Here is a 225,708-nt window from a genome sequence, read left to right on the forward strand (position 1 = left end):
ACCTGGTCGGAACTTTCGACCAGGTACGCCCGAATCGACCAGGTGGGGGCCCCCCCCCCCCCCCCCCCCCCCCCCCCCCCCCCACCGCCGCCCCCCGCCCCCCCCCCCCCCCCCCCCCCCCCCCCGCGGGGCCCCCCCCCGGGGGGGGCCCCCCCCCGGCCCCGGGGTGGGGGCCCCGGGGGGGCCCCCCGGCGGGGGGGGGGCCCCCCCCCCCCGGGCCCCCCCCCCCCCCGGGGGGGGGGGCCCCCACGACAGCACCGGGGCGCGATCCGCCGGCACCCGGGACTCCGACGTCCGGTGGTCGAGCGTGACCCGGTCCGGGATCGAACAGAGCCCGGCGGCGCCCCCTGCGTCCACCAACCCGAGCGGCCGCGAGGCCCGCTCGGCGAGCGCCGCGAACAGCGGGACGACGGGACCGAGCCGCCGCGGGTCGTTGGCCTGCACCGTGGCGGAGGCGAGGGCCGTGACCAGGGCGGGGCGGGCCTCCCGACCGATCGCGCGCAGCGCACCGGGGTCCGACGGATCCGCGCCGAGCCGCCGCGCGACCGCGAAGAAGAGTTCCGGCTGCCGCTGCTGCTCGGCGACCTCGTCGAGGAGCGCGACCAGCGAGTGGTCCAGCGACCGCGCCCAGGCGGCGTAGGACGGCGACACGGCCTCGATGCGGTCGGCGTAGGCGGCGTACCGGCCGAGGGTGTCCATCAGCGCCCCGGGCGGTGCATGCCGACGTGCCGGATGCCGGCTTCGTCGTAGGGCGTCCCGAACCGGACGAAGCCGTGGCGTTCGTAGAGCGCAGCGACGTACTCCTGGGCGTGCAGGACGACGGGTTCGTGCCCGTGGGCCGCGAGCACGGCGGCGACGAGCCGGCCAGCGATGCCCTGCCCACGGTGGTCGGGGTGCGTCGCGACCCGGCCGATCACCCAGGACGGCGGCGGTGCGTCCGCCGGGTGTTCCTCGTCGGCAGCCGGTCGGATCAGGCGCAGGTACCCAACCGCTTCGGTGTCCGTACCGAACCACCAGTGCTCGGTCTCGGGCTCGCGGTCACGGCCGTCGAAGTCCTCGGCCGTCACCCGTTGTTCGAGTGCGAAGACGCGGTTCCGGAGCACCACGATGCCGTACAGTTCGTCCGTCGTCAGACGGGTCCAGCGGGCGTGGTGCACGGAATGCTCGGACATCGTCGCGAGTTTACTGAAGTGGTCGGGAGTGCCCGGAAGAACCCGACCGGAAGCAGGAGGAAACAATGGCATACAACGTCGACAAGTCCGACGCCCAGTGGCGCGAGGACCTCTCCCCGGACCAGTACGCCGTCCTGCGTCAGGCGGGGACCGAACGGCCGTGGACCGGTGAACTCCTCGACGAGGAGCGTGCCGGCGTCTACACCTGTGCGGCCTGCAACGCAGAGCTGTTCAAGAGCGGCACGAAGTTCGACTCCGGCTGCGGCTGGCCGTCGTTCTACGAGTCGGTGAACCCCGACGCCGTACAGCTGATCGACGACAAGTCGCTCGGCATGGTGCGCACCGAGGTCCGTTGCGCGAACTGCGGTTCGCACCTGGGCCACGTGTTCCCCGACGGCTTCGGCACGCCCACCGGCGACCGGTACTGCATGAACTCGATCTCGCTGAACTTCGCGGAGAAGCCGGCCGAGTGAGACCCCGACGCCCTCACCGGTAAGATGAGCGGCGTCAGCCGGCATGGCGCAATTGGTAGCGCACCGTACTTGTAATACGGGGGTTGCGGGTTCGAGTCCCGCTGCCGGCCCCATATACTGGATTCGCAGGCCGCGACCTCTTCGCCGCCCGCACCGCCTTCAGCCCCGCCGCGAGCGGGGCTGTCGTGCGTCCGGGGCTTCTCCCACTCCGCACTCGTCAGGGCCAGACCCCCGCGCTGTAGGCGCAGCTCTCGATGTCCGAGACGAGTGCGGAGAGGACCCGCGCCTGACGATGATCCCGTTCGTCGACGGTCTGGGACCGCACCCAGACGAACGCGACGAGATCAGCGACCTGCAGCATCCTCGAGTAGTGGCTCGGCGCGAAGTGCACCGTGTCGAGAAGCCGTTCAAGCCGGGTTTGCATGTACGTTCCCGGGGTCCCGTAGGCCTGGTACACCGCGAAGCGCTCACGATGACGGTCCCGATCCGACCGTTCGTCCGCGATGACCAGGGCGTGCATCTCCAGGTCGCCGGCCCTCCTGTCCACTCGATGCAGCAGGTGCTGGAACGCAACCTGCTCCGGAGTGTGCCGATCGCGGAACCCACGCGTGTCCTGGTAACGGCGGAGTTGCTCCGGTCGAGCGCCGCGGAGCAACACCGTCGCGCCGGAGGCAACCACGGCTTCGACGACGTCGAGGAACACCTTCACACGCACGCGCGGAGGCACCCCGCTCCATGCTCCCTTTCCGTGGAAGATCGGATGGGCGTGGAGCTCCGTCTGCGGCTCGACGCCGTACTCCTGGAGCGCGGCGACGATCTCGTGCATGCGTTGCGTGAGCCAACGGGTCTGCGAGGCATCCGCCATCACGGCGCCGAACCCGTAGAGGTCCGGTTTGAACGATTCGTCGACGAAACAGAGCAGCACGCTGGAATACTGCCGTACACGATGCGCGGCAGGGATCGCGACGCACTGCCGAGCACGAAGCGATGCCCCGGGTGATCACTCACCCGGGGCATCGGCGCGTGTGGAACACGGATCAGGGAGTGTTCCGGGCGCTGGACGCGGTAACCAGCCGGTCGTGCGAAGAGGATGACACCTCACCGAACCGTGCGTCCACACCCGGACCCCACATCAGCGCGAATCCGCACGAACGTGCACGGGTCTTCAGCGCCCGCCGGTGATCTTGCGCCCCCGCTGTGCGACGCCCGCGGTGCCGTACGGGTAGTCGTCGATGCGCGGCGCGCTGGCGTCGGTGAGCTGCGTGAGCTCCGCGTCGGTCAGCACGAGGTCGGCCGCACCGAGGTTGTCCTCGAGCTGGGACACGGTCCGGGCGCCGAGGATCACGCTCGTCACCGCCGGCCGGGCGAGCAGCCAGGCGAGGGCGACCTGCGACCGCGAGGCGCCGTGCGCGTCGGCGACGGCGGACACCGCGTCGAGGACGGCCCAGGTGCGCTCGTCACCGTTCCGCGCTTCCCAGGCCTCCATGCCGCGTGCCGGGTTCTCGCCGAGGCGGGTGGAGCCGGTGGGCGCTTCGTCGCGCTGGTACTTGCCGGACAGCCAGCCGCCGGCCAGGGGCGACCAGGGCAGCAGGCCGATCCCGGCGTCGAGGCTGGCGGGGACGATCTCGTGCTCGATGTCGCGGACGAGCAAGTTGTACTGCGGCTGCAGGGTGACCGGCGGGGCCCAACCGTGCGCCTTCGCCTCGTACACGGCCTTCGTGATCTGGTAGCCGAGGTAGTTCGAGAAGCCGTACGAGCCGATCTTGCCGGCGGAGACCGCGTCGTCGAGGAACCGGAGCGTCTCCTCGATCGGCGTCAGGGCGTCCCAGGCGTGCATCTGGTACAGGTCGATGTGGTCGACGCCGAGGCGCTCGAGCGAGGCGTCGAGCGCGACCCGGAGGTGCCGGCGCGACAGGCCGACGTCGTTCGGGCCGTCGCCCTGCGGGAAGCGGCCCTTGGTGGCGAGGACGACCTGCTGCGCCTCGGTGGGGTGTGCCGCGAGCCAGCGACCGATGATCCGCTCGGACTCGTTGCCCGAGTAGACGTCGGCCGTGTCGATCAGGGTGCCGCCGGCCGCGACGAACGTGTCGATGATGGTGTGGGAGGTGGGTTCGTCGGCTTCGCTGCCGAACGTCATGGTGCCGAGGGTCAGCGTCGACACCGATGTCCCGCTGTTGCCGAGGAGTCTGTAGTCCATGGCGGGGACGGTACGCGCGGTGTCCGGCGACAGCGAGGACCTACGAGTACCCCTCAGCGCGGGGCGGACAACGCGCCGCGGTCAGGAACGCAGGAACGCCAGCGCCGCCTCGCGGAACGCCCGTGACGTCGGTGCGTTGAAGTGGTTGCGCCCCGGGATCTCGAAGAACGACGCGTCCGGGGCCGCCTGCGCCAACCGCACGGCGCTGTCGCGGATGCCGTCCTCGCTGCCGGCCGCCATCAGGATCGGCTGCGCGGGAGCGTTGTCCGGCGTCGGCTCGATGCTGTTCCGCATCCCCTCGACCATCGCCACGAGCGCCGCGAGGTCGTTCCCCTCGACGTTCCCCGCCATGGTCAGGTAGCCGTTGGTCACGCGGTCCTCGATCGGGGTGCCGTCCGCCAGGTACGCCTTCGCCTGGTCGACCCGCACGCGGCGCATCGGGTCGGCGTCGGGGATCCCGCCGAACACCGCGCGGGTGATGCGGTCCGGCAGCCGTTCGGCGGTGTGCCAGCCGACGCGTGCGCCGAGCGAGTACCCGAGGAACGCCGCCTCGTCGAGCAGGTACGTGTCGATCACGGTGGTGACGTCCGCCACGAGCAGGTCCATCGAGTACGCACCGGGGTCGCGCGGCTTCGCGCTCGCTCCGTGCCCGCGCTGGTCGAACGCCAGCACGCGGTACCCGGCGCGGACGAGGTCACGGGTCCAACCGGAGGCGTGCCAGTTCAGCACCGCACCGGAGGCGAACCCGTGCACCGCGACGACCGCGGGGGCGTCGGGATCGCCGAAGTCGTAGGTCGCGAGCCGGAGGCCGTCGGGCGACATCACGATGCGGGGACGGGGCGCTTCGGGGACGAGTGACATGTCCCCTCCAGGGTACCGGGGCACTGTGGTCGCCATGGACGGCTACGGCGGTGACCAGATCCGGGCGGCAGAGCGGCCACACCTCGACGCGGGTGAGCCCCTCATGCAACGAGCGGCCGACGTGCTGGCCCGCATCGTCGGCGACCTGCTCGACGATCCGGCCGTCCGGCCGGGCGACGGACCGGGGTCCGTCCTACTGCTGGTGGGCAGCGGCGACAACGGTGGTGACGCCCTGTTCGCGGGTGCGCGGCTGGCGGCGGCCGGGAGGCACGTGGCAGTCTTGCGCGTCGGCTCACGCGTGCACGAGGCGGGCCTGGCAGCGGCGCTGGACGCCGGGGCGCGCCTCCTCGATGATCCTGCCGGACCGGAGGCTGCGGTGACGGACGCGGCACTCGACGCCGACCTGGTGCTCGACGCGATCCTCGGGATCGGGGTGCAGGGGCCTGCGGCCCTCCGCTCCCCCGCCCGCGAGGTCGTCGACGCCATCCGTGAACTCGCCCGCGACCAGCGCGCACCGTTCGTCGTCGCCGTCGACGTGCCGAGCGGCATCGACGTCGACACCGGCGGGATCGCGGACGACCACGTGCTGCACGCCGACGTCACGGTCACGTTCGGCGGGGTGAAGGCCGGGTTGCTGACGGGGCCGGCCGCCACCCTCGCGGGACGGATCGAGCTGGTGGACGTCGGGATCGGTGCGGACCTGGCGACGATGGAGCCGCTGGTCCGCACCTGACCCCGACCCGTCAGCGCAGCCGTCCCTCAGTGGTGCTGGTACAGGACCGGCTCCGGCAGTCCGTGCTCGGCGCGGATGCTCCGCGCGATGCCCTCGACGGCGATGAGCGCGTCCACCACGAGCTCCGGCGTGACCGGGAACGGCATGTTGTGGATGGTCTCGCCCTCGACGGTCGCGGCCTCGGCCACGGCGCGGAGCTCCGTCGTGTCGTCGACGGTCAGGCCGATCTCGGTCAGGGTGTTCGGCAGGCCGACCTTCGTGGTGAAGACGACGAAGTCCTCGATCTCCTCGGCCGGTGCACCCTCGAGCACGAGCTGCGCGATCGTGCCGATGTTGACCTTCTGCCCGTGCGCCAAGCCGTGCGCCTGCGGAGCGGCGGTCAGTCCGTTGTGGATCGCGTGCGCTGCCGCCAGTCCGCCGGACTCGAACCCCAGGCCCGACAGCAGGGTGTTCGCCTCGACGACCTTCTCGAGCGCGGGCGTGACGACCTTGGCCTTCACGGCCTCGATGGCCTGCAGGGCGTTCTCGTGCAGCAGCTTCCAGGACAGCTCGGCGAGCGCGACGCCGGTCTCGGTCTGCAGCCCGCCGGCCATGGTGTCGGCGTTCGCACGCTTGGCGGCACGGGCCTCGACCCAGGTGGCCAGGGCGTCGCCGATGCCCGCGACCAGGAACTGGACGGGAGCGTTCGCGACGAGCTTCGTGTCGATGAGGACGAGGTCGGGGTTGTGCGGGAAGAACCGGTACTCGATGAACTCCCCTTCCTCGGAGTAGATCACCGCGAGCGCCGAGGTCGGGGCGTCGGTACTCGCCGCCGTCGGGACACTCGCCCAGCGGATGCCGGCCAGGTGCCCGGAGGCCTTGGCCGCGTCGATCGCCGAACCGCCGCCGAGCCCGACGATGACGTCCGCGTCGGTCGACCGGATCTGCTCGACGAGGTCGTCGACCGCCTTCGGCGTCGCGAAGCGACCGAAGCCGACCCGCTCGACCCGCAGGTCGGCCGCCTGGAAGCTCGTCGTCACCGCGGCCTCGACGATGCCCCACACGACGTCGTCGGCGACGATCAGGGGGCGCTTGCCGATGGGAGCGACGAACTCGCCGACGCGGGTGATTGCGTCCTTGCCCTGCACGTAGCGGGCGGGGCTCATCACGGTGCTGATGGGAGTGGCCATGGTTGCGGTTCCTTCCGGTTGTACGACACGTGTCGGGGTCGCCGACGTCCCAGACGGTACGCGCGGGGCATGCGTGCGGCGTGCGAGTCCCGTGGGCCGTACATTCGGGGGCATGACGTTCAACGACGATTCGCAGCTCAAGGGCGGCAGGGTGAAGCGCCGGGGTCGGACGGCCGCGGTCGGCGGCGGCGCCGTCGGCGTCACGGCGATCGTCGTCTTCCTGATCGCGCAGTTCACGGGCTTCGACCTCAGCGGGTTCGTCGACGGCGGCAGCGGCACGACGCAGATCCAGCAGCAGGGCGAGACCGTGGACGCCGCGCCGGAGTGCCGCACCGGGCGAGACGCCAACCTCAAGGTCGAGTGCCGGATGGAGGGCGCAGCCGAGTCACTCGACGGCTACTGGACGGCCGAGGCCCGGAAGCTCGGGATCTCGTACACGGCGCCGGACTTCTTCCTGTTCGACGGCTCGACTGACACGTCGTGCGGTCAGGCGTCCGCTGCAACCGGGCCCTTCTACTGCCCGCCGGACCGCGCGATCTACCTCGACACCGCGTTCTACGACGACCTGCAGTCGAAGTACGGGTCGTCGGGCGGGCCGCTCGCGCAGATGTACGTCGTCGCGCACGAGTGGGGCCACCACATCCAGCAGCTGCAGGGTGCCTTCGCGAGCACGGACCGTTCGGGCACCGGGGCGTCGTCCGGCAGTGTCCGCGTCGAGCTGCAAGCCGACTGCTACGCCGGCGCCTGGGTCGGCGACGCGGCGAACACCGAGGACGCGAACGGCGAGACCTTCTTCGAGCCGATCAGCCGGTCCGAGATCGCCGATGCCCTGTCCGCCGCGAGCGCCGTGGGCGACGACAGCATCCAGGAGCGCTCGAGCGGCCGGGTCGACCCGGACTCCTTCACGCACGGCTCGAGTGAGCAGCGCCAGAAGTGGTTCGTCCGCGGCTACCAGCAGGGCGCGACGAGCTGCGACACGTTCAGCGTCCCTGGTTCGTCGCTGTAGCGATCAGCCCTTCGTCGGCGTGGGCGTCGGTGTCGCGCTCCGCGTGCGGGACGGCGTCGCGCTCGGCGTGGGGGTCGGGGTGGGCGTCGCCTCGGTGGCACCGGCCGCGGTGACCACGAAGGTGCGGAAGTCGTCGTTCGTGATCGGCGACGTGAGCTCGTACTGCTGCCCGTTGACGAGCACCAGCGGCGTGCCGGGGAAGTCGCTCAGGGTCGACCCGGGGATGTCGCCGCCGGACACCGCGGTCGTCTGCTCGTCGACCCACTTGCTGTAGTCCTGGTCGGCGATGCAGCTCGTGACGGCCCGGCGGTCCTGCAGGCCGGAGACCCCGGTGACGACCTTGGTGAGCTGCGCGTCGGTGAGCCCGGGTGTGCCTTCTTCCGGCTGCTCGGCGTAGAGCGCCTTGTTGACCGCGTAGAACTGGTCCGGCGAGTGCTCGGCGACGCAGGCCGCGGCGTTCGCGGCGCGCAGTGAGTACTTGGTGCCCTGCGACCGGTTCGACAGGACCGCGAGCGGGTGGATGTCGACGGTGGCGGCGCCGGAGTCGACGAGGCTCTCGATGTAGTCGCCGTTGGCCTGTTCGAACTCGCCGCAGGTCGGGCAGAGGTAGTCGACGTACAGCGTGATGCGCACCGTGCCCGCACCAGCGGTCGCCGAGGCGCTCGGCGACGCACTGCTCGACGCGGTCACGGGCTTGAGCCCCTCGCCGAGGGTGATGCCGCCCTGCGACATGGTCGAGGGCCCGGGGCCTGCTGGCTTCACGGAGTCGACCAGGACGAGCGTGACGACGGCGGCCGCTGCGAGCAGGACGACACCGAGTCCGATCTGGAGTCCGAGCCGGGTTCCGCGCTGGCGGCGCTTCTGCTGTGTCCTGTGGCGCTGCGCTCGCTGTCGGGCGGCTTCGCGGCGCTCGTTCCGCGCGGCGCGGGCGTCACCCTCGGGGCGGTTGGTCATCGGTGCGTCGTCCTCCTGATCGGCGTCCGCACGACCTACCCCCGCTCGGCGGACGGACCCGGCGATTGTAGTGGGCCGCTCTGGGAACCACCCAACCACGCTCTGGGAACCGACCGGCCAGGGGGAAAACACTGGCGCACCCGCGAGAACTCGTGTTGTATGAACCTCGATGGTCGACGACGACCATCCGGGGCCCTCGCGGGCTGACCGCTTCACTCGGATCGTCCGGCACGTACCTGCCGGTGAAGAAAGGACCGAACGCTCATGGCGTCCGTCACCTATGACAAGGCAACCCGTCTCTACCCCGGAGGCAACCGTCCCGCGGTCGACTCCCTCGACCTGGACGTCGCCGACGGCGAGTTCCTCGTCCTCGTCGGCCCCTCGGGTTGTGGCAAGTCCACCTCGCTCCGCATGCTGGCCGGCCTCGAAGAGGTCAACTCCGGTCAGATCCGCATCGGCGACCGCGACGTCACGGACGTCCCGCCGAAGGACCGCGACATCGCGATGGTGTTCCAGAACTACGCGCTGTACCCGCACATGACCGTCGCCGAGAACATGGGCTTCGCGCTCAAGATCGCCGGTGTCGGCAAGGACGAGCGCGCCACCCGCGTGCAGGAAGCCGCGAAGCTCCTCGACCTCGAGGACTACCTCGGCCGCAAGCCGAAGGCGCTCTCCGGTGGTCAGCGTCAGCGCGTCGCGATGGGCCGTGCGATCGTCCGTCAGCCGCAGGTGTTCCTCATGGACGAGCCGCTGTCGAACCTCGACGCCAAGCTCCGCGTCCAGACCCGTACGCAGATCGCGTCGCTCCAGCGCCGTCTCGGCGTCACCACGGTCTACGTCACGCACGACCAGACCGAGGCACTGACCATGGGTGACCGCATCGCGGTGCTCAAGGACGGCATCCTGCAGCAGGTCGGCACGCCGCGCGACCTGTACGAGAAGCCGAACAACGTCTTCGTCGCGGGCTTCATCGGCTCGCCGGCGATGAACCTGCTGCCGGCCGACGTCGTCGAGGGCGGCATCAAGTTCGGCACGCTCAACCACGCGATCGACCGCGACACGCTCTCCAACGCGCGTTCCGCCCAGATCACCGTGGGCATCCGCCCCGAGGACGTCGTCGTGGCGCAGTCGGGCGAAGGCCTGCCGGTCACGGTCGACGTGGTCGAGGAACTCGGCGCCGACGGCTACCTCTACGGTCACGCCGACGTCAAGGGCACGCGCGTCGACATCGTCGCCCGCGTGGACGGCCGTTCGCACCCGTCGATCGGTGACACCATCGTGGTGACGCCGAAGTCGGGCCACGTGCACGCCTTCGACACCGAGTCGGGCGAGCGCCTGGACGACAAGGCCGTCGTCAGCGCGTAACCGAAGCGCACTCCCCGAGAGCCCGCGCCGCCTCACAAGGGCGGGTCGCGGGCTCTCGGCTGTCCCCCACGACACCGAAGGATCCACCGTGCCCGACTCGATGTCCATCACCGCAGCCACCGTCGACCCCGGCCTGCTCGACCTGCCGTGGGACCTGCCGCTGGCGGACTGGCCGGACGAGACCATCGTGGCCCTGCCGAAGGGCATCTCACGGCACCTGGTGCGCTTCGTGCACCTGAGTGGGTACGTCGCCGCCGTGAAGGAGACGGGCGAGGAGATCGCGCGCTCCGAGTACGAGATGCTCCGCACGCTGCAGCGCATGGACGTGCCGTGCGTCGACCCCGTCGCCGTCATCACCGGTCGGGTCGACGCGGACGGCGAGCAGCTGCACCCCGTGCTCGTGACGCGGCACCTGCGCTTCTCGCTGCCGTACCGCGCGCTGTACTCGCAGACCCTGCGCCCGGAGACCGCGACCCGTCTCGTCGACGCCCTCGCGTTGCTGCTCGTCCGGCTGCACGTCATCGGCTTCTACTGGGGCGACGTGTCGCTCTCGAACACGCTGTTCCGTCGCGACGCGGGCTCGTTCGCCGCGTACCTGGTCGACGCCGAGACCGGCAAGCTCTACCCCGGCGGGCTGTCGAACGGGCAGCGCGAGAACGACCTCGAGGTCGCGCGCGTGAACATCGCCGGCGAGCTCCTCGACCTCGAGGCCGGCGGCCGTCTCGACGAGAACGCCGACCCCGTGGACGTCTCCAACCGGATCGTGGCGCAGTACCGGACGCTCTGGACCGAGCTCACGGGCACCGAGCAGTTCGACATCAAGGAACGCTGGCGCATCAACGACCGCGTCGAGCGGCTCAACGAGCTCGGCTTCGACATCGAGGAGCTCTCGATCCACACGACCGAGGGCGGTTCGCAGGTGCGGATCCAGCCGAAGGTCGTCGACGCCGGACACCACCAGCGACGCCTGCTGCGGCTGACCGGCCTGGACGCCGGCGAGAACCAGGCCCGACGCCTGCTCAACGACCTCGACTCGTACCGGGCACGCAACGGCCGCGACGAACTCGACGAGGAGATGGTGGCGCACGAGTGGGTCTCGCGGGTCTTCGAGCCCGTCGTCCGCTCGATCCCCCGTGACCTGCGCGGTCGCCTCGAACCCGCGGAGGTCTTCCACGAACTGCTCGAGCACCGCTGGTTCATGTCGCAGGAAGAGGAGCGGTCGGTCTCGCTGCCCGAGGCCACCACGGCGTACATCAACGACGTGCTGCGCCACCGCCGCGACGAGCGCCTGCTCATCAACCCGCCGACGTCGTCGATGACGCTGCCGATCCCCGTGGTCGACGACGCGGAACCCGCAGACGACGACGCCGACGTCCAGGACTGGCGCACCACCGTCTGACCCGGGTCGCCGGTCGGTCACGACACTCCGCCGGGTGGGTGCCGACTGGTCACAGACCGTCGCCGGCGGCGTCGCGCAGCGACGACTCGCGACCACCCGGAGGACACCGGCCGACATGTCGTGACCGTTCGGGGTCCGTGAACGCGACCGCCTGGAGGCCCGGCGTGCGTCCCGGAGACCGGCGCCGGCCCTCCAGACCGTCACGCCTGCACCGCCGGTGATGCCGTTGGACGTCGAGCGGTCGCCCGACACCCCGCCAGGTGCACGTCGGCCGGTCACGGACGGTCGCCTGCGGCGTCGCGCAGCGACGACTCGTGACCACACGGCGGGCATCATCCGACGTGTCCTGACCCGTCCGGCCTGACCCGGTCGGCACCGCACGCAGGAACGGCCGCCTCCCACGAGGGGAGGCGACCGTTCCTGCGGACGAAGCGTCGGGGCTTACTCGGCGCGACGGCGCCGGGCGACCTCCCACAGGGTGACGCTCGCGGCGATGCCGGCGTTGAGGGATTCGGTCGCACTCGAGATCGGGATCGACACGATCGCGTCGCAGGTCTCGGTGACCAGGCGCGACAGGCCCTTGCCCTCGGAACCGACGACGATCACGATCGGGCGGTCGGCGAGCGCGAGGCCGTCGAGCTCCACGTCGCCGTCGCCGTCCAGACCGAGGACGAACAGGCCCATCGACTTGAGGGACTTCAGCGTCTGGGTGAGGTTCGGGGCCATCGCGACGGGCGTGCGGGCCGCGGCACCGGCGGAGGTCTTCCACGCCGACGCGGTGACGCCGACCGAACGACGCTGCGGCACGATGACGCCGTGTCCGCCGAACGCGGCGGTCGAGCGGATGATCGCACCGAGGTTGCGGGGGTCGGTGATGCCGTCGAGCGCGACGAGCAGCGGGACCTGGTCGCGCGAGAAGGCCTGCTCGACGATGTCCTCGGACACGGCGTACTGGTACGCCGGCACCTTGAGCGCGACGCCCTGGTGCACGCTGTCGTGGCCGGTGATGCGGTCGAGCTCGGGGCGCATGAGCTCGATGATCGGCACGCTGCGGTGGTTCGCGAGCGTCAGGATCTCCTTGACGCGGTCGTCGACCTCGATGCGCGACGCGATGTAGAGCGTCGTCGACGGGGTCTTCGTGCGCAGCGCCTCGAGCACGGAGTTGCGGCCGGTCACGAGCTCGGAGTCATCGGTCTTCCGGGCCGGCGGACGACCGGTGCGGCCCTGCGGGGTGCTCGAGGAACCGTGACGGCCCTTGGCTGCCTCGAAGCGGTCCTTCGCCGCCTTGCGCTTGCCGGCGGGGTGGTACGGCCGGTCCTCGGCCTTCGGGGTCGGCTTGCGACCCTCGAGCGCCTGGGCACCCTGACCACCGGAACCGACCTGCTTGTTGCCCTTGCGACCGGTGCGGACGGCGCCGGGCCGACCCTTCTTGCTTCCCGAGACGTTCTTCATGCGTAGCTCCTGTTCGGCACTGCCGTGTTCAGGCGATGCTCCAGCGTGTTCCGGACGGCGTGTCCTCGATCGTGATGCCCGCGGCGGCGAGGTCGTCGCGCACGCGGTCGGCCGCAGCGAAGTCCCGTGCTGCCCTGGCGTCCGCGCGCTCCTGCACGAGGCGTTCGACGAGAGCGGCGAGCGGGCCTGCCGAGGTGTCCTGACCGCCCCCCGACCAGTGGGCGGCTCGCGGGTCGATGCCGAGGACCTCTACCATGGCGGCCACCTGATGGTACGCGACCCCGAGCGTTTCCGCATCGTCGGCGTCCAGGGCGGCATTGCCGGTGCGCACGGTCTCGTGCAGGACGGCCAGCGCCTGGGGCACTGCGAGGTCGTCGTCCATCGCGGCGGCGAAGGCGTCCGGCACGGCGGGGGCATCGGCGAGGTGCACGCCTTCGAGCCGCACCTCGGCCCGCTGCAGGAACCCGTCGATGCGGTCGTAGGCGGCCTCGGCCTCGGCCAACGAGCCGTCGTGGTGGTCGATCGAGGAGCGGTAGTGCGCGGCGCCCAGGAAGTACCGCACCACGGCCGGACGGGCAGCGGCGAGGAAGTCGGCGGCGAAGATCGAGTTGCCGAGCGACTTCGACATCTTCTGGCCCTCGACCGTGACGAGCCCGTTGTGCAACCAGTACGACGCGAAGGGGTCGCCCGCCGCGGTGGACTGCGCGAGCTCGTTCTCGTGGTGCGGGAACCGCAGGTCGAGCCCGCCGCCGTGGATGTCGAACGCCGGACCGAGGTACCGCCGCGACATGGCGGAGCACTCGATGTGCCAGCCCGGACGACCGGGGCCCCACGGGGAGTCCCACGACGCGGTCGACGGCTCGCCGGGCTTCGCACCCTTCCAGAGCGCGAAGTCGCGGGCGTCGCGCTTGCCGCGGGGGTCGGCGTCGGCGGCTTCGACCATGTCCTCGCGACGCTGCCGGGTGAGCGCCCCGTAGGACTCCCAGCTGCCGGTGTCGAAGTAGACGTCGCCCGAGTCGTCGGCGGCGACGTAGGCGTGACCGCGGTCGATGAGCTTCGTGATGATGTCGTGCATCTGCGGCACGCTCGCTGTTGCCCGCGGCTCGTAGGTCGGGGGCAGGATGCCGAGGGCGTTGTACGCGGCGGTGAACTCGAGCTCGACGCGGTAGGCGCGGGCGAACCACGCTTCGTCGGTGCCGGCGGCCAGGTCGAGCACCTTGTCGTCGATGTCGGTGACGTTCCGCACGAGGGTGACGCGCAGACCGCGGTACGTCAGCCAGCGGCGCCAGATGTCGTAGACCAGGGCCGAGCGCAGGTGCCCGATGTGCGGCGACGACTGCACCGTCGGACCACAGACGTAGACGCTGACCTGTCCGTCGACCAGGGGGACGAGGTCGACGACGGCTGCGGCGCGGGAGTCGTAGAGGCGAACGGTCACGATCCCAAGCCTAGGACGTCAGGCCGGTCGGGTGACGGCCGTGGCGATCGCGGCGAGCCCCTCGCCCCGGCCGGTGAACCCGAGGCCGTCGGTCGTCGTGCCGGACACCGCGACGGGGGCACCGACGACGGCGGACAGGGCGTCCTGCATCTCCGCACGACGGGTCCCGATGCGCGGCCGGTTCCCGATGACCTGCACCGTGACCGACACGGGGACGAGGCCGGCGTCGGCGAGCAGCCCGACGGCACCGCGGATGAAGACGTCCCCCGAGGCACCGGCATAGGCGGGGTCCGCGGTGCCGAACGTCCCGCCGATGTCACCGAGGCCACCCGCGGAGAGCAGGGCGTCGCACACCGCGTGCGCCACGGCGTCACCGTCGCTGTGCCCGGAGAGGCCGGGTTCGCCGGGGAAGTCGAGCAGGCCGACGCGGCACGGCGACTCGACGTCGAACGCGTGCACGTCGACGCCCAGCCCGAGCCGGACCGCCGAGGCACCGAAGTCATCCGGGGCCGTGGCGCGCGACCGGACGATCGACTCTGCTCGTCCGAGGTCCCACGGCGTCGTGATCTTGAAGGCATCGGCGTCGCCCGGCACGAAGCGCACCGTGCCACCGGCCGCCTGGAACACGCCGGCGTCGTCGGTCTCGGACTGCGTCGACACCGCGTACGCCCGTCGGAGTGCGTCGAGCGGGAACCCCTGCGGCGTCTGGACCCCGACGAGCGCGGACCGGTCGACGGTCTCGACGACCACGTCGCCGGACACCCGCTTGACCGTGTCGGTGACGGGGAGCGCGGGGACGACGCCGTCACCGGTGCCGGTCGCGACCGAACCCTCGACCGCGTCGAACACCCGGTCGAACTGCGCGGCCGGCGTGAGGCACCGCGCCGCATCGTGCACCAGCACCGCGGTGACGGAGTCCGGCAGCACGCCCAGGCCGGCCTGGACCGAGCCATGGCGATCCGTGCCTCCCGGAACCACCGCCGTGTACGCGACCGCAGCGCCCGCGACCGAGGCGACCACCTGACGGCAGTCCTCGAGCAACGCCGACGGCGCGACCACGACGACCAGCGTCGGAGCCGACAACGTGAACAGCGGCTCGAGCGCCCGCGCGAGCATGAGCTGCCCCACGACGGGCACGAACGCCTTCGCGGTGCCGATGCCGAGCCGGGTTCCGGACCCGGCTGCAACGACGACGACCGCCCGGTCCACCCCTTCGGGGAACCGTGCGGTCGTCGTGGTGTGCAGTGCGCTCAGGACGCGAGGACTTCGTCGAGGACGGTCGATGCCTTGTCCTCGTCGGTCTTCTCGGCCAGGGCCAACTCGGAGATCAGGATCTGCCGCGCCTTGGCCAGCATCCGCTTCTCGCCCGCGGACAGGCCGCGGTCCTGATCGCGTCGCCAGAGGTCGCGGACGACCTCGGAGACCTTGATGACGTCCCCGGAAGCGAGCTTCTCGAGGTTCGCCTTGTACCGGCGCGACCAGTTGGTGGGCTCTTCGGTGAACGGCGCCCGGAGGACCTCGAACACCTTGTCGAGCCCTTCCTTGCCGATCACGTCGCGGACTCCGACCAGGTCGACGTTGTCCGCCGGTACCTCGATCGTCAGGTCACCCTGCGTGACCCGCAGTTTCAGGTAGACCTTTTCCTCGCCCTTGATGACGCGCGTCTTGACTTCAGAGATGGTTGCCGCCCCGTGGTGGGGGTAGACGACGGTCTCGCCGACCTCGAATTGCATGTATCAGGCTCCGTTCCCAGACTTCCAGTTTACCACAAGGGGTGTTCGGGTAAGGGGACCCTCAGCACTGGGCCTTCCCGGTGATCGCTAAGATGGAGCGGGACCGTCTGGTCCTCATCGACTTACGGAGGAATCTCTTGCGAGCTCGGGTACTCGTGTCCGTCGCCGTTGCGGCAACCATCGCGCTGGGCGCCACCGGGTGCGAGTTCATGTCGCCTGCGCACACCGTCGACATCAAGCAGATCACCGACGGCGTCAACGTCTCGACCGGCAAGGTCGACGTGCGGAACGCCATCCTCATCTCGGACGACGGCGAGGGCGCGCGGTTCATCGGCACGCTGGTGAACAACTCCGACACCGACGGCATCACCGTGTCGGTCGAGATCGGTGGCGACACCGAGACCGTGCTGGTGCCGGCGAACTCGCACGTCGACCTGGCGAACGACTCGCAGCACGACACCCTCGACTTCGACAGCGCGGACGCGAAGCCCGGTTCGCTCGTCAAGGTGTACTTCTCGTACCCCGACGCCGAGGGCGTCTCGGCCAACGTGCCGGTGCTGACCACCTCGCAGGAGGAGTACGCCACCCTCGCGCCGACCTCGACCCCCGAGCCGTCCAGCCAGATCACGCTGCCGGTCGAGACCCCGTCGGCCACGCCGACGGACGGCGAGTAGCCGCACCGCGCAAGCGCCACCGCGTCAGACAGGAGGCCCGGTGCGAGTCCCAGGGACTCGCACCGGGCCTCCTGTCCGTCCGTCTCAGGCCTCGATGCGGTACCCGAGACCGCGGACCGTCACCAGGAGCTCCGGGGTGGACGGCACGCGCTCGATCTTCGAGCGGATGCGCTTGATGTGCACGTCGAGCGTCTTGGTGTCGCCGAAGTAGTCGGAGCCCCACACCCGGTCGATGAGCTGCCCACGGGTGAGCACCCGGCCGGCGTTCCGGAGCAGCAGCTCGAGCAGCTCGAACTCCTTGAGCGGCATCGCCGTCTCCGACCCGTCCACCGACACCGTGTGCCGCTCGACGTCCATCCGGATGCCCCCGACCTGCAGGATCCCGCTGTCCGCCGGGTCGTCCTCGGTGCGTCGGCGCAGGACCGCACGGATGCGGGCCAGCAGCTCGCGCGTCGAGTACGGCTTCGTCACGTAGTCGTCCGCGCCGAGCTCGAGCCCGACGACGATGTCGACCTCGGAGTCCTTCGCCGTCAGCATGATGATCGGCGCGTTCGACCGGGTCCGGATCTGGCGGCAGACCTCGGTGCCGGAGAGCCCCGGCAGCATGAGGTCGAGGAGCACCAGGTCCGGGTTCTCCGAGTCGAACTTCGACAGCGCGGTCACGCCGTCGGCCGCGACGGAGGTCTCGTACCCCTCACGCTGCAGCAGGAACTCCAGGGGCTCGCTCAGGGCCGGCTCGTCGTCGACGATGAGGATCTTGGTCACGATGGCTGCTCTTCCAGTTGCTCTTCGAGTGCGGTGGTCAGTTCGGTGTCCGCCTCGGGCAGGCGGATGGTGAAGGTCGAGCCCTTGCCTGGCTGCGACCAGACACGGACGTCGCCGCCGTGGTTGCCGACGACGTGCTTGACGATGGCGAGCCCCAGGCCGGTGCCGCCGGTGGCCCGTGACCGTGCCGGGTCGACACGGTAGAACCGCTCGAACACGCGGTCCAGGTCGGCCTCGGGGATGCCGACGCCCTGGTCGGTGATCGCGATCTCGACGAAGCCCTTCGCGGACCGGACGCCCACGCCGACGCGGGTGCCGTCGGGCGAGTACTTCACCGCGTTGGCGATGAGGTTCGAGACGGCGACCTGCAGCAGGCCCGGGTCGCCCATCACCCGGAGCTTCGACTTCTTCGCCCGGATGATCTCGATCGAGCGGGCGCGCGCGACGACCTCGTTCGCATCGATCGCTGCCTGCACGATCTTGTCGACACCGGTCTCCTCGCTGTTCTCCAACGCGTCGACCGACTGCAGCCGGGACAGCTCGATGATGTCCTTCGTCAGGGCGCCGAGCCGCTCGGACTCGGTGATGAGCTGCGCCGCGAACTTCTTGACGTGCTCCGGGTCGTCGGCCGCGATCACGAGGGTCTCGGACAGCAGGCCGATGGCGCCGATCGGGGTCTTCAGCTCGTGCGAGATGTTGGCGACGAAGTCACGGCGGACCTCGTCGATGCGCCGGCTCTCGGTCAGGTCGTCGGCCGTGATGAGCACGTACCGGTTGCCGAGCTGCGCGGCCCGGAAGCTGAGGTAGCCGATGAGCTCCCCGTGCCGTCCGCGCGGGAGCTCGAGGTCCTCCGCTCCCATCTCGCCGCTCTTGCGCACCCGGTCGACCAGGTCGAGGAGCTCCTGGTGCACGAGCCGGCGCCGCACGACGAGCCCGACGGTCAGTGCCTGGGGCGATGCGGCCACGACCGTGTTCGACGGGTCGATGACCACCGCCGGGTTGTGCATCGTCGCGATCACCGCTGCGACGCCGTCCGGCAGGGTGCGTTCCGCCACGTCTGCTGCACGAGCCGTGCGCTCGGCGGTGATGATCAGCACCACGACGCCCGCGCCGAAGACCCCGCCGAGGAGCATCGACAGTGGCACGAGCCACGCGTTGTCCATGCCGCCAGTGTAGGGATGGTCATGCGGGGTTCCGGTACCGTTCACCCGCCTCGGAAGGCCGGATCGCGAAGCGTTCAGCCCCACGTCACCGTTCGTTCACCTGGGCTGACGACACTCGTCCGGTACGCAGAGAGAGGTACTCCCCCATGCGCGAAGTCTTCCAGCAGGAACTCCAGGACGTCCAGGAGCGACTGACCGAGATCGCAGGACTCGTCGAGTCCGCCATCACCCGGGCCACCCAGGCCTTCAGCGACTCCGACGTCGCCCTCGCCGAGGAGGTGATCGCGGACGACCAGAAGATCGACGAGGCCGCCAACAGCCTCGACGAGATCGCCATCGACATCCTGGCCCGCCAGGCTCCGGTCGCCCGCGACCTGCGCGTCGTCGTCACCGCCCTGCGCGTGAGCTCCTCGCTCGAGCGCATGGGCGACATGGCCGAGCACATCGCGCAGCTCGCCCGCCAGCGCTTCCCCGAGAAGGTCGTGCCGAAGGGCCTCCGCGGCACCTTCAAGGAGATGGGCAAGCACGACGTCGCGATGTCGCAGAAGCTCACGCGGCTGCTCGCGACCGAGGACATCGCCCTGGCCGCGGAGATCCGCGACGAGGACGACGCCGTCGACGAACTGCACGCGAGCGTGTTCGACTTCGTGCTCGGCGAGGCGTGGAAGGGCGGGCCGATCGACACCGTCGACGCCACCCTGGCCTCCCGCTACCACGAGCGCTTCGCGGACCACGCGGTGTCGATCGCCAAGAAGGTCGAGTACCTGGCGACCGGCGACTGGACCGGCGCCTCGAGTTCGACCGCCGCGGTCTGAGCGCCGTGGTCTGACCGCGGTTGCGCGGTCTGCGAGGATCGAGGCATGGCTCAGGTCGCGATCATCGTCAACGGCATGCCCGGTTCCGGCAAGAGCACGATCGGCGCTGCGCTGGCCGAGGTGCTCGGCTGCCCGTTCCTGTCGAAGGACCGGATCAAGGAGCCCCTCGCCGACATCGTCGGGCCGATGATCGCGTCGCGTCCGCTCGGTGGCATCGCGATGGACACCGTGTGGGCGATGACGCGGGCCGTGGAGAACGGGGTCGTCCTCGACGCCGTCTGGCTCCCGTCACGCGATCGCGACCTCCTGGAGGCTGGGCTCGCGTCCGCCGGGTCGCCTCGCGCCGTCGAGGTGTGGTGCGACACGGACCGCGCCGCCGCCGAAGATCGGCTGCACGACCGGTACGACCCGGGCACCGTCCCGGTGCGGCACGAGGTGCACGGGGACCTGGCCGGCGTGCTGGCCTTCTGGGACGAGCACGGCGACGACGCGCAGCCGGTCGGGCTGCCGGGCGTCCCCGTCGTCCGCGTCGACACGACGAAGCCCTACGACGTCGGTGCCCTCGTGCAGGAGATCGCGTCGCACTTCGTCTGACCAGCCGAGGCTCGAGGAGCCGACCGCCCCGCCGAAGCGACACGTCGTCGGTGCGGTGATCCGTTCCTCCCGGCAGAGCGACAGGAGTCGGCGGAACGTTCGCGGCACACTGTCGCTTTCGCGGCCCCACCAGGCAGAACGACGAACGCCCCGCCCGGAGACCGGACGGGGCGTTCGTGCGTGCGGTGCTACTTCTTGGCGCCCTGGGCGGCCACGGCGGCAGCGCCGGCGGCAGCGGCCTCGGGGTCGAGGTAGTACGCCGGCTTCGTCGGACGGAAGTCGTCGTCGAGCTCGTACACCAGCGGGATGCCCGTCGGGATGTTCAGCCCGGCGATGTCGTCGTCGGAGATGTCGTCGAGGTGCTTGACGAGCGCGCGGAGCGAGTTGCCGTGCGCGGTGACCAGCACGGTCTTGCCCTCGCCCAGGTCCTTCGTGATGTCCGACTCCCAGTAGGGCAGCAGCCGGTCGATCACGAGCTTGAGCGACTCGGTGCGGGGCAGCTGGTCGCCGAGGTCGGCGTAGCGGCGGTCCCCGGCCTGCGACCACTCGGCGCCGTCGGCGATGGGGGGCGGCGGGACGTCGAACGACCGGCGCCACTCCATGAACTGCTGCTCGCCGTACTCGGCCAGCGTCTGGGCCTTGTCCTTGCCCTGCAGGTCGCCGTAGTGGCGTTCGTTGAGGCGCCAGTCGCGCTTGACCGGCAGCCAGGCGAGGTCGGCCTGGAGCAGCGCGATGTCGGCCGTCTGGATCGCGCGGGTGAGGAGCGAGGTGTACAGGACGTCGGGGACGATGCCCGATTCGGCGATGAGGTCGCCGGCGCGCTTCGCCTCCTTCTCGCCCAGCTCGCTGAGCCGGACGTCGACCCAACCGGTGAACAGGTTCTTCTGGTTCCAGTCACTGTTTCCGTGACGGAGCAGGACGAGCGTGGAGGTCATGCTCCCGAGTCTACCGAGCGTCGGCAGGCCCGTACCCTTGACGTCATGCCCATCGGGAACGTGACGCGCGGGACGACCGGGTACAACCGGCTCCGCCGTGTCGACCGGTGGATCGCGTCGCTGCCGGCGCTCCGCAAAGCCGACGATCCGCTGGTCGCCGACGTCGGGTACGGGGCCTCGCCGACGACGACGCTCGAGCTGCGCGACCGTCTGGCCCTGGTGCGTCCGGACGTCGAGGTCACCGGCATCGAGATCGAACCGGCACGCGTGGCGTTCGCGAACGCGGGCACCCGCGACGGCGTGACGTTCCGGCTCGGCGGCTTCGAGACGCCCACGCCCGGGCAGCGCCGACCGGCCGTGATCCGGGCGTTCAACGTGCTGCGGCAGTACGACGAGTCCGCCGTGGTGGGGTCGTGGCGGATCATGCAGGACCGGCTGCAGCCCGGCGGCGCGCTGGTCGAGGGGACGTGCAACGAGGTCGGGCGGGTGGCCTCGTGGGTGACGCTCGACGAGCACGCACCGGTGTCGTTCACGGTGTCGCTGCGGCTCGCCGGACTCGACGTGCCGTCGATCGTCGCCGAACGGCTGCCGAAGGCGCTCATCCACCGGAACGTGCCGGGTGAGCGGGTGCACGCGTTCCTGCGTGACCTCGACCTGTCGTGGGCGGTGGCGGCGCCACTCGGCACGTACGGGCCCCGGCAGCGGTGGATCGCCACCGTGCGGGGCATGCGCGACCGCGGGTGGCCGGTGCTGCACGGGCCGGCGCGGTGGCGGCTCGGCGAGCTCAGCGTGCCGTGGGCCGCGGTCGAGCCCGCCTGACGGGCGGCGGCGGCGCGGCGGCGGGACTGCGCCACGGCGGCGGCGGCGAATTGGCGACGATCCACGAGTCGATCACCGCGTGCACTGTCGGAAGATGCACACGCACACGATGCGTGCGCATCACCCGACGGAACACCAGTCGATCAACTCGTGGACTGTCGGAAACCTGCGCACACACCAGGCGACCGACGACCGGCGGCGAACGCTAGGAGCGCTTGACGGCTCCGAGCCGGGGCAGCCGCGGGACGTTCGCCGTGGCGCCGGCCTCCGGCGGGACGATGGTCTCCTGCGCCGCCGTCACCACGACGTCGTCGGCGATGAGCGTCAGCGTCGCGGTGGGGTCCAGCGAGCGCTTGACCACGGCCAGTCCGATCGGGCCGAGCTCGTGGTGGACCGCCGAGGCCGACAGTCGCCCGACTTCCTTGTCGCCGAGCATCACGGGAGTCCCCGGAGCCGGCAGCACGGCGTCGGAGCCGTCGAGGTGCAGCTGCACGACCCGACGCGGCGGGTGGCCCAGGTTGTGCACCTTCGCGACGGTCTCCTGCCCGCGGTAGCAGCCCTTCGTCAGGTGCACGGCGGAGCGGAGCCAGTCGAGCTCGTGCGGGATGGTGCGCTCGTCGGCATCGGACAGCGTCGGACGCCAGGCGGCGATCCGCAGTGCCTCGTATGCGAGCAGCCCCGCGACGGGTTCGTCCGACGCAGCGATCGCGGCCGAGGTGCCGGGCGTGACCACGGCGACGCGGAGGGTCCAGTCGGAGCCGGGGTGGGCCTCCTGGGCGGCGTAGCTCCACCCACCGGGCGTGACGGCTGCCCACGGGTCGACCCACTCGACGACGGGCGGGTCCGGCAGGACGGTCGACGCGAACGGGGCGGCTTCGCCGAACCAGCCGAGGGTCGCGAAGCCGGCCGAACGGTCGGCGACCTCGACCCGGAGCATGAAGCGCATCGAGTCGAGCCAGGCGGCGAGCGGTGCTGCGTCCTGCGACTCGGTGAGGAGCCACACGACCGCACCGTCGTCGACCACGCGGGCGGCGTGCTCGACCCGGCCGGACTGGTCGAGCACGAGGGTCTCGGTGCTGACGCCGGTCGGCAGGCCGGTCAGCTGCTGCGAGGTGATCGAGTTGAGCCACGACAGGCGGTCCGGGCCGGAGACGGTGACCACGCCGAGACCGAGCTCGACGACCGCGCGGCCACGGGCCAGCAGCCGTTGCTCGCCCAGGGGGTTGCCGAAGTGGGCTGCGGGCGCGCCGGGCGCATCAGATGTCGCGACGAAGCCGTCGCGCACCGCGAACGCCGACATCAGTCGACCTTCGCGAGCTGCCCCGAGGCGTGCGAGGTGAGTTCGCGACCGAGGGCGGCGATGTCCCACGCCCAGAACAACTTGCCCTCGACCAGGCCGTACAGGCGGGTCGCGGCGGAGTAGTCCTTCGCGTTCGGCGAGCGCATCACGGCGTCGGTGGCCAGGTCGATCCGCCCCTTGAGCACACGGCCGACGTAGAGCTCGTTGACGCCCGTCGGGTGCACGATCGCGGCCTCGACGTCGAAGCCGTCGGTGGTGTTGCGCAGCGCCTCGACGCTCTCGACGGTGGTGAACGGCGTCGGCCCCTCGCCCAGGAGCATCGCGGGGCCGCGGTCGCCGGGCTCGGTCGGACGGTCGATCCGCCAGTAGCCCATCTCGGCGGCGAGCGGGGTGTGGTCGTCGTCGAGCAACCACGTGGTGGACGAGTAGTTGAGGTACGGCAGGCCGTCGTGGCTGAAGCTCACGCGCTGGCCGAACTCGTAGGTGCGGGGTGCCTCTTCGTCACCGACGGGGTACTCCACGACGCCGGTGCCCTCCCAGACGCCGACGAGCCACGACAACGGGACCAGTTCGGGCGCCAGGCCCTCGGGGAGCTCGATCAACGCTGACCCTTGAACAGCTTCACGACGACGACGACCGAGATGAACGCGATCGCGAGCGACGCCAGACCGAGGAGGCCCACGTAGAACAGCTCGAGCGCAAGCAGCGAATCCATGCCCCGGAGTCTACGCGGCTCGGCTCAACGCGCCAGGAGCACCACCGCGGTGACGAGGACCACGACGAAGGCACCGGACGACGCGATGCTGATCCGTTCGACCAGCCCGTCCTTCGTCGCGGTGATGAGCTGGAGCACGAAGCTCACCATCACGCAGGCGACGAAGACGAGCAGCAGCCAGGCGAAGGCGTCGCGCTCGGCGAGCGTCAGGACGAGCACCGCCCCGACGACGGCCAGGATCCAGACCGGCAGGACGGACGTCAGCTTGAGGCGCCGCTGGTCGGTGGGCTGCACTGGCTGGGTCACGCGTTCCATCATGACAGGGGTCACGCCCGGCGCGCAGGCGCAGCGGCTCCGCGCCCGGCGCGCGCTTGCGGGTTGCCGCGCCCGGCGCGCGCTTGCGGGTTGCCGCGCAAACCGTCCGGCCGGATGAGGACTTCCCGAGCATCACTAGGATGTGTCCACGACGTCATCCACCTGCGGAGGTCCTGTGGCACAGCTCCTGGTACTCACCTCGACCGCGCCCGGCGACGTCCTGCCGAGCCTCGGTCTCCTGAGCCACAGGATCCGTCACGTGCCGGCCGAGGCCGCACAGCTGGTCAACGCGCCGCAGAGCGACCTGATGTTCGTGGACGCCCGCACCGACCTGGTCAGCGCGAAGGCCCTGTGCAAGATCCTCGCCTCGTCCGGCTCGACGACGCCCATCGTGCTCGTCGTGACCGAGGGTGGCCTGACCGCCGTCAACAGCGAGTGGAACGTCGACGACGTGGTGCTCGAGAGCGCCGGCCCGGCCGAGATCGACGCCCGCATCCGGCTGTCCGCGGGCCGTGCGGCCAAGGGGCAGTCCAGCTCGAAGATCCAGGCGTCGGGTGTCGTCATCGACGAGGCCAGCTACTCGGCGAAGGTCCGCGGCCGGCCGCTCGACCTGACGTTCAAGGAGTTCGAACTCCTGCGCTTCTTCGCCACGCACCCGTCCCGGGTCTTCACGCGCGAGCAGCTGCTCAGCGAGGTCTGGGGCTACGACTACTTCGGTGGCACCCGCACGGTCGACGTGCACGTCCGACGTCTCCGCGCCAAGCTCGGCGACCTCGAGTCGCTCATCGGCACCGTCCGTAACGTCGGGTACCGCTTCAACGTCTACGACGACGAGGCCGAGCGCCTGATGGGCCAGTAGTGCCGGACCTCGCACGGTTCGTCGTGCCCGGTGAAGCACCGCCGTTCTCGGACCAGACCCTGGTCGACGTCCGCGCTGGGCGCGCAACCGTCCTCGCCGTCGACGACGGGGTCGCCGTGGTCCGTGACGACGAGCTGGAACTCGTGGTCGACCGGGAGGCCCGTGGTCGCGGCACCGGCACCGCCCTCGTGACGCAGGCGCTCGCGCTGGGCGGCGGGGCCGCTCCCGTGCTCGCCTGGGCACACGGGGACCACCCCGCAGCTCGGGCCCTGGCCGATCGGTTCGGCTGGCGCGCGGTCCGCACCCTGCTGCAGCTCCGGGCGCCGATCGACGGAGCCGGGCCTCCTCCGGACGCGGCTTCTGCCGACGTGCCGGCCGGGTACAGCCTGTCCGCGTTCCGGCCCGGCACCGAGGACGAGGCCGACTGGCTCGCCCTCAACGCCGCGGCCTTCGCGCACCACCCCGAGCAGGGCCGCATGACGCTCGACGACCTGCACGCCCGCGAGTCGGACGCCTGGTTCTCCGGCGAGGACCTGCTGCTGCTCCGCGACGCCTCCGGGCAGCTGGCAGGCTCGTGCTGGCTCAAGGTCGAGGACGGCATCGGCGAGTTCTACGCCGTCGCCGTCCGACCCGACCTGCAGGGGCAACGGCTCGGCGGGGTGCTCATGCGTGCGGGCACCGCTCGGCTCAGCGGCCGTGGGCTGACCGCCGCCGCACTGTACGTCGAGGGCGACAACGAACCCGCGCTGGCGCTCTACCGGCGATCCGGATTCGAGCAGTATGCAATCGACGTGCAGTACGCCGCGCCGGAGCAGGCGGAGGCACCGACCGGCCGGTAACATTGCGTGGTCGGCGAGGGGTCGGCCAACGGGGGAATCGGGAAGTCGGGGACGCAGTGGCGCAGTACGGTCAGGGTGAGCCACTCGGTGCGTCGTACCGGTTGGTCGAGCTGCTCGGGACCGGTGCCACCGGCGAGGTCTGGCGCACCGAGCACACCGCGACCGGCGAGCACGTCGCCGCGAAGCTGCTCCGTGCCGAGCTCGCCGCCGACCCGCAGATCGTCGAACGCTTCGTCCGCGAGCGTTCGGTGCTCCTCGCGCTGCAGCACCCCTCGATCGTGCGGGTGCGGGACCTGGTCGTCGAGGGCGACCGGCTCGCGATCGTCATGGACCTGGTGCCCGGTGGGTCCGCCCGCGATCTGCTCGCATCGAACGGTCCACTGACCCCGCGGGACGCTCTGACGATCACCGCCGAGACCCTCGACGCCCTCGCCACGGCACACGAGCGCGACGTGACCCACCGCGACGTCAAGCCCGACAACGTGCTGCTCCAGGCCCCCTGGGCCGCCGGTGCGACGGGCGACGTCCGGGTCACCGACTTCGGCATCGCGTCGGTCGTCGCCGAGCGTGAGCGCACCACCACCGGGCTCCTCGGCACACCGCAGTACATGGCCCCCGAGTCGATCAGCCACGGCCGCGCCGGTCCGGCTGCGGACGTCTACGGCGCCGGGGTCATGCTCTACGAGCTGCTCTCCGGTCGCACGCCCTTCGCCGGACCGGGCACGGACTTCGCCGTGGCGTACCGGCACGTCACCTCGAACCCACCGCCGCTCGACGTGCCCGATGCGCTGTGGTCCGCGGTGTCCGCCCTGCTGACGAAGGACACGAACAGCCGTCCGGCAGCAGCGGACGCGGCGGCGACCCTGCGGCGGCTCGCCCGGTCCCTCGCCTCGGCCCCTGCGCTGGCCGCGACGAGCGACCCGGACGCGTTCGACGAGGTCGAGCGGCCCGCCACCGTGGTCCGCGGGGTCCGTCCCGAGCGCGATGCTGATCGGGATGACACCGGGGTACTAGAGGACGAAGCCCTGGCAGGGCCGGCTCCGGAACTGGGCCCGGCCGGATCGCAGACCGTCATCCGGCCGATGGCCCGACAGCCGCTGCCGGCCGCCCCCGCTGCCGAGCCCCCACCGGCGCGTCGGTTCGCCCGTCCCGAGTGGCTGACGAACCGTGCGCTCCTGTTCGGCGGCATCGGCGTCGTGCTCGTGGCCGCACTGGTCGTCGGTGGCGTCGTGTGGCTGCCCGGTGCGCTGCGGAAGACGCCGGGCGCCGGCACCGCGACCGCACAGGCGGCCAACGCCTACCAGCAGGACCGCCCATTGCCCACCGGCCTCGCGACCACCCGCCGCGCGACCATCGACCCCGCGAAGGGCACCGTGGACCTGCGCGTCACGTACGCGGCGCAGGCATCGGCCCTGACCGGTCCGTTCCTCGAAGTCGTCCCCGGAGCCCGCTCGGGTGCCGCATGCCCCGCCGTCACCTGGACCGGCGAGGGCATCGCCGCGAAGCGCAACCAGCCCTCGCTGACGGGTGTCGACACCGCGTGCGCCTGGAGCCTGTCCGGGGTCGAGGTCCCCTCCGGCGGGGACGTCACGGTCGAGGCCTCCGTGCCGCTCGCCTCCGTCACGGACGGCGCGGCGCTGCAGACGTGGCTCGACGGCGTCGGCGAGGCGACCACTGCTGCCGTGACCGACGACTCCGTGCGCGGGACCGCCTACCCGGTCCAGCGGCTGCAGGGCGTCGAGGTCCGCACGCCCGACCGCACGGTGAGCCAGACGGCCCTGCCGGTGACCCTGGTGCCGGTGTGGCCGAACGGTGCCGACGAGCTCAACCCGCTGTACCGCAGTCCCGCCACGGGGCGCCCGTCGCAGATGCTCGTCGACGTGGCCGGCGGGGAGTCCGGCGTGCGGTTCGCCGACGGCTGCTCGGGGGCTCTGGCCGTGTCCTCCGACGGGCTGGTCGTCACGGCTCTGTCGGTCGCGCCGTCGTGCACGGTGCGGGCCACGGTGGGGAACTTCACGAACCTCGAGAGCTCGCCCTTCGGGATCACGACGCGCGACTGAGCGCGCTCTGGTCGTGACCACGGGTCGACCCTCCCGTCCGTGGCGGACGCGGCCACGGGCCTCCCGGCCGACGGTCTCGGCGTCTCGGTCAGCTGCCAGCAGACGCGGTCTGCACGAGACGGACGGTCCCGCCTGAAGCGGCGTAGCCGCGGCCGACGGTCAACGCGACCGGTGCGCGACGCGGCAGCGTGACGCCGAGGAGCTCGCCATCGTAGTCGACGTCCGGCTGCAGCAGCACACCACACCGGGACTTCCGGACCGAACGGGTCCAGTGGCTGTACAGCGACCGGAGGTCCGCGGACCGGCCGGCCGCCACGACGCACAGTCCGGGGCGCTCGGTCGTGAGCAGCGTCGCGATGGCCTGGTCGCCGTCCTCGAACCGCTCCGCGTCGTCGATCAACAACAGCACCGGTCCACGCTCGAGCCGCAGCCCGGCCAACAGGGCCGGGACCTCGTCCGGGCCGACGGCGATGCTGTCGAACGAACCCGAGGCGAGCGGCGACCGGCGGTCGCAGATCGCCCACACCGCGGGACGGACACCCTCGGCGGCTCGCGCGAGCTCGGCGACGGCGAGGAGCACGCTCGACTTGCCGGACCGCGCCGGGCCGGCGACGAGCACGTGTTCGCCGTCGTAGACCTCGACGGACGCCGGCTGCAGGTCGTCCTCGGCGATGCCGATCGGGATCCGCCAGGGCTCACCCGCGAACACCGCTCCGGCACCGAGCTCGTCCACGAGCACAGCGTCGGGCAGCCGGCCGACCGCACTGGCCTTCTTCGTACCGTCCGACCGGATCTCCGCGATCCGTGCGACCGCCTGCGCGAGCGGGACGTCCGGCGTCGCGACGTGCGACTGTAGCCGCCTGGTCGAGTCGATGAAGCGGCCGGGCACCGGCGGCGGGACGTCCTTGGGGCGGACCCCGATGGACGCGTAGTCGTAGGGATCCGCGAGGCGGAACATCCACTTCTGCGTGGTGACCTCGTCCATCGCCGACGGCACCGCCTTCGCGCGCGTCGTGGAGACCGCGAACGAGATGCCGAGCGCCGGACCCTCGGCGTACACCCGGTAGAGCGCGTCGAGCAGCTGCTGCCCCTCGAAGTCCTGGTACTCGTCGCGCAGGGCGGCGAGGCCGTCGATGAGCACCACGGCACGGCGCCCACCGGGTGCCGCACGGCGACGCTCGAGCTCGACGCGGAGGTGCCGCAGGAACCGCGTCTGCAGCTCCCCCGCACCCGCACCGGAGCCGACGTAGGCCGTCGTGTGCGGTAGCTGTGCGAGCGGAGCGAGGTCCCCCGGACCCATGTCGAGCACGAGGAGGTCGAGCTCGTCGGGGCTCGACGCGGCGGCGAGCTGGAGCGCGATCGTGGCGAGGGCGGTGCTCGTCCCGCTGCCGGGGATGCCCATGAGCATGAGGTTGCCCTCGTCGAGGTCCCATCCGGTGGTGACCTGGCGCTGGTGGTCCGGGTCGTCGGCGAGGGCGACGGGCACCGTCGCGGGGCGCGGGTCGGTTCCCGGGCCTGGGGCGGTGAGGGCCGCCAGTTCGACGCGCTCGCCGAGCGCCTCGGGCCAGATCGGACGCGGCGGGGCGTACCCGGCTGCCTCGTTCGCCTGCCCGATCGCCTCGATGAGCTGGTCGAGGTCGGTGACGTCGGACGCCGTCGGAGCAGGGGTGGGCATCGGAGCAGGCACGCCGAAGACGTCGGTCGGTCGGACCGAGACAGGCTGCTCGGCACGCTCGTCACGGGCTCGGCCCGTGACCAGAGCGGTCTGCACCGGGGTGATGTCGTCCTGCCCGAGCTTCACGTAGGCGCGGCCGGTCTGCTGTCGACCGATCCCGGCTGCGGCGGGGACACCGATGACGTTCGTCGAGTCCTCGCGGCTCTGCACCCGCAGGGCGACCCGCATGTTCGTGTTCGCGAGGATGTCCTCGCTCACCACACCGGCCGGCCGCTGGGTGGCGAGGATCATGTGGACGCCGAGCGTTCGGCCGACGGCCGCGATGCTGACGAGCGACGTCAGGACGTCCGGGAAGTCCTTCGCGAGCATCGCGAACTCGTCGACGACCAGCAGCAGCCGCGGCATCGGCTCGACCGGCTTCGTCGCCAGGTAGGCATCGAGGTTGTCGATGTCGGCTCCGGCTGCCGCGAACACCCGCTGACGTCGTTCGAGTTCGGCTTCGAGTGCCCGGATCGCACGGTCGGCGAGCTGTTCGTCGAGGTTGCTGATCGTGCCGATGGTGTGCGGGAGGCGCTCACACGCCGCGAAGGCCGCACCACCCTTGAAGTCGACGAGCAGGAAGTTGAGTCGGGTGGGGTCGTTCCGGGCGGCGAGCCCGGCCACGAGGGACCGGAGGAACTCGCTCTTGCCGGAACCCGTCGTGCCGCCGACCAGGCCGTGCGGACCGTCGCGCACCAGGTCGATCTCGAGCACACCGCTCTCGGACGAGCCGATCGGGGTCGAGAAGCCCGTGCGGGCGTCCCACGCCGCGCGGATCCCCTCGCTCGACAACAGCTCGGGCAGGCGGACGAGCGAGGGCAAGGACGCCCCCGGCACCAGCAGTTCAGGATCGTCGAAGTGCGCCACGCTGCGCGCGCTGCGCTCAGCGGTCTCGACGCTGAGGCCGGCGAGCACGACGTCCTCGACACGGGTCCGGTCCTCTGGTCGGTAGACCGTGGCGGCGGCATCGGCACCGACCGTGATGATCGACGTGCAGGCGGCGGGGAGCTGCTGCTCGTTCGTCGCGATGACGATCCCGCTCACCCGGTGTGGTCGTTCCCCCGGGCGCAGGGATTGCCCGGGCACCGAGCGGCCCTGGCCGAGCAGGTTGCGGGCCGGGGCGTCCCGTCCCTCGGTGAGCACCTCGGAGTCGACCACGACGAGCAGGTTCGGCGTCGGCAGCTCGTCGAGCGACTCCCGCAGGCCACGGAGCATCGCCGCGCTCTGGTCGCGTTGTGCCGACATCCAGCGGGCGCCGGTGCTGCTCCCCGCCACACGCGCGTGCGGCAGCCAGGAGGCCCACCCCCAGTCCTCCGCGCGGCCCGCGTCGCAGAAGACGCCCACCGTCAGGTCCGCTGGACCGCAGTGCACGGTGGCCTGCGTGAGCAGGCTGCGCGCCAGGGCGAGGGCGCCCTGACGGTCGCCGACGATCCCGACGACGCCGGCGTCGGACAGGTCGGCAACCACCGGCGCGGCCGTCAGACGGCTGTCGGCGATGGCGGCCTTCGCCTCGTCCTCGAGCTTCGCGGACGCTGCACGCTGGTCGACCTCGGGCCGCCAAGGAGCGTCCCCGGTGCCGGCGTGCAGGCTCAGGAAGTCCTCGTCATCCGAGCGGCGCTGCCACAGCAGGGTGGTCGGCAGCTCGGCTCGCCGCACCACGGTCGCCGGATCGGGCACGAGCTCCTGGCGGCGGGCGGCCTCGACGGCCGCGGCTTCGGAGATCTCACCGCGGAAGGACTCCACGGCCTCGGCGAAGCGGGTGTCCTCCTCCTTCAGGTTCTTCGCGCGGCGGTGCTTCTGCTCGAACCACATGCCGATCGCGGTGACCGGGGAGAGCAGGGCGAAGAGCGCGAACCGTGCGTCGCCGAGCAGGAGCACCATCGCCCCGGCGAGCACCAGGGGCGCGGCGACGGTGATCCAGCTGAACTTCGACGCCGGTGGCACGTCCTTGCGTCCGGGCGGCACGACCGTCTCGGCGTCGGAGGTCCGTCCGGCGCGCGGTGGACGGTTGAACGGCGCCGTCGCCGCCGGGGTCAGGTTCGCCATCGAGCCGGCCGCCGGCACGGGCACCTCGTCGAGCGCCGGCCGGACGAGCAGCACGGCCCCGCCCACGATGACGCTCGTCGTCCCGCTGAGCAGGACGCCCTCGGCGTCGATGCGCTCCCCGGCGATGACGGTGCCGTTCGTCGATCCCGCATCACGCACCCGGACGCCGTCGTCCTCGCGCTCGACGGTGCAGTGCTCCCACGACGCGCTCTCGGTGGGGAGCACGACGTCGGCCTGCGGCGCCCGTCCGACCACGAGCTTCCGCCCGCGCGGGACCGGCACCACGAGCCCGGCTTCGAGCCCGCCGGCGAGCGTGACGGTCCAGCCGTCGGTGCCGAGCGGACGGTCCTCGGGGGTGCGGCCGATACGGGAGCCCTCGAGCAGCACGAGGTCACGGAGCGGGGTGTCGACGCTGGTGCGGTGCCCGTCGACCGCCAGCGTGGTGCCGGGTTCGAGTGTGAGGCCGACGGCCGCGGACACGAGTTCCCCGAGCGAGGATGCGCCGGACCACCCGTCGACCTCGACCGCTTCACGTCGGTCGTCGAGCTCGATCAACAGGCGCATGCTCGCGTTCCTCTTCCGGGTCGGTGCGTGGGTGGGTCAGTCCGTGCTGGAGTCGTCGAACCAGACGAGCGACGCGGTCCGGGCAGCGTCGGTTCCGCTCCCGGTGCCGTCGCCGGACGCGGTGCTGGCCGGACGGAGACCGAGCTGCTGTGCCGACGCCGCGAGCACCGTCGCCTGTGCGCCGAGTGCCTGCTGCCGCGTGAAGTCGAGCGCCGGACCGGCGATGCCCGCATCGGCGTCGAGGTCGAGCACGGCGAGGGCGTCGGTGACGTCCGTCGGCTCGACGCTCCGCGCCGTGCCGACGGCGCGGACCAGGGCGATGACGGCGTCGTGGCTACGCGAGTCCGCTGCGCCCGCTACCGCCGAGAACGGCTGGTCACCGGTCAGGTTCTCGGCGTCCTGGTCGCCGGCGAGCACCCGGACACCGCCGAGGAAGGCGGACATCGCGCGGCCCCCGGCGTCGGAGGCGAGCGCGCGGGCGTCGTCGGTGGCGACACCCACGGCCCGGAAGGAACCGCTCAGGCTGCCGCCGGCCTCGACGAGTGCGGCGCCGAACGCCGGGCTCGTCGCATCCGGCGTGAGGACGACCGGCACCGTGACGTTCTCGGCCTGGAGCGCGGCGACGAAGGCACCCTGGCGTTCTGCGGAGCCGCTGACGACGACGGCGTCGGAGTCCGGCGTCGGGGTCTTCGCGTCGGCATCGGCATCGGCATCTGCGTCCGCGTCTTGCTCGTTGCTCGTTGCGCCGGTGCGCTCGGCGACGGTCGTGGCGAGCGCTGCGGTGTCCGCGGTGTCGTCACCGTCCAGGACGTGCGCCACCCGCAGGCCCGCCGGAGCACCGCCGCCCAGGTCGACCAGCAGTGGAGCGTCGGCGTCACCGAGTGCCGTCGTCATCGCCTTGCTGATCGAGTCAGCGGCCGGCGCCGTCGACCAGGAGTCCTTCTCCGCCGGAGCGTAGGGCAGGACGACCGGGATGCCCTTCGCCGCAGCAGCAGTGAGGGCGCCGGACACGTGGCTGCCCGACGAGGCGACGACGATGCCCGCGACCCCGCTCTTCGCGAGGGCCTCGACCGCGGCCGTGCCCCCGGCAGCGGTCCCGCCGTCGTTCTTCGTGACGAGCGCGACGTCGGTGCCACCGAGTGCGAGCCGACGCTCCGCCACCAGCGCGCCCTGCGCCGCTTCGTTCCACTCGGACCCCTCGCCGTCTCCGAGCGTGACGATGATGCCGATCTTCGTCTTCGCCGGGACGTGTGCCACCTTGACCTTCACCGGCACGGTCGCCGACACCGCTTCGGCCGGGGTGCTGCTGCCGAACGCCCGGAACGTCAGGACGGCGGCGACGACCGCGGCCACGAGGAGCACCGCAATGCCGACGAAGAGCAGCGGACGGCGGCTGCTCGGACGCGTTCCGTCAGCGCCCTCGGTCGCAGTGGCTTCGGTCGTCTGGTCACTCATCGGTCGGCCCCGATCCGGAAGGTGTACAGCGTGGTCGACGTCGCGCTGGCGGGGACCTTCAGCTGGAACGCCGGCAGCGTCGTCGCCGCATCGAGCGATGCACGGAACTGCTCCTGCTGGAGCAGGATGCCGGCGACGTCCTCGGCCCGGACGTTCGCGTAGCCCGCTGCGTTCTGCGACGCCAGGGCGAGCTGGTAGTCGGCGGAGTCGGACTTCGCCGCGCTCGTGGCCATGGCGCCGAGGATGCCGGAGCCGTTCACCTTGCGGTCGCCGAGGTCGAGCATCACCCGGTTGAGGTCGCCGGTCAGGAGCGTCGAAGCACCCTGGACGTCACGCGTCGAGGCGCTCGTGCTGGCCGCGATGCGCTCGAGGCTGGACGCCGTCTGCCGGTCGACCGCGGAGGAGAGCTCCGAAGCCTCTTGCTCGAGCGTGCTCTTCTGCTCGTCGATCGTGCCCTTCGAGTCCTTCGTGACCTCGTCAGCGGTGGACCGCAGGCCCGAGATCGACTTGTCGAAGGCGTCGCGGACGGCCTGGTTGCTCTCGGACGCCGTGGTCGAGACCTTCCGGACCTGCGCGTCGATGGCCTTCTTGAAGGTCTCCGACGACTGGTCGGAAGCGTCCTTGAAGGTCTTCTCGACCTCGGCCGCGAGGTCGATCTGCGTCTGGCGGACCGTCCCGAGCTGCGTCGCGATGACCGCCTGCGAACGGTCGGCGTCCGCGACTGCTGCGCGAAGGCGTTCGATCGTGGAACCCACGTCGTCGCTCCCACCACGGACGGCGTCACGGACAGCGCGGATGCTGTCGTCGAGCGCGTCCAGATCGGTCCGCAGGCCGGCGATCGCGCTGCCGATGGTGCCCTCGGTCGTCGCGTCGGCGCTGGTCGAGTCGACGACGTCCTGCCAGCGCGCCGTCTGGTCGTCCAGTCGTTCGTCCATCGGGTCGGTGAACCCGAGACCGGGCTGGAGCACGGTCCCCTCAGGCGCACCGGCGCAGGGCTCGGCCGTCAGGTAGCCGCGGAGGCGATCAGCGTCGGCCTGGTCGAGCTGTCCGAGCGTCGCGAGGGTGCAGAGTTGGTCCGCGACCGCCGAGTTCTGACGCTGCATCGACAGCGGGAACCCTGCGCCGTCGACCAGGTCACGTGCCGCCTCGGCACGGTCGTGCGTTGTCTGCACGGCCGTCGCCAGTGCGTCGAGCCGCGTGCCGATCTGGTCCGCACTCGTCGACAGTGCGCGGAGGGCGTCCCCGGTGCCACCGTCCCCGCCGTTCTCGTATTCGTCGAGTGTGGTCGAGATGGTCGTGAGCTGCTCGTCCAGGTCGGCGGCGCTCGCGATGGCGTCGTCGACCGTCTCCGGCTGCAACCGCGCGGCGAGCGCCTGCCCGGTGCTCACCAGTCCGATCAGCGAACCGTTGATCGCGGTGGACGACTCGTAGAGCGTGCAGGTCAGTGAGTCTCGCGCGTCCGTCGCGGCGCAGGTCGTCGCGTCCGGGGCCTTCGGGCCGACGGCAGCGGACAGCTGCGCACTGACCTGCTGCTTGCACGCCTCGCTCGCGTCGGCGTAGCCCTTGAGCTGGGACGAGACGCGGAGCAGGTTGCCGTAGACGCTGCCGCCCGCGGTCGAGGTCTTCGGCGTCGCCGCGCACCCGTTGCCGTCGAGCACCGTGGCCGGTGCCGTCGCCGAGGTGTCGCCGAGCAGGCTGTCGAGACTCGTCGTGGTCTGCTGGAGCTGCTGCAGCACGGTGGACTGTGTCGCCTTCACGGTCGCGCCGAGGTCGCCGTTCAGGGAACCGAGCTCGCCGGACAGGGACCGCATGGTGCCCGCCAAGGACGAGCTGCTCTCCTTGAGCCGCTCGGCCGTGCTGACGCCGAGGGTCTTCGACGTGGTCTCGAGGTTGGACCGGACCTCGGTGATCGTGCCGCCCGCTCGTGCGAGCACCTCGTTCACCTGCGAGATGAGGTCGATGGTGCGGCGCTGGAGCGCGAGTTCGGAGTCGCTGTCGGACCCGAACGCCGCGTTCACCACGCCGGTCGAGGACAGGTCCGTGGACAGCCCGGGCTGCGCGGCGACGTCGAACGTCGGTGCCGTGAAGTCCTTGACGTCGGCGACGAGGTGCAGCGTGCTGCTCGCGCCGGATGTCGGCGGTGCCAGCAGGCGACCCCACTGGACGACCGCGTCCCCGTCCTCGTTCGTGCTGACGACGCCGTCCGTGGACGAACCGGAGTCAGCGGCATCGGTGACGATGCGGTCGGCCGCGGTGCCGGTGAGGACGGTCGAGGCCGCGACGCTGAACGGTGCACCCACGAGCGCCGGCGTCGAGCGTGAGGTGCCGGCGACGTCGTAGGTCAGGTTCTTCGACGTGACCGTGAGGTTCTCGATCGTCAGGTCGATCGCGATACGACCCGAGTACCCGTCGAGGTCGGCAAGGTCGGTACCGGTCTTCTTCGACGTCGAGTACTGCGTCGTGATGCGGAGCGGGAGGTCACCAGCCGCCTTCGCGGGGTCGTGGTCGGTCGTCGCTGACGAGGAGTCCTTGCCCGCGACGGAGATCGCGGTGTCGGAGATCGACGTGATCGAGCCGTCCGCGGCCAGACGCGTGTCGACCGTCTGCAAGATCCGTGACGGGTCAGCCACCGGCTTGTCGTCGGACGTGCACCCGGCGAGCACCAGAGCGGCGATGCCGGTGACGGCGACCGCCCCCACGAGCCGGCGAGTGGTGCTTCGTGCTCCGGTGTTCCCGGCACGCTGGTTGATCACGGTCTTCCCCCCAAGAGAATCGTCGAGCACATCGATGCTAGTTGCTCGATGGCGTCGGGTCCGCGTCGATCGGCCGCCCTGGCCGCCCCCGTTCGGGCCACACGCCCCGACTGGAATACAACGTATCGCATCCGGCGAGTTGCGCGTTCGCCTTCCACAACCGCGCTGATACTCTGCACGCATGATCCAGGGGGACCAGGGCTTCGGGCCCATCGAACGACGACGTCCGCACGCACGACCGGGGGCAGATCGGTGACACTCAACCTCTCGCCGGTCCTCATCGCGCTGCTCGCGATGATCGCGATCCCGGCCGCCGTCAGCGCGCTCGTCCGCCGCAGCGATCGCAAGCGACCACCGTCCACCGTCGTCGGCGACGAGGCCTACGGCGTGCTCTTCACCGTCCGCGCACGCCGGTGGAACTACCTGCTGCTCCGGATCATCGGGATTGTGTTCATCGTCGTGGGAGGGTTCTTCTTCCTCGCCACGCTTACGCTGCTCGACGACCCTGACGCGATCGGGATGCTCATCACTGCTGTCGCCATGGTGCTGTTCGGGATCCTGTTCGTCTACCTCGGCGTCGGGCAGAAGCGCCGTCGCGTCGAGGCGTACGACTCCCAGCTGGTGGTCACCCCGATGTTCCGCGCAGCACGGACCATCGACCCGACGGCGATCAAGCACATCCGTCCCACCACCAACCGATTCGGCGGCCTGGACATCAAGGTGAACGGGCAGCGCGGCGTCATCAGCGTCATCTCCATCGATGCGGCCTACCCGGAACTGTGCGCATGGCTCGAGCAGCGTGCGCCGGCGCAGTGGAACGATTTCGTCCGGGTCTTCGGGCACTGACGAGCGCCTCAGTCACCCTCAGGCCGGAACGAGCCTCGACCGACCGTGAACCGATGATCCTCCGGAGGTCACCCTGCAACAAGCCTGGCGATCGAAGCCGTCCACTCCGAGCTATTCACGAGCCACGTACGACTCCACGATCACAGGCGTCCGGAACGTGTGCAGCACTCCGCGCCACTTGAATGATGCCGCTCCGATGCGGAACTGGACACTGCCAGCGGCACCCAGTTCATCCGCGATGTCTTCCTTGTTCTGCTCGGTCACTCCTCGCCGCAGGACCAAAGGCCCGCAGTTCTTCGTGTCGACCTCGACCTGATCGAAAAGCGTGCCGATACCCCTCGAGGATGTCGAGCCACCGGATGAAGCCACAGCGGTCCGGACTTCGCAGGTCTCCTCGATCTGGTGGGATTTGTCGTACGCCCTGAAGGCCTGTCCGCCACCAACGATGCCGATCGTGACGAGGGCCGCGAGACCGAGAGCGGAGAAAACGAGAACATTTCCTCTTTTTCGCTTCCTCCGCGAAGCATCCGCGCTCCTCGCTTCGTGTTCCAACTTCTGCCCCTTCTCCGTCTACCCAGCCACACGTCTCGGTGTCGAGTACTTCGGGCCTTCCGCACCTGACAACAAGCCGTTGGTGAACCCTTGCACAGGCCCGTCTCCGCCAGGCCGCACCAATTCGTTCGCGCCGCCCTGCACGCCGCCCACGAAGCCATCAACGCCAGCCGTCACCACCCTGTTCACCAAGGTGACGTTGGGCGCCTCCGCGTGCTGCGGAGTCCACACGTGGCGTCCGTTGGGCTGCGGGAAGCGAGGCTCGATGTGGATGTTCGACAGCGCGAGGTTACTTGCCTTCGTCGACACCCAGCTTCCGCCGAGGCTGGTTCCGAAACCCGTGGCGGACGCCCTCGGCTCGGTCGAGCGCATGGTCGTCAATGGCAGATGCGAGGTCAAGCGGGTTCGAAGCTCTTCACGTAGACGGCTTGGCGGATTGCGTTCAGGAATCCCCGCATGTTGTAGGACCCCTCTCCCACGTCGAATCTGTAACGCCCGCCCTCGTCGACACCTCGGGCGATGTCCTCCTCGTTGTCGCGCGTGACACCCCACTGCAGCACGAGCGTTCCACAGTCAGACGTCTCGAACACGACTTGAGATGTCGACGACCCAACGCCCTTCAACGAACGAGAGGAATCGATGCTGCTGTGCGCCGAGCTGACTGTGCAGATCGGCTCGACCCGATGTCCGGCGTCGTACGCCTTCAAAGTTATCGGTCCGACGAAGAAGCCGAGCAGCGGAACCAAGACAACGAACGCCAGGACGATGGAAGCAAGAATCCGCCTCCTGCGCACGAGCCTTCTCTGCGCTGTGCGTTCGAGCGCCGATCTCGTCAACTGCAACTCCGATGTTCGTTGTTCCGCATCAGCGGCTGTGGAGACCAACCGTAGGCCCGCCGGCACCTGACACGGCGCCGTTGATAGCATCCTTCAAGTAGTCGCCCGGATCCTTCCCGGTGAGGACATCGTTCAAGACAGCGCCGCCCGCTCCGGCTGAGCGATCGATTGTCTCTGACGTGATCGTGTTCCACACCGCCGTCGATCCGCGAACCGCGTGCTCAGGAACGAAGACATGTCGGCCGCTGGGCTCGGGGAGCATCACATGCCGACCGCCCGTCGGGCTGAAGGAGTCCGCCACCCATCCCCCGAGCCGAGACGAGCCAACACTGACTGCCGCGCCGGTAGCGAATCCCGTGGCTCCCGTCTGGATGAACCCGCCGACAGTACGATCCTTGCCGTTGAACGCGTAATCCGTCATGTTGGACGCAGAGCCCGCGGCCCCGGCCGAGAGCGCAGACCGGCCCGTTGAACTCAGCAAGGTTCCGGCCAGGCGCTCCGCTCCTGGCACGGCTACTCGCGCAACGTTGGGCGCAAGGCGACCGAGTCCCAGCGCCGCGCCGCCGCCAGCTGCCCCGCCCACCGCTCCCACCACCGCGTCGACGCCGGCTGCTCGCCAATCCACTTCACCCTTCGTGGCTTTCTGTGTCGCCACAGAGATACCACCGGACATCAGGGCACCGGAAGCCGCCAAGAGTGCGACACCCGCCGGTCCACCCACTCCGGTGCACATGAGCGCGATGCCGCCAGCGATCGCAACCCCCGCGACCACGTACTCCCAGTTGTCGTCCCACCAGCTCCCGACAGCAGCGATCGCGCCCTGGTTCGCATCCCGGTACGCCTGCAGGTCCTTGTCCGTCGCCGGCCGCAGCCCGAGCGGGTCGACGGCCTGCAACGGGTCGTTGCCGGCGTACGAGTAGGGGTTCCCCGACCACGCCGCACCCAGGATCGGCGCGAGCGGATCGACCGACAGGAAGCCTCGCGCCGCAGGGTCGTACACACGTGCCCCGAGCCACTCCAACCCGGCGACGGACACCCCGCCCGAGCCGGTCAGTGCCACCCCCGCGGGCAGCCCGACGTCGGTGACGGCAGCGAGCGCCGCCCAAGGGTCCGCAGCGTCGGTGGCGCGCGCGCTGCGCCACGCGGGCTGCGTGACGACATCGCCGATCGCGGTGATACCCCCCGGCAGGTCGAGCAACGACGTGTCGGCAATGCTGATGAGCGACGGAACGACCGCGGCGGAGTCCCACCACGCCGCGACCCCGGCCACCTCGGCGAGTTCACCCAGGGCATCGACCCAGACGTCGAGCCGACCGGTCTCGGCGTACGAGGCGTCGCGGTCGACGACGGCAGCGAGGTACCCCAGGTCGGACCACGCGTACTCGGTGGTGGATCCGTCAGCGGCGGTCCGTCGGATGCGTCGACCGAGACCGTCGTGGACGTACTCGATCCGGCCGGCTTCGGTGATCGTCGCGACCAGCTGACCGGCTGCGTCGTACTCGTGGCGCGTCTCGACACCGCCGACGGTCTCGGCGACGAGTCGCCCACGGTCGTCGTAGGTCCACGTCGAGTCCCCGGCACGGACGAGCTGGCCGGCAGCGTCGTACTCGTACGACACCACTCCGGACGGTCCGTCGACCGCGGTGATCCGCGCGTCGGCATCGCGCTCGATCCGCGTGCTGGTGGCACCGTCGAGCGTGGTCGAAGTGTGTGCGACGAGGGCGCCACCCTCGTACGACCACGACTGCACCAGTTCGCCGGTGGCCGCCTGGACGATCCGACCCGAGGCGTCGTAGGAGAACGTCCCGGCAGGGGCGCCGTCACGGTCCACCCCGACGACGCGGCCGACGGCGTCGCGACGGTAGGTCGTTCGGGTCCCGTTCGGATCGACGCGAGCGATGCGGTTGCCGTCGGCGTCGTACTCCCACGCGACGGACCGGTCGCCTCGGGCACGGCGGACGAGCAGGCCACGGCGGTCGCGCTGGAGCTCGTGCTCGATCGTCCGACCGGCACCACGGGTGTGGTCCGACACGACGACCGTGCGGTGGACGGCGTCGCGGGAGATCTCCGACTGCACCGCACCGTCGACGAGCACGGCCCGCTGTCGGCCGGCCGCGTCGTACGTCCACTCGGTCGTTCGTCCCTCGGCATCCGTTTGCCGGACTTGACGGCCGGCGGCGTCGTAGGCCGCGGTGGTCGTCCGGCCGAGCGGGTCGGTGACCGCGACCACACGGTCGGCGGCGTCGTACTCGCGTCGAGTGGTCCCGCCGGCAGGGTCGGTGATCGTCACCAGGCGCCCGCGCTCGTCGTACTCGAACGAGGTGCCCCCGTCGAGACCGTTGACGACCTGGATCAGCTGGCCCGCGGGGTCGTAGCGGAACCGACGACGGCCGAAGCGTGCGTCGTGGCTGGAGACGAGCCTCCCGGCCTGGTCGTAGCGGAACCGCGCGGTGCCGGAACCCGGAGTCGTCTGCGTGACCACGCGCCCGACGGCGTCGTACGTGATCTCCTCTACCTCGCCGGTGGGCAGGGTCCGGGCCACGACACGGGAGTCCGCGTCGTAGCTAAGCGTCGTCCGCGCCCCCGCGGCGTCGGTGGCTGCGGCGGGACGCCCGCAGGCGTCGTACTCGTACGTGGAGCGCGCGCCCGAGGGAGCGACCAACGCCACGACACGGCCGGCGAGGTCGCGCTCGAGTCGGGTCAGGCCGCCTTCGCCGTCGACGAGTTCGACGGGTCGGCCGGCAGCGTCGTAGGTGACGAGTTCGGAACCGGTCTCGTCGGAGCTCGACTCGACCGGTCGGCCGTACTCGTCGAACCGGACGGTCGCCGAGTCGAAGGCGTCGCGCAGGGTCGCGACGCCGGTCGCGACGTCGTCCGAGAACTCCTGGCGGACGCCCGTCGGGTCGATGGTCGCCGTCAGCTCGCCGACGACGTCGTACTCACGACGCCAGGTCGCGCCGGCGGGGTCGGTGACGGCCTGGAGGCGCGACAAGGCGTCGTGCGCGAACGTCCAGACCGCGCCGCCCGGCAATGCGAGCTCCGCCAGGTTCCCCTGGTCGTCGAACGTCCGCGAGACACGCCGACCCAGCGGGTCGGTGGTCGTCGCGAGCTCGCCGTTCGGGGCGTAGTCGAACGTCGTGCGTGCTCCGAGCGGGTCCACGACCGCTGCGATGCGTGAGCCGGCACCGTACTCGAAGCGCCAGACGGCTCCGTCGGCGTCACGCCGTTCGACGAGGAGCCCCGCTGCGTCGTAGCGGTAATCGCTCCGTGCGCCGGAGGGGCTGACCGCGGCGACCGGGTGGCCGGCAGCGTCGCGCTCGATCCGAGCGGTGGCCCCGACGGCGTTCGTGGTCGCGACGAGCTCGCCGAACGTGTCGTGGTCGAAGGTCAGGACCACGCCGGTCGGGTCGACGACGTGGGTGAGCGCGCCGTCTCGCCAGCTCAGCTCAGTCCGTCCGCCGACCGGGTCGGTGATCACCGACGGGTCGCGGTCGTCGCCCACGTACTCGTAGGAGACGACGGCGCCGGCCTCGGTGACGACGGTCGTGACGCGGTCCTGCTCGTCGTACCCGTAGGTCAGGTCACCGCCGGACGGCGTGACGGTGCGGGTCTTCCGGCCGCGGTCGTCGTACGCGTGCACGGTGACGGACCCGTCGCGCTCGGTCGCCGACACGAGGTTGCCGTGCCGGTCGTAGCTCATCGACTGGCGGCGGTCATCGGAGTCGATGACCCCGACGAGACGCCCCTTGGCGTCGGCGATGTAGGAGTTCGACCGCGAGCCGTCGTGGTCGGACACCACCGTGACACGACCGGGCAGGTAGGCGAAGCGCACGGTGCGGCCGTGCGGGCTGACCTGCTCGACGACGCGGCGCTGGTCGTCGTAGGTGTTGTCGACCTCGACGACACCGGCCGCGCTGGTGACCGTCATGATCAGGTCGTCGTCGTTCCAGCCGTAGCGCCGGACGCCGACGGCATCGGTCACCGTGACGAGGCGGCCCCGGTCGTCGTACCCGTACTCGACCCGGCGGCCGTCGGATGCGCGGAGCACCGCGACCCGGCCGTCGACGTGGTCGACGTCGATCGAGCGGCCTCGCTCGTGCACCAGGCGGACGACGACGTCGTCGCTGTTCCGTTCGATGCGGACCGCTGTGCCGGCTCCGCCGCGCTGTCCGAGCCACTGCCCCGACGGCGAGAAGTCGATGCGCTCGCCCTGGTTGTCGCGGACGACGAGCCGGTCGCCATCGGCCGCGAGCCAGCGGTTCTCGCCGACGCCTCGGGCCCAGCCCTCACCGTCGCGCGGGAACCGGACCTGGCGGCCGTCGGCACCGACGAAGGATGCGCCCTCGTCGTCGATGAGCAACCGGGTCTCGAGGATCGACGCCCAGCCCGGACCGAAGAGCCCGACGTGCTGGTCGAGGGAGTTGTACATGCGGGTGACCTGCAGCGCTGCAGATGCACCGGTGAACCCGAGGTCGAGCTCCGGTTCGAGGAAGTTGCCCGTCGTGGTGTTGACCGGGTCCATCGAGTAGCCGGTCGTCGGCTGGGCCCCGTAGGCCGACGGCGGATCGAACTGCAGGTCGGTGCGGGACTGCGAGACCCCCGCGGCAGCCAGGGCTGCGGCGAGCGCGGCATCCGAGACCGTGGAGACGGCGCCTTCACCGCCGGCAGCAGCGAACGCGTCGGCGATGGTGTTCGCCCAGGTGACGTCCTGGCCGTTGGCGGTGATCCACTGTTCGAAGGCGTTCACCAGGCTCGTCGCGTCGATGTGCCCCCAGGAGCACTTCGACGCGAAGTCGGTGAGCTTGCCGCGCAGACCGGCCGGCTTGCCGTCGAGGGACTGGTTCAGCGTCGACGACCCGGTGGCGAACGAGCGGAGGTCGGCGGGCTTGGCGGACGACGTCCCACCGCCGCCCCCGCCACCGGAGCCGGGGTTCGGCGTCTGGCGCGGAGTGCTCGGTCCGGTCGCCTGGTCGAAGGTCGGTGCGTCCTCGTGGTGGACGGTGGGCGGCACGGGAGCCCCGGCGACCTTGTCGTGCACCCACTCGAAGAAGTTCCGGTCGCCGTACTCCGCTTCCCAGTCGCGGGCTTCCTTGCGACGAGCGTTCTCCCGCTCGGCAGCGGCCTTCATCTTGTCGACCCACCCCGCGACGGTGCGGAGGTTCGCGGCGATCGTCGAACCGTCGGACGCTGCTGTCGACGCGTTCTGCGCGAAGAGTTCGGAGAAGTGTCCCCGGAACTCCTGTGTCGCGGTGGTGACGTAGGACTGCCGTGAGCCGGCCTGCCCCTCGATCGACTCGGCCGCGCCGTTCAGCGCCGTGCTGAGTGCGTCGGCCGTGCCGTTGTCGAACTTGACCGGATCGTTGCCGTGCAGGTCAGCCATGGTTCATCCCCCGAAGTCGTACTGGTCGTGCTGGTCACGCGGCCCCACCGACCGCGAACGCCCGGACCGCCGCGAGCGCGACGGTCCGGGCGGAACGAGTGGCTGCTTACGCGCCGCCACCCGCGGTGAAGATGTCCTGCGAGATCTTGTCGAGCTGCGTGCGGAGCTGCTCGAGTTCGGTCTTCGCCTTGTCGAGGGCGGCCTTGGTCTCCGGCCAGGTCGACCCACGGAAGGTCGCCGCGAGCGGGCCGTCCCAGACGTTGGAGTCGGACAGGATCCGGCCCTGGGCGTCGAGCTGTGAGATCTGGTCGGTGAACCCACCGTTGATGATCGACTGGACCTGACGGATGGCGGTCTTGGCCTGCTCGGTCGAAAGGACACGCGACATGATGAACCTCTTTCATTCGTAGCTGCACCCCCGCGCAGTGGAATCCCCCCGGAGGCTCTGACGGGACCCACCATACCCACAATCCGGCGCAGATGTCACCGTTCGTATATCGTGATCGTTCCTCCACAAACAGTCCGTTCACCGCGGGTTTCCACAGCGTCCACCGGAGCCCCTCCGGCCGTGGTGCCCGGGTGGCAGGATGTTGACATGGACACCGAACCGCAGCTCGACGGCGAATCCGTCGCACCCGACCTCGACGACTTCGACGAGGTCGTCGAGATCGAGCACGAGTCGCTGCCGTCGGACCGCTACTTCGACCGCGAGCTGAGCTGGCTCCGCTTCAACCAGCGCGTGCTCGAGCTGGGCGAGGACCGCACGCAGCCCCTGCTCGAGCGGGCGAACTTCCTGGCGATCTTCGCGTCCAACCTCGACGAGTTCTTCATGGTCCGGGTCGCGGGCCTGAAGCGCCGCATCGACACCGGCATCGCCGTGCCGACGAACGTCGGCCGCGCCCCGAGCGACGTCCTGCGCGACATCGCGAAGAAGGCGCACGAGCTGCAGGACCGGCACGCCCAGGCGTTCATCGGGTCGCTCAAGCCCGACCTCGACGCCGCCGGCATCCACGTCGAGCACTGGTCCGACCTGGACGAGGCCGACCGGCTCCGGATGCGCGAGTACTTCAACGAGCAGATCTTCCCGGTGCTCATGCCCCTGGCGGTCGACCCGGCGCACCCGTTCCCCTACATCTCCGGGCTCTCGCTCAACCTGGCCGTCCGGGTCCGCAACCCGAAGTCGCAGCGCCAGGAGTTCGCGCGCCTCAAGGTGCCGCAGAACTTCTCCCGCTTCATCAAGCTGCCGGACGACAACTCCGGCCGGATGCGCTTCATCCCCCTCGAAGACCTCATCGCGAACCACCTCGACGACCTGTTCCCGGGGATGGAGGTGCTCGAGCACCACGTGTTCCGGGTCACCCGCAACGAGGACGTCGAGATCGAGGAGGACGAGGCCGAGAACCTCATCCAGGCCCTCGAGCGCGAGCTGCTGCGTCGCCGGTTCGGTCCGCCGATCCGTCTCGAGATCACCGAGGACATGGACCCGGTGACCCTCGACCTGCTCGTGCGCGAACTCGACATCACCGAGCAGGAGGTCTTCCGACTGCCGTCGCCGCTCGACCTCGGTGGCCTGTTCGAGCTCTCGAAGATCAACCGCCCGGACCTGCACTACCCGAAGCACGTGCCGACGACCCCGGTGCAGTTCCAGCCCGGTGAGCCGAACACGAAGCCCGACCTGTTCCGTGCGATCAAGGCGAACGACGTCCTCGTGCACCACCCGTACGAGTCCTTCGCGACGAGCGTGCAGGCGTTCCTCGAGCAGGCCGCGGCCGACCCGCACGTGCTCGCGATCAAGCAGACGCTGTACCGCACCTCGGGTGACAGCCCCATCGTCGAGGCCCTGATCGACGCGGCCGCCGCGGGCAAGCAGGTCCTGGCGCTCGTCGAGATCAAGGCGCGCTTCGACGAGCAGAACAACATCACGTGGGCCCGCAAGCTCGAGAAGGCCGGCGTGCACGTCGTCTACGGCCTGGTCGGGCTGAAGACGCACTCGAAGCTCGTGCTCGTCATCCGGCAAGAGGGCGGCACGCTCAAGCACTACAGCCACATCGGCACGGGCAACTACAACCCGAAGACCTCGCGCATCTACGAGGACATGGGCCTGTTCACCGCCGACGACACCGTGGGCAAGGACCTGACGCGCCTGTTCAACGAGCTGTCCGGCTACGCGATCGAGAAGAAGTTCAAGCGGCTGCTGGTCGCGCCGTTGCACCTGCGCAAGGGGCTGCTCAAGCGGATCCAGACCGAGTCCGACAACGCGCGTGCCGGCAAGCCGTCCGGCATCCGGATCAAGGTCAACTCGATGGTCGACGAGCAGATCATCGACGCCCTGTACCTGGCCAGCCAGGCCGGCGTGCCGGTGGACGTCTGGGTGCGCGGCATCTGCTCCCTCAAGCCGGGGATGGAGGGCGTGAGCGACACCATCCGGGTGCGGAGCATCGTCGGGCGGTACCTCGAGCACTCCCGTGCGTTCGCGTTCCACAACGACGGCGACCCGGCGGTGTTCATCGGCAGCGCCGACATGATGCACCGCAACCTCGACCGCCGCGTCGAGGCCCTCGTCCGGCTGACGGCTCCGGACCACATCGACGAGGTGCTCGCGATGTTCGACCTGGCGATGGCCGACACCGCGAGCTCGTGGCACCTCGAGTCCGACGGTGAGTGGACGCGGCACTCGACCGACGATGACGGTCGCCCGCTCGAAGACGTGCAGAATGTGACGATGCGGAAGATCTCGGCTCGGAAGCGCTCCACTCGGTGAGCGGCGGTCCCTCGGGCCCCGTCCTCGCCGCCGGCGCAGTCGTCTGGCGCGAACAGGACGGCACGCCCCTCGTGCTGCTCATCCACCGCGACCACCACAAGGACGTCTCCCTACCCAAGGGCAAGGTCGACCCGGGCGAGGCCGTCCCGACGACCGCCGTGCGCGAGATCGACGAGGAGACCGGGTACCGCGTGCACCTCGGCGCCCCGCTCGGCACTGCGGAGTACGTGCTGCCGAACGGCCGCGACAAGGTCGTGCACTACTGGGCCGCCCGCGTCTCGTCGAAGGAGTACGCCCGCGCGGGTGACTTCACCCCGAACCACGAGGTCGCCGCTCTCGAGTGGGTCACGATCGACGACGCCCGCAACCGTCTGACGTACGAGCGCGACGTGGCGATCCTCGACCGGTTCGCCGAGCGCGCCGCCGCGGGCCACCACCGCACGTTCGCCCTGATCGCGCTGCGACACGCGAAGACCGTGCCCGGCTCCGACTGGAACGGCCCGGACGCCACCCGTCCACTCCTGCCCGTCGGTCGTTCCCAGGCCAAGGCCGCCGCGTCGCCCGTCGCCGCGTTCGGCCCGAAGAAGATCGTGAGCAGCACGGCGGCCCGGTGCCTCGCCACCGTCGAACCGCTGTCCGCCACCACGAAGCTCGGCGTCTCGAGCACCCCCGACATCAGCCAGGACGCCCACGACCGCGGCGCCGCCGACGTCAAGGGCATCGTCCGCCGCCGGCTCGACAAGGGCAAGACCGCGGTGCTGTGCTCGCACGGGCCGGTGCTGCCGGACATCATCGCCCGGATCGCCACCGCGACCGCCGACGACTCCGGCCGGTTCGACCTCCGCCGCGCCGCGATGCTCTCGGTCGGCGACTTCTCGGTGATGCACATCGCCGGCGAGACCCTCGTCGCCGTCGAGACGCACCGCAACACGATCCCGGCGTAGCGACCGCACGCCCTGCACCCGGCCACGGACCGGGCGTCCGCCGCGCCCGGAACGCGATCCGCGCCTCCCGGTCGGCACAACCCCTCGTTCACCTTCCGTTTACCAACGCGCGTGATCCCCGTCACCTCGCGTCCCTACAGTCGCTCCCGGGTCGGCACCGGCCCAGGGACCGCAGTGGTCCCACTGCACCCCATCCCCGAAGGGACCCCTGTGAACATCAAGCGAATCGGTTCGATCGCAGCAATCGCGATCGCCGGCGCAGTCGTGCTCTCCTCGTGCGCGGCGAACGAGGACGCGGGCAGCACCGAGTCCTCCTCGAGCAACACCGGCTCCTCGAGCCTCACCGGCACCCTGACCGGCTCCGGCTCGTCCGCCCAGCAGACCGCGCAGGCCACCTGGGCCGCCGGTTTCCAGGACGTCGCCAAGGGCGTCACGGTGAACTACTCGCCCGACGGCTCGGGCGCCGGCCGCAAGAACTTCATCTCGGGCGCCGCGGACTTCGCCGGCTCCGACGCAGCACTGAACGACGAGGAGCTCTCGGGCTCCTTCGACCTGTGCAAGGCCGACACCAAGGCCATCGACATCCCGGTCTACATCTCCCCGATCGCGATCGCCTACAAGGTCGACGGCGTCAGCGACCTGACCCTCGACGCGAAGACCATCGCGGGCATCTTCTCGGGCAAGATCACCAAGTGGAACGACTCGCAGATCGCCGACCTGAACGACGGCGTCGACCTGCCGGACGCGAACATCACGGTCGTGCACCGCTCCGACGACTCGGGCACCACGCAGAACTTCTCGGAGTACGTCTCCGCGAACGCCGGCGACGTCTGGACCGAAGAGCCGAGCCAGACCTTCCCGTACTCGGTCGGTGACAGCGCGAAGGGCACCTCCGGTGTCGCCTCCGCCATGGGCAGCGCCTCCAACGCGATCACCTACATCGACGACTCCGGCGCGGGTGACCTCGACAAGGCGAAGCTGATGGTCGGCGACAAGGCCACCGAGATCTCGGCCGACGGCGCCGCGCAGGTCGTCGCCGACTCGAAGGTCGCCACCGGCCGCGAGGACAACGACCTCGCGATCGACATCGACCGCAAGGACACCGCTGACGGCGCCTGGCCGCTCGTCCTCGTCTCCTACGCCATCGCGTGCCAGGAGTACAAGGACTCGGACAAGGCCGACCTGGTCAAGGGCTTCCTGAACTACGTCGTCACCGGCGACGCCCAGGACGCCGCGGCGAAGGAGGCCAAGTCGGCCGCCCTGTCTTCCGACCTGGCCGAGAAGGCCGCTGCCGCGGTCGACTCGATCAAGTAAGACCCCCAAGCGCCCGGACGCCGGTCCCACCCACCTGACCGGCGTCCGGGCCCTTGCTCGTCGCGACGCGAGCAGCCCGGCTCCACCGCCAGCGCCCGTCCGACCAGCACCCCGTTCCACGCTCCACGCTCCACCACCCGAACCCGTCGCCTCCCCCGGCGTTCCTCCGACAGGAGTCCCATGACGACCGCACCGGCCCAGCCAGGGGCCACCGTCACCCCGACCAAGCCGAAGGCCGTCGTCCGCGTCGGTGACCGGGTGTTCTCCGCCGCTTCGGTGATCGCCGGCGGCCTCATCCTCTTCGTGCTCGTGCTCGTCGCGGCGTTCCTCGTCTGGCAGAGCATCCCGGCGTTCGCCGCCAAGGTCGGCGACCTGCCGAACAACGCCACGAACTTCTGGGACTACGTCGGTCCCCTGGTGTTCGGCACCGTCTGGTCCGCGCTCATCGCGCTCGTGATCTCGGTCCCGCTCGCCCTCGGGATCGCCCTGTTCATCTCGCACTACGCACCGCGACGCCTCGCGCCGGTGCTCGGCTACGTCATCGACCTGCTCGCCGCGGTCCCGTCGGTCGTCTACGGCCTCTGGGGCATCGTGGTGCTGGCGCCGTTCGTGAAGCCGTTCTACGGCTTCCTGAACGAGTACCTCGGCTGGTTCCCGCTCTTCTCCGGCCAGGTGTCCGGCACCGGCCGCACCATCCTGACCGCATCGATCGTCCTCGCCGTGATGGCGATCCCGATCATGACGGCCGTCATGCGCGAGATCTTCCTGCAGGCGCCCACGCTCAACGAGGAGGCCGCCCTGGCCCTCGGTGCGACGCGCTGGGAGATGATCCGCCTGTCCGTGCTGCCGTTCGCGAAGTCCGGCATCGTCTCCGCGATCATGCTCGGGCTCGGACGTGCCCTGGGCGAGACGATGGCGATCGCCCTGGTGCTGTCGGTCTCGACGAACGTCACCTTCCAGATGCTGACCTCGCAGAACCCCTCGACGATCGCCGCGAACATCGCGCTGCAGTTCGCCGAGGCATCGGGGACCGCCCTGAACGCCCTGATCGCGACGGGCCTGATCCTGTTCGTCATCACCCTGGTCATCAACATGCTCGCGCGGTACATCGTCCGCACGCGGGTCAGCTGAGAGGTCGCACCCGATGTCCCTCGCGCTCCGTCAGACCGGCACCGCCGGCAACGTCTACGCCAACGGCAAGCTGCACCGCTCGGTGCCGTGGCTGCTGCTGGTCGGCAGCTGGGTCGCCCTGGTGGCCGTGTTCGCCCTGCTCAACGCCGGCGGCTCGGTCAAGGACTTCAACGTCGTCGCCGCCCTGTTCCTCGGCACCGTCCTGTTCGACGTCCTGATCGTGGTCGTCTCGCGCATCGTCGAGGGCGGTCGTCAGGCCGTCAACCGACTGGTCACGTCGCTCGTCATCACCGCCTTCGTCATCGCGGTCCTGCCGCTGGTGTCGCTGCTCTGGACCGTGATCGCCGACGGCCTGGCCCGCTTCGACGCGAACTTCTTCTCGTACTCGATGCGCGGCGTGATCTCCGAGGGCGGCGGCGCGATCCACGCGTTCGTCGGCACGCTCGAGATCACCCTGTTCGCGGCGCTCATCTCGGTGCCGATCGGGCTGCTCACCTCGATCTACCTGGTCGAGTACGGCCGCGGCGCACTGGCGAAGGGCATCACGTTCTTCGTCGACGTCATGACGGGCATCCCCTCGATCGTCGCCGGGCTGTTCGCCTACTCGCTGTTCGCGCTGTTCCTCGGCCCTGGTGCCCGCTTCGGCCTGGTCGGCTCGGTCGCCCTGTCGGTGCTGATGATCCCGATCGTCGTGCGCTCCACCGAAGAGGTGCTGAAGATCGTGCCGATGGAGCTCCGCGAAGCGTCCTACGCCCTCGGGGTGCCGAAGTACCTCACGATCCTCAAGGTCGTCCTCCCCACGTCGCTCGCCGGCATCACCACCGGCGTCATGCTCTCCATCGCCCGCGTCATCGGCGAGACGGCTCCGCTGCTCGTCACCGCCGGGTTCACCGCGAGCATGAACTACGACCTGTTCAAGGACCCGATGATGACCCTGCCGGTGTACGCGTACACGCAGTACTCGCAGCAGGGCGCCAACCCGCAGCCGTTCGTCGACCGTGCCTGGACCGCCGCGCTGGTGCTCATCCTCATCGTGATGGCGCTCAACCTGCTCGCCCGGTTCGTCACCCGACTCTTCGCCCCCAAGCTCTCGCGCTAGCGAACCCACTTCCCCACCCACCAGAAGGATCAACGTGTCCAAGCGCATCGAGGTCGACGGCCTCAACGTCTACTACTCGAAGTTCAAGGCGGTCGAGGGTGTCGACATCACCATCGAGCCCCGCACCGTCACCGCCTTCATCGGCCCGTCCGGCTGCGGCAAGTCCACCTTCCTCCGCACCCTGAACCGCATGCACGAGGTCATCCCCGGCGCATGGGTCGAGGGCTCGGTCAAGATCGACGGCGACGACCTGTACGGCCCCGGGGTCGACCCGGTGCTCGTGCGTCGCCAGGTCGGCATGGTCTTCCAGCGTCCGAACCCGTTCCCGACGATGTCCATCAAGGACAACGTGCTCGCGGGCGTGAAGCTCAACAACAAGCGCGTCTCGAAGTCCGAGGCCGACGACATCGTCGAGCGCTCCCTGCAGGGTGCGAACCTGTGGAACGAGGTCAAGGACCGCCTCGACAAGCCCGGCATGGGCCTGTCCGGTGGGCAGCAGCAGCGTCTCTGCATCGCCCGCGCCATCGCGGTGCAGCCCGACGTGCTGCTGATGGACGAGCCCTGCTCGGCGCTCGACCCGATCTCCACCCTGGCCATCGAGGACCTGATCGGCGAGCTCAAGAAGGAGTTCACGATCGTCATCGTCACGCACAACATGCAGCAGGCGTCGCGCGTCAGCGACAAGACGGCGTTCTTCAACATCGCCGGCACCGGTGCGCCGGGCAAGCTCATCGAGTTCGACGACACCGCCACGATGTTCTCGAACCCGTCCGTCCAGGCCACCGAGGACTACGTCTCGGGTCGCTTCGGTTGATCGCCGTCCGTCCGTCGGCCTGACGGACGACCGTGGAGGCCCGATGCACGTCCGCCACGGACGCGCACCGGGCCTTCGTGGTTGCGCTGGGTGCGGGGGCCGTGCGGGGTGCGTGCGTGCGCATGTTCCGACGATCCACGCGTCGATCGTCTCGTGGTTCGTCGCTCGATGCGCACGCAGACGGTGCGTGCGCATATTCCGACGATGCACGCGTCGATCGCCTCGTGGAACGACGAAAGGTGCCCACGCATCGATCGCGTGAGCACCTTCCGGGGAGGGTCAGGCCGAGGTGGTCGGGACCGCCATGATCGGCGTCGTGGTCGGCTGCTCCGAACCACCGGCCGGCTCGACCGTCATGCCGATCGTCGCACCGTCGGACATCGAGCCCTTGAGCACGGCCGAGTGCACGCCGTCCGCGACACCGTCGACCAGGCCGGCCGACTTGATCGTGCCGCCCTCGTTCTGGGAGCCGATGTACCAGAGCTCGTACGTCTTGCCCTTCGGCGCCTGGGCGACACCGTCGAGGATCACCGCGGACTTGCCGAGGTCGCTCGACCACACGACCGTGGCCGTGCCGCCGCCCTCGACCTTGGTGGTGCTGCGCTGGAAGTCCGACGCGGCGTAGATGCGGTCGAGACCACTCGAGGCCTGCGTGGTGCCGGTCCCCGGTCCGGAGCCGTTCGGGTCGAAGACCGATCCGAACCCGAGTCCCCCGAAGAAGACCGCGGCGACGGCAGCGGCGGCCGTCAGCATCACTGCCGGACGCTGGAACCAGCGGCGGCGAGCCTCGGAGGTCGCCCGGCCACCGGTGGTGGAGCCGTCAGCGATCGAGGCGACGTGCCTGGCGGGCTCGGGACGGGCCTCCTGGACGGAGGTCGTGTCGACGGCAGGAGCCGTCTCGGTGAGTGGTGCAGCCTGCGGGGTCGTCGCGATCTGGGCCAGCAGCGACGCGCGGAGCGATGTCGGCGGCTCGATCGGGGCGGCGGCGAAGGCCAGCTGCAGCGCGGTCTCGCGCAGCGAGTCGGCCTCGGCCTGGAGTTCGGGCGACGTCGTGAGGACGTCCTCGAGGAGCATGCGCTCATCGTCGGACAGCGCGTCGAGTGCGTAGGAACCCGTCAGCAGGGCGGGGTCGTCGTGTCGTTCGGTCATGAGGTCACCCCCATCTCGTCTCGGAGTCGGATCATCCCGTCACGGAGACGGGTCTTGACGGTGCCGATGGGGACACCGAGTTGTTCGGCCATCTCGCTGTGCGAGAAGCCTCCGTAGTACGCGAGCTGCACGGCCTGCCGCTGGAACTCGGTCAGCTTGGCCAGGGCCCTGCCGACACGTTCGTGTTCGATGCGGATCTCGACCGACTCGGAGACCTGGTCGAACCCGGACTCGAGGTCGCGGATACCGATCTTCGTGTCCCGGTCGTGCGAGGCCTGCGACGCCCGGACCCGGTCCACCGCTCGGCGGTGCGCCATGGTCAGGACCCAGCTGGAGGCCGTCCCGCGCTTCCGGTCGAACCGGGTGGCCTGTTGCCAGACTTCGAGGAAGACCTCTTGCGTGACCTCTTCGGACTGGGCGCGGTCCCGGAGGAGCCGCGTCACGAGTCCGAGGACCCGGCCGGAGAGGGCGTCGTAGAGGTCCGCGAAGGCGGCTTGGTCACCGGAGGCAACCCGCGCCAAGAGGTCGTCCGGCGATGCCTGGGCTGGCTCTGACGAGCTCCAGCGTTCGGTGTCGCTATCCACGAGGGCAAGCATTGCAGGTTTCCCTCCTCTCGGGTGCTTCGGCGACCGGTTGTGGCCGTTCTGTCAGGGGTGCTGCGTGATGCGGTGGTGCTGGTGGTGCTGTGCTGCGGTGGTGCTGTGCTGCGGTCGCGCCCCGGGTAGGACGAAGCCGCCGCGTCGTGCGGTCGAGACGAGAGGCCAGCGTGACCCACAGGGAATTGACCGGCGGATACCGGTCCGGGTCACGCCGGGCCTCTCGCGTTCGTGACGGTCATCAAGTCCGTCACGCTGATGATTCGGCGCGGTGCCCGTGGTGGATTGGATCGGATGCCGAGAAGTTGTCGGGACGCCGCGTCCGGGCAGTCTGCCGGGCACGCCCGGGTCCGGATCTGTCCACCGAGAGTGAACAGGGCAGCGGACTCAGCCGACGCGTCGTAGAGTTGGTCTCGCCGGGCCGCAGCAAGCCCCGGGCTCCAAAATTCGCCGCTTCGAGCGGCCTCGCGCCGAGAGGCGCTTCTGCGGCCCGGTCTTTCTCTGCCCTGCGGCGTTCCGTCTCGTCTTGCTTCGTCCCGTCTCGCTTCGTGAGCAGAAATGGTCGCTTGCATCGATGCGACCCGACATCTTCTGCTCACCATGCGCAGCCAGCCGGGAGGCCCGGTGCGGGTCCGGCGCGTTCGCTCGCTAGTCCAGGCTCTCGCGACGCCAGAGCGCCGCCGCCTCGGTCAGGTCGGCCGCCAGCTCCGTGAGACGGAGCGCCCGCCGCGTCAGCTCGCTCGCGCGGCCGGTCGAGGTCAGGTCGGACTCGTCCGCCACCGCAGTCGCACCGGCCGCGGTCAGCCGGCAGAACGCCGCCCCACGGTCGAGCGCCACGGCGAAGTCGCCCGTGTACAGCCCGTGCAGGATGCGGTCCGCCAGGGTGAGGATCTCGGCAGGACCGGTCGGCTGCTCCGCCCCCGCGACGGCCTGGTCGATCGTGCCGATGCGCTCGGTGCCGCGCTGGAAGAAGTACGCGATCTCCTCCGGGTTCTGCCGGATCACCGTGCGGACGAGGTACACCCGCCACAGGGCACCCGGCAGGGTGTGCGCACCCACCCGCGCCCAGAGTTCGGCGATCGCGTCGATGCCGTGCACGTCGGTATAGGTCACGAGCCGCTCCACCACAGCGGGGTCCGGGTCCTGACGCACCCGGTGCAGCAGCGCGTTCGCGGTCTCGTGCGCGACACGGTTCACGACGGCGGGGTCCTCGCCGCCCTGGATCGCGGCGAACTCGGCATCGGTGAAGTGGACAGGACGGTGGTGATCGCGAGGCACCGCGTCAGTGTAGGCACGGCCGGTGACACGCCCGCCCTCCGTTCGCCCAGAACGCAACGGCAGCGCCGCGGGTACGGTGTCTCGTCGGGAGGCGCTCCTCCCGAACGTGAAGGAGAGGACTCCCCCATGAACCCGTTGCTCATCATCCTGGCCGTCATCGCGGTCATCCTGCTGTTCGTCGGTGGCTTCACCGCGAGCCTCAAGTTCCTGCTGTGGGTCGGCATCGTGCTGCTCATCGTGGCCGTCGTCCTGTGGCTGCTGCGGACGCTCACCGGGCGTCGCGGCTGACCATCGACACCAGGTTCTTCCCAGAGGCCCTCACCCGCTAGCCTTGCGGGTGAGGGCCTCTAGCTCAGTTGGTAGAGCACCGGACTTTTAATCCGAGGGTCGTGGGTTCGAGCCCCACGGGGCCCACACACCCCTCCCTTCGGCGGCCGTCCGGACTGCGTTGTCTAAGATGTGGCGGATGGCACGACGACTCCTCCCCGGCATCGCGCTCGGAGCTATGGCTCTCGGCGTGAGCGGGCTGCTCGTCATCCTCCCGACCGTGTCGAGTGCCTGCCAGCCCGTCACGACGTCGTCGAGCGTCTCGTCCGCCGAGGTCTCCGACGCGATCGCCCCCGGCTCGCACGTGTTGATCGTCGGCGACTCGTACACCTCCGGCCGCGGCTCGACCAGCGGCATCGACGGGTGGGCGCAGGACCTCGCGGCCGACCGGGACTGGAAGGCCACGATCGACGGCTACCCGGGGACGGGCTACGTCGACACCGGCCGCACCGGGTCCTCGCACTACACGTTCGGCCCCCGCCTCGAACGGCACGCCGCGACCGTCGATCCCGAACTCGTCATCGTGCAGGGCAGCCAGAACGACTGGCTCGTCGACGCGTCGGTCCTGCAGGCCCGCGTCGAGAAGACCCTCCGCGACGCCGAGCAGACCTGGCCGGACGCCGTCATCGTCGCGCTCGGACCGTCGGCGCCGCTGCCGTGGGCGAAGTCGACCGTCGGGGTCGCCGCCTCGGTCTCCGCGGGGGCGGCAGCAGCGGGCGTGCCGTACATCGACGCGCTCGCCGGGCAGTGGTTCACCGCGGCGAACAGCCCGGGCTACGCGGCGATCGACGGCGGACACCTCAACGACGCCGGCTACCAGTACCTGGCGGACCGGGTCTCGGACTCCCTCGACGCGCTCGCTGCCTCCGACGACGAACGCTGCGCCTGATCTCGGGTTCGGGTTCGGGTTCGGGGTACAAGTCGTCCCCAGCTGGCTCATGGCAGATCCCCTGCACACATCAGCCCGCGCACAGCCGAGTGTTGGGTTGCCGCCGATAGTGTCGTTCCCGGATCCGATCATCGGATCCTGCAGCACCGCACCACCACGAACGAACGGGGTACACCGTGATCGAGCCCATCGAAGCCACGCAGACCAGCAGCACCGGGGACGCGCGCCGCATCGTCGAGCTCGCCGCAGCGACCAACACGACGATGAGCAACGAGCTCCTGCTCGACACGCTCCGTCGCAACGCGCAGGTCACGACCCGGCACATCCGCAAGGACTTCATCGAGGTCGCGACGGCCACCGCGGTGCTCGGCTACGTGTGCCGACAGCGCAAGGACTTCATCGCCCTGCGCGGGGACGACCCGGCCTGGGCGCACGAGGTCGGGCGCTACGCCAGCGAATCACTCGCGGTCGAGGCACTCCGCATGCGCCGCGGCTGACCAGCAGCTCCCCGCGACGAACGCAGCAGGCCCCGCCGGACATCCGGCGGGGCCTTCTCAGTGCACGAAGGCGATCAGGACCAGACGCGGCGGATGCCCCAGGTGCCCGTCCAGGTCTCGTCGGGCTCGAGCCACCGCAGGCCCTCGCCGGAGTTCAGGGCGTTGGCCGGAGCGGTCATCGGCTCGACCGCCACGGCCAGACCCTTCCCGTCGCCGCGGGGGTACTCCCGAGAGGTGAACACCTGCACGTACGGGAACGACGCGTCCTGCCAGAGCTGCACGCCGTCGCCCTCGGGGCCGTGCAGCGTCGTGTGACGGACCCCGTCGGCATCCGGGGTGATGTCGGAGTACGCGGTGTCGAGATCCGCGTCACCGGCGCGCAGTCCCCGTCGCAGGTCGAACGAAGTGCCCTCCACCGACACGGACCCGTTCGGCACCTTCTGCTCGTCGACGGTGAAGGCGGTGGCGGCGTCGAGCGTGACGACGAGGTCGTCGGCCGGGGTGTCGCCGGCGCGCAGGTACGGGTGCGCCCCCACGGCGAAGGGTGCGCGGGCCCCGGAACGGTTCGTGATCTCGTGCGTCACCCGGATGCCGTCGTCGACGAGCTCGTGGTGCACGCGGGTCTCGAGGGTGAACGGCCAGCCGTGTTGCGGGTGGATCGTGGCTTCCTGCACGATGCCCGTCTCGGTCTGCGACACCACACGGTACGGCGCGAAGCGGAGCAGGCCGTGCGACGCGTTGCCGTACTTCGGCTCCGAGACGTCCAGCTGCTGCCGCTTGCCGTCGAGTTCCCAGACCCCGCCGGCGACGCGGTTCGGCCACGGTACGAGCACGATGCCGTTGGCGCCGGGCGGCTGCTCGGTGACGGGGAACGGCTCGGTCAGGTCGAAGCCGGCGACGCGGAGTTCTCGGATGCCGGCGGCGACCTCGGTCACGACGGCCTCGACGACGCCGTCCGGTCCGGCGTGGTGCAGGCGGTACTGGCCACCGGTGGGTGCTGCGGTCATGGGGTGTGGTTCCTTCCGGCTGTGTCCTCGCCGTCCGCGACGACGACCTCGACGCCGGCCGCCCGGATCGTGGCGACCGCGTCGGCTTCGGCCTCGGCGGTGACGACGACGTCGATGTCCTCGAGCGCGCGGACGACCCCGATGTGGGCCCGGCCGAACTTCGACCCGTCCGCGACGACGACGGTACGCCGAGCCGTGGCCGCGAGCACCCGCTTCGCCTCGGTCTCGGGCAGGTTGACGTTGGTCAGACCGTGCGCGACGTCGACACCGGTGCCACCGAGGAACACGACGTCAGCGGCGATCACCGGCAACAGGGTGTTGTTGAACGGTGCGACGAGCGAGTGTTGGAGCGGTCGGAGGGTGCCGCCCGTGACGATCACCGTGAACCGCGGCACGGCGCGCTCGAGGGCCAGCGCGGTCGTCAGCGAGTTCGTGACGACGGTGAGGTCGGACAGCTCCGTGCGGGCGACGAGCGCCTCGGCGACCGCTGCCGGGGTGGTGCCGACGTCGAGCACGACGCACTCGCCGGACCGCACGAGCGCTGCGGCCGCGCGGCCGATGGCGGCCTTGGCCACCTGGTGCTCGACGGCGGTCTCCTCGAAGGGGCGCTCGGTGGACCCGGCCCCGAGGCGGACCGCTCCGCCGTGCACCCGGCGGATCCGGGCCTCCTGGTCGAGGACCGCGAGGTCCTGCCGGACCGTCACCTCACTCGTGCCGAGCGACGCGGCCAGCGCGGCGGTCCGGACCATGCCGGGCGCGCCCTCGACGATGGAGACGATGCGGTCCTGCCGCAGCGGCGCGGGCAGCGATCCGGCCAGGAAGGAGAGGTCGTCGTCGGTCACGGCTCTAGTTTCGCTTGCTTCCGAAGTCTTTCGCAACGCTTCGGATCGGCGCTAGGCTGTTCCGGTGATCACCAAGCGCGTGACGAAGCTCGCGGACGGCCGCGACCTGTTCTACTTCGACGATGCGGACAGCACCCTGCCCGCTGAGCGTGCCATCGACGAGCGTGCGCTCGACCCTCGGCCCGAGACCGCGCGGATGCGCCAGGACGTCCTGACCGGCGAGTGGGTCTCCATCGCCGCGAGCCGGCAGAACCGTGCGTTCCTGCCGCCGGCCGACCAGGACCCGCTCGCGCCGCAGACACCGCAGAACCCGTCCGAGATCCCGAGCACCTACGACGTCGCCGTGTTCGAGAACCGGTCACCGTCGTTCGGTCCGCTGCTCGAGGCCGATGACGCTCCGTCCTCGCTCCAGTCCTTGTCCGACGTCGGCCTGAACCGGCAGCTCCGCAGCGTCGGCCGGTGCGAGGTCGTGTGCTTCTCGCCCGCGACCGAGGGGTCCTTCGCGTCGATCTCCGAGTCGCGTGCCCGCACCGTGGTCGAGGCCTGGGCGGACCGCACCGCCGCGCTCTCCGCCATGCCCGGCATCCAGCAGGTGTTCCCGTTCGAGAACCGCGGCGAAGCGATCGGCGTCACGCTGCACCACCCGCACGGGCAGATCTACTCGTACCCGTACGTCACGCCCCGCACGCAGCGTCTGCTCGACTCCATCGAGCGCTTCGGACCGGACCTGTTCGAACAGCACCTGGCGAACGAGCGGGCCTCGGACCGGGTCGTCCTGCAGGGCGAGCACTTCACGGCCTTCGTGCCGTTCGCCGCACGCTGGCCCATCGAGATCCACATGCTGCCGCACCGCCACGTCCCCGACTTCGCCGGCCTGACCGAGGCCGAGAAGGACGAACTGGCCCACATGCACCTGCGCTTGACGCGGGGTATCGACGAACTCTACGGCGACCCGACCCCGTACATCGCCGCGTGGCACCAGGCGCCGGTGCACGTCGGGCGGGACACCGTGCGGCTCATGCTGCAGATCACGTCGCCGCGTCGGGCGGCGGACAAGTTGAAGTTCCTGGCCGGCAGTGAAGCCGCCATGGGCGCCTGGATCGGGGACCTCGTGCCCGAGAAGGCAGCCGAGTTCATCCGACAGGGAATCGAGCGAGCATGACGTTCCAGCAGGTCTACGGGTACGAGCCGGCGGTGCGGTACTCCGCCCCCGGCCGGGTCAACCTGATCGGCGAGCACACCGACTACAACGACGGGTACGTCCTGCCGTTCGCGATCGACCGGCGCACCACCGCGTCGATCGCCCCGCGGCCGGACCGTCTGCTGCGCGTCTCGTCCGCGTTCGACGCCGGCACCGTGCTCGAGCTGTCGCTCGACGACCTCGACCCGTCGAACATGACCGGATGGTCGGCGTACGTCTTCGGCATCGCTTGGGCACTCCGCGAGCAGGCCGGCGCGGACCTGTCGGACAAGACCGGGTTCGACGTCTTCATCGAGTCCGACGTCCCCGTCGGGGCCGGCCTGTCGTCCAGCGCCGCGATCGAGTGCGGCGTCGCGCTCGCCTTCAACGACCTGTGGGAGCTCGGGCTCGACCGCAAGACCCTCGCCCGCGTGGGGCAGTACTCCGAGAACCACGCCGTCGGCGCACCGACGGGCATCATGGACCAGTCCGCGTCACTGCTCGGCGAGCAGGACGCCGTCGTGTTCCTGGACTGCCGCACGCTCGACACCGCCGTGGTCGACCTGGCGCTCGAGGCCAACGGGCTCGAGGTCCTGGTCATCGACACCCGGGTCGAGCACGCCCACGCCACCGGTGGGTACGCAGCTCGTCGGGCCTCGTGCGAGAAGGGTGCGCAGGTGCTCGGTGTCGAGGCCCTGCGTGACCTGAGCGTCGATGACCTGCCCCGTGCGCAGGAGCTGCTCGACGACGAGACCTTCCGCCGCGTGCGCCACGTCGTGACCGAGGACCAACGAGTCCTCGACACCGTCCGGACGCTGCGCGAACAGGGCCCGCGGGCGATCGGCTCGCTGCTCGTCGCGTCGCACGAGTCGATGCGCGACGACTTCGAGATCTCCGTGCCGGAGCTCGACCTGGCCGTCGCGACCGCCGTCGAGCACGGCGCCGTCGGTGCGCGGATGACCGGTGGTGGGTTCGGTGGTGCGGCGATCGCGCTGGTCGACCAGGAATCGCGTGGTGCGATCACCGAGGCCGTCACCGCCGCGTTCGCAGCCACCGGGTACCGCGAGCCGAACGTCTTCACGGTGCACGCCGCGCAGGGCGCCCGCCGCGACTGAACCTGACCGGCGGAGTTTCGCGCTCACCGACACGTCACGCGGCGCACGGCCCGTGAGGTGTCGCTGACCGCAAAACTTCGGCGCAATCCAGCGCGAGGCCGTGCGTCAGCGGGTCATGTGTCCCGTGGTGACGGTGACGCCGCCCCACGGGAACCCGTGCGGGTGCAGCACCTCGTGCTGGAGCTGGTCCATCACGACGTGGCCCTGCCACACCGTGTAGACCAGCACGCCGACGACGATGCACACCGGGACCGCCAGGTACGCCGAGTACCGCACGATGTCGCCGAGAGTGCGGTGCCCGTACCGTTCGAGCATCGGCGGCAGGACGATCCCGACGACGACCACGAGCAGCAGCAGTGCGAGTGCGGCCGGTGCGACGTGCGCTTCGACCTGCACCGTGATGGGCGCGGTCTCCAGGACCTTGCCGCCGTTGTCGATCCAGTTGTCGTCGGCGTCGACCCCGCCGTAGCCCGTCGACGTGCTCCAGAGCACCAGGTTCGGGGACAGCACCAGTGCGACGATCCCGACGAGTACGAGTCCCCACGCACGCGGACGCAGCTTCCTGCCGGTGGCCGCCATCACGGGCGCGGTCTGGACGTTCTCCCCCATGCGGCGACCGTAGCACTGGGGCCGGCTCCGCACCCGTCCCCCGAACGCGCGGGGCGGGGGCGAGCCGTGCCTCCTGGCCGCCCGTGGACACGACCATCCCGCCAGAGCGACAGATTCCCGCGAACTGTTCACGGGAATCTGTCGCTTTCGCGGCACGGACCGCGGCACGAACGGACGCGCGCCAGCGGCACCGAACGCCGCGCGCGCTACTTCAGGTGGCGCTCCGCAGCCTCGACCACGTTCTTCATGAGCATCGCGCGGGTCATCGGGCCGACGCCGCCGGGCACCGGCGACATGAACCCAGCGACGGACGCGACGGCGGGGTCGACGTCGCCGTGCAGCTTGGCCTTCCCGGTCTCGTCGTTCACCACGCGGGTGATGCCGACGTCGATCACGGCCGCGCCGGGCTGGATCCAGTCCGGCTTGACGAGCCCGGCGACCCCGGCCGCCGCGATGACGATGTCGGCGCGACGGCACTCCGCGGCGACGTCCGCCGTCAGGGAGTGGGTCAGGGTGGCGGTGGCCTCGAGGCGGGTGAGCAGCAGACCGAGCGGCCGGCCGACCGTCAGGCCCTGCCCGATGATCGTGACGTGCGCGCCCCGGATCGAGATGTCGTACGCCTCGAGCATCGCGACGATGCCCCGCGGGGTGCAGGGCAGGGGCGCGTCGATGGTGCCGGCACCACCGGGCAGGGCGAGCACGAGCTCACCGAGGTTCGTCGGGTGCAGGCCGTCGGCGTCCTTCGACGGGTCCATCAGCTCGAGCATCGGCGTCGGGTCGATGCCCTCCGGCAGCGGCAGCTGCACGATGAACGCAGTGACCCGGGGGTCGTCGTTCATCTGCAGGATCGCGGCTCGGATGTCTGCGGCGGATGCCGTCGCCGGCAGGTCGATGCGGTGCGAGTCGAGCCCGATCTGCGCCGAGTCGCGGTGCTTGCCCGCGACGTAGGACAGGGAACCCGGGTTCTCCCCGACCAGGATCGTGCCGAGCCCCGGACGGATGCCGTGCTCGTGCAACCGATCGATGCGGACCCGCAGTTCGTCGAGGGTCCGGGCAGCGAGGGCGGTGCCGTCGATGCGGACCGCCGAGCCCTCCCCCGCCCATCGCTCGACGGGCAGGGGGGTCAGGGCGTCGCTCACGCGTAGAGGGGGAACGCGTCGGTCAGGGTCTTCACCCGGGCCGAGAGCGCTGCGATGTCCGGGTTCGGCATGAGGGTCAGCGCGATGATGTCCGCGACCTCGGTGAACTCGGCGTCGCCGAAGCCACGCGTGGCGAGCGCCGACGTGCCGATGCGGACACCCGAGGTGACCATCGGCGGACGCGGGTCGAACGGCACGGAGTTGCGGTTCACGGTGATGCCGACCTCGTGCAGCAGGTCTTCGGCCTGCTTGCCGTCGACCTCGGAGGTGCGCAGGTCGACGAGCACCAGGTGGACGTCGGTGCCACCGGTGAGGACGTCGACGCCGGCCGCGCGGGCGTCCGGCTGCGTGAGCCGATCCGCGAGCAAGCGGGCACCGCGGATGGTGCGCTCCTGGCGGGCCTTGAACTCGGGGGTGCCGGCGAGCAGGAACGCGGTGGCCTTGGCGGCGATCACGTGCATGAGCGGGCCGCCCTGCTGGCCCGGGAAGACCGCGGAGTTCAGCTTCTTGAACAGGGTCTCGTCGTTGGACAGGATGATGCCCGAGCGGGGGCCGCCGAGGGTCTTGTGCACGGTCGACGAGACGACGTGGGCGTGCGGGACCGGGGACGGGTGCAGACCGGCGGCGACGAGGCCGGCGAAGTGCGCCATGTCGACCCAGAGCTTGGCGCCGACCTCGTCCGCGATCTCGCGGAACTTCGCGAAGTCGAGCTGGCGCGGGTAGGCGGACCAGCCGGCGATGAGGACCTTCGGCTGGTGCTCGATGGCCTTGGCGCGGATGTCGTCGTAGTCGACCTCGAACGTCTCGGGGTCGACGCCGTACGCGACGGCGTTGTAGATGCGGCCGGAGAAGTTGAGCTTCATGCCGTGGGTCAGGTGACCGCCGTGCGCGAGCTCGAGGCCGAGGATGGTGTCGCCGGCGCTGGCGATGGCGTGCAGGACCGCGGCGTTGGCCGTGGCGCCCGAGTGCGGCTGGACGTTCGCGTAGGCAGCACCGAAGAGCGCCTTGGCACGGTCGATGGCGAGCTGCTCGGCGACGTCGACGTACTCGCAGCCGCCGTAGTAGCGCTTGCCGGGGTAGCCCTCGGCGTACTTGTTGGTGAGGACGGAGCCCTGGGACTCGAGCACGGCGCGCGGCACGAAGTTCTCGGACGCGATCATCTCGAGGGTGTCGCGCTGACGGCCGAGCTCCTGCTGCAGGACGGCGGCGATCTCGGGGTCGACCTCGGTGAGCGGGGCGTTGAAGGCTGCGCGGTCGGTGTCGACGGAGCCGTCGACGGCGGGCAGATCGGTGATGGACACGGTTCTCCTACGTGGGTTGGCGACGACCGGTGGGTCGCGCACGGACGATCGGTCGGTGCAGCCCAGGCGTACGGCCGCGCACCGTGTCAGGTGTCGCTCCCCGATGGTGACCCATCCAACGCCAGTCGCGACGTGACGATCGTACCGAGCCGCCCGCCCTGTGTCACCCTGGATGCATGACGCTGACCTCGCCCGACGTGGACGAACGGACCACCCCGGACGAACGCACCAGTGCGCGCGCGGACACCCCGTGGGTCACCGTCGTGTGGGACGACCCGGTGAACCTGATGTCGTACGTCACGTACGTCTTCCAGCGGCACTTCGGCTTCGGTCGCGCGCAGGCGGAGCGGCTCATGCACCAGGTGGACACGGAGGGTCGGGCCATCGTGGCGACGGGTCCGCGCGAGGCGATGGAGGCCCACGTCCAGTCGATGCACGGCTACGGCCTGCAGGCGACCGTCGACAAGGCCCCCGAAGCGTGATCCCCTTCGTCCGCCGGGCCGACGGCGTCCACCTCGGCATGTCCTCCGGCGAGCGCGGGCTGCTGACGTCCCTGACCGAGCAGCTGCGCCAGGTGCTCGACGGCGACCTGACAGCGGACCCGGTGGCGACACGGATGTTCCCGGACGCCTACCCGGACGACGACGACGCCAGCGCGGAGTTCCGGAAGTACACGCAGTCCGACCTGCTGGCGCAGAAGACCTCGAACGCGACGACCGTGCACGACTGGCTGACGGGGACCCGCGACGGCGCCCTCGACCCGGAGGACGAGCAGGCCTGGCTCCGCACGCTGACCGACCTGCGGCTGACGATCGCCGACCGCCTCGGGATCGTCGACGCCGACGACGAGGAGCGTTCGGTCGAGGCCGACGCGGGCGTCGGCCTGCGCGACGTCTACGACTGGCTCGGCTACGTGCAGGAGCACCTGATCACGACGATGACCGACCCGCGGTGACGGTCACCTTCCGCGCGACCACCGAGGACGACCGGGAGGCCCTGCTCGCGTTCTCGACGTCGGAACCGGTCGCGTGGATCGGTCCGGACCGGTACCGCGCCGAGTCCGGCACGGACAACTACCGGCCGGGGTGGTCGTGGCTGGCCGAGCGCGACGGCCGTCCGGTGGCACGGGCGCTCTGGTGGGGTGGCGCGGACGCCGAGGTGCCGTCGACCCTCGACGACCTGCTGGTGGCTCCGGACGTGCCCGAGGACGAGCAGGTGGCGATCGCCGCCGGGTTGATCACGGCGGGGACCGCTGCGTTCGGGGCGCGACCGGAGTGGATCGTCGACGTCGCGGTGGACTGGCACGACGACCCCGAGGCCGTCGCCGCGGTGTCGTGGCGCACGGCGGCCGCCCGGTCGGCGGGGCTCGGACGTTCGACGGAGCGGGTGAGTGTGGCGTGGACGCCGGACCACGGAGTGCCGATGCCGTCCTCGCTGCGCTTCCGGTCGGGTGACGACGACGAGTTCGTGGACCTGTTCGCCCGCGTCGCGGTGGGGAGCCTCGACGCCCACACCGTGGCGTCGGTGGACGAACTCGGCCCGCGGGGCGCCGCCGCCGACGATCTCGAGTTCTACCGCTCGCTGCCGGGGTCGCGCGACGGCTGGCGGATCGCGCTCGACGCCGACGGCCTGGTGGTCGGGTTCGTCCTGGCGACGCGGACGGCGTACGACGCGGCGATCAGTTTCATCGGCGTGCTGCCGCAGCACCGTGGGCGCGGTGTGGTCGACGGCCTGCTCGCCGAGGGGCTGCGCGTGCACGCCGAGGCCGTGGAGCCGAAGGTGGTCGGCACGACGGACGCGGCGAACACCCCGATGCGCCGGGCGTTCGAACGGGCCGGCTTCGTGGTGACGAAGCGCCGCATCGTGTTCGAGCACTGAGCCGATCCGGAGCGGCGGACCCGGGACTCGCAAGGCCACCTTGCAAGTTGCACTGTCGAAGTAGTACCGTGCCGGTATGGAATCACCCGATCCGACCGCGCTCGCCGGCGACCTGCTGACGCTCTACGGTCGGATCCGTCGCACGCTGCTGACCGGCAAGGCCGACGAGGTCACGGCGTCCCAGACCGCCGCGCTCGGCCGCCTGCTGCGGTACGGCGAGAGCACGGTCGCCGAGCTCGCCCGCGCCGAGGGCGTCCGGCCGCAGTCGATGGGCGCGACCGTCCAGGCGCTCGAGGACCTCGGCCTCGTCGGACGACGTCCTGACCCCGCCGACGGCCGCCGTGCGCTCGTCCGCGCGACCGACCAGGGCGCCCGTGCCCGCGAGGACGCCTGGACCACCCGCACCCGCGTCCTGACCGACCGGCTCGCCGCGCTGCCCGACGCCGACCGCGACACCGTCGCCCGAGCGATCGCGATCCTCGCCCCGCTCACCGAACGCTGACCCCGGAAGAAGCACTCCCACGTCCACCTCGACCACTCCCACCCCCGTCGTCGCCCCGGGCAGCACCGGCAGTGGCTTCGGTCCGAAGCTCCTCATCCCGGTGCTCGTCGGGCCGCTGCTCAACCCGATCAACACCACGATGGTGTCCGTCGCGCTCACACCGATCTCCCGCGACCTGGGGATCGGTGCGGCGCAGGCGATCTGGCTCGTCGCCGCCTTGTACCTGGCGAGTGCGATCGCGCAGCCGACGATGGGGAAGCTCGCCGACCGCTTCGGCCCGAAGAAGGTGTTCCTGACGGGGCTCGTGATCGTCGGCGTCGCCGGGGTCGTGCCCGAGTTCCTGACCGGCTTCGGCGGCGCGGTTTTCGCCCGCGTGCTCATCGGCATCGGCACCTCGTCGGCGTACCCGGCGGCCCTCACCACCCTCCGACAGCACTCGGCGCGGATCGGGAAGCCGACCCCGCCGCTCGTGCTCGGAGCGCTGTCCATCACCTCGCTCGTGTCCGCGGCGGCCGGGCCTCCGCTCGGCGGCGCGCTGATCGCCGCGTTCGGCTGGCACGCGATCTTCCTGGTGAACGTGCCCCTGGCGGCGTTCGGCATCGTCGTGGCATCGATGTGGCTGCCGTCCGACCGGCTCCGTCCGCGTGACGACGAGGCCCTGCCCGTCCTGCAGGCGCTCGACCCGTTCGGCATGCTGCTCATGACGGGCACCGTCTCCGCGCTGCTCGTGTTCCTGCTCGACCTGTCCGCCGGCCTGTGGTGGCTGCTCGCGGTGGCGATCGTGCTGCTCGTCGCCCTGGTGTTGTGGGAGCTGCGCGCGGTCCGACCGTTCGTGGACGTCCGGATGCTCGCTCGGAACGGCGCGCTGTCCCGCACCTACGTGCGGCTGTTCCTGACGTACCTGCTCGCGTACACGATGACCTACGGGTTCTCGCAGTGGGTGCAGGACGTCGCCGGGTACTCGAGCGACGTCGCCGGGTACATCCAGCTGCCGGCCGCGATCGTGGCCGGGATCGCGTCGTTCGTCGTCGCCCGGAAGACCGCCGTCCGCGGGCCCCTGATCGTCGCGGCCGTCGTGCCGATCGTCGGCGGGGCGCTCCTGCTCTTCCTGCACACCGGGTCGCCGGTCGTGCTGCTCGCGCTGGCGCCGGCGCTGTTCGGCGTCCCGCAGGCCCTGGCGTCGGTGTCGAACCAGGCGGCGCTGTACCGGCTCGTGCCCGCGTCGTACATCGGCACCGCGGCCGGGCTGTCCCGGACGGCGGTGTACATCGGGGCGATCGGGGCCTCGTCGCTCATCGGTGGTGTGTTCGGCCAGGCCCCGACCACACCGGACCTGCACGTGCTGGCGTGGGTGATCCTCGGGGTCGCGGTGCTCCTGACGGTCCTGACCCTGGCCGACCGCCGCCTCCGCACGGCCGCCGCCGCCACGCCCGCTTCGTGAGCAGAAATGGTCGGGTCGCGTGACGGCACTCGACCATTTCTGCGCACGAAGCACCGCGCTCGCCGCGCCCGGTACCCTGATCCGGTGACCGACCCGACCCCCACGCACTGGACCCTGACGCTCGTCTGTGACGACCAGCCCGGGATCGTGCACGCCGTCTCCGGAGCGGTCGTCGCCGCCAACGGCAACATCACCGAGTCGCAGCAGTTCTCGAGCGTCGACACGAACACGTTCTTCATGCGCCTGCAGGTCATGGCTCCGGTGGACCGTGCGACCTTCGAGGCGGCCCTCGCCCCCGTCGCCGCCCGGTACGACGCCCGCGTCCAGCTCGACGTCGTCGGTCGCCCGCTGCGCAGCCTCGTCCTCGTGTCGAAGGCCGGGCACTGCCTCAACGACCTGCTCTACCGCCAGCGCGGTGGGCAGCTGCCGATCGAGGTCCCCCTCGTGCTGTCCAACCACCCGGACCTGTCCGAGCTCGCGTCGTTCTACTCCGTGCCGTTCGAGCACCGTCCGGTCACCGACGCGGACAGCAAGGCGGCCATGGAGCGCCGTGTGCTCGAAGCCGTCGAGGAGCACGACATCGAACTCGTCGTGCTCGCCCGCTACATGCAGATCCTGTCGCCGGAGCTCTGCGCGGCGCTCGAGGGCCGTGCGGTCAACATCCACCACTCGTTCTTGCCCGGCTTCAAGGGCGCGAACCCCTACCGCCAGGCGCACGCCCGCGGCGTGAAGCTCATCGGTGCGACGGCCCACTTCGTCACGAGCGACCTCGACGAGGGCCCGATCATCGAGCAGAACGTCGTGCGCGTGGACCACACGAAGGACCCCGCCGAGCTGGTCTCCATCGGCCAGGACGAAGAGTCCCGCACCCTCACCCAGGCAGTGCGCTGGATCGCCGAGGACCGCGTCCTGCTCGACGGCGCCCGCACCATCATCTTCAAGTAGGCAGCACCATGACGAACGCCCCGCAGTCCCCCGTCGACTGGGAAGCAGTCCCCGGCCCGGCACCCGCCGGCAAGCAGCGACGGCCGTTCGACGTCTGGCGGGTGCTCCGCGTCCTGGTCTGCACGTTCGGCCTGCTCTCCCTGGCGTTCTGGGGCTACTGGTCGTGGCAGCTCCCCCTGCCCGGCTACCTGTTCATGGTCGGCGCCCCGCTGTTCGCTGCCGTCGTCTGGTACTTCTTCCGCTCGCCGGCGTCGCCGATCGAGACCGACATCGTCGGCAAGACGATCGTCGAGGTCGCCCTGGTCATCGCCGCAGGCGCGACCTGGATCTCCATCGGCCACCCGGTCGTGGGCTTCGTCTTCATCGTGGTCGCCGCCCTGAGCGGCGTGATCGCGTTCCGCAGGGAGACCGCATGACCGTCACGGGCCTCCAGGCCGGCCGGGAGGCCCAGCGCACCCTGGTGCGCGCATCCCGCGTCGTCGACGCGGCCGGGTCCACGGCGGACGGCTGGGTCCTGCTCGCCGGTGACGTGGTGCACGCGGTCGGCTCCGGCCCCGAAGCCCCCGCGGCGGACCAGGTCGTCGACCTGGGCGACGCGGTCCTGACGCCCGGGTTCACCGACCTGCACGGGCACGGCGGTGCGACCGAGTCGTACGAGGACGACTCCTTCGCCGAGTCGCTGGCCGTCCACCGGGCGCACGGCACGACCCGGTCGGTCCTGTCCCTCGTCGCGAACCCGGTCCCCGCCCTCGCGGACTCGCTCGCGCGGATCCGTTCCGTGATGGCGACCGACCCACTCGTGCTCGGTGCGCACCTGGAGGGGCCGTTCCTGTCCCCGCACAACAAGGGCGCCCACAACGAGTCGTTCCTCATCGACCCGTCCCCCGCAGCGGTCGACGCACTGCTCGAGGCCGGCGAGGGCGTCATCCGCCAGGTCACCATCGCGCCGGAACTGCCGGGCGCGCTCGACGCCGTCCGCCGGTTCGTCGCCGCCGGGGTCACCGTCGCCGTCGGCCACACCGTCGGCACCTACGACCAGGCCCGTGCCGCGTTCGACGCCGGTGCGACGCTGCTGACCCACGCGTTCAACGCGATGCCGGGGCTGCACCACCGCGCGCCGGGGCCGATCGGTGCCGCGGTGGCCGACGACCGGGTGACGCTCGAGCTCATCCTCGACGCCGTGCACGTGCACCCGGTCGTCGCGGACACCCTGTTCCGCGCTGCTCCGGGCCGGGTGGCGCTCATCACCGACGCCATGGGTGCTGCGGGCGCTGCCGACGGCTCGTACCGGCTGGGATCGCTCGACGTCACCGTGACGGACGGCGTCGCGCACGTCGCCGGGACCGACACCATCGCGGGGTCGACGTTGACGCAGGACGTGGCGTTGCGGAACGCGGTCTCGCTCGCCGGACGGACGCTGCCCGAGGCCGTCGCGGCCCTGACGAGCGTGCCGGCCGCGGCGCTGGGGCTCGGCGACCGACTGGGACGGCTCGCGCCGGGGTACGCGGCCGACCTCGTGGCGCTGTCCCCGGCGCTCGAGGTGCAGCGGGTGTGGGGCGGCGGGCGCGAGCTGCGCTGACCCGGTCACCGCCGGGCGAGTGCTCCCGCGACGAGCCGGAGCAGCAGGGCGACCGCGCCGACCACGGCGACGGCGACCCCGATGACGACCACGATGACGAGCCGGGTGAGGAAGTGCACCTCGGACTCGTCCTCGCGCACGCCGAGGGACGACGCACCCACGAACACGAACACCGCCGCGATGAGCAGCAGCCCCCCGATCCAGGTCGTGGCGCGCAGGGCGGCCGGTGCTGGTACTCGATTGCGATCGTCCGGGGTCGTCGGTCGGGCCTTGGCGCCCTCGGTCTCCCAGTCGGCGAGTTCGGTCATGGTGGCCCCCCTCTGTCGGGTCGATCGTAGGGCCTGCCGGCCCGTCGGTCAGGGCAGGTCGGTGGGGCGTGGGTTCAGTGGTTCGCCGAACTTCGGTGCCCTCCCCGGCACGCAGTGCCCGTAGATGGACACGTCGGCGTGGGACTCGTACACCTGGAACATGACGGCGAACCCGTCGCTCGCAGTACCGCCGAGGTAGCCGTTCGGGTAGCCGATGACCGTCCGCTCCGGCGACAGTGTCGCGTCGCGCTGCACCCGTGCGCCGTCGTACCCGACAGCGGCGAGCGCCGTCACGACGCGCCGGGCGACCTGCTCGGGCGTACCGGGCAGCGGCAGCCGACGGGTTGCCGAGTACGAGTACTGAGCCGCTTCGTGGCTCCCTGTACCGCAGATGAACCATGCGGGATCGTCATCGCCCCAGCCGTCCTCGCCGACGACCGACCGGACGGCAGCGAAGACGTCCAGGACGTCCTGATGGGATTCTTCGACGTTCATCGACGTGTCCTTCTGCATCGGGGAGTACGGGGCGGCGTCGGCGCACCCGGCCAACAGCATCGTGACGGCGATCGATGCCACGACGGCTCCGCCCCATCGTTCAGAGCCTCGGGTCACCGGTGAGTCCTGTCTGCCAGCCGTACATGAGCCAATCGTCCTTCGTCTGCTGTCGCATGCGGTCGAAAGGCCCGCCCTGTTCAGGGATCGTGCTGCCGAGTCCCATCGCTGCCCGCGCGCTGTTGTGCTGGGCCGTGGTGCCGTCGTCGAAGTACGAGTACCGGCCGTCACCGTTCCCGCCGACGTAGGGGCCGTGCTGCGTGACCCCGTGCAGCGTGCCGTCGCTGCCCCGCTGGGTCTCCGAGCTGAACTCGTGTGCGTCCCACGAGGACTCGGTCGGATCCCGCCGACCCGACAGGTTCTGGCCGGTGACGGCCCAGCCGTCCTCAGCACCCTGGCTGGCGAAGACCTCGCCCAGCGGCACGTGCAGCGCCGAAGCCTTCGGTGCGACGTCCGTGACCCCGGCCGAGCCGAGCAGCACCACGTGGTCGGCGTGGGTCCTCGTCAACGCGATCGTCGCCACGTTCGTGCCGTAGGAGTGCCCCAGCACGGTCAGGTCGGCGTCGCGTCCGGCGGCGGCGCGTGCCGCATGGAACCCGTCGAGGTCGGCCACCAGTCGGTCGGCGCCCTCGTGCGCGCGGCCGTTCGCGACGACGGCCGCGAACGTCGGGTCGTCGGCCATCGGCGGGTGGTAGCCGAGCCAGGACACCACGGCGATGTCGCCGGCGCGGACGCCGGACACGCGGACCTGCTCAGCGCGCATCCCCATCGCGATCTTGCCGTAGTTCTGCACCGTGCCGTCTTGGTCCGTCGCGGTGTTCATGCCCGGCACGATGACGCTGACGTGCGCGGCGCGGTCGAGGTCACCGGCGACGATCTGCGCGAGTGGTGGACGGTCGTCGACGAGTGACGCGAGCGACACCGGGGTCGTGTCGAGGGTGTCCTGGATGTTCCGGTAGGCATCGCGCTGCCGCGACCACGTGGACAGCTCCGCTCGGGCGGCGGCAGCTCCGGCCGGGGTCTTCGCGGCGTCGAGCTGCTCCCGCCAGTGCGCGACCTGCCGTTCCGCGTGGGCGAGCCGGTCGACCAGGGCCGTCGTGTTCGCCCGGGCTCGTGCCCAGTACGCGACGCCGTTCAGGTTCCCGATCACCGTGGGCAACGCCACGACGAACGCCCGCTGGGCTGCCGACGGCGCTCCGTCCGGGCCGGACATCGCCCGCCACCAGCCGGCGACGTCGGTGGCGTCGAGCCCTGCGAGACGCCGGGCGATGCGCGGGTCGTCCCGCAGCGCCGCGATGCTCTCGTGGTCGAGGGTGCCGAGCCAGGTGGTGAACTGCCCGTCGCTCATCGCCCGGGCGGCCGCAGCCGAGACCAGGCCGCCGAGCACCGCTCGGTCGTCGAGCGCAGAAGCCGCCGCACGGTCCGCGGCAGCGCGTCGGGCGACGAGCTCGTCCCACTGCGCCGACAACCGCGCTTCGAGCCCCGCGAGCCAGACGCCGCTGTTCTGCACCTGCTGCAGGAGGACCTCGTCCGCCTCGACCGCGTCGGGTCCGGCCGCCGTCCGGGTCGCGGCGCGGACCGCCAGCTCGTTCACCGCGATGTCGTCGGCCGTGTTCCGGAGCGCCGTCTGCAGGCGAGCGGCTTCGTCCTGGATCTGCTGGACCTCGCGCGCGTAGTCGGCGAGCGCCGTCGCTGCGGCGTCCAACCGTGCGGCGACGCGGTGCGCACTCGCCGGCACCGTCGCTGCGACCGTGAGGAACTGCTGCTGTGCTGCGCCCTGCCACCCGGCCGCCGCGGACTCCGCCGCGACGAGCACGTGACGGGCTCCGTCGCGGACGGCATCCGCGTGCTCGTCGTGCAGGCGGGCGACGCGTTGGATGCCGTCCGGGTCTCCGGCGGTGGGGTCGGCGCTCACCGGACCCGCCGGGCGAGGTCGGCGTCGGCGCGCAGGACCGCTTCGGCAGCGGTGGTCACGTACCCGCCCAGGGTGTCCGCGTCGTCGCCGAGCGAACGGATCATCGCGTCGAGGGCGCTGGCCGACAGGACGAATGCCGACTCCACCGTCGCCGACCCGAACGTGCCGCTGTCGGCCCCGGACAGCGCATGCTCCGGCCGGAAGTCACCAGCCGCCTGCAGGACCCCTCGTGACACCGCCTGCATCGTCGACAGGTCGACCACCAGATCCCCCATGCTGCCCCTTCCGCCCTCCGGACGGGGTCAACATATCAGTACTGGAGTACGACGTGTCAAGCGCTGTTCACCGGTCGATCGGGCGCCCCCGAGCACCGCTCGCCCACGTCGTGTCCGCCGTGTCCCCGACCCGGAGCGACAGCGTGCCGCCGCGGGTGACGAAGGACGCCGGGACCCACGACTTCTCGAGGGTCCGCCCGTCCAACCGCGCACCGTGCACGTACGGCGCGGTGCCGGAGGACCGGACGATGATCCGCTCCCCGCTCGACCGCCGGATGTCGACCGTGCTGAACGTCGGGCTGCCGATGAGCATCTCCGCCCGCCCCGGCGTCTGCGGGAACAACCCGATCGACGCGAAGACGTACCAGGCGCTCATCGTGCCCAGGTCGTCGTTGCCCGGCAGCCCGCTCGGCCCGGTCGTGTAGGCGTCGTCGACGACCCGGCGCACGGTCTCCTGCGTCTTCCACGGCTTCCCGAGCGCGTTGTACATCCACGGCGTGTGGATGTCCGGCTCGTTGGTCGGGTCGAACTTCGTGGCGTCGCCGCCGGTCACCGCGAACGCACCAGTGCTGTCGTGGAAGAACGCGTCGAGTCGCGCGACCGCCGCGTCGTCGCCACCCAGGGCCGTCGACAGCCCCTGTACGTCCTGCGGCACGAGCCAGGTGTACTGCGCACTCGTCCCCTGCGCGAACCCGGTGCCGGTCGAGGGTGACCAGTCGGGCGTCCACGATCCGTCGGCCTGCCGCGCGGCCTGGTACCCGACGGCGGCGTTGAAGGTGTTCTTCCAGTACTCGCCACGAACGCTGAACATCCGGGCATCGGAGCGCAGCCCGAGGGAACCCGCCCAGTACCCGAGCGCACTGTCGGAGATCGAGTCCTCGAGCGTCTCGGCAGCGCCGCCCCAGCACGAGCAGTCGTCGTTCGCGGCGTACTGGCGCTGCAGGTACTCGTCGAGCGCCGGGCGTTGCGCCAGGCACTGGCCCGGGCACCCGATGTCACTCTCGGCGTCGGCGTTCTCGACGGTCGCCTGGTGCTTCAGCGAGGCGTAGGCGGCTCGCACGTCGAAGTTCCGGACCCCCATCGCGTACCAGGTGGCGAGGGTCGCGGCCGAGGGGTCACCCGTCATCACGTGCGTCGGCGCCCCGAGGTGGAGCCAGCGGTCCCACACCCCACCGTTCTGCTGGGCGAACCGCAGCATCGACTGCGCCATGTCCCCGGCGACGTCCGGCCGCAGCAGTGCGAGCAGTTGGATCTGCGCCCGGTACTGGTCCCACCCGGAGTACGTGCCGTAGACGGCGCGGTGCCCTCGGTCCATGCGGTGCACCCGCTGGTCCGGCCCCAGGTAGCGGCCGTCGCGGTCGTTCAGCGTGTTCGGCTGCATGAGCGCGTGGTACACGGACGTGTACAGCTGGGTTGTGCGGTCCGCGGTGCCGCCTCCGACGCGCAGACGCGACAGTTCGCGGTTCCAGGAGGCCCGTGTGCCGGCCGCCACACTCGCGACGGTCGAGCGCTGGGTCACCTCGCCGTCGCGGTTCGCGATCGCTCCTGCGGCGCTCACGTACGAGATGCCGATCTTCGCGTGCACCGTCGCACCGCGACGCGCGTCGAACCCGATCCACGCGCCCGAGCCGCGTCCGGCACGGTCGGCGCCGGTCAGGTAGCCCTCCCCACCGGAGGAGGACGTGCCTCCCGGTCGGACCGTGCCGTCCTGCCAGGTGCCGGTGCTCGTGAACGCCTTGTCGAAGGTGGCCGTGAAGAACAGCCGGTAGTAGCTGCGCCGGTCGGGGTTGGTGGCCCCGCCGCCGTTCGCCCGGCGGCTGCAGAAGCCGCCGGTGAGGACGCTGCCGCTCACAGTGCGGGTCCGGGCGTCGACGCGGGTGGTCGCGGCCTCGCTGCCGTTGATCGAGTTCGAGGTGCGGAAGAGCAGGTTCGCGGCCTTCCCGGCGGGGAACGCGAACTCGCCGATCCCGGCCCGGGTGGTGACGGCGAGGTCGGTGCGGACACCGTTGTCGAGCGCGACGCCGTAGCGCCCGGGGCTCGCGGACTCGTCGTCGTGCGAGTAGCCGGCGGCGTAGACCGCGTCGGTGCTGTCGGCCGACGGCGAGGTCGTGATCGGGGTCGTGACCGGCATGATCGGCACGTCACCGGCGGCTCCCGGTGCGCAGCCGGCGCCGTTGAGGTGCGTCAGGCTGAAGCCGCGCAGCCGGTTCACGTCGTACGAGTAGCCGTTCGCGACCGGGGTCGAGGTCTGGTCACCCGCGGTGCCGGTGGGGCTCCACTGGAGCATGCCGAACGGTGCGGTCGCGCCGGGCCAGGTGTTGCCGTCGCCGCTCGTGCCGATGAACGGGTCGACGTACCGGGCGGGATCGGAGACAGTCCGCCCCGTCTGCGCTGCCTGCCCTGACGGCGATGCGACGGCCGGCGCGGCGACGACCCCCGTCCCGAGCAGCGCGGCGATCGTGGCCACCGCGGCGAGCGGGAGCGGGCGGACGAGCGGGCGACGGTGCACGCGAGAACGGTTCACGTCGGCGACGCTAGCCCCCTCGGACGGGGGACGCGCGATCCGTCACCGAGCCCTCTCCTGCTGTTCACCACGGTCGGCGTGTTCGGGGCCCACAGGCGGGTTCACCGCCGCTGGTAGCGTCCGGGCATGGTGTCGACGACCGACGAACCGGCCCGAGGACGCGTCCGCGACCTGCTCGGGCTGCCGTCCCCTGACGAGCTCCGTCCGGTGGCGGTCCGCCTGGAGCCGCTCGGACGCGACGGGTCGGTGCGGTGGGCACGCGTCGAGCTGGACACGGCCGACGGCGACACCATCCCGTGCTTCCTCCTGACCCCGGACCACGGCACGGGAACGGACGTCATCGCCGTCCACCAGCACGCGGGCGACTTCACCTCCGGGAAGAGCGAGGCCGCCGGGCGGGCGGGGGATCCGACTCTCGCCTACGGCGTGGTGCTCGCTCGCAGTGGGGCCCGCGTGGTCATCCCCGATCTGATCGGTTTCGAGGAACGCCGACGCGACTGGACTGACGACCCGGCGGCCGACGAACGCCTCGACGCGCTCTTCCGTGTGGCGGACGGCAGCAGCCTGCAGGCGAAGCACTCGCGTGACATCGCCACGGTGACGTCCTGGATGATCGAGACGAGTACTGCCGACACCGAACTCGGCATCGTCGGACACTCCCTCGGCGGACAGGTGGCGCTGTTCGCACTCGCCGTGGACGCCCGACTCACGCGGGGCGTGGTCAGCTGCGGACTCGGTACGCTGGCCTCGTTCGAGGACGCTCGGATCCGCCACAACCCGGCCTGGTTCGTCCCGGGACTCACCGCCGCTGGCGACGTCCCCCTGGTCGCGTCGGCAGTTGATCAACCGGTCCTCGTCGCGGCGGGACGGGACGACGGACTGTTCCCCCTCGCCGGCGTCCGGCGCGTCCTCGACGCGTTCCCTCCGGGTGTCGCGACGACCGAGGTGTTCGACGGCGGCCACACGATGCCGGCGCGCATCACGGAAGCGGCACTCCGGCACCTGCTGCCCACGTGAACGGATGATCAGGACCCGTCGCGCACCGCGACCTGGTCCACGAACGCCCGGACGCGAGCGCGGAACGCCGGGTCCGCCGCCGGGCCCTTCACCGGCACGACGTGCAGCCGCCGGTCACCACGGCGGAGGGCAGGTCCGACGAACACCCCCTCGGTGACGTCCGCGGCGGTGGCTGCCCAGAGGGTCGAACGAGCGCCGTCCGCAGCGGTCCGGGCCAAGCTGCGTGCGACCATGCCGCCGAGGCGCTGCGTCAGGGTCTCCGCCTGGTCGTTCATCCCCGTCGCCGCGATGCCGGGGTGCGCGATCACCGACCGGATGTCCGAACCGGCAGCACGGAGTCGTTCACCGAGGTCGACGCTCAGCGCTGCGGCCGCGGTCTTGGAGTCGGTGTACACACCGAACTGCGAGTAGTCGTCCGGACCGTCGACCCCGCCCGGACCAGGCACGCGGCGGGTGCGCTGCGACAGGTTCGAGCCGACGAGCACGACGCGGGGCGACGGCCCGCCGAGCAGCGGGAGCATCGCCTCGGCGAGCACGGCCGGCCCGACGACGTTCGTCGCCCAGGTGCGCTCGATTCCTTCGTCGGTGCGCCCGAACGTGCCGATCGTCGCACCGGCGTTGTTGACGAGGGCGTCCACGACGATGCCGTCCTCGGCGAGCTGCCGGGCGAACGCCGTGACGGACGCGACGGACGCGGTGTCGACGAGCCGCGCCTCCAGGTCGAGTCCCACGGGGAGGACGCGAGCCGCCTTGTCGAGGTCGCGCACCCCGGCGACGACGCGGGCGCCGGCCGAGGCGAGGGTCGTGGCGACGACGAGGCCGAGCCCACCGGTCGCGCCGGTGACCACCACGGTCCTGCCGTGCTGGTCGGGCATCGCTGCCGGTTCCCACTCGAAGCTGTCCATCGTCGTCTCCTGCTCGTTCGGCGCACCCAATCGGATGATTCATCCGGAACGCTAGCACAACCGGATAGAGTGTCCACATGACGATCGCGATGGCCCGACCCGAGGCGCTGCGCTCCGATGCCCAGCGCAACCGGACGGCACTGCTCGACGTCGCCCGCACCTTCGTCGACCGGGGCGAACCGGCCCTGCTCAACGCCGTCGCGCACGAGGCCGGAGTGGGGGTCGGGACGGCCTACCGGCACTTCCCGAGCCAGCAGCACCTGCTCGAAGCGCTCGCGATCGACGCGCTCGAGGACATGCTCGACCAGGTCCGCGACGCCGTCGTGCTGCCGGACGCAGCCGATGCGCTCCGCGGGGTCGTCACGGCCGCGTTCCGGAGCATGGTGGACGACGCAGCCCTCGGTGACCTGCTGACCAACGGCGGGTTCTCCTGTGCGGACACCGCTGCCCTCGCCGGCGACCTGGTGGTGTCCGTCGACGCGCTGCTCGCGAGGGGACGCACCGAGGGGATCGTCCGGACCGACGTCGACGCCGACGACCTCCGCCGGCTGCTGTGCGGGCTGCGCGAAGCGGCCGTCGCCGGCGGCACCCGGGTCAGCGATCCGGAGCGCTACGTCGAGATCCTGCTCGCCGGGCTCCGTCCGACGAGCTGACCGACGCCCTGATCGCGGCGAGACCGACGAGCGCCCCGAACCCGCAGACGGCCACCGCCGCCACCGCGACCGCGATGTAGGCCGCTTCGGTCGAGGACCCCCGGTAGGGCATGTCGTCGAGCCATCCCAGTCCGGCGATCACGATCACCAGGCCGATCGCGACGCTGCCGGCCACCACCAGCACCGCATCACGGGCGGCCCGGAGCACGGTGCGCGAGCGGGGTTCCACGGGTTCATCCTGCCGGGCGGCGGCGGGCACTGTCAGGATGGGCGCATGAGCGTCATGGTCTCCGTGTTCGATGCGCACCGCAGCCGTACGAGCGAGAAGTACACCGCGTACCCGCCGGACGTCCTGCCGATGTTCGTCGCCGAGATGGACTCGATGCTCGCGGAGCCGGTGCGCGACGCCCTCGTCGCCGCGGTCACCAACGGTGACACCGGGTACGTCGGCCACGGTCGTGCGCTGCCCGAGGCGTTCGCGGACTTCGCCGAGAGCCGGTGGGCCTGGCGCGTCGACCCCGACCTCGTCCGCACCACCACCGACGTGTCGGTCGCTGCGGTGGAGATGCTCCGCCGGATCATCGAGCCGGGCGACCAGGTCGTCATCATGCCGCCCGTGTACCCGCCGTTCTGGGAGTACGTGTCCGAGACCGGCGGCACCGTGACCGAGGTCCCGTTGCTCGCACCCGACGGCCCCGCGGACCCGTTCGACACCACGGCCGGTTGGCGGATGGACCTGGACGGCCTCGCGCAGGCGTTCGCCGACGGCGCGCGCACCGTGCTGCTCTGCAACCCGCACAACCCCCTCGGCCTGGTGCACGACCGCTCGTCGCTCGTCGCACTCGCGAAGCTCGCCGCCGAGTGGGACGCCGTGGTCGTCTCGGACGAGATCCACGCGCCGCTCGTGCACGCCGACGCGGTCTTCACGCCGTTCCTGGAGTCCTGCCCCGAGGCCGCCGCGCTCGGGGTCTCGTTGACGAGCGCGAGCAAGGCCTGGAACCTCGCGGGCACGAAGTGCGCGTTGATCGTCGGCGCCTCGGAGCGGGCCCGTGCGTGGTTCGACGCCCTGCCGATCGAGGTCGTCGAGCGCACCGGGATCCTCGGGTACACCGCGAGCGTCGCCGCGTTCAGCGAAGGCGGACCGTGGCTCGCGTCCCTGCTCACCGAACTCGCCGCGAACCGCCGCACCCTGGCCGAGCGGATCGGTGACGTCCTGCCCGGGGCGGAGTACCGGCAGCCGCAGGCGTCCTACCTGGCGTGGCTGGACCTGCGCGCCCTGCCGTGGGGCGACGACCCCGCGGCGCTGCTGGTCGACGAGGCGAAGGTGGCGCTCGCCTCCGGCCCGGCGTTCGGACGCCAGGGTCAGGGCTTCGCGCGGCTGAACTTCGGGTGCTCGGCCGAGACCCTGGACGACGGCCTCAGCCGCCTGCACACCGCGTTCCGGCAGCGTGCAGACGGCTGATCGTCGGTCCTACTCGAACACCTGCCACGCCGGCTTGTTCGCGTACGTGTAGCGGTAGTAGTCGGCGAGCTGCAGGCCGGCCGCGGCTTCCTCGTCGACGACGACCGTCGCGTGCTCGTGCAGCTGCAGCGCAGAACCGGGGACGAACGAGCTGAGCGGTCCCTCGACCGCGGCTGCGACCGCGTCGGCCTTGGTGGAGCCCTGCGCGACCAGGACGAGCTGCTGGGCGTCGAGGATGGTGCCGAGCCCCTGCGTCATGCAGTGCGTCGGGACCTGCTCGGGCGAGTCGAAGAACCGCGCGTTGGCGTCACGGGTCGACGGCGCCAGGGTCTTGATCCGGGTGCGCGAGGCGAACGAGGACGTCGGCTCGTTGAACCCGATGTGCCCGTTCGCGCCGATCCCCAGGATCTGCACGTCGATCCCGCCGGCGGCACGGATCGCGGCGTCGTACTCCTTCGCCGCGAACTCGAGGTCGTCGGCACGACCGTCGGGCACCCGCACCCGCGAGGGGTCGAACCCGAGCGGCGCCACGACGTCGCGCGCGATGACGCTGGCGTACGACTCCGGGTGCTCGAGCGGGATGCCGACGTACTCGTCGAGGGCGAACCCGCGAGCCTCGGCGAACGAGATCTCGCCCGCACCGACCCGACGCTGCAGGTCGGTGTAGATGCCCTGCGGGCTGGATCCGGTGGCGAGACCGATGACGGCGGACGGCTTCTTGGCGACGACGGACGCGATCTTGGCCGCGGCGACGCGACCGACCTCAGCCGGCGTGGGCAGGATGATGATCTCCACATGCCCATGCTACTGGTCATGACCAGTCTCCGACAGGGCGGGATCGGTAGCGTGGGGACATGCCCACCCCCGACTTCGTCCTGTCCCTCCGCTCGAGGATCGGCACCGATCCGCTGTGGCTGACGGGCGTCACCGCCGTGGTCACGCGGGGTTCCGGTGCCGACCAGGAGCTCCTCGTGGTCCGTCGTGCGGACAACGGCGCCTTCACCCCGGTGACCGGCATCGTCGACCCGGGCGAGGAACCCGCCGTCGCCGCCGAGCGCGAGGTCCTGGAAGAGGCCGACGTCGTCGCCGTCGCCGAACGGCTGGCGTGGGTGCAGGTGCTGCCGGAGATGACGTACCCGAACGGCGACCGGGCGCAGTACCTCGACCTGGTGTTCGCCTGCCGGTACGTCTCGGGCACGCCGAACCCGGCGGACGGCGAGAACACCGAGGCGTTCTGGGCCCGGCTCGACGACCTGCCCGACATGCCCGCGAACATGCGTGCCCGCGTCGCGGCCGCCCTGTCCGACGAGCGCGAGGCGCGCTTCCAGCGCTGACCCCACCGGCCTGGAGGCGCGGGGCGGCCCCGCCACGCGCCTCCCGACCGCCCGCGGTCGCGCCCACCCCGCGAAAGCGACAGTGTGCCGCCGACGTTCCGCGGGAAACTGTCGCTTTCGCGGAGGGAACGGGCCCGGCCCGGCGAGGACTGTCGCTTTCGTCGAACGAGCAGTCGCGGTCAGGTGAGCGGGGCCACCGCCACGGGGGCGCCGAGCAGGCGGACGGCGACGGACTCGCCGGCGGCGCGACGGTCGCCGACCTCGTGCTGCACGATCACGACGGTGTCGTCGTCGAGCCGGACCGTGGTGCGGCGGATCGAGCCGAGGAAGCTCGACGACACGACGGTGCCGCTGATGCCCTCCGGGGCGAAGGCGACGTCCTCCGGTCGGACGTAGGCGAGCACCGGCCCGTCGGCGACCGAGGCGTCGAGCGCGGGCACGCGGAACCCGTACACGAACACGTCGCCGCCGCGCAGGTCGCCCTGCAGCCGGTTGGACTGCCCGACGAAGTCCGCCGTGAACGCCGACGACGGGGAGCGGTAGAGCTCCTCCGGCGTACCGATCTGCTCGATGTCGCCGGCGTTCATCACGGCGATGCGGTCGGAGACGGCGAGCGCCTCTTCCTGGTCGTGGGTGACGAACACCGTGGTGATGCCGAGGTCGCTCTGGATGCGGCGGATCTCCTCACGGAGCGAGACGCGCACCTTGGCGTCGAGGGCGGAGAGCGGCTCGTCGAGCAGGAGGACCCGGGGCCGCGTGACCAGGGCCCGGGCGAGGGCGACGCGCTGCTGCTGGCCACCCGACAGCTGGTGCGGGTAGCGCTCGGCGAACTCGCCCAGGTGCACCATGTCGAGTGCCTCGACCACGCGGCTCCTGCGCTCGACGGCGGGGACACGGCGCATCTCGAGGCCGAACGCGACGTTCTGCCGCACCGTCATGTGCGGGAACAACGAGTACTGCTGGAACACCATCCCGATGTCGCGCTTGTTCACCGGGGTGGCGGCGACGTCCTGGCCGTCGATGCGGATGGCGCCGGCGTCGATGGCCTCGAGGCCGGCGAGCGCCCGGAGCGCCGTCGTCTTGCCGCAGCCCGACGGGCCGAGCAGGGACACGAACTCGCCCGGTTCGACGCGGAGCGACAGTCCGGCCAGGGCCCGGTGCGTGCCGTAGTGCTTCTCGACGGCCTCGAGCTCGACGACGGCGCCGGTGGAGGCGAGGGACGCCGGGGCTGCCGGTGCGGTGACGGTCATGCGGACTCCTTGACGCGGGTGGTGCGGACGGTGCGGGTACGGCCGGCACGACGGCCCGTCCCGATGCGGCCGATGACGACGAGCAGCACGAAGCCGAACAGGAGGGCCGCGACCGAGAAGATCGCGGCGACGTACGGGTCGGTCTGCTGCACGAGCACGAGGGCGGTCTGGAAGGTGGTGCGGGACAGGAACGCGGCGAGCGTGTACTCGCCGAGGACCACCGTGATGGTGAGGAAGCACGCGGCGGTGATGCCCCGGCGCAGGTTCGGCAGGAGCACCCGCCAGGTGACCGTCCACCACGAGGCGCCGAGCGACCGGGCGGCCTCGGACAGCACCGTCATGTCCGTCGCGGTGATGGCGGCGGCGATCGGGCGGAACGCGAACGGCAGCGTGACGATGCCGATCGCGAAGGCCAGGGTCCAGGCACCGGACCCGAAGACCCGCGAGACCACCTGGTACACGGGGATGAAGCCGACGACGAGCACCACCACGGGGACCGTGATCGGGACGATGCAGACGAACTCGAGCACGCGGCGGAGCCTCGGGTAGCGCAGCGCCGTGATGATCTGGGCGGGCAGCAGGACGAACAGCACGATGCCGACGGTGATGACCGCGATGAGCAGCGATGCCCCGAGGCCGTCGAACACCGGCTGGTAGGTGAACGCGTTGGCCGGGTCGACGATGGCGGCCCAGTGCGCGAAGGTCAGACCGTCGTCGGTGCCCTCGCGGAAGGTGAACTGCACCAGCGCGGCCAGCGGGACGGCGAAGACGATCCCGACGACCGTGAGCACGGCCGTGGCGGTGCCCCGTGACGGGGCCGTGCCGAAGCGGCCGACGCGGGGCGAGCCTCCCGTCCGACCGGACGCGACCGACGTCGGACGCGACGGCCCCACCGGCGTTGCCGCGCTCATCGCTGCCACCTTGCGGCCCGGCGCTGCAGCAACGAGTACGCGCCCATCACGACCGCCATCACGACGACCATGCCGAAGGCGAGCACGCCGGCGACGTTCTGCAGATCGATGAGGGTCTCGCTGGTGAGCTGCGTGCGGATCGTGAGCGGCACGATGCCGCCCTGCGAGATGAGTGCCGCGGCGGTGGCGAACGACGAGAAGCCGTTCGCGAACAGCAGGAGCAACGAGCCCCAGAACGCCGGTGCGAGCACGGGCAGGGCGATCCGGCGCCAGTACGTGGCGCGGGAGGCGCCGAGGGTGGCGGCGGCCTCGCCCCACTGCGTCTTCACGCCCTCGAGTGCGGGCATGAACGTGAGGACCATCAGCGGCACCTGGAAGTAGACGTAGGGGATCACGAGGCCGGGCACCGTGTAGAGGAAGGCGCCCGTCGCGTTGCGGTCGACGCCGACGAGGGACACCAGCCACGTCGTGACGAGGCCCTGCACGCCGATCGTGGCGATGAACGCGAACGCGAGCATGACGCCGCCGAACTGGGCGAGGACGCTCGCGGCCGAGTCGATCATCGACCGGACGAGCCCGTCGGGCCGCAGTGCCGACAGCGCCCAGCAGACGAGCGCTCCGATGACGGCGCCGATCACGGCGGACACGGCGGACAGGCCGAACGAGCCGCCGAAGGCCCGCAGGACGGAGGGCTCGGCGAACGCTGCGAGGTTCGCGAGGGTGAACGCGCCGTCGTCGGTGAAGAACCCGCTGCCGACCGCGATCACCGCGGGGACGGCGAGGAAGAGCAGGACGTACGCGGCGAACGGGGTGAGGCCGAGCCAGGCCAGGCCGACACGGCGCCGGACACGGGGTCCGGCGCCGTGGGTGGCATCGACGGACGCTCGTGCGGACGGCGGGAGCACGGGGCTCGTCGCGCTCGTCGCCGGTGCGCTCGCCGCTGGCGCGGGCGCGCCCGCCGATGCGGTGGTCATGCTGGTCAGGACCCCATGGTCGAGGACCACTTGGCCGACAGCACCTTCGCGGCGTCTGCCACCTGTGCGTCGGTCAGCTCGACGTAGTCCTTCGGCGCACCGCCGGCGGCGTCGAGGGCGTCCTGGTCGACCTTGCCGGACTCCTCCAGGGCGGCGAGGGTCGACGGGAACGCACCGGCCTGCAGGTACAGGTTCTGCGCCTCGGGGCTGGCGATGTACTCCTGCCACAGGCGCGCTGCGGCGGGGTGCGGGGCGTCCTTGTTGATGGCCTGCGAGTAGTACGAGCCGAGCGCCTGGCCCTCAGGCACGACGGTCTTCCAGTCCTTGTTGCCACTCGCACCGGCGGCGGGGCCCCACGCGAGGTTGTTGTACGACCACTGGATGACCACGGGGGTCTCGCCCGAGGCGACCGTGGCCTGCGTGGGCAACACGTTTTGGAAGTTGCCGGCCTGCTTGAGCTTGCCGAAGTAGTCGACGCCCTTGGTGATGTCGTCGGCCGAGCCGCCGTTCTCGAGCGCGGCCAGGTAGACCGCGGACGCAGCCTGGTTCGCCTGCGTCGGGTCGCCCGCGATGGAGACCTTGCCCTTGTACTCGGAGCCGAGCAGGTCCGTCAGGTCCTTCGGGGCGTCCGTGATCTTCGACGAGTCGTAGCCGATCGACATCAGGCCCGTGTAGTCGCGGGTCCAGGCGCCGTCCTGCTCCTTGAGCGTGTCCGGGATGTCGCTCCAGTTCGCGACCTTGTAGTCCGTCAGCAGGTCGAGGTTCTCCTGCAGCACGGCGTTGCCGAGGTCGAGCACGTCGGGAGCGGTGGACTGCCCCTTCTGCGACTTCACCGCGGCGACCTCGTCGGCGCTGGAGCCGTTCGGGTTCGCGGAGTTGACCTTGATGTCGTACTTCTTCGTGAAGCCGTCGATGATCTTGCCGTAGTTGGCCCACGACGGCGGCAGCGCGATGACGTTGAGCTGTCCCTCGGCCTTCGCGGCCTTCACGAGGGCGTCCATGCCACCGGAGGCCTCGGCGCTCGTGGCGGTCTTCCAGTTCGTGTCGTCCTTCGTCGTGCTGGCCGAGCTCGTGGCCGAGCATCCGGCGAGGGTGACGATCGCTGCGGCGGCGAGGGCGATGCCGGCGATGGTGCGCTTGTGCTGCACGGGAGGTGCCTTTCGGGTGGGTGCTGCGGGTGCTTCAGGCGGGCCCGCGGTTCTCGGCCCGGGACGATCGTGGAGGCGGCCGGTTTCCGGCCCGTGCTGCGCCGGTGAACGGTGGCGGAACAGCGGGTACGCCTGTACCGTTCTGCTGGTTTCCCACCTCGGACGCACGGTCGCGTCCACATCGCACTGGAGGCACGGATGCAGTTCACGACGACGGTCCTGCTGGCGAGGAAGACGGCGACAGGGCTCCCGGTCCCGTCCGCCGTGATCGACGCGTTGGGTGCGGGGAAGCGCCCGCCGGTGGTGGTCACGATCAACGGCGGCTACACCTACCGGTCCACCGTCGGGGTCATGGACGAGCAGTTCCTGGCGCCGCTGTCCGCGTCGCACCGCGAGGCCGCGGGCATCGCTGCCGGGGACACCGTCGAGGTCACGCTCGTCGTCGACACGCAGCCCCGGGTCATCGACCTGCCCGACGACCTGGCGGCGGCACTGCAGGACGCTGGGGTGCGTGCAGCGTTCGACACCCTGTCGAACTCACGGCAGCGAGCGCTCGCCGACCCGGTGTCGCAGGCGAAGGCGCCGGAGACCCGAGCGCGGCGCATCGCGAAGGCCGTGGAGGCGCTGCAGGGCTGAGCGGCGCGGGGCGAGGCGGCGCGGCGCGGCGCGGCGCGGGCGGCGTACCTGGTCGATTCGGGCATACCTGGTCAGAAGTTCCTGGCAGGTATGCCCGAGAGCATGAGGTATCGCGCGCGCTCTGGGAAAGAACGGGCGAGCTCAGGCGCCGAGTTCGACGAGCACCCGCGGGATCTCGGTCACGAGTTCGCTCGCCAGGTACCCGAGGGGCCCGACCTGCACCGCGAGCCGATCACCGGCAGCCGCGTGCACGTAGGACGCCCACGCCACCGCCTGTGCCGGTTCCGCGCCACGAGCGAGCAGACCGGCGACCGCACCCGACAGGACGTCGCCACTGCCGCTGGTGCCGAGTCCTCCGGAGCCGGTGCCCTTGATCCAGCTCCGCCCCAGGGGAGTCGCGATGGCGTCCCCCAGGGCCACGACCGCACCGAACCGCTGCGCGATCGCCATCGCGTCGGCCACGTCGTCGCCGCTGCCCTCCCGACCGAGGAGCCGTTCGGCTTCGCCGGAGTTGGGCGTCATCACCAGCCGACCCCGGAGCGGTTCCAGGCGGTCCCGCACGTCGGCCGCCACCCCGAGGGCGAACGCATCGAGCACGACGGTGGTCTGCGGTCCGACGACGTCGGCGAGTCCGGCCACCAGGTCACGGGTGCCGTTCGGCTCGTCGAGTCCTGGGCCGACCAGCAGCGCGTCCGCGCTCGCAGCCGAGTCCGCGATCCCCTCGATCGCGCCCACGGCGACGTGACCGTCCGCGTCCTCGTCGAGCGGTTCGACGCCGGACTCGGGCACGGCGACCGCGACCTCGTTCGCAATGCTCCGCCCCACCGCGAGGGTGAGCCGCCCCGCTCCCACCCGGAGTGCAGCGAGCGCCGAGAGCATCGCGGCTCCGGGCGTCCGCGCTGCGCCGCCGACCACGAGCACCTGCCCGCGACCGTACTTGCCGGCGCCGGGCTCGGGGAGCGGCCAGTCCCGCAGGAAGTTCGGGGTGACGGTCTCAGAGGACATGCTCGTCGTCCTTCCGGCCGGTGTGTGCCGTGACCTCGTCGTCGTCGAGGTGCCCGACGGAGGAGAACTCCTCGAGCACCCACGGTGCGCCCGCACGCTCGCGGCGGAGTCGGGTGAGGGAGGCGTTCGCGACCGCGTGCGTCCGAGCGAACTCCAGGAGCGCCGGCTCGTCGAGGTCGAGGCACACCGCCACGACCAGCATCACGACGGCATCGTGCGCCGCGACGACGAGCCGCTCGGTGCTCTCGATCCGTTCGACGTCGACCAGTGCCGATCGGAGCCGGAGCATCACGTCGGCCCAGGACTCGCCGCCCGCTGGCCGGTGGTAGTACTTGCCGAGCCACTGCCGGCGACGTTCCTCGTCGGGGTACCGGTTCCGGACACCCCGCAGGGTGAGCAGGTCGAGCACACCGAGCTCGCGGTCGCGGAGCCGCTCGTCCACCCGCCTGTCGGGCTCGGCCAGCCCGCCGGCCCCGAGCGCGATCTCGATGGTCTGCTGTGCACGCAGGTACGGCGAGACCCACAGCGCCACGGGGACGTCGTCGATGCCACGATCGGCGAGTTCCTGTCCGAGCGACCGCGACTGCGACTCACCGAGCGGGCTCAGCGGGACGTCGGCGTCCCGGTACTCGACGTCGATGACGTCCTCGCCCGCGGCCTCTGCTCGGGCGGCGGCGACGTTCGCGAGCGATTCACCGTGGCGGACGAGCCAGATCTCCTGCACTGCCATGCCGCCACGCTAACCACGCCGCGCTGAGCCGGCTCACCGACGCCCACCGACTGCGGTGCGGCGGGCGCTCCGGACCGGGCGGATCGCACACGGCAACCCCGCGGCGCGGAACCGGAGCGCCAGCGCATCGAGGTCGAACAGGTCCCGCCACTCGAGCCGGATGATCGTCCGCACGCCCGGCACCGTGAGCAGCCTGGCGTGGCGACGTTTCTCGTCCAGGAACACCTCGGTCTGGCTGCGACCGCCGAGGTACCGGTCCTGCGTGTACTTCGCGCGTCCGTCGATCTCGACGACGACGCCTTCTGCGGGGAACCAGAAGTCGACGGCGGACCGGCGACCGTCGACGACGAACTCCTGCTGCAGCACGGGGGCGGGCAACCCGAGCTCGCGGAAGACCACGCGCGCGAGTGACTCCGCCGGCGAGCCCGAACGCCCGTCGGCCAGGTCGAGGACCTGTGCGGCCCGGGCCCGCCCGCGAGCACTCGGGTGCACCGCTCGCCACAGCTCGTCGCGCTCGGTCCCGTTGCGCAGTGCAGCGTCTGCCACGACGACCCCCGTGCGCAGGTCCCCGCTCATCGCGATGTCGATCACCGTCCGCGGGACCGCGGTCACGGCGAGGTCGCCGATCCGGACCCGTTCGGCGCCGGGCACCGGTCTCGTGTGCAGGACCAGCTCGGGGGTCCTGCCCCGGTACATCGACTCCGGCACGGTGGCGTGCACCGGGACGCTCCACCCGCCGAGCGCGGGCAGCCCGTGCACCGCGGCCGCTGAGTCGTGCGATGCCGTCGCTCGCGGGCCGAGCCGGCCGAGCCGCGCGTACACGCGGGTGACGTACCGCTGCCGTGGCCCGGCCGCGTCCCACGCTGCGCCGTCGACGAACGCGTTCGGCCCTGCCCGGACGAGTCGGCCCGGACCCTGGAGTCGGGTCCGGCGGCGCAGGGTGGTGGCGTCGAGTCCGGCCTCACGCGTGGCCGAGGCTCGGAGGATGGGCAGCGGTTCGTTCATGGAGGAGACGTTGCCCGACCCGCCATGCGCCCAGCGGGCTGACGTCGAGGTCTGTGGACGGGCCTCCAGGACTGCCCGCCTGTGGAGGGAGGACGTTCCTTCCCAGAACGGCCGCGATGCCAAGCGGAATCGGGCGTACCTGGTCGGAACTTTCGACCAGGTACGCCCGAATCGACCAGGTACCCACCCACCCCGCCCACGCACGCCCGCACACACGCAGAAGGCGGCGCCGGACGGAACGCACCCGTGTCCCGTCCGGCGCCGCGGTCTCTCCCCCGAGGGGGACCGGCCCCGCTGCCTCAGGCCCGGCGTACCCGCAGGGTCACGATCTCGAAGGGACGGAGCGTGAGCACGACCGGCTCCCCCGAGTCCCACGAGTCCCCCAGCGGGCGTTCCAGCAGGTCCACCGTCGCCACCGAAGCGACGTCGAACCCGAACGACACCCCGACGTCGGTCGCCCGACCGCCGGAGGCCTCGTACAGTCGCACGACCACGTCACCGGAGCGGTCCTCGGCGAGCTTCACGGCCTCGACGAGCACCTGCGGCGACGACACCGAGACCAGCGGCGAAACCCCGGTCGTCCCCGCGACCGAGCGCACCGGCAGGTTCAGCCGGTAGCCGGAGTCGGCGGCGTCGAGCACCGAGGCCCCCACCCGCAGCACCGTCCGGAACACGTGGTGCCCCTGGTCGGCGTTCGGGTCCGGGAACGTCGGCCCGCGCAGCAGCGATTCGCGCACGAGCGTCGTGGTCCCGCCGTCGGGCCGCGTGGAACGCGTGATGTCGTGCCCGTACGTGGAGTCGTTCGCCACCGCGACACCGAACCCGGGCTCCGCGACGTGCACCCAGCGGTGCGCCGAGGTCTCGAAGCGGGCGTGGTCCCACGAGGTGTTCTGGTGGGTCGGCCGGTCGATGTGCCCGAACTGGATCTCGCTCGAGGCGGACGACGCACGGACGTCCACCGGGAACGCGAGCTTCAGCAGCTTCTGGTGCTCGTGCCAGTCGACCTCGGTCTCGATCACCAGCTCGGCCTCGCCCTCGACGGCGGAGTACCGGGTCGTGAGCGTCGACGACCCGAAGGCCCGTTCCACCACGAGCGAGGAGCCGTCGATCGCGACCGACGACGCTGACAGGACGGTGCCGTTGCGCTGGTACGCGCGGTCGATGTCCCACGCCTCCCACTGGTTCGGGGTGTCGCGGAAGACGGTGTACTCGGCAGCGGCCGCACCCGGTGCGATCGCGTCGCGCCCGCTGGCGCGGTCGACGAGCGACACGACGTGGCCGGCTCCGTCGATGGTCGCCGTGACGACGCCGGTGTCGAACACGAAGTGGTCGCCGGAGCGGACGGGAGGCACGGGTCGCGGTTCCGAGCCGAGCGAACCACCCAGGGCGGCCGCGTCTCCCGCCGCGACCGGCGAGGCGTTGAAGCGCACGACGTTCCCGGACGAGCCGCTCCCGCCGACGGCGTCGGCGCCGGACGGCGCGTCGAGCAGCGCGCTGCTGCCGCCGGCGGCGGCCGACGACGAGGCCCCGACGCCGGCGAGCGCCGCAGCGCCCCCGTTCGCGAGCGCGGTCGTCGCGTTGCCGATCAGCCCCTCGAGCACCTGGGCGATCTGCGCGTAGTTCTCCTCGGCGTTCTCGTAGACCCAGGCGATCGAGGACCCCGGCAGGATGTCGTGGAACTGCTGCAGCAGGACGGTGTGCCAGGCGCGCTCGAGCTCTTCGTAGGGGTAGTCGAGCCCGAGGCGCACGGCCGCGGTCGACGCCCAGAGCTCGGCTTCGCGGAGCAGGTGCTCGGAGCGACGGTTGCCCTGCTTCGTGCGGATCTGCGACGTGTAGGTGCCACGGTGGAACTCGAGGTACATCTCGCCGGACCACACGCCGGGGGTCGGCAGCACCCGTTCGAGCTCCTCGAAGACCTGGGTGGGGGTGCCGAGCTGCACGCGCGGCGAGCCGTCCAGGTCGTGCTGGCGTCGGGCGGCCGCGACCATCTCGCGGGTGGGTCCGCCGCCGCCGTCGCCGAACCCGTAGAGCAGCATCGAGGTGTTCGCGACGCCGCGCTCCTTGTTGTTCCGTTCGCCGCGGTGCAGATCGGCGGCGGAGACGTCGGAGTTGTAGGTGTCGGCCGGCGGCAGGTGCGTCAGGACGCGCGAGCCGTCGATGCCCTCCCAGTGGAAGGAGGTGTGCGGGATGACGTTCGTCTCGTTCCACGACGGCTTCTGGGTGACGAACCACTTCGAGCCGGCGGCGCGGACGATCTGGGGCAGGGCGCCGGAGTAGCCGAACGAGTCGGGCAGCCAGGCCTCGGGGGTGTCGATGCCGAACTCCTCGAGGAAGAAGCGCTTGCCGGCGACGAACTGTCGGGCGAGCGCTTCACCACCGGGCAGGTTCGTGTCCGACTCGACCCACATGCCACCGACCGGGATCCACCGGCCCTCGGCGACGCGCTGCTTGATGCGGGCCCAGATCGACGGGTAGCCGTCGCGGATCCACGCGTACTGCTGCGCGGATGAGCAGGCGAAGGTGAAGTCCGGGTCGCGGTCCATCAGGTCGAGGACGTTCGAGAAGGTGCGGGCGCACTTGCGGATCGTCTCGCGCACCGGCCAGAGCCAGGCGGAGTCGATGTGGGCGTGGCCGACGGCGATCGCCCGGTGTGCCGCGGCACTGGCCGGGACGGCCAGCACGGGTGCGAGCACCTGACGAGCATCGGCTGCGGTGCCGGCGACGTCGTCGGGGTCGAGGGCGTCCGCTGCCAGCTCGAGCGCGTGCAGGATGTCGGCGCCGCGGGTGCCGTCCGTGGGGAGCTCCGCCATCAGGCCACGCAGGACCCAGAAGTCCTGCTGCAGCTCCCACACGGTGTCGTCGCGCTCGACGAGTTCGAGGGCGCGCACGCGGTAGATCGGCTTGTCACCCGCGGTGGAGCGCGACCCGAGGGGCGTCGCACCCTGGAACGAGTCGCCGCCGATGTCCGGGTTCGCGCCGGCCTCGACGTACAGCTCGAACGACTCCCCTGGACGGACCTCCACGGGCACGGTGTCGTTCCGTGGCTCGACGCCCTTGATCGTGGAGCCGTCGGGGCGGTACGCCAGTCCCTCGGCCTGGAACCCCGGGTGCCGCTTCGTGAACCCGAGGTCGACGAGCAGTTCCGCAGTGGTCCCCGGCGCCGTGCCGAAGTCGGCGGGGACGGTGCCGGTGATCCGGAACCAGGTGGTCCCCCACGGCCGGCCACCCCAGGCGCTGCCCACGGTGAACGGTGTGTACGCCTGCTGGACGGCGGAGTCGAACGGCACCGGCTCGTCCGGCACCTCCCACGCCTCGATCGTCACCGGCGCCGAGCGGCGGTGGACGGCGGGGTCGACACGGTCGCGGACGAGGCGAGCGATCCGGGCCTCGACGAGCGGTTCGTCCTGGTGCATGTGGTTCCTTTCGAGAGAGCCGGCCGGAGCCAGCAGATCAGCCCTTGATGCCGCCGGCGAGGGCGTTGCCGCCGCCGAGGCCTCGGGACACGATCACGTAGAGGGCGATGACGGGCACGGAGTAGACGATGGAGAACGCGGCGAGCTGTCCGTACGCGACCGCCCCGTTCTGCCCGAAGAAGTTGAAGATGCTCACCGCGGCGGGCACCTTGTCGGGCGAGAGCAGCAGGACGAACGGGACGAAGAAGTTCCCCCACGCCTGGATGAACACGAAGATGAACACGACGGCGATGCCCGGACGCATGAGCGGGACGACGATGCGCGTCAAGGTGGTCATCATCGACGCCCCGTCGGTCCACGCTGCTTCTTCGAGCGAGATCGGCACGGAGTCCATGAAGTTCTTCGCCATCCAGATCGCCATCGGCAGCGACGTGGCGGCGAGGAAGAAGATGCAGCCCCACACGTTGTCGATCAGGTTGAGCGACACGAACAGCGCGTAGACGGGCACCATCATGGCGGTGATCGGCAGGCCGGTCCCGAACAGGATGCTGTACAGGAACGGCTTGTTGACCCGCATCTTGTAGCGGGACAGCGGGTACGCGGCGAGCAGTGCGAAGACCACGGTGACGACCGCCGTGCCACCGGAGAGCAGCAGGCTGTTCGCGAGCGGGATGAACGACAGCTCGGGCGTGAGCACCTTCGTGAAGTTGTCGAGCGTGAACTGCGTCGGCAGCTTCACGGACAGCGACGCCTGGGTGTCGACCGAGGCGAGGACGAGCCAGAGCAGCGGGACCGCGAAGCACACCGCGATGACGAGCAGCACGGTGTTCGCCACCCACCGCATGGTGCGGCCGCGGGGCGACGTCATGTGCAGCGAACCGGGAGCGGTCACCGAGCGGGTGGTGGTCGGGTCGAGGGACGGGGCAGTGATGGCCATCAGTCCACCTCCGGCTTGAGGGCTCGGATGTAGATGATCGAGAAGACCGCCCCCACCACGAGCAGGATGGTCGCGATCGCGGTCCCGAAGCCGAGCTGCGAGAACTTGAACGCCTCTTGGTAGGCGAGGATCGGCAGGGTCGACGAGTTCGTGCCCGGCCCACCCCCGGTCATCACGAAGATGAGGGTGAAGACCGACAGCGTCTGCAGCGTCGTCAGCATCAGGTTGGTGGAGATGCTCCGTCGGATCACCGGCAGGGTGATGTAGACGAGGCGCTGCCACCCGGTGGCACCGTCGACCTCGGCGGACTCGGTGATCTCCTCGGGGACCTCCTGCACGGCGGCGGAGTAGACGAGCATCGAGAAGGCCGTACCGCGCCAGATGTTGGCCAGGATCACGGCGAACATCGGGAACGTGTAGAGCCAGTTCGGTCCGCTGATGCCGATGGACTTCAGGAACTCGTTGAGCGTGCCCTCGTCGTTGAAGAACGCGTACGCGGCGAACGAGGCGACGATCTCGGGCAGGACCCAGGCGGCGACGACGAAGGTGCCGACGATCGCGCGGACGGCCTTGTTGGCGGAGCGCATCAGGAGTGCGAGGCCGAGCCCCAGCACGTTCTGTCCCACGACCGCCGAGGCGAGCAGGAACACGACCGTCAGGATGACGGACTTCGGGAAGTCCGGGTCCTGGAACAGTTCGACGTAGTTCTGGAAGCCGACGAACTGCTGGTCGGCAGCGCCGGCGCCGGTGAGCGCGGAGTTCGTGAACGACCCGTAGAACGAGGAGATGACGGGGCCGAGCAGGAAGATGACGAGCAGGACGAGGGCGGGCAGGAGCGGGACCGCTCGGCCGACGTTCCGCAGCGGTCGCCGCTTGCGCGGCACGGGTGGATCGGTGCGCTTCGGCGCACCGGGCGCCGACAGCGTCGGCGCGAGGGGGGTGCTGGACACGATGGGTGCCTTCCGGGTGCGGAGGGGTTCCGAAGGTGGGGAAGGACGGACCGGGAGGCGCGGTGCGGGGCCGCCCCGCGCCTCCCGTCCGTCAGTGGGTGACGTCCGTCAACCAGCCGAGACGGTGTTCTCCTTGCCGACCACCTGCGTGACGGCCTTGTCGTACACGGCGGCCGCCTGCTTCGGTGTCTGCTGTCCGGTCATGACCGACTCCATCGCGACCTGGATCGCGTTGGACACCTGCGAGTAGTCACTCGTCGCCGGGCGGAAGTTCGTGTTCTCCACTAGTCCGGAGAAGAACTTGAACGTCGGGTTGGCGTCGGTGTAGGCGGTGTCGTCCGCGACGTCCTTGCGGACGGCGATCTGGCTGTTCTCGGTGTCGTACTTCAGCGAGCCGTCCTTGTCGAGGAAGCTCGTGATGAAGTCGAACGCCGCCTGCGGGTTCTTCGACTTCGCGCCGACCGCCAGGGTCCAGCCGCCGGACATCGAGTTGTAGCCCGGGTCCTGACCGTTCTGCGTCGGCATCGGCGCCTGACCCATCACGTCGTTCCACTCGGCCCACGGCGCGGTGCCGGACTTGAGCCACGTGCCGGACTGCCACGAACCGTCGAGGTCGATCGCGAGCTTGCCCTTCGGCAGCCACGTCTGCGCGATGGTCGTGCCGACGTTCGTGTCGAGCGCCTGCTGCGGTGTCGGGCCGAGGCCGCCCTGGTAGACGTCCTTCACGAACTGCAGCGAGTCCTCGAACTGCTTCGAGCCCGTGACCCACTTCTTGTCCTTGTAGAGCGTGTTGCCGGAGCCGTCCGCCCCGTACAGGAGCATCTCGAAGCCCTGCATGGTCGACGCCTCGCCCTGTGCCTTGCCCGAGTAGATGTTGAACGGGATGAGGTCGGGCTTCTTGTCCTTGATCGTCTTCGCTGCGGCGAGCACGTCGTCCCAGGTCTTCGGCTGCCACGGCACGGGCAGGCCGACGGACTTGAAGATGTCCTTGTTGTACCAAAGCGCGCGGGTGTCGGTGCCCATCGGGACGCCGTAGATCTTGCCGTCGTCACCCTGGCCGGCCTGCTTGGCGTTGTCGAAGAACTGGTCCCAGTCCTTCCACTTCGCCGTGTACTTGTCGAGCGGCAGGAGGTAGCCGGCCTCGGCGTCGGCCTTGACGAGGAACGTGTCCTCGTACATGACGTCGGGAGCCGTCGCGGGCGCCTTGTTCATGAGCGCGAGCTTCGTGTAGTAGTCGTTGCCCTGGGCCTGGATCGGGACGAGCGTGACCTTCTTGCCCGGGTTGTCCTTCTCGTACTCCTTCTTGACGACCTTCATCTGGGCGTCGAGCTGCTGGAAGGCTCCGAACTTCTGGTACGCGATCTTGATCGTGTCGCTCGAGGCGGACCCCGAGGCTGAGCAGCCTGCCAGGCCGACCGCGGCGACGGCCACGGCTGCGAGTCCGGCGATGATGCGGGTGCGTTTCATCGGTGCTCCTTTGCACGGGTGACATCCGCGGGCTCCATCGCCCGCGCGCAGGATTAGTCCAGCGTATGGACTTATCCGTGTCAAGGAGTTTTTCGCGCCGCGCGCGTCGGGGCGCTGCTGTTTGGGGAGTACCGTGCCGAATCGGGCGTACCTGGTCGGAACTTTCGACCAGGTACGCCCGATTCCGCTTCCCATCCCACGCGCTCTGGGAAGGAACGTCCGTCAGTCGATCGGGGTCGCGCTCCCCGTCACGGTGATCCCGCCGGACTCCGGCACGTCGACGAGCAGCAGGCTCGGACGACCGACGTGGCGCCCCTGCCGGATGACGACGCGGTCCCCCGGCTCGACGGCACCGACCTCGCGCAGGTACGCCCCGGTCGACGCTGCCGCCGAACCCGTCGCCGGGTCCTCGGTGATGCGGCCGGCGGGGAACAGGTTCCGCGCCTCGTACTCGCGCTCCCCGGTCCGGTGCAGCACCGTGACCGTCCCCTGCCAGCCGGCCTCGTGCTTGAGGTCGGCGAGCGGTCCGGGTGCGAACCGGAACTGGTGGAAGAGCTCGCGGTCGTGCAGCACGAGCACCGGGTGCCAGTTGCCGGCGAACGACTCGAGCACCGGGAAGCCCGGCGCGATGTCGTCGGCCGTGAGCCCGAGCAGGTCGAACAACCGCCCGAGGAGCGCCGAGTCGATGTCCCGCGTCGCCGGTTCGACACTCGTCATCGCGACCCGGACCACCCCGTCCGGACCGGTGGTGGCGTCGAGGGCGACCTCGCCGGCGGCCGTCGTGAACACTCGGCGGCCGAGCCCCTGCCGTTCGGCGAGCGCCACCGCGAGCGCGACCGTCGCGTGCCCGCAGAACGGCACCTCGGCGGCGGGCGAGAAGTAGCGGACGTGCGGGCCCGTCGCCGTGGCGCCGACGACGAACGCGGTCTCGGGGTAGCCGACCTCGCGGGCGACGGCGAGCATCTCGTCGTCGGAAAGCGCTGCTGCGTCGAGGACCAGGCCGGCGGGGTTGCCGCCCCCGGGCTCGGCGGCGAAGGCGGTGTACCGGAGGACGTCGATGCTCATGCTCCGACGCTACTGCGGGGGCGGCGAGGACTGCTGATCACGCATGGTGAGCAGGAATGGTCGGGTCCGCTGAGCGAACCCGACCATTCCTGCTCACGAAGTGCGCCCGTGGGGCGTGGGGGCTACTCCGCAGCCGCCGCCTTGCGACGGCGGACGATCAGCACCCCCGCGCCCGCGGCGAGCAGCAGGAACGCGATGAGTGCTCCGGCACCGAGGCCCTCGGAACCCGTGAACGCGAGCTGCCCGTCAGCGGTGATCGTGATCGGGGTCCAGCCCAGCACCGTGCCGTCCGCAGCGGTCACGACGATGCGGTGCTCGCCAGCCGGAGCATCGGCCGGGATCGTGACGCGCACCGTGCCGTCCTCAGCGACCGTCACGGTGCCGAGCAGCGTCGGCGTCGAGTACAGCCACACGTTCACCTGGTCGCCGGCGTACTGCGTGCCCACCGTGACCGTGATGGTCTCTCCCGCACGAGCGGACGACGGGGCCGAGACGCTCCCACGGTTCGTGTCCGTCAGGCCGGTCTCCGAGGGAGCCACCGGGGCGATCGGAGCGGCCGGAGCGGTCGGCGACGGGGTCGGCATCGGTCCACCGGTCCCGGGGGTCGGCGCAGGCGTCGATCCACCGTCACCCGGAGCAGGCGTGGGCGTCGGGTCGGTGCCCGGGTCCGTGCCCGGATCGGTGCCGCTGCCCTCGCACGGGTACGTCCCGGTGCGGAGCGAGAACCCGTCCGTGTCGTTGTCGTCGGCGTAGAAGGTCGCACGCTGCCCGTCGGTGCAGACGCCGGAGATCGCGAAGCCCTCGTTGGCGAGCGTCCGGTCCGCGTTCGACGGAGCCTCGAAGACCTTCGCGGCGGTGAAGGCACCGTCGGTCAGTTCGTACAGCGCGGTGCGTCCGGCACAGGCGTCGTCGCACACCACCCAGAGCGCGTCGAGGGTCGGGTCGAACTGCACGTCGGCCACGACCGCGAACGGCGATCCGATGGTGGCCACACGCTGGAACGAGCCGTCCGCCATCAGGGCGTAGGCGGAGACGCTCGCGGTGCCCTCGACCCCGACGAAGAAGAGCCCCTCGCCGTGTCCGGCGTACGTCGACGGTGCGTAGGCCGCGCCGGTGTGCTCGTCGGCGAAGCCCTGCTCGGTGAGCCACGAGTCCGGGATCCAGGTGACGCCCTCGAGGCCGGCGTTCGCACCGAGCCCCGGGAAGTCGGCTGCGAGGTCCCACTCGTCGGTGGCGCGCAGGGTCGACTCGGATCCGTCGGTGGTGGCGTACCGCAGGACCGACGGACGGCTGGTCTTCGACACGTCGTTGTCCCGCTCGGTCGACACGTACACGGCGCCCGGGTCGTCGCTCGTGACGGTGACGCCCTCGGCGTCCGGGGTGCCCGTGCCGTCGGCGTACCGCAGGTCCGTGCCCGCGGCGTTCGACGGTGCCCAGCCGCCCTGCCCGTCCGAGGTCAGGTGGTAGAGCAGGCCGTCGCCGTTCTGCACGGCCCACAGCTGGCCGTCCTCGGACGTGCTGGACGTGGTCCAGTCGATGCCGCTCAGGTCACCGGTGAAGGTGTCCTCGTCGTCGAGCACGGTCTCGTCCGGGCCGCCGGGCCACGGCTCGGCGGTGACGACTCCGGCGAACCGGTTCGCGGTGCCCTTCGTCGACTCGGCGGTCTCGGCGAAGTCGCCGGTGCCGTCCGGGTTGCGGCCGTACGTGGCGGCAGCGTGGGCCGTCCACGAGTACGAGTCGACCAGCGCACCCCGCGGATCGAAGACCCGGGCGGAGTCGGCCTTGCCGAGCCCGAAGCCGAAGTCCGCCTCGTCGAGGATTGTGAAGCCCCCGGCCGCGATCGTCGTGCCGGCAGGGATCGTGTACGCGTGGTCGTCCTCGCTGTCCTTGAGGACGTACCCGCCCAGGTCGACCGTGGTGCTGCCGACGTTGGTCAGCTCCACCCAGTCGCCAGGGGTGCCGTCCTGCGACTCGACCTCGTTGATGCGCACGGGCGAGGAGCAGTCGTTGGCGGCCCCCTTCGTCGACGCGGTGGTGTCGACCAGCGCACCGGTCCCGTCGGCGCACCGGCCGTACGTGACGACCGCGTGGCTCGTCCACGAGTACCGGAGCACCAGGTCGCCGGCGGGGTCGTACACCCGCGCGGTGTCGGCGCCGCCGAGTCCGAAGTCGAACCCGGGCGCGGTCGCCGAGAGCTGGTCGATGACGAAGTACCCGCCGGGGGCGATCGTCGAGCCGGCGGGCAGGACGTAGGCGTCGTGGGTGCTGTCGTCGTCGAGGAACGCGTACCCGGTCAGGTCGATCGACGCCGACGACGTGTTCGCGAGCTCGACCCAGTCGGTGTCGTCGCCGTTCGACTCGACCTCGTTGACGACGAGGCCGTTCGGGGCGGCGGCGCCGACGCTCGGGTCGTCGTCACCGACGGCGGCGAGTGCCGGGCTGGCCGTGACGACACCGGCGCCGAGGGCCAGCGCGGTGACGATGGCAGCACCGATCCGCACGGAGCGGGGGCGCAGGGCAGGAGTGCGCATGCAGGTCCTTCTCGGGAGGGGAGGGGAGACCTGCACGACTGTTCAGCACCCGGGCATCCGACCGGTGGCCGCCCGGTGAACGACAGGTGTCGCGCGGCGCCCGAGCGCCGCGATCCCTCAGCGACGTGACCCCGCAGTGCCCGGGATCCCTCAGCCCTGCGCGACCCCGGAGAAGTCGGGCGACCCGTCGGGCAGCGCCGGCAGTGGCGTGCCGTCGACGTACCGCGGCCACGCCAGGGCACGCGACGCCTCCGGGCGCGGCTCGTACCGGTACCGGTCCCCGCTGACCGGGCCGGCCGCCGTGGCGGCCGTGGCAGCCGTCGGGGCATCGGGCACCGGAGTGGCGGCCCACGTCGCGATCGGTGTCGCGGGCGCCGTCGGGGGTGCTGCCGGCGGCGCTTCCGGCGTCGGCAACGCTCCGACCGCCCCCGCCGGGACGGCGCCCCGCGGGCGGAAGAGCGCGTTGCTGAGCGGGACGACGACCGTTCCGAGCAGGTCGAGGATGACCACCACCCAGACGAGTCGCCAGTAGCCGCGGGCGTAGTCCACGTCGGGTGCGAGCAGCGGGATCGACAGCAGCAGTGCGAGCAGGGCGATGACCCCGACGGTGGCCTTCGCGACGACCTGGAGTGCCGGTGTCGGGTACCGGCGGTGGATGACGAGCAGTAGGTGCACGTGCAGGAGCGCCACGCGGGCGACGCCGACGAGCCAGATCCAGTGCCAGAACCGCTCGCCGACGAGCCAGAGGCCGTCCTCGCCGGAGGAGTCCGTCGGGGCGAGCCACACCTTGTACAGCCCCGCGACGAGCAGGTACATCGACGTGGCGATGCTGACGAACGCGAACGTGCCCGATCGGCGTGACGAGACGTCGGCGTCGTACCAGGACAACAGGGCGAAGACGACCACCACGACGATCGTCAGGAGCAGCTGCACCGCGACCCGTCCGAAGTCGCCGACCAACACCGCCACGATGCCGACGAGCCCGGCTGCGACGACCGCGCCGATGATCGTCCGGAACACGAGTGGCCGGACCTTCGCCCAGCGTCGGTCGATCGTGCCCGCGGCGCCGTTGTCCGTCATGTGTCCCCCGTCGTTCGCCGCCCACCTGGCGGATCCGTCGGTTCGCAGCGTAGCGGGCGGTGCGAGCCACCCCCGACCGCCGTCAGCGGCGGATGAGCAGCCCGCTCGCCCGCGGGGACAACGCGGCGTCGAGCACCAGGCACGCGGCCCCCACCGCGGCGACGTCGGCACCGCGGTCACTCTCGACCACGTCGACCGCGTGCTTCGGCACGAGCAACGGCGACCCGACGATCGCCGCGCGGGCGGCCGGCAGTGCGGCACTCGCGATGCGGGACCAGAACGGTCCGCCGAACACGACCCGGTCGATGTCGAGCAGGTTCACGATGACGACGGCGGCGTCGCCCATGACGGTGCCGGCCTCGGCGGCGAGCGTGGTCGCGGCCTCATCGCCGGCAGCGATGGCCTCGGCGAGTTCGTCCCAGGCACGGTTCACCGCGTCGACCGACCCGTCGGACGCGGCCGCACCACCGGACACGGCCGCACCACCGGACACGGCCGCACCACCGGGCGAGACCGCACCAGCAGCGTCACCGCTGCCGGACAACGCCACCCCCCGCTCCCGCGCGATCCGCACGAGCCGGTCCGGCGCCACGGCCGCACCCACCTCTCCCCGGGTGCCGGACCCGTCGGGGGTGCCGGCGAGCGATCGCTGGTCGACCATGATGTGCCCGGCGTCGCCGGCGTTCGACCCGACCCCGCGCACGGGTTCGTGGTCGACGACGAGCCCGACGCCGAACCCGGTGCCGAAGTACACGAACGCGAAGTTCCGCGCCGACGACTCCCCAGCCAGGAACATCTCGCCGACCGCGGCGGCCGTGACGTCCTTCTCGAGCAGGACGGGGTAGCCCGTGGCCTCGGCGAGCGCGTCGCGCAGGGGCACGTCGCGCCATCGTGGCAGGAACGGCGGGTCGACCACGATGCCGGCGTCGACGTCGATGGGGCCGGGGCTGGCGATCCCGACGCCGAGCACTCCGTCGACGTCTACGCCTGCGTCGGCGATCAGACCGTCGACGGCGGAGCCGATGGTGCGGACGACCTCGGACGGGTCGTCGGCGGTCGGCGTCGAGGTGGTGGACGAGGCGATGACGGTGCCGGCCAGGTCGAGCAGCACGTAGGTGACGACGGCCGGGTCGACGTGCACGCCGACGGCGTAGCGGCTGCCGGGTTCGAGCCGCAGGATGGTGCGCGGCTTGCCCCGACCGGCGACGACGGTGCCGGACTCGACGATCATGCCGGCCTCGATCAGGAACCGGGTGACGTTCGACACCGTCTGCGCGCTGAGGCCGGTCCGCGAGGCGAGTTCGACACGGCTCAGGCCGTCCGGCGAGCGTCGGACGGCATCGAGCACGACCGTGCGGTTGAACCCGCCGATCGACGGGAGGTTCGCTCCACGCCGATGTTCTGCCATTCCGCGACCATACCGCGGCAACGGTGCGGTCTCGGTCTGCCGTCCGCGCTGGCCCCCACACGGGTCGCACCGTTACCCTGGCCGCATGGCCGACCTGCGTCTCGAAGAACTCTCCGCGAAGACCGCTGCCGCGGCGAACTCCCTGACGCTCAAGCCGGGTCAGGAACAGTTCGTGCAGCCGACCACCTACGGGGTCGCCGAGTCCGACGTCAAGCCGAGCTCCGCGTGGACCCGTGTGGTCCTGGACGGCGACGAGGTCCTGGGCCTCATCATCGGTTCGTTCGACGCGGACAACGCGCAGGAAGAGCTGCGCAGCGCCATCTGGCGCGTCAACGTCGCCGGCACGGCGCAGGGTCGCGGCGTCGGCCGCTTCGCCGTGCACGGCCTGGCGGACGAGGCCCGCAGCCGTGGGCAGGAACGCCTGACGGTCGTGTACGAGCCCGGTGGCGACGACAGCCCCGAGGCGTTCTTCCGCGCCGTGGGCTTCGAGGTCGTCCGCGAGACCCAGTACGGCGACCACTTCGCGGTCCTGACGCTCTAGCACCGTCCGACGCCGTGCCCTCCGACGACGCTGCCGTCGACTTCGGCGCTGCCGTCGCCGAGGTGGTCCGGATGATCCCGCCGGGTCACGTCATGACGTACGGCGACGTTGCCGCGGCGCTCGGCTCACGCGCGTCGCGTGCGGTCGGCAAGGTGATGGCGCACGAGGGCGCCGACCTGCCCTGGTGGCGCGTGGTGCGCGCGGGTGGGCACCCGCCGCTGCACCACGAGGCCCGTGCGCTCCAGCACTACCGCGCGGAGGGCACGCCGCTCGTGCAGGGGACGGCGGCCTGGAGGCTCGACATGCGTCGTGCCCGCTGGTCGCCGTCCACGGATGCGGACGACCCGTTCTGACGTGCGGCCCGCGCACGTCGGCCGTCCGTCCGCCGGCGGTCAGCGGTCGAAGCGCTCGCCCTTCGGGCTCGTCGGGATCAGGCACAGCACGTACACGACGAGCGAGCCGATGCCGGGCACGACGTGCAGGAACTGCCAGAAGCCGGACAGGCCGGCGTCGTGCAGCCGTCGGGCGCCGAGGGCGAGCGACCCGATCAGGGTCGCGAGGCCCCAGAGGACGAACAGGTAGGACCCGACGGGGTTCTCGAACAGCGCGGTGTCCGGCGTGAACGCCTGCGGGACGAGCTGCAGGACGAGTCCGATCGCGAGCGACGTGATCCACCACCACCAGAACTCGGCACGCGAGGCCCGTCCGGTGAACACGGTGTACTTCCGCCAGAACCGCCGGACGGCCTCGGTGAAGGGTGCGCCGTAGAAGGGGTCGCGCAGGGCGACGCCGCCGGGCTGCACGCTGTCGTTGCTCATGGAGCAAGCCAACCACGTGGTGCAGCCCGGCTGCGTCCTACACGAGCGAGTCGCGCCAGGCCGCGTGCAGCTGGGCGAACCGCCCGGTACCCGAGATGAGGTCGGCGGGGGTGCCGTCCTCGACGATCTTCCCGTGTTCCATCACGAGCACGCGGTGGGCGATCGCGACCGTGGACAGACGGTGCGCGATGATCACCGCGGTGCGGTCGGCGAGCAGGGTCTCGAGCCCTTCCTGCACCAGCCGCTCCGAGGGGATGTCGAGCGACGCCGTGGCCTCGTCGAGGATGAGCACCTTCGGGTCCGCGATGAACGCCCGCGCGAACGAGAGCAGCTGCCGCTGTCCCGCCGAGACACGACCACCGCGCTTGTTCACGTCGGTGTCGTACCCGTCGGGGAGCGCCATGATGAACTCGTGCGCGCCGACCGCCTTGGCGGACGCCTCGATCTCGGCGCGGGAGGCCCCCGGCTTGCCGAGCGCGATGTTGTCCGCGACCGTGCCGGAGAACAGGTAGGCCTCTTGCGTGACCATGACGATCGCGCGGCGCATGTCCTTCGTGTCGAGGTCGCGCAGGTCCACGCCGTCGAGCCGCACGGAACCGTGCGACGGGTCGTAGAAGCGCGCCATGAGCTTGGCGAGCGTCGACTTGCCCGCGCCGGTGGACCCGACGAGCGCGATGGTCTGCCCGGACGGGATGTGCAGGTCGAACTCCGGCAGGACGACCTTGCCCGCGTTGTAGGCGAACACGACCTCGTCGAAGTCCATCTTGCCCGTGGCGTCGGCCAGCTTGGTCGGCTTCACGGGGTCCGGCACGCTCGGCCGTTCCTCGAGGACGCCGGAGATCTTCTCCATCGCCGCCGAGGCCGACTGGTACCCGTTGTAGAACATCGCGAGCTCCTGCGCCGGGTCGAAGAAGCGCTTGGCGTACAGCGCGACCGCGAGCAGCGCACCGACCTCGAGCGTCCCGCCGACGATCCGGAAGCCGCCGACGACGACGACCGCGGCGAGCGTGGCGTTGCCGATGAGCACGAGCACCGGGTCGAACGTCCCGAACAGGTTGAACACCTTCGTGTTCGCCAGCCGGTAGTCCTCGACGAAGCCGCCGTACTCGTCCTTGTTGCGCGACTCCTTGCGGAACGCCTGCACGGCACGGATGCCCGTCATCGTCTCGACGAAGTGCACGATCACGCGCGCCGAGGTGACGCGGGTGGCGCGGAACAGCGTCTGCGAGTTCTTCTGGAACCAGCGGATCAGGAACCAGAGCGGCACGAGCGACACCGCGAGCACGAGCCCGGACGTCGGGTCGAGCAGCACCAGGGCCACGGCGGTGAACACCATGTACAGCACGCCCTGGATGAGCTGGTTCAGGCCAGAGTCGAGCAGCTCGCGGATCGAGTCGAGGTCACTCGTCTGGCGGGAGATGATCCGGCCGGACGTGTAGGTCTCGTGGAACTCGAGCGACAGCCGCTGCGTGTGCAGGAACACCCGCTTGCGCAGGTCGAACAGGATCGCCTGGCTGATCCGTGCGGCGAGCACGGTGTACCAGGCGGTGAGCACCGCGCCGAGGACGGCCACGACGATGTAGGTCGCGACGACGCCGAACGCCGGCACCCAGTCGTTCTGGTCCATCACGGCGGGCAGGGCGTTGTCGATGCCCCACGCGATGAGCGCCGGGCCCGCGACGGTGCCCGCCGTGGAGACCACGACGACGATCCCGAGCAGCACCAGGCGGAGCTTCAGCGGGGCCGCGAGGGACCCGAGCAGGGCGAGGGAGCGACGCCGCAGGCGCTTGCTCTCCGCCTTGGTGAAGTCCTCACGCTCCTCGCCGCGCACGCCCAGGGTGGTGATCGAGGCGGTGACGGGCGCGGCAGACTGCGCGTCGGCGATGTCGTCGACGACGGGATCCGCGCCTCCCGGCCCGGCCGACGTGTCGAGCGGCAGGTTCTTCTCTTGCTGGCTCATGCCATCGCCTCCTGTCGTGCGGTCGCGTCGTCGTCGTCGAGCGACGAGATGACGTAGCGGTAGTGCTCGTTGGTGGCCATCAGGTCGTGGTGGGTCCCGACGGCGGTGACGACGCCGTTCTCCATCAGCGCGACCCGGTCGGCCAGCGTCACCGTCGACGGACGGTGCGCCACGATGAGCGACGTCGTGTCGGCGAGCACGCGCCGCAGGCCCGCCTCGACCCGCGCCTCGGTGTCGACGTCGAGCGCCGACAGTGGGTCGTCGAGGACCAGCACCGACGGCCGCGCGGCGATCGCGCGAGCGAGCGCCAGGCGCTGGCGTTGTCCACCGGACAGCGACAGCCCCTCTTCGCCCACCCGGGTGTCCACGCCGTCGGGCAGGTCGTCCACGAAAGACGCCTGCGCGATGTCGAGTGCCTCGCGCATGAGCGCCTCGGCCTCGGCACCCTGCACGTCCGGTCGACCGAGCAGCACGTTCTCACGCACGGTCGACGAGAACAGGGTGGCGTCCTCGAAGGCGACGCCGACGTGCCGGCGCAGTTCTTCGCGGGTGAGGTCGCGGATGTCGACCCCGTCGATCGTCACCGATCCGCCGGTCACGTCGTACAGGCGCGGCACCAGCGAGAGCAGCGTCGTCTTGCCGCAGCCCGTGAGCCCGACGAGCGCCATGGTCTCGCCCGGCTGCAGCTGCAGCTCGACGCCGTTGATCAGGTCCGGGTACTGCGGCGCGGAGTCCTGGTACCGGAAGTGCACGCCGTTGAACGACAGCGCACCGTGCGGCTCCGCGATCGTCTTCGGGTCCTTCGGGTCCGTGATGGTGTTCTCGGAGTCCATGACCTCGAAGAAGCGGTCGACCGCCGTGCGGGTGTCGAACGTCATCGAGAGCAGGAAGCCGATCGACTCGATCGGGAACCGCAGCACCGTCGCCGTCGCGAAGAACGCGAACAGCTGACCGACGGTCATCTCGCCCTGCGACGCCAGCCAGATGCCGGCGAGCAGGCACAGTGCGAACGCGACGTCCGGCACGAGCAGCAGCCACAGCCAGATGCTCGCGATGGCCTTCGCCTTCTTGATCTCCGTGCCACGCAGGGCTTCGGCCTGCTCGCTGAACTCCTCGAGCTTCGACCCGCCGCGGCCGAACGCCTTGAGCACGCGGATGCCGTGCACCGACTGCTCGACGCTCGTCGCGAGGTCACCGACCTGGTCCTGGCTGCGGCGCGCGACGACGGAGTACCGACGCTCGAACAGCAGCCCGTTGATCCACAGCGGGATCGACGCGATCAGGAAGATCAGCCCGAGCAGCCACCCGAAGGTGAACAGCACGACGAAGCCGACGACGATCGTCACGACGTTCACGACGAGCAGGACGACACCGAAGGCCAGCCAGCGGCGGATCAACGACAGGTCCGACACGGAACGGGACAGCAGCTGCCCCGACTCCCACCGGTCGTGGAACGCGACGGGCAGGTCCTGCAGCTTCGCGTACAGCGAGTTCCGCATGCTGGCCTCGATCCGCGTCGAGGGGCGCATCACCATCCGGCGGCGCGAGGCGATGAAGAACGCCTCGAGCACACCGAGGGCGAGCACGCCGAGGCCGGCGGGCCAGATCTGTGCGCCGTCCTTCGATGACAGCGGGCCGTCGACGAGCCACTGCAGGACGTAGGGGATTGCGAGCGCCACCAAGGAGGCTCCCATCGCTGCGGCCATGCCGCCGATGAGGCGCCCCTGGTAGGGCTTCACGTAGGGGTAGATCCGCGCGATCGCGCGGAAGGTGGACGGGCGCGCCGTGGTGGGCGACTTGGACATGCGTTGCGTCCTCATGCGTCTGCCGGGTCCCCGGGTCGCGCTGCGCCCTGGCCGCCTGCTGTTTGCTTGCTGCTGGCGTGCGGTGCGTGCGCGGCCTCGACCTGGAGGCTCGGTGTGGCGTTGCGTGGTGATCATCGGCCGGGCGCGTGGTCGCGCCTCCGCCGTCACTCGCGTGACGTCGGTCGGGCCGGAGGGCACCGGGAGACACTCGTCCCCCGGGTTCAGGCGGGTGGTTCGCGGACGCTGGTCGTGCGGCGCCGCGAGGCCGTGGGAACGGCCTGGCTAGACGGCGGCCGCGACGCGCGGTCGCGGTGCGATCAGGGATCGCCGTGCGGGAGTGGTCCCCACGACGGACACGAGACCTGCACGGGCGGCCGTCGCCACGGTTCCGGTCATGTTGTCCATCGTCACTCCAGTCGTCGTCTTCGTCACCGTTGTGTCCGCGGTGCCACCGGTCCCGAGGGACCGTCGGCTGCCTGTCGCGGAGCCTTACAGACTATTCACAGTGACTCTCAGCGCGCAATAGGGTGCCGCGATTTGTTCACTTCAGTGGACGAAGTGGTGCTCGCCTCAGTGCTCACCTCAGTGCTCACCTCAGTGGAAGAAGTGGCGCTCGCCCGTGAAGTACATCGTGACGCCCGCGGCCGCCGCCGCGGCGATGACCTCGTCGTCGCGGACGCTGCCACCGGGCTGGGCCACCGCGCGCACACCGGCGTCGAGCAGCACCTGCAGGCCGTCGGCGAACGGGAAGAACGCATCCGACGCCGCGACGCTGCCGGTCGCGCGGTCACCGGCACGGTTCACCGCGAGGTGGCACGAGTCCACCCGGTTGACCTGGCCCATGCCGACCCCGACGCTCGCGCCCTGGTTCGCCAGCAGGATGGCGTTCGACTTGACCGAACGGCTCGCCTTCCACGCAAAGGCCAGGTCGGCGAGGGTCTGGTCGTCGGCGGGCGCGCCGGCGACCAGGGTCCACGTGGACTGGTCGAACGCCGTGAAGCGGTCGGCGTCCTGCACCAGGAAGCCGCCGGAGATCTGCTTGACCTCACGCGGTGCCAGGGCGAAGTCGGCCGGCAGCGTGAGCAGGCGGATGTTCTTCTTGCGCGACAGGATCTCGAGCGCCTCGGGGTCGAAGCCCGGGGCGACGACGACCTCGGTGAAGATGTCCTTCACGGTCTCCGCCATCGCCACGGTGACCGGACGGTTCGCGGCGATGACCCCACCGAACGCCGACAGCGGGTCGCAGGCGTGCGCGGCGGCGTGGGCCGAGGCGATCGGGTCGGCGGCGTCCGTCGGGGCGATCGCGATGCCGCACGGGTTGGCGTGCTTGATGATCGCGACCGCGGGGGTGTCGAAGTCGAACGCCGCACGGACGGCCGCGTCGGCGTCGACGTAGTTGTTGTACGACATCTCCTTGCCGTGCAGCTGCGTCGCCTGCGCGATGCCGGCGCCGTCGGTGCTCGTGTACAGCGCGGCTGCCTGGTGCGCGTTCTCGCCGTAGCGGAGCGTGGCCGACAGGTCGGCGGTGAAGCCGAGGTGCTCGTCGAACGCGCCGGGCGTCTGGATGTCGCCGCTGGTCGTCGGCGCCGCAGCGGCCGCGACGACGTCGCTGGCGAAGTAGGACGCCACCGCGGTGTCGTACGCCGCGGTGTGCGCGAAGGCCTGGGCCGCCAGACGCTTGCGGAGCTCGAGCGAGGTGCCGCCGGCGCGGACGGCCTCGACGACCTCGGCGTAGGACGACGGCGAGACGACGATCGCGACGTTCGGGTGGTTCTTCGCCGACGCACGGACCATCGCGGGGCCGCCGATGTCGACGTTCTCGACCACGGTCGCGGTGTCGGCACCAGAGGCCACCGTCTCGACGAACGGGTACAGGTTCACGACGACGAGCTCGAACGCCGCGATCCCGAGGTCGGCGAGCTGCTGCTCGTGCGACTCGAGGCGCAGGTCGGCGAGCAGGCCCGCGTGCACCGAGGGGTGCAGCGTCTTGACCCGGCCGTCGAGCGACTCCGGGAACCCGGTGACGCTCGCGACGTCGGTGACGGCGTACCCGGCGTCACGGATGGTCTGGGCGGTGGACCCCGTCGACACGATCTCGACACCCGACTCGGCGAGGGCGCCGGCGAGCTCGAGCAGGCCGGACTTGTCGCTCACCGAGATGAGTGCACGGCGGACCGGCACCACGTCACGGTCGCGGTAGAGGCTGGGGTCGGCTGCGTGCACGCTCATGCGCTCGGGGTGCCCTTCAGGTCGGTGGTGCCGTTGGCGATGTCGAGGATGGTCTGGATGAGCAGGCGGCGCTCGACAGGCTTGATGCGGTCGTGCAGCGTCGACTCGGAGTCGCCCGGGAGCACGGGAACGCGCTCCTGGGCCAGGATCGGGCCGGTGTCAACGCCGTCGTCGACCGCGATGACGCTCGCGCCGGTCTCGGTGACGCCGGCGGCCAGGGCGTCCCGCACGCCGTGGGCGCCGGGGAACTCGGGCAGGTACGCCGGGTGGGTGTTGATGATGCCCGGGGCGAACTCGGACACCACGGCCGGGGGCAGCAGGCGCATCAGGCCGGAGAGCACCAGCAGGTCGGGCGACCACGGGCGGATCTGCTCGGCGAGCTCGTCGCCCCAGGCCGCGCGCGAGTCGAAGCGGGAGAACGGCACCGTGAAGGTGGGGATCGAGAACTCCTCGCCCAGACCGAGACCCTCGGCATCGCGGTCGGCACCGATGGCGACGACACGGGCGGGGTACTCGGCGTCGAAGGTCGCTTCGAGCAGGGCTCGGAGGTTCGACCCGGTACCGGAGATCAGGACGACCAGTTCGAGCACGGCACCAACCCTACCGGGACCCGCGCGTCGTGACGTCGGCGCTAACGATCGTCCTTCGGACGGCGCCACCAGGGCAGCTCCTCGTCGGGGATCTGGTCGGTGACGTCCCAGTTCGTCGGACGGGCCGCCTGGGTGGGAGCGGCTGCGGGGGCCTCGGGTGCGGCCGGTTCGTCGTCGACGTCGTCCCGTCCGGCGACGAACTCCTCGGTGCTCCACGGGAACGCCGGCTGCGCGTCGGTGTGGTCGGGTACGGGCGTCGACGTGGCGGGCCGTTCCGGAGCGGGCGCAGGGCGCTGCTGCTCCGCTACGGCGTCGGCACCGGTCACGCGGTCGCGGAGTCCACCGGCTCGCTCGCGGAGTCCACCGGCACGCTCCCGCACACCGTCGGCGGCACCGTGCAGTCGATCGCGCAGGGCACCCATCGCGGCACGTCCCGACGAGCGGGGCTCGGTCGGGCTCTCGTCCGCCAGGCGCTCCGAGGCGACGGCGTCGGTCTTCGCCCAGGCCGGCAGTTCCACGTCGTGGTCCGGGTCGCGCGGGGGCGTCCGAGGCGCTGCGATGAGCGCAGGCGCGACCGGTTCGTCGGCGATCGGTTCCGTCGGGCTGTCCACGGCGGTGCGGGGGCGGGCAGCGGTCGACCCGTCGTGCGTCTCCTCGACCACGAACCGGTGCACGTCGGTGGTCCGTCCCGCGCCGGCCTGGTCGAGCGCGGCGAGCAGCGATCCCGCCCCGGCCTCGGCTCCGGTCCGGTCTGCGTCGTCGTCGTCCGCCTCGGTCCAACGCTCCCGTGTCCAGCCCCGGTCCGGCAGGCGGACGAGGTCGCTGCCCGCGGCGAGGGCGATGACCGCCGGCAGGCCGATCTCGAGCGCGGCGAACCCACCCACCACCAGGGCGTGCGGGCCGACGTCGGCCAGTCGTCCGGGGCCGAACGATCCGGACGACACCCAGGCGATCAGCCCGGTCAGGACACCGGCGACGATGCCCGTCGCGACACCGGCGAGCGCCCGGTGGAGTGCGGAGTCGGCGTTCCCCAGCGCACGAACGAGTCGCGGGCGCATCGAGCCGCCGATCGCGAAGCCGGCGATCACCGGCACCAGGATCCAGACCAGGCCGAACGTGTGGCCCGAGGTCGGCAGTGCGCCGAACACCGGCAGTCCGGGGATCGGTCCGAGGGTCGTGGCGATCGGGGACACGCTCGAACCGGTGCCGATGGCGAACCCGGGGCCGATCAGCCACGACGTCGCCCACCCGACGAAGTCCGGCAGGAACGCGAGCTGCCCGACGGTGAGGGCGATGCCGCCGATCAAACCGGCGTGGGACTGCTCGTACAGGGTGATGACCTCGGCGAACGAGGTGAAGAGCAGGAACGCGACGACGACCCCGGCGAACGCGACGACGACTCCGGTGGCGGCGGTCCCGGCACGGAGACCGAACCCGGCGATCGCACGCCAGAGCACGGGCACGCGGTCGAGCAGGTCGATCACACGCTGGGTGGCGGGGTCCGCCGGAAGGTCCCGCCGTCGTCGGCAGACTTCGGAACTGACGAGCGCCGGGATCCCGAACCACAGCGCGGGCAGGACCACGGCCTGCCAGATCGTCGGCTGCGTGGCGGCGGAGGTCGACGACAGCGCGACGCCCAGGCCGAGCGCCGCGACGACCGCCGTCCCGACCAGCAGGCCGGTGGTCCGGTGCTCGGTCTCCGCGAAGCGTCGACCGGCGCGGGCGCCGAGCCAGGCGGTCACGACCGCGAAGCCGAGCGCCGCGAGCGTCACGTGGATGGGATCGGCGGCACCGCTGACCCCGGAGCTCTTCGCCAGTGCCGACCCGAGCAGGAACGAGACGTCGACGCCGTGGCCGACGAGCCAGACGCTGCCGGTGGCCTTCCAGAACACGTCCCAGTCGATCTGCAGGCCGTACTCGAAGCCCCACAGCAGGGTGAGCGGCACAAGTGCGATCCCGATGCCGACGCCGACCGTCACGACCGCCTCGATCGCGGCGAGCAGAGCGGTTCCCAGGCGGTTCATCGCAGTGAGGATACGTGGCAGTCCGGCTCTCGGCCGTGAGCCGCGCGGCTCCGCAGCAGACTCAGCGGGTGGTCCCGGACGGACTCAGTTCCGACGGCGCCCGCTGATCGTGATGATCTGCCACGCGACGACCGCGATGCCGATCGCGAATGGCCAGGCGATCCACCGATCGAGTCCGATGAGTCCGCCGACGAAGAGCGCGCACATCAGGGAAGCAACCGACACAGCGACCGCGATGGGCGTCTGGCCAGTGCGACCGTCGACCTCGGTCACGTAGCCCGGTCGCCGTTCGTAGTCGGCCGGGTCGTAGATCGCCGGGTCGTGCGGCATGTCGATGTCCTCGCGCCGCAGGCTCGGGTTCGTGCGAGAACGCGGCAGGAGGAATGCAGCCCACGTGAACCACGCACCGAATGCGATCAGAGCGATGGCGATGCTCCAGAGGTGCACGCCTCCCGGGGTGTCGACCGCACGGATCGGGGTGGCGAGGAAGCCGATGCCGACCAGTGCCGACACGAGCCCGACCACGATCCCCAAGCGTGCGGGTTCACCCCGCTGCCCGCTCCGCTCGACCACGCCGCGATGCTACCGGTGCCGCGGGGACCCCACGCAGAACACCGGTGCTCGTCGGACGAACACGCGCATGACGCGGTCCGACGAACGAACACCGGTGTTCAGCGGAACGGACGAACCGCTAGCGGGCGACGACCTCGCGCAGCAGCGCAGCGGTCTCGGACGGCGTCTTGCCGACCTTCACGCCGGCGGCCTCGAGCGCCTGCTTCTTCGCCTCGGCGGTGCCGGCGGAACCGGACACGATCGCTCCGGCGTGGCCCATCGTCTTGCCCTCGGGGGCAGTGAAGCCCGCGACGTACCCGACGACCGGCTTCGTGACGTGCGCCTTGATGAACTCGGCTGCGCGCTCCTCGGCGTCGCCACCGATCTCACCGATCATCACGATGGCCTCGGTCTCGGGGTCGGCCTCGAACGCGGCGAGCGCGTCGATGTGCGTCGTCCCGATGACCGGGTCGCCGCCGATGCCGATGGCGGTCGAGAAGCCCAGGTCCCGCAGCTCGTACATCATCTGGTAGGTCAGGGTGCCCGACTTCGAGACGAGGCCGATCGGGCCCTTGCCAGTGATCGTCGCCGGGGTGATGCCGACGAGCGACTCCCCCGGGGTGATGATGCCGGGGCAGTTCGGGCCGATGATGCGGGTCGTCCCGCCGAGCGCCTTGGCGTGTGCCCAGAACTCGGCGGCGTCCTGCACCGGGATGCCCTCGGTGATGACGACGACGAGCGGGATCGCGGCATCGATGGCCTCGAGCACGGCGTCCTTGGCGAAGGCCGGCGGCACGAAGACGATGGAGACGTCAGCACCGGTGGTGTCGATGGCCTCGCGCACGGTGCCGAAGACGGGCAGCGACACGTCCCCGTGGGTGACGGTGGTGCCGGCCTTGCGGGCGTTGACGCCACCGACGACCTGGGTGCCGGCCTTGAGCATGAGGGCGGTGTGCTTGGTGCCCTCGCCGCCGGTGATGCCCTGGACGATGACCTTGGAGTCCTTGTTGAGGAAGATCGACATGGTCAGTCCCTTCAGGCCGCGGCAGCGGCGAGTTCGGCGGCCTGCTCGGCCGCGTCGTCCATGGTCGCGGCGACGGTGACGAGCGGGTGCGCTGCCTCCGCCAGGATCCGACGACCCTCTTCCACGTTGTTGCCGTCCAGGCGCACGACGAGCGGCTTGGTGGCCGCGTCACCGAGGATCCCGAGGGCGGCGACGATGCCGTTCGCGACGGCGTCGCAGGCGGTGATGCCGCCGAAGACGTTCACGAAGACGCTCTTCACCTGCGGGTCGCCGAGGATGACGTCGAGGCCGTTGGCCATGACCTCGGCCGAGGCGCCGCCGCCGATGTCGAGGAAGTTCGCGGGCTTCACGCCGCCGTGGCGCTCACCGGCGTAGGCGACGACGTCGAGCGTCGACATGACGAGGCCCGCACCGTTGCCGATGACGCCGACCTGACCGTCGAGCTTGACGTAGTTCAGGCCGTGGGCCTTCGCCTTGGCCTCGAGCGGGTCCTCGCTGGCGGAGTCCTCGAGGTCCTTGTGCGCGGGGTGGCGGAAGTCGGCGTTCTCGTCGAGCGAGACCTTGCCGTCGAGCGCCAGGATCTGGCCGTCGCCGGTGCGGACGAGGGGGTTCACCTCGACGAGCGTGGCGTCCTCGCCCTTGTAGACGTCGTAGAGCTTCGAGAAGACGTCGGCCACCTGGTCGACGAGCTCCGCCGGGAAGCCGGCCTGCTCGGCGATCGCGCGACCGGCGGCCGCGTCGATCCCGGTGAGCGGGTCGACCTCGACGCGGGCGAGCGCCTCGGGCTTCTCGACTGCGAGCTGCTCGATCTCCATGCCGCCCTCGACGCTGGTGAGCGAGAGGTAGGAGCGGTTGGCCCGGTCGAGCAGCACGGAGAAGTAGAACTCCTCGGCGATGTCGGCGCCCTGGGCGATCATGACGCGCTGCACGGTGTGGCCCTTGATGTCGAGCCCGAGGATCGCCTGGGCGTGCTCGAACGCTTCGTCGGGGGTCTTCGCGACCTTGACGCCGCCGGCCTTGCCGCGCCCACCGACCTTCACCTGGGCCTTGACGACCACGACGCCACCGATCTTCTCGGCCGCCGCTCTCGCCTCTTCCGGGGTGTCGGCGATGATCCCCTGGAGGACGGGGACGCCGTAGGACTCGAAGAGGTCCCTGGCCTGATACTCGAAAAGATCCACGCTGTTCTTCTTCCCGCACGGTTCGTGCGATCGGCATCGGTTTCCCGGTCGCGCACTCCACATCGAGGGTCGCTCGATGTCGAGACAACGGCCGTCACGCAGCCTAGCGCGGCGACATGGACGTCGAGACAACGGGCGGCGCGGGACGCAGGGGAAGGCGCGGTCGCTCGACCACCCGTCGGCGACCGCGCTCCACTCCCCCGAGCACCGGCAGTGTGCACGGCCGTCGTGACGGGGAGGTGTCCCGCAGGTGAACTCGCGCACCCTGGACGCCGCTCTCACCGACCCGGCGTACACCGGAAGGCCCGAACCACCGGCAGGCCCGAACCACCGGATGGCCCGAACGAAGGAGCGCGCATGACCGCGGAACAGAACCAGCAGGCACAGGAACGACTCGGCGAGATCCTGGAGGCGCGGGCCTTCGACCGCTTCCCCGAGGTGTGGGCGGAGGACGTCGTGGACCACGACCCCGCGCCCGACCAGCAGCCCGGCCTCGCGGGGGTCGTCGACTTCTGGACCGAGTTCACCACCGCGTTCCCGGACCTCACGCTCGAGCCCGACCCGCTCGTCGTCACGGACGACTACATCACCGCGGTGTTCACGATCCGCGGGACCCACACCGGTCCGTTCCAGGGCCACGCGCCGACGGGTCGCGCCTTCGAGGTCCGCGGCATCCAGGTCTCGAAGTTCCGTGACGGCAAGATCGCCGAACGCTGGGGCTCAACCGACGAGAAGGGCCTGGCGGAGCAGCTCGCGCTCGGCTCCGGCGACGTCCACTTCGTCAGCGCCTGAACACCATCGGACACCCGGCACCACCCACACCCAGGAGGACACCATGAGCGATCCCGGCATCAGCCCCGTCGACGACTTCGAGGCCCAGCAGCGCCGCGACGACGACATCGACCGCGAGCACGTCGGCCCGTACGAGGTGGACGAGTCCGAGGAGTCCCTCGAGACCGTGACGAACGACGCCGTCGCCGGCGAGACCGTCGAGCCGCAGCGCGGTGACGGTACCGACGACGGCCCGACCGGCGGCTCCCCGCGCGAGGGGTCGCCCGACCTGTGGGAGCACGACGCCGACGAGGACCGGCCGGACCTGGGAGGCGACCTCGGCACCAAGCCGCTCTGAGCCACACCGCCTGATCAGCGCCTCCCCCAGGGATCCGCGGAACACGGCCCGTAACATCGGGCCGTGTTCCGTCGCGTCCGAGCCAGCGTCCGCAGCATGCCGTCGGCCGCCCGGCTGGTGGCGATCGCGGCGATGCTGCTCGTCGCGGCCTCCGCACACCTCGCCGCGCAGTCGGAGCCGGCAGGTCGATGGGTCCCGCTCCTCGCGGTCGCGGTGGTCGGAGCCGTCGTCACCGGAGCACCGAGCCGCCTCTGGCCGCTCCCCGCGATCTGGCTCGTCGCCACCCTGCTCGCCCTGACCGGCGACGTCCGGGTGGACGGCACGTACCTGGTGGCCGCCCTCGTGACCGGCGCGCTCGCGCTCGTCGCGGCGATCGCCGCTGATCTCGTCCCCGTCCTGCGGACGCGACGCCGACGGGGTGGACCGTGACCACCCCACGGCCTGGAGGCCCGGTGCCGGGCCCGCCACGTCCCTCCAGTCACGGCCGTCACCCCGCTGGCGCGGTGCGCCGGAACCGGCTGGTGGGGCCCACCTCCCGTCCGTCGTCCGGTCGCGTCCACGACCGCAACCTGCGTCGCTTCCTCGGTGACAGCACACCCGTGGCCGCGGGCGGCCGCGCCATCCTGCTGCAGATCGCCGACCCGGTCGTCGCGGCGGGGGTCCGCCGGCACTCGGACTTCGCCCGCCGACCGCAGCAGCGGCTGGCCCACACCCTGATGTTCGTGTACGCCGTCGTCTCCGGCACGGAGCAGGACGCCACGATCGCCGCGGGTTTCGTGAACCGGGCCCACGTGCCCGTGACCGGCGCGGACGACGTCGACCGGCAGCTGTGGGTGGCCGCGACCCTGTTCGACTCGGCTCGTCGGGCGCACGACCTGTTCGGCGCTCCCGTCACGGCGGAACGCGCCGAGGCCGTGCTCGCCGCGTACGCCCCGATCGCGACGACGCTGCGGGTGCCCGCCGAGCGCTGGCCGACCTCGGTGGCGGCCTTCGACGAGTACTGGGCCGACGCCCTCGACCGGCTCGAGGTCACCGACGACGCCCGCGGGGTGGTGCGGGACCTGCTCCACCCGCGGTTCGCGCCGCTCTGGGTACGTGCCGCGATGCCGCTCGTCCGGATCGTCACGGTCGGGATGCTGCCGGAGCGGCTGCGGACCGCGTACGGGTTCGCGTGGGGGCCGCGCGAGCACCGTCGGTTCCAGCGGACGGTCGCCGTGGTCAGCGGGGTGCGGTCGGTCCTGCCCGGGGCCCTGCTGCGGCTGCCGGGTCCGCTGCTGCTGCGGGCGATGCGCCGGACGGCCGGGCGACACGCCACGGTACGGTAGCGGGCATGTCGGTCGACCACTTCGCCATCACGGTCCCGCGCTCCTGGTTCGAGCTGCCCGTCGAGCCGGAGCGCCGCGACGACCGGATCAGCGCCCTCGTGCAGGAGCGCATCGAGGACCAGCGCGAGCTCTGGGACCACCGGACCGAGATCGTCCGGGCCCTCCGTCGGTTCGCGCGGTCGGCGTGGGACAGCGGTGCCCGGTACTGCGCGGCCTTCGCCGAGCCGAGCGAGGACGGCATCGTCTCCGGCGCCCTGACCGTCACGGTCCTGCCCGCTCCCGAGGCCGGCGGCGACCAGCTCGCCGCCCTGACCGACCACGTCGCCGCGCTCGGCGGTGACGACGACGGCATGCACGTCGACGTGCACGAGGTCCCCCGCGTCGGTCGGGTGCCGCGCGTCTGGGGCGTCTCGACCGTGCAGGCGCCGGACGGCCGCGGCTCGTTCGACGTCGTGCTGATGCAGACGTTCGTGCCGGCCGGTGACCAGGTCGCGCTGGTGAGCGTGTCCTCGCCCGCGACCGACCTGGCCGAGCCGCTGTACGAACTGTTCGAGACCGTGACCGACACCTTCGAGCTCATCGACTCGGCCACGGTCGGCGGCGGGGTCGACTGATGCGGATCTGGCCGTTCCGGAAGCGTCGGAAGCCCGTCGAGCCCGTCGTCGAGCGGGTCACCGTCGACGACCTCGCGCGGATGGCGCAGCGCGGCGAACTCGCCCGCGCGGTCGTCACGCCGCCGCCGGCTCCCCGCGCCAGCGCCGACCGGGTGCGGGCGACCGTCGCGCAGCTGCCCGGGCGTCCCCTGGGCTCCGCCGGTGGCACGGCCCGCCGCGACGCGGCTCCGGCCCGGCAGACCGCGGCGGCCGTCCTGGTGCTCGACGACCACCAGCGGGTGACCGTGTCCGGTGGCGGGCTGATCGGCCGTGACCCGGCGAGCGCCCACCCGGACGGCGGCTACGCGCACATGATCGCGCTCGAGGACCCGGACAAGCTGCTCAGCCGCACGCACCTGGAGTTCGGCTTCGGTGCCGAGGGGTCGCTCTGGGTGCTCGACACGGCGTCGGCGAACGGGGTCGAGCTGCAGCGGCCGGGGTTCCCGGCGACGATGGTGCCTCCGGCGCAGCGCACCGTGGTGCAGCCGGGCGACGTGGTCGTGTTCGGCGGCCACACGCTGCGCGCCGAGCCGCAGACGGCGCTGGTCGGCGAAGCCCCACTCGGCTGACGCCGAGCGGCGCGGCGGCGCGACGTCGCGCGACGTCGCGCGACGTCGGCGCGCGCCGCCGCCGCGCCGCCTCCGTCAGTCGGCGGGCACCTGCACGAGCCGCAGCGCCTGGTCGGCGTCGTTGAGCAGTGCCCGACCCGGCACCCGGTCCTGCGTCACCAGGCTCTTCGACAGCTTCGTGCCGATCAGGTCGCCGTCGACCGTGCTGAGCGGCGCGAGCAGCATTCCGCGACGGGCCTTCTTCGCGTCGACCTGCCAGCCACGGAACCCGCTCGCGACGCCCTCGACGTCGCCGGCGATGACGAGCCCGACCGAACGGCCCCGGTCGGAGTCCATGACCGCCCGGAACACCGGTTCGGCCGGGGTCTCCTTGAGCACCTCGGCGTCGTCGACGAGCACGAGCGTGAAACCGTCCGAGCCGGTGTCGATCGCGGCGGAGAGGCCCTCGGCCCCGATCCCGCCGTCGGTGACCACGGTCGCGCGCGGTGCACCCTCGAGTGCGCGGAGCGGGGAGTCCCGCGGCGTGACCGCGACGACCGACCCACCTGCGGACAGGACGTGCCGGGCCATCGCGACGAGCGCGGTGCTCTTGCCGGAGCGCGGGCTGCCGGCGACGATGAACACCGGGGTGTCCTGCACGAAGTCGTGGGTGAAGAGCCGGAGCTCGTCGCCGCCGACGCCGAGCGCGACCCGACCGACCGAGGCGTCCGCCGAGGGCAGGTACCGCACGGCCTCCTCGAACGTGATGGACCGCGGCAGGACGTCGATCCGGAAGGGCTTCGGCACGGTTGCTGGGACGTGGGCACGGACCTCGTCGCCGATGCCGCGGATCGCCGCCGCCTGGTCACGGCCACCGAGGCCACCGGGCAGCACGGCGACCTGGGTCTCCGTCGCGGTGGCGTTCCGGAAGCCGCGGCCGGGCGGGATCGACTCCGGCAGCTTCTTGCCGTTGATGCCCTCGTAGTTGTAGTCGCCGCGGTCGGCCAGGGCGAGCAGCAGCTTCCGCTCCACCTGGCTCGACATCCGGCCGGAGGTCAGCGTGCGGTCGCCGGAGACGATCAGGTGCACGCCGACGCCGACGCCCTCGCGCAGCAGCGTCTGGACGGCGTCGTGCAGCGCACCGTTCTCGGCGTCGGCCAGGGTCGCCATGAAGCTCTCCCACTGGTCCAGGAACACGACGACGTGCGGCAGCGGGGTGGTGTGCTCGTCGGACCGCTGCTCGGCGATGGACGAGTACCCGCCGCTCGCGAAGGCCGCCTGGCGCTCCTGCACGGTGCGGAGCAGGATGCCGAGCAGCCGCGAGACCCGGTCGGGCTCGTGCCGCTGCACCACGGCACCGCAGTGCGGCAGGGCCCCGAGCGCGAGCAGGGCGCCGTTGCCGCAGTCGATCCCGTACATGTGCACGTCACCGACGCCGAGGCGCAGGGCCATCGCACCGGCCAGGGTGCGGAGCGTCTGGCTGCGGCCGGAGCGCGGCGACCCGATGACGAACAGGTGGCCGTCGGCGTCGAGGTCGAACACGGCGGGGCGCTGCTGCTGGTCGGCGGGGTGGTCCTCGACGCCCCAGGCCACGGCGAGCGGCGGCAGCTCGGCGGCGCCCGCGGCACCGGCGGCTTCGACGTCGTCGAGTCCGACGACCGCACCGAGCGGCGGCAGCCACGGCTTCCGCTGCTCGGGGGTGCCGAGGGCGCGAGTGGCGTCACCGATCGACGCGACGAGGACGCTCAGGTCGGTGACCTCCACGTCGCTTGCGGCGGCCTCGACGGCTGCCGGGCGGGGGGCTGGTTCGCTGTACGAGGCGAAGGTGAGTTCGCGGACCAGGGCGGGCCGGGCCTCCTGGTCGTCCGTGCCGGGCCGACGCCCGCCCACCCGACCGGACTGGAAGGGCAGCAACGAGGCCGCGCCGAGCCGCACGTACGCTCGACCGGGCGTCGTCTTCGCGATCCGCGCGGCGTCGTTCGCGCCGATGACGTCCTGGCTCTCCGACTGGTCGGTGACGCGCAACGCGATCCGCAGGTTCGTGTTGGCGCGGATCTCGGGCGACACGACACCGCCGGGGCGCTGTGTGGCGAGCACGAGGTGGATGCCGAGCGAGCGCCCGCGCTGGGCGATGTTCACCAGGCCCTTGACGAAGTCCGGGAGCTCGCGGGCGAGCGAGGCGAACTCGTCGATGACGATGAGCAGCCGCGGCAGGCTCGGGATCGCGTCGCCCGACGCCGCGCGCTTCGCCTGCAGGTCCTGGTAGTCCTCCAGGTCCTTCGCGCCGACCTCCGCCAGGGCGTGCTCGCGGGTGCGCAGTTCTGCGCCGAGCGACTCGAGCGCCCGCTCCACCTGGTGGGTGTCGAGGTCGGTGACCATGCCGACCGTGTGCGGCAGGTCGACGCAGTCCTTGAACGCCGCACCGCCCTTGTAGTCGACGAGCACGAAGTTCATCTCGTCCGGCCGGTTCGCGACGGCGAGCGACGCGACGATCGTCTGCAGCAGCTCGGACTTGCCGGAACCGGTCGTGCCGGCGACGAGTCCGTGCGGACCGTCGTTCCGCAGGTCGATCGCGAACGGCCCGTCGATCGAGGCGCCGATGACGGCGGTCGTGCTGCGTCCGCCGAGCAGCCACCGGGCCTGCACGGCCTCGGACGTCGGCGGTTCGAGCTGGAGGACGTCGAGCAGCCGCGCCGACGACGGGATGGCGCCGTCCTGCACGTCCGGGCTGGCGTCGACGATCGGCGACAGCGACCGGGCGACCCACTCGAGCCAGTCCTGGTCGACCAGGTCGGGCCGGGCGTCGTCGATGCGCTCGCTGCGCTGCTGCGTGACCCGGATCCGGTCGTCGCGGACGACGACCACAGCGTCGCACTCCTCGGGCAGGAGCCGCTCGTCCAGGTCGAGGCAGATGCTGAACACCCCGACCGACGGCCCCTCCTTCAGCACCTGCACGAGCGACGGCATCGCACGCAGGCGCCTGGCGCCGTCCATCACGACGACGATCTCGTCGGCCGGCGGGGTCTTCTTGCCGATGCCGGCTTCCTTGCGGGCGTCGATGACCGCCGCGAGCTCGGCGATGGCCCGCGCGGTCGTCGCCGCGTTCGAGGCGATGCTCGTCATCGGCTGGTCAGCACCGTCACGGCGGACGTGCGGCAACCAGGACATCCACTCCCACAGCGCGGTCCGGGTGGTGTCGGTGAGCAGCGTGAAGGTGACGTCCTTCGGGCTCTGGAGCGTCGCGAGCTGCGCGACCACCCAGTTCGCCAGCCGTCGGGCGTCGTCGTCCGGACCGGCGATGCCGATCACGCCGCGCTCCGCCAGGCGGATGCGGACCGGCACGTCGGTCGCGTCCCACGCGACGGTCCGCTTGTGCGACAGCTGTTCCGGGTCCTCGATGGTCACCTCGGACCGCTGCGTCGCCGTGCCGACGCGGACGAGCAGATGGTCGGGGTCGGTCCGACGCCGCTCCCACAGGCGCGGCAGCGGCGTGACCGCCGTCTCGTAGACGGCAGCCGGATCAGGAGCGCTCGCGATCCAGCGCGCCCGCTCGGACTGGAGGCTCTCGGTCGCGTCCGCCTCGATGCGCGCCTTGGTGTCCTCGTACTCCACGATCCGCTGGCGGTACGTCTTCTTGCCCTGGCGGCGGCCCTGGAGGCCCGTGATGATCATCAGGATCGGCGACAGCAGGGCGATGAGCAGGTAGATCCAGCGACCGGTGGTCGACACGAACATCACGGCCATGCCCATCGGCGCCAGCGCCATCAGGATGGGCAGCGCCCGCGCCGGGGGTTCGGTCGGCGGGGCCGGCAGCTGGTAGCGGGTGTGCTCGTCGGGCGGCAGGATGCGCGGCGGGCGGTTGTACTCGAGCGACATGCCGTCGTCGGCCAGGGACAGGTGCGCCCCACGGTCCGGCGCCCGACCGAAGCCGAGCAGGACCCCGCCGATCGCCAGCTGCGCGGTCTCCGGCCAGTCGGTCTCCTCGGTGACGGCAGCACCGTCGAGCACCGCCCCGGCGAAGCCGTTCGCCGGACGGACCTTCGCGCCGTCGGCCGTGACCGACACGAGCAGGGCGACCTCCGGTACGGTCTCGGCCCCGGTGGCCTCGGCCTCGACCTCGGCGGTGGTGCTCACCGGGATGCGCACCGTGGCGTTCGTCGCCGTGCCGATCGTCACCGTGCCGGTGCCCACCCGCACGATGGTGCCGGCGTGCAGGCCCGAGACGATCCGGATCTCGGCGTCGGTCAGCGGACGGAGCGGCTGCGGCGGCACCTGCTCGAGGCTGCGGGCCACGACCACGCCCTCGCGCACACCGGACTCGGCGACCGTCGCCGTCAGGTCGAGCGGCTGCTCGCCGACGAAGTACGCCGGGGTCCGTCCGGAGGCCACGACGTCCGTCGCGATGAGGCGTTCGGCCTCGGCGACGAGCTCGCCGACCGCGCGGGTGTCGTCCCCGTCGACGTAGACGTTGGCGGTCTGACCACTCTCGCGGTCGACCATCGTGAACGTGAAGGTCATGGCATCCCCCGTAGCATTGACTACATGTCGCAGGACGATGGTAGTGTCCCCTGCGACACGCCCCGTTGGGGGGACATGACGAAACTCCGGGGAAAGGGAGTCACACCGTGGCGAACATCAACGTCTCGTACGCAGACCTCGAGGCAGCAGCCTCCGACCTCAAGGCGGGTCAGGCGGACATCGAAGACCGTCTCTCCGCCCTGCAGCGCAAGATCCAGCAGCTCATCTCCGACGGCTACGTCACCGACAAGTCGTCCGTCGCGTTCGGCGAGTCCTACGACGAGTTCAACCGTGGCGTGACCCAGACCGTCCAGGGGCTCGAGGGCCTCTCGACGTTCCTGTCGAAGGCGTCGCAGACCCTGTCCGAGACGGACGAGTCGCTCGCTTCCGGCCTCAAGGGCTGACACCGCTGACGACCCCGTGTCCCGCGATCGCGTGGGGCACGGGGTCGACGCGGTTCCGGTGGCGGTGGCTTCCGGTTCGTGATCGGGGAGGGATTGTTCCGTGGCTTCGAGACTGCTCGTTGACCTGATGGGGCTCGGGGAGCTCCAGACCGACCTGTCGACCGTGCACAGCACGCTCGAACAGGCGCACAAGCGCGTCGATGCGTCCGACGACGAGATCGGCTCGGGCACCGTGCAGGACGCCCTGCACGACTTCGACCACCGCTGGGGTGACAAGCGCGACAAGATCAGCGACTCGACGAAGGCGCTGGCGGACATGCTGAGCGCGTCCGTCGAGACCTACACCGAGACCGACGAGCAGCTCGCACAGGCACTGCAGGTCAACGACGAGAACGGCGGCGGCGGACCCGCTGCCTCGAGGGCGGAGTAGTCATGGGGCGGCCGTCGGGGTGGGATGTCGTCGATCAGGGTGATGATCCGGTCAAGGGTGATCCGTCGACGTTGCGGATGATGTCGCGGGAGTACCAGCGCATCTCCGACGCGGCCGATGACGCCTCGACCCGGCTGAAGTCGGTGAAGGGGTCCGGGTGGCTGACCGACTGGGAGGGTGAAGCCGCCGACGTGTTCGTCGACGCGATCGAGGACACCCCGTCAGACCTGACCAAGCTCGTCGACTCGTACGAACTCGCCGCAACGGCCCTGTCGGGGTGGGCGGACACGGTCGATGACACCCAGTACCGGGCTGATGGGGCGCTCGCGGACGCGAAGGACGCCTCCGGGGACCTCGCCGCGGCGCAGGACCGGCTCTCCGACGCGCAGTCGAACCTGTCGCACTACCAGTCGGCATCGTCCGACCTGTCGAAGGTCGCGGACAAGTACCCGGCCGGGTCCGAGGTGCCGGACGGGGTGGACGTGCCGTCGCCGGCGCAGTTGCGGGCGGCGTCCGACAACGCCTCCGTCGCGCAGGGGTCCGTGTCGTCCGCGCAGGGCGACATCAGCGCGGCGCAGTCCCGGATCGACGCAGCGAAGCGGCTCGTCGCCGATGCGAAGGGTGACTGGCAGGACGCGGAGCAGCGGACCGCGACGAAGATCGGTGAAGCCGCCGACGCGGGGCTGGGGAAGCAGTCCACGTGGGACAAGATCTTCGGGTCCGAGGCGTGGGAGACCATCGTCTCCATCGCGAAGGTCGTCGTCGCCGTGGGCGGCATCATCGTCATGATCATCGGCGGGCCACTCGCCTGGATCGTGCTCGGCGCCGCGTTGCTCGTCCTCGCCGACACCCTGTACAAGATGTCGAAGGGCACCGCCGACGGGTGGGATCTCGCCTTCGCGCTGCTCGACTGCATCCCGGGGATGAAGGGGATCACCACCGCGGCGAAGATCGGCGAGGAGTTCGCGAAGGGCGCCTCACTCGCTGCCAAGTTCAGCTCGGCCGGTCGACACGTCGCCTCGGAGAGCCGACAGCTGTTCGCGCCGGGTCTGCACCTGGTCAACAACCTTCGCCACGGTGCCGCACTGCGCTCGGTCGAGTCGCTCCGCGCCCTCGCCGTGCACGGCGGTTCCGCGGCGGTCGGTGCACTCCGACGTCCGGGCGACGGCTTCATCGCCTCGGTCCGGTCGATGCCGGAGATCGCGAACAAGGCCACGCAGGCGTACTGGGACAACGGCGGGTCCTCCCTCGCCGAGCTCGCGCGGCACTGGCAGGGTGGCAAGGGCGGCTTCCAGAGCGGCTACCTCGGTGTCGACCGCTGGGCGAACGGCGACGCCGACGCGCTCGTCGGGCAGACGCTCCAGATCAGCGGACCGGGGCACGGCAACTTCTACGTCCCCGACGGCACCATGCACGCCGGCGGCAGCGCCTCGAACTACAGCGAGTCCGTGCAGGTGGGCGTCCAGTCCCACGCCGGTCACGACGGCGTCCCGGCAGGAGCTTCGACGCACCCCGACTACCGCAACACCGGCGACAGCTACCTGGTGAACCAACCGCTGCCGCACGCCGAGGGCACCGCGCAGGCGAACACCCAGTTCGGCGGTGGCGGGCAGCACCAGCTCTTCACGGACAAGTCGACGAGCGACCTGGTGAACACCGGCGTGCTCAGCCCGGTCGACCAGGCGGGGAACGTCGTCCCCGACGGGATGAACCAGGTGCTGATGGACCCGGCCACGCGGAGTCCACAGCCGGGGGTCCTCACGACGAACCAGTACGCGAACGCGCTGCACGACCTCGGCTCGCGCGGGCCGGCCGTCGCGGCGGGCATCGTGACGGCGCCGTGGGACATCAGCGAGGCGACGCAGTCCGTCCAGGACCGACTGCGGTGACCCGTAGCGGCGTCACCCGGGCGGGTCACGAGCTCCTGGACCGTTCACCGTCCTGGAACGCCCTGCCCGAGCGCGCCGCGGACGGCCGGTGGACCATCACCGACACCGTCGACCCACTGTGGCCGGAGTACGGCGCGAGCCTGCGACTGCTCAACGCCCTGTCGGACGATGGCCACGAGGTCGAGGACCTCGACGGCACGCTGTTCGAACGCGGGCGACAGGTCGTCGTCCCGCGCGCGGCGCTCGTCCACACGACTTCCGCACCCGCGGTCCTCGAGTCGGTGGCCCTGCCGGACTCGTTCCACGTCGCATCGTTCGCCGTCGACGGCCGGACCGACGCGAACATCGAGGACGGCTGGCGGAACGAGTACGAACCGCGCCGCTTCCGCACGACGTTGAGCCCGGACCGAGCAGCGATCGACCGCCACGAACCCGGGGTGGTGCCGACGACGGTGTCCCGCATCGAGAAGACCGTGGAACCCCTGCCGGCCGATGCCCGCGGAACGTACACCGTGCCGTCGACCGGCCCGTACGAACAGGGTTGGGGCAGACTCGCTCCGATCGTCCGCACGATCGGCGATCTCGGGTACGACGTCCGTCCCGACCTCGGCGCGTACACGACGCTGTCCGGTGTCGTCCGCCCGACGTGGGGCACCGAGATCCGCGGAGCCGACGACTGGGCCGATCTGCTCGCCCGGTTCGTGTTCCCGCAGGGCGTCCAGTCAGAGGTACTCTCCGACGGGTACGCGATCATCCGCGACATCCCCCACCCCGGCGACCCGCTGCACCCGACGTTCGCGCTCGTGTTCACACCCCCGACGGCGGCACGACCGAGCCTGTTCGCGAGGATCTTCTCCTGATGAGCACCACCACGAACCTCACCTCCGCACAGCGACGCGCCCTGATGGTGCGCTCGCGGTTCGCGTTCGCAGCTGCCGAGGTCGTCGCGCTCCGACACGACGAGCAGGGAATCCCACTCGGCGTCGTCAGCCCCGAGGGCACCCCCCTCGCGCTGGCCTTCACCGATCCCGCAGCGGCCGTCGCGCGCATCCCGGCCGGGGTCGCCGCGACGCCGCTGTCACTGCCGATGTCACGTCTGGTCGCCGGCCTGCCCACTGACTGGGGTCTCGTGCTCGACATCGACCAGCCCTACCCGCAGGTCGTGCAGCCCGACGAGAAGCAGACGGTCATCGCCGCGGGTGGTCCGTTCCCCGACGGCGCCGAGGTCACGCTCCGCCCGGCACCGTCCGCGTCCCAGGGGTTCTCCGACGCGCTCGCCGAACGAGCCCCGCTCACGCCTGGCGTGGTCCGCGTGTGGCTGTTCCGCCACGGCGTCGACATCGTGCCCGAGGACCTCATGGTCGTGGTGGCGACGGCGGACCGTGACGCCGCGTTCGCCTTCTCCGAGATCGTGTTCGAGGTCGCACGCGCGCACGACGTGCCGGTGCCGGTCCTCACCGCCTGGATCGACGAGCTCCCCGTCGAGCACGCCACGTGGGTGCGTCAGCAGCAGCCGCTCGCGCACGTCGAACGGCACTGAGCCCGATGCACCGTGGACACCCGGCGGTCGTGGTCCAGCGGGTCGGCGTCCCGGTAGAACTGCACGTGGTCGTCGACTCGCGTGGCCGACCGGAACGGGAGCAGGCCGACCGCGGTGCCGCGGTGCAGTGGGCCTACAGCGATCCGACCGACCGTCCGACCGACTTCGGTGCTGGGACGCAGTGCATCTCCAGCGACACACTCCGCCAGCGCGAGGCCACGGGCTCGGTACAGTTCGTCATCGACCCGGCGGGCCCGTCCCGCGCCGGTACGGAGTTCCTCCCACCTCCTCGGCCGCCGGTGCTCGCCACGCTCCGGTCCGTGACGCCGACGCCGCTCGGGACGGCCGCCGGCCTCTGGGCCGCGATCACCGCCGACACCGTCTCGCCCGGGCGGTCGCTCATGCTCCGTTCGGGTCGGTGGTCGCTCCCCGTGGTGCTGGCCCGAGACCCCCGGGCGACGGCTGCGGCGATCAGACACGCCCTCGGCGACCGCCCGCACCCGGCGATCTTCGTGGTGGAACGTCCCTCAGGGCTGCCGCGGCCGTGGCGGGCTGGAGCGCAAGCAGCGATCGAGACTGCGTTCTTGTCCTCCTGACAAATACCGTGGTACGGTCGAGCCATGGCAGTCGAACTCAGCACCTGGGACGCCCAGGGCAACCAGACGACAGCGACGTTCTCCACCATGCGGTTCCCCGCCGGTGAAGCCCACGTCAAGGTCGCGAACGACACCGCCGAGCCGGGGAGACTCACCGAGATCGCGACCCTGCGCGGCACGAGCGGCGACGACCTGATCATGCTCGGCATGTGGGCGGACGCCGTGCGGCAGCGCGGATCGAGGTCCGTCGCGCTCGTCCCCTACCTGCCCGGAGCCCGGCAGGACCGCGGCTTGCCGTTCGGCGCGAAGGTCTACGCGGACGTCCTCAACGGCTTCCACCTCGACCAGGTCATCGCGTTCGACCCGCACTCGCCGGTCATCGTCGGCCTGGTCGACAACCTGACCGTCGTCACGAGCGAGCAGGTCGTCCGTGACGCCGTGGTCGGCGCACCCGAGCACGACAGCGGCGCCCCGTACACCGGCATCATCGCTCCGGACAAGGGCGCGGTCCCCCGTGCAACCGCGGTCGCCGAGGCGTGCGGGCTGCCGCTCTACCGGGCCGAGAAGCACCGCAACCCCGACACCGGCAAGCTCGACGGCTTCACCTGCGAACCCCTGCCCGACACCGGCCGGTTCCTGGTGGTCGACGACATCTGCGACGGCGGCGGCACGTTCATGGGGCTCGCGGGCTCGACGGGCCTGCCCAAGGAACGCCTCGGCCTCTGGGTCTCGCACGGCGTCTTCTCCGGCCGGGCAGCACAGCTCGCCGACCACTTCGGCGAGATCGTCACCACCGACTCGTACCCGGCGCAGAACGCCATCGACGGCCTGCGCACGATCGCACTCACCCCCTACCTGACGGAGCAGATCCGATGACGCAGACCACGAGCACCACGACCACCGCGAACGCCGGAACGACCACGGGGATCGAGCCGCGCATCACCACGGCGAGCCCGATCGCGCCGCTACTGGCCGTCGACGGTTACAAGCACTCGCACCGGCAGGTCTACCCGGCCGGCACCACCCGCATCCTGATCAACTGGACGAACCGGTCGAACGCGCACATGCCCGAGTCGACGCACGCCGTGGTCTTCGGGCTGCAGGCGTTCATCCAGCGCTCGCTCGTCGAGGCCTGGGCACCGTTCTTCGCGGCGGACGAAGACGAGGTCGTCCGGCTCTTCGACGAAGCGCTGCAGAGCTACTTCGGCCCGAACCACATCGGCACCGACCACGTCCGGGCCCTGCACCGCCTCGGCTCCCTGCCCCTCGAGATCCGTGCGCTGCCCGAGGGCACCCTCGCACCGATCGGCGTCGCGACCCTGACCGTCGAGAACACGATCGACGAGTTCTACTGGCTGCCCAACTACATCGAGACCGCCCTGTCGGCGTCGATCTGGCACCCGTCGACGGTCGCGACGAAGGCGCTCGAGTACCGCGACCTGATGGAGGACTGGGCCGCCCGCACCGGCGCGGTCCCGGCCGGCATCGACTTCGCCGCGCACGACTTCTCGTTCCGTGGGCAGTCGAGCATCGAGTCGGCCGCAGCGGGTGGCGCGGGCCACCTCCTGTCGTTCCTCGGCACCGACTCGATGCCGTCGCTCGACTTCATCGACCGCTACTACCCGGGCGACAACGGTTGGGTGGCCGCGAGCGTGCCCGCCACCGAGCACAGCGTGATGTGCGTCCGCGGCGCCGACGGCGAGCTGGCGACCTTCGAGCAGATCCTCGACGTGTACCCGACGGGCATCGTCTCGGCGGTCAGCGACGGCTTCGACCTGTTCAAGGTCATCACCGAGACCCTGCCGCAGCTCAAGGACCGCATCACCGGTCGTGACGGCAAGCTCGTCATCCGACCCGACTCGGGCGACCCGGTCGACATCGTCACCGGCACCGTGCACGGCGTCGACCAGGCCGAACTGTTCGCCGCCGACCGCAGCCACGAGCAGAAGGGCGTCGTCGAACTGCTCGACGAGATCTTCGGGCACACCGTGAACGAGCAGGGCTTCAAGGTCCTCGACCAGCACATCGGCGTCATCTACGGCGACAGCATCACGCTCGACCGCGCCCGTCGCATCTACGAGCGCCTGGCCGCCAAGGGGTACTCGAGCGACAACATCGTGCTCGGCATCGGGTCGTACACGTACCAGTACATGACCCGCGACAACCTCGGCAGCGCGGTCAAGGCCACATGGGCACTCGTCGACGGCGAGCCCGTCGACATCCAGAAGGACCCGAAGACCGGCAGCGGCAAGAAGAGCGCGAAGGGCCGCATCGCCCTGCACCGCGACGAGACCGGCGAGATCCGGCAGACCGACCAGGCCACGGCCGACGACGAGGCGACCAGCCTGCTCCAGCCGGTGTGGGTCGACGGCCGCTTCACGCGCCTCCAGTCCTTCGCCGACGTCCGCCAGACGCTCCGCGACGAGCGTTCGGCTCGTGCCACCCGCCGGGGGGCCACCGCGTGACCGATGCCGCAGCGGCGATCCGCGACCAACCGCTCATCGCGATCGACGTCGTCCCGGTGTCCTTCGTGACGACGGACGGTCTACGGGTCGCCACCGCGCGTCGGGCGTACGCACCGTACGCCGGACAGGAAGCGCTCCCCGGCGTGCTCCTCGACGGCACCGAGATCCTCGCCGACGGTGCGCGGCGCGCCCTGCGGACCAAGACCCGCGTCGGCCCGGCAGCGGTGCGCCACCTCGCGCAGGTCGGCGCGTTCGACGGACCCGACCGCGATCCACGGAGCTCCGCGATCAGCATCGCGTTCCTCGCGGTCATCGACCCAGCAGCACACGCCGACGCAACGTGGCACGACGTCGGCGCGCTGCCGCTCGGACTGCCGTTCGACCACGACCGGATCGTCGACTCGGCGCTCGAGCGTGCACGGGTCCTCCTCTGGTCAGACCTGCCGTTCACACGAGCGCTGCTCGGCGATCCGTTCACCACGGCGGACGCCGCTCGGCTGCGGATCGCCCTGACGGGGACCACACCGGACCCGGGCAACCTCAACCGGACGCTCCGCACGAACACCGCGCTTGCCCGGGTCGACCTCCCAGCGAGTGCGGGCCCCCGGGGCGGACGTCCCCCGGCAGCCTGGACGTGGCAGGACTGAGCACGGTTGGGTGGGCCCATGTCCTCTTCCCTGTCCGGTGACGACTCCCTGCACCTGCCCGAGTTCGACGCACCCCCGGCGTCGCCGCTCGACCTCGCGCAGCAGTGGCTGGATGCCGCGGACGAACGCGACGTCTCCGAGCCGAAGTCGATGACCCTCGCCACAGCCGGTGCGGACGGCCGGGTGTCCGCCCGCACGGTCGACGTGAAGCGGCTCGACGACCGCGGGCTCGTGTTCGGCACCTCGACGCTGAGCCCGAAGGGTCGTCAGCTCGCCGACAACCCGCACGCGGCACTCCAGGTCTACTGGCGCGAGACCATGCAGCAGCTCCGGTTCGAGGGCCGGGCCGTGCAGCTGTCCGACGACGAATCCGACGCGCTGTTCGCCGACCGGTCGCCGAAGTCCCGCGCCGCCACCGCCATCGCGGACCAGTCCGCCGTGCTCGAACCGCGGACGCTGCAGGACTTGATCGACGACGCCAACGTGCTGCTCGACGAGTCCGACGACGCCGTCCCACGGCCGGCCGGGTGGGTCGCGTGGCGGCTCGAGCCCGACGTGGTGGAGTTCTGGCACGGCAGCCGCGACCGGATGCACCGCCGCTTGCAGTACGTGCTCGCCGACGGCACCTGGTCGGCCACCCGCCTGCAGCCGTAGTCGAGTCCGCTCCCGGTCAGTCCCGCTGCCACCACGACGGCTTTGCGGACTCGACGGTGATCGTCAGCGACCGGGCGTCGTCGGACTTCCTGGCCACCACGAACACCGTCGCCGTGGGGTCGGTGGTCCGCACGCGCCACACCGGCCATGTGTGCGGACCGAGCTTCGGGTCGTACCAGGGCCCCGGTCCGTTGTCGGTCTCGACCAACACACGTCGAACGCTGGCAGGGTCGAGGTCGGGGACGCCAGCAGCCCGCGCCTGCGTGAGGACACGAGCGACACCGGCATCGACGGCCGTCGTCCGCGCAGCCCGGGCCAGCCGGAGCCGGCGTCGCGTGACCAGGTACCCGAGGGCGATGAGCCCCGCGGCAACCAGCACCGTGCCGACCAGGACCACTGCGGTACCGCGGTCTCTCGGCCGGTCCGCGACGACGACTCCCCCGACGAGGACCGCCCCGCCGAGCAACAGTCCGGCGCCTCGGATGCGCCTGACTGGTCGGAATGCACGGCGCCAGGTCTGATCCGCGTCGACGACGTCCCCGATGTCGACCGTGACCTCGTCCATCGCGCCGCCCCCGCCCGTCTGCACCAGGCCAGTCTCCCGCACCCCGCACCGGCGCCGCTCCGGCTGGTGCGAGGTTGACCACTCCGTGCGCGCTTCTTGCGCTGCACGGAGTGGTCAACCTCGCACCGAGTAGGTCCGCCGTCCGCCGCGCAGCCCCTACCGCCCGATCGGGTTACCCATCGCCCCCGCCCGGATGAGCGACGACGACTGGTCCGTCAGGTCGACCATCGACAGGGTGTTCCGCAGCTGCAGCCGGTTCAGGCAGGAGTGCTCGAACGTCGGCACCCGCAGGTCCAACGGACGGCGGCGGTCCGGGTGCGCGGCGGCGTGCGCGTCGATGCACTCCCCCACGACCTCCCAGAACCGGCCTTCCGGCAGCACCCCGTCGTCGTCGAGGATCGCCGCGACGAACCGCAGCACCCCGTCGAACACGTCGGTGAACACCGCGAGCGCGGCTTCGTCGTCGGACACCGGGTGCACGATTCGGTCGATGTCGGCGGGCACGGGGCGATCGTCGTGCCGCCCGAGCACCGCGGCTTCCTCCCCGATGTCCTTCATGACGGCACGGACAACGGCGCCGTCGCGGACGACGAGCACGAGGTTCTCGCCGTGCGGCATGAACACCAGGTCGTGCACGGTCAGGCAGTGCACGACGGGCAACAGGTAGGCGTCGAGCCAGCGCCGCACCCACTCATCGGCAGGCAGCCCCGATGCCTCGATCAGCGCCGACACGACGGCGTTCCCCGAGGCGTCCCGGTGCAGCAGCGCCGCCATCGTCAGCAGTCGCTCGCCGTCCGTCACCCGCGGCAGCGGGCTCTCCCGCCACAGGGCCGCGAGCATCTTGCGCTGCGGCGACGACACGTCGACCCGGTGGTACGCGTCGCCGGTGTAGCCGATGGCGGCGTGCTCACGGAGCACCGAGAACCCGACCGAGGCCAGCGTCGGGTCGGCGCTGACGATCGACTCGACCCAGTCGTTCACCGCCGGAGTGTTCCGCATGTACGCGGGCGACATCCCCCGCAGGAACCCCATGTTCTGCACGGCGAGCGCCGTCTTGACGTACGAGCGCGTCGGGTCCGAGTGGTCGAACGCGGTACGGATCGACTGCTGGGGCTGGTACTCGTCCGGCCCCTCGCCGAGGTCGACGAGGTCCTGCCGCCCCAGGTCGGGTGCGAACGTCACGGCGATCCGGTGCTGCCACTGCCAGGGGTGCACGGGGATCCACACGTAGTCGTCGGGGTCGAGGCCTCGACGTTCCAGCGTGGCGCGGAACCCGGCGATGGTCTGCGGGTCGAGCTCGGCCGCCCAGTGGTCGCGCTCGGTCCGGTCCGCGGCGAGCGCCAGGTGCGTGTGCTCCCGTCGGGCGGCGAGCCACCGGTACCGGAACCGACCGCCGACCTCCGGCGCGAAGGCCCGGTACTCATCGAGTCCGAACCCGATCCGCCCGTTCGCGGCGACGAACGCCGGGTGGCCCTCGGTCATCGCTGCCTCGACGTCCTGGAACGAGGCGACGGCAGCCTCGACGGAGTCGCCCGTCCGCCCACGCGCGAGCTGCGCGGCGGACGGCCCGCCCCGCCGGTGCTTCGCAGCAGCGCTCGCCAGGGTCGAGGCGATCTCCTCCAGGTACGTCCCGAGCAGCTCGTCGGGGATCCCGAGCACCTCGTGCAGTTCGAGCACGAAGTCCTGCGCACTGAGCGACGCCGGCGTCCCAGCGCGAGTGCGCGTCAGCGAGGCTTCGTCGATCGACCAGTGTTCGAGCACGTGCTGCCGTGCGTGGAACCGGTAGGTCGAGTCCCCCGCGTCGAGCCGCCACCCCTCCCCGTCCGGCACGGGTGCGATCAGCCGCTCGTGGGTGAACTCGGCGATGGCCTTCGCCACCAGGTGTCGTTCGGCGGGTTCCAGGTGCTCGGGTCGCAGGTGCGCGGCCGGACCGTCGTCGTCGGGCACGCCGATCCGGTCGGTGTCGAGCACGGACAACAGTGCCCGCTTGCCGTCGACGTCGACCTGGCGCAGTGCGCGGAAGCCCACCTCGGCGTTCTTCGCCTGCACCGCGGTGTTCCGCACGTCCGGCTCGACGACGACCCGCCGCGCGCCGAGGACGTCGCGGCAGTGCTCGACGACGGCGCGCATCACGGCGCTCGTCAGTCCGTGCACGCGGCCGCCGGCCGGCACCGGTGCGACGAGCAGGTGCATGCCGACGTCGCCGGGCTCCGCCGCCCACACGTCGGTGAGCAGGACGGCGGCGGGGTCGTAGGTCTCGACCAGGAAGCACGGCTCACCGTCGCGTCGGCCGAGCCACGCAGCCTGCGCCGGGTCCGCCTGCACGCCGGTCAGGTAGTCCCGGACGCCGTCCACGTCGAGGTCGCCCATCTCCCACCACGACGACGCCGGGTGGGCGAGCCACGACTGGACGACGGCGGCGTCGCGTTCCGGGTCCACGGGTTCGACGGCCAGGAGGCCCGGAGCGACTCCGGCAGACACCGTCGCCTCGGGCGCACCGGCCGGTGCACTGCTCGTCACGTGCGCGCTCATGCGGGCACCTCCGTGCGCTCGGTCGCCTGCCGGGCCGGCGCGCGGTGCGCACCGGCGGGAGCGGCGGTGGACTGGTCCGTGGCGGGCAGGCCGAACTCCTGGAAGGCGATCCGGGCCTCCAGGCCGTACACGGGGCGACCCGTGACGGACCGGATGATCGACGCGTTCCGCCACGCACCCATGCCGAGGTCGGGCGCGGTCAGGCCGTGCGTGTGCTCCTCGGCGTTCTGCACCCAGATGCGTCCGCCGAGCGTGTCGACGTGGTGATCGCGCGCGACGGCCAGGCGACCACGGGAGTCACGGGCGACGAGGTGCTCGACGGGGTCGAGGAACCGTGGCGTGCGCGGCGTGTAGCCGGTCGCCAGGACGAGCCGCTCGACCTCGTGCTCGTACGTCTCGCCGAGCTGCTCGTGGCGGAGCGTCAGCCGGTACGTCCCCCGGTCGGCGAGCCACTCGGCGTCGACGACACTCGTCTCGGTGCGCAGGGTCGTCGGGATCGGGCCTCGAGCGCTGATCCGGTACAGCTGGTCGTAGAGCTCGTCGACCAGGTCCGCACTGATGCCCTTGTACAGCCCGCGCTGCTCGCGCCCGAGACGGTCGCGAGCATCCTCGGGCAGGCCGTGGAAGTGGTCCGTGTACTCCGGACTCGTCATCTCGAGCGTGAGCTTCGTGTCCTCCATCGGGAAGAACCGCGGCGACCGGGTGATCCAGTCGAGTCGGTAGCCGTCTTGGCGCAGGTCCTCGAGCAGCTCGCGGTAGACCTCGGCAGCGGACTGCCCGCTGCCGACCACCGCGATCGAGGCGGCGCCGCGGAGCGCGTCGCGGTTCGGCAGGAACTCGGCGGAGTGGATCACCGGTCCGGCGATCCCACGCAGCGGGGCGGGGACCGACGGCTCCGTCCCGATGCCGACCACGACGTGGCGTGCGCGGTACGTCTCGGGACCCTGATCGGTCTCGGCGTGCACCGTGAACACGTCCGTCGCCGTGTCGTGCTCGACGGCCGTGACGGACCGGCCCCACCGGAGCGTGTCGAGCCGGTCGGCGGCCCACCGGCAGTAGGCGTCGTACTCGCTGCGCAGGGGGTGGAAGTCCTCGCGGATGTAGAACGGGTACAGGCGGCCGGTCTCCTTGAGCCACGCGAGGAACGAGAACGGCGAGGTCGGGTCGGCCATCGTCACCAGGTCCGCCATGAAGGGCACCTGGATCGTGGCGTCGTCGAGCATCATGCCGTGGTGCCAGGCGAAGCCGTCGGCGGCGTCGAGGAACACCGCGTCGAGGTCGTCGAGCGGGTCGGTGAGGCAGGCGAGGCCGAGGTTGAACGGGCCGATGCCGATGCCGATCAGGTCGTGGACGGGCTGCTCATCGTGGCTCATCGGATCGCTCCTTCCGTGGTGGTGGTGACGGCTCGGACGCGCGCGGCCGTCGCGGCGACGTGCTCCAGCGAGGCGCGCATCTGCGCCGGGGTGGTCTCGGGGTTGAGCAGCGTCAGCTTGTTGCAGGGTCGGCCGTCGATCACGGTCTTCGCGATGAGGACCCGGCCCTCGGCGAGCAGCGCAGCACGGATCGGTGCGACGAGCGCGTCGGCTTGCTCGTCGGTCACCCCGGCCGGCTGCCAGCGGAAGAGCACGGTGCTGAGCTGCGTCGGGGCGACGAGCACCAGGTCGGGGTGCTCCTCGACGATCCGGTGGGTGGCGGCGGCGAGGTCGATGACGGCGTCGAACGCGGTGCCGATCGCGTCGGCCCCGGTCGCGCGCAGCGTCGCCCAGAGCTTCAGGGCGTCGAAGCGGCGGGTGGTCTGCAGCGACTTGTCGACCTGGTTCGGCTCGGCGGCGTCCTCGGGGTTGAGGTAGTCGGCGTACCAGGCCGTCCGGCGCAGGTCGGCCGGGTCACGGACGAGCAGCGCACTCGAGGACACCGGCTGGAAGAACGACTTGTGCAGATCGGTCGTCACGCTGCGCGCCCGCTCGATGCCGGCGAGCAGGTGCCGACGCGTCGGGGAGACGAGCAGTCCGCAGCCGTACGCGGCGTCGACGTGCAGCCAGACGTCCTCCAGATCACACACGTCGGCGATCGGCTCGATCGGGTCGATGACCCCGCGGTCGGTGGTGCCGGCGGTCGCGACGACCGCGATCGGGGTACGGCCCGCTGCCCGGGTCGCGGCGATCGCCTCCGCGAGGGCTGCCGGTCGCATCCGACCGGCGTGGTCGGTGGCGACGTCGACCACGGCCTCGAGGCCGAGGAGGCGTGCCGACTTCGCGATGCTGAAGTGGGTCTCCGCCGTCGTGAACACGGTGCCGGCGACTCCGACGGCTTCGCGTGCCAGCAGCAGCGCCTGCAGGTTGGACTGCGAGCCACCGGAGGTGAACACCCCGTCGCCGGCAGCGAACCCGGCACGACGGGCCAGCCAGTCGACCACGTGGCGTTCGATGTCCGTGCCGATGCGGGACTGGTCCCAGGTGTCGACCGACGGGTTCACCGCGGCGAGGACGGACTCGGCGGCGACCGCGGGCAGTGCGACCGGGCAGTTCAGGTGCGCGAGGTAGCCGGGGTCGTGGAACCACACGGCCTCGCGGACGAACAGGTCGTCGAGTTCGGCGAGCGCCTGTGCCGTCCCGACGGGAGCGGCGTCCAGGTCGACCGCGCGCACGCGGTCGTGCAGCGCGTCCGGGGCGGTCGCGGTCGTCGGGCGGTCGACGGTGGCGAGTCGGTCGGCGAGCTGGTCCACCGTCGACCCGACGGTCGACCGGTAGCGCTCGGCGTTGGCAGTGGTCAGCAGTTCGATGGGTGTCACGTTAGGTAAGGCTAACCTCACCTGCTTTTCGGTGTCACCCGAACAGGGGTGGACTCCCAGGTCTCGGGCGTGGCGAGACGTCCTCGTGCCCGCGACGAACGCACCCCGCCGGGGAACCGGCGGGGTGTACGGACGTTCAGCCAGCTCTGGCTAGAGCTTCTCGATCGGCGCGATCTTGATGAGCAGCTTCTTGCGGCCCGCGGAGTCGAACGCGATCTCGGCGATGCGCTTCGCGCCCTGGCCGGTCACCGCCGACACGGTGCCCTCGCCGAAGTCGACGTGCTTGATCCGGTCGCCGGCGACGAGTTCCATGTCGCCGTTGTCGCGGACCTGGCCGGACACCCGGTTCGCCCACTCGGTCTTCGGGCGGGTCTTCGACGCAGCGGCCGCGCGGTCGTACGAGCCACCGCCCCAGCCGCCACCGCCGCGGTAACCACCGCCACCGCCGCCGCCGATGCCGCCCTCGCGCTTCGCGTTGAGCGCACGGGGCTGCGTGCCACCACGGCTGTTCGCCATGCCCGGCGACTGCTTCCACTCGATGAGCCCCTCGGGGATCTCCTGCAGGAAGCGCGACGGCATGGCGACGTTGACGTCACCGAACTGGGCGCGGGTCATCGCCAGTGACAGGAACAGGACCTTCTTCGCACGGGTGATGCCGACGTAGAACAACCGGCGTTCCTCCGACGGACCACCCGGTTCGTTCGCGGACATCCGGTGCGGCAGCAGGTCTTCCTCGACGCCGGTCAGGAACACAGCCTCGTACTCCAGCCCCTTGGCCGTGTGCAGCGTCATGAGCGACACGGTGCCGGACGAGTCGTCGAGCTCGTCCGCCGCTGCGACCAACGAGACCTCGGTCAGGAAGTCCGTCAGCGTGCCCTCGGGGTTGTTCTTCTGGAACTCGCGCGTCACCGCCACGAGCTCGTCGATGTTGTCGGCCCGGGCGGCGTCCTGCGCGTCGGGCGACTTCCGCAGGTTCTCGAGCAGGTGGGAGCCGTCGAGCAGCTGGGTCAGGGTGTCGACGACCGGCTGCGTCGGGGCCTTCTCGGACACGGAGTCCAGCAGCGCCGCGAACTCGGTGATGGCGTTCCGCACCTTCGGCCCGAAGCCGAGCTCACCCGCGTGCCGCAGGGCATCACGCATCGTGGTCTCGTGCTCGTCGGCGTAGCGCTGCAGGGTCGTCTCGGTGACGGAGCCGATGCCGCGCTTCGGCACGTTGAGCACACGACGGAGCGCCATCGGGTCGGCGGGGTTCGCCACGGTGATCAGGTACGCCATGGCGTCCTTGATCTCGGCGCGCTCGTAGAACTTCGTGCCGCCGAGCACCCGGTACGGGATCGCGGCACGGATGAAGATCTCCTCGAGCGCACGGGTCTGCGAGTTCGTCCGGTAGAACACCGCCATGTCGCGGTAGTCCATGCCGTCCTCGCGCAGGCGCTGGATCTCGTCGGCGACGAACTGGGCCTCGTCGTGGCCGGTGTACCCGGTGAAGCCGACGATCTTCTCGCCCGCGCCGACGTCGGTGAACAGGTTCTTCGCCTGACGGTCGAAGTTGTTCGCGATGACGGCGTTCGCGGCGTCGAGGATGGTCTGCGTCGAGCGGTAGTTCTGCTCGAGCAGGATCACCTTCGAGTTCGGGAAGTCGCGCTCGAACTCGACGATGTTGCGGATGTCGGCCCCGCGGAACGCGTAGATCGACTGGTCCGAGTCGCCCACGACGGTCAGGGACGCTCCGGCGATCGACCCGTCGCGCTCGCGCATGCGGGCGACGTGCTGGCCGGAGTCCTCGAGCTTGTCGACCTGCTCGACCGGCACCGGACGCGTGAGCTCGCGGATCAGGGAGTACTGCGCGTGGTTGGTGTCCTGGTACTCGTCGACGAGGATGAAGCGGAAGCGCCGCTGGTAGAGCGCAGCGACCTCGGGGAACGCGCGGAACAGGAAGACGGTCTGGCCGATGAGGTCGTCGAAGTCGAAGGCGTTCGCCCGGCGCAGGTCGTTCGTGTACCGACGGAAGACCTCGGTGAACATGACTTCCTGCGGGTCGTTCACGTTGATGTTGCGCGCGTACGAGTCGATGTCCTGCAGCTCGTTCTTGAGCTTCGAGATCTTCGACGCCGCGGCGCCCACCGTGAGCCCGAGCGTGTCCGCCTCGAGGTCCTTGATGATCCGCTTCAGCAGGGCCTTGGAGTCGGCGGAGTCGTAGATCGTGAACGACTGCGCGAACCCGAACCGCTCCGCCTCGCGCCGGAGGATGCGCACGCACGCCGAGTGGAACGTCGAGATCCACATGCCGTCGGACTCGCCACCCACCAGGGCCCGGACGCGCTCACGCATCTCGGCCGCGGCCTTGTTCGTGAAGGTGATCGCAAGGATCTGCGACGGCCAGGCTTCACGGTTGGCGAGCAGCAGCGCGATGCGGCGCGTGAGGACGCTCGTCTTGCCGGATCCGGCACCGGCCACGATCAGCAGGGACTCGCCGCGGTACTCGACGGCTTCCTTCTGCTGGGGGTTCAGACCCGCGGTGAACGGGTCTTCGTACGCACGGGCACCGGCGCCCGGCTCGGGCGTCGATTCGAAGGGGTCGAGCACGATCGTCATGTTCGGGACAGTCTAAGCGGGACCCCCGACAGCCGACCGGGCGAGGACCGCCAGGTCGGTGTGGTCCGCGAACACCCCGTCGAGGCCGGTCCGGATCACCGAGGTGTACCAGCGCTCCCAGTCGCCGAAGGCCGCGACGTCCCCACCGCGGCGCAGCGGCCCGGGCAGGAACCGGTTCTCCGGTCGGAGCGTCCACGTGTACACCGCGAGGCCCACGGCGTGCGCCCGGTCGACGATCGCGCTCCGGACCGGCGTCGGGTCCTCGAGCGCGACGCTGTCCACCCCGGCCATCAGCGTGCCGAGGTCGACGCTGATGCCGTGGAACTCGGTCGCGAACGACGCGAGCGCGTCCTCGGAACGCTCCGCGGCGTAGGTGGGGGCGAGCGATCCGTGGGACGCGACCTCGTCGGCGGCGCTGCCACGGGCCTCCTGGAGGTACACCAGCCGACCACCCGTGTGCCGCTCGCGCAGGTCGCGGAGCACGCCCTTCTCGAAGCTCTCGACCGTGAGCCGCTCGTCACGGCGCCACCCGGCGTCACCGAGCGCGCGGTCGACGAGTTCGCCCATCGGGAAGCCCGCGCGGTCGAAGAACGCCGCGTGCTTGACCTCGGCGACCAGCCCGACCGGACGAGGCGCGGCGTCGAGGATCGCGAGCAGGTCCTCGAGGCGCAGGACCGGCTCCTCGCCGTCGTGCTCGGCCGACCCGGGCCGCAGCGCGGGAAGACGTTCCCGGGTGCGGAGCGTCTGCAGCTCGGCCCAGGTGAAGTCCTCGGTGAACCAGCCGGTCAGGCTCCGGCCGTCGACGGTCTTCGTCGTGCGCAGGTGCCGGAACGCCGGGTGGTCCGCGACGTCGGTGGTGCCGGACACCTCGTTCTCGTGGCGGAGCACGAGCACGCCGTCCTTCGTGGGCACCAGGTCCGGCTCGATCGCGTCGGCACCGAGCTCGATGGCGAGTTCGTACGCGCTCCGCGAGTGCTCGGGGCGGTAGCCGGACGCACCGCGGTGGGCGATCACGAGGGTCATGGCGCGACCCTACTGGGCCAGGGTGACGGCGGACCGTCCTGTGTCGCGGGACACACGCGCCCGGCCGGAGCCCGTGCATCTCAGCATCGGCGCTGACCATCGCTGCATGACCGTCCGATCGCTCTCCACCGCCGTCGAGGCCCGGATCGACCGTGCCGCCCGCCGACTGCTCGACGCCGGGCACCAGCCGCACCGGCCCGTCCGGCTGTTCGTCACCGAGTTCCTGGTGTTCGGCGCGAAGCAGGCGTGGGCGTGCGCGTTCGGGGCGCTGCTGCTCGGTTCGATGGCCGTGGCCTCGCTGACCGTGCCGGCGGCGTTCCGGAACGACGCGCTGACCGTCGTGGCGGTGCTGCTGCAGCTCGGCATGCTCGTGTTCGGGCTCGAGACTGTGCGGGAACTCCGGGTCGTCCTGCTCTTCCACGTCGTCGGCACCGCCATGGAGGTCTTCAAGACGCACATGGGCTCGTGGTCGTACGAACCCGGCGGGCTGTTCGTGATCGCCGGGGTTCCGCTGTTCTCCGGGTTCATGTACGGCGCGGTCGGGTCGTACATGGTCCGCGTGTACCGCCTGTTCGACCTGCGGTTCGACCGGTACCCGCGGCAGTGGCTGCTCGCCGTCGTCGCTGCCGGCGTGTACCTGAACTTCTTCGGGCACCACTTCCTGCCCGACGCCCGCTGGGTCCTGCTCGCACTCGTCGTCCTGCTCTTCGCCCGCACGACCATGCACGTCCGGATCCACCGAGCGACGATGCGCATGCCGGTGCTCGTCGCCATGGGACTCGTCGCCGTGTTCATCTGGTTCGCCGAGAACGTCGCGACCTGGGCCGGAGCGTGGAGCTACCCCGCGCAGCTCGCCGTCTGGCACCCGGTGGCCCCGACGAAGATCGTCGCGTGGTTCCTGCTCATGACGATCTCGGTCGCGCTCGTCACCTGGCTCTACCCGGCGGTGCCGTCGGGCTCGGCGCTGCCGTCCGGCTCGGCGCGTTGGACGGCGGACTCTCGACGACTTCGAGGCGCGCGCGCAGCGGGTGCCCATAGGCTGCCGTCGTCAGGGCCTCCGGGCCCGCGTCCGCTCGCCGCGAATCCTCAGCCTTCCGCGACCGAGCGCACCTAGGCTGAGAGGACTCATATCTCCTAGGAAGAGGACACCATGGCCTTCAAGCCCGGTTTCGACCAGTCCCCCGCCTTCAACGCCCAGGGACCCAACACCTGGGGCGGGCGTGGCGCTGGTCAGCAGCAGGCCGGCTGGGGACAGACCCCGCAGCAGGCACAGGGCGGGATGACCCCCGAGCAGCTGCAGTACATGTACGACCGCCCGGCGGCATCGACGGTCGACACCGACCGCATGTCGTACGAGGACACCATCGTCAAGACGCTGCTCGCCTTCGGCGTGCTCGTCGTCGGTGCAGTGGCCGGTTGGAACCTGCCCCCGATCGTCTGGATCATCGGCGCCGTCGTCGGGTTCGTCCTGGCGCTCGTGAACATGTTCAAGAAGAAGCCCTCACCGGGCCTCGTCCTGGCGTACTCCTTCGCCCAGGGCCTGTTCGTGGGTGGCATCTCCGGCGCGTACAACTCGATGTGGGGCGGCATCGTCACCCAGGCGGTGTTCGGGACACTCGGTGTCTTCGCCGTCACGCTCGCGCTGTTCGCATCGGGCAAGGTCCGCGCCACACCGAAGGCCACGCGCTTCTTCCTCGTCGCCATGGTCGGGTACATGGCGTTCTCGCTCATCAACCTGGTCCTGATGTGGACCGGGGTGACGAACACCGCGTTCGGTGCCCTCGGGATCACCGTCTTCGGCATCCCGCTCGGCGTGATCATCGGCATCCTCGTCGTGGTCATGGCGGCGTACTCGCTGATCCTCGACTTCGACCAGATCCAGACCGGTGTCCGTCGTGGAGCTCCCCGCATCTACGCCTGGACCGCGGCGTTCGGCCTGATCATGACGATCGTCTGGCTGTACCTCGAGATCCTGCGCATCCTCGCCATCGTCGCGAGCAGCGCGCGCAACTAGTACCACCGCGTACACGAAGGGCCCCGGCGCTGCCGGGGCCCTTCGTCGTTCCCGGGGCGCTGTGGGCGGGAGCGGCGGCAGCGCCAGTGGTCGCAACACCCCGCCGGTCGCCCGGCGAGTGGTCACGAAGTGTCGCCCGGTTCGGGGCCAATCGACAGTTCGTGACCGCTCGGCACCGGGCCCGCGGGGTGTTGTCGCCACTCGACCACCCCCAGCAGCACCCATTCCCCCGGCAGCGCCGCCCCCGGACGCGCGGAGGCCCGGCACGCAGGGCGTGCCGGGCCTCCGGTCGTTCAGGGGAGCGTCACTCCCACTCGATCGTCCCCGGCGGCTTCGACGTGACGTCGAGCACGACCCGGTTGACGTCGGGCACCTCGTTCGTGATGCGGTTCGAGATCTTCGCGAGCACGTCGTACGGCAGGCGCGTCCAGTCCGCGGTCATGGCGTCCTCGGACGAGACCGGACGGAGCACGATCGGGTGCCCGTACGTGCGGCCGTCACCCTGGACACCCACGGAGCGGACGTCGGCGAGCAGGACGACCGGGCACTGCCAGATCTCCCCGTCGAGGCCCGCTGCGGAGAGTTCCTCGCGCGCGATCTTGTCGGCGGCACGGAGCAGCTCGAGTCGCTGCTTGTCGACCGAACCCACGATGCGGATGCCGAGCCCCGGTCCGGGGAACGGCTGGCGGCCGACGATGACCTCGGGCAGACCGAGCTCGCGACCGACGGCACGGACCTCGTCCTTGAAGAGCGCACGGAGCGGCTCGACGAGCTCGAAGGTCATGTCCTCGGGCAGGCCGCCCACGTTGTGGTGCGACTTGATGTTCGCGGTACCCGCTCCGCCGCCGGACTCGACGACGTCGGGGTAGAGGGTGCCCTGCACGAGGAACTTGACCTCGCCGTCGTCACCGTCCCCACGCGCCTCGAGCACGAGTGCCTCGGCCGCGGCCTCGAACGTGCGGATGAACTCGCGCCCGATGATCTTGCGCTTCTGCTCGGGGTCGCTCACACCGGCGAGGGCGTCGAGGAACTGCTGCTCGGCGTCGATCGTGATGAGCCGGACACCGGTGGAGGCGACGTAGTCCTCTTCCACCTGCTTGCGCTCGTCGGCACGGAGGAGCCCGTGGTCGACGAAGACGCAGGTGAGCTGGTCACCGACGGCCTTGTGCACGATGGCTGCGGCGACGGCGGAGTCGACACCGCCGGACAGCCCGGCGATCACGCGGTTCGACCCGACCTGGGCCTGGATCCGGGCGACCTGCTCGTCGATGACGTTGCTCGAGTTCCAGTCGCCGGGCAGACCGGCCGCGCGGTGCAGGAAGTTCTCGAGGACGGCCTGGCCGTGCTCGGAGTGCTTCACCTCGGGGTGCCACTGCACGCCGTAGAGCTTGCGCTCGTCGGACGCGAAGGCCGCGACGGGGGTCGACGCGCTCGACGCGAGGACCTCGAAGCCCTCGGGGGCCTTCGCCACGGAGTCGCCGTGCGACATCCACGTGACCTGGGACCCGGGCTGCCCGCCGAGCAGGACGCTGTCGGTGCCGCTGACGTCGACGGACGTCGCGCCGTACTCACGCAGGCCGGTGTTCGCGACCTCGCCACCGAGGGCGGTCGCCATGGCCTGGAAGCCGTAGCAGATGCCGAGCACGGGGACGCCGAGGTCGAGGATGTCGCCGTCGAGGGTCGGTGCACCTTCTTCGTACACGGACGACGGACCACCGGACAGCACGATGGCTGCGGGGTCCTTCGCGCGGATCTCCTCCGCCGTGATGGAGTGCGGGACGATCTCGCTGTAGACGTTCGCTTCACGGACCCGACGCGCGATGAGCTGCGCGTACTGGGCCCCGAAGTCGACGACGAGGACGGGACGCTGTTCGGTCTCGCTCACCGAGCGGCCTCCTTCTCACGCTGCTGGGCAGCGATCAGCTCGTGGTAGGTGTCCATGGCCTTCTGCTGCATGCGGTGTTCGACCACGAAGGACATGAACGGGATGATGCCACCGAGGGCGATGAGCAGGAAGCGGGAGGGCTTCCAGCGCATGATGCTCCACAGACGGAAGTCCGTGAAGAGGTAGAGGACGTACAGCCAGCCGTGCGCGATGAGGATCGCGATCGACAGGTTGAACGTGCCGGGTGCTTCGCCGGCCGTGCCGTTCGGCACGAAGAACGGGCCGTTGCCGAGCTGCATCTCGAGTTGGAGCGGCGTGTACTTGATGATGACCTCGATCACGAGGGCCAGCAGCAGCACACCGGTGATGTACGCGGAGACGCGGTACCACTTCACCGCACCCGGGATCTTCGGGATGTCGCGGGTTCGGACGGTCAAGGCCATGACGACCAGCCTACCGTCGGTCCGCGAGTGCCCCGTCGACGCTGAGGGCAGCCTCACGCCGCTCCTCTTCCTCGCGCTCCCAGGCGTCCTTCACGAACCGGTACCAGAGGAACACCGCGAAGCCGGCGAAGACGACCCACTCGATCGCGTAGAACAGGTTCAGCCAGTCGAACTGGACCTCGCGCGACGGCGCCCGGTCGGCGATGGTGCCGAGGTCGGCGGCCTGCGCGGTGGCACCGTCGGCGACGACGTACCCGAGGTACATCCGGTCGTCGAACGCCTTCCAGGTGTTCACGAAGCGCGCGGGTGCCACGGCGGAGTACTCCGCCTGCTTGTAGGTGTCCTGGTCGGGCGACTCGGCGGGGTAGTACCGGCCCTGCACCGTGAGCGTCTGCCCGTCCGTCAGGCGGTCACCACCGGCGACCGCAGCCGACCGTTGGTCGGACCACCCGATGACGACCGGGAGGCTCGCCCCACCATCCGAGTCCACCAAGTGCCCGACGGTCTGGTACGTCCCACCCCCGGTGCGGCCGGTCAGGATCGTGGTGTCGCCGGCGACGAACGTGCCGGTGACGGTGACCTTCTGGCCGGCGATGGTCTCGCTCGCGGGTTCTTCCGGGGCGGTGACCGCCTCGAGCGTCTTGCGGGTCTCGGTGGTCGCCGGCAGCGGCTTGCCGTTGGCGATGCTCCGCTCGAGCTGCCACTTGCCCAGCCCGGCGAACACCGCCGCGAGCACGAGCGCCAGCAACAGCAGCGCGATCCACCTCGGTCGTCGGGCAACGGCCCACATCTGTATCAGTACTCCGGATCGCGCTGTCGGACCGGACGCTCAGGGCGCTCGGTGGGGATCTCGACGGGCGACGTGACGGGTTCGTCGGTCGCCTCCGGTGACCCATTCTCCTGCTCGTCCCTGCCAGCGGCCTCCACGAGCGCGAACTCCTCCGCGAACTGGCGGTCCCGCTCGGCACGGCGGACCGCGGCGGCGGACGCTGCCTCGGCCTCCTCGGCCTCTGCTGCCTCGGCGGCGGCAGCCGCAGCGACCGCACGGCGACCACCGAGTCGTCCGCGCAGGCGGGCGAGGCGGGCGGGGCGCACCACGAGGCGGCCGATCCGCTCCGAGTTCACCGCGAGCAGCGGCCCGAGGATCGCCATGACGAGGACGTAGAGGCCCGCGAACGCGGTGATCCGGGCCTCCAGTCCGGCGGCAGCCGAGAGCGTCGCGAGGATCAGCGCGAACTCGCCACGGTTCACCAGGATGACGGCGGTGTTGATCCCCTGTTGGACGTTGAAGCCGTTCATGCGCGCGACGATCTGCCCGGCGACCGCGTTGAGCACGACCGTCATGCCGATCGCACCGAGGACCGGCCAGAGCACCTCGCCGAAGGTCGACAGGTCGAGGCCGAGGCCGAAGTTCACGAAGAAGAACGCGGCGAAGACGTCACGCATCGGCAGGGCGAGCTGTTCGATGCGGTCGCGGTACCGGGTGGCGCCGCAGAGCAGCCCGATGACGAACGCGCCGATGGCGTCGGTCACGCCGAGCAGGTCGCCGATGCCACCGAACATCACGGCGAGCCCGAAGAACAGCACCGTGAAGAGTTCGTCGTCACGCGTCGCGAAGATCTTCGACACCCACTTGCCGGCGAACCGGGCGAGCGTGAACATCACGATGAGGAAGCCGAACGCGAGCGCGAGCTTGCCGACGACGGCCCAGGCGTTGGTGTCGCCGGACAGCACGACGGAGACGATCGCCAGGTAGACGGCGATGAAGACGTCCTCGATGACCGTGACGCCCAGGATCATCGGGGTCTCGTCGTTCGCGAGTCGTCGCAGCTCGATGAGGAGCTTCGTCACGATCGCGCTCGACGAGGTGGCCGTCATGCCCGCGATGATCAGGGCTTCTCGGGTGCCCCAGCCGAGCGAGAAGCCGAAGGCGAACCCGACGCCCATGTTGATGACGACGTAGGTGCCGCCCGACACCAGGAGCTTGCCGGCGTTGCCGTAGAACTCCTCTTGGTCGAACTCCAACCCGAGGTTGAACAGCAGCAGGATGAGCCCGAACGTCGCGATGAGCTCGATCGTGTGCGACTCGACGTTCAGGCCGATCCACGGCGTGTGCGGGCTCGCGATGAGCCCGACGATCATGTAGATCGGGATCGCCGGCAGACCGATGGTCTTGCCGAGCCGCCCGAGCACGTAGGCGATGACGAACAGCACACCGATGGTGAGCAGTTCACCGCCCAGGTGCATGCGCTAGCTCTTCCGCGGGGCCTCGGCCGATGCGGCCGCAAGCTCTCCGCTGCGGTAGAAGGAGAAGGCCTTGGCGACCTTCTCGGGGGAACCGGCGACGACGATGGTGTCACCGGGGAAGACGACGAAGTCCGGCGAGGGTGCCGGGTTGGCGCTGTCGCCACGGACCACGGCCACGACGGTCAGGCCGATGAAGCCGGAGTCGTGCAGGTCGCCGAGCGGCTTGCCGGCGATCGCGTCGTCGTAGTCGACCGAGAACCAGTCGATGGACAGCCCGGGGATCTCGTCGAGCTTGTCGAGGCCCTCGGTGATCCGGGTGCCGCCCAGGAGTTCGGCGAGGGTGTGCGCCTCGTCCTCGCTGAGGCGCAGCGAGACCTTCTCGGACTTGTCCGCGCCGTCGGAGACGTCGGCGAACGAGATGAGGTCGGAGTGACCCGACCGGTGCGTGATGACACCGCACTTGCCACCGTCGTCGGTGTAGAAGCTGTGCAGCACGCCGACTCCGGGGAGTTTGACGCGATGGACGTCGACCATGATGGCTCCCTTTTCGAGTACGCCCATGCTAACCACCGCACGGCCCCGCGCATTCCGGTCGCTACTGTTCTGTGGATGGGGAGAACTCGGATCGTCGTCGGTGTCGTCGGGACGCTGGTCGTCACGCTGTACGCGGGGTTGCTGGCGCTCAACGCGCTCGTGCTCGATCCGCTCGGCGCGGTGCCGGGGCAGTCGCTCGGTGCGATCTACGGCCACCTCGACGCGCAGGGGTACCGGGTGCGGACCGACGTCGTGGCCGTGCTCGTGATCGCGGCGGTCGGCATCGCGTTGGCGGTCACGGTCCTGATCGTGACGCTGGTCCGGCGGACGATGGCGCACTTCGCTGCCGCCTGGCTGCTGGCGATCGTGGCCGCCGGCGCCGTCCAGGTGTTCGGTTCCGGTTTCCAGCTCGGGATGGACGTGGCCGACGGCTACGGCATCGGCGGCGAGGACCACACCATCTGGGCCGGTGTCCTCTACGTCACCAGCCTCATCGCGCTGCTCGCGATCCCGGTCGTGCTCGTGGTCGGCGAGCGACGCCGTGGCCGCGCCGTGTCGGGGACGCTGACCGCCTGACGGACACACCACGGGCCTCCCGTCCGGTGTTCCCGGTCGGGGCCCACGCCGCCGGTTCCGGGGCGACGCGCCAGCGGCGTCACGGCCGTGCCGGTGGGGAGAAGCCCGTGGCCGCGTCCGCAACGCGCGGTCGCTACTCCGGCTCGCTCGTCTTCTCCCCCACCCCCTGCTCGTCGGACGCCTTCGCGCCCTCGGCGCCGCTGCTGCGGCCGCCGCCCACGACGACGTCGTCCTCGTCGAAGCCGAACGCGATGTCCGGTGCCTCGAGCCGCACTCGGTCCGCGCTCTCGTCGTCGGGCTGCAGCTGCGACTCGCGTTCCGCGGCCACACGCTTCAGGTAGTTCGACACCTCGTGTTCGGAGGTCTCCTGGTCCCAGCCGAGCACGTCGGCCATGAGCTTCGCGGCGACCGGGGCCGCCGACTCACCACGGTCCCAGGCCTCGATCGAGATGCGGGTGCGGCGGGCGAGGACGTCCTCCAGGTGCAGGGCCCCCTCGTGCGAGGCGGCGTACACGACCTCGGCACCGATGTAGTCGTCGGCTCCCGGCAGCGGCTCGGCCAGGGTCGGGTCCTGCTCGACGAGCTGCAGCACCTCGGTGGCCAGGGTGCCGTAGCGGTTCAGCAGGTGCTCGATGCGGACCTTGTGCACGTTGAAGCTGCGGGCGGTCCGTGCGCGGCGGTTCCACGCGGCCGGGTAGCCCTCGGCGCCGAGCAGTGGGATGTCCTCGGTCGTCGACGCCGGGATCTTGCCGTCCATCGCGGCGACGGCCTCGTCGATGGCGTCCTTGCCCATCACCCGGTAGGTGGTCCACTTGCCGCCGGCGACCACCACGAGCCCGGGCACCGTGTGCGCCACCACGTGTTCGCGGCTGAGCTTCGAGGTCTGGTCGGACTCCCCCGCCAGCAGGGGACGGAGGCCGGCGTAGACGCCCTCGACGTCCTCACGGGTGAGCGGGACGCGGAGCACCTTGTTGACGTGCTCGAGGATGTAGTCGATGTCGGCCGCGGTCGCCGCCGGGTGCGCCTTGTCGAGGTACCAGTCGGTGTCGGTCGTGCCGACCAGCCAGTGCCGGCCCCACGGGATCACGAACAGCACGCTCTTCTCGGTGCGCAGGATCATGCCCATGTTCGACTGGAACCGGTCGCGCGGGATGACCAGGTGCACGCCCTTCGACGCCCGCACCTTGAACTGCCCGCGGGTGCCGATCATCGCCTGGGTGTCGTCCGTCCAGACGCCCGTGGCGTTCACGACCTGCTTCGCGCGGATCTCGAACCGCTCGCCGGTCTGGATGTCGTGGGCCTGGGCGCCGACCACGCGCTCCCCCACCTTGATGAAGCCCTCGATCCGGATCCGGCTCGCGGCGTGCGCACCGTAGGACGCCGCCGTGCGGACGAGCGAAGCGACGTAGCGGGCGTCGTCGACCTGGGCGTCGTAGTAGGTCATGCCGCCGACGAAGGCGTCCTTCTTGAGCGACGGCATGGAACGGAGCACCTGCGTGCGGCTGAGGTGCCGGTGGTGCGGGACCCCGGGCGGACGACCGCCGGACCAACTGAAGGCGTCGTACATCGCCATGCCGATGCCGATGTAGAACCGTTCCCACACGCGGTGGTTGAGCGGGTAGAGGAAGCGCACCGGCTTCACCAGGTGCGGGGCGATCCGCTGCAGCAGCAGGCCGCGTTCGATGAGGGCCTCGCGCACGAGCCCGAAGTTCAACTGCTCCAGGTAGCGGATGCCACCGTGCACGAGCTTCGACGAACGGCTCGACGTGCCGGAGCCCCAGTCACGGGCCTCGACGATGCCGACGGTCAGGCCACGGGTGACGGCGTCGAGCGCACTGCCCGCACCGACGATGCCGCCGCCCACGACCAGGACGTCGAGTTCCTTCGTCTTGAGGGTCTCGATCGCCGCCGCGCGTTCGTCGGGGCCGAGCTTGGCCGCGGGGTCGAACCCCGCCCCCGGCACGACGTCGCCAGGACGTCCGGCCGAACTGGTCTGCTTCGTGGTGCTGGACTTCGCCATCGTCGCCTCCGGGTCACGGTCGGCGCCGAAGCGTCACCCGCGTCGGTGCGCGGGTGCCACCAGGATCACTGGTGGTACGGCGCCACGACCACTTCTACTCGCTGGAACTCCTTGACGTCGGAGTATCCGGTCGTCGCCATCGAGCGGCGCAGCGCACCGACGAGGTTGGCGCGGCCGTCGAACGTCGGGGTCGGGCCGTTCAGCACGTTCTCGAGCGGGGCGATCGTGCCCACCTCGACCCGGCGGCCTCGGGGCAGCTCCGGGTGGTGCGCCTCGGCACCCCAGTGGAAGCCGCCGCCCGGTGCCTCGGTGGCACGGGCGAGCGCGGTGCCGAGCATGACGGCGTCTGCACCGACCGCGATCGCCTTGACGACGTCGCCGGCGGTGTCGAGACCGCCGTCGGCGATGACGTGCACGTAGCGGCCACCCGACTCGTCGAGGTAGTCACGACGCGCACCCGCGACGTCGGCGACCGCGGTGGCCATCGGCGCGTGGATGCCCAGCGCGGCCCGCGTGGTGGACGCAGCACCGCCGCCGAAGCCGACGAGGACGCCGGCAGCACCGGTGCGCATGAGGTGCAGCGCCGACGTGTACGTCGAGGCACCGCCCACGATCACGGGGACGTCGAGCTCGTAGATGAACTTCTTGAGGTTGAGGGGCTCTTCGTTCTGCGACACGTGCTCGGCCGAGACCGTCGTGCCGCGGATGACGAACAGGTCGACACCGGCGTCGACGACCGTCTTCGAGAACTCCTGCGTGCGCTGCGGGCTGAGCGAGCCGGCGACCGGCACCCCGGCGGCACGGATCTCGGCCAGGCGCGCGGTGATCAGCTCCGGCTTGATCGGCTCGGAGTAGATCTCCTGCATGCGCTTGGTGACGTTGCCGTCGGTGAGCGACTTGATCTCGTCGTAGTAGGGCGTCGGGTCCTCGTAGCGGGTCCACAGCCCCTCGAGGTCGAGGACGCCCAGGATGCCGAGCTTGCCCATCTGGATGACCGTGGCCGGCGAGGACACGGAGTCCATCGGCGCGGAGAGGATCGGCGACGCGAAGGTGAACGCGTCGATCGACCACTGCACGCTGACGTCGCGCGGGTCACGCGTGCGCCTGGAGGGGACCACCGCGATGTCGTCGAACGCGTACGCCCGACGTCCGCGCTTGCCTGCACCGATCTCGACTTCGCTCACCCGGCAAGCCTACCGGGCAGGTCCGGGGGCGTGCACGGACCGGACGGTGCGGTCAGCGGCTGGCGGCCTCGCACCGTGCGAGGGGCGCCGCGCGTGGTGCGAGGTCAGCGGGGGCGGCGCGGGGTCCGGCGTCGCTTGCGGAGCACCCGCAGCACGAAGCCGAGCAGGAGCGCGAGCACCACGAGCACAACCAGGAGCGCAGCCGCCACCTTCACGAGCAGCGCCGCACCGACGAACAGCGCGATGAAGACCACCCACACCAGGGCGTCCATCGCGCCCGCCGACAGTCTCTGCACCTGCGGAACGATACCGACCCGGCGGACGCGGGGCGGGCCTCCCGGCAGAACCGGAGCCGGCCACGCACCGGGGTGGGCCAACAGACAACCGCATGCAGGAGCGGGGCCGTGCGGCGCGAAGCGACCACGCACGGCCCCACCCGTCGCGGATACCACCCCCACAGCGGTACCCGCAGTCGACACAGCGCGCTAGCGCCCCGCGTCGACGTCCTTGGCGAGCGTCCCGAGGTACAGCTCGATGACCTTCGGGTCGTCCGCGAGTTCCTTCCCCGTGCCCGAGTACGCGTTCCTCCCCTGGTCGAGCACGTACCCACGATCGCAGATCTGCAGACAGCGTCGCGCGTTCTGCTCCACCATGACGATCGACACACCGGCCTTGTTGATCCGGCGGGTCCGCAGGAACGTCTCGTCCTGCCGCACCGGGGACAGTCCGGCACTCGGCTCGTCGAGCAGCAGCACCTTCGGGTCCATCATCAGCGCACGCGCCATGGCGACCGACTGCCGCTCGCCGCCGGACAGGGACCCCGCCCGCTGGCCGCGGCGCTGCGCGAGCACCGGGAACAGGTCGTAGATGACCTCGAGGCGCTCGGCGAACTTGCGGGGCCGCAGGTACAGCCCCATCTGCAGGTTCTCCTCGATGGACAGCGACGGGAACACGTTGTTCGTCTGCGGGACGAAGCCGACGCCGGCCTGCACGAGCTTGTTCGCCTTGAGGTTCGTGATGTCCTCACCCTGCAGCGTGACCGACCCCTCGCGGATCGACACGAGACCGAACAAGGCCTTGAGCAGCGTGGACTTGCCCGCACCGTTCGGCCCGATGATCCCGATGAGCTCACCGGGGTAGCAGTCCAGGTCGCAGCCGTTCAGGATGTTCACCCCCGGCAGGTAGCCGGCGACGAGGTTCTTCGCGCTCAGCACCGGCTCGCGTTCCAGCGTGGCGGTGCTCGCCTTCGGCGCTTCCGGACTGGAGGCGCTGCTCGCGTTCGTGGGGTCGACTGCGTCCGTCATCGGGTCTTCTCCTCTGCTGCTGCGTCCGCCGCGTCTTCTTCCGCGACTTCCTCCGCCAGTTCCTCGAAGGTCTCCTCGGTGAGGAGCGAGTCGTCACCCAGGTCGGTGTCGTGGTGCGCACCCAGGTACGCGTCGATGACCGCCTGGTCGTCCATCACGGTGTCCGCCGGCCCCTCGGCGACGACCTTGCCCTCGGCCATCACGACCACCCAGTCCGAGATGTGCCGGACCATGTGCATGTCGTGCTCGACGAACAGCACGGTCATTCCGTCGTCGCGCAGGGACTGGATGTGCCCGAGCAGCGACTGCGTCAGCGCGGGGTTCACGCCCGCCATCGGCTCGTCGAGCATGATCATCGTCGGGTCGGACATCAGTGCCCTGGCCATCTCGAGGAGCTTCCGCTGGCCGCCCGACAGCGACCCGGCGTAGTCGTCCGCCTTGTCGTCGAGCTTGAAGCGGGCGAGGAGGTCCTCGGCCTTCGCGGTGATCTCCCGCTCGCGCTTCGCCCACACCGGCTTGATCAGCGCGGCGAAGAAGTTCTCGCCGGGCTGGTCGCGGGCGCCGAGCAGCATGTTCTGCATCACGGTGAGCCGCGACAACGCCTTCGTCAGCTGGAAGGTGCGGACCATGCCGCGGTTGGCGATGTGGGTCGCGCTGGTCTTCTGCAGCGTGGCGCCGTTGAACTGCGTCCTGGCACCGGGGCTGGGCTTGTCGAAGCCGGTCAGCAGGTTGAAGAAGGTCGTCTTGCCGGCGCCGTTCGGGCCGATCAGGGCGGTGATGGAGCCGCGCTGGACCTCGAGGTGGTCGACGTCCACGGCGGTCATGCCGCCGAAGTGCCGGGTGACGCCGTCGACCGTGAGGATCGGGTCGGCCTTCGTGTAGCCGTAGGTCTCAGACACTGAACGTCAGCTCCTTCTTGTTGCCGAGCAGGCCCTGTGGTCGGAACACGATCAGGAGCATGAGCGCGACGCCGACGAGCACGTACGAGAACTGCTCGGCCTGCTGGGCGTTCATGATCGAGTCGGGGATGAAGTCGCCGGCCAGGGTGCGGATGAAGAGCCGGACGACGAAGAACAGCACTGCGCCGAGCACCGGACCGAACACCGTCGCGGCACCGCCGAGGATGAGCGCCGTCCAGATGAAGAACGTCATCGAGCGGCCCATGGCGTCCGGTTGCACCGAACTCGGCAGGACGTAGATGATCCCCGCCAGCGCTCCGAGCGCACCACCGAAGACGAGCGCCTGCATCTTGTACGAGTAGACGTTCTTGCCGAGGGAGCGGACGGCGTCCTCGTCCTCGCGGATCGCCTTCAGGACACGGCCCCAGGGGCTGCGCATGAGCAGGAAGAGCACGAAGGTGAACAGCGCGACGAGGGCCCAGGCGGCGATGCGGATCCACCAGCCGTTGACGCCGTTGTTCGCGTAGGTGAACCAGAGGATGGTCGTGGTGCCGTCCGGCAGCGGGCTCAGGGCGGTGAACGGGTCGCGATAGCTCGATCCGGTGATGCCGTTGGAGCCACCCGTCGTCGTGGTCAGCAGGCTGGAGCGGCCGACCATGCGGATGATCTCGGCGCCGGAGATCGTCACGATCGCCAGGTAGTCGCCGCGGAGCCGCAACGTGGGGACGCCGAGGATGATCGCGAACACGATGGCGACGAGCAGGGCGATGAGCACGGCCATCACGAACGGCAGCCCGTTCGTGATCGAGATCGCGAAGCCGTAGGCGCCGAGCAGCAGGAACGCCGCCTGCCCCATGTTCACGAGCCCGGTCAGGCCGAAGTGCACGTTCAGTCCGATGGCCGCCAGGGCGAACGCCGCCGTGGTCGGGGCGAGGGCCTCCTGGGTGAGCGAGGACAGCAGGTTGAGGATGTAGTCCATGCGCGTGCTCCCTTAGCCGACCCGCTCGGCGCGGCCGAAGATGCCCTGCGGCCGGAACAGCAGGATGAGGATGAGGATGACGAGGGCGGTGGCGTACTTGAAGTCACCGGGGAGCACGAGGTTCGTGAGCTCGACGACGACGCCGATGATCATCGACCCCACCAGCGCGCCGTAGGCCGTGCCGAGACCACCGAGGGTCACCGAGGCGAACATGAGCAGGAGCAGCTGCAGGCCGGTCTGCCAGTTCACGCCGTTCAGCACAAGGCCGAGCATCACGCCGGACAGGCCGGCGAGACCGGCGGCGAGGGTCCACACGAACCGGATGACCCGGTCGACGTCGATGCCGGACGCCGCGGCGAGCGCCGGGTTGTCCGACACTGCGCGGGTGGCCCGGCCGAAGCGCGTCTTCGCCAGGAACAGGCCGGTGGCGATCAGGACGACCAGCGCGATGCCCATCGCCACGTAGGACTGCACCGTGAGCGTGACCCCGGCGAACCGGACGGTCTCGGGGTTGCCCTGCTGGATCCGGACGGTCGCGGCGCCGAAGAAGTACTGGAACGCGTACTGGGCGGCGATCGACAGACCGATCGTCACGATCATGAGCTGCGTGAGGCTGATCCGCTTGCGCCGCAGTGGCCGCCAGATCCCGGCGTCCTGCAGGTACCCGGTCGCCGCGCACAGCAGCGTGACGACGATGCCGGTCACCCAGATGTTCCAGCCGAGCTGGTTCGCGAACACGTAGGCCAGCAGCCCCCCGAGGGTGACCTGCTCGCCGTGCGAGAAGCTCGACAGCCCCGTCGTGCCGTAGATGAGCGAGAGACCGATCGACGCCAGCGCGATGAGCAGGCCGAGGCGGATCCCCGAGGCGAACTGCTGCCAGGCCCGCTGCGGGCTGACGCTCGACGAGTCCGTCGTGGTGGTGGCGCCCTTCTGGTCGGACAGCTGGAAGATCTGCCCGACGTTGGCGTTCAGGGTCGCCTGGACCTTGCGTTCCGCGTCCGCCGCGTTCGTCAGGTACTGGCCCTTCGGCAGGGTGTCCTGGTCGACGCTCACGGTGTACTCACCGGCCTCGTCGACGCTGACCGACCAGCGGCCGTCGGCGTTCGTGGTGGCGGTCTCGGCGAAGCCGCCGGGCCCGGCGACGTCGACGTCGACGTCGTCGGCCGGTTCCCGCTCGGAGTCGGTGATCGTGCCCTGGATGCACCCGTTCGTCGGGCTGACGGTGCAGGCCTGGCTGGTCGCCGGTGCCGACGTGGCACTGAAGGCCGGCAGGGTGACCGCCCAGTCGATCAGGAAGGTCGCCAGGAACGCGGCGACGAGCACGGCCGCCAGGACCGGTCGTCGCCGGGCCTGGCGGAGGCGGAACAGGCGCGGCTGCGCCCGTCCCGGAGGAGTGATGGATCCCACGGAAGAGCCTCTCGTTCGGATGTCGAGTGACGCTATGGGGATTGTGTGACACCCGTGTTTCCAGCTCGTTCCCGCTGTGAGTCGTCGCGCAACCGTGACCTGTGTGGAGGAGAGCCGCGATCCGTTCTCCCAGGCGGAACGCGGAATAGCGGGACGGCCCACGCGCGTTACCATGTCCTATCCGGAACCCGCCGTTGCGTTCTCGGTGTCTCGACCACTTCACTCGCCCACGAAGGGGACCCATGGACCAGCCGGATCCGTTCGGATTCATCGGACTCACGTACGACGACGTCATGCTCCTGCCGGGGCACACCGACGTCATCCCGAGCGAGGCGTCCACCGCGTCCCGGCTCACCAGGCGGATCTCCGTCAACGTCCCGCTGCTCTCCGCAGCGATGGACACCGTCACCGAAGCCCGCATGGCCATCGCCATGGCGCGGCAGGGTGGCATCGGGATCCTCCACCGCAACCTCTCCATCGAGGACCAGGCGGCCTACGTCGACAAGGTCAAGCGCTCCGAGTCGGGCATGATCACCAACCCGGTGACCACCACCCCGGACGCCACCGTGGCCGAGGTCGACGCGATCTGCGGACAGTTCCGGGTCTCCGGCCTGCCCGTGGTCGAAGCGGACGGCACCCTCGTCGGCATCATCACCAACCGCGACATGCGGTTCGTGGCGACGTTCGAGCAGTCGACCACCTTCGTGCGCGACGTCATGACCAAGGCGCCGCTGATCACCGCGATGGAGGGCATCGACCCCGAAGAAGCCATCGCGATCTTCGCGCAGCACAAGATCGAGAAGCTCCCGCTGGTGGACGCCGAGGGCAAGCTCCGCGGCCTCATCACCGTCAAGGACTTCGACAAGAGCGAGCAGTACCCGGACGCCACCAAGGACGACGAGGGCCGACTGCGCGTCGGTGCCGCGATCGGCTTCTTCGGCGACGCCTGGCAGCGTGCCGAGGCCCTGCGTGACGCGGGCGTCGACGTGCTCGTGGTCGACACCGCCAACGGCGAGAGCGAAGGCGTGCTCGACATGGTGCGCCGCCTCAAGGCCGACCCGTCCTTCGCGGACATCGACGTCATCGGCGGCAACGTCGCGACGCGTGCCGGTGCGCAGGCGCTCATCGACGCCGGTGTCGACGCCGTCAAGGTGGGCGTCGGACCCGGCTCGATCTGCACCACCCGAGTCGTCGCCGGCGTCGGCGTCCCGCAGGTCACCGCCGTGTACGAGGCGTCCCTCGCCGCGCGCGAGGCCGGCGTGCCGATCATCGCCGACGGTGGCCTGCAGTACTCGGGCGACATCGCCAAGGCCCTGGTGGCCGGTGCCGACACCGTCATGCTCGGTTCGCTGCTGGCCGGCACGGACGAGTCCCCCGGCGACCTGGTCTTCGTGGGCGGCAAGCAGTTCAAGGCGTACCGCGGGATGGGCTCCCTGGGCGCACTGCAGACCCGCGGCAAGAAGACCTCGTACTCGAAGGACCGCTACTTCCAGGCGGACGTCCCCAACGACGACAAGCTGATCCCCGAGGGCATCGAGGGCCAGGTGCCCTACCGCGGCTCGGTCGGCAACGTCGTGTACCAGCTCACCGGTGGACTCCGGCAGTCGATGTTCTACGTCGGAGGCCGGACCGTCCCGGAGCTCAAGGCCCGCGGCAAGTTCGTCCGCATCACGGCTGCCGGGCTCAAGGAGTCGCACCCGCACGACGTCCAGATGGTCGTCGAGGCACCGAACTACCGCAGCTGAGCCGACTGCACCCCGAACGCCCCGCTCCCCACCGGAGCGGGGCGTTCGTCGTCTGCCGGCAGTAGTGTCACGGCATGGTCAGCGCCGTCTCCCACACCACGATCGACTGCCGTGACGCCTTCGCTCTGTCGGAGTGGTGGAAGCAGGTCCTCGGCTACGTCGACATCGCCGACGACCCGAACGGCCCCGGGCACGAGGAGTGCATGATCACCGCTCCCGACGGCTCGCACCAGGTGCTGTTCATCCAGGTGCCCGAGGCGAAGTCCGTGAAGAACCGGATCCACTTCGACCTGCGTCCCACCGACCGCACGCGCGATGCCGAGGTGGAGCGGCTGCGGGGCATCGGTGCGACCGAACTCGCGGACCTCCGACACGACGACGGTGGGTGGGTGGTGTTCGCCGATCCGGAGGGCAACGAGTTCTGCGTGCTGCGTTCCGTGGCTGAACTCGACGGCTGACGCGCGGGCTGCGCGGCTCGCCGATCCCTGATCCTCCGCACAGAAACGATCACGGCTCGGTAACGAAACACTTTCCGTACCGCCCCGTCACACGGGCGAAACACCGGGACCCTACGTTTCTCGACATCCAGTGGAGGCGCCGCGTTCGACCCGAAGCGGCACGGCCTCCGCGCAGAGAAAGGGCTCCACGGATGATCAGAACCACCCGTGCCACCACGGCACTGGCGTTGGCAGGCGCAGCAGCCGTCCTGCTCGCCGCGTGTTCCACCACCAGCAGCGGCGACTCCCCTTCCAGCTCGGCGTCGAGCGATGCGAAGAAGGACCCCGCCGCCAGTTGCAAGGCCCCCGACACCCCCAGCACCGATGCGCTGAAGATCGGCACGATCCTGCCGCTCACCGGTTCGCTGGCGTACCTGAACCCGCCGGCCGAGTCCGGCGTCGGCCTCGCGGTGAAGGACATCAACGCCGCGGGCGGCGTCCTCGACAAGGACGTCACCATCGACCCGGCGACGGACTCGGGCGACAGCAACGACATGACCGTGTCGAGCTCGGCCGCGACGAAGCTCGTGAACGCGAAGGTCCCGGTCGCGATCGGTGCCGAGTCCTCGTCGGTCACGCTCAACGTCATCGACCAGCTCACCAGCAACTGCATCGTCGAGATCTCGCCCGCGAACACCGCGAGCGACCTGTCCGGCTACTCGTCGTACTACTACCGGACCGCTCCGCCGGACTCGGTGCAGGGTTCGGCACTCGGTCAGCTCGTGACCGGTGACGGCAACGCCAAGGTCGCGTTCCTCGTCTTCAACGACACCTACGGCACGGGCCTCCGCAACTCGGTGCAGTCCGCGGTCGAGGCCTCCGGTGGCCAGGTCGTCTACGGCGGCAAGGGCGAGGGCCAGGAGTTCCCGCCCGGTCAGACCACGTTCTCGTCCGAGGTGACGGCCGCACTCGCAGCCAAGCCGGACGCGATCGTCGTCCTGGCCTTCGACGAGACGAAGTCGATCATCCCGGAGCTCGTCTCGCAGGGGAACACGGCGAAGATCTACATGTCCGACGGCAACACGGCCGACTACTCGAAGGACTTCGACAAGGGCACCCTGACCGGCGCCCAGGGCACCATCCCCGGTGCCTCGCCGAAGGACGACTTCAAGAAGCAGCTGTCCGCCTTCTACAAGGACTCGTCGAACAAGACGCTCGCCGACTACTCGTACGCGGCGGAGTCCTACGACGCCACCGTCCTCGCCGCGCTCGCTGCGGTGAAGGGCAAGGGCACCGACTCGGGCACGATCCAGGCCAACATGGCCGCGGTCTCCGGAGCGGACGGCGGCACCGAGTGCGCCACGTTCAAGGAGTGCGTCGCGCTCCTCGACGACGGCAAGGACATCCACTACACCGGCCCGTCCGGCATCGGTCCGTTCGACGACAACAACGACCCGTCGAGCGCCTACATCGGCATCTACAAGTTCGACGGTGACAACAAGCCCGTCTACCAGAGCGCCATCCAGGGCGCGGTCAAGAAGTAGGGCACCGGCTCCACCTCACGAAAGCGACAGTTCCCTGCGGATCATCCGCAGGGAACTGTCGCTTTCGCGTGTGGGACGGGCGGACGGGAGGCCCGGGGTGCGTCCGTCAGGCAGGCTCGGCCGGAGCAGGTGCGAGCGCTCGGCGACGGGACGCCCGCGCGGCGACGAACGAGTCCGCCGTCAGCACCACGAGCGCCAACCACACGATGCCGAAGCCGAACCAGCGCGCGGGCGGCATCGCCTCGTGCTGCACCACGACACCGACGAGCAACTGCATCACGGGCGCGAGGTACTGCGTCAGCCCGAGGGTCGACAGGCTCACCCGCCGCGCCGACGAGGCGAACAGCAGGAGCGGTACCGCCGTCGCCGGACCGGTGAGCACCGTCACGAGGACGTGCACCCAGCCCTCGCTCGTGAACGTCACGCCGCCGCCGAGCCCCGTCGCGCCGAGCACGACCAGCGCCACGACCGCGATCGGCAGCAGCCACACGGTCTCGATCGTCAGACCACTCAGCGCGTCGACCGTGCCGCCGACCCGCTTCTTCACCAGGCCGTACAGGCCGAACGAGCACGCCAGCACGAGCGAGATCCACGGCACCTGCCCGTAGCCGACGGCGATCACGACGACCGCCACGACGCTGATTCCGACCGCGGCCCACTGCGCCGGCCGCAGGCGTTCGCGGAGCACGACGACGCCGAGCGCGATCGTGACGAGGGGGTTGATGAAGTACCCGAGCGCGGCCTCGACGGTGTGGCCCGTCGTCGTCGCCAGGACGTACACGGTCCAGTTCACCAGGATGAGGACCGCGGCGAGCCCCATCACCGCCATCACCCGGCGCTGCGCCATGAGGGAACGGGTCCGGAGCCACGAGCGGGTGACGGCGATCGCGACCGCGCAGAACACCAGCCCGAAGACGATCCGCCAGGCGACGATCTCGAATGCGCCGGCCGGGGCCATCGCCGCGAAGAGCAGGGGCATGAGGCCCCAGAGCCCGTACGCGATGATCGCCTGCACGACGCCGACGGATGCCTCGCTGCGGACGGGTCGCGCGGGACTCGGTTCACTCACGGAACCATCCTAGGAACGGCCACCGACGGGCCGGGCGTGCCACGGGCCTCCCGGTCGGAGCACGTGCACGCAACGGATCTACCGGAAGCCCGCAGACGCACGAACGCCCCGCCGGCCGACAGGCCGAACGGGGCGTTCGCGTGGAGTACTGGACTCAGTTGACGACGACCGCGAGGACGTCGCGGGCCGACAGGACCAGCAGGTCCTCGCCCGAGTACTTGACCTCGGTTCCGCCGTACTTGGAGTAGATGACCTTGTCACCCACGGCGACGTCCAGCGGGACGCGGTTGCCGTTGTCGTCGATGCGACCGGGGCCCACGGCGACGACCTCGCCCTCCTGGGGCTTCTCCTTCGCGGTGTCGGGGATGACCAGACCGGATGCAGTGGTCTGCTCCGCCTCGACCTGGCGGATGACGATGCGATCCTCGAGCGGCTTGATGCTGACGGCCACGGTGACCTCTTCTTTCTCGGTACGGACTCGGTACAGATGAAAACCGGGTTGGCACTACGCACAGGAGAGTGCCAACGCCAACTCTAGGGGGACACTGGCACTCGGTCAATCCGAGTGCCAGCACATCAGGGGAACATCCAGCACCTGGGAGGATCGGGACATGGAAGCCGCCGAACTCGCCGCACTGCTGACCCCCGACGGGATGGCCCTGCTCGACCGTACCCCCGGCGTCTCGGACGGCGGCGAGATCGTCCGGGTGGTGTCGCGGCTCCGAGCCGAGGGGCACGACCCGCAGCTCGTCGCGGCGGTCCTGACCCAGGCCAAGCTCCGGCAGAAGGCCCGTGGCAAGTTCGGCGACTTCGCCGGACGCATGCTCTTCACCGAGGCCGGACTCGAGCAGGCCACCCGCCTGCAGGTCGCCGCGCAGCACGCCGGGCGCTTCGCCGCTGCCGGGCTGACCCGGGTCGCCGACCTCGGGTGCGGGATCGGCGGCGACGCGATGGCGATGGCGGCCCTCGACCTCGACGTCACGGCGGTCGACCGTGACGAGGTCACCGCGGCGGTCGCCACGCACAACCTCGCGGTGTGGCCGAACGCCCGGGTCGAACTCGGCGACGCGGCCTCGTTCGACGTCTCCCGCGTCGACGGCATCTGGATGGACCCCGCACGTCGGACCTCCGGCCACTCGGACACCCGTCGCCTGGCCGACCCGGACGACTGGTCACCCTCGTTGGACACCGTGTTCGCCACCGCGACGACGACGCCGACCGGCGTGAAGCTCGGGCCGGGCATCGACCGCGACCTGATCCCGGACACGGCCGAGGCGCAGTGGACGTCCGTCGACCGCGAGGTCGTCGAGCTCGCGCTGTGGTTCGGGCCCCTCGCCCGACCGGGCATCCGCCGAGCGGCGACCGTCATCGGTGCACACGGCATCGCCGAGATGACCGGCCCGGCAGACTCGGAGGACGCCGAGGTGGGGCCGCTCGGGGCCTACCTGTACGAGCCGGACGGCGCCGTCATCCGCGCACGGCTCATCGGCGACCTCGCCCGCACCCTGGACGGCCACATGCTCTCCGACGGGATCGCGTACGTCACCTCGGACCGTGCCGTGTCGACGCCCTTCGCCCAGGGCTTCCGGGTGCTCGACACCATGCCGCTCGACGTCAAGCGGCTGGCAGCGCGGCTCGCCGCCGACGGCATCGGCACCGTCGAGATCAAGAAGCGCGGCGTCGACGTCGACCCGGCGCAGTTCCGCAAGCGCCTGCGGCTACGCGGGACCGGTCGTGTGACCCTCGTGCTCACCCGGCTGGAGGGCCGGCACACCGCGATCCTGTGCGAGCGGCTCAGCTGAGGAACGCGCCGGTTCCCGAGTCGTAGCCGTAGTCGGAGTACGAGCTCTGGCCGATCACGCCGAGGAAGATGATGAAGGCGATCCAGATCAGCCAGATGCCGGTCATCACCCAGCCGGCGATGATGCCGGTCAGGGCGAGCGCTCGGCCGGCCTCACCGTTCTGCTTGATCTTGCCGAGCGCGACGTGGCCGAGGATCGCGCCGGCGGGGCCGAGCAGGATCGCGATGAACCACATCGGGACGGCGGCGAGACCGAACACGATCGACAGGATCGCCAGGGTGTTCGTCTTCGGGCGCTGCGCGTAGGGCTGGTAGCCCGTCGCACCGTAGGCACCCGCGGGCGCGTACGGCTGCTGATGCGGCTGCTGCTGCTGCGGCTGCGCGTAGGGGTTCTGACCGCCCTGCTGCTGCGCGTACGGGTTCTGCTGGCCGTACGGGTTCTGCTGGCCGTACGGGTTCTGGGCGGCGCCGTACGGGTCCTGCGGCGCCTGCGGTGCCGAGTACGGGTTCTGCTGCTGCGGCTGCTGCGGAGCCGCGTACGGGTTCGCCGGCTGCGGCTGGCCGTACGGGTTGGACTGCTGCGGCTGACCGTACGGGTTCGGCTGCTGCGGTGCCGCGTACGGGTTCGACGGCTGCTGCTGCCCGTACGGGTTGGACTGCTGCGGCTGCTCGGGAGCCGACGGGGCCTGGGGTGCGTCGGGGGCCTGCGGTGCATCCGGAGCGGGCGTCCCCTCGGGCTGCCCGCCGGTCGTGCCGCCCGGCGTCGTCTCGCCCGGCTTCGGCCACTCGTTCTGATCGGACACCGTCCACCCCTCTCGGCGCCCGGTCTCTCCGACGCCACGTGAATCCTCCCACAGGCACCCGAGGGCCGACCGGTCGGGGCCCGGACGGTTCAGACCTGGACGGTCGTCACCGGCAACGTCGAGTCGGCCGCGATCCCGAGGTCGCTCGGCGCGTGCCCCTCGGCGACCAGGCGTGCGCCGACTGCCGCGATCATGGCGCCGTTGTCCGTGCACAGGTCGAACGGCGGGATCCGCAGCTGCACCCCCGCGGCGGCGCACCGCTCCTCGGCGACCTGCCGTAGCCGAGCGTTCGCGACCACACCGCCACCGAGCAGGAGTCGGTCCACGCCGGTGTCGCGGCACGCGTTCAGGGCCTTGGTCAGCAGGACGTCGACGACGGCTTCTCGGAAGCTCGCGGCGACGTCGGCCACCGGGACTTCGCGCCCTTCGTCGCGGCAGCGCTCGACCCAGCGCGCGACGGCGGTCTTCAGCCCGGAGAACGAGAAGTCGTACCGGTGCGCGGCCAGGTCCTTCGGCAGCGTCAGGCCGCGGGGGAACCGGATGGCCTTCGGGTCGCCGTCGGCCGCGGCCCGGTCGATCTGCGGCCCGCCGGGGTACGGCAGGCCGAGCAGCCGTGCGACCTTGTCGAACGCTTCACCCGCGGCGTCGTCGATGGTCTCGCCGAGCAGTTCGACGTCGCCGACCAGGTCCTTCACGAGCAGCAGCGAGGTGTGCCCGCCGGACACCAGCAGGGCGATCGTCGGCAGCTCGATGTCACTGCCGTCCGTGCGCAGGACGTCGGCACCGACGTGCCCGACCAGGTGGTTCACGCCGTACAGGGGCTTGCCGGTGGCGACGGCGAGCGCCTTCGCGGCACCCACCCCGACCATGAGCGCGCCCGCCAGACCCGGCCCGGCGGTGACCGCGACGGCGTCGAGTTCGTCGAGGGTGACCCCGGCCCGCTCGAGGGCCTCGTGCAGCGTCGGGGTCATCGCCTCGAGGTGCGCGCGTGCGGCGACCTCGGGCACGACGCCGCCGTACCGAGCGTGCTCGTCCATGCTCGACGCGATGACGTTCGCGAGCAGGGTGCTCCCCCGCACGATGCCCACGCCGGTCTCGTCACAGCTCGTCTCGATGCCGAGCACCAGTGGTTCAGCCACGCTCATCGAGCGCCTCCTGTCCGATCGGGCCGACCGTCGACGCCGTCGGCGTCGGCGCCGCGTCTGCCGCGACCGGCAGCTCCGCCCGCATCACCCACGCGTCGACGCCGTCCGGCTGGTAGTAGCGGGGCCGGGTCGCGATGTGCTCGAACCCGAACGCCGTGTACATCGACTGCGCGACGGGGTTGTCGGCGCGGACCTCGAGGAACACCTCGCGCACACCGCGGTGACGGGCCTCGTCGAGGAGGTCCGTGAAGAGCACCCGCCCGAGTCCCTTGCCGCGCTGCTCGGCTGCGACCGCGATGGTCTGCACGTCGGCGACCGGGTTGCCTGCCAGCGAGGACAGTCCGGCGTACCCGACGACCGACGGCGCGGCCGAGTCGTCGACGGTCTCGATCACGACGTAGTACCCGTGCGGCGAGTACAGCTCGCCCGACATCTGCGACGCCGACCAGGCGTCCGTCGGGAACGAGACGTGCTCGAGCCACATGATGTCGTCGAGGTCCTGCGGGTGCGCCCGCCGCAGGCGGAGCCCGTCCGGCACCGTCACTGCTTCACCCGCTTCGGCGCACCCGGCACCGTGACGTCGGGTTCCCGCAGGTAGAGGGGGGTGTCCTGGTCGAACCCCGCGCCGGACCGCAGGCGGTCCGCGGCGAGTGATCCGAGCCTCCAGGCAGGGATGGACAGGGCCGTCACGCGGTCCCAGCCCACCGCTTCGGGCCGGGAGGCACGGATCGCCTCGTCGAGATCGGCGGGCTTGGCGAGACCCGGACCCGCAACGCGCGTGCCGGTCTGGTCGTACGCACTCCAGTAGACCTCGCGCCGGCGGGCGTCCGTCAGGACGACGAACGGTCCGTCCCGTCGGCCGTCGCGCTCGTCGGCCGCGACCGCGTCGTGGCTGACGAGCGGCAGGACGGGGACGCCGACCGCGGCGGCGAAGGTGCGTGCGGCGGCGATGCCGACGCGCAGACCGGTGAACGGGCCGGGGCCCATGCCGGCGACCACGCGGGTGACGTCCGCGCCGGTGATGCCGGCCTCGGCGAGCGCCTCGGCCAGGAACGGGCCGATCACCTCGGCGTGCCGGCGGCTGTCCTCGGTGTCGCGGGTCGCGAGGGGCGTGCCGGTGGCCGGGTCGACGACGGCCACGGAGGTTCCGGCGGAGGTGTCGATGGCGAGGAGCACCCGTCCATCGTAGGCGGGGGTCAGCGCACCGGCAGCCCGCGGGACCACGCGACCTCGTGCTCCAACTGCCCGGTCCGACGGAACAGGCGGACCTGGTGGGTGTCCGGCAGTGCGGTGGCCAGGGCCTGCCGGTCGGCGGATGTGAAGCCGAGCGACTGCCAGAACGGACCGGAGCGACGCGAGAACAGCCACGCGCGCTCCGCACCGACCTCGGTCGCCCGTTCGATCGCGAACCGCGCGAGACGGGTGCCGGCCCCGGATCCGCGGTGCTGCGGAGCGACGGCCACGCTCCGGATCAGCACGTGCACGCCGTCGGCACTCGCCTCGAAGCCGGTACTGCCGACCACCCTGCCGTCGTCGTCGCGGTCGATCCAGAGCCGCACCGTCGGCTCGTCGAGCCCGGCCAAGGTCAGGTCCGCCCCGACGAGGAACGCACGGAGCGCCTCGACGTCGTCCGCGTCGACGGGCTGGAGAGTCAGAAGGCCACGCCTTCCCAGCGCGGGCCTGTGGCGGTGACGACGACGCGACGGGGCTCGTCGGGGACGTCGTCCGGGTCCGTGTCGTCGGCGGCTGCGTCCACGGCGCCGGTGGCACGGGTGATCTCGACGTCGAGCACGCTGTCGCTGATCCCGTCGACCATGCCGCGGCCCCACTCGACCACGACGATCGACGCATCCCAGTCGAGGTCGAGGTCGTCGAGCTCGACGGGGTCGGACAGCCGGTAGGCGTCGACGTGCACCAGGTCCGGTCCGGCGGTGGTGGGGTGTGTCCGGGCGAGGACGAAGGTCGGGCTCGACACCTGACCACGCGCGCCGAGGGCGGCACCGAGGCCACGGGTCAGCGTCGTCTTGCCGGCGCCGAGCGGCCCGGTCAACACGACCAGATCGCCGGCACGCAGGACCGCGGCCAGCCGCGCGCCGAGCTCGCCCATCGCATCGGTGCCGTCGACGGCCGTGTCCAGCAGGACCCGAGCGTTGCCGGTCACGACTGGTCGCCCCGCAGGTACTCCCCGACGCGTCCCTCGATGTCGTGGCCCTCGTAGAACCGTGGCACGCGGGGCCCGATGCGGCAGACGATCTCCTCGCCGATGGTGCCGAGCGCACGGCCCCAGTCGAGGACGGTCATCTCGTCGTGCTCGCCGGTGCCGAACAGGGTCACGGTGTCGCCGGTGCGGACGTCGTCGTCGCCGACGTCGACCAGGAACTGGTCCATGGCCACACGGCCGGCGATCGGGTAGCGCTTGCCGCCGATCGCGACCTCGATGCGGCCCTGCGCCAGGCGGGGGACGCCGTCCGCGTACCCGACGGGCACGAGCGCGAGGGTGGTCTCCGAGGCGGTGCGGTACGTGTAGTCGTACGAGACGCCGGTGTCGACGGGCACCCGCTTGGTCTTCGCGACCGACGCCGTCAGGGTCATCACGGGTTCGAGCCCGAGGTCGGCCGCCGACACACCGTCCGCGCCGGGGATGCCGAACAGGTTGGCGCCCATCCGGACCATGTCCTTGCGGAACTCCTTGCGCTCCAACCCGGCGAGCGAGGCGGCGACGTGCTCCATCGGGAGGTCGAGCCCGAGGTCGTCGGCCTGCTCCACGGCGGCGTCGAAGAGCGCCACGGCGTCGGCGTCGTCCTGGTCCGAGGACTCCGCCAGGTGCGTGTACGCCGCGACGACCTCGATGCGGCCGGCGCGCTGGGCGTCCAGCGCGAGCGACGCGAGCGCTGGCCAGGCCGCCGGGGTCGCTCCGTCGCGGTGCAGCCCGGAGTCGAAGCCGAGGTGCACGCGCGCGGGTCGCTGGTCGACGGCGTCGATGACGCGCTGCAGCTCCGGCACGTTCGAGACACCGAGGTCGACGGCGGAGTCGATGGCGTCGCGGAAGTCCAGGGCGGGATCGTGCTGCCAGGTGAAGACGTGGACGTCCTCACCGACACCGATCGACCGCAGACGCAGGGCCGCGGGGACCGTGAGCACCCCGATCCAGCGGATGCCGGCGTCCACCGCGGCGAGCGCGATCGGCTCGAGGCCGTGGCCGTAGGCGTCGGCCTTCATGATCGCCATGACCGCGACGGGGTCCATCCACTCGCGGACCAGGTCGAGGTTCGCGCGGTAGGCGTCCAGGTCGATCCGTGCCTGGCGCAGGGGTGCGGAGCTCACGTCGTCCTCCGGTGCACGCTGTGGCCGACCCGGGCGACCACCTCGTAGTTGATGGTGCCGATCGCGGCGGCCCAGTCCTCGACCGCGGGGTCGCCGTTCGCCGGGTCGCCCCAGAGCACGGCTTCGTCGCCGATGCTGACGTCGGCGTCGCCGATGTCCACGTGCATGGCGTTCATCGCGACCCGGCCGACCACCGGGAACGTGCGGTCGCCGATGCGGACCGAGACCCGGTTGCCGAAGTCGCGGTCGAAGCCGTCGGCGTACCCGAGGCCGATGACAGCGAGGCGGGTGTCGGTCGACGCCCGCCAGGTGTATCCGTAGGACACACCCTCGCCGGCGCGGACGTCGACGGTGCGGAGCACGGCAGCGGTCACACGCATAGCGGGGCGGAGGCCGAGGTCGGCCGACGTGCGGTCGGTGAACGGGCTCAGGCCGTACAGGGCAAGCCCGACGCGGGACAAGTCGCGGCGCGTCTCCGGCACGGCGATGCTCGCGGCACTCGCGGCGAGGTGCACCAGGTCGGGCACGATCCCGTTGGCGGCGAGGCCGTCGAGTGCGCGCTGCAGTGCGGCGTCCTGGTCGAGGTCGTCCGTGCGCGACGCGTTCGACAGGTGCGACATCAGCCCCTCGACACGGGTGCGGTTGCCACCACGGGCGAGGGCCCCGGCGGTCGCGAAGAGTTCGGTCCACTCGGACTCGACCGCACCGTTGCGGCTCAGGCCGGTGTCGACGCAGATGTGCACGGCGCCGACCTCGGAGTCGGCAGCGGCGGACAACTGCTCGACGCTCGACACCGCCGGGGTGATGTCGTACTGCGCTGCCCGGCGGAAGTCCTCGTCGGGGGCGTGCAACCACGCGAGGATCCGGACGTCCTCGTCGATGCCGCCCTGCCGGAGCGCGACGGCTTCGTCGATGTCCGCGACGCCGAGCCACTCGGCACCGGCGTCCACGAAGGCCCGTGCGGCGTCGAGCGCGCCGTGGCCGTAGGCGTTGGCCTTGACGACCGCGATGACACCGGCCGGTGCGACCTGCTCGGCGATCGTCGCGTAGTTCTCGATCAGCGCTTCACGATCGACCGTGATGCCGGTGAACGCACTCACTTCGTTGTTCCTTCCAGGACCACGAACGCGGTCGCGATCCCTCCATCATGCGAGAGCGACAGGTGCACGCTCGTCACGCCACGCGCATCCGCCACCTGTCGCGCCTGTTGGTGCAGCGTCAGCGACGGGTTGCGTTGGTCGTCCGACACGACCTCGAGGTCCTGCCAGCTGAGCCCCGCACTGGAGCCGAACGCCTTGATCAGGGCCTCCTTGGCCGCGAACCGCGCAGCGAGCGACGCGATCGGCCGTTGTTCGCCGTCGCGGACCTGCTCGGCCGGGGTGAACAACCGCGCACGCATCGCCGGCGTGCGCGACAGCACCCGTTCGAACCGCTCCAGGTCCACCACGTCGACCCCGATGCCGATGATCATCGTGCGACTACTCGACGGTGACCGACTTCGCGAGGTTGCGCGGCTGGTCGACGTCGAGGCCCTTGGCCGCGGCGAGCTCCATACCGAACATGTGCAGCGGTGCCACGGCGAGCAGCGGCTCGAACAGCGGGGTCGCGAGCGGGATGCGCAGCACCTCGTCGGCGAAGGGCAGCACGGCGGCGTCGCCCTCTTCCGCGATGGCGATCACTCGAGCACCACGGGCGCGGATCTCCTGGATGTTCGACACGACCTTCGGGTGCAGCGACCGCGGGTCACGCGGCGACGGCACGATGACGAAGACGATCTGCCCGGGCTCGATGAGCGCGATCGGGCCGTGCTTGAGCTCACCTGCGGCGAAGCCCTCGGCGTGGATGTACGCGAGCTCCTTGAGCTTGAGCGCACCCTCGAGCGCGATCGGGTAGCCGACGTGGCGACCGAGGAACAGCACGCTGCGGGTGTCCGCCATCCAGCGCGCCAGGTCCTTGATGCCAGCGGCGTCCTCGATGGTCTGCTGCAGCTTCGGGGCCAGGCCCTCGAGCTCGGCGACCTGCTCGGCGATCTGCTCCGCCGTCATGGTGCCGCGGAGGGTGGCCAGGTGCAGCCCCAGCAGGTACAGCGCGACGCCCTGGGCGATGAAGGCCTTCGTCGACGCGACGGCGACCTCGGGACCGGCGTGCGTGTAGATCACGGCGTCGGACTCGCGCGGGATCGTCGCGCCCTGGGTGTTGCAGATCGACAGCACCTGCGCGCCCTGCTCACGGGCGTACTTGACGGCCATGAGCGTGTCCATGGTCTCGCCGGACTGGCTGATCGAGACGACGAGGGTGCGGTCGTTCAGCACCGGGTCGCGGTAGCGGAACTCGTGGGCGAGCTCGACCTCGACCGGGATGCGGGCCCACTGCTCGATGGCGTACTTGCCGAGGATGCCGGCGTACGCAGCGGTGCCGCAGGCGATCACGATGACGCGGTCGACCGTGGCCAGACGCTCGGCGATCGGGTCGAGGTCGGTCAGGGTGACGGCGCCGTCGTGCACGCGGCCGAGGATCGTCTTGGCGACGGCCTCGGGCTCCTCGCTGATCTCCTTCGCCATGAACGAGGACCAGCCGCCCTTGTCGGCTGCGGAGGCGTCCCAGTTCACCTCGAACTCGCTCGGGGTGGCCGGGGTGCCGTCGAAGTGGATGACGTCGACGCGGTCGGGGCGGATCGTGGCGATCTCGTCCTGCCCGATGGCGAGGGCACGCTGCGTGTAGGCGACGAACGCGGCGACGTCCGAGCCCATGAAGTTCTCGCCGTCGCCCAGGCCCACCACGAGCGGGGAGTTGCGACGGGCGCCGACGACGACGCCGGGCTGGTCGGCGTGCACGACGAGGAGCGTGAACGCCCCGTCCAGTCGCTGCACGGCCTGCTGCATGGCGGCGGTCAGGTCACCGGTCTCGCGGAACGCCCGACCGACCAGGTGCGCGGCGACCTCGGAGTCGGTCTCGCTGCGGAACTCGATGCCCTCGGCCTGCAGCTCGGCGCGCAGCTCGGAGAAGTTCTCGATGATGCCGTTGTGGATGAGGGCGAGCTTGTCGCCGTCGGCCAGGTGCGGGTGGGCGTTGCCGTCCGTCGGGCCGCCGTGGGTCGCCCAGCGGGTGTGCCCGATGCCCGTGGTGCCGTCCGGGATCGGCGACGACTCGAGCTCGTCGACGAGGGCCTGGAGCTTGCCCGCCTTCTTGGCGGAGACGAGGTCCCCCGCAGGATCGACCACGGCGATGCCCGCCGAGTCGTAGCCGCGGTACTCGAGGCGACGGAGGCCACCGAGGAGGACGTCCTGGCTGCTGTTGCTGCCGACGTAGCCGACGATTCCACACATGGAAGCGATCCTACGGTCTGCCTGAGCGCGGACCCTGCGAAGCGGCAGGGCTGGGGATAACGTTTCGGCCATGGGACGCTTCGACGACATCGCCATCACCACGCTGCACGGCGAGGACACCACGTTCGGCTCGTTCGCGGACAAGGCGGTGCTGGTCGTGAACGTCGCGTCGCGGTGCGGCCTCGCTCCGCAGTACGAGCAGCTCGAGGCCCTCCAGAAGCAGTACGGCCCGCGCGGCTTCACGGTCCTCGGGTTCCCGAGCAACCAGTTCCTGCAGGAGCTCGGCTCGTCCGAGGCCATCGACGAGTACTGCTCCACCACGTGGGGCGTCACCTTCCCGATGTCCGAGAAGGTCAAGGTGAACGGCAAGAGCGCGCACCCGCTCTACCAGGCGCTCAAGGAGACCCCGGACGCCGACGGCAAGGCCGGACGGGTCAGCTGGAACTTCGAGAAGTTCCTCGTCGCCCCCGACGGCACCGTCTCGCGCTTCCGTCCGACCACGAAGCCGGACGCCCCCGAGGTGATCGCGGCCATCGAGGCCGCCCTGCCCGCCTGACGGTCACCCGTCTGTACGCTCGTCCCCATGCCGATCCCGGAGACCGCCGTCGCGCACCCGACCCCGTTCGTGGAGATCCCGCGGCACGAGTGGTCGCAGCTCGCACCCAAGGAGCACCTGTCGCTCACCGAGACCGAGATCGTGCAGCTGCGCGGGCTCGGCGACCGGCTGGACATGCAGGAGGTGCAGGAGGTCTACCTCCCGCTGTCACGGCTGCTGACGCTCTACGCGGCCGGCGCCCGCAACCTGCACGCGTCGACATCGGCGTTCCTCGGTGACCGCGCCGGACGCACGCCGTTCGTCATCGGCGTCGCGGGCTCCGTCGCCGTCGGCAAGTCGACCGTCGCCCGACTGCTCCGCGAGCTGACGAAGCGCTGGCCGGACACCCCACGCGTCGAGCTGGTGACCACCGACGGCTTCCTGTACCCGAACACCGAGCTCGAGCGTCGCGGGATCATGGACCGGAAGGGCTTCCCGGAGTCCTACGACCGTCGCTCCCTGCTGCGGTTCGTCAGCCAGGTGAAGAGCGGCGCGACCGAGGTCCGGGCGCCGTACTACTCGCACCTGGTCTACGACATCGTGCCGGACGCCGAGATCGTCGTCCGCCAGCCGGACATCCTCATCGTCGAGGGCCTGAACGTGCTCGCCCCGCCGGTGCACGGGCGGCTCGCGCTGTCCGACCTGTTCGACTTCACGATCTACGTCGACGCCAAGACCAAGGACATCGAGGCCTGGTACGTCGACCGGTTCCTGGCCCTGCAGGAAGAGGCGTTCTCGAGCCCGGACTCCTTCTTCCACCGGTTCGCCTCACTGTCGCGCGACGACGCGGTCCGGACGGCGACCGAGGTCTGGCGGGCGATCAACGAGCCGAACCTGCTCGAGAACGTCCTGCCGACCCGGTCCCGCGCGACCCTGGTGCTGAAGAAGGCCGCCGACCACAAGGTGAACTCGGTCCTGCTCCGCAAGATCTAGCGCGGGCGCGCGCGGGTGCGCGGGCTTGCACCCCGGTATGGGCGTCGCGCCCCCAAGAGTCGGGGCGCAACGACCGCAGCGGGGCGCGCGACGCAAGCGGGGCGCAACGCGGTCGCGTGCTCGCCCGATTGCGCCCCGGTACGGGCATCGCGCCCCGAAGAGTCGGGGCGCAACGACCGCAGCGGGGCGCGAACGCGGCGCGCGCGCAGCGCGAAGTCGCGCCCGCCCTACGCGGCGTCGAGCGCCAGGCGCTCCTGCACGACGGCGGCGAGCTCCTCGGCGATGCGCTGGGCATCGTCCTGCGAGGCGGCCTCGACCATCACGCGCACGACCGGCTCGGTGCCCGACGGACGGAGCAGGACGCGACCGGTGTCACCGAGCGCTACTGAAGCCGCGGCGACCGCGTCCTGCACACCCTGGTCGGCGAGACCGTGCCGGTCGACCCCGCGCACGTTGAGCAGCACCTGCGGGAACACCGTCATGCACGAGGCGAGCTCCTGCAGCGACTTCCCGGTGCGCGCCATCTCGGCGACCAGGTGCAGCCCGGTCAGGATGCCGTCACCCGTGGTGGCGTACTCGTTGAAGATGATGTGGCCGGACTGCTCGCCACCGATGGAGTAGTCCCCCTCGTTCATCTTCTCGAGCACGTAGCGGTCACCGACGCCGGCCTCGATCACGGTGATGCCCGCATCCGCCATGGCACGCTTCAGCCCGAGGTTGGACATGACCGTCGCGACGAGGGTGTCGTCCTTCAGCCGGCCGCGCTCCTGCAACGACAGCGCCAGGATCGCCATGATCTGGTCACCGTCGATGGCGTTGCCCGCGGCGTCCACCGCCAGGCAGCGGTCGGCGTCGCCGTCGTGCGCGATGCCGATGTCCGCGCCGGCAGCCAGGACGGCGCGGGACAGGTTGTCGATGTGGGTCGAGCCGACGCCGTCGTTGATGTTCCAGCCGTCGGGCTCGGCGCCGATGAGCGTCACGCGGGCCCCGGCGTTCACGAACACCTCGGGCGAGATGCCGGCGGCAGCACCGTTGGCGCAGTCGAGCACGACGTGGATGCCGTCGAGCCGGTGCGGCAGCGTGCCGAGCAGGTGGACGACGTAGCGGTCCTCGGCGTCGGCGAACCGGGTGATCCGGCCGACGTCGATGCCGGTGGGGGTCGGCGCGGAGTGGTCGTGCATGGCCGCTTCGATGCGGTCCTCGACCTCGTCCGGCAGCTTGCGACCACCCGTGGCGAAGAACTTGATCCCGTTGTCCGGGGCGGGGTTGTGCGACGCGGAGATCATCACGCCGAAGTCGGCGTCGATGTCCGCGACGAGGAACGCCGCAGCGGGGGTGGGGATGACCCCGGCGTCGAGCACGTCGACGCCGGCGGAAGCGAGCCCGGCCGCGACGGCGGCACCGAGGAACTCGCCGGAGACGCGCGGGTCACGCGCGAGGACCGCGCGCGGGCGCGGTCGACCGGACGCCCGGCGGGCGTCGGCATGGTGTCCGTGTGTGAGAACGGCCGCGCTCGCCTGGGCAAGACCCAGTGCGAGCGCGGCCGTCAGCTCGCCGTTGGCGAGACCACGAACCCCGTCGGTACCGAACAGACGCGGCATTGCGATCTTCAGCCGGTGACGACTAGCGCTTCGAGAACTGCGAAGCCTTGCGGGCCTTCTTGAGACCGGCCTTCTTGCGCTCGATGACGCGGGCGTCACGGGTGAGGAAGCCGGCCTTCTTGAGGGTCGCGCGGTTGTTCTCGCGGTCGATCTCGTTCAGCGTGCGGGCGATGGCGAGGCGGAGTGCGCCGGCCTGACCCGAGGGGCCGCCACCGGTGATGCGGGCGACGACGTCGTACGAGCCGAGGAGCTCGAGGACCTTGAACGGGTCGTTGATGAGCTGCTGGTGCAGCTTGTTCGGGAAGTAGTCCTCGAGCGAGCGACCGTTCACGACGAACGTGCCGGAGCCCGGAACGAGGCGAACGCGCGCGATGGCCTCCTTGCGGCGCCCGACGGCACCGCCGGAGACGTTGAGGATCTGACGGGGAGCAGCCTCGGCAGCGGCGGGTGCGCTCTCCGTGGTGAAGCTCTCCGGGGTCTGGTCGAGGGAATCAGCGATCTGAGCCATGAGTTTTCTGTGTCCTTGAAGTCGTCGTGGCCGGAACTACTGTGCGACCTGGTCGAAGATGTACGCCTTGGGCTGCTGCGCGGAGTGCGGGTGCTCCGCGCCGGCGTAGACCTTCAGCTTCTTGAGCTGCTCGCGACCGAGGGTGTTCTTCGGCAGCATGCCGCGGATCGCCTTCTCGACGGCGCGGGTGGGGTGCTTCTCGAGCATCTCCGGGTAGGAGGTCGCCGTCAGGCCGCCCGGGTACCCGGAGTGGCGGTAGTAGACCTTCTTCGCGAGCTTCGAACCGGTCAGGGCGACCTTGTCGGCGTTCACGATGATGACGTAGTCACCCATGTCCATGTGCTGGGCGAAGGTGGCCTTGTGCTTGCCGCGCAGGAGCGCCGCGGCGTGGGTGGCGAGACGGCCGAGGACGACGTCGGTCGCGTCGATGACGATCCAGTCGTGCTGGACGTCTGCCGGCTTCGGTGAGAACGTGCGAGTCACAGGAGTGCTGCTTTCGTGTCGAGGTGAGGAGTCCGTGAATCCCACTCCGGTCGGGGTTCCCCGCGGCAGAAGCCGGCGGAACGCCCGGATGGAGGGCTCATCTGACTGTCCGGCGCGCGTGGCGCACAGACCAAGGTGAGAGCCTAGCCGACGTGGGTCGCGTCGGTCAAACGCAGCCACTGTCGGACGGGAGGCCCGTGGCGGCCTGGCCACGGGCCTCCCGTCCGTCCGTGGGTCGCGCCCACCCCCGCATGGTGAGCAGCAATGGTCGGGTCGCGCACGGCGAACCCGACCATTCCTGCTCACGAAGTACCCCAGTGGGGCGTGGGGACTACTCCGCAGCCGCCGCCTTGCGACGGCGGACGATCAGCACACCCGCACCCGCGGCGAGCAGCAGGAACGCGATGAGCGCACCGGCACCGAGGCCCTCGGCACCCGTGAACGCGAGCTGCCCGTCAGCGGTGATCGTGATCGGGGTCCAGCCGATCAGGCTCCCGTCCGCGGCCGTCACCGCGAGGCGGTGTGCACCAGCGGGGGTGTCCGACGGGATCGTGACGCGCACCGTGCCGTCCTCAGCGACCGTCACGGTGCCGAGCAGCGTCGGCGTCGAGTACAACCACACGTTCACGACGTCACCCGCGTACTGCGTGCCGACGGTCACGGTGATGGTCTCCCCCGCACGAGCCGACGACGGCGCCGAGACGCTCCCGCGGTTCGCGTCGGTCAGACCGGTCTCCGACGGGGCCACCGGCGGCACCGCTCCCGGAGCCGACGGGGTCGGAGCGGGAGTCGGCTTCGACGTGGGCGTCGGGGTCGGGGTCGTGCCGCCGTCACCCGGCGTCGGGGTCGGGGTCGGCACCGGGGTCGGGTCGGTCCCGGGGTCCGTGCCCGGGTCGGTGCCCGCAGCATCGAGGTCGAAGCCCACCAGGATCGGGTCGTGGTCGCTCGCGCGGAACACGTCGTCGGTGTACAGGTCCGACGCGTTGTAGTTGTAGCGGCTGTACTCCAGACCCACCGACTCGACCGAGTTGATGTTCCAGATGTCCACGCCCGTGACCGTCTCGGTGGCGGCCGGGGACGCGAACACGTGGTCGAGCGACCCGCTCAGGCCGGAGAACACGTACGAGTACTCGGTGGCGTCGAGCGCCGGGCCGAGGTCGGTGTAACCGGCGTCGTCGAGGACGACCACCGGGTCCTCCTTGCTGTAGGCGTTGAAGTCGCCGAGCATGAACACCTTGTCGGTGCCGTACTGCGCCTGCATGTCGGTGGAGAAGGTCACGAGGGCCTTCGCCTGGCGCACCCGGTCGGCGTTCGAGGCGCCCTGGCCGTCACCCTGGTCGGCGTTCTCGCCGGTGCCGGAGCCCTTCGACTTGAAGTGGTTCGCGATCACCAGGAAGTCGTCGTCCGCGGTGCCGCCGACGGGGCGGAACGCGTCCGCGACGGGCTGCCGGGCGTTCGTGAAGGCGTCGTCGAGCAGGATCGTCGACTCGCCGACGGGTTCGACGCGGTCCTGCTTGTAGATGAGCGCGAGGCGGATGACGTCCTCGCTCGCCGGGACGGTCGCGGGCGACTTCGCGTAGGCCCAGGTGTCCTCGCCGGTGGCGGCGTTCAGGGCGTCGACGAGCGTGGCGACCGCGGCGTCCCGGTCCTGGCCGAAGCGCGCCGAGTTCTCGATCTCCTCGAGCGAGACGACGTCGGCACCGAGGCCGTTGATCGCCTTGACGATCTTGACCTGCTGGCGCAGGAAGTCCTCTTCCTCGGCAGCACCGCGGGCGTCGCAGCCGGAGTTCACCGTGACGGGGTCGCCCGCACGGTCGGTGTAGTACGAGCAGCCGGTGAGCTGGTCACCCGTGGTCGGGAAGTAGTTCAGCACGTTGAACCCGGCGAGCTTGAGGTCGCCGCCGACGTCCTGCGGCTTCGCCTGGCGCACGTTCGAGAACGACGCGGGCAGGTCCGCCGCCGGGGTCGCACCGGTGATCGGCGCGGTCGGCTGGAACTTCCACCCGCTGTTGCGGTAGTCGAGGACGACCGGACCCTCGAACGTGGCGGTCGCACCGACGGTGACCGGGCCCTGGGTGAGCCAGGACACCGGGATGCCCTGGTTGGCCTTCGTCAGGAAGTTGGTGCTGGCACCGTCGTCGAGCGTGACCTTGCGCGCGGCGTTGGACGCCGCGGCGGCGGTCGCCTCGGCGCTGCCCGGACGACCGACCTCGGTCGGCTGGACGAGGCGGCCGGCACCGCTGGCGAGCACGACCTCGCCGTACTGGTTCGTCGTGTAGTTGTCGGCGACCGTGAAGGAGCCCTGCGGGGCGATGAGCATGCTCTCGAGCGACTCGCGCTGCGCGTCCGACGACGGGAACGCGACCGCGGCGGGCTGCGGAGCGACGACGGCGTCGCTGAGCTTTTCGAGCGAGGATGCCCCCGACACCGTCAGCTCGGTCAGGCCGAAGTACTCGGAGACCGCACCGGTGACCCGCACGTGGTCGCCCTCGGCCACCAGCCCGGCGGTCGCGGACGAGAAGACGAAGACGGCGTCGGACGCGGTGTGGGTGCCGAAGTCGATCGCGCCGCCGGTCCCCGGGGTCTGGATCGTGTAGCCGTTGAAGCCGCCGGACGCGTAGACCGCGGTCACGACGCCGTCGGTGGTGACGGTCTTGCCGGCGTAGGGCGAGGTGTCCGTGGTGCCCTGCAGCTGCGCGATGGTCACGGCCTCGGCAGGGGCGCCGGGGTCCGTCGGCTCCGTCGGGTCCGTCGGGTCGGTGGGCTCCGTCGGGTCGGTCGGCGCAGCCGTCTCACCCGCGGCGTTCCGCGGGGTCAGGGTCGTCGTCACCGAGAAGTCCGCGCCGTTGTCGTCGGTGTCCGCCGTGCCCTGGCGGACCAGGCCGTTCGGCACGGCGTTCGCACCCTCGACGGTACGCACGGTGCCCTCGAAGGTGTTCGAGGCGCCGTAGCCGAGCAGGTCGACGACGCCCGCGGTGCCGGTCGCCACGGGACCCGCGGCGAGGGCCACCGGTGTGGCGGCGTTCGACAGCACGATCGTGCCCGTGGTGCCGGAGGGGTTCAGCGACGCGGTGTCGTCCGCCGTCGGCAGGTCCGCACCGACCGCGGTGGCCCCACCGTTGCCGGCCATCGACACCAGGAACGTGCCCTCGGCCGGCACCGTCCCCTCGAGCGCGCTCGTCGAGAAGGCGCCGGTGCTCGTCGCCGAGCGGTACTGCAGCGACCAACCGTCGAGCGACACCGGGGCGTCGGTCGGGTTGCCGATCTCGATGAACTTCTGGTTGTAGAAGGCGCCGTTGCTGCCCGCCTTCAGGTAGGCCTCCTCGATGACGAGGCCACTCCCCTCGGGGTTCGCGGTCGCTGCGGTGACGGTGACGAGCGGGGCCGCGAGGAGTGTCGCGGCAGCCGTGGCGCACAGCAGAGTGCGCCCGAGGGAGTTGGGCATGCCCGCACGCTACCGACCTGCGGAGTCCCTCAGGTTGCGTCGAGGTAAATGATTGCGTTCGGCAACATCAGGGCCGGGCGTTCACTCCCGTCGCGCCCGCGTCTGCTCCGCCCGCCCCGCGAGCTCCGCGTCGGCCGGGTACCCCACCTCGGTCAGCGTCAGCCCCTTCGCCGGAGCGGTCTTGAACGCGCTCGTCCGCGTCTCGGCGACGCGGAGCTCCTCGAGTCGTTCCGGCCCGAACCGTCCCTCGCCGACGGCGATGGTCGCCCCCACCATCGCGCGCACCATGGAGTGGCAGAACGCATCGGCCTGGAGGCGCGCCACCAGCACGCCGTCCGGCTCGCGGTCCCAGCGGAACTCCTGCAACGTCCGGATGGTCGTCGCGCCCTCGCGCGGCTTGCAGAACGTCGCGAAGTCGTGCAGCCCCAACAGCGTCAGCGCACCGCGCTCCATCGCTGCCGGGTCGAGGCTCGCCCCGTGCCAGACCGTGTGCCCGCGCCGACGTGGATCGCGCGGGGCGTCGGCGTCCGCGATCCGGTACTCGTACCGTCGCCAGAGCGGCGAGAACCGTGCGTCGAACCCGTCGGGTGCGACCGACGCCCGGGTGACGACGACGTCGCCCTCTGGTGCCGCGATGCCGTTCACGCGTTTGACGAGCCCGTCCAGCGGCGAGCGCCCCGTGCCGCGCTTGGCGCTGAGCGCGTCCCACTGCTCGGCGGACAGGTCGAGGTGGGCGACCTGGCCGGTGGCGTGCACGCCGGCGTCGGTGCGTCCGGCGACGGTGAGCAGTGGCGGCTCGCCCCACCGGGTGAAGACGGTGGCGAGGGCGGCCTCGAGCGCGCCCTGCACGGTCCGCAGCCCGGGCTGCCGGGCCCACCCGGAGAACGCGGCCCCGTCGTACGCGATGTCCAGCCGCAGTCGCACCGTTTCGCTCACGTCCCCACGGTAGCCATGTCAGCGTCGCGTCAGTGCCGCGTGAGCGCCCCGCGGCACCATCGTCCTCGACATCGACGAAAGGACATTTCAATGACCACGATACCGCTCGCGGTGGAGGCCTCCGGCCTCGTGAAGACCTTCGGGACGAACCGCGCAGTGGACGGTGTCGACCTCCGTGTGGAGGCCGGCACGGTCTACGGCGTGCTCGGTCCCAACGGCGCCGGCAAGACCACCACCATCTCCATGCTCGCGACCCTGCTCAAGGCGGACGGCGGCGAGGCCCGGATCTTCGGGCACGACGTCCGGCGCGAGGCGCAGACGGTCCGCACCCTGATCGGGGTGACCGGTCAGTACGCCAGCGTCGACGAGACGCTCAGCGCGACCGAGAACCTGGTGATCTTCGCGCGCCTGCTCGGGCTGTCCCGCGCGGACGCGAAGCGGAAGGCCGTGGAGCTGCTCGAACGCTTCGGGCTGACCGAGGCCGCGTCACGCCCGCTCAAGGGCTTCTCCGGTGGCATGCGTCGCCGGCTCGACCTGGCTGCGAGCCTCATCGCGCAGCCGCCGCTGATCTTCCTCGACGAGCCGACGACGGGGCTCGACCCCCGCACCCGTGCGCAGATGTGGGACACCATCCGCGAGCTCGTGGCGACGGGTTCGACGGTGCTGCTGACGACGCAATACCTGGACGAGGCGGACCAGCTCGCCGACCGCATCGCGGTCATCGACCACGGCAAGGTCGTCGCCGAGGGCACGAGCGACGAGCTGAAGGCCTCGATCGGCAGTTCGTCGCTGCAGCTCCGCCTGACCGATGCGCTCCGGCTCGACGCCGCGCGCACGATCGTCCGGAACACCCTCGGTGTCGACGCGGTGGCCAGCCCCGAGGGCTCGCGTCTCACCGCACCGATGTCGGACCCCGACCGCGTGACGGACCTGCTGGTGTCGTTCCGCGAGGCCGGCATCACCCTCGCCGAGATGAGCGTGCAGAAGCCCACCCTCGACGAGGTCTTCCTGACGATCACCGGCGCACCGGCGACCACCGACGACGACGGCACCGACGACGACAACGACAGCACCGACCGCGAACTCGCAGGGAGCATCGCATGACCACCATCACCACCACCACGGGCACCGCTGCGCCCCGGATCACCCCGCGCCCCGGCGTCGGTGCGACCGGCCTCGGCGCCACCGTCCGGCAGTCGCTCACGATGGCGTACCGCGGGCTGATCAAGGTCCGGCGCACCCCGGAGCAGCTGTTCGACGTCACCCTGATGCCGATCATCTTCACCGTGATGTTCACGTACATCTTCGGTGGTGCGATCGCGGGTGACGTCGCGAGCTACCTGCCGATCATCATCCCCGGCATCCTGGTCCAGACGAACATCACGTCGTCGATCGTCACGGGCGTGCAGCTGCGCGAGGACATGGACAAGGGCGTCTTCGACCGCTTCAAGTCCCTGCCCATCGCCCGGATCGCCCCGCTCGCGGGTGCGCTGCTCGCCGACACCGTCCGGTACGCGATCGCCACGACGATCACCTTCACGGTCGGCATCATCATGGGTCTGCGTCCGGCCGGCGGCTTCGGTGCGGTCGTCCTGGCCGGGTTGCTGGTCATCGTCGTCGCGTGGGCGATCAGCTGGATCTTCGCCTACTTCGGCGTCGTCGCGCGGACGGCGTCGAGCGTCTCCGGCATCTCCAACATGGTGCTGTTCCCGCTGACGTTCCTGTCGAACGCGTTCGTGCCGGCGGACACCCTGCCGGACTGGCTGCGCTGGTTCTCCGAGGTGAACCCGATCTCGCACCTCATCACGGCGGTCCGCGAGCTCGTGAACCACGGCACGGTGGGCGTCGACCTCTGGATCAGCCTGCTCGGCGCAGCGGTCGTGGTCGCGGTGTTCGCGCCACTGACGGTCCGCGCGTACATGCGGAAGGCCTGACGGGCGCGGATCAGCGCGCGCGGAACCGCAGCTCCTCGAGCAGGAGCCGCGCCTCCGAGACGGCCTCGGTCCGGTTCGATCCGGCCGAGGCCGTCTCGGCGTCCGCCAGCACCGCGTCGCCGAGGGCGTCGGCCAGCACCGACCGCATCCGTGGGTGCGCGAGCACGCCGAAGTCCTGCCGCGAACCGAGTCGGGTCGCCAGCCCCCAGCAGCGAGCGGCGTGCTCCGGCTGTCCGTCACGGGCGGCGGCGAGCGCCAGGCCGAGCAGGGCGGTCCCGATCACGGGCAGGTCCAGCCACCACGGGTGGACGCGCAGCATCACGAGCGCACCGACGCGCAGGCGTCTCGCGACCGCCACGTCGTCGACCGGGAGGCCCGGCGCGGCTCCGTCGGACCGGTGCACCGCCGCCTCGTCCCGCGCCGCGATCCGCGCCGAGCCCGCCATGAGCGTCCAGTGCGGCGTCTGCTTCCGCAGGGGCAGCACGGAGTCCCAGGCGCGGGTGTACTCCGCCGCGGCGTCGTCGAGGGCTCCTTCCCAGCGCGAGCACTCCGCACCGATGGCCATCGCGAGCACGCCGATCTGCACCCGGTCCTCGTCGAACCCGCCGCGGGCCTCGACCGGCCGGTGCTGCAGGTCGTCGGCGACCTGCCGGGCACGCACGACGTCGCCGGTGCTCGCAGCGCAGAGCCCGACGGTCCAGCCGATCTCGTACAGGTCGTCGTCGGCCCCGAACCGTTCGAGTTGCTCGCGGGCGACCTCGGCGGACCGCAGGGCGTCGGCGTGCCGGCCGGTCTGCGCCAGGAGCTGGGTCATGGTGACGGCGATCGACCCGGTGGTCCAGGCGTCGTCGCTCGACCGCGAGAGCGTCTCGGCGCGGGTCGCGTACCGCAGGGCGACGGCGGACTCCCCGTCGTTCTCGGCGAGCGGCGCGCTGAGCATGTTCGCCAGGCAGGCGACCCCGGGCTCCGGGTCGTCGCGGTAGCGGGCGAGCAGGGCGTACCCGTCGGCCGGTCGCCCCAGGGTGAGGAGCAGCGCTGCCTGGGCGTCGAGCACCGCGAACCCGGTGGTGCCGTCGCGCATCACGCGGCGCAGGGTCGACACGGCCAGGGCTGCGGTGCGCTTGTCGCTGAACGCGGACGACCCGCCGGTGACGACGAGTCCGAGCACGGTCGCGGCACGGTCCGCGGTCGCCGGTCCGGTACGGCGCAGGACCGGGACGACCTCGGGGCCGAGTGCGACGACCTCGCCGTGGGCCCCGCGCAGCGACCAGTAGCCGCCGAGGGCCGCGAACAGGTGCGCGACCGCCGCGGTGTCGTCGGCTGCCAGGCTCCAGCGGAGCAGCGTGACGAGGTTGTCGGATTCGCGGGCGACCTCGCGGAACCGCTCGAGCTGGGCGGAACCCGTGATGGTGAGGAGGTTGCGCTCGGCCGCGAACCCACGGCCCCAGCCGATCATGGCCGCTCGGACGGCCTCGGTGGCGCCGCGGTCCCCCAGCCGGGCGGCACCGAACTCCCGCACGGTCTCGAGCAGCCGGTACCGCACGGGCTCGCCCTCGTGCTCGACGAGCTGCACGAGCGACTGCTCCACGAGCTCGGCGAGGTCGTCGAGCGCGTCGGCCCGGCGGTCCGGGGCGGCGACGGCCTCGACGGCGTCGACCGCGAGTCCGTCCGGGAAGAGCGCCAGCCGGGTCAACAGGTCCTGGGCCCCGTCGTCGAGCAGGCGCCAGCTCCACTCGATCACGGCGAGCAGGGTGCGGTGCCGCTCCGGAGCGCTCCGGTCGCCGCCGAGCAGCAGCGCGAACCGGTCGTCCAGCCGGCGCTCGATCTCGTCGGCGCTCATCCCCCGGATGCGTGCGGCCGCGAGCTCGATGGCCAGCGGTGACCCGTCGAGCCGCGTGCAGATCCGGCGCACCGCGTCCACCGGCAGCACGGCTCCGGGTCGTGCGGCCCGCGCCCGCTCGGTGAACAGCCGGACGGCTGCCCCGTCGGCCTCGACGGGCAGGGGCGCGAGGGGAGCCACGACCTCGCCGGCGATAGCGAGCGGCGCGCGTGACGTCGTCAGGATCCGCAGCTCGGGCACGGTCGCGAGCAGGTCCGCGGCGAAGGCGGCGACCTCGGCCACCAGGTGTTCGCAGTTGTCGAGGACGAGCACGGTCGGCCCGTCGGCGAGCGCCCGCACGACCCGGGTGCGCAGGTCGGCCGCGACGGCGTCCCGGAGCGACCTGGTGGAACGGAACTCGGCGATCCCGAGCAGCGCGCCGAGGGCCGGCACGATGTCGTCAGCCGTGGCGAGCGGCGCGAGCTCGAACACGACGACGCCCTGTGTCGGCGGCAGGCCGGCCGCGACCGCCTGCGCGAGGCGGGTCTTCCCCAGCCCACCCGCACCGAGGATCGTGACCAGCCGTCCGGCGGACAGCAGGTCCGAGACGGCGGCGAGGTCGGCCTCCCTCCCGACCAAGGTGTTCGGCGCAGCACGCAGGCCGACGCGGCGGACGCTGCCCGTGGCGGGGCCGGACCGACGCAGCAACTCGGCGTTGAGGCGGACCAGGTCGGCCGAGGGGTCGGCGCCGAGTTCGTCGGCGAGCCGGTCACGGTGCGCTGCGAAGGCGGCGATGGCCTCGCTCGTGCGGCCGGCCGCGGCGAGGGCACGCATCGAACCGGCGACCGCGACCTCGTCGTAGGGGTTGGCGACGGCCTCAGCTGCCCAGAGTGCGGCGGCCTCGTCGGCGTCGCCCTCGTCGAGCAGTGCACCGCCGAGCGCGCGTCGGAGTGTCCGCCGGAGCGCTGCCGCACGGTCCGCGAGTGCTGCGCCCAGGTCGCCGTCGACGTCGGCGCCCGGTTCACCACGCCAGAGGTCGAGGGCGGCACGGACCGCTGCCGGCTCTGCCTCGCCCACCGCACGCTCGGCGCGGGCGAGGTCGACGTCCTCGGGGTCGCCGCCTAACGCGTACCCGGTGCTCGTCGACACCACGAGGCCGTCCGCCACGCTCCGGCGCAGTCGGGACACGAGCGTCTGCAGCGCCGCACGGGCACCCCGCGGCTGCACGTCCGGCCAGAGGTCGTCGATCAGGGACTCGGTGGTCAGGGCGTGGCCGCGCGCGAGCACCAGCGCCGTCACGAACGACCGAGCGAGCGCACCGGGCACCGGCGACTGCCGGCCGTCCGCACCCGTCACCGTGACCGGTCCGAGGACGTTGATTCGGGGCGGGACGGTCACGGTGCGAGTCTACGGAGCGCCGGTGTCACGGGGTCCTCGCGTCAGCCGCGCGGACGGTGGAACGCCGACGGCCCCGTGCGGGTGTCGAGGTTGTCCGTCGCACGGCGCTCGGACTCCACGATGCCGCGGAGCGCCACGAGCGCGGACGCCGTCACCGCGACGTGCGAGGGGTTCTCGCGCGAAGCGTCGAGCGCCTGCTCGAGTCGCTCGATCGCCTTGTCGCCTTCGTCCTCGGGGCACTCCCCGCGGATCATGCACGCGAGCTGACGGAGCGCCTCCGTGAGGGGCTCGGTGAACGCCGGATCCGGACGCCCGATGTTCGCCGACACCGGACCCGACCGGGCGACGAGCTCGGTGAGGTCCGTCGTGTACCAGGCGACCCGTTCGAGCGCCCGGAAGCGTGCCCCGTCCTGCTGGAGCCGAGCCCGTGACCCGCGGAGCGCCCCGCGGGGGTTGATCTTCCGGCTCTCGTGCGCGACGGACACCCGCGCGCGCACGTCGGCGATCGCACGGTCGAGCTTGTCCTGCTGCCGGTTCCAGGCGTCCTCGTCGCGTTTGCCGGTCTCCAGCACGCGCGCGAGCCCCTCGAGGTGCTCGGCCAACACGGCGTTCACCTCGTCGATCCGACGTTCGGCGTCCCAGAAGTGCAGCGGTGGGAACACCAGGAAGTTCACGAGCAGGCCGACGACGACGCCGACGCCCATCTGCACCAGGTACCCGAACGAGTAGCCTTCGGCGTTCGCCCCGCCGACGAGCAGCACGAACAACGCCGCCGTCGAGACCCAGGTGCTGCCCTCGCCGAGCACCCGGAACCCGCCGACGAGCACGCCGATGCCGACCGCCAGGGCCACGGCGAGGATCCCCGGGTCGCCCACGATCATCGTGAAGCCCGCGACGGCGATGCCGAGCAGGATGCCGACGAGCGTCTGGATGCCGTTGCGCAGCCCCGCGTAGACCGTCGTCTGCATCGCGACGATCGCCCCGAGCGGTGCGTAGTACGGGTAGTCGGACGCGACCCCGGGCACGTGCCTGGCGATGAACCAGGCCAGTGCCGCGGCGCCGGCGGCCTTGGCTGCGTGCAGCAGTCGCGGCTGTGTGCCGGACGTGCGGCTCCACCGCCACGCGCGGCGACCGACGCCCGCGATGTGTTGGAACTCCATGTGGTGACTCTCCCTGTCGGGCGGACACGCTACGGGGCGCCCACTGGGAAGGCGACGGTCCTGCGTTCTCCGGACGTCGGGGAGCAGGGGTAGCGCTCCCGAACGCGACGAAGCCCCCGCGACCTGGGTCGCGGGGGCTTCGTGGTGACGCGGGGTCCTACTTGGTGTCGTCGCTCTTCTCGGCGGCGTCGGCCTCGACCTCGGCGGCAGCCTCGGTCTCGGTCTCCGACTCGACCGGCGCGGACTCCTCGGTGGTCTCGGTCGCCTCGACCGGGGCCTCCTCGGTGGTCTCGTCGGCAGCCGGCTCCTCGACCGGAGCGGCGGCGGCCGGAGCCGCGGTGCGCTTCACCGGGGCGGGCGTGCCCGACACCGGCTCGAGGACGAGCTCGATCGACGCCAGCGGGGCGTTGTCGCCCTTGCGGAAGCCGAGCTTCGTGATGCGGGTGTAACCGCCCTGACGGTCCTCGACCTGCGGGGCGATCTCCGTGAACAGCGTGTGCACGACGGACTTGTCGCGCAGGGTCGCGATGACCCGACGACGAGCGTGCAGGTCGCCGCGCTTCGCGAACGTGATGAGCCGCTCGGCGACCGGACGGAGGCGCTTGGCCTTCGTCTCGGTGGTCGTGATGCGGCCGTGCGTGAAGAGGGCGTTGGCGAGGTTGCTCAGGAGCAGGCGCTCGTGAGCGGGACCGCCACCGAGGCGGGGGCCCTTGGTGGGCTTCGGCATGTCAGTTCTCCAGTGGTGAAAGTGGTGCGCGCGGTGTCAGCGCGCTTGCGCGTGAGCGCGAGATCAGTTGTTGGACTCGTCCTCGTCGTACCCGCTGTAGAAGTGGGCGCCGTCGAATCCGGGGACGGTGTCCTTGAGGGACAGGCCGAGCTCGGTGAGCTTGTCCTTGACCTCGTCCACCGACTTCTGACCGAAGTTGCGGATGTTCATGAGCTGCGTCTCCGACAGGGCGACGAGCTCGGACACCGTGTTGATGCCCTCGCGCTTCAGGCAGTTGTAGCTGCGGACCGACAGGTCGAGGTCCTCGATCGGGGTCTGCAGCTCGTTCGACAGGACAGCGTCGACCGGCGCGGGGCCGATCTCGATGCCCTCTGCGGCCGTGTTGAGCTCGCGAGCGAGCCCGAACAGCTCGACCAGCGTGCGACCGGCCGACGCGATGGCGTCGCGCGGCGTGATCGCCGGCTTCGACTCGACGTCGACGACCAGGCGGTCGAAGTCCGTGCGCTCACCGGCACGCGTCGCCTCGACGCGGTAGGTGACCTTGAGGACCGGCGAGTAGATCGAGTCGATCGGGATCTGACCGGCCTCGGAGAACTCGGAACGGTTCTGCGTGGCCGAGACGTAGCCGCGGCCGCGCTCGATCGTGAGCTCGAGCTCGAACCGCGCGGTGTCGTTCAGGGTCGCGATGACGAGTTCCGGGTTGTGGATCTCGACGCCGGCCGGAGCGGAGATGTCCGCTGCGGTGACCTGACCGGCACCCTGCTTGCGCAGGTACGCGGTGATCGGCTCGTCGTGCTCGCTGGAGACGACGAGGCTCTTGATGTTGAGGATGATCTCGGTGACGTCTTCCTTCACACCGGGAACGGTGCTGAATTCGTGGAGGACACCGTCGATGCGGATGCTGGTGACAGCCGCGCCGGGGATCGAGGAGAGGAGCGTGCGGCGCAGCGAGTTGCCGAGGGTGTAACCGAAGCCCGGCTCGAGCGGCTCGATGACGAAGCGCGAGCGGTGCTCGGAGATCGACTCCTCGGTCAGGGTGGGGCGCTGTGCAATGAGCACTGTGGGATTCCTTTCGGCGAAGTGTCCGCTATATGACACTTGGCGGTACGACGGGGCCGCGTGGGCCCCGACGGGTCTGTTGAGTTGTGATCACGCGCACCGATGTGCGCGATCGAACGACCAGGAATGGCCGCGGGCCCTGCCCGACCCCGTCAGGGGACGAGCAGGGCGCGGCCGGTTGCTCCTCGCGTCAGACGCGACGACGCTTCGGCGGGCGGCAACCGTTGTGCGCCTGCGGAGTGACGTCGTTGATCGAACCGACCTCGAGGCCAGCGGCCTGGAGCGAACGGATCGCGGTCTCGCGGCCCGAACCCGGACCCTTCACGAAGACGTCGACCTTCTTGACGCCGTGCTCCTGCGCCTGACGCGCAGCGGACTCGGCGGCGAGCTGCGCCGCGAACGGCGTCGACTTGCGCGAACCCTTGAAGCCCACGGCACCCGAGGACGCCCAGCTGAGGACGGCACCCGACGGGTCGGTGATGCTGACGATCGTGTTGTTGAACGTGCTCTTGATGTGGGCCTGGCCCACTGCGACGTTCTTCTTCTCCTTGCGGCGCGGCTTGCGCGCGGCAGTCTTGGGGGTAGCCATCGGGGTCTCCTATCGAGCCTTCTTCTTGCCTGCCACGGTGCGCTTCGGTCCCTTGCGGGTACGCGCGTTGGTCTTGGTGCGCTGACCGCGCACCGGGAGACCACGACGGTGGCGAAGACCCTCGTAGCTACCGATCTCGACCTTGCGACGGATGTCGGCTGCCACCTCGCGGCGGAGGTCACCCTCCACCTTGAAGTTGCCCTCGATGAAGTCACGGAGGGCGACGAGCTGGTCGTCGGTCAGGTCCTTGACGCGGATGTCACCGGAGATACCGGTCTCGGCGAGTGCCTGGACCGCGCGGGTACGGCCGACGCCGTAGATGTACGTGAGTGCGATCTCCACGCGCTTCTCGCGCGGGATGTCGACGCCTGCTAGACGTGCCATGTGATGGCTGCTCCTGTTGTCGATGGAGGTGTGGAGCAGTACCGGTGCCCGGGCCTCCGACCCGAGGTGTCCCCCGGCCGTCGTGCGACCGGGTTCTGGTACTGCGTTGTCGATCTTCAGTTGTGGGTCGTGCTCGAGCAGCCTGCTGTCCGAGGGACAGCGTCGGCGCCGGTCACGCGCCCGGGACTAGCCCTGGCGCTGCTTGTGACGCGGGTTGCTCTTGCAGATCACCATGACGCGGCCCTTGCGGCGGATCACTCGGCAGTGCTCGCACATGGGCTTGACGCTGGGGTTGACCTTCATTGTTCTTTCCTCGTGCTCGCTGGCTTCGTGCGCGGCAGGATTGCCGAGCCGTTCCTTTCCAGCTCGCGGATCACTTGTAGCGGTAGACGATCCGGCCGCGGGTCAGGTCGTACGGGCTCAGCTCCACGATCACGCGGTCCTCGGGGAGGATGCGGATGTAGTGCTGGCGCATCTTCCCGGAGATGTGCGCGAGGACCTTGTGTCCGTTCGTCAGCTCAACGCGGAACATCGCGTTGGGCAGAGCTTCGAGCACCGAGCCTTCGATCTCGATGACGCCGTCTTTCTTGGCCATAGCCTCACTGTCGCTTGGTTGTGGAACAGGTGTGATCCCCGAACCGGTCTGCGGGTCGGTCGCCACACCCGAGAGGGCATGACACACCAAAGATCGATCTTATGTGGTAAACCCGCAATTGCCAAGTGCAGGCGCGGCACGCCCCCTCACCTGGGGCTTCCGCGAGCACGCCTGAGTGTTCCACAGTGGTTTGACGGCGTGCTCCGGGCCGGAGCTTGTGCCCGGACCGTAGCGTTGCTCCGCAGCCACGTCCGCCGCCCACGTACCCTGCGCGGACCACCGAACGGAGACCACGTGCCCGACGCCACACGACGCCCCTTCGCCGCACACGGCAAGCAGGCCCGCCGTCGCGGCTGGACCACGCTCGTGACCGTCGTGGCCTCGGCGCTGGCCGTCGTGCTCGTGAGCGGGACGAGCGTCGCCGCCATCGCCGGCGCCCAGCTGGCGACCGCACCGCAGACCGTGCAGCTCAGCACCGACGACCAGAGCACCGCGAAGACCGCCGACATCACGGCGATCAAGGGCGGGGCGAACATCCTGCTCATCGGCAGCGACACCCGCGTCGGACAGTTCGACTCCGACGAGGACGTCGAGGGCGCCCGCAACGACGTCACGATGCTCATCCACATCTCCGAGGACCACCAGCAGCTCACCGCGGTCAGCTTCCCCCGCGACCTGATGGTCCCGATCCCGGCCTGCACCAACCCCGCGAGCGGGACGACCTACCCGGCCTCGACCTCCGCCATGTTCAACACGGCGCTCGGCAACGGTGGTGTCTCGTGCGTCGTCGACACCGTCGAGAACCTCACCGGCCTGAGCATCCCCTACGCCGGGCTCATCACCTTCGACGGCGTGATCGAGATGTCGAACGCCCTGGGCGGCGTCGACGTCTGCGTCGCGGAGCCCATCGACGACACCTTCACCGGTCTGCACCTCACCGCCGGCTCGCACAACCTCGAGGGCTCCGACGCCCTCGCTTTCCTGCGCACCCGCCACGGCGTCGGCGACGGCAGCGACCTGGCCCGGATCAGCTCGCAGCAGGTGTTCCTGTCGGCGCTGCTCCGCAAGGTCACCTCCGACGGGACCCTGTCGAACCCCATCACGCTCTACAAGCTCGCCGGCGCGGCCCTGTCGAACATGACGCTGTCCGACGGCCTGGCCCAGACCCGCACCCTCGTCGGCCTCGCTTCGGCACTGCGCGGCATGAGCACCGCCAACATGCTCTTCGTGCAGTACCCCGTCGCCGACGACCCCGACGACAGCGCGCGGGTGATCGTCGACCAGGAGACCGCCCACACGCTCAACGTGGCGCTGCAGAACGACGTGAAGTCCTCGCTGAGCGACTCGAGCACCGGGCGCGCCTCCGAGGAGTCACCGACCGCCGGGGGCACCGCGACGACCGCACCGTCGACCGGCACCACGCCGTCCGACACGTCGTCGTCCGCATCGAGCGGCGCATCGTCGGGGACGTCGTCCGCGCCGAGCTCGTCGGCCACGAGCACGGCGACGTCGACCCCGCTGCCCTCGTCGATCACCGGACAGAGCGCCTCCGAGCAGACCTGCTCCGTCGGCAACTGACCGCACCCCAGACGCCGTCGTCCTGGCACGACACCCCCGAACGCACGAGACGCCGCCGGATCCGACGGCATCTCGGCGTCTTGCCGGCGTCTCCGCACGACGACGGCGTCTCTCGCGGCCGTGGACGTGGGACCGCCAGGCGCGCGCTGCGGGACGGAGCTGCGCCGAGCCTCCCGGTCGGGGTGTGCGGCCGGCAGTGGCGTGTCGGACTGGAGGCCCGTCCTACGGGATCGGGACGGGCGTCACGCCCAGCGGGGCCAGGCCCGCAGCGCCGCCGTCGGCGGCCGTCAGGACCCACACGCCGTCGGCGTGCACAGCGACACTGTGTTCCCAGTGCGCGGCGTCCTTGCCGTCCATCGTGCGGACGGTCCAGTCGTCGTCGTCCGTCGAGCTGTCGATCGTGCCCGCGGTGACCATCGGCTCGATGGCCACCACCAGGCCGGGCTTCACCGCCGGACCGGCACCGCGGACGCGGTAGCTGAAGACCGGCGGGTCCTCGTGCATGGAGCGACCGATGCCGTGCCCCGTGTAGTCCTCGACGATGCCCCAGGCGCCGGTCTCGTCGATCGCGTCCTCGACCGCGGAACCGACCTCGTGCAGGTTCTTCGCGTGGGCGAGCGCCGCGATGCCGTGCCAGAGCGAGCGCTCCGTGGTGTCGCAGAGCGTCTGGCGTGCTGCGGACACCTCGGCGTCACCACCGGGGACGACCGTGGTGAACGCGCTGTCGCCGTTCCAGCCGTCGACCTCGGCACCGGCGTCCACCGACACGATGTCACCGGGAGCGAGCACGCGGTCACCGGGGATGCCGTGCACGATCTCGTCGTTCACGGACACGCACAGCGTGTGCCGGTAGCCCGGCACGAGCTGGAAATTCGGGATCCCGCCGCCGTCGCGGATCGTCCGCTCGGCGATCGCGTCGAGCTCACCCGTCGTGATGCCGGGACGGATCGCCGCACGCACGGCGTCGAGCGCCTCGGCGGTCAGCAGCCCGGGGCGCACCATGGCGCGGAGCTCGTCCGGCGTCTTGTAGATCGAGGGCTTGCGGAAACGGACCACGCCGGGTCAGACGCCCGCGGTCAGCCCGCGAGCCGACAGCGCGGCCTGGATGCGGTCGCCGACCTCGTCGATCGCGCCGAGGCCGTCGACGTCGAGCACGAGACCGCGGTCGCCGTAGGCGCCGACGATCGGGGCGGTCTGCTCGGTGTAGACCTGCTGGCGACGACGGATCGTCTCCTCGTTGTCGTCACTGCGGCCCTGCTGCTCGGCACGCTTGAGCAACCGGCCGACGAGCTCGTCCTGGTCGGCGACGAGCTGCACGACCGCGTCGATCCCGGTGCCCTGCTCGGCGAGCAGCGCGTCGAGGTACTCGACCTGCCCGACCGTGCGGGGGTACCCGTCGAGCAGGAACCCCTCGGCTGCGTCGGCCTCGTTCAGGCGCGACTTCACGAGCTCGTTCGTCAAGGAGTCCGGCACGTAGTCGCCGGCGTCCATGATCGCCTTGGCCTGCACACCGAGCGGCGTGCCCTCTGCGACGTTCTTGCGGAAGATGTCGCCCGTCGAGACCGCCGGGATCCCGAAGGACTCGGCGATCCGTCCGGCCTGGGTGCCCTTCCCCGCTCCGGGGGGTCCGACGATGATGAGACGTGCGCTCAACGGAGAAGCCCTTCGTAGTGACGCTGCTGCAGCTGCGAGTCGATCTGCTTCACGGTCTCGAGACCGACACCCACGATGATCAGGATGCTCGCGCCACCGAACGGGAAGTTCTGGTTCGCGCCGAACAGCGCCAGTGCTGCCAGCGGGATGAGCGCGATGAAACCGAGGTAGAGCGAGCCGGGCAGCGTCACCCGGGTGAGGACGTAGTCGAGGTACTCGGCGGTCGGACGACCGGCACGGATGCCGGGGATGAACCCGCCGTACTTCTTCATGTTGTCGGCGACCTCTTCAGGGTTGAAGGTGATCGCCACGTAGAAGTACGTGAACCCGACGATGAGCAGGAAGTACAGCACCATGTAGAACAGGTTGTCGCCGGAGACGAGGTTGTTCTCGATCCAGGTGACCCACGCCGCGGGCTCGGAGCCGTCGGAGGGCTTGTTGAACTGCGCGACCAGGGCCGGCAGGTACAGCAGCGACGACGCGAAGATGACGGGCACGACGCCGGCCATGTTCACCTTGATCGGGATGTACGTGTTGTTGCCGCCGTACGTGCGTCGGCCCACCATGCGCTTGGCGTACTGGACCGGGATCCGCCGCTGCGACTGCTCGACGAACACGACGGCCATCATGATGACCAGTCCGACCAGGATGACGAACAGGAAGAGCTCGAACGACTGCGACTGCTCGATGGCCCAGAGCGCCGACGGGAACTGCGCCGCGATCGACGTGAAGATGAGGAGCGACATGCCGTTGCCGATGCCGCGCTCGGTGACGAGCTCGCCCATCCACATGATGAGGCCGGTACCGGCGGTCAGCGTGACGACCATGAGCATGATCGCGTACCAGCTGTCGTTCGAGATGATCGACGAGCAGGAGGACGACGCGTTCGTGCCGAAGAGGGCACCCGAGCGGGCGACCGTGATCAGGGTGGTGGACTGCAGCACGCCCAGCGCGATCGTGAGGTAGCGCGTGTACTGCGTCAGCTTCGCCTGACCGGACTGGCCCTCCTTGTAGAGGGAGTCGAAGTGCGGGATGACCACGCGCAGGAGCTGCACGATGATCGACGACGTGATGTACGGCATGATGCCGAGCGCGAAGACCGAGAGCTTCAGCAGCGCGCCGCCGGAGAACAGGTTGATCAGGTCGTAGAGACCGCCGGACGACGAGGCGCTGGCGAGACAGCTCTGCACGGCCGCGTAGTCGACGAACGGTGCCGGGATGTACGACCCGAGGCGGAACAGCGCGATGATCGCGAGGGTGAAGCCGATCTTCTTGCGAAGATCAGGGGTGCGCATGATGCGCGCGACCGCTCTGAACACGAGGACTCCGAACTTCTGGGACCGGGGCCGTCGATCGCGGCCGTTCCGGTGTCGGTCGGCAGGGCCGACCAGGCTGGCGGATGCCGGCCACTGTCAAGGAAACCGTAACGGCGGCCCGTGCGCAAACGCACGGGCCGCCGACGGGGGTTACTGGGAGACGGTGCCGCCAGCAGCCACGATCTTCTCGGCGGCGGACGCCGAGACCTTGTCGACCGTGACCGTGATCTTCACGGTGATGTCACCCTGACCGAGAACCTTGACCTTCTCGTTCTTGCGGACGGCGCCCTTGGCGACCAGGCCCGCAACGGTGACGTCGCCACCATCGGGGTAGAGCTCCGAGATCTTGTCCAGGTTCACGACCTGGTACTCGACCCGGAACGGGTTCTTGAACCCGCGGAGCTTCGGGGTGCGCATGTGCAGCGGCATCTGCCCACCCTCGAAGCCGACCCGGACCTGGTAGCGGGCCTTCGTGCCCTTGGTACCACGCCCAGCGGTCTTGCCCTTCGAGCCCTCACCGCGACCCACACGGGTGCGGTCCTTCTTGGCGCCCTCTGCGGGGCGGAGGTGGTGCAGCTTCAGCACCTGCACGCGCTCGTTCTTCTCGTCGCTCATGCGTCGACCTCCTCGACCTTCACGAGGTGCGCCACCGTTGCGATGTACCCGCGGTTCTGGGCGTTGTCCTCACGCTCGACCGTACGGCCGATGCGCTTGAGACCCAGGCTGCGGAGCGTGTCGCGCTGGTACTGCTTCTCGCTGATAACGGACTTGATCTGCGTGATCTTCAGCGTCGCCATCACGCACCTGCCTTCTCGGTCGCGGCACGCAGTGCTGCGGCCTCGGCCTGGAGCAGACGAGCCGGGACGACCCGCTCGACGTCGAGGCCACGACGGCTCGCGACGGCGCGGGGCTCCTCGAGCTGCTTCAGAGCCTCGACGGTCGCGTGCACGATGTTGATGGTGTTCGACGAACCGAGCGACTTGCTCAGGACGTCGTGGATGCCGGCGCACTCGAGCACGGCGCGGACGGGACCACCGGCGATGACACCGGTACCCGGGCCAGCCGGACGCAGGAGGACGACGCCAGCAGCGGCTTCACCCTGCACGGGGTGCGGGATGGTGTTGCCGACGCGGGGGACGCGGAAGAAGTTCTTCTTCGCCTCTTCGACGCCCTTGGAGATCGCCGTGGGGACCTCCTTGGCCTTGCCGTAGCCGACGCCCACGAGGCCGTTGCCGTCACCCACGACGACGAGCGCCGTGAAGCTGAAGCGACGACCACCCTTGACGACCTTCGACACGCGGTTGATGGTCACCACGCGCTCGAGGAACTGGCTGTCGCCACCGCGGTTGTTGCGGTCGCGGCCCTGCTGACGGTCACGACCGCCACCACGACGGCCACGGTTGTCAGCCGAGTCGCGGTTGTTCGATGCGGAACCGGCAGCGGTCTCGACGGGACGCTCGGCGACGGCAGGTGCCTCCGCCTCCTTGCCCTTCGCGGCGGTGTCGGTGCCCTCAGCGGCTGCCTCGGTGGCCTCGGTGGCCTCCGTGCTCGCCTCGGTGGTCTCGACGGCGTCCGTGGCCTCGGCGGCCTCGGTCTTGGCGTCTTCGTTGGTGTTCGCGTTGTCGCTCACAGGTTCAGCCCTCCTTCACGGGCACCATCGGCGATCGCGGCGACGCGACCGGCGTACTTGCTGCCACCGCGGTCGAAGACCACGGCCTCGACGCCAGCCGACTTCGCGCGCTCGGCGAGGAGCTCACCGACGCGACGGGCCTTGGCGGTCTTGTCGCCGTCGAACGAGCGGAGGTCTGCCTCCATCGTCGAGGCGCTTGCGAGGGTGTGACCCTTCGCGTCGTCGATGACCTGCACGAACACGTGACGCGACGAGCGGGTGACGGCGAGACGGGGACGAGCCTCGGTGCCGGTGATCTTCTTGCGGAGACGGTTGTGACGACGCGCCTTGGCGGCCGCCTTGCTCTTGCCTCGTGTCTTGAGGAGTCCCATGATCACTTACCTGACTTTCCGGCCTTGCGGCGCACGTTCTCGCCGGCGTAACGGACACCCTTGCCCTTGTACGGCTCGGGCTTCCGGAGCTTCCGGATGTTCGCCGCCACTTCGCCGACTGCCTGCTTGTCGATGCCGGCGACCGTGACCTTGTTGTTGCCCTCGACCGCGAAGCTGATGCCCGCGGGCGGCTCGACCGTGATCGAGTGGGAGTACCCGAGCGCGAACTCGAGGTTCGAGCCCTTCGCCTGCACGCGGTAACCGGTGCCGACGACCTCGAGGCCCTTGGTGTAGCCCTGGGTCACGCCGATGATGTTGTTGGCGATGAGGGTACGGGTCAGGCCGTGGAGCGAACGCGACTCGCGCTCGTCGTCCGGACGGGTGACGAGAACCTGGTTCTCCTCGACCTTGGCCTGGATGGGCTCCGCGATGACGAGCGCGAGCTCGCCCTTCGGGCCCTTGACCGCCACGCTCTGACCGTCAACGGAGACGGTCACGCCGGCGGGGATGTCGATGGGAAGACGTCCGATTCGTGACATTGTCGATCACCACACGTAGGCGAGGACTTCCCCACCCACGCCCTTCTGCTCGGCTTCGCGGTCGGTCAGCAGGCCGGACGAGGTCGAGAGGATCGCCACGCCGAGGCCACCGAGGACCTGGGGGATCTCCGTCGACTTCGCGTAGACCCGGAGGCCCGGCTTCGACACGCGCTTGATGCCGGCGATCGAACGCTCGCGCTCGGGGCCGTACTTCAGGTCGATGGTGAGGGTCTGCCCGACTCGGGCGTCCTCCACCTTCCACTCGCTGATGTAGCCCTCACGCTTGAGGATGTCGGCGATGTTCTTCTTGAGCTTGGAGCTCGGGAGCGCGACGGCGTCGTGGTGCGCGGAGTTCGCGTTCCGCAATCTGGTCAGCATGTCTGCGACCGGATCGGTCATCGTCATGATGTTCGTCCATTTCTCGCCTGGTTTCGACACCCGTTCCACGAATGCCGACCTGAGCGATCGAGTGATCCCGGGGCGGTTCCCCAGGATCGGTGTGTTCGTGCGTGCGGGCCGGAGGACGTGAATCCTCCGGCCCGCACCGCCCGAAGTAGTTTAGACCGTCTGCTCGTTGGAGCGGAACGGGAAGCCGAGCTGACGGAGCAGCGCGCGTCCCTCGTCGTCCGTCTTCGCGGTGGTGACGACAGTGATGTCGAAGCCGCGGACACGGTCGATCCGGTCCTGGTCGATCTCGTGGAACACGGACTGCTCCGAGAGACCGAACGTGTAGTTGCCGTTCCCGTCGAACTGCTTGTCGCTGAGACCGCGGAAGTCGCGGATGCGGGGCAGTGCGAGGGAGATCAGGCGGTCGAGGAACTCCCAGGCGCGGTCACCACGGAGGGTGACGTGCGCACCGATCGCCTGACCCTCGCGCAGCTTGAACTGCGCGATGGACTTGCGAGCGATGTTGACCTGGGGCTTCTGACCCGTGATCGCCGTGAGGTCCTTGATGGCCCCCTCGATGATCTTCGAGTCGCGAGCGGCCTCGCCGACACCGGTGTTCACGACGACCTTGACCAGGCCGGGGACCTGGTTGACGTTCGCGTAGCCGAACTGCTCGGTGAGCGTGGCCTTGATCTCGTCCTTGTACTTCTGCTTGAGGCGCGGCTGGGCCTTGGGGGCCTCAGTCGTTGCAGTCGTGTCAGTCATCAGAGCGTTTCACCTGACTTCTTGGCGTAGCGGACACGGACGGTCTTCTTGACCCCGCCCTTCTCCACCTCTTCGGTACGGAAGCCGACGCGGGTCGGCTTCTTCGTCTTCGGGTCGACGAGAGCGACGTTGGACACGTGGATCGAGGCTTCGTGCTTCTCGATGCCACCCGTCTTCGAGCCGCGCTGCGTCTGGCCGACGCGGACGTGCTTCGTGACGAAGTTCACGCCCTCGACGACGACGCGCTGCTTGTCCTTGAGGACCTCGATGACCTTGCCCTGCTTGCCACGGTCGCCGCCACGCTCCTGCGTCGCGCCCGTGATGACCTGGACGAGGTCACCCTTCTTGATGTTCGCCATGGCTTACAGCACCTCCGGCGCGAGCGAGATGATCTTCATGAACTTCTTGTCACGGAGCTCGCGACCGACCGGACCGAAGATGCGCGTGCCGCGCGGGTCGCCGTCGGCCTTGAGGATCACTGCCGCGTTCTCGTCGAACTTGATGTAGGAGCCGTCCTGACGACGGGTCTCCTTCTTGGTGCGAACGATGACCGCCTTCACGACGTCACCCTTCTTCACGTTGCCGCCGGGGATGGCGTCCTTCACCGTGGCGACGATGACGTCACCGAGACCGGCGTAGCGACGACCCGAACCACCGAGCACGCGGATGGTCAAGATCTCCTTGGCACCCGTGTTGTCGGCGATCTTCAGGCGGGATTCCTGCTGAATCACTGCTGTCTCCTATTCCGAAGCAGGCCGAGGCCTACTTGGCCTTCTCGAGGATCTCGACCAGGCGCCAGCGCTTCGAAGCGCTGAGGGGACGGGTCTCGCTGATCACGACGAGGTCGCCGACACCAGCGGTGCCGAGCTCGTCGTGGGCCTTCACCTTGGACGTGCGACGGATGATCTTGCCGTAGAGCGCGTGCTTCACGCGGTCCTCGACCTCGACCACGATGGTCTTGTCCATCTTGTCGCTGGTCACGTAGCCGCGACGCGTCTTGCGGTAGCCGCGAGTGAGGGCGGCGGAGGTCTTCTCTTCGTTCGCCATTACTTCTCCTCGGCGGTCTCGGCCTCGGTCGACTCAGCCGGCTTGTCAGCCTTCTTCGTCGTCTTCTTGGCCTTGGTGGCGGTCTCGACGGGCGCGGGAGTGGCACGGATGCCGAGCTCGCGCTCGCGGAGGACGGTGTAGATGCGAGCGATGTCGCGCTTGACGGCACGGAGACGACCGTGGCTCTCCAGCTGGCCGGTGGCCGACTGGAAGCGGAGGTTGAAGAGTTCCTCCTTGGCCTTCTTCAGCTCGTCAGCGAGACGCTCGTTCTCGAACGTGTCGAGCTCCGTCGGACGGAGCTCCTTGGAACCGATCGCCATTATGCGTCGCCCTCCTCGCGCTTGATGATGCGTGCCTTGAGGGGCAGCTTGTGGATTGCACGGGTCAGCGCCTCACGGGCGATGTCCTCGGTGACGCCGGAGAGCTCGAAGAGCACACGACCCGGCTTGACGTTGGCGACCCACCACTCGGGCGAGCCCTTACCGGAACCCATGCGGGTCTCAGCCGGCTTCTTCGTGAGCGGGCGGTCCGGGTAGATGTTGATCCAGACCTTGCCGCCACGCTTGATGTGACGCGTCATGGCGATACGAGCGGACTCGATCTGACGGTTGGTCACGTACGCCGGGGTGAGGGCCTGGATGCCGTAGTCGCCGAAGCTGACCTTGGTACCACCGGTTGCCTGACCCGAACGCTTCGGGTGGTGCTGCTTACGGTGCTTGACTCGACGGGGAATAAGCATGGTTACGCCTCAACTCCTGCGCCGGCCGGCGCGTCCTGCGGGGCCTGCTGCGGGCGGCGGTCACCGCGGTCGCCGCCACGACGGTCGCCGCCACGGTCGCCACGCTCACCGCGCGGGCCGCCACGACGCTCGGGGCGCGACGAACGCTGGTTCGCCTGCTCGCGAGCGAGCTCCTTGTTCGTGATGTCGCCCTTGTAGATCCAGACCTTCACGCCGATGCGGCCGAACGTGGTCCGGGCCTCGTAGAAGCCGTAGTCGATGTTCGCGCGGAGGGTGTGCAGCGGCACACGGCCTTCGCGGTAGAACTCCGAACGGGACATCTCGGCGCCGCCGAGACGGCCCGACACCTGGATGCGGACACCCTTGGCGCCGGCGCGCTGTGCACCCTGCAGGCCCTTGCGCATGGCGCGACGGAACGCGACACGAGCGGAGAGCTGCTCGGCGATGCCCTGCGCGACGAGCTGGGCCTCGGTCTCGGGGTTCTTGACCTCGAGGATGTTCAGCTGGATCTGCTTCTTGGTGAGCTTCTCGAGCTCACCGCGAACGCGCTCCGCCTCGGCGCCGCGGCGGCCGATGACGATGCCCGGACGCGCCGTGTGGATGTCCACGCGGACACGGTCACGGGTGCGCTCGAGCTCGATGCGAGCGACACCGGCGCGGTCGAGGGTCTTCTTCAGGTACTCGCGCACCTTGATGTCCTCGGCCACGTAGTCGGCGTAGCGCTGACCGGCCTTCTTGCTGTCGGTGAACCAGTGCGAGACGTGGTCCGTCGTGATCCCGAGACGGAAGCCGTACGGGTTGACCTTCTGGCCCATTAGTTGCTCGCCTTCTTGCTCGTCGCGGCAGCCTCGGCCTCTTCCGGCGTCGCGAGGACGACCGTGATGTGGCTGGTGCGCTTGTTGATGCGGAAGGCCCGGCCCTGGGCGCGCGGCTGGAACCGCTTCAGGGTCGTTCCCTCGTCGACGAAGACGCGGCTCACGTAGAGGTCGCGCTCGTCGAGGAAGCTGTTCGTCGAGTCAGCCTTCACCCGGGCGTTCGCGATCGCCGAGGCGACCAGCTTGTACACGGGCTCCGAAGCGCCCTGGGGGGCAAACTTCAGGATGGCGAGCGCCTCGTGGGCCTGCTTGCCGCGGATCAGCTCGATGACGCGACGGGCCTTCTGAGGCGTGACGCGGATGTGTCGCACGCGTGCGATCGACTCCACCATTTCGTTCCTCCTCTGCGTCCCCGCGTTAGCGGCGACGGCCCTTCTTGTCGTCCTTCACGTGACCACGGAAGGTGCGGGTCGGCGCGAACTCGCCGAGCTTGTGACCGACCATCGACTCGGTGACGAACACCGGGATGTGCTTGCGGCCGTCGTGCACCGCGATGGTGTGACCGAGCATGTTCGGGACGATCATCGACCGCCGCGACCAGGTACGGATCACGTTCTTGGTGTTGGCCTCGTTCTGCGTGACGACCTTGCGGAGCAGGTGCTCGTCGACGAAGGGGCCCTTCTTCAGACTGCGTGGCATCTTCTGAACTCCTACTTGCGCTTCTTGCCGGCGTTACGGCGACGGACGATGAGCTTGTCGCTCGGCTTGTTCGGCTTGCGCGTGCGACCCTCGGCCTGGCCCCAGGGGCTGACCGGGTGACGACCACCGGAGGTCTTGCCCTCGCCACCACCGTGGGGGTGGTCGACCGGGTTCATCGCGACACCACGCACGGTCGGGCGGACGCCCTTCCAGCGCATGCGGCCGGCCTTGCCCCAGTTGATGTTCGACTGCTCGGCGTTGCCGACCTCGCCGATCGTGGCGCGGCAGCGTGCGTCGACGTTGCGGACCTCGCCCGACGGCAGACGGAGCTGCGCGTAGGGGCCGTCCTTGGCGACGAGACGCACCGAGGCGCCAGCCGAGCGGGCCATCTTCGCGCCGCCACCGGGGCGGAGCTCGATGGCGTGCACGACGGTACCCACGGGGATGTTGCGCAGCGGCAGGTTGTTGCCGGGCTTGATGTCGGCGCCGGGGCCCTGCTCGATGACGTCGCCCTGCTTGAGCTTGTTCGGCGCGATGATGTACCGCTTCGTGCCGTCCACGTAGTGCAGGAGCGCGATGCGCGCAGTGCGGTTGGGGTCGTACTCGATGTGAGCGACCTTGGCGTCCACGCCGTCCTTGTCGGAGCGACGGAAGTCGATCACGCGGTACTGGCGCTTGTGGCCACCACCGATGTGACGCGTGGTGATGCGGCCGGAGCTGTTGCGACCACCGGTCTTCGGCAGCGGACGAAGCAGGGACTTCTCCGGAGTCGAACGGGTGATCTCAGCGAAGTCGGCGACCGACGAGCCGCGACGACCGGGGGTCGTCGGCTTGTAGTTACGAATAGCCATGATTTATCCCTCTGGTCCTCAGCCGACAGCCGTGAAGATGTCGATCGAACCGGACTTGAGCGTCACGATGGCGCGCTTGGTGTCCTTGCGCTTGCCGAGACCGAACTTGGTGCGACGGGTCTTGCCCGGGCGGTTCAGCGTGTTGATGCTCGCGACCTTGACCTCGAAGATCTTCTCGATGGCGAGCTTGATCTCGGTCTTGTTCGAACGGGGGTCCACGATGAACGTGTACTTGCCCTGGTCGATGAGCGCGTAGCTCTTCTCCGAGACGACCGGCGAGATGATGACGTCGCGCGGGTCCTTGTTGAAGCCGCTCATGCGGTGATCTCCTTCGCGGTCTTCGACGCGATGAAGGCGTCGAGGGCGCTCTTGCTGAAGACGACGGCGTCCGACTTGAGGACGTCGTAGGCGTTCAGCTGGCCGTACGAGAGCGCGTGGACGTTCGGCAGGTTGCGGATCGACTTGAGCGTCAGCTCGTCGTTCGACTCGAGCACGATCAGCACGTGCTTGACGGGCGCGACCTTCTCGAGGAGCGTGCGAGCGACCTTGGTCGACGGCACGTCGGCCTCGACGAAGCCGTCGACAGCCGAGATGCGGCCACCGCGGGCGCGGTCCGAGAGCGAGCCGAGCAGCGCTGCGGCGATCATCTTCTTGGGGGTGCGCTGCGAGTAGTCGCGGGGGGTCGGTCCGTGGACGACGCCACCACCGGTGTGCTCGGGAGCACGGACGGAACCCTGACGGGCGCGGCCGGTGCCCTTCTGCTTGAACGGCTTGCGACCGGCACCGCGGACTTCGCCGCGGTTCTTGGTCTTGTGGGTGCCCTGACGCGCGGCTGCGAGCTGCGCGGTGACGACCTGGTGGATCAGCGGGACGTTGGTCTCGACGTCGAAGAGAGCTGCGGGCAGCTCGACGGTGCCGGACTTGACACCCGATGCGTCGAGGACGTCGATCGTGGTTGCGGTCGTGGTGGCCATGATCACTTACCCTTCACGGCGGTGCGGACGAAGACGGAGCGGCCACGAGCACCGGGGACGGCGCCCTTGACGAGCAGCAGACCCTTCTCGGCGTCGACGGCGTGCACCGTGAGGTTGAGGACGGTCACGCGGTCGCCACCCATACGACCGGCCATGCGCATGCCCTTGAAGACACGCGACGGGGTCGAGGAAGCACCGATCGAGCCGGGCTTGCGGTGGTTGCGGTGTGCACCGTGCGAGGCGCCGACGCCGTGGAAGCCGTGGCGCTTCATGACACCGGCGAAGCCCTTGCCCTTGGAGGTACCGACGACGTCGACCTTCTGGCCCGCCGTGAACGTGCCGTCCACGGTGAGCTCCTGGCCGAGCGTGTACTCAGCGGAGTCGTTGGTCCGGATCTCGGTGAGGGTGCGACGCGGGGTCACGCCAGCGGCCTCGAAGTGGCCAGCGGCCGGCTTGTTGACCTTGCGCGGGTCGATGGCACCGGCGGCGATCTGGATCGCCTCGTAGCCGTCGCGCTCAGCGTTGCGGATCTGGGTGACCACGTTCGGGCCGACCTCGATCACGGTGACGGGGATGAACTTGTTGTTCTCGTCCCACACCTGGGTCATCCCGAGCTTCTTGCCGAGGAGGCCCTTGACGGTCTTGGTTGAGTTCGCCATTGGTCAGCCCCCTTACAGCTTGATCTCGATGTTGACGTCTGCCGGCAGGTCGAGTCGCATGAGCGAGTCAACGGCCTTCGGCGTCGGGTCGACGATGTCGATGACCCGCTTGTGCGTGCGCTTCTCGAAGTGCTCGCGCGAGTCCTTGTACTTGTGAGGGGAACGGATCACTGCGATCACGTTCTTCTCGGTGGGGAGTGGCACCGGGCCGACCACGGTTGCACCGGCACGGGTCACCGTGTCGACGATCTTCCGGGCCGACGTGTCGATGACCTCGTGGTCATACGACTTGAGCCGGATGCGGATCTTCTGTCCCGCCATGTGTCTCTTGTCCTCTCTCTGCGCCGCGCACCCGCAGGCCGCCTGACGCCGCTCGGCTCCGCATTGCTGCAGACCGTGCTGTTTTCCTGAACCAACCGGCCGCATCCGCTGGGGATGACCGCTGTTCACCTGTCAACCGCGCGGGCGACCTTGGCCGTCCAGCGTGGGCAATCGACTTCCTCGCACTCCGGGCGCAACAGTGTCGCGTCCGTCATGACCTCGGGGAGTCGTGTTCTGCTGCCTGCGGCCCAACCCAGCCCTGCTGAACAGGGGGGTTGTGCACTGCCAGAGCAGTGATCCTGCGGACTCGCACCCGCGGGGAATTCGGAACCGGACAAGTCTCGCATGTCCCGAGCCCACGTGCAACCCGGGCGTGTCGCGATGTGCCGGGCGTGTCGACACCGGCTCGCTTCCCCGGATCCACGCGGATCGGACGGCCTGGAGGCACGGGTCGCCGCCGCAACGCGGAGCGCCCTCCGGACATGGTCCGGAGGGCGCTCGTGGAGACGGTTACTCGGCCGTCACCGGAGGGACGAACCACGGCGGGAAGACCGCCACGCGCGGCGCGTGGCCGCCGTGGTCGGCGAGCACCGCACGGACCGTCTGACGGGCCTTGTCGTTCGGGACACCGATCACCGCGACGGACGAGAACGGCACGCTCGGCCCCGCGAGGAGCTCGAGTCCGAGCATCTCGGGGTCGGAGAAGTCGGTGCGGCGGATCAGGTTCGTCCCGGCGTCGGGGCCGACGGCGAACCGGACGTCGTCGGCGTCGGCGTCCTGGTCGGCGACGACCACCGAGTCACCGAACGCCGAGACCGGGACGACGAGCACGACGTAGTCCACCGCGCGCGTGCGTCGGGCGGCGTCGGACCACCGCTCCCCGACGGCGCCGGTGCGGAGTTCGTCCCACCGGACGGCATCCGGCGACAGGGTGAACGGCACGTGGCTCGCGATGGTGCTGCCGTCGGGCGCTTCGGCCTCGGCGCGTGCGGCCCGGGTCTCGGGGCTGCTGACGTCGACGGCGGGCTCCGCCTGGTCGGCCGCCAGGATGGCGCCGGACCCGACGATGCCGTCGAGGTTGTCGATGTGGGTCACGTGGTGCGCACGCAGCGACGCGAACACCCGAGCCTCGGGCAGGTCGGCCGACGACGACCGGAGCGACGTCGGTGAGCGCAGCGACGTCCCGGGGCCGGAGGCCGGCGGGTCGACGCGCAGGTTGGTGGTGATGCGGGTCCGCCGTGGCGCCGGAGCGGCTGGGATCGCCGACTCCTCACGCTGCCGGGGCGCGCAGATGTCGCAGAGCTCGGTGGGGAAACCGTGGATGCACTCGTCAGTCACGACTGTTGTGGGTCCTTCCGTGCCGTGTGGGGTGGTCCGGCACGTCGACCAACGCTACGTCATCCGGACGCTCCCGGGGTCATTGTCGGTAGAGCAGTGCCCGGACCTCGGACTCGGCGGCGTGGATCCGGGCCGGATCGATGGTCTCGCCGTGCTCGTAGGCGTCGAGCAGCCGCGGGTCGATGTAGCTCTGCCGGCACACCGTCGGGGTGTTGCCGAGCTCGTCGCTCGCGGCCTTCACGGCATGGGACACCGCACGCTTCCGCTTCGCCTGCGACGACAGCGGACCGGTCCGGGCAAGGTCGACGGCCGCGGCCACCGTGCCGTGCAGGGTGCGGAAGTCCTTCGCCGTGAAGTCGTCACCAGCACGCTCCTTGACGTAGGCGTTGATGTCCTCGGCGGACAACGGCTCCCACTCGTCACCGCGGCGTTCGCGGAACGACAGCAGTCGGGCGTTCGGCCCACGGCGCTTCATGCCGGCGATCACCGTCGCGAGGTCGGCGTCGTGGATCGACGACGACCACTCCTGCCCGCTCTTGCCGGGGAAGTCAAGCTCGATGTCGTCACCGGAGACGTGGGCGTGCGCGCACAGCAGGGTCGACAGTCCGCGGCTGCCGTGCTCGCTGGCGTACCGCTCCGATCCGACCCGCAGCGAGCCCTGGTCGAGCATCCGGAACGCTGCGGCCAGCGCTCGGCGGCGATCGGGTTCCGGTCGTCGGAGGTCCTGCGTGACCCCGCGCCGTGCGACCGGCAGCGACTCCGCGAGGGCGAGCGCCCGGTCGTACTTGATCCGGTCCATCCGTTCGCGCCACGACGGGTGGTACATGTACTGGCGGCGTCCGGCTCCGTCGATGCCGGTCGCGAGGACGTGCCCGTTCTCGTACGGCGAGATCCAGACGTCGTCCCAGGCCGGCGGGATGACGAGGTCCTCGAGCCGCTGACGCACCGAGGCATCGGTGACGGTCGCACCGTCGGGGTCACGGTACGAGAAGCCGCGGCCGCTCCGGACACGGTGGTAGCCACGACCGGAGGTCGTGGAACGGCGCAGACGAGTCACCCGGCCGAGCCAACTCCCCGCTGCCTGGGACGCCGTACGGGGCGGACGGACGCCGTCGTGGCGGGCGTACCCCGGGCCTCCCGTCCGCCGCCCGCCAGGGCCGTGAGCGGCCGACAGTGGCTCCGAGCGCTGCCACGTCGACCGGGGCAACGACACAGCGGGGCCGAGCCCGAAGGCTCGACCCCGCTGCGGCAGGTAACCGGAGTTACTTGAGGATCTTCTCGACCGTACCGGCGCCGACCGTACGACCACCCTCACGGATGGCGAAGCGGAGGCCCTCTTCCATGGCGATCGGCTGGATCAGCTCGACGGTCATGGCGACGGTGTCACCGGGCATGACCATCTCGGTGCCCTCGGGCAGCGTGATGACGCCGGTGACGTCCGTGGTGCGGAAGTAGAACTGCGGACGGTAGTTCGCGTAGAACGGGTTGTGACGCCCGCCCTCTTCCTTGGTCAGGATGTAGGAGTTCGCCTGGAACTCGGTGTGCGGCGTGACCGAACCCGGCTTCACGACGACCTGGCCGCGCTCCACGTCCTCGCGCTTGAGGCCACGGATGAGCAGACCGGTGTTGTCACCGGCGACCGCCTGGTCGAGCAGCTTGCGGAACATCTCGATGCCCGTGACCGTGGTCTTCTGCGTCGCGCGGATGCCGACGATCTCGACCTCGGCGTTCAGGTTGAGCGTTCCACGCTCGACACGACCGGTGACGACCGTTCCACGACCGGTGATCGTGAAGACGTCCTCGATCGGCATCAGGAAGGGCTGGTCGGTGGCGCGCACCGGGTCCGGCACGTGCTCGTCGACCTGGGCCATGAGCTCCTGGACCGACTTGACCCACTTCTCGTCGCCCTCGAGCGCCTTGAGCGCCGAGACCTGCACGACGGGGGCGTCCTCGTCGAACTGCTGCGAGCCGAGGAGCTCGCGGACCTCGAGCTCGACGAGCTCCAGGATCTCCTCGTCGTCCACCATGTCGGACTTGTTCAGCGCGACGACGATGTAGGGGACGCCGACCTGGCGGGCGAGCAGCACGTGCTCACGCGTCTGGGGCATCGGGCCGTCGGTGGCGGCGACCACGAGGATCGCGCCGTCCATCTGCGCCGCACCCGTGATCATGTTCTTCACGTAGTCGGCGTGACCGGGGGCGTCGACGTGCGCGTAGTGACGCTTCTCGGTCTGGTACTCGACGTGCGAGATGTTGATCGTGATGCCGCGCTGGCGCTCCTCGGGAGCGTTGTCGATCTGCGCGAAGTCACGGGCCTCGTTGAGGTCCGGGTACTGGTCGTGCAGAACCTTGGTGATCGCCGCCGTGAGCGTGGTCTTGCCGTGGTCGACGTGACCGATGGTTCCGATGTTGACGTGCGGCTTGGTGCGCTCGAACTTGGCCTTGGCCACTGTGGGTCCTCCTCAGGACTCGGAAGCGTCATCCCCGGCCGGCCCTGGATGGGCTCGCGACCGTTGATGCGCGGTGTGTGTCTGTACTTTACTTGGTGGCGAGGGGCCCGTCGCCGGGCACCCCCGCCTGTGGAGAAGCGCTGAGCGCTACTCCCCCGCGTTCTTCGCGATGATCTCCTCGGCGACCTTGGCCGGGACCTGGCTGTAGGTCTCGAAGGTCATCGAGTAGACCGCACGACCAGAGGTCTTCGACCGCAGGTCGCCGACGTAGCCGAACATCTCGGACAGCGGCACGCTCGCGCGGACCACCTTGACGCCCGAGGCGTCCTCCATCGAGGCGATCTGGCCACGACGGGAGTTCAGGTCACCGATGACGTCGCCCATGTACTCCTCAGGAGTACGGACCTCGACGGCCATGATCGGCTCGAGGATCGCGGGACCGGCCTTGCGGGCCGCTTCCTTGTAGGCGATGGAACCGGCGATCTTGAACGCCATCTCGGACGAGTCGACGTCGTGCGCCGCGCCGTCCTTGAGGATGGCCTTCACGCCGACGGTCGGGTAGCCCGCGAGGATGCCGACCTGCATGGCGTCCTGGATACCGGCGTCGACCGAGGGGATGTACTCGCGCGGGACACGGCCACCGGAGGTCGCGTTGACGAACTCGTAGACCTTCTCGCTCGTGACCTCCATCGGCTCGAGCGCGATCTGCACCTTCGCGAACTGACCGGAACCACCGGTCTGCTTCTTGTGGGTGTAGTCGTAGCGCTCGACGATCTTGGTGAGCGTCTCGCGGTAGGCCACCTGGGGCTTGCCGACGCTCGCCTCGACGTGGAACTCGCGCTTCATGCGGTCGACGAGGATGTCGAGGTGGAGCTCGCCCATGCCCTTGATCGTCGTCTGACCGGTCTCGGCGTTGAGCTCGACGCGGAACGTCGGGTCCTCTTCGGCGAGCTTCTGGATGGCCGTGGAGAGCTTCTCCTGGTCAGCCTTCGTGTTCGGCTCGATCGCGACCTCGATGACCGGCTCCGGGAACGTCATCGACTCGAGGACGACCTGGTTGGTCGGGTCGCACAGGGTGTCACCGGTGGTGGTGTCCTTGAGGCCGATGACCGCGTAGATGTGGCCAGCGGTCACGTTGGCGACCGGGTTCTCCTTGTTGGAGTGCATCTGGAAGATCTTCCCGATGCGCTCCTTCTTGCCCTTGGTCGAGTTGATGACCTGTGCGCCGGACTCGATCGAGCCGGAGTACACGCGGACGTAGGTGAGGCGACCGAAGAAGGGGTGCACCGCGACCTTGAACGCGAGAGCCGAGAACGGCTCCGACGCGTCGGGCTTGCGGATGATCTCCTTCTCCTCGTCCTTGACGTCGTGGCCGATCATCGGCGGCACGTCGAGCGGGGACGGGAGGTAGTCGATGACGGCGTCGAGCATCGGTTGGACACCGCGGTTCTTGAACGCGGAACCGCACAGCACCGGGTAGAGCGTGCTGCTCACGGTGAGGGCGCGGATCGCGGCCTTGATCTCGTCGACCGAGAAGTCGGTGTCGCCCTCGAGGTAACGCTCCATGAGGACGTCGTCCGCCTCGGCCACGCGCTCGATGAGCTTCTCGCGGTACTCGGCGGCGCGGTCCTGCAGGTCGGCCGGGATCTCTTCGATCTCGTACTTCGCACCCATCGCGACGTCACCCTTGGCGTCGCCGCGCCAGGTGAGTGCACGCATCTGGACGAGGTCGACGACGCCTTCGAACGAGCTCTCCGAACCGATCGGCAGCTGGAGCACGAGGGGCTCCGCACCGAGGCGGTTGATGATCGTGTCGACGGTGTAGTAGAAGTCCGCGCCGAGCTTGTCCATCTTGTTGACGAAGCAGATGCGCGGGACGTTGTACTTGTCGGCCTGACGCCACACGGTCTCGGACTGGGGCTCGACGCCCTCCTTGCCGTCGAAGACGGCGACCGCACCGTCGAGGACGCGGAGCGAACGCTCCACCTCGACCGTGAAGTCCACGTGACCGGGGGTGTCGATGATGTTGATCTGGTTGTTGTCCCAGAAGCAGGTCGTCGCGGCCGACGTGATCGTGATGCCGCGCTCCTGCTCCTGCGCCATCCAGTCCATCGTGGCAGCGCCGTCGTGGACCTCACCGATCTTGTGCGTGATGCCCGTGTAGAACAGGATGCGCTCGGTCGTCGTGGTCTTGCCGGCATCGATGTGCGCCATGATGCCGATGTTGCGGACCTTGTTCAGGTCGGTGAGCACGTCCTGTGCCACAGGGTTCCTCCGGAAGAGTTGTAGGAGAGGTTGGCGGCCGTCCGGGCGCCGGGGTTCTTGACCACCGGTGCCCGGACGGTGCCGGGACTACCAGCGGTAGTGGGCGAAGGCCTTGTTCGACTCGGCCATCTTGTGCGTGTCCTCGCGGCGCTTGACCGCGGCACCGAGACCGTTCGACGCGTCGAGGATCTCGTTCATGAGACGCTCGGTCATCGTCTTCTCGCGACGGGCCTTGGCGTACGAGGTCAGCCAGCGTAGCGCGAGGGTGTTCGCGCGGTGCGGCTTGACCTCGACCGGGACCTGGTAGGTCGAGCCACCGACGCGGCGGCTGCGGACCTCGAGGGTCGGACGGACGTTGTCGAGCGCCTTCTTGAGCGTGACGACAGCATCCTGCTGGTTCTTGGCAGTGACGCCCTCGAGTGCACCGTAGACGATGCGCTCGGCGAGGCCCTTCTTGCCGTCGAGCAGGATCTTGTTGACGAGCTGGCTGACGATCGGCGCACCGTAGACCGGGTCGGCGACGACGGGACGCTTGGGGGCGGGACCCTTACGAGGCATCTAACTCAACCCTTCTTCGCGCCGTAGCGGCTACGAGCCTGCTTACGGTTCTTCACGGCCTGGGTGTCCAGGGCGCCACGGATGATCTTGTACCGCACACCGGGGAGGTCCTTCACACGACCGCCACGGACGAGCACCATCGAGTGCTCCTGGAGGTTGTGGCCCTCACCGGGGATGTACGCCGTGACCTCGGTGCCGTTCGAGAGCTTCACACGAGCGACCTTGCGCAGTGCGGAGTTCGGCTTCTTCGGGGTGGTGGTGTAGACGCGGGTGCACACACCACGCTGCTGGGGGTTCGCCTTCAGGGCGGGCGCCTTGGTCTTGGTGACCTTCGGCGTACGACCCTTGCGAACCAGCTGCTGAATAGTAGGCAACTGTTCTCCTGGTTCTTCGCTCGTGCTCTCTGGCCGGCGCGATCCGCCGGCTTCCTCGTCCCACGCTGATGACCGCCTGACGGCGGAGGAACCTGCGGGGGGACGGAGTGGTCCGACTGGGCGATCTCGCTCGCCGGACTTTTCGGGCGCGCCCGAGGGCGCACACCCAGAAGAGACTACCCGCGTAACGGGACGAAATCAATCCGGGCCGGCACCACGCCGGACACCGTCATGAGCCGGTGTCCGAGGACCCGTTGCCGACCGCCGACCGGAACGTCGCACCCGAGCTCGAGAACCCCGTGATGTACCCGCTCGCGTTGACGTTGAGCGGTCCGGCCGTGGCCGTCCCGGTGCCGCCCGCGCCGGCGATGTCCGCCGTGAAGGTGGCCCGGCCGAAGGTGGTGGTGGAGACGAGCCAGCCGTTCGTGGTCCAGCTGCCGACGGCGACGGTCGGCCGCGACTCGAGCGTCCACTTCTCGTTCGTGTAGGTGTACGCGGGGTTCTCGCCGTACGCGTAGAAGCTGCACCCGGCCGGCGCGGCGTCGTTCGAGGCGATGCAGCCGTCCACCCAGGCGTCCACGGCCCGCTTCGCCGCCTGGTCGCCCGCGTTCGTGAGCGTCGCGGTCATATGCACGGGCGTCGAGGTACTGCCACCGAACCCGCCCACGACGGCGCTGCCACCCGTGGCCTTCGTCCACTTGCCGCCGTCGTACGTGACCGCGTAGGTGCCGGGGAGGGCGCGGAGACCAACCGTGCCGTCCTTCGGGGTCTTCGTCGACGTGCCCGCGACCTGCACCGAGGCGCCGGACGGACCCCGGACGCTGACGTCGACGCTGCCGAGCTCCGGCGCCTGTAGCTCCCACACCGGGAACACGCCCCAGTCGGTGCCGGTCTTGTCGAGTGTGAAGGTCGCCGCGACGTCCCGGCCTGCCTGACGCAGGTACGCGCGGACGGTGGCGGTGTCGCCGTCCGTGCGCGTCGCGGCCACCCGGTATCCGGTGATCTTCGCGGTCGCCTTCGCGTACGCGGCATCGGTCAGGAGCACGTCGGCCTTCGTCCGGTCGATGCCCGCTGCGTCGAGGGCGTCGGTGACCTTCCCCGCCGTCAGGTCGTCCAGGAACGCCCGCACGGGGCGGTCGGCCGAGTGGGTGGCCGAGCCGACCGAGAACCCGACGACACCGGCGACGAGCAACAACACGACCGCGGTGCTGCCGGCGATGATCCCGACCAGCTGGCCGCGGCGGAGCTTCCGGCGCGGAGCGCGCGACGCAGTCGGAGCGTACTGCGCGCCGTGCGCGGCCGGCGCCGTCGACCCGGCCTGCGCGTTCTGCGCGGTCGCTGGCGTTTCTTGTGTCCCGCGGATCGACGCCACCGACGGCACGGCTCCCCAACCGTCCTGCTGGTCCGGATCCGGCGTGTGCTGGTCGCTCATCGTTCCCCCGTTGCGTGTGCGTCGTGCCCGGGCAGACTACCGCCCGACGGTGTCGTCACCCGCGACGGTCGGCTCCTGCCGCTGCCCTGCCGTGGATGTCGAGCCCGTCGTCCGGGCCTGGTGCCGGGCCATGGAGATCCCGCCGATCACCGACAGGAGCGCCACCACGACGGAGCCGACCACGAACGGCCCGAGTGCGTAGCCGGCCGGGAAGACGAGGAGCTCGGTCAGGTCGCGGCGGATCGCCGCGTACCCGACGGCGCCGACGCCGAGCATCACCAGGTAGGCGGTCGCGGCGGCGACCAGGCCGGTGACACCGGGGTTGCCCTCTCGCGCGCCGACCGCGGTCGCGAGGAACACCACCACGGCGGCGCCGATCACCATGGCCGGGCCGAGGTACGGGGTCGCGTCCGGCTGCGCGATCGCCTCGACGTCGGCGAGGAGCGCTTCGAACCCCGCGACGGCGACGACGAGCGCGATGAAGAGGACGGACGTCATCGTCGCGATCAACCACCGGGACATGAGGTGATCGTATCGCCGACGGGACGGTCAGCGGGTGGCTTCGGTCCGCTCCGCGTGGTCGGCGCCTTCGGCGGCGTCTGCGCTGTCCGCACGCTCCACGTGCCCCTGGGCTGCGGCGACCAGGGCCAGTGCGATCGTCGCGGTGATGATCGGGACGGTCTCGGTCATCGGAGCGACCTGCGTCGTGCTGGTGGTCGGTGCGGCCTGGAGGCCCGGGGCTGCGTCCGACTCGGAGGGCTCCTCCGGCTCGTGGTCACGTAGGGCCGGGCCGATGATCGGCAGGACGCCGGTGGTGGACGCCGGCTCGGCGTGCAGCACGGTCCCCTCGGAGGCCGCCGGCTCGCCGCGCTTCGCCGCGCGACGGGCGCGTCCCATCTTCACCAGGACGACCACGGCGACGATCGCCCAGATGCCGTTGACGATGGTCGACGGCACCGCGTGGTGCGCGGCCACGTTGACGGCGACGGCCAGCCCGCCGACGAGGTTGAAGAGCTGGTAGACCGGCCCGTTCGGGAGCTTCCCCGTGGAGAAGAGAATGTAACCAGCCAGCACGGTTACAGCGCCGAACCAACCAAGGAATTCCACGATTCCGACCAACACGCGCGACTCCGGGCACGACGGGAACGGCCGGTTCGAGCCGACCGTTCGAGAGGGAGATGAGCAGCCGCGATCACGGCGTCGTCAGCATCGTACGCACACCGACGGGTGTCGCGGAAGAGGGGTCGGCGTGGCGCGTCACACCCCAGTGGGAGGGGGTCGGGTCAGCCCTTCGCGGAGGCCGCAGCTGCGGCGTCCGAGAGCACGTAGATCGACCCGCTGAAGGTCCACGACGGAGACTCCGCCTGCGCGTCGGAGTCATCGGCGGCTGCCGTGCTCGGCGACGACGACGAGATCGAGTCGATCAGGAAGAGCCGCGAGTTCGACTGCACACCCCTGACGAAGGTGAGCGCTCCTGGGAACTCACCGTTGACGGTCACCGACACCGGGATGACGGAGAAGTTCCGCGACGTGATGCTGCTGTCCGTCGCCGTCTCCGGAGCCGCAGGGGTCGTCGCGACCGCAGTCGGCGCCGGCGTCGCTGTGGCCGTCGCGGAGCCGTCGGAGGAGGCAGCGTCGCTGCTCGTGTCCCCTCCGGCCGGTGCTGCGGGCGGGGAGTACGCGGTCGCGTCACCGACGGTGATCGTCGCGACCTGGACTCCGGCCGTGTCAGCGGTCCCGTTGAGCTGGCTGATGAACGACGAGACTCCAGCCGCGTCGGGCACGGACGCCTGCAGCGTCGCGAGGCGGGTACGCATCTCGGGCAGGGTCTTCGCCTGCTGGCGGAGCCGTGCGATCTCAGCGCGCGTCGTCGCGTTGCCGGCGCTGATGCTCTCGGTGTCGCTCTTCGCCGTCGCAGCACGGTCGAGCTGCGGCTGCACGCCGAGGAAGAACCCGCCGGCGGCCACCACGACCGCTGCGACGACCGCGAGGAGGAGCATCAATCGGTTGCGGCTCATGATCCGTCCTTCGCTGCGTACTTGCCGTCGTAGACCTTCTCGTCGAGGTGGATCGTCATGTCCACCGTGTAGACGTTCGTCGACGTGTCGAGCGTCACCGAGTTGGCGTTCGCGTCGACGAACCCCCGGAGACCCTTCACCGAGTCGAGCCAGGTCGGCACCGACGGAAGGGTCGGGCTCGCGGCGTCGATCGTGAGTGTCGCCACACGCTGCCCCTGCAACGGGCTGGTCGCCTGGGCGTAGGCCTCGAGCGGGGTCGCGGAGTCGATCTGGACGCCCGTGATCGTCACACCAGCGGGGAGCGAGTCCTGGACCCGTTGGAGCGTTGCCTGCCAGTCGATCTCCGTCGACCCACCGACCTGCTGAGCCGCACGCAGCAGCTCGGACTGCGTCTCCGTGCTGCGCACCTCGCGGTACTGCTGCTGCTCGACCAGGAGCGAGTCGGTCTGCTCACGGGCGGCTGCCAGCTGAGTGTCGGCCTGCATGGCCGTCGCGGAGGCCAGGACGACTCCGGCCCCGACCGCCACCGCGACGACCACGACACCGAGCCAGGCCCGCCGGACGACCGCGCGCTGGCGACGATCGATGAGGACTTCGGTCGGCAGCAGATCGACTCGCGGCACACCGCCCACGACGACCGACTGGCCGTTACCGCGTCCCTGACGTTTCGTCCGCTGGGCGGTGTCCGCCGCGATCCGGACCTCGTGGGAGGTCCCTGCGCCGCGTCGTGCGCGCTTCGAGGGCTCGAGGATCTTGGTCATGCTGCACAGCTCCCGGTCGCGAGGCCCCAGGCGACCGCCACTGCGAGCCCACGGCCGGCGACGTCCTCTCGCCGGATCGACCGGTTCGTGGGCGCGTCGGCGAACGGGTCGCCGATGCTGACGTCGATGCCGGTCGACGCCTGGAGCGCCTCGGCGAAGCCCGGCAGCTGGGCGCCACCGCCGGCGAGGACGAGGCTCTGCACGCCGGCTCCTGGCCGCGTGCTGACGAAGTAGTTCACCGTGTTGCGCAGACTCGTCAGCAACTCGTTGCTGAGTTCACGGACGGTCGTGGCGGCGCGGACGTCATCAGGGGTCTGCGCACGAGCGCCGAGGCCGATCCAGCGCTTCACTGCCTCAGCCTGGTCGACCGCGATGTCGAGTGCCGTCGCGAGGGTCGCGGTCAGGTCGTCGCCGCCACTCGGGATGATGCGCACGAACTGCGGGACGCCGTCGGTCGCCACGACCACCGTCGTGGTGTTCGCCCCGATCTCGGCGAGTGCGTGGGTCCCGGGGAACCGCGATGCGGGGAGGTACACCCGGGTGAGGGCGAACGGGATCAGATCGACCCCGATCGGGTTCAGGCCGGCGAGCTGCACCGCACGGACGTTCGCGAGCACTGCGTCCTTGATGGCCGCGATCAGGAGACCGTGCACGACCGGACCGTCCGTCCCGTGGGACTCGGACACCGGGTAGAAGTCGAGGATCGCGTCGCCGACGGGCACCGGGAGCATGTCCTGGACCTGGAAGGGCAGTGACTCGCGGATCTGCGCGAGCGGAGCCTTCGGGACCGTGAGGTCGCGGGAGAGCACCCGTTGGTTCCCCATGCCGAGGACCACGTCCTTGGACCGGAAGCGGCCGACGCGCCAGAGTTCCCGGAGACTGGCCGCGATCGTGTTCGGCTCGAGGACCTCGCCGCGCTTGGTCGCTCCGACGGGCAGGGGGACCTCTGCAACGCGCTGGATCACCGGCCCGGGCTTGTTCGGGTTCGTCACCTCGACAGCGCGGATGGTCTCACCCCCGATGTCGATCCCGACGACGTTCTTCGCCATGTGTGGTCCTTCCTCAGGCCAGGCCGATGATCCGCAGGTACCCGTCGAGGACCGGCTGACCGATGAAGACACCGAGCCAGGCACCGCCGAGCATCCAGGGGCCGAACGGGATACCGGAGCCGCGCTTCGCACGTCCGGCCACCATGAGGCCGATGGCGAAGCTACCGCCGAGGACGAAGGCTCCGAAAGCTCCCACTGCGAGGGGTCCCCATCCGAGGTACGCGAGCACGAGGCCGAGCACACCGGCCAACTTCACGTCGCCGAGTCCCATGCCGCCCGGGACGGCGAGCGCCAGCACCAGGTAGCCACCGCCCAGGACCAGCAGACCGGTGCCCGCGCGCAGGAGGGCACCCCAGTCACCGCTCAGCGCGCTCGCGGCCGTCAGCAGCGCGGCGAGCACCGGGTAGGCGGGCAGGACGATCGCGTTCGGCAGGCGGTGGACGTCGAGGTCGATCAGGGCGAGTGCGACCGACACCGCCATCAGGTACAGCATCGCGACGAGGACGGTCGTCGCGAGCGCCGCGGCACGGGCATCGGTGGCGGCCAGCAGTGCTGGTCCGAAGTGCAGGACGACGAGCGCGAACAGGACTGCTGTCGCGAGTTCGACGAGCGGGTAGCGGACCGAGATCGGCTCAGCGCAGTCGCGGCAGCGCCCACGCAGGACGGCCCACGAGAGCACCGGGACGTTGTCCCGCGCCCGGATCTCGTGACCGCACCGTGGGCACGCACTCGCCGGTGCCACCACGGACAGACCAGCCGGGACCCGGTGGACCACGACGTTGAGGAACGAGCCGATCGCGAGTCCCGTGGCCGCCGCGAAGCCGACGACCACCACCGCGGCGGTCATCGTGGGCTCCCGCCGCCGTCGTAGGCGGGCTTGACCTCGATCTGCGAGGTCACCTTGTACGTGGTGACCACCGGCTGCGGGAAGAACGGTGGCGTGTAACTGGCGAGGCTCGTGTCGTACCCGTACGCCTTGAGGTACCCGTTCGCCCCCTTGCCGACGGCTCCGCGGTAGCGCTGAGCGATCGAACCGTTCACCGTCAGGGTTCCCCGGCCACCGCCGTACGCGTAGTTCTGCACCGTGAAGGTGCCCTGGTTCGACAGGATCGCTCCGGCGACGGTCCGGTTGTCCGCGAGGAACGCGTACGCGCTGGCGCCGCTGAAGTACATCGGGTTCCAGACCATCACGGCTTCCTGCCCGACGATCCCGAGCACGGTCGAGGCGGCCCGGTTGGCCACGTACTGCAGGTCCCCGGTGATGTAGACGTAGTTCTCGGCGGACAGCGTGATCGACGCGTCGACCTTGCCGGAGACGAAGAGGTCACCGTTGCTGCAGCCGTAGGCGGTGCTGAACGGGACCGGGTCTCCCTGTGCGTTCCGCGGGACCGACTCCGAGTAGGTACCGGAGTACCCGGAGATCGGCCCCGTGTAGGGGAAGCCCAATCCGTTGTCGGTCACCGACGGGCTCTTCATGCACGCGGACGGTGCGTTGCGGGTCGTGTACTTCGACCAGTAGTAGTTCGGGTTCGTCGAGCTGCCGCTGCCTGCGGAGGCGGGTTCGTCCTGCACGTAGACCAAGTTGTTCGCGAGCAGGCTCGTGCTCAGCGTGGCCCCAGCACCCTGCAGATCGGCGATCGCCCCGCACTTCGTCGGCTCCGATCCGTAGTTCGGACCCGATTTCTGCAGATTCGTCTTCAGCGTGAGCGGGGAGCGGACCGTCATCTTGCCGTTGCCGAGGAAGGTGATCTGGGTCGGCCCCGTGTACAAGCACCCCGTCCCGGGTGTCGTCGTGGTGATCGCGGTGTCGTCGGTGTACATGCGGTCGCGCCCGGCGCTGATCGTGGACGGCGGCGTGTACGAGCCGACGGTCTCCGGCGCGTAGCCGCTGTAGTACTGGTAGGACGGGGTGCGCTTGGGCGAGCATCCGTAGTCGGTGGTGCCGACGGCGGACTGCACGGTGTTCTTGAAGGTCCCACCGCAGATGAGCATCACGTCGTTGGAGCGGATCGGCCCGTTCAACGTGTCGCCGTCCTGGAACTGGATCCGCGAACATGCGCTCTTGCCGCCGCCGGGCGAGTTCGAGAACGTCGCGTTCTGGTACACGTTCGAGCAGTCCTCGCCGGTGATGTCCGGATCGCCGGATTCGTAGTCCGTCCAGTACAGGTAGTTCGAGAAGCCGTCCGGCTTGACGTTCGCGACCAAGGTCCTCGTCGTGTTGCCGGCCTTGCCGGTGACCTGGACCCGGACGATGCCCTGCTGCCCGTAGATGCTGTTGTCGACCGCGTACCGGTAGAACGTCGAGCCGCCGGCACCCGTCGAGTCCGGTACCGCGACCCAGGTCGTGAACGCGGCGTTGTCCCCCGTGCGATTCGGGAACGTGTTCCCGGTGCTGAACGGCTGACCGGAGTCGCCGTACTTCGTCGCGTACGTGTTGTCGGCGTTGACGCGCGACTGGTAGTCGGCGAGCCCGGCGTACGCTGCCGCCATCGCGTTCGCGTAGTCGCGATCGGAGGCGGACTTCGTCGCACCGGACGTCGAGAGACCGACCATCGTCGCGGCGAGGATCATCACGATCACCCCGATCCCGAGCACGGCGGTGAGGGCGACCCCGCGGTCGTCGTCCCGCGAGCGGATCGCGTCGAGCATGCGGCGCACGGTCAGCCTCCGAACTGCAGGTTGGGCATGCCCACGGTGCTCGTGAGCGAGACGTTGTTGGCGGCGGACGGCTTCGACATGTCGCGTTCGCCCACGGTCAGGGCGACGGTGACGGATCGGACCGACTGCAGGTCAGCGACGCTCAGACCGGTCGCGCCGGGCATCAGCGCGTTCCCGCCCGCATCCCGGTACGTGAACAGCGCAGTCGGCACGACCGACGACGCGAGCGTCAGCCTCGAGGTCGGGGTGTTGCCGAGCGTCGCCGTCGTGGCGCGGGGGAAGTCGAAGTAGCTGTTCGACGCGTCGGTCGCCGTGCCGTTCCACTTCGTCTCCGTGATCGTCCCGTTCGACGAATCGAGCGTGAACTGCACCTCGACGGGCTGGACGTCGACCGCGGAGTTCAGGTTGATGTACGCGAAGAAGCGCACCGATGTCGCCGAGGCGTACTGGAACGCGTACTGCGTGTCGATGCCGCTCGCGACGGGGTTGTTCGACGCGACCCGGAACATACGCTGCATCTCCCGCATCGCGGTCGACGCCGCCCGGGTGTTGCCGTCGACCCCGGTGGTCGTCGTGGACGCGCGGGTCACGGAGGCGAAGAAGGCTCCTGCCATCGCGAGGAGCAGGACGGTGACGCTCATCGCGACGATGAGCTCCGCGAGGGAGAGACCGCGGTCATCCCGGCGCAGCCGGGCGAGCGCGCGCATCACGGTGCCCGCCGGGGATCGAGCATGACCTTGCCGGACGAGGTGGAGACGCCCGTCGCCGTGGTCGCCGACGGGGCTCCGCTGCTGAGGGTCAGGGAGACGACACCACCGAGGATCTTCAGCACGGTGCCGGACTGGAAGGAGTACGTGCCGTAGGGCAGAGCGATCGTCGCGGTCTGGTTCGACAGGCCCGTGAAGGTGTACGTCACCGGGGTTGCGCAGCCAGGATCACCCGAGTTCGCGGTCGGCGCGATGGTCGTGGCCGTCAGCGCGTTGTCGGTCTTCGCGGCGAGCTTCACGGTGACGATCTGGACGGGAGCCTTGACCGCGTTCGTGCCGGCCTGGGGCTGCGCGAGGGCGCGCGGGGCCACCGCGGCGCCCTTCGCCGTGGTCCAGTTCTCCGGGTCGACGCTCAGACAGGTCGCCGGGGTCCCCGGCACCGCCTTGTAGCCATCGGCGTAGGGGAAGACCTGGGCCGTCGTCCCGGCCGCGTAGGGACCGTAATCGGCGGTCTTCCGTCGGAGCGACACCGGACTGCTGGTCGGTGGCGTGAAGGCGGTGGTGCTCTGGTTCGGATCCGACCACTGCGGCACGACCGTGAGCGCGGTGTCGTAGTTGAAGTTGGCAGCGGAGGTCTGGTTCGTCTGCACCGTGACCGTCGTGGACGGCGTGGCGGTCTGCGCGCCGAGCGAACCCGACGACGTACCGTCGTCGATGTTCCCGGACTTCGTGAGCGTGACGTCGTACCGCCCGGGCTTGACGTTCAGCGCGTAGGTGCACCCCGTCACGTCCGTCTGTCCGATCGTGGAGGTGATCGCTGCGGCGCCGTTCGGGTTACTGGTGTTCGGCGCGATCGTCACGCCCACACCCTGGTTGCCCGAGCCGTCGACCCGGGACACCGAGACCACGATGGTGCCGAGGTTCGCGGCCGTCACCGAGGTGGTCGGAGCGACCATGCTGTTCATCGAGATCGACTGGGTCGATCCACGCCCTCCGGCCGTCCAGCTGATGGTCATCGACACCCGCTTGTAAGCCAGCGGGCCGCCGCCGGACCCACAGGCGTTGGCGGTGCCGGAGGTCGGGACCCAGCGGGCCGTCTGCTTGACGGAGTAGTCGACGCCGTTCCGGGTCAACGAGTCCGTCGCGTCGGTGACCCCGAACAGGTTGCTGCTCGTCCGCGCCTTGTCGATGGCGTCCTGTGCCAGACCGATCGCGACTTCGCGCGAGCGCGAACCCTGTGCGAGGTAGAGGGAGCTCGCGATCCCCATGGCCACACCCGCTGCGATCATCGCGAACACGGTCATGGCGACGAGCACCTCGATGATCGAGAAGCCGTCGTCGCGGTCACGCGCGTCGGCGAGGAGCGTCGAGAGTCGTTGCATGGTTCACCTCCGCTCAGCGGCATGACGGACAGGAAGACGGGACGAACCGGACTCACGTCGAGTCGGGTTCGCCCCGTCATGGGCTCGGCTCAGGAACCAGCAGCCGGGCAGGCGCCGTCCTTGGCGCCACCGTCCTGGTCGACGTAGAACTTGTTGGTCGAGTTGCTGGTGACCTGGATGCAGAACGAGCCGGCCGTCGCGTTCGAGCGGGTCAGCGTCGGGGTGACGCCCTTGCCAGCGTCGTACGTGCCGCTCGCGCTGTACCCGGCGAGGCCAGCGAGCGTCGTCGGGAACGTGTTGTTCTGCGTGTACGCGGCGATGACCGCGGTCTTCGCGTTCTGCAGGTCCGACTTCGCCGAGGCGTCCTTCGCGTTGTTCTGCACGTTCAGGTACACCGGGATGGCGATCGCGGCGAGGATGCCGATGATGATGACGACGACCAGGAGCTCGATGAGCGTGAAGCCCTTCTCCTCCTCGGCCAGCAGGCCCTTGCGGCGAGCGTCGAGCTTGCCCATGAGAGCGAAGTACATGGTGGTTTCCATTCTTCTGGGAATGCGATGGGGATTGTGCCGGGGACTGCTCCGCCGCCGGTCACAAGAGTATTCAGGGGTGTTTCCGGGCGTAATCCCGAGAACGGGGGGTCCGGGGGTACCGAAATGCCCCCAGTAACGGGGGCATTCCGTGCTTCCAGGCCCCCGCACGAGGGGCATCGACTCCGAGCGGTTACTTGACGAGCGAGGTGATCTGGAAGATCGGCAGGTACAGCGCGACGATCATGCCGCCCACCACCACACCGAGGAAGGCGATCAGCAGTGGCTCGATCAGTGACGTGAGCGCCTCGGTGGTGGACTCGACCTCGCTGTCGTAGAACGCAGCGATCTTCTCGAGCATGATCTCCAGCGATCCGGCGTCCTCGCCGACCGCGACCATTTGCGACACCATTGCCGGGAAGATCGGTTCTTTTGCCAACGGTGCGGCGATGGATTCACCTTTCCGCACGGCTTCGGAAACGCGCCGGAGCGCTTTCTCGACCACGTAGTTGTTCGACACTTCTCCGGCGATCTGCAATCCTTGCAGAATCGGGACACCGGCTCCGATCATGTCCGAGAGGTTTCGCGAGAACCGCGCGATCACGATCTTGCGGTTGAGCTGTCCGAACACCGGGAGTCGGAGTTTCAGCGGGTCCACGAACGCGCGGACGCGTTCGGTGTTCTTGTTCGCTCGCCACCACACCCAGAACGCGATGGCCGCGACGAGCAGGACCGGACCGACGTACACCATCGCGTTCGACGCGTACACGAGCACCATCGTCGGCAGCGGGAGCTGCCCGCCCAAGGACGAGAACATCTTCTGGAAGATCGGCACGATGAAGATGAGCATGATGACGACTGCCACCAGCGACATCACGAGCACCACGACCGGGTAGGTCATCGCCGACTTGATCGTCGAGCGGAGCTTGTGCTCCTTCTCGAAGTTGGTGGCGATGGAGTCCATGGCCTGGTCGAGGAACCCGCCGGTCTCGCCCGCGCGGATCATGTTGATCATGATCGGCGGGAAGTCGACCGGGAACTTCGCCACCGCGTCGGAGAACGAGACGCCACGTTCGACGTCGTCACGGACCTTGCCGAGGATGTCCTTGAGCTTCTTGTTCTCGGTCTGGTCGGCGAGGATCGACAGCGCGCGCAGCAGCGAGAGTCCCGAGGTGAGCATCGTCGAGGCCTGGCGCGACATGATCGCGAGGTCCTTGAGACCGACGCCCTTCTCGAAGCCCGGGATCTTGATCTCGGTCTGCAGCCCCGTGCCGGCCTTGGACTCCGTGATCGCGATCGGCGAGACACCCATGCCCCGGAGCCGCTGGACGACCGCTCCTTCGGACGAGGCGTCGAGGCGCCCCTTGACGAGCTTGCCGGCACCGTCGCGCCCGCGGTAGTCGAATGCGAGGGACATCAGTAGCCTCCGGAGAACTTGTCGCCGAAGTCGATCCCGCTGGCGGCGATCGCGGCTGCCGAGGAGTCGGACGGGGACTCGACGCGCTGCACCAGCCGGTCGAAGCCCTCTTCGTCGTGCACCTTGTCCATCGCGGCCTTGCGCGAGATCGTGCCGACGTTGACCAGTTCGGCGAGGTCCTGGTCCATGGTGTGCATGCCGAGATCACGCCCGGCCTGCATGGCCGAGGTGATCTGGTAGGTCTTGCCCTCGCGGATCAGGTTGCCGATGGCGGGGGTGATCGTCATGATCTCGGTGGCGACGACCCGGCCGACGCCGTTGGCCTTCGGCACCAGGGTCTGGCAGACGACGCCCTGCAGGGTCGCCGCGAGCTGCGTGCGGATCTGGCCCTGCTGGTGTGGCGGGAAGACGTCGATGACACGGTCGATCGTGCCGGGGGCGCTCTGCGTGTGCAGGGTGGCGAACACCAGGTGACCGGTCTCGGCCGCGGTGAGCGCGACCGAGATGGTCTCGAGGTCGCGGAGCTCACCGATCAGGATGACGTCGGGGTCCTGACGCAGCACGTGCTTCAATGCGGCCGCGAAGGAGTGCGTGTCGGCACCGACCTCGCGCTGGTTGATGATCGCCTTCTTGTGCTCGTGCATGAACTCGATCGGGTCCTCGACCGTCACGATGTGGTCGGCCCGGCTCTCGTTCACCAGGTCGATCAGGGCGGCGAGGGTCGTGGACTTGCCGGAACCGGTCGGGCCGGTGACCAGGACCAGTCCGCGAGGCAGGCCGGCGAAGTCGCCGACGTGCTCGGGGATGCCGAGCTGCTTGAGCGTCTTGATCTTGGTGGGGATGATGCGGAAGGCGGCACCCCAGTTGCCACGCTGCTGGTAGAAGTTCACGCGGAAGCGGTACTCCGGCGACAGCGAGTACGCGAAGTCGAGTTCCTGCTCCTGGTCGAACTGGCCGGCCTGCTCGACCGACAGCATGGTCTTGAGTGCGGCGATCACCTTGCCGCGCGACCACGCGCCGCCGGGCACCGCGGGACGGAGCGAGCCGTCGACGCGGACGGTGGGCGGGGCGTCGGCGGTGACGTGCAGGTCGGACGCGCCCTGGTACACGACCTGGGCGAGTGCGGTGATCAGGTCGGGGTCGGCGACCTCGCGCGCGTGGCGCGAGAAGTCGATGTCGCCGCCGGTCGTCGCCGCGGGCGCAGGCGCGGCAGGCGCGGCGTAGTGGGAGCCGCTGTACGGCACTGCGGCCAGCTGCTGCGTCGGAGCCTCGGCGTAGCCGTAGGTCGCGATCGACGACGGCACCCCGGCGGGCGGCGTCGCCGGAGCGGCGAGCGGCTGCGCGACGGGCACGGCGACGGGCGACCCGGACGGTGCCGGCCATCCGGCGGTGTCGTCCCCGAGGTCGTAGACCTGCTCCGGAGGGGCCGACGCTGCGGCGGCGGCCAGGCGTGCTGCACGGCGGGAGCCCACTTCGGTGCCGGGGTTGCCCGGGTGCCAGCCGGCGACGGGTTCGTCGCCGGGGTGCGTGATGTCGTACACGGAGTCGGTCATCTGCTGCGCTCTCTCGTGACTACGCGACCACGCGCAGGATCTCGTCGACGCTCGTGAGACCGAGCTTGACCTTCTCGAAGCCGTCCTGGCGGAGCGTCAGCATCCCCTGCGCCTGGGCGACGCGGCTGATCTCGGCGCTCGAGGCTCGCGAGACGGCGAGGCGTTCGATCTCCTCGGTGACGGTCATGACCTCGTGCAGGGCGATGCGGCCGCGGTACCCGGTGTTCGAGCAGACCGCGCAGCCGATGGGGGCGAAGAACGCCGGGACCTCGTCGCCGGGGCGCAGGAACCCGAGGGTGCGGAGCTGTTCGGCCTCGTACACGGCGGGGGCCTTGCACCGGTCGCACAGCCGTCGCGCCAGACGCTGGGCCACGACGGAGTCCAACGCGGAGCCGACCAGGAAGGGCTCGATGTCCATCTCGGTCAGGCGGGTCACGGCGGAGGGGGCGTCGTTCGTGTGCAGGGTGGAGAGCACGAGGTGTCCGGTGAGGGATGCCTCGATGGCGATCTGGGCGGTCTCGTGGTCGCGGATCTCGCCGAGCAGGACGACGTCGGGGTCCGATCGCAGGATCGAGCGCAGCGCCGAGGCGAAGGTCAGCCCGGCCTTCGGGTTGACCTGCACCTGGTTGATGCCGGCCATCCGGTACTCGACCGGGTCCTCGACCGTGATGACGTTGATCTCGGGCTTCGCGACCGCGTTCAGGGTCGTGTACAGCGTCGTGGACTTGCCGGAGCCGGTGGGCCCGGTGACCAGGATCATGCCGTACGGCTTCGAGTACGACCGCTGGTACGCCTGGAAGTTCTGCTCGAGGAGGTTGAGGTCCTTGAGGGTCAGCGACGTGTTCGTGTTGTCGAGGATCCGCATGACGACCTTCTCGCCCCACACGGTGGGCAGCGTCGCCACGCGGAGGTCGATCTGGCGGCCACCGTGGCGGACCGACATGCGGCCGTCCTGCGGCTTGCGACGCTCGGCGATGTCGATGTCGCTCATGATCTTCAGGCGGCTGATGACGCCGTTCTGGATGTTCTTCGGTGCTGGGGCCATCTCGTGCAGTACACCGTCGATGCGGTAGCGGATCCGGACCTCGTGCTCACCGGGCTCGATGTGGATGTCCGAGGCGTGGTCCTGGATCGCCTGCGACACGAGCAGGTTCACGAAGCGGACGATCGGGACGTCGTCGAGGGCGCCGTCGGCCAGGTCCACCTGGGCCGAGGAGCTGACCGAGGCTTCTTCTTCGAGCGACGAGGT

At 70.4% G+C, this 225,708-nt stretch carries 218 protein-coding genes, 2 tRNA genes and 1 riboswitch (1 of these 221 only partly in view); of the genes, 69 read left to right on the forward strand and 151 right to left on the reverse strand.

The features are described 5' to 3' along the window. The coding region (locus tag ACIPV1_RS14185) for a DUF2332 family protein (RefSeq protein WP_402726683.1) at positions 1 to 699 on the reverse strand (699 nt) is incomplete at its 3' end. Further along, positions 699 to 1,172 (reverse strand): GNAT family N-acetyltransferase, encoded by a 474-nt coding sequence (locus tag ACIPV1_RS14190; protein WP_165901127.1) that lies wholly within the window; start codon positions 1,170 to 1,172, stop codon positions 699 to 701. The genes ACIPV1_RS14185 and ACIPV1_RS14190, both read right to left, overlap by 1 nt. Before the next feature lie 65 nt (positions 1,173 to 1,237). Here ACIPV1_RS14190 and msrB point away from each other — a divergent pair, with 65 nt between their 5' ends. Next, positions 1,238 to 1,645, forward strand: coding sequence for a peptide-methionine (R)-S-oxide reductase MsrB (gene msrB, locus ACIPV1_RS14195; RefSeq protein WP_123293306.1), 408 nt, complete (start codon positions 1,238 to 1,240; stop codon positions 1,643 to 1,645). A gap of 37 nt (positions 1,646 to 1,682) precedes the next feature. Beyond that, a tRNA-Thr gene (locus ACIPV1_RS14200) sits at positions 1,683 to 1,758 on the forward strand. A 104-nt stretch (positions 1,759 to 1,862) separates the two neighbouring features. Here ACIPV1_RS14200 and ACIPV1_RS14205 read toward each other — a convergent pair. The 3 genes from ACIPV1_RS14205 to ACIPV1_RS14215 all read right to left on the reverse strand — a co-directional run bounded on the left by ACIPV1_RS14205 (position 1,863) and on the right by ACIPV1_RS14215 (position 4,703). After that, positions 1,863 to 2,570 (reverse strand): DUF3800 domain-containing protein, encoded by a 708-nt coding sequence (locus tag ACIPV1_RS14205; protein ID WP_166673545.1) that lies wholly within the window; start codon positions 2,568 to 2,570, stop codon positions 1,863 to 1,865. 240 nt (positions 2,571 to 2,810) lie between these two features. After that, positions 2,811 to 3,842, reverse strand: coding sequence for an aldo/keto reductase (locus ACIPV1_RS14210; protein WP_123936853.1), 1,032 nt, complete (start codon positions 3,840 to 3,842; stop codon positions 2,811 to 2,813). An 81-nt stretch (positions 3,843 to 3,923) separates the two neighbouring features. Next, positions 3,924 to 4,703 carry an alpha/beta fold hydrolase gene (locus ACIPV1_RS14215; RefSeq protein WP_123936854.1) on the reverse strand — a complete coding sequence of 260 codons (780 nt, stop codon included), beginning with the start codon at positions 4,701 to 4,703 and terminating at the stop codon, positions 3,924 to 3,926. Between ACIPV1_RS14215 and ACIPV1_RS14220 the strand changes: the two genes are divergently transcribed. Next, complete coding sequence (locus ACIPV1_RS14220) at positions 4,702 to 5,436, forward strand: NAD(P)H-hydrate epimerase (RefSeq protein WP_260154453.1); 735 nt, start codon at positions 4,702 to 4,704, stop codon at positions 5,434 to 5,436. The genes ACIPV1_RS14215 and ACIPV1_RS14220 overlap by 2 nt on opposite strands. A gap of 26 nt (positions 5,437 to 5,462) precedes the next feature. On the opposite strand, the gene ACIPV1_RS14225 is transcribed toward ACIPV1_RS14220, so the two are convergent. Continuing rightward, positions 5,463 to 6,605 carry a glycerol dehydrogenase gene (locus ACIPV1_RS14225; RefSeq protein WP_131921918.1) on the reverse strand — a complete coding sequence of 381 codons (1,143 nt, stop codon included), beginning with the start codon at positions 6,603 to 6,605 and terminating at the stop codon, positions 5,463 to 5,465. A gap of 112 nt (positions 6,606 to 6,717) precedes the next feature. Between ACIPV1_RS14225 and ACIPV1_RS14230 the strand changes: the two genes are divergently transcribed. Then, a complete protein-coding gene (locus tag ACIPV1_RS14230) occupies positions 6,718 to 7,611 on the forward strand; it encodes a neutral zinc metallopeptidase (RefSeq protein ID WP_123936857.1) in 894 nt (297 codons plus the stop codon). Between the two features lie 3 nt (positions 7,612 to 7,614). Here the strand turns inward: ACIPV1_RS14230 and ACIPV1_RS14235 are convergent, their stop codons facing one another. Further along, positions 7,615 to 8,565, reverse strand: coding sequence for a thioredoxin domain-containing protein (locus ACIPV1_RS14235; protein WP_123936858.1), 951 nt, complete (start codon positions 8,563 to 8,565; stop codon positions 7,615 to 7,617). 264 nt (positions 8,566 to 8,829) lie between these two features. Here ACIPV1_RS14235 and ACIPV1_RS14240 point away from each other — a divergent pair, with 264 nt between their 5' ends. Next, a complete protein-coding gene (locus tag ACIPV1_RS14240; protein WP_123293301.1) occupies positions 8,830 to 9,930 on the forward strand; it encodes an ABC transporter ATP-binding protein in 1,101 nt (366 codons plus the stop codon). Positions 9,931 to 10,018: 88 nt separating this feature from the next. Further along, positions 10,019 to 11,329, forward strand: a complete 1,311-nt coding sequence (locus tag ACIPV1_RS14245) for a DUF4032 domain-containing protein (protein WP_123293300.1) — start codon at positions 10,019 to 10,021, stop codon at positions 11,327 to 11,329. 441 nt (positions 11,330 to 11,770) lie between these two features. On the opposite strand, the gene rlmB is transcribed toward ACIPV1_RS14245, so the two are convergent. Genes rlmB through ACIPV1_RS14265 form a run of 4 tightly spaced genes read right to left on the reverse strand, consistent with a single transcriptional unit; the run spans position 11,771 to position 15,952 of the window. Then, the gene (rlmB, locus tag ACIPV1_RS14250) at positions 11,771 to 12,781 is read right to left on the reverse strand and encodes a 23S rRNA (guanosine(2251)-2'-O)-methyltransferase RlmB (RefSeq protein ID WP_123936859.1); all 1,011 of its coding nucleotides are present in this window, start codon (positions 12,779 to 12,781) and stop codon (positions 11,771 to 11,773) included. Positions 12,782 to 12,809: 28 nt separating this feature from the next. Further along, a complete protein-coding gene (cysS, locus tag ACIPV1_RS14255; RefSeq protein ID WP_123671505.1) occupies positions 12,810 to 14,219 on the reverse strand; it encodes a cysteine--tRNA ligase in 1,410 nt (469 codons plus the stop codon). An 18-nt stretch (positions 14,220 to 14,237) separates the two neighbouring features. Beyond that, positions 14,238 to 15,428 (reverse strand): 2-C-methyl-D-erythritol 2,4-cyclodiphosphate synthase, encoded by a 1,191-nt coding sequence (gene ispF, locus ACIPV1_RS14260; protein ID WP_402726684.1) that lies wholly within the window; start codon positions 15,426 to 15,428, stop codon positions 14,238 to 14,240. Positions 15,429 to 15,469: 41 nt separating this feature from the next. Continuing rightward, positions 15,470 to 15,952 carry a CarD family transcriptional regulator gene (locus ACIPV1_RS14265; RefSeq protein ID WP_017888066.1) on the reverse strand — a complete coding sequence of 161 codons (483 nt, stop codon included), beginning with the start codon at positions 15,950 to 15,952 and terminating at the stop codon, positions 15,470 to 15,472. 209 nt (positions 15,953 to 16,161) lie between these two features. On the opposite strand from ACIPV1_RS14265, the gene ACIPV1_RS14270 reads away from it, so the two are divergent. After that, a complete protein-coding gene (locus ACIPV1_RS14270) occupies positions 16,162 to 16,626 on the forward strand; it encodes a hypothetical protein (protein ID WP_148086805.1) in 465 nt (154 codons plus the stop codon). Positions 16,627 to 16,710: 84 nt separating this feature from the next. On the opposite strand, the gene ACIPV1_RS14275 is transcribed toward ACIPV1_RS14270, so the two are convergent. Together ACIPV1_RS14275 and ACIPV1_RS14280 are read right to left on the reverse strand one after the other, a co-directional pair. Next, positions 16,711 to 17,391, reverse strand: coding sequence for a response regulator transcription factor (locus ACIPV1_RS14275; protein ID WP_123936862.1), 681 nt, complete (start codon positions 17,389 to 17,391; stop codon positions 16,711 to 16,713). Continuing rightward, complete coding sequence (locus ACIPV1_RS14280) at positions 17,388 to 18,554, reverse strand: cell wall metabolism sensor histidine kinase WalK (RefSeq protein ID WP_123936863.1); 1,167 nt, start codon at positions 18,552 to 18,554, stop codon at positions 17,388 to 17,390. Before ACIPV1_RS14280 ends, ACIPV1_RS14275 begins: the two co-directional genes overlap by 4 nt. Before the next feature lie 146 nt (positions 18,555 to 18,700). Here ACIPV1_RS14280 and phoU point away from each other — a divergent pair, with 146 nt between their 5' ends. Next, a complete protein-coding gene (phoU, locus tag ACIPV1_RS14285) occupies positions 18,701 to 19,369 on the forward strand; it encodes a phosphate signaling complex protein PhoU (protein WP_123293296.1) in 669 nt (222 codons plus the stop codon). 45 nt (positions 19,370 to 19,414) lie between these two features. Then, entirely contained in the window at positions 19,415 to 19,963 is a 549-nt protein-coding gene (locus ACIPV1_RS14290; protein WP_123936865.1) for an AAA family ATPase, read from the forward strand. Positions 19,964 to 20,151: 188 nt separating this feature from the next. On the opposite strand, the gene ACIPV1_RS14295 is transcribed toward ACIPV1_RS14290, so the two are convergent. Beyond that, on the reverse strand, positions 20,152 to 20,898 hold the full coding sequence (locus tag ACIPV1_RS14295; RefSeq protein WP_123293294.1) for a phosphoglyceromutase: 747 nt from the start codon (positions 20,896 to 20,898) through the stop codon (positions 20,152 to 20,154). 45 nt (positions 20,899 to 20,943) lie between these two features. Here ACIPV1_RS14295 and ACIPV1_RS14300 point away from each other — a divergent pair, with 45 nt between their 5' ends. Next, entirely contained in the window at positions 20,944 to 21,717 is a 774-nt protein-coding gene (locus ACIPV1_RS14300) for a class I SAM-dependent methyltransferase (RefSeq protein ID WP_402726685.1), read from the forward strand. Positions 21,718 to 21,922: 205 nt separating this feature from the next. On the opposite strand, the gene ACIPV1_RS14305 is transcribed toward ACIPV1_RS14300, so the two are convergent. The 3 genes from ACIPV1_RS14305 to ACIPV1_RS14315 form a co-directional block, all read right to left on the reverse strand. After that, positions 21,923 to 23,017, reverse strand: a complete 1,095-nt coding sequence (locus ACIPV1_RS14305) for a YgfZ/GcvT domain-containing protein (protein WP_402726686.1) — start codon at positions 23,015 to 23,017, stop codon at positions 21,923 to 21,925. Next, positions 23,017 to 23,619 carry an FABP family protein gene (locus tag ACIPV1_RS14310; protein ID WP_123293291.1) on the reverse strand — a complete coding sequence of 201 codons (603 nt, stop codon included), beginning with the start codon at positions 23,617 to 23,619 and terminating at the stop codon, positions 23,017 to 23,019. The genes ACIPV1_RS14305 and ACIPV1_RS14310 overlap by 1 nt, the downstream gene beginning before the upstream one ends. A gap of 137 nt (positions 23,620 to 23,756) precedes the next feature. Next, positions 23,757 to 24,038: a hypothetical protein gene (locus ACIPV1_RS14315; protein ID WP_123936868.1), complete on the reverse strand. Its 282-nt coding sequence runs from the start codon at positions 24,036 to 24,038 to the stop codon at positions 23,757 to 23,759. A gap of 184 nt (positions 24,039 to 24,222) precedes the next feature. Here ACIPV1_RS14315 and ACIPV1_RS14320 point away from each other — a divergent pair, with 184 nt between their 5' ends. Genes ACIPV1_RS14320 through ACIPV1_RS14330 form a run of 3 tightly spaced genes read left to right on the forward strand, consistent with a single transcriptional unit; the run spans position 24,223 to position 27,805 of the window. Next, positions 24,223 to 24,906: a winged helix-turn-helix domain-containing protein gene (locus ACIPV1_RS14320; RefSeq protein WP_123293289.1), complete on the forward strand. Its 684-nt coding sequence runs from the start codon at positions 24,223 to 24,225 to the stop codon at positions 24,904 to 24,906. After that, a complete protein-coding gene (gene mshD, locus ACIPV1_RS14325) occupies positions 24,906 to 25,745 on the forward strand; it encodes a mycothiol synthase (RefSeq protein WP_402726687.1) in 840 nt (279 codons plus the stop codon). Before ACIPV1_RS14320 ends, mshD begins: the two co-directional genes overlap by 1 nt. Before the next feature lie 56 nt (positions 25,746 to 25,801). Next, the gene (locus ACIPV1_RS14330; protein WP_402726688.1) at positions 25,802 to 27,805 is read left to right on the forward strand and encodes a serine/threonine-protein kinase; all 2,004 of its coding nucleotides are present in this window, start codon (positions 25,802 to 25,804) and stop codon (positions 27,803 to 27,805) included. 88 nt (positions 27,806 to 27,893) lie between these two features. Here the strand turns inward: ACIPV1_RS14330 and ACIPV1_RS14335 are convergent, their stop codons facing one another. The 3 genes from ACIPV1_RS14335 to ACIPV1_RS14345 are packed head-to-tail and all read right to left on the reverse strand — an operon-like array spanning position 27,894 to position 36,337. Continuing rightward, the gene (locus ACIPV1_RS14335; RefSeq protein ID WP_402726689.1) at positions 27,894 to 32,129 is read right to left on the reverse strand and encodes an FtsK/SpoIIIE domain-containing protein; all 4,236 of its coding nucleotides are present in this window, start codon (positions 32,127 to 32,129) and stop codon (positions 27,894 to 27,896) included. Between the two features lie 36 nt (positions 32,130 to 32,165). Then, positions 32,166 to 33,584: a hypothetical protein gene (locus ACIPV1_RS14340; RefSeq protein WP_185094106.1), complete on the reverse strand. Its 1,419-nt coding sequence runs from the start codon at positions 33,582 to 33,584 to the stop codon at positions 32,166 to 32,168. Then, positions 33,581 to 36,337: a hypothetical protein gene (locus tag ACIPV1_RS14345; RefSeq protein ID WP_123936872.1), complete on the reverse strand. Its 2,757-nt coding sequence runs from the start codon at positions 36,335 to 36,337 to the stop codon at positions 33,581 to 33,583. Before ACIPV1_RS14345 ends, ACIPV1_RS14340 begins: the two co-directional genes overlap by 4 nt. 252 nt (positions 36,338 to 36,589) lie before the next feature. On the opposite strand from ACIPV1_RS14345, the gene ACIPV1_RS14350 reads away from it, so the two are divergent. Beyond that, positions 36,590 to 37,183, forward strand: coding sequence for a hypothetical protein (locus ACIPV1_RS14350; RefSeq protein WP_123936873.1), 594 nt, complete (start codon positions 36,590 to 36,592; stop codon positions 37,181 to 37,183). Between the two features lie 111 nt (positions 37,184 to 37,294). Here the strand turns inward: ACIPV1_RS14350 and ACIPV1_RS14355 are convergent, their stop codons facing one another. The 4 genes from ACIPV1_RS14355 to ACIPV1_RS14370 form a co-directional block, all read right to left on the reverse strand. After that, a complete protein-coding gene (locus tag ACIPV1_RS14355) occupies positions 37,295 to 37,735 on the reverse strand; it encodes a hypothetical protein (protein ID WP_123936874.1) in 441 nt (146 codons plus the stop codon). A 395-nt stretch (positions 37,736 to 38,130) separates the two neighbouring features. Further along, a complete protein-coding gene (locus ACIPV1_RS14360; protein ID WP_123936875.1) occupies positions 38,131 to 38,571 on the reverse strand; it encodes a hypothetical protein in 441 nt (146 codons plus the stop codon). 28 nt (positions 38,572 to 38,599) lie between these two features. After that, the gene (locus ACIPV1_RS14365; RefSeq protein WP_123936876.1) at positions 38,600 to 43,951 is read right to left on the reverse strand and encodes a DUF6531 domain-containing protein; all 5,352 of its coding nucleotides are present in this window, start codon (positions 43,949 to 43,951) and stop codon (positions 38,600 to 38,602) included. A 106-nt stretch (positions 43,952 to 44,057) separates the two neighbouring features. Then, on the reverse strand, positions 44,058 to 44,339 hold the full coding sequence (locus tag ACIPV1_RS14370; protein WP_027466625.1) for a hypothetical protein: 282 nt from the start codon (positions 44,337 to 44,339) through the stop codon (positions 44,058 to 44,060). A gap of 207 nt (positions 44,340 to 44,546) precedes the next feature. Between ACIPV1_RS14370 and ACIPV1_RS14375 the strand changes: the two genes are divergently transcribed. The 6 genes from ACIPV1_RS14375 (at position 44,547) to pstB (ending at position 52,014) form a co-directional block, all read left to right on the forward strand. Beyond that, on the forward strand, positions 44,547 to 46,712 hold the full coding sequence (locus ACIPV1_RS14375) for an RNA degradosome polyphosphate kinase (protein ID WP_123293277.1): 2,166 nt from the start codon (positions 44,547 to 44,549) through the stop codon (positions 46,710 to 46,712). Further along, positions 46,709 to 47,656, forward strand: a complete 948-nt coding sequence (locus tag ACIPV1_RS14380; RefSeq protein ID WP_123293276.1) for an NUDIX domain-containing protein — start codon at positions 46,709 to 46,711, stop codon at positions 47,654 to 47,656. Before ACIPV1_RS14375 ends, ACIPV1_RS14380 begins: the two co-directional genes overlap by 4 nt. Positions 47,657 to 47,866: 210 nt before the next feature. Next, positions 47,867 to 48,970, forward strand: coding sequence for a phosphate ABC transporter substrate-binding protein PstS (gene pstS / locus ACIPV1_RS14385; RefSeq protein WP_123936877.1), 1,104 nt, complete (start codon positions 47,867 to 47,869; stop codon positions 48,968 to 48,970). Positions 48,971 to 49,150: 180 nt separating this feature from the next. Continuing rightward, the gene (pstC, locus tag ACIPV1_RS14390; protein ID WP_123936878.1) at positions 49,151 to 50,101 is read left to right on the forward strand and encodes a phosphate ABC transporter permease subunit PstC; all 951 of its coding nucleotides are present in this window, start codon (positions 49,151 to 49,153) and stop codon (positions 50,099 to 50,101) included. 13 nt (positions 50,102 to 50,114) lie between these two features. Beyond that, the gene (pstA, locus tag ACIPV1_RS14395) at positions 50,115 to 51,200 is read left to right on the forward strand and encodes a phosphate ABC transporter permease PstA (protein ID WP_402726690.1); all 1,086 of its coding nucleotides are present in this window, start codon (positions 50,115 to 50,117) and stop codon (positions 51,198 to 51,200) included. A 34-nt stretch (positions 51,201 to 51,234) separates the two neighbouring features. Continuing rightward, on the forward strand, positions 51,235 to 52,014 hold the full coding sequence (gene pstB, locus ACIPV1_RS14400; protein ID WP_123293274.1) for a phosphate ABC transporter ATP-binding protein PstB: 780 nt from the start codon (positions 51,235 to 51,237) through the stop codon (positions 52,012 to 52,014). A gap of 279 nt (positions 52,015 to 52,293) precedes the next feature. Here pstB and ACIPV1_RS14405 read toward each other — a convergent pair whose 3' ends face one another. The 3 genes from ACIPV1_RS14405 to ACIPV1_RS14415 form a co-directional block, all read right to left on the reverse strand. Then, on the reverse strand, positions 52,294 to 53,163 hold the full coding sequence (locus ACIPV1_RS14405; protein ID WP_123936880.1) for an anti-sigma factor domain-containing protein: 870 nt from the start codon (positions 53,161 to 53,163) through the stop codon (positions 52,294 to 52,296). Further along, positions 53,160 to 53,759, reverse strand: a complete 600-nt coding sequence (sigK, locus tag ACIPV1_RS14410) for an ECF RNA polymerase sigma factor SigK (RefSeq protein WP_123340923.1) — start codon at positions 53,757 to 53,759, stop codon at positions 53,160 to 53,162. The genes ACIPV1_RS14405 and sigK overlap by 4 nt, the downstream gene beginning before the upstream one ends. 648 nt (positions 53,760 to 54,407) lie before the next feature. Beyond that, on the reverse strand, positions 54,408 to 55,037 hold the full coding sequence (locus ACIPV1_RS14415; RefSeq protein ID WP_123936881.1) for a DNA-directed RNA polymerase subunit beta: 630 nt from the start codon (positions 55,035 to 55,037) through the stop codon (positions 54,408 to 54,410). A 126-nt stretch (positions 55,038 to 55,163) separates the two neighbouring features. Between ACIPV1_RS14415 and ACIPV1_RS14420 the strand changes: the two genes are divergently transcribed. From ACIPV1_RS14420 to ACIPV1_RS14435, 4 genes are all read left to right on the forward strand, one after another. Then, positions 55,164 to 55,325 (forward strand): DUF2207 domain-containing protein, encoded by a 162-nt coding sequence (locus tag ACIPV1_RS14420; RefSeq protein WP_146249745.1) that lies wholly within the window; start codon positions 55,164 to 55,166, stop codon positions 55,323 to 55,325. A 53-nt stretch (positions 55,326 to 55,378) separates the two neighbouring features. After that, positions 55,379 to 55,451 (forward strand) — tRNA-Lys (locus ACIPV1_RS14425). 52 nt (positions 55,452 to 55,503) lie between these two features. Then, a complete protein-coding gene (locus tag ACIPV1_RS14430; protein ID WP_165901129.1) occupies positions 55,504 to 56,253 on the forward strand; it encodes an SGNH/GDSL hydrolase family protein in 750 nt (249 codons plus the stop codon). 176 nt (positions 56,254 to 56,429) lie between these two features. Continuing rightward, positions 56,430 to 56,750, forward strand: coding sequence for a hypothetical protein (locus ACIPV1_RS14435; protein ID WP_111085292.1), 321 nt, complete (start codon positions 56,430 to 56,432; stop codon positions 56,748 to 56,750). A gap of 74 nt (positions 56,751 to 56,824) precedes the next feature. On the opposite strand, the gene ACIPV1_RS14440 is transcribed toward ACIPV1_RS14435, so the two are convergent. Continuing rightward, positions 56,825 to 57,757: an aldose 1-epimerase family protein gene (locus ACIPV1_RS14440; protein ID WP_123936883.1), complete on the reverse strand. Its 933-nt coding sequence runs from the start codon at positions 57,755 to 57,757 to the stop codon at positions 56,825 to 56,827. After that, on the reverse strand, positions 57,754 to 58,599 hold the full coding sequence (locus ACIPV1_RS14445) for a DeoR/GlpR family DNA-binding transcription regulator (RefSeq protein ID WP_173168871.1): 846 nt from the start codon (positions 58,597 to 58,599) through the stop codon (positions 57,754 to 57,756). Before ACIPV1_RS14445 ends, ACIPV1_RS14440 begins: the two co-directional genes overlap by 4 nt. 64 nt (positions 58,600 to 58,663) lie before the next feature. Between ACIPV1_RS14445 and galT the strand changes: the two genes are divergently transcribed. Together galT and galK are read left to right on the forward strand one after the other, a co-directional pair. Further along, on the forward strand, positions 58,664 to 59,761 hold the full coding sequence (galT, locus tag ACIPV1_RS14450; protein ID WP_123340927.1) for a galactose-1-phosphate uridylyltransferase: 1,098 nt from the start codon (positions 58,664 to 58,666) through the stop codon (positions 59,759 to 59,761). After that, complete coding sequence (gene galK / locus ACIPV1_RS14455; RefSeq protein WP_123936884.1) at positions 59,758 to 60,894, forward strand: galactokinase; 1,137 nt, start codon at positions 59,758 to 59,760, stop codon at positions 60,892 to 60,894. Before galT ends, galK begins: the two co-directional genes overlap by 4 nt. A 105-nt stretch (positions 60,895 to 60,999) precedes the next feature. Here the strand turns inward: galK and ACIPV1_RS14460 are convergent, their stop codons facing one another. The 3 genes from ACIPV1_RS14460 to glyA form a co-directional block, all read right to left on the reverse strand. Next, positions 61,000 to 61,503, reverse strand: coding sequence for a hypothetical protein (locus tag ACIPV1_RS14460; protein ID WP_123936885.1), 504 nt, complete (start codon positions 61,501 to 61,503; stop codon positions 61,000 to 61,002). Positions 61,504 to 61,709: 206 nt separating this feature from the next. Further along, the gene (locus ACIPV1_RS14465) at positions 61,710 to 62,621 is read right to left on the reverse strand and encodes a tetrahydrofolate dehydrogenase/cyclohydrolase catalytic domain-containing protein (RefSeq protein WP_123937598.1); all 912 of its coding nucleotides are present in this window, start codon (positions 62,619 to 62,621) and stop codon (positions 61,710 to 61,712) included. Between the two features lie 17 nt (positions 62,622 to 62,638). Next, positions 62,639 to 63,943 (reverse strand): serine hydroxymethyltransferase, encoded by a 1,305-nt coding sequence (gene glyA, locus ACIPV1_RS14470; protein ID WP_333925078.1) that lies wholly within the window; start codon positions 63,941 to 63,943, stop codon positions 62,639 to 62,641. Positions 63,944 to 63,996: 53 nt separating this feature from the next. Continuing rightward, a riboswitch (ZMP/ZTP riboswitch) is annotated at positions 63,997 to 64,082 on the reverse strand. Between the two features lie 37 nt (positions 64,083 to 64,119). Here glyA and clpS point away from each other — a divergent pair. The 8 genes from clpS (at position 64,120) to nagA (ending at position 70,288) form a co-directional block, all read left to right on the forward strand. Continuing rightward, the gene (clpS, locus tag ACIPV1_RS14475; RefSeq protein WP_185003162.1) at positions 64,120 to 64,425 is read left to right on the forward strand and encodes an ATP-dependent Clp protease adapter ClpS; all 306 of its coding nucleotides are present in this window, start codon (positions 64,120 to 64,122) and stop codon (positions 64,423 to 64,425) included. After that, positions 64,422 to 64,898, forward strand: a complete 477-nt coding sequence (locus tag ACIPV1_RS14480; RefSeq protein ID WP_123936886.1) for a DUF2017 family protein — start codon at positions 64,422 to 64,424, stop codon at positions 64,896 to 64,898. Before clpS ends, ACIPV1_RS14480 begins: the two co-directional genes overlap by 4 nt. Beyond that, entirely contained in the window at positions 64,895 to 65,821 is a 927-nt protein-coding gene (locus tag ACIPV1_RS14485; protein ID WP_123936887.1) for an N-acetyltransferase, read from the forward strand. Before ACIPV1_RS14480 ends, ACIPV1_RS14485 begins: the two co-directional genes overlap by 4 nt. Before the next feature lie 76 nt (positions 65,822 to 65,897). Further along, entirely contained in the window at positions 65,898 to 66,323 is a 426-nt protein-coding gene (locus ACIPV1_RS14490) for a MarR family winged helix-turn-helix transcriptional regulator (RefSeq protein WP_123936888.1), read from the forward strand. A 100-nt stretch (positions 66,324 to 66,423) separates the two neighbouring features. Then, the gene (locus ACIPV1_RS14495) at positions 66,424 to 67,764 is read left to right on the forward strand and encodes an MFS transporter (RefSeq protein WP_123936889.1); all 1,341 of its coding nucleotides are present in this window, start codon (positions 66,424 to 66,426) and stop codon (positions 67,762 to 67,764) included. A 39-nt stretch (positions 67,765 to 67,803) separates the two neighbouring features. After that, complete coding sequence (gene purU, locus ACIPV1_RS14500) at positions 67,804 to 68,709, forward strand: formyltetrahydrofolate deformylase (protein ID WP_260096799.1); 906 nt, start codon at positions 67,804 to 67,806, stop codon at positions 68,707 to 68,709. Between the two features lie 8 nt (positions 68,710 to 68,717). Continuing rightward, positions 68,718 to 69,125 (forward strand): YrdB family protein, encoded by a 408-nt coding sequence (locus tag ACIPV1_RS14505; RefSeq protein WP_123936890.1) that lies wholly within the window; start codon positions 68,718 to 68,720, stop codon positions 69,123 to 69,125. After that, positions 69,122 to 70,288: an N-acetylglucosamine-6-phosphate deacetylase gene (gene nagA / locus ACIPV1_RS14510; RefSeq protein WP_123936891.1), complete on the forward strand. Its 1,167-nt coding sequence runs from the start codon at positions 69,122 to 69,124 to the stop codon at positions 70,286 to 70,288. Before ACIPV1_RS14505 ends, nagA begins: the two co-directional genes overlap by 4 nt. 5 nt (positions 70,289 to 70,293) lie before the next feature. Here nagA and ACIPV1_RS14515 read toward each other — a convergent pair whose 3' ends face one another. The 5 genes from ACIPV1_RS14515 to ACIPV1_RS14535 all read right to left on the reverse strand — a co-directional run bounded on the left by ACIPV1_RS14515 (position 70,294) and on the right by ACIPV1_RS14535 (position 75,862). Then, positions 70,294 to 70,596 carry a hypothetical protein gene (locus ACIPV1_RS14515; protein WP_123936892.1) on the reverse strand — a complete coding sequence of 101 codons (303 nt, stop codon included), beginning with the start codon at positions 70,594 to 70,596 and terminating at the stop codon, positions 70,294 to 70,296. 48 nt (positions 70,597 to 70,644) lie between these two features. Further along, positions 70,645 to 71,208, reverse strand: coding sequence for a hypothetical protein (locus ACIPV1_RS14520; protein ID WP_260154456.1), 564 nt, complete (start codon positions 71,206 to 71,208; stop codon positions 70,645 to 70,647). After that, entirely contained in the window at positions 71,192 to 73,063 is a 1,872-nt protein-coding gene (locus ACIPV1_RS14525) for an alpha/beta hydrolase (RefSeq protein WP_123936893.1), read from the reverse strand. Before ACIPV1_RS14525 ends, ACIPV1_RS14520 begins: the two co-directional genes overlap by 17 nt. Then, positions 73,060 to 73,338 (reverse strand): hypothetical protein, encoded by a 279-nt coding sequence (locus ACIPV1_RS14530; RefSeq protein WP_123936894.1) that lies wholly within the window; start codon positions 73,336 to 73,338, stop codon positions 73,060 to 73,062. Before ACIPV1_RS14530 ends, ACIPV1_RS14525 begins: the two co-directional genes overlap by 4 nt. A gap of 67 nt (positions 73,339 to 73,405) precedes the next feature. Beyond that, positions 73,406 to 75,862 (reverse strand): GH92 family glycosyl hydrolase, encoded by a 2,457-nt coding sequence (locus ACIPV1_RS14535; RefSeq protein ID WP_260154457.1) that lies wholly within the window; start codon positions 75,860 to 75,862, stop codon positions 73,406 to 73,408. A 126-nt stretch (positions 75,863 to 75,988) separates the two neighbouring features. On the opposite strand from ACIPV1_RS14535, the gene ACIPV1_RS14540 reads away from it, so the two are divergent. After that, positions 75,989 to 76,879 (forward strand): S9 family peptidase, encoded by an 891-nt coding sequence (locus ACIPV1_RS14540; protein ID WP_131846018.1) that lies wholly within the window; start codon positions 75,989 to 75,991, stop codon positions 76,877 to 76,879. Positions 76,880 to 76,887: 8 nt separating this feature from the next. Here ACIPV1_RS14540 and ACIPV1_RS14545 read toward each other — a convergent pair whose 3' ends face one another. Further along, positions 76,888 to 77,784 (reverse strand): SDR family NAD(P)-dependent oxidoreductase, encoded by an 897-nt coding sequence (locus ACIPV1_RS14545; RefSeq protein WP_402726691.1) that lies wholly within the window; start codon positions 77,782 to 77,784, stop codon positions 76,888 to 76,890. 77 nt (positions 77,785 to 77,861) lie between these two features. Here ACIPV1_RS14545 and ACIPV1_RS14550 point away from each other — a divergent pair, with 77 nt between their 5' ends. Beyond that, the gene (locus ACIPV1_RS14550; RefSeq protein ID WP_123671477.1) at positions 77,862 to 78,437 is read left to right on the forward strand and encodes a TetR/AcrR family transcriptional regulator; all 576 of its coding nucleotides are present in this window, start codon (positions 77,862 to 77,864) and stop codon (positions 78,435 to 78,437) included. On the opposite strand, the gene ACIPV1_RS14555 is transcribed toward ACIPV1_RS14550, so the two are convergent. Further along, positions 78,379 to 78,666, reverse strand: coding sequence for a hypothetical protein (locus tag ACIPV1_RS14555; protein ID WP_123671476.1), 288 nt, complete (start codon positions 78,664 to 78,666; stop codon positions 78,379 to 78,381). The two genes, ACIPV1_RS14550 and ACIPV1_RS14555, sit on opposite strands and share 59 nt — an antisense overlap. Positions 78,667 to 78,711: 45 nt before the next feature. Here ACIPV1_RS14555 and ACIPV1_RS14560 point away from each other — a divergent pair, with 45 nt between their 5' ends. After that, complete coding sequence (locus ACIPV1_RS14560) at positions 78,712 to 79,899, forward strand: MalY/PatB family protein (protein WP_402726692.1); 1,188 nt, start codon at positions 78,712 to 78,714, stop codon at positions 79,897 to 79,899. Positions 79,900 to 79,908: 9 nt separating this feature from the next. On the opposite strand, the gene nagB is transcribed toward ACIPV1_RS14560, so the two are convergent. Further along, positions 79,909 to 80,694 carry a glucosamine-6-phosphate deaminase gene (nagB, locus tag ACIPV1_RS14565; protein WP_173168883.1) on the reverse strand — a complete coding sequence of 262 codons (786 nt, stop codon included), beginning with the start codon at positions 80,692 to 80,694 and terminating at the stop codon, positions 79,909 to 79,911. Positions 80,695 to 80,753: 59 nt separating this feature from the next. On the opposite strand from nagB, the gene ACIPV1_RS14570 reads away from it, so the two are divergent. Further along, on the forward strand, positions 80,754 to 81,233 hold the full coding sequence (locus tag ACIPV1_RS14570) for an NUDIX domain-containing protein (RefSeq protein WP_123936898.1): 480 nt from the start codon (positions 80,754 to 80,756) through the stop codon (positions 81,231 to 81,233). Between the two features lie 179 nt (positions 81,234 to 81,412). Here ACIPV1_RS14570 and ACIPV1_RS14575 read toward each other — a convergent pair whose 3' ends face one another. The 4 genes from ACIPV1_RS14575 to ACIPV1_RS14590 are packed head-to-tail and all read right to left on the reverse strand — an operon-like array spanning position 81,413 to position 85,516. Further along, positions 81,413 to 82,483 carry an ABC transporter ATP-binding protein gene (locus ACIPV1_RS14575; RefSeq protein ID WP_402726693.1) on the reverse strand — a complete coding sequence of 357 codons (1,071 nt, stop codon included), beginning with the start codon at positions 82,481 to 82,483 and terminating at the stop codon, positions 81,413 to 81,415. Then, positions 82,480 to 83,394: an ABC transporter permease gene (locus ACIPV1_RS14580; RefSeq protein ID WP_194671695.1), complete on the reverse strand. Its 915-nt coding sequence runs from the start codon at positions 83,392 to 83,394 to the stop codon at positions 82,480 to 82,482. The genes ACIPV1_RS14575 and ACIPV1_RS14580 overlap by 4 nt, the downstream gene beginning before the upstream one ends. Then, positions 83,391 to 84,368, reverse strand: a complete 978-nt coding sequence (locus ACIPV1_RS14585) for an ABC transporter permease (protein WP_402726694.1) — start codon at positions 84,366 to 84,368, stop codon at positions 83,391 to 83,393. Before ACIPV1_RS14585 ends, ACIPV1_RS14580 begins: the two co-directional genes overlap by 4 nt. Before the next feature lie 5 nt (positions 84,369 to 84,373). Further along, positions 84,374 to 85,516 (reverse strand): ABC transporter substrate-binding protein, encoded by a 1,143-nt coding sequence (locus tag ACIPV1_RS14590; RefSeq protein ID WP_131921950.1) that lies wholly within the window; start codon positions 85,514 to 85,516, stop codon positions 84,374 to 84,376. Between the two features lie 198 nt (positions 85,517 to 85,714). On the opposite strand from ACIPV1_RS14590, the gene ACIPV1_RS14595 reads away from it, so the two are divergent. Next, the gene (locus ACIPV1_RS14595; RefSeq protein WP_402726695.1) at positions 85,715 to 86,152 is read left to right on the forward strand and encodes a YdeI/OmpD-associated family protein; all 438 of its coding nucleotides are present in this window, start codon (positions 85,715 to 85,717) and stop codon (positions 86,150 to 86,152) included. Positions 86,153 to 86,293: 141 nt separating this feature from the next. On the opposite strand, the gene ACIPV1_RS14600 is transcribed toward ACIPV1_RS14595, so the two are convergent. The 11 genes from ACIPV1_RS14600 to ACIPV1_RS14650 form a co-directional block, all read right to left on the reverse strand. Continuing rightward, positions 86,294 to 87,157 (reverse strand): NAD(P)H-hydrate dehydratase, encoded by an 864-nt coding sequence (locus ACIPV1_RS14600; RefSeq protein ID WP_402726696.1) that lies wholly within the window; start codon positions 87,155 to 87,157, stop codon positions 86,294 to 86,296. Further along, a complete protein-coding gene (locus ACIPV1_RS14605; protein ID WP_402726697.1) occupies positions 87,147 to 87,887 on the reverse strand; it encodes a histidine phosphatase family protein in 741 nt (246 codons plus the stop codon). The genes ACIPV1_RS14600 and ACIPV1_RS14605 overlap by 11 nt, the downstream gene beginning before the upstream one ends. 33 nt (positions 87,888 to 87,920) lie before the next feature. Continuing rightward, positions 87,921 to 88,892: a hypothetical protein gene (locus ACIPV1_RS14610; RefSeq protein WP_402726698.1), complete on the reverse strand. Its 972-nt coding sequence runs from the start codon at positions 88,890 to 88,892 to the stop codon at positions 87,921 to 87,923. 299 nt (positions 88,893 to 89,191) lie between these two features. Then, a complete protein-coding gene (locus ACIPV1_RS14615; RefSeq protein WP_402726699.1) occupies positions 89,192 to 92,305 on the reverse strand; it encodes an alpha-mannosidase in 3,114 nt (1,037 codons plus the stop codon). Positions 92,306 to 92,342: 37 nt separating this feature from the next. Further along, the gene (locus ACIPV1_RS14620; RefSeq protein WP_333925055.1) at positions 92,343 to 93,242 is read right to left on the reverse strand and encodes a carbohydrate ABC transporter permease; all 900 of its coding nucleotides are present in this window, start codon (positions 93,240 to 93,242) and stop codon (positions 92,343 to 92,345) included. After that, positions 93,242 to 94,192: a carbohydrate ABC transporter permease gene (locus ACIPV1_RS14625; RefSeq protein ID WP_111085332.1), complete on the reverse strand. Its 951-nt coding sequence runs from the start codon at positions 94,190 to 94,192 to the stop codon at positions 93,242 to 93,244. The genes ACIPV1_RS14620 and ACIPV1_RS14625 overlap by 1 nt, the downstream gene beginning before the upstream one ends. 108 nt (positions 94,193 to 94,300) lie before the next feature. Next, positions 94,301 to 95,659: an extracellular solute-binding protein gene (locus tag ACIPV1_RS14630; RefSeq protein WP_123293238.1), complete on the reverse strand. Its 1,359-nt coding sequence runs from the start codon at positions 95,657 to 95,659 to the stop codon at positions 94,301 to 94,303. A gap of 222 nt (positions 95,660 to 95,881) precedes the next feature. Next, positions 95,882 to 96,724 (reverse strand): PhzF family phenazine biosynthesis protein, encoded by an 843-nt coding sequence (locus tag ACIPV1_RS14635; protein WP_402726700.1) that lies wholly within the window; start codon positions 96,722 to 96,724, stop codon positions 95,882 to 95,884. Between the two features lie 122 nt (positions 96,725 to 96,846). Continuing rightward, entirely contained in the window at positions 96,847 to 99,255 is a 2,409-nt protein-coding gene (locus ACIPV1_RS14640; RefSeq protein WP_402726701.1) for a lamin tail domain-containing protein, read from the reverse strand. 150 nt (positions 99,256 to 99,405) lie between these two features. Next, entirely contained in the window at positions 99,406 to 100,335 is a 930-nt protein-coding gene (locus tag ACIPV1_RS14645) for a hypothetical protein (protein ID WP_402726702.1), read from the reverse strand. 82 nt (positions 100,336 to 100,417) lie between these two features. Next, the gene (locus ACIPV1_RS14650) at positions 100,418 to 101,743 is read right to left on the reverse strand and encodes an ROK family protein (RefSeq protein ID WP_402726703.1); all 1,326 of its coding nucleotides are present in this window, start codon (positions 101,741 to 101,743) and stop codon (positions 100,418 to 100,420) included. Between the two features lie 85 nt (positions 101,744 to 101,828). Here ACIPV1_RS14650 and ACIPV1_RS14655 point away from each other — a divergent pair, with 85 nt between their 5' ends. Further along, positions 101,829 to 102,284, forward strand: a complete 456-nt coding sequence (locus ACIPV1_RS14655) for a GNAT family N-acetyltransferase (RefSeq protein WP_111085338.1) — start codon at positions 101,829 to 101,831, stop codon at positions 102,282 to 102,284. Positions 102,285 to 102,298: 14 nt separating this feature from the next. After that, positions 102,299 to 102,637, forward strand: coding sequence for an MGMT family protein (locus ACIPV1_RS14660; protein ID WP_402726704.1), 339 nt, complete (start codon positions 102,299 to 102,301; stop codon positions 102,635 to 102,637). Positions 102,638 to 102,676: 39 nt separating this feature from the next. On the opposite strand, the gene ACIPV1_RS14665 is transcribed toward ACIPV1_RS14660, so the two are convergent. From ACIPV1_RS14665 to sucC, 9 genes are all read right to left on the reverse strand, one after another. Further along, positions 102,677 to 103,102: a DUF805 domain-containing protein gene (locus ACIPV1_RS14665; RefSeq protein WP_123293233.1), complete on the reverse strand. Its 426-nt coding sequence runs from the start codon at positions 103,100 to 103,102 to the stop codon at positions 102,677 to 102,679. 37 nt (positions 103,103 to 103,139) lie between these two features. After that, positions 103,140 to 104,948 (reverse strand): ABC transporter ATP-binding protein, encoded by a 1,809-nt coding sequence (locus ACIPV1_RS14670; protein WP_123341009.1) that lies wholly within the window; start codon positions 104,946 to 104,948, stop codon positions 103,140 to 103,142. A 110-nt stretch (positions 104,949 to 105,058) separates the two neighbouring features. After that, positions 105,059 to 106,867, reverse strand: a complete 1,809-nt coding sequence (locus tag ACIPV1_RS14675; protein WP_131877582.1) for an ABC transporter ATP-binding protein — start codon at positions 106,865 to 106,867, stop codon at positions 105,059 to 105,061. A 594-nt stretch (positions 106,868 to 107,461) separates the two neighbouring features. Continuing rightward, on the reverse strand, positions 107,462 to 109,096 hold the full coding sequence (gene purH / locus ACIPV1_RS14680) for a bifunctional phosphoribosylaminoimidazolecarboxamide formyltransferase/IMP cyclohydrolase (protein ID WP_402726705.1): 1,635 nt from the start codon (positions 109,094 to 109,096) through the stop codon (positions 107,462 to 107,464). Next, positions 109,093 to 109,686, reverse strand: coding sequence for a phosphoribosylglycinamide formyltransferase (gene purN / locus ACIPV1_RS14685; protein WP_123936914.1), 594 nt, complete (start codon positions 109,684 to 109,686; stop codon positions 109,093 to 109,095). The genes purH and purN overlap by 4 nt, the downstream gene beginning before the upstream one ends. A gap of 41 nt (positions 109,687 to 109,727) precedes the next feature. Further along, positions 109,728 to 111,710, reverse strand: coding sequence for a DUF6350 family protein (locus tag ACIPV1_RS14690; protein WP_402726706.1), 1,983 nt, complete (start codon positions 111,708 to 111,710; stop codon positions 109,728 to 109,730). Positions 111,711 to 111,794: 84 nt separating this feature from the next. Next, the gene (locus tag ACIPV1_RS14695) at positions 111,795 to 112,283 is read right to left on the reverse strand and encodes a hypothetical protein (protein ID WP_194671708.1); all 489 of its coding nucleotides are present in this window, start codon (positions 112,281 to 112,283) and stop codon (positions 111,795 to 111,797) included. A gap of 118 nt (positions 112,284 to 112,401) precedes the next feature. Beyond that, the gene (gene sucD / locus ACIPV1_RS14700; RefSeq protein ID WP_402726707.1) at positions 112,402 to 113,286 is read right to left on the reverse strand and encodes a succinate--CoA ligase subunit alpha; all 885 of its coding nucleotides are present in this window, start codon (positions 113,284 to 113,286) and stop codon (positions 112,402 to 112,404) included. A gap of 11 nt (positions 113,287 to 113,297) precedes the next feature. Next, positions 113,298 to 114,467: an ADP-forming succinate--CoA ligase subunit beta gene (sucC, locus tag ACIPV1_RS14705; protein ID WP_123671459.1), complete on the reverse strand. Its 1,170-nt coding sequence runs from the start codon at positions 114,465 to 114,467 to the stop codon at positions 113,298 to 113,300. 357 nt (positions 114,468 to 114,824) lie between these two features. On the opposite strand from sucC, the gene ACIPV1_RS14710 reads away from it, so the two are divergent. The 6 genes from ACIPV1_RS14710 to ACIPV1_RS14735 all read left to right on the forward strand — a co-directional run bounded on the left by ACIPV1_RS14710 (position 114,825) and on the right by ACIPV1_RS14735 (position 118,143). Further along, a complete protein-coding gene (locus ACIPV1_RS14710; protein ID WP_402726708.1) occupies positions 114,825 to 115,259 on the forward strand; it encodes an ester cyclase in 435 nt (144 codons plus the stop codon). Positions 115,260 to 115,302: 43 nt separating this feature from the next. Beyond that, positions 115,303 to 115,596 (forward strand): hypothetical protein, encoded by a 294-nt coding sequence (locus ACIPV1_RS14715; RefSeq protein WP_131877586.1) that lies wholly within the window; start codon positions 115,303 to 115,305, stop codon positions 115,594 to 115,596. A gap of 63 nt (positions 115,597 to 115,659) precedes the next feature. After that, positions 115,660 to 116,025: a hypothetical protein gene (locus ACIPV1_RS14720; RefSeq protein WP_402726709.1), complete on the forward strand. Its 366-nt coding sequence runs from the start codon at positions 115,660 to 115,662 to the stop codon at positions 116,023 to 116,025. 92 nt (positions 116,026 to 116,117) lie between these two features. After that, entirely contained in the window at positions 116,118 to 116,921 is an 804-nt protein-coding gene (locus ACIPV1_RS14725; protein ID WP_402726710.1) for an oxygenase MpaB family protein, read from the forward strand. Between the two features lie 5 nt (positions 116,922 to 116,926). Continuing rightward, complete coding sequence (locus tag ACIPV1_RS14730; RefSeq protein ID WP_402726711.1) at positions 116,927 to 117,535, forward strand: hypothetical protein; 609 nt, start codon at positions 116,927 to 116,929, stop codon at positions 117,533 to 117,535. Next, positions 117,535 to 118,143 carry an FHA domain-containing protein gene (locus ACIPV1_RS14735; protein WP_123293218.1) on the forward strand — a complete coding sequence of 203 codons (609 nt, stop codon included), beginning with the start codon at positions 117,535 to 117,537 and terminating at the stop codon, positions 118,141 to 118,143. Before ACIPV1_RS14730 ends, ACIPV1_RS14735 begins: the two co-directional genes overlap by 1 nt. A gap of 75 nt (positions 118,144 to 118,218) precedes the next feature. On the opposite strand, the gene ACIPV1_RS14740 is transcribed toward ACIPV1_RS14735, so the two are convergent. Next, positions 118,219 to 122,640, reverse strand: coding sequence for an FtsK/SpoIIIE domain-containing protein (locus ACIPV1_RS14740; RefSeq protein ID WP_402726712.1), 4,422 nt, complete (start codon positions 122,638 to 122,640; stop codon positions 118,219 to 118,221). A 107-nt stretch (positions 122,641 to 122,747) separates the two neighbouring features. Between ACIPV1_RS14740 and ACIPV1_RS14745 the strand changes: the two genes are divergently transcribed. From ACIPV1_RS14745 to ACIPV1_RS14790, 10 genes are all read left to right on the forward strand, one after another. Then, entirely contained in the window at positions 122,748 to 123,044 is a 297-nt protein-coding gene (locus tag ACIPV1_RS14745) for a WXG100 family type VII secretion target (RefSeq protein WP_071404660.1), read from the forward strand. Between the two features lie 100 nt (positions 123,045 to 123,144). Continuing rightward, the gene (locus tag ACIPV1_RS14750; RefSeq protein WP_123936922.1) at positions 123,145 to 123,474 is read left to right on the forward strand and encodes a DUF6507 family protein; all 330 of its coding nucleotides are present in this window, start codon (positions 123,145 to 123,147) and stop codon (positions 123,472 to 123,474) included. Between the two features lie 2 nt (positions 123,475 to 123,476). Further along, the gene (locus ACIPV1_RS14755) at positions 123,477 to 125,363 is read left to right on the forward strand and encodes a WXG100 family type VII secretion target (protein ID WP_402726713.1); all 1,887 of its coding nucleotides are present in this window, start codon (positions 123,477 to 123,479) and stop codon (positions 125,361 to 125,363) included. Then, entirely contained in the window at positions 125,360 to 126,223 is an 864-nt protein-coding gene (locus tag ACIPV1_RS14760; RefSeq protein ID WP_123936924.1) for a hypothetical protein, read from the forward strand. Before ACIPV1_RS14755 ends, ACIPV1_RS14760 begins: the two co-directional genes overlap by 4 nt. Further along, a complete protein-coding gene (locus tag ACIPV1_RS14765) occupies positions 126,223 to 126,903 on the forward strand; it encodes a hypothetical protein (RefSeq protein WP_402726714.1) in 681 nt (226 codons plus the stop codon). The genes ACIPV1_RS14760 and ACIPV1_RS14765 overlap by 1 nt, the downstream gene beginning before the upstream one ends. A 5-nt stretch (positions 126,904 to 126,908) precedes the next feature. Beyond that, complete coding sequence (locus ACIPV1_RS14770; RefSeq protein WP_402726715.1) at positions 126,909 to 127,499, forward strand: hypothetical protein; 591 nt, start codon at positions 126,909 to 126,911, stop codon at positions 127,497 to 127,499. 24 nt (positions 127,500 to 127,523) lie between these two features. After that, complete coding sequence (locus ACIPV1_RS14775) at positions 127,524 to 128,375, forward strand: phosphoribosyltransferase family protein (RefSeq protein WP_131922729.1); 852 nt, start codon at positions 127,524 to 127,526, stop codon at positions 128,373 to 128,375. After that, the gene (locus ACIPV1_RS14780; RefSeq protein ID WP_402726716.1) at positions 128,372 to 129,964 is read left to right on the forward strand and encodes a nicotinate phosphoribosyltransferase; all 1,593 of its coding nucleotides are present in this window, start codon (positions 128,372 to 128,374) and stop codon (positions 129,962 to 129,964) included. The genes ACIPV1_RS14775 and ACIPV1_RS14780 overlap by 4 nt, the downstream gene beginning before the upstream one ends. Further along, positions 129,961 to 130,611, forward strand: a complete 651-nt coding sequence (locus tag ACIPV1_RS14785; protein WP_402726717.1) for a hypothetical protein — start codon at positions 129,961 to 129,963, stop codon at positions 130,609 to 130,611. The genes ACIPV1_RS14780 and ACIPV1_RS14785 overlap by 4 nt, the downstream gene beginning before the upstream one ends. Positions 130,612 to 130,629: 18 nt before the next feature. Next, a complete protein-coding gene (locus ACIPV1_RS14790) occupies positions 130,630 to 131,265 on the forward strand; it encodes a pyridoxal 5'-phosphate synthase (protein ID WP_123671450.1) in 636 nt (211 codons plus the stop codon). A 16-nt stretch (positions 131,266 to 131,281) separates the two neighbouring features. On the opposite strand, the gene ACIPV1_RS14795 is transcribed toward ACIPV1_RS14790, so the two are convergent. The 6 genes from ACIPV1_RS14795 to ACIPV1_RS14820 form a co-directional block, all read right to left on the reverse strand. Beyond that, the gene (locus ACIPV1_RS14795) at positions 131,282 to 131,854 is read right to left on the reverse strand and encodes a hypothetical protein (protein WP_402726718.1); all 573 of its coding nucleotides are present in this window, start codon (positions 131,852 to 131,854) and stop codon (positions 131,282 to 131,284) included. Positions 131,855 to 131,986: 132 nt separating this feature from the next. Beyond that, positions 131,987 to 134,362: a GNAT family N-acetyltransferase gene (locus ACIPV1_RS14800; RefSeq protein ID WP_402726719.1), complete on the reverse strand. Its 2,376-nt coding sequence runs from the start codon at positions 134,360 to 134,362 to the stop codon at positions 131,987 to 131,989. Next, positions 134,359 to 135,735, reverse strand: a complete 1,377-nt coding sequence (locus ACIPV1_RS14805) for a lysine N(6)-hydroxylase/L-ornithine N(5)-oxygenase family protein (RefSeq protein WP_123936933.1) — start codon at positions 135,733 to 135,735, stop codon at positions 134,359 to 134,361. Before ACIPV1_RS14805 ends, ACIPV1_RS14800 begins: the two co-directional genes overlap by 4 nt. Beyond that, on the reverse strand, positions 135,732 to 137,153 hold the full coding sequence (locus tag ACIPV1_RS14810; RefSeq protein ID WP_123936934.1) for a pyridoxal-dependent decarboxylase: 1,422 nt from the start codon (positions 137,151 to 137,153) through the stop codon (positions 135,732 to 135,734). Before ACIPV1_RS14810 ends, ACIPV1_RS14805 begins: the two co-directional genes overlap by 4 nt. Before the next feature lie 150 nt (positions 137,154 to 137,303). Next, positions 137,304 to 139,748, reverse strand: a complete 2,445-nt coding sequence (locus tag ACIPV1_RS14815) for an ATP-dependent helicase (RefSeq protein WP_123293192.1) — start codon at positions 139,746 to 139,748, stop codon at positions 137,304 to 137,306. Between the two features lie 12 nt (positions 139,749 to 139,760). Beyond that, the gene (locus ACIPV1_RS14820) at positions 139,761 to 140,771 is read right to left on the reverse strand and encodes a glycerophosphodiester phosphodiesterase family protein (RefSeq protein WP_402726720.1); all 1,011 of its coding nucleotides are present in this window, start codon (positions 140,769 to 140,771) and stop codon (positions 139,761 to 139,763) included. 106 nt (positions 140,772 to 140,877) lie between these two features. On the opposite strand from ACIPV1_RS14820, the gene ACIPV1_RS14825 reads away from it, so the two are divergent. Then, positions 140,878 to 141,885, forward strand: coding sequence for a DUF817 domain-containing protein (locus ACIPV1_RS14825; protein ID WP_402726721.1), 1,008 nt, complete (start codon positions 140,878 to 140,880; stop codon positions 141,883 to 141,885). A gap of 36 nt (positions 141,886 to 141,921) precedes the next feature. Continuing rightward, the gene (locus tag ACIPV1_RS14830; protein ID WP_194671721.1) at positions 141,922 to 142,785 is read left to right on the forward strand and encodes a Bax inhibitor-1/YccA family protein; all 864 of its coding nucleotides are present in this window, start codon (positions 141,922 to 141,924) and stop codon (positions 142,783 to 142,785) included. A 304-nt stretch (positions 142,786 to 143,089) separates the two neighbouring features. On the opposite strand, the gene guaA is transcribed toward ACIPV1_RS14830, so the two are convergent. Genes guaA through ACIPV1_RS14855 form a run of 5 tightly spaced genes read right to left on the reverse strand, consistent with a single transcriptional unit; the run spans position 143,090 to position 147,894 of the window. After that, positions 143,090 to 144,670 (reverse strand): glutamine-hydrolyzing GMP synthase, encoded by a 1,581-nt coding sequence (gene guaA / locus ACIPV1_RS14835; RefSeq protein ID WP_123936938.1) that lies wholly within the window; start codon positions 144,668 to 144,670, stop codon positions 143,090 to 143,092. Further along, complete coding sequence (locus ACIPV1_RS14840) at positions 144,667 to 145,113, reverse strand: DUF3817 domain-containing protein (protein WP_111083416.1); 447 nt, start codon at positions 145,111 to 145,113, stop codon at positions 144,667 to 144,669. The genes guaA and ACIPV1_RS14840 overlap by 4 nt, the downstream gene beginning before the upstream one ends. A 10-nt stretch (positions 145,114 to 145,123) precedes the next feature. Then, positions 145,124 to 145,903 (reverse strand): SURF1 family cytochrome oxidase biogenesis protein, encoded by a 780-nt coding sequence (locus ACIPV1_RS14845; protein WP_123671443.1) that lies wholly within the window; start codon positions 145,901 to 145,903, stop codon positions 145,124 to 145,126. A gap of 5 nt (positions 145,904 to 145,908) precedes the next feature. Continuing rightward, entirely contained in the window at positions 145,909 to 147,360 is a 1,452-nt protein-coding gene (locus ACIPV1_RS14850) for a cation:proton antiporter (protein WP_132099123.1), read from the reverse strand. Between the two features lie 3 nt (positions 147,361 to 147,363). Continuing rightward, positions 147,364 to 147,894, reverse strand: a complete 531-nt coding sequence (locus ACIPV1_RS14855; protein ID WP_071260110.1) for a cation:proton antiporter regulatory subunit — start codon at positions 147,892 to 147,894, stop codon at positions 147,364 to 147,366. A gap of 75 nt (positions 147,895 to 147,969) precedes the next feature. On the opposite strand from ACIPV1_RS14855, the gene ACIPV1_RS14860 reads away from it, so the two are divergent. Beyond that, positions 147,970 to 148,470, forward strand: a complete 501-nt coding sequence (locus tag ACIPV1_RS14860; RefSeq protein ID WP_402726722.1) for a hypothetical protein — start codon at positions 147,970 to 147,972, stop codon at positions 148,468 to 148,470. A gap of 133 nt (positions 148,471 to 148,603) precedes the next feature. Here the strand turns inward: ACIPV1_RS14860 and ACIPV1_RS14865 are convergent, their stop codons facing one another. The 7 genes from ACIPV1_RS14865 to ACIPV1_RS14895 form a co-directional block, all read right to left on the reverse strand. Beyond that, entirely contained in the window at positions 148,604 to 150,490 is a 1,887-nt protein-coding gene (locus tag ACIPV1_RS14865) for a glycerol-3-phosphate dehydrogenase/oxidase (protein ID WP_402726723.1), read from the reverse strand. 65 nt (positions 150,491 to 150,555) lie between these two features. Beyond that, on the reverse strand, positions 150,556 to 151,674 hold the full coding sequence (locus ACIPV1_RS14870; protein ID WP_123293181.1) for a GuaB3 family IMP dehydrogenase-related protein: 1,119 nt from the start codon (positions 151,672 to 151,674) through the stop codon (positions 150,556 to 150,558). A gap of 104 nt (positions 151,675 to 151,778) precedes the next feature. Then, on the reverse strand, positions 151,779 to 151,970 hold the full coding sequence (locus ACIPV1_RS14875) for a hypothetical protein (protein ID WP_123936942.1): 192 nt from the start codon (positions 151,968 to 151,970) through the stop codon (positions 151,779 to 151,781). 189 nt (positions 151,971 to 152,159) lie between these two features. Next, positions 152,160 to 152,978 carry an ABC transporter ATP-binding protein gene (locus ACIPV1_RS14880; protein WP_123293180.1) on the reverse strand — a complete coding sequence of 273 codons (819 nt, stop codon included), beginning with the start codon at positions 152,976 to 152,978 and terminating at the stop codon, positions 152,160 to 152,162. Then, complete coding sequence (locus tag ACIPV1_RS14885) at positions 152,975 to 153,877, reverse strand: ABC transporter ATP-binding protein (protein ID WP_123293178.1); 903 nt, start codon at positions 153,875 to 153,877, stop codon at positions 152,975 to 152,977. The genes ACIPV1_RS14880 and ACIPV1_RS14885 overlap by 4 nt, the downstream gene beginning before the upstream one ends. Continuing rightward, positions 153,870 to 154,856 (reverse strand): branched-chain amino acid ABC transporter permease, encoded by a 987-nt coding sequence (locus ACIPV1_RS14890; protein WP_123293176.1) that lies wholly within the window; start codon positions 154,854 to 154,856, stop codon positions 153,870 to 153,872. Before ACIPV1_RS14890 ends, ACIPV1_RS14885 begins: the two co-directional genes overlap by 8 nt. Positions 154,857 to 154,868: 12 nt before the next feature. Then, positions 154,869 to 156,263, reverse strand: coding sequence for a branched-chain amino acid ABC transporter permease (locus ACIPV1_RS14895; RefSeq protein WP_235035783.1), 1,395 nt, complete (start codon positions 156,261 to 156,263; stop codon positions 154,869 to 154,871). Positions 156,264 to 156,505: 242 nt separating this feature from the next. Between ACIPV1_RS14895 and guaB the strand changes: the two genes are divergently transcribed. From guaB to ACIPV1_RS14910, 3 genes are all read left to right on the forward strand, one after another. After that, positions 156,506 to 158,008, forward strand: coding sequence for an IMP dehydrogenase (guaB, locus tag ACIPV1_RS14900; protein WP_134194331.1), 1,503 nt, complete (start codon positions 156,506 to 156,508; stop codon positions 158,006 to 158,008). Between the two features lie 74 nt (positions 158,009 to 158,082). Beyond that, complete coding sequence (locus ACIPV1_RS14905) at positions 158,083 to 158,466, forward strand: VOC family protein (protein ID WP_123293171.1); 384 nt, start codon at positions 158,083 to 158,085, stop codon at positions 158,464 to 158,466. A gap of 191 nt (positions 158,467 to 158,657) precedes the next feature. After that, entirely contained in the window at positions 158,658 to 159,989 is a 1,332-nt protein-coding gene (locus ACIPV1_RS14910) for an ABC transporter substrate-binding protein (protein WP_123936943.1), read from the forward strand. 106 nt (positions 159,990 to 160,095) lie between these two features. Here ACIPV1_RS14910 and rarD read toward each other — a convergent pair whose 3' ends face one another. Beyond that, a complete protein-coding gene (gene rarD, locus ACIPV1_RS14915) occupies positions 160,096 to 161,058 on the reverse strand; it encodes an EamA family transporter RarD (protein ID WP_200849129.1) in 963 nt (320 codons plus the stop codon). A 154-nt stretch (positions 161,059 to 161,212) separates the two neighbouring features. Further along, positions 161,213 to 161,509, reverse strand: coding sequence for a co-chaperone GroES (groES, locus tag ACIPV1_RS14920; RefSeq protein ID WP_110893972.1), 297 nt, complete (start codon positions 161,507 to 161,509; stop codon positions 161,213 to 161,215). Between the two features lie 160 nt (positions 161,510 to 161,669). On the opposite strand from groES, the gene ACIPV1_RS14925 reads away from it, so the two are divergent. Beyond that, the gene (locus ACIPV1_RS14925) at positions 161,670 to 162,860 is read left to right on the forward strand and encodes an SAM-dependent methyltransferase (RefSeq protein ID WP_402726724.1); all 1,191 of its coding nucleotides are present in this window, start codon (positions 161,670 to 161,672) and stop codon (positions 162,858 to 162,860) included. Here ACIPV1_RS14925 and ACIPV1_RS14930 read toward each other — a convergent pair. The 10 genes from ACIPV1_RS14930 to glmS form a co-directional block, all read right to left on the reverse strand. Then, positions 162,853 to 163,662 (reverse strand): DUF4190 domain-containing protein, encoded by an 810-nt coding sequence (locus ACIPV1_RS14930; protein ID WP_402726725.1) that lies wholly within the window; start codon positions 163,660 to 163,662, stop codon positions 162,853 to 162,855. The genes ACIPV1_RS14925 and ACIPV1_RS14930 overlap by 8 nt on opposite strands. An 89-nt stretch (positions 163,663 to 163,751) precedes the next feature. After that, complete coding sequence (gene tsaD / locus ACIPV1_RS14935) at positions 163,752 to 164,807, reverse strand: tRNA (adenosine(37)-N6)-threonylcarbamoyltransferase complex transferase subunit TsaD (RefSeq protein WP_111083431.1); 1,056 nt, start codon at positions 164,805 to 164,807, stop codon at positions 163,752 to 163,754. Then, the gene (rimI, locus tag ACIPV1_RS14940) at positions 164,794 to 165,345 is read right to left on the reverse strand and encodes a ribosomal protein S18-alanine N-acetyltransferase (protein WP_402726726.1); all 552 of its coding nucleotides are present in this window, start codon (positions 165,343 to 165,345) and stop codon (positions 164,794 to 164,796) included. The genes tsaD and rimI overlap by 14 nt, the downstream gene beginning before the upstream one ends. Positions 165,346 to 165,347: 2 nt before the next feature. After that, positions 165,348 to 165,983 (reverse strand): tRNA (adenosine(37)-N6)-threonylcarbamoyltransferase complex dimerization subunit type 1 TsaB, encoded by a 636-nt coding sequence (gene tsaB / locus ACIPV1_RS14945; protein ID WP_402726727.1) that lies wholly within the window; start codon positions 165,981 to 165,983, stop codon positions 165,348 to 165,350. Positions 165,984 to 166,003: 20 nt separating this feature from the next. Continuing rightward, a complete protein-coding gene (locus tag ACIPV1_RS14950) occupies positions 166,004 to 166,390 on the reverse strand; it encodes a GNAT family N-acetyltransferase (protein ID WP_260215247.1) in 387 nt (128 codons plus the stop codon). A gap of 68 nt (positions 166,391 to 166,458) precedes the next feature. Then, a complete protein-coding gene (gene tsaE, locus ACIPV1_RS14955; RefSeq protein WP_402726728.1) occupies positions 166,459 to 166,968 on the reverse strand; it encodes a tRNA (adenosine(37)-N6)-threonylcarbamoyltransferase complex ATPase subunit type 1 TsaE in 510 nt (169 codons plus the stop codon). Beyond that, entirely contained in the window at positions 166,965 to 168,131 is a 1,167-nt protein-coding gene (gene alr / locus ACIPV1_RS14960; protein WP_402726729.1) for an alanine racemase, read from the reverse strand. The genes tsaE and alr (ACIPV1_RS14960) overlap by 4 nt, the downstream gene beginning before the upstream one ends. Next, the gene (alr, locus tag ACIPV1_RS14965) at positions 168,128 to 169,231 is read right to left on the reverse strand and encodes an alanine racemase (protein ID WP_402726730.1); all 1,104 of its coding nucleotides are present in this window, start codon (positions 169,229 to 169,231) and stop codon (positions 168,128 to 168,130) included. Before alr (ACIPV1_RS14965) ends, alr (ACIPV1_RS14960) begins: the two co-directional genes overlap by 4 nt. Then, positions 169,228 to 169,602, reverse strand: coding sequence for a holo-ACP synthase (locus tag ACIPV1_RS14970; protein WP_123293157.1), 375 nt, complete (start codon positions 169,600 to 169,602; stop codon positions 169,228 to 169,230). Before ACIPV1_RS14970 ends, alr (ACIPV1_RS14965) begins: the two co-directional genes overlap by 4 nt. 7 nt (positions 169,603 to 169,609) lie before the next feature. After that, the gene (glmS, locus tag ACIPV1_RS14975) at positions 169,610 to 171,457 is read right to left on the reverse strand and encodes a glutamine--fructose-6-phosphate transaminase (isomerizing) (RefSeq protein ID WP_123936953.1); all 1,848 of its coding nucleotides are present in this window, start codon (positions 171,455 to 171,457) and stop codon (positions 169,610 to 169,612) included. A gap of 70 nt (positions 171,458 to 171,527) precedes the next feature. Here glmS and ACIPV1_RS14980 point away from each other — a divergent pair, with 70 nt between their 5' ends. Then, positions 171,528 to 172,013, forward strand: a complete 486-nt coding sequence (locus tag ACIPV1_RS14980; RefSeq protein ID WP_111083439.1) for a glutathione peroxidase — start codon at positions 171,528 to 171,530, stop codon at positions 172,011 to 172,013. A 27-nt stretch (positions 172,014 to 172,040) separates the two neighbouring features. Further along, the gene (gene coaA, locus ACIPV1_RS14985; RefSeq protein WP_131921069.1) at positions 172,041 to 172,985 is read left to right on the forward strand and encodes a type I pantothenate kinase; all 945 of its coding nucleotides are present in this window, start codon (positions 172,041 to 172,043) and stop codon (positions 172,983 to 172,985) included. A 227-nt stretch (positions 172,986 to 173,212) separates the two neighbouring features. On the opposite strand, the gene glmM is transcribed toward coaA, so the two are convergent. The 5 genes from glmM to truA all read right to left on the reverse strand — a co-directional run bounded on the left by glmM (position 173,213) and on the right by truA (position 179,958). Further along, entirely contained in the window at positions 173,213 to 174,586 is a 1,374-nt protein-coding gene (gene glmM / locus ACIPV1_RS14990) for a phosphoglucosamine mutase (protein ID WP_402726731.1), read from the reverse strand. A 22-nt stretch (positions 174,587 to 174,608) separates the two neighbouring features. Further along, positions 174,609 to 175,094, reverse strand: a complete 486-nt coding sequence (rpsI, locus tag ACIPV1_RS14995) for a 30S ribosomal protein S9 (RefSeq protein ID WP_111083442.1) — start codon at positions 175,092 to 175,094, stop codon at positions 174,609 to 174,611. Positions 175,095 to 175,130: 36 nt separating this feature from the next. Then, on the reverse strand, positions 175,131 to 175,577 hold the full coding sequence (rplM, locus tag ACIPV1_RS15000) for a 50S ribosomal protein L13 (RefSeq protein ID WP_071259898.1): 447 nt from the start codon (positions 175,575 to 175,577) through the stop codon (positions 175,131 to 175,133). Between the two features lie 331 nt (positions 175,578 to 175,908). Then, positions 175,909 to 179,022, reverse strand: a complete 3,114-nt coding sequence (locus ACIPV1_RS15005; protein ID WP_402726732.1) for an ExeM/NucH family extracellular endonuclease — start codon at positions 179,020 to 179,022, stop codon at positions 175,909 to 175,911. Between the two features lie 81 nt (positions 179,023 to 179,103). Beyond that, positions 179,104 to 179,958, reverse strand: a complete 855-nt coding sequence (gene truA / locus ACIPV1_RS15010; protein WP_402726733.1) for a tRNA pseudouridine(38-40) synthase TruA — start codon at positions 179,956 to 179,958, stop codon at positions 179,104 to 179,106. A 90-nt stretch (positions 179,959 to 180,048) separates the two neighbouring features. On the opposite strand from truA, the gene ACIPV1_RS15015 reads away from it, so the two are divergent. Beyond that, a complete protein-coding gene (locus ACIPV1_RS15015; RefSeq protein ID WP_402726734.1) occupies positions 180,049 to 181,062 on the forward strand; it encodes an ATP-binding cassette domain-containing protein in 1,014 nt (337 codons plus the stop codon). Next, the gene (locus ACIPV1_RS15020) at positions 181,059 to 181,892 is read left to right on the forward strand and encodes an ABC transporter permease (RefSeq protein ID WP_123339476.1); all 834 of its coding nucleotides are present in this window, start codon (positions 181,059 to 181,061) and stop codon (positions 181,890 to 181,892) included. Before ACIPV1_RS15015 ends, ACIPV1_RS15020 begins: the two co-directional genes overlap by 4 nt. 10 nt (positions 181,893 to 181,902) lie before the next feature. On the opposite strand, the gene ACIPV1_RS15025 is transcribed toward ACIPV1_RS15020, so the two are convergent. From ACIPV1_RS15025 to infA, 8 genes are all read right to left on the reverse strand, one after another. Then, the gene (locus ACIPV1_RS15025; protein WP_402726735.1) at positions 181,903 to 185,109 is read right to left on the reverse strand and encodes a BTAD domain-containing putative transcriptional regulator; all 3,207 of its coding nucleotides are present in this window, start codon (positions 185,107 to 185,109) and stop codon (positions 181,903 to 181,905) included. Between the two features lie 41 nt (positions 185,110 to 185,150). Continuing rightward, the gene (locus ACIPV1_RS15030; RefSeq protein ID WP_123293150.1) at positions 185,151 to 186,269 is read right to left on the reverse strand and encodes an aromatic acid exporter family protein; all 1,119 of its coding nucleotides are present in this window, start codon (positions 186,267 to 186,269) and stop codon (positions 185,151 to 185,153) included. Between the two features lie 157 nt (positions 186,270 to 186,426). Continuing rightward, positions 186,427 to 186,996 carry a 50S ribosomal protein L17 gene (gene rplQ / locus ACIPV1_RS15035; RefSeq protein ID WP_123293149.1) on the reverse strand — a complete coding sequence of 190 codons (570 nt, stop codon included), beginning with the start codon at positions 186,994 to 186,996 and terminating at the stop codon, positions 186,427 to 186,429. 63 nt (positions 186,997 to 187,059) lie between these two features. Next, positions 187,060 to 188,055, reverse strand: coding sequence for a DNA-directed RNA polymerase subunit alpha (locus ACIPV1_RS15040; RefSeq protein WP_071259847.1), 996 nt, complete (start codon positions 188,053 to 188,055; stop codon positions 187,060 to 187,062). Between the two features lie 190 nt (positions 188,056 to 188,245). Then, entirely contained in the window at positions 188,246 to 188,644 is a 399-nt protein-coding gene (rpsK, locus tag ACIPV1_RS15045; RefSeq protein ID WP_017885507.1) for a 30S ribosomal protein S11, read from the reverse strand. A 9-nt stretch (positions 188,645 to 188,653) separates the two neighbouring features. Then, positions 188,654 to 189,028, reverse strand: coding sequence for a 30S ribosomal protein S13 (rpsM, locus tag ACIPV1_RS15050; protein ID WP_058728274.1), 375 nt, complete (start codon positions 189,026 to 189,028; stop codon positions 188,654 to 188,656). 186 nt (positions 189,029 to 189,214) lie between these two features. Next, the gene (rpmJ, locus tag ACIPV1_RS15055) at positions 189,215 to 189,331 is read right to left on the reverse strand and encodes a 50S ribosomal protein L36 (protein ID WP_071276701.1); all 117 of its coding nucleotides are present in this window, start codon (positions 189,329 to 189,331) and stop codon (positions 189,215 to 189,217) included. A gap of 70 nt (positions 189,332 to 189,401) precedes the next feature. Continuing rightward, positions 189,402 to 189,623 (reverse strand): translation initiation factor IF-1, encoded by a 222-nt coding sequence (infA, locus tag ACIPV1_RS15060; protein ID WP_017885509.1) that lies wholly within the window; start codon positions 189,621 to 189,623, stop codon positions 189,402 to 189,404. A 294-nt stretch (positions 189,624 to 189,917) separates the two neighbouring features. Here infA and ACIPV1_RS15065 point away from each other — a divergent pair, with 294 nt between their 5' ends. Further along, complete coding sequence (locus tag ACIPV1_RS15065) at positions 189,918 to 191,201, forward strand: LCP family protein (protein ID WP_402726736.1); 1,284 nt, start codon at positions 189,918 to 189,920, stop codon at positions 191,199 to 191,201. A 222-nt stretch (positions 191,202 to 191,423) separates the two neighbouring features. On the opposite strand, the gene map is transcribed toward ACIPV1_RS15065, so the two are convergent. The 43 genes from map to ACIPV1_RS15280 form a co-directional block, all read right to left on the reverse strand. Next, on the reverse strand, positions 191,424 to 192,203 hold the full coding sequence (map, locus tag ACIPV1_RS15070) for a type I methionyl aminopeptidase (protein WP_402726773.1): 780 nt from the start codon (positions 192,201 to 192,203) through the stop codon (positions 191,424 to 191,426). A gap of 60 nt (positions 192,204 to 192,263) precedes the next feature. After that, a complete protein-coding gene (locus ACIPV1_RS15075; RefSeq protein WP_123293144.1) occupies positions 192,264 to 192,854 on the reverse strand; it encodes an adenylate kinase in 591 nt (196 codons plus the stop codon). Next, positions 192,851 to 194,173 carry a preprotein translocase subunit SecY gene (gene secY / locus ACIPV1_RS15080; RefSeq protein ID WP_111083457.1) on the reverse strand — a complete coding sequence of 441 codons (1,323 nt, stop codon included), beginning with the start codon at positions 194,171 to 194,173 and terminating at the stop codon, positions 192,851 to 192,853. Before secY ends, ACIPV1_RS15075 begins: the two co-directional genes overlap by 4 nt. 147 nt (positions 194,174 to 194,320) lie before the next feature. Further along, complete coding sequence (gene rplO, locus ACIPV1_RS15085; RefSeq protein WP_027466723.1) at positions 194,321 to 194,785, reverse strand: 50S ribosomal protein L15; 465 nt, start codon at positions 194,783 to 194,785, stop codon at positions 194,321 to 194,323. After that, positions 194,782 to 194,967, reverse strand: a complete 186-nt coding sequence (gene rpmD / locus ACIPV1_RS15090) for a 50S ribosomal protein L30 (protein WP_173168934.1) — start codon at positions 194,965 to 194,967, stop codon at positions 194,782 to 194,784. Before rpmD ends, rplO begins: the two co-directional genes overlap by 4 nt. Beyond that, positions 194,967 to 195,800, reverse strand: coding sequence for a 30S ribosomal protein S5 (rpsE, locus tag ACIPV1_RS15095; protein ID WP_402726737.1), 834 nt, complete (start codon positions 195,798 to 195,800; stop codon positions 194,967 to 194,969). The genes rpmD and rpsE overlap by 1 nt, the downstream gene beginning before the upstream one ends. Next, positions 195,797 to 196,171, reverse strand: a complete 375-nt coding sequence (gene rplR / locus ACIPV1_RS15100) for a 50S ribosomal protein L18 (RefSeq protein ID WP_031259041.1) — start codon at positions 196,169 to 196,171, stop codon at positions 195,797 to 195,799. The genes rpsE and rplR overlap by 4 nt, the downstream gene beginning before the upstream one ends. A 2-nt stretch (positions 196,172 to 196,173) precedes the next feature. After that, positions 196,174 to 196,710: a 50S ribosomal protein L6 gene (rplF, locus tag ACIPV1_RS15105; RefSeq protein ID WP_111083459.1), complete on the reverse strand. Its 537-nt coding sequence runs from the start codon at positions 196,708 to 196,710 to the stop codon at positions 196,174 to 196,176. Positions 196,711 to 196,716: 6 nt separating this feature from the next. After that, a complete protein-coding gene (gene rpsH, locus ACIPV1_RS15110; protein WP_017885519.1) occupies positions 196,717 to 197,115 on the reverse strand; it encodes a 30S ribosomal protein S8 in 399 nt (132 codons plus the stop codon). 153 nt (positions 197,116 to 197,268) lie between these two features. Next, complete coding sequence (gene rplE / locus ACIPV1_RS15115; RefSeq protein WP_111083460.1) at positions 197,269 to 197,862, reverse strand: 50S ribosomal protein L5; 594 nt, start codon at positions 197,860 to 197,862, stop codon at positions 197,269 to 197,271. Then, entirely contained in the window at positions 197,862 to 198,221 is a 360-nt protein-coding gene (gene rplX / locus ACIPV1_RS15120) for a 50S ribosomal protein L24 (RefSeq protein WP_111083461.1), read from the reverse strand. Before rplX ends, rplE begins: the two co-directional genes overlap by 1 nt. A gap of 3 nt (positions 198,222 to 198,224) precedes the next feature. Further along, positions 198,225 to 198,593: a 50S ribosomal protein L14 gene (rplN, locus tag ACIPV1_RS15125; protein WP_111083462.1), complete on the reverse strand. Its 369-nt coding sequence runs from the start codon at positions 198,591 to 198,593 to the stop codon at positions 198,225 to 198,227. Between the two features lie 31 nt (positions 198,594 to 198,624). Further along, positions 198,625 to 198,909 (reverse strand): 30S ribosomal protein S17, encoded by a 285-nt coding sequence (gene rpsQ / locus ACIPV1_RS15130; protein ID WP_111083463.1) that lies wholly within the window; start codon positions 198,907 to 198,909, stop codon positions 198,625 to 198,627. After that, positions 198,909 to 199,229 carry a 50S ribosomal protein L29 gene (rpmC, locus tag ACIPV1_RS15135; RefSeq protein ID WP_111083464.1) on the reverse strand — a complete coding sequence of 107 codons (321 nt, stop codon included), beginning with the start codon at positions 199,227 to 199,229 and terminating at the stop codon, positions 198,909 to 198,911. The genes rpsQ and rpmC overlap by 1 nt, the downstream gene beginning before the upstream one ends. After that, positions 199,229 to 199,648 (reverse strand): 50S ribosomal protein L16, encoded by a 420-nt coding sequence (rplP, locus tag ACIPV1_RS15140; protein WP_111083465.1) that lies wholly within the window; start codon positions 199,646 to 199,648, stop codon positions 199,229 to 199,231. The genes rpmC and rplP overlap by 1 nt, the downstream gene beginning before the upstream one ends. A gap of 2 nt (positions 199,649 to 199,650) precedes the next feature. After that, complete coding sequence (gene rpsC, locus ACIPV1_RS15145; RefSeq protein WP_017885527.1) at positions 199,651 to 200,463, reverse strand: 30S ribosomal protein S3; 813 nt, start codon at positions 200,461 to 200,463, stop codon at positions 199,651 to 199,653. Further along, complete coding sequence (gene rplV, locus ACIPV1_RS15150) at positions 200,463 to 200,855, reverse strand: 50S ribosomal protein L22 (RefSeq protein ID WP_111083466.1); 393 nt, start codon at positions 200,853 to 200,855, stop codon at positions 200,463 to 200,465. Before rplV ends, rpsC begins: the two co-directional genes overlap by 1 nt. 25 nt (positions 200,856 to 200,880) lie before the next feature. Next, positions 200,881 to 201,162, reverse strand: coding sequence for a 30S ribosomal protein S19 (rpsS, locus tag ACIPV1_RS15155; protein ID WP_017885529.1), 282 nt, complete (start codon positions 201,160 to 201,162; stop codon positions 200,881 to 200,883). An 11-nt stretch (positions 201,163 to 201,173) separates the two neighbouring features. Next, on the reverse strand, positions 201,174 to 202,013 hold the full coding sequence (rplB, locus tag ACIPV1_RS15160; RefSeq protein WP_111083467.1) for a 50S ribosomal protein L2: 840 nt from the start codon (positions 202,011 to 202,013) through the stop codon (positions 201,174 to 201,176). Positions 202,014 to 202,031: 18 nt separating this feature from the next. Continuing rightward, a complete protein-coding gene (gene rplW, locus ACIPV1_RS15165) occupies positions 202,032 to 202,331 on the reverse strand; it encodes a 50S ribosomal protein L23 (protein ID WP_111083468.1) in 300 nt (99 codons plus the stop codon). Continuing rightward, positions 202,328 to 202,987 (reverse strand): 50S ribosomal protein L4, encoded by a 660-nt coding sequence (gene rplD / locus ACIPV1_RS15170; RefSeq protein WP_111083469.1) that lies wholly within the window; start codon positions 202,985 to 202,987, stop codon positions 202,328 to 202,330. Before rplD ends, rplW begins: the two co-directional genes overlap by 4 nt. Before the next feature lie 2 nt (positions 202,988 to 202,989). Further along, on the reverse strand, positions 202,990 to 203,646 hold the full coding sequence (gene rplC, locus ACIPV1_RS15175) for a 50S ribosomal protein L3 (RefSeq protein ID WP_027466731.1): 657 nt from the start codon (positions 203,644 to 203,646) through the stop codon (positions 202,990 to 202,992). Between the two features lie 12 nt (positions 203,647 to 203,658). Then, the gene (gene rpsJ / locus ACIPV1_RS15180) at positions 203,659 to 203,967 is read right to left on the reverse strand and encodes a 30S ribosomal protein S10 (protein WP_017885534.1); all 309 of its coding nucleotides are present in this window, start codon (positions 203,965 to 203,967) and stop codon (positions 203,659 to 203,661) included. A 510-nt stretch (positions 203,968 to 204,477) separates the two neighbouring features. Continuing rightward, positions 204,478 to 205,305, reverse strand: coding sequence for a DarT ssDNA thymidine ADP-ribosyltransferase family protein (locus tag ACIPV1_RS15185; protein ID WP_123293140.1), 828 nt, complete (start codon positions 205,303 to 205,305; stop codon positions 204,478 to 204,480). A gap of 79 nt (positions 205,306 to 205,384) precedes the next feature. Then, entirely contained in the window at positions 205,385 to 206,362 is a 978-nt protein-coding gene (locus tag ACIPV1_RS15190) for a DNA topoisomerase IB (RefSeq protein WP_402726738.1), read from the reverse strand. Positions 206,363 to 206,567: 205 nt separating this feature from the next. Further along, positions 206,568 to 207,755: an elongation factor Tu gene (tuf, locus tag ACIPV1_RS15195; protein ID WP_123293136.1), complete on the reverse strand. Its 1,188-nt coding sequence runs from the start codon at positions 207,753 to 207,755 to the stop codon at positions 206,568 to 206,570. A 147-nt stretch (positions 207,756 to 207,902) separates the two neighbouring features. After that, complete coding sequence (gene fusA / locus ACIPV1_RS15200; RefSeq protein ID WP_111083473.1) at positions 207,903 to 210,020, reverse strand: elongation factor G; 2,118 nt, start codon at positions 210,018 to 210,020, stop codon at positions 207,903 to 207,905. Positions 210,021 to 210,107: 87 nt separating this feature from the next. Further along, positions 210,108 to 210,578 (reverse strand): 30S ribosomal protein S7, encoded by a 471-nt coding sequence (gene rpsG / locus ACIPV1_RS15205; protein ID WP_055950927.1) that lies wholly within the window; start codon positions 210,576 to 210,578, stop codon positions 210,108 to 210,110. A 5-nt stretch (positions 210,579 to 210,583) separates the two neighbouring features. Further along, positions 210,584 to 210,952, reverse strand: coding sequence for a 30S ribosomal protein S12 (gene rpsL, locus ACIPV1_RS15210; RefSeq protein WP_017885540.1), 369 nt, complete (start codon positions 210,950 to 210,952; stop codon positions 210,584 to 210,586). A gap of 229 nt (positions 210,953 to 211,181) precedes the next feature. Next, complete coding sequence (locus tag ACIPV1_RS15215; RefSeq protein ID WP_402726739.1) at positions 211,182 to 212,384, reverse strand: hypothetical protein; 1,203 nt, start codon at positions 212,382 to 212,384, stop codon at positions 211,182 to 211,184. Between the two features lie 36 nt (positions 212,385 to 212,420). After that, positions 212,421 to 212,906 carry a DUF6121 family protein gene (locus ACIPV1_RS15220; protein WP_131877658.1) on the reverse strand — a complete coding sequence of 162 codons (486 nt, stop codon included), beginning with the start codon at positions 212,904 to 212,906 and terminating at the stop codon, positions 212,421 to 212,423. A 27-nt stretch (positions 212,907 to 212,933) separates the two neighbouring features. Then, positions 212,934 to 213,491, reverse strand: coding sequence for a hypothetical protein (locus tag ACIPV1_RS15225; protein ID WP_402726740.1), 558 nt, complete (start codon positions 213,489 to 213,491; stop codon positions 212,934 to 212,936). 176 nt (positions 213,492 to 213,667) lie between these two features. Continuing rightward, on the reverse strand, positions 213,668 to 214,402 hold the full coding sequence (locus ACIPV1_RS15230; protein ID WP_402726741.1) for a hypothetical protein: 735 nt from the start codon (positions 214,400 to 214,402) through the stop codon (positions 213,668 to 213,670). Next, positions 214,399 to 215,163: a hypothetical protein gene (locus tag ACIPV1_RS15235; RefSeq protein WP_402726742.1), complete on the reverse strand. Its 765-nt coding sequence runs from the start codon at positions 215,161 to 215,163 to the stop codon at positions 214,399 to 214,401. The genes ACIPV1_RS15230 and ACIPV1_RS15235 overlap by 4 nt, the downstream gene beginning before the upstream one ends. After that, positions 215,160 to 216,212: a type IV pilus assembly protein PilM gene (pilM, locus tag ACIPV1_RS15240; RefSeq protein ID WP_123936966.1), complete on the reverse strand. Its 1,053-nt coding sequence runs from the start codon at positions 216,210 to 216,212 to the stop codon at positions 215,160 to 215,162. The genes ACIPV1_RS15235 and pilM overlap by 4 nt, the downstream gene beginning before the upstream one ends. 13 nt (positions 216,213 to 216,225) lie before the next feature. Then, complete coding sequence (locus ACIPV1_RS15245) at positions 216,226 to 217,059, reverse strand: prepilin peptidase (protein WP_402726743.1); 834 nt, start codon at positions 217,057 to 217,059, stop codon at positions 216,226 to 216,228. Beyond that, entirely contained in the window at positions 217,056 to 218,861 is a 1,806-nt protein-coding gene (locus ACIPV1_RS15250) for a hypothetical protein (RefSeq protein WP_402726744.1), read from the reverse strand. The genes ACIPV1_RS15245 and ACIPV1_RS15250 overlap by 4 nt, the downstream gene beginning before the upstream one ends. A gap of 11 nt (positions 218,862 to 218,872) precedes the next feature. Then, complete coding sequence (locus ACIPV1_RS15255) at positions 218,873 to 219,577, reverse strand: PilW family protein (protein WP_402726745.1); 705 nt, start codon at positions 219,575 to 219,577, stop codon at positions 218,873 to 218,875. Then, complete coding sequence (locus ACIPV1_RS15260) at positions 219,577 to 220,959, reverse strand: prepilin-type N-terminal cleavage/methylation domain-containing protein (protein WP_402726746.1); 1,383 nt, start codon at positions 220,957 to 220,959, stop codon at positions 219,577 to 219,579. Before ACIPV1_RS15260 ends, ACIPV1_RS15255 begins: the two co-directional genes overlap by 1 nt. An 89-nt stretch (positions 220,960 to 221,048) precedes the next feature. Continuing rightward, positions 221,049 to 221,489, reverse strand: a complete 441-nt coding sequence (locus ACIPV1_RS15265) for a type II secretion system protein (RefSeq protein ID WP_402726747.1) — start codon at positions 221,487 to 221,489, stop codon at positions 221,049 to 221,051. 193 nt (positions 221,490 to 221,682) lie between these two features. Further along, positions 221,683 to 222,906: a type II secretion system F family protein gene (locus ACIPV1_RS15270; protein WP_402726748.1), complete on the reverse strand. Its 1,224-nt coding sequence runs from the start codon at positions 222,904 to 222,906 to the stop codon at positions 221,683 to 221,685. Then, the gene (locus ACIPV1_RS15275; RefSeq protein ID WP_194671737.1) at positions 222,906 to 224,459 is read right to left on the reverse strand and encodes a type IV pilus twitching motility protein PilT; all 1,554 of its coding nucleotides are present in this window, start codon (positions 224,457 to 224,459) and stop codon (positions 222,906 to 222,908) included. The genes ACIPV1_RS15270 and ACIPV1_RS15275 overlap by 1 nt, the downstream gene beginning before the upstream one ends. Positions 224,460 to 224,478: 19 nt before the next feature. Then, positions 224,479 to 225,708 carry the 3' portion of a GspE/PulE family protein gene (locus ACIPV1_RS15280; RefSeq protein WP_111083486.1) on the reverse strand. It continues 438 nt past the right edge of the window, so the window shows 1,230 of its 1,668 coding nt (coding positions 439-1,668); its start codon lies beyond the right edge, outside the window; its stop codon occupies positions 224,479 to 224,481.

Source organism: Curtobacterium sp. NPDC089991 (genome assembly GCF_044748425.1).
Lineage (GTDB): Bacteria > Actinomycetota > Actinomycetes > Actinomycetales > Microbacteriaceae > Curtobacterium.

Excerpts from the sequence above, each read along its gene's own strand:
- ACIPV1_RS14190 (WP_165901127.1), bottom strand. The coding sequence starts at position 1,172 with ATGTCCGAGCATTCCGTGCACCACGCCCGCTGGACCCGTCTGACGACG.
- msrB (WP_123293306.1), top strand. The coding sequence starts at position 1,238 with ATGGCATACAACGTCGACAAGTCCGACGCCCAGTGGCGCGAGGACCTC.
- ACIPV1_RS14210 (WP_123936853.1), bottom strand. The coding sequence starts at position 3,842 with ATGGACTACAGACTCCTCGGCAACAGCGGGACATCGGTGTCGACGCTG.
- ACIPV1_RS14220 (WP_260154453.1), top strand. The coding sequence starts at position 4,702 with ATGTCCCCTCCAGGGTACCGGGGCACTGTGGTCGCCATGGACGGCTAC.
- ACIPV1_RS14215 (WP_123936854.1), bottom strand. The coding sequence starts at position 4,703 with ATGTCACTCGTCCCCGAAGCGCCCCGTCCCCGCATCGTGATGTCGCCC.
- ACIPV1_RS14225 (WP_131921918.1), bottom strand. The coding sequence starts at position 6,605 with ATGGCCACTCCCATCAGCACCGTGATGAGCCCCGCCCGCTACGTGCAG.
- ACIPV1_RS14230 (WP_123936857.1), top strand. The coding sequence starts at position 6,718 with ATGACGTTCAACGACGATTCGCAGCTCAAGGGCGGCAGGGTGAAGCGC.
- ACIPV1_RS14235 (WP_123936858.1), bottom strand. The coding sequence starts at position 8,565 with ATGACCAACCGCCCCGAGGGTGACGCCCGCGCCGCGCGGAACGAGCGC.
- ACIPV1_RS14240 (WP_123293301.1), top strand. The coding sequence starts at position 8,830 with ATGGCGTCCGTCACCTATGACAAGGCAACCCGTCTCTACCCCGGAGGC.
- rlmB (WP_123936859.1), bottom strand. The coding sequence starts at position 12,781 with ATGAAGAACGTCTCGGGAAGCAAGAAGGGTCGGCCCGGCGCCGTCCGC.
- ACIPV1_RS14265 (WP_017888066.1), bottom strand. The coding sequence starts at position 15,952 with ATGCAATTCGAGGTCGGCGAGACCGTCGTCTACCCCCACCACGGGGCG.
- ACIPV1_RS14270 (WP_148086805.1), top strand. The coding sequence starts at position 16,162 with ATGTCGCCTGCGCACACCGTCGACATCAAGCAGATCACCGACGGCGTC.
- ACIPV1_RS14280 (WP_123936863.1), bottom strand. The coding sequence starts at position 18,554 with ATGGACAACGCGTGGCTCGTGCCACTGTCGATGCTCCTCGGCGGGGTC.
- phoU (WP_123293296.1), top strand. The coding sequence starts at position 18,701 with ATGCGCGAAGTCTTCCAGCAGGAACTCCAGGACGTCCAGGAGCGACTG.
- ACIPV1_RS14290 (WP_123936865.1), top strand. The coding sequence starts at position 19,415 with ATGGCTCAGGTCGCGATCATCGTCAACGGCATGCCCGGTTCCGGCAAG.
- ACIPV1_RS14295 (WP_123293294.1), bottom strand. The coding sequence starts at position 20,898 with ATGACCTCCACGCTCGTCCTGCTCCGTCACGGAAACAGTGACTGGAAC.
- ACIPV1_RS14300 (WP_402726685.1), top strand. The coding sequence starts at position 20,944 with ATGCCCATCGGGAACGTGACGCGCGGGACGACCGGGTACAACCGGCTC.
- ACIPV1_RS14305 (WP_402726686.1), bottom strand. The coding sequence starts at position 23,017 with ATGTCGGCGTTCGCGGTGCGCGACGGCTTCGTCGCGACATCTGATGCG.
- ACIPV1_RS14335 (WP_402726689.1), bottom strand. The coding sequence starts at position 32,129 with ATGCGCCTGTTGATCGAGCTCGACGACCGACGTGAAGCGGTCGAGGTC.
- ACIPV1_RS14340 (WP_185094106.1), bottom strand. The coding sequence starts at position 33,584 with ATGAGTGACCAGACGACCGAAGCCACTGCGACCGAGGGCGCTGACGGA.
- ACIPV1_RS14365 (WP_123936876.1), bottom strand. The coding sequence starts at position 43,951 with ATGGCTGACCTGCACGGCAACGATCCGGTCAAGTTCGACAACGGCACG.
- ACIPV1_RS14370 (WP_027466625.1), bottom strand. The coding sequence starts at position 44,339 with ATGTCGCGTGTCCTTTCGACCGAGCAGGCCAAGACCGCCATCCGTCAG.
- ACIPV1_RS14375 (WP_123293277.1), top strand. The coding sequence starts at position 44,547 with ATGGACACCGAACCGCAGCTCGACGGCGAATCCGTCGCACCCGACCTC.
- pstC (WP_123936878.1), top strand. The coding sequence starts at position 49,151 with ATGACGACCGCACCGGCCCAGCCAGGGGCCACCGTCACCCCGACCAAG.
- pstA (WP_402726690.1), top strand. The coding sequence starts at position 50,115 with ATGTCCCTCGCGCTCCGTCAGACCGGCACCGCCGGCAACGTCTACGCC.
- ACIPV1_RS14405 (WP_123936880.1), bottom strand. The coding sequence starts at position 53,163 with ATGACCGAACGACACGACGACCCCGCCCTGCTGACGGGTTCCTACGCA.
- sigK (WP_123340923.1), bottom strand. The coding sequence starts at position 53,759 with ATGCTTGCCCTCGTGGATAGCGACACCGAACGCTGGAGCTCGTCAGAG.
- ACIPV1_RS14420 (WP_146249745.1), top strand. The coding sequence starts at position 55,164 with ATGAACCCGTTGCTCATCATCCTGGCCGTCATCGCGGTCATCCTGCTG.
- ACIPV1_RS14430 (WP_165901129.1), top strand. The coding sequence starts at position 55,504 with ATGGCACGACGACTCCTCCCCGGCATCGCGCTCGGAGCTATGGCTCTC.
- ACIPV1_RS14440 (WP_123936883.1), bottom strand. The coding sequence starts at position 57,757 with ATGACCGCAGCACCCACCGGTGGCCAGTACCGCCTGCACCACGCCGGA.
- galK (WP_123936884.1), top strand. The coding sequence starts at position 59,758 with ATGACGTTCCAGCAGGTCTACGGGTACGAGCCGGCGGTGCGGTACTCC.
- ACIPV1_RS14460 (WP_123936885.1), bottom strand. The coding sequence starts at position 61,503 with ATGGGGGAGAACGTCCAGACCGCGCCCGTGATGGCGGCCACCGGCAGG.
- clpS (WP_185003162.1), top strand. The coding sequence starts at position 64,120 with ATGACGCTGACCTCGCCCGACGTGGACGAACGGACCACCCCGGACGAA.
- ACIPV1_RS14490 (WP_123936888.1), top strand. The coding sequence starts at position 65,898 with ATGGAATCACCCGATCCGACCGCGCTCGCCGGCGACCTGCTGACGCTC.
- ACIPV1_RS14505 (WP_123936890.1), top strand. The coding sequence starts at position 68,718 with ATGACGAACGCCCCGCAGTCCCCCGTCGACTGGGAAGCAGTCCCCGGC.
- nagA (WP_123936891.1), top strand. The coding sequence starts at position 69,122 with ATGACCGTCACGGGCCTCCAGGCCGGCCGGGAGGCCCAGCGCACCCTG.
- ACIPV1_RS14515 (WP_123936892.1), bottom strand. The coding sequence starts at position 70,596 with ATGACCGAACTCGCCGACTGGGAGACCGAGGGCGCCAAGGCCCGACCG.
- ACIPV1_RS14530 (WP_123936894.1), bottom strand. The coding sequence starts at position 73,338 with ATGGGGGATCTGGTGGTCGACCTGTCGACGATGCAGGCGGTGTCACGA.
- ACIPV1_RS14540 (WP_131846018.1), top strand. The coding sequence starts at position 75,989 with ATGGTGTCGACGACCGACGAACCGGCCCGAGGACGCGTCCGCGACCTG.
- ACIPV1_RS14545 (WP_402726691.1), bottom strand. The coding sequence starts at position 77,784 with ATGGACAGCTTCGAGTGGGAACCGGCAGCGATGCCCGACCAGCACGGC.
- ACIPV1_RS14550 (WP_123671477.1), top strand. The coding sequence starts at position 77,862 with ATGACGATCGCGATGGCCCGACCCGAGGCGCTGCGCTCCGATGCCCAG.
- ACIPV1_RS14560 (WP_402726692.1), top strand. The coding sequence starts at position 78,712 with ATGAGCGTCATGGTCTCCGTGTTCGATGCGCACCGCAGCCGTACGAGC.
- ACIPV1_RS14570 (WP_123936898.1), top strand. The coding sequence starts at position 80,754 with ATGCCCACCCCCGACTTCGTCCTGTCCCTCCGCTCGAGGATCGGCACC.
- ACIPV1_RS14575 (WP_402726693.1), bottom strand. The coding sequence starts at position 82,483 with ATGACCGTCACCGCACCGGCAGCCCCGGCGTCCCTCGCCTCCACCGGC.
- ACIPV1_RS14580 (WP_194671695.1), bottom strand. The coding sequence starts at position 83,394 with ATGAGCGCGGCAACGCCGGTGGGGCCGTCGCGTCCGACGTCGGTCGCG.
- ACIPV1_RS14585 (WP_402726694.1), bottom strand. The coding sequence starts at position 84,368 with ATGACCACCGCATCGGCGGGCGCGCCCGCGCCAGCGGCGAGCGCACCG.
- ACIPV1_RS14595 (WP_402726695.1), top strand. The coding sequence starts at position 85,715 with ATGCAGTTCACGACGACGGTCCTGCTGGCGAGGAAGACGGCGACAGGG.
- ACIPV1_RS14600 (WP_402726696.1), bottom strand. The coding sequence starts at position 87,157 with ATGTCCTCTGAGACCGTCACCCCGAACTTCCTGCGGGACTGGCCGCTC.
- ACIPV1_RS14605 (WP_402726697.1), bottom strand. The coding sequence starts at position 87,887 with ATGGCAGTGCAGGAGATCTGGCTCGTCCGCCACGGTGAATCGCTCGCG.
- ACIPV1_RS14610 (WP_402726698.1), bottom strand. The coding sequence starts at position 88,892 with ATGAACGAACCGCTGCCCATCCTCCGAGCCTCGGCCACGCGTGAGGCC.
- ACIPV1_RS14615 (WP_402726699.1), bottom strand. The coding sequence starts at position 92,305 with ATGCACCAGGACGAACCGCTCGTCGAGGCCCGGATCGCTCGCCTCGTC.
- ACIPV1_RS14620 (WP_333925055.1), bottom strand. The coding sequence starts at position 93,242 with ATGGCCATCACTGCCCCGTCCCTCGACCCGACCACCACCCGCTCGGTG.
- ACIPV1_RS14630 (WP_123293238.1), bottom strand. The coding sequence starts at position 95,659 with ATGAAACGCACCCGCATCATCGCCGGACTCGCAGCCGTGGCCGTCGCC.
- ACIPV1_RS14635 (WP_402726700.1), bottom strand. The coding sequence starts at position 96,724 with ATGAGCATCGACGTCCTCCGGTACACCGCCTTCGCCGCCGAGCCCGGG.
- ACIPV1_RS14640 (WP_402726701.1), bottom strand. The coding sequence starts at position 99,255 with ATGCGCACTCCTGCCCTGCGCCCCCGCTCCGTGCGGATCGGTGCTGCC.
- ACIPV1_RS14645 (WP_402726702.1), bottom strand. The coding sequence starts at position 100,335 with ATGACGGACAACGGCGCCGCGGGCACGATCGACCGACGCTGGGCGAAG.
- ACIPV1_RS14650 (WP_402726703.1), bottom strand. The coding sequence starts at position 101,743 with ATGGCAGAACATCGGCGTGGAGCGAACCTCCCGTCGATCGGCGGGTTC.
- ACIPV1_RS14655 (WP_111085338.1), top strand. The coding sequence starts at position 101,829 with ATGGCCGACCTGCGTCTCGAAGAACTCTCCGCGAAGACCGCTGCCGCG.
- ACIPV1_RS14665 (WP_123293233.1), bottom strand. The coding sequence starts at position 103,102 with ATGAGCAACGACAGCGTGCAGCCCGGCGGCGTCGCCCTGCGCGACCCC.
- ACIPV1_RS14675 (WP_131877582.1), bottom strand. The coding sequence starts at position 106,867 with ATGTCCAAGTCGCCCACCACGGCGCGCCCGTCCACCTTCCGCGCGATC.
- purH (WP_402726705.1), bottom strand. The coding sequence starts at position 109,096 with ATGAGCGTGCACGCAGCCGACCCCAGCCTCTACCGCGACCGTGACGTG.
- ACIPV1_RS14690 (WP_402726706.1), bottom strand. The coding sequence starts at position 111,710 with ATGAACCGCCTGGGAACCGCTCTGCTCGCCGCGATCGAGGCGGTCGTG.
- sucD (WP_402726707.1), bottom strand. The coding sequence starts at position 113,286 with ATGTCGATCTTCCTCAACAAGGACTCCAAGGTCATCGTCCAGGGCATC.
- ACIPV1_RS14710 (WP_402726708.1), top strand. The coding sequence starts at position 114,825 with ATGACCGCGGAACAGAACCAGCAGGCACAGGAACGACTCGGCGAGATC.
- ACIPV1_RS14715 (WP_131877586.1), top strand. The coding sequence starts at position 115,303 with ATGAGCGATCCCGGCATCAGCCCCGTCGACGACTTCGAGGCCCAGCAG.
- ACIPV1_RS14730 (WP_402726711.1), top strand. The coding sequence starts at position 116,927 with ATGTCGGTCGACCACTTCGCCATCACGGTCCCGCGCTCCTGGTTCGAG.
- ACIPV1_RS14735 (WP_123293218.1), top strand. The coding sequence starts at position 117,535 with ATGCGGATCTGGCCGTTCCGGAAGCGTCGGAAGCCCGTCGAGCCCGTC.
- ACIPV1_RS14740 (WP_402726712.1), bottom strand. The coding sequence starts at position 122,640 with ATGACCTTCACGTTCACGATGGTCGACCGCGAGAGTGGTCAGACCGCC.
- ACIPV1_RS14755 (WP_402726713.1), top strand. The coding sequence starts at position 123,477 with ATGGGGCGGCCGTCGGGGTGGGATGTCGTCGATCAGGGTGATGATCCG.
- ACIPV1_RS14765 (WP_402726714.1), top strand. The coding sequence starts at position 126,223 with ATGAGCACCACCACGAACCTCACCTCCGCACAGCGACGCGCCCTGATG.
- ACIPV1_RS14770 (WP_402726715.1), top strand. The coding sequence starts at position 126,909 with ATGCACCGTGGACACCCGGCGGTCGTGGTCCAGCGGGTCGGCGTCCCG.
- ACIPV1_RS14775 (WP_131922729.1), top strand. The coding sequence starts at position 127,524 with ATGGCAGTCGAACTCAGCACCTGGGACGCCCAGGGCAACCAGACGACA.
- ACIPV1_RS14780 (WP_402726716.1), top strand. The coding sequence starts at position 128,372 with ATGACGCAGACCACGAGCACCACGACCACCGCGAACGCCGGAACGACC.
- ACIPV1_RS14790 (WP_123671450.1), top strand. The coding sequence starts at position 130,630 with ATGTCCTCTTCCCTGTCCGGTGACGACTCCCTGCACCTGCCCGAGTTC.
- ACIPV1_RS14800 (WP_402726719.1), bottom strand. The coding sequence starts at position 134,362 with ATGAGCGCGCACGTGACGAGCAGTGCACCGGCCGGTGCGCCCGAGGCG.
- ACIPV1_RS14805 (WP_123936933.1), bottom strand. The coding sequence starts at position 135,735 with ATGAGCCACGATGAGCAGCCCGTCCACGACCTGATCGGCATCGGCATC.
- ACIPV1_RS14815 (WP_123293192.1), bottom strand. The coding sequence starts at position 139,748 with ATGACGATCGTGCTCGACCCCTTCGAATCGACGCCCGAGCCGGGCGCC.
- ACIPV1_RS14820 (WP_402726720.1), bottom strand. The coding sequence starts at position 140,771 with ATGACCCTCGTGATCGCCCACCGCGGTGCGTCCGGCTACCGCCCCGAG.
- ACIPV1_RS14825 (WP_402726721.1), top strand. The coding sequence starts at position 140,878 with ATGACCGTCCGATCGCTCTCCACCGCCGTCGAGGCCCGGATCGACCGT.
- ACIPV1_RS14830 (WP_194671721.1), top strand. The coding sequence starts at position 141,922 with ATGGCCTTCAAGCCCGGTTTCGACCAGTCCCCCGCCTTCAACGCCCAG.
- ACIPV1_RS14840 (WP_111083416.1), bottom strand. The coding sequence starts at position 145,113 with ATGGCCTTGACCGTCCGAACCCGCGACATCCCGAAGATCCCGGGTGCG.
- ACIPV1_RS14845 (WP_123671443.1), bottom strand. The coding sequence starts at position 145,903 with ATGTGGGCCGTTGCCCGACGACCGAGGTGGATCGCGCTGCTGTTGCTG.
- ACIPV1_RS14850 (WP_132099123.1), bottom strand. The coding sequence starts at position 147,360 with ATGCACCTGGGCGGTGAACTGCTCACCATCGGTGTGCTGTTCGTCATC.
- ACIPV1_RS14855 (WP_071260110.1), bottom strand. The coding sequence starts at position 147,894 with ATGGTCGACGTCCATCGCGTCAAACTCCCCGGAGTCGGCGTGCTGCAC.
- ACIPV1_RS14860 (WP_402726722.1), top strand. The coding sequence starts at position 147,970 with ATGGGGAGAACTCGGATCGTCGTCGGTGTCGTCGGGACGCTGGTCGTC.
- ACIPV1_RS14865 (WP_402726723.1), bottom strand. The coding sequence starts at position 150,490 with ATGGCGAAGTCCAGCACCACGAAGCAGACCAGTTCGGCCGGACGTCCT.
- ACIPV1_RS14880 (WP_123293180.1), bottom strand. The coding sequence starts at position 152,978 with ATGACGGACGCAGTCGACCCCACGAACGCGAGCAGCGCCTCCAGTCCG.
- ACIPV1_RS14890 (WP_123293176.1), bottom strand. The coding sequence starts at position 154,856 with ATGGACTACATCCTCAACCTGCTGTCCTCGCTCACCCAGGAGGCCCTC.
- guaB (WP_134194331.1), top strand. The coding sequence starts at position 156,506 with ATGGACCAGCCGGATCCGTTCGGATTCATCGGACTCACGTACGACGAC.
- ACIPV1_RS14905 (WP_123293171.1), top strand. The coding sequence starts at position 158,083 with ATGGTCAGCGCCGTCTCCCACACCACGATCGACTGCCGTGACGCCTTC.
- ACIPV1_RS14910 (WP_123936943.1), top strand. The coding sequence starts at position 158,658 with ATGATCAGAACCACCCGTGCCACCACGGCACTGGCGTTGGCAGGCGCA.
- ACIPV1_RS14925 (WP_402726724.1), top strand. The coding sequence starts at position 161,670 with ATGGAAGCCGCCGAACTCGCCGCACTGCTGACCCCCGACGGGATGGCC.
- tsaD (WP_111083431.1), bottom strand. The coding sequence starts at position 164,807 with ATGAGCGTGGCTGAACCACTGGTGCTCGGCATCGAGACGAGCTGTGAC.
- ACIPV1_RS14970 (WP_123293157.1), bottom strand. The coding sequence starts at position 169,602 with ATGATCATCGGCATCGGGGTCGACGTGGTGGACCTGGAGCGGTTCGAA.
- glmS (WP_123936953.1), bottom strand. The coding sequence starts at position 171,457 with ATGTGTGGAATCGTCGGCTACGTCGGCAGCAACAGCAGCCAGGACGTC.
- ACIPV1_RS14980 (WP_111083439.1), top strand. The coding sequence starts at position 171,528 with ATGGGACGCTTCGACGACATCGCCATCACCACGCTGCACGGCGAGGAC.
- coaA (WP_131921069.1), top strand. The coding sequence starts at position 172,041 with ATGCCGATCCCGGAGACCGCCGTCGCGCACCCGACCCCGTTCGTGGAG.
- glmM (WP_402726731.1), bottom strand. The coding sequence starts at position 174,586 with ATGCCGCGTCTGTTCGGTACCGACGGGGTTCGTGGTCTCGCCAACGGC.
- rpsI (WP_111083442.1), bottom strand. The coding sequence starts at position 175,094 with ATGGCTCAGATCGCTGATTCCCTCGACCAGACCCCGGAGAGCTTCACC.
- ACIPV1_RS15005 (WP_402726732.1), bottom strand. The coding sequence starts at position 179,022 with ATGCCCAACTCCCTCGGGCGCACTCTGCTGTGCGCCACGGCTGCCGCG.
- ACIPV1_RS15015 (WP_402726734.1), top strand. The coding sequence starts at position 180,049 with ATGACCACGATACCGCTCGCGGTGGAGGCCTCCGGCCTCGTGAAGACC.
- ACIPV1_RS15020 (WP_123339476.1), top strand. The coding sequence starts at position 181,059 with ATGACCACCATCACCACCACCACGGGCACCGCTGCGCCCCGGATCACC.
- ACIPV1_RS15030 (WP_123293150.1), bottom strand. The coding sequence starts at position 186,269 with ATGGAGTTCCAACACATCGCGGGCGTCGGTCGCCGCGCGTGGCGGTGG.
- rplQ (WP_123293149.1), bottom strand. The coding sequence starts at position 186,996 with ATGCCGAAGCCCACCAAGGGCCCCCGCCTCGGTGGCGGTCCCGCTCAC.
- rpsK (WP_017885507.1), bottom strand. The coding sequence starts at position 188,644 with ATGGCTACCCCCAAGACTGCCGCGCGCAAGCCGCGCCGCAAGGAGAAG.
- rpsM (WP_058728274.1), bottom strand. The coding sequence starts at position 189,028 with ATGGCACGTCTAGCAGGCGTCGACATCCCGCGCGAGAAGCGCGTGGAG.
- rpmJ (WP_071276701.1), bottom strand. The coding sequence starts at position 189,331 with ATGAAGGTCAACCCCAGCGTCAAGCCCATGTGCGAGCACTGCCGAGTG.
- infA (WP_017885509.1), bottom strand. The coding sequence starts at position 189,623 with ATGGCCAAGAAAGACGGCGTCATCGAGATCGAAGGCTCGGTGCTCGAA.
- map (WP_402726773.1), bottom strand. The coding sequence starts at position 192,203 with ATGGTGCGCCCCGGGCTGCTGACCGCCGAGGCGCTCGACGCCGTGCGT.
- rplO (WP_027466723.1), bottom strand. The coding sequence starts at position 194,785 with ATGAGCGACGAGAAGAACGAGCGCGTGCAGGTGCTGAAGCTGCACCAC.
- rpmD (WP_173168934.1), bottom strand. The coding sequence starts at position 194,967 with ATGGCGACGCTGAAGATCACGCAGATCAAGTCCGTTATCAGCGAGAAG.
- rplR (WP_031259041.1), bottom strand. The coding sequence starts at position 196,171 with ATGGGACTCCTCAAGACACGAGGCAAGAGCAAGGCGGCCGCCAAGGCG.
- rplF (WP_111083459.1), bottom strand. The coding sequence starts at position 196,710 with ATGTCACGAATCGGACGTCTTCCCATCGACATCCCCGCCGGCGTGACC.
- rpsH (WP_017885519.1), bottom strand. The coding sequence starts at position 197,115 with ATGACGATGACCGATCCGGTCGCAGACATGCTGACCAGATTGCGGAAC.
- rplE (WP_111083460.1), bottom strand. The coding sequence starts at position 197,862 with ATGACTGACACGACTGCAACGACTGAGGCCCCCAAGGCCCAGCCGCGC.
- rplX (WP_111083461.1), bottom strand. The coding sequence starts at position 198,221 with ATGGCGAACATCAAGAAGGGTGACCTCGTCCAGGTCATCACGGGCGCG.
- rpsQ (WP_111083463.1), bottom strand. The coding sequence starts at position 198,909 with ATGGCGAACGAAGAGAAGACCTCCGCCGCCCTCACTCGCGGCTACCGC.
- rpmC (WP_111083464.1), bottom strand. The coding sequence starts at position 199,229 with ATGGCGATCGGTTCCAAGGAGCTCCGTCCGACGGAGCTCGACACGTTC.
- rplP (WP_111083465.1), bottom strand. The coding sequence starts at position 199,648 with ATGCTTATTCCCCGTCGAGTCAAGCACCGTAAGCAGCACCACCCGAAG.
- rpsC (WP_017885527.1), bottom strand. The coding sequence starts at position 200,463 with ATGGGCCAGAAGGTCAACCCGTACGGCTTCCGTCTCGGGATCACGACG.
- rplV (WP_111083466.1), bottom strand. The coding sequence starts at position 200,855 with ATGGTGGAGTCGATCGCACGCGTGCGACACATCCGCGTCACGCCTCAG.
- rpsS (WP_017885529.1), bottom strand. The coding sequence starts at position 201,162 with ATGCCACGCAGTCTGAAGAAGGGCCCCTTCGTCGACGAGCACCTGCTC.
- rplB (WP_111083467.1), bottom strand. The coding sequence starts at position 202,013 with ATGGCTATTCGTAACTACAAGCCGACGACCCCCGGTCGTCGCGGCTCG.
- rplW (WP_111083468.1), bottom strand. The coding sequence starts at position 202,331 with ATGAGCGGCTTCAACAAGGACCCGCGCGACGTCATCATCTCGCCGGTC.
- rplD (WP_111083469.1), bottom strand. The coding sequence starts at position 202,987 with ATGGCCACCACGACCGCAACCACGATCGACGTCCTCGACGCATCGGGT.
- rplC (WP_027466731.1), bottom strand. The coding sequence starts at position 203,646 with ATGGCGAACTCAACCAAGACCGTCAAGGGCCTCCTCGGCAAGAAGCTC.
- rpsJ (WP_017885534.1), bottom strand. The coding sequence starts at position 203,967 with ATGGCGGGACAGAAGATCCGCATCCGGCTCAAGTCGTATGACCACGAG.
- rpsG (WP_055950927.1), bottom strand. The coding sequence starts at position 210,578 with ATGCCTCGTAAGGGTCCCGCCCCCAAGCGTCCCGTCGTCGCCGACCCG.
- ACIPV1_RS15215 (WP_402726739.1), bottom strand. The coding sequence starts at position 212,384 with ATGAGCGACCAGCACACGCCGGATCCGGACCAGCAGGACGGTTGGGGA.
- ACIPV1_RS15220 (WP_131877658.1), bottom strand. The coding sequence starts at position 212,906 with ATGTCCCGGTGGTTGATCGCGACGATGACGTCCGTCCTCTTCATCGCG.
- ACIPV1_RS15230 (WP_402726741.1), bottom strand. The coding sequence starts at position 214,402 with ATGAGCCGCAACCGATTGATGCTCCTCCTCGCGGTCGTCGCAGCGGTC.
- ACIPV1_RS15235 (WP_402726742.1), bottom strand. The coding sequence starts at position 215,163 with ATGACCAAGATCCTCGAGCCCTCGAAGCGCGCACGACGCGGCGCAGGG.
- pilM (WP_123936966.1), bottom strand. The coding sequence starts at position 216,212 with ATGGCGAAGAACGTCGTCGGGATCGACATCGGGGGTGAGACCATCCGC.
- ACIPV1_RS15245 (WP_402726743.1), bottom strand. The coding sequence starts at position 217,059 with ATGACCGCCGCGGTGGTGGTCGTCGGCTTCGCGGCGGCCACGGGACTC.
- ACIPV1_RS15250 (WP_402726744.1), bottom strand. The coding sequence starts at position 218,861 with ATGCTCGACGCGATCCGCTCGCGGGACGACGACCGCGGGGTCGCCCTC.
- ACIPV1_RS15255 (WP_402726745.1), bottom strand. The coding sequence starts at position 219,577 with ATGCGCGCGCTCGCCCGGCTGCGCCGGGATGACCGCGGTCTCTCCCTC.
- ACIPV1_RS15260 (WP_402726746.1), bottom strand. The coding sequence starts at position 220,959 with ATGCAACGACTCTCGACGCTCCTCGCCGACGCGCGTGACCGCGACGAC.
- ACIPV1_RS15265 (WP_402726747.1), bottom strand. The coding sequence starts at position 221,489 with ATGTACTTCGCTCTCATGGGCAAGCTCGACGCTCGCCGCAAGGGCCTG.
- ACIPV1_RS15270 (WP_402726748.1), bottom strand. The coding sequence starts at position 222,906 with ATGTCCCTCGCATTCGACTACCGCGGGCGCGACGGTGCCGGCAAGCTC.
- ACIPV1_RS15275 (WP_194671737.1), bottom strand. The coding sequence starts at position 224,459 with ATGACCGACTCCGTGTACGACATCACGCACCCCGGCGACGAACCCGTC.